The 230,686-nt window shown below is 59.7% G+C and carries 189 protein-coding genes, 1 tRNA gene, 2 rRNA genes and 7 pseudogenes (2 of these 199 cut by a window edge); 118 read left to right on the forward strand and 81 right to left on the reverse strand.

Annotation, left to right across the window (positions count from 1 at the left end):
• Nucleotides 1-2,318: ribosomal RNA gene (locus tag Thiosp_RS06195) — 23S ribosomal RNA — on the forward strand; it begins 580 nt to the left of the window's first position.
• 131 nt (nucleotides 2,319-2,449) lie between these two features.
• A 5S ribosomal RNA gene (gene rrf / locus Thiosp_RS06200) occupies nucleotides 2,450-2,565 on the forward strand.
• A 66-nt stretch (nucleotides 2,566-2,631) separates the two neighbouring features.
• Here rrf and Thiosp_RS06205 read toward each other — a convergent pair.
• The 4 genes from Thiosp_RS06205 to Thiosp_RS06220 all read right to left on the reverse strand — a co-directional run bounded on the left by Thiosp_RS06205 (nucleotide 2,632) and on the right by Thiosp_RS06220 (nucleotide 8,993).
• A complete protein-coding gene (locus tag Thiosp_RS06205) occupies nucleotides 2,632-4,047 on the reverse strand; it encodes an EAL domain-containing protein (RefSeq protein ID WP_323696877.1) in 1,416 nt (471 codons plus the stop codon).
• A gap of 411 nt (nucleotides 4,048-4,458) precedes the next feature.
• Nucleotides 4,459-5,400 (reverse strand): O-antigen ligase family protein, encoded by a 942-nt coding sequence (locus Thiosp_RS06210; protein ID WP_323696878.1) that lies wholly within the window; start codon nucleotides 5,398-5,400, stop codon nucleotides 4,459-4,461.
• 592 nt (nucleotides 5,401-5,992) lie between these two features.
• The gene (locus Thiosp_RS06215) at nucleotides 5,993-6,712 is read right to left on the reverse strand and encodes a metallophosphoesterase family protein (RefSeq protein ID WP_323696879.1); all 720 of its coding nucleotides are present in this window, start codon (nucleotides 6,710-6,712) and stop codon (nucleotides 5,993-5,995) included.
• A 142-nt stretch (nucleotides 6,713-6,854) separates the two neighbouring features.
• Complete coding sequence (locus Thiosp_RS06220; protein WP_323696880.1) at nucleotides 6,855-8,993, reverse strand: HD domain-containing phosphohydrolase; 2,139 nt, start codon at nucleotides 8,991-8,993, stop codon at nucleotides 6,855-6,857.
• A gap of 32 nt (nucleotides 8,994-9,025) precedes the next feature.
• Here Thiosp_RS06220 and Thiosp_RS06225 point away from each other — a divergent pair, with 32 nt between their 5' ends.
• The 21 genes from Thiosp_RS06225 to Thiosp_RS06320 all read left to right on the forward strand — a co-directional run bounded on the left by Thiosp_RS06225 (nucleotide 9,026) and on the right by Thiosp_RS06320 (nucleotide 31,033).
• Nucleotides 9,026-9,754 (forward strand): transglutaminase-like cysteine peptidase, encoded by a 729-nt coding sequence (locus tag Thiosp_RS06225; protein WP_323696881.1) that lies wholly within the window; start codon nucleotides 9,026-9,028, stop codon nucleotides 9,752-9,754.
• Nucleotides 9,755-10,535: 781 nt separating this feature from the next.
• Nucleotides 10,536-11,102: a hypothetical protein gene (locus tag Thiosp_RS06230; protein ID WP_323696882.1), complete on the forward strand. Its 567-nt coding sequence runs from the start codon at nucleotides 10,536-10,538 to the stop codon at nucleotides 11,100-11,102.
• Between the two features lie 41 nt (nucleotides 11,103-11,143).
• Nucleotides 11,144-12,475, forward strand: coding sequence for an outer membrane beta-barrel protein (locus Thiosp_RS06235; protein ID WP_323696883.1), 1,332 nt, complete (start codon nucleotides 11,144-11,146; stop codon nucleotides 12,473-12,475).
• A 96-nt stretch (nucleotides 12,476-12,571) separates the two neighbouring features.
• On the forward strand, nucleotides 12,572-13,126 hold the full coding sequence (locus Thiosp_RS06240; RefSeq protein WP_323696884.1) for a polysaccharide biosynthesis/export family protein: 555 nt from the start codon (nucleotides 12,572-12,574) through the stop codon (nucleotides 13,124-13,126).
• Between the two features lie 134 nt (nucleotides 13,127-13,260).
• Entirely contained in the window at nucleotides 13,261-15,546 is a 2,286-nt protein-coding gene (locus Thiosp_RS06245; RefSeq protein WP_323696885.1) for a GumC family protein, read from the forward strand.
• Complete coding sequence (locus Thiosp_RS06250; protein WP_323696886.1) at nucleotides 15,536-16,321, forward strand: hypothetical protein; 786 nt, start codon at nucleotides 15,536-15,538, stop codon at nucleotides 16,319-16,321. Before Thiosp_RS06245 ends, Thiosp_RS06250 begins: the two co-directional genes overlap by 11 nt.
• A gap of 40 nt (nucleotides 16,322-16,361) precedes the next feature.
• Nucleotides 16,362-17,840 (forward strand): undecaprenyl-phosphate glucose phosphotransferase, encoded by a 1,479-nt coding sequence (locus Thiosp_RS06255; RefSeq protein ID WP_323696887.1) that lies wholly within the window; start codon nucleotides 16,362-16,364, stop codon nucleotides 17,838-17,840.
• Nucleotides 17,830-18,840, forward strand: coding sequence for a GDP-L-fucose synthase (gene fcl, locus Thiosp_RS06260; protein ID WP_323696888.1), 1,011 nt, complete (start codon nucleotides 17,830-17,832; stop codon nucleotides 18,838-18,840). The genes Thiosp_RS06255 and fcl overlap by 11 nt, the downstream gene beginning before the upstream one ends.
• Before the next feature lie 13 nt (nucleotides 18,841-18,853).
• Nucleotides 18,854-19,945 carry a GDP-mannose 4,6-dehydratase gene (gmd, locus tag Thiosp_RS06265; RefSeq protein WP_323696889.1) on the forward strand — a complete coding sequence of 364 codons (1,092 nt, stop codon included), beginning with the start codon at nucleotides 18,854-18,856 and terminating at the stop codon, nucleotides 19,943-19,945.
• 369 nt (nucleotides 19,946-20,314) lie between these two features.
• Complete coding sequence (locus Thiosp_RS06270) at nucleotides 20,315-21,028, forward strand: FkbM family methyltransferase (protein ID WP_323696890.1); 714 nt, start codon at nucleotides 20,315-20,317, stop codon at nucleotides 21,026-21,028.
• A gap of 353 nt (nucleotides 21,029-21,381) precedes the next feature.
• A complete protein-coding gene (locus tag Thiosp_RS06275; protein ID WP_323696891.1) occupies nucleotides 21,382-22,302 on the forward strand; it encodes a class I SAM-dependent methyltransferase in 921 nt (306 codons plus the stop codon).
• On the forward strand, nucleotides 22,299-23,798 hold the full coding sequence (locus Thiosp_RS06280; protein WP_323696892.1) for an oligosaccharide flippase family protein: 1,500 nt from the start codon (nucleotides 22,299-22,301) through the stop codon (nucleotides 23,796-23,798). Before Thiosp_RS06275 ends, Thiosp_RS06280 begins: the two co-directional genes overlap by 4 nt.
• Nucleotides 23,799-23,986: 188 nt before the next feature.
• The gene (locus Thiosp_RS24655) at nucleotides 23,987-24,331 is read left to right on the forward strand and encodes an acyltransferase (protein ID WP_407702786.1); all 345 of its coding nucleotides are present in this window, start codon (nucleotides 23,987-23,989) and stop codon (nucleotides 24,329-24,331) included.
• An 81-nt stretch (nucleotides 24,332-24,412) separates the two neighbouring features.
• The gene (locus Thiosp_RS06285) at nucleotides 24,413-25,573 is read left to right on the forward strand and encodes a glycosyltransferase family 4 protein (RefSeq protein WP_323696893.1); all 1,161 of its coding nucleotides are present in this window, start codon (nucleotides 24,413-24,415) and stop codon (nucleotides 25,571-25,573) included.
• Between the two features lie 297 nt (nucleotides 25,574-25,870).
• Entirely contained in the window at nucleotides 25,871-26,878 is a 1,008-nt protein-coding gene (locus Thiosp_RS06290; RefSeq protein WP_323696894.1) for a hypothetical protein, read from the forward strand.
• Nucleotides 26,879-27,023: 145 nt separating this feature from the next.
• The gene (locus Thiosp_RS06295) at nucleotides 27,024-27,863 is read left to right on the forward strand and encodes a hypothetical protein (protein ID WP_323696895.1); all 840 of its coding nucleotides are present in this window, start codon (nucleotides 27,024-27,026) and stop codon (nucleotides 27,861-27,863) included.
• Nucleotides 27,864-27,955: 92 nt separating this feature from the next.
• A complete protein-coding gene (locus Thiosp_RS06300; RefSeq protein WP_323696896.1) occupies nucleotides 27,956-28,708 on the forward strand; it encodes a glycosyltransferase family 2 protein in 753 nt (250 codons plus the stop codon).
• Nucleotides 28,709-29,052: 344 nt separating this feature from the next.
• Complete coding sequence (locus tag Thiosp_RS06305; protein ID WP_323696897.1) at nucleotides 29,053-29,214, forward strand: hypothetical protein; 162 nt, start codon at nucleotides 29,053-29,055, stop codon at nucleotides 29,212-29,214.
• A 54-nt stretch (nucleotides 29,215-29,268) separates the two neighbouring features.
• The gene (locus tag Thiosp_RS06310) at nucleotides 29,269-29,556 is read left to right on the forward strand and encodes a DNA methylase (protein WP_323696898.1); all 288 of its coding nucleotides are present in this window, start codon (nucleotides 29,269-29,271) and stop codon (nucleotides 29,554-29,556) included.
• Nucleotides 29,557-29,571: 15 nt separating this feature from the next.
• Nucleotides 29,572-30,456 carry an IS66 family transposase gene (locus Thiosp_RS06315; RefSeq protein ID WP_323696899.1) on the forward strand — a complete coding sequence of 295 codons (885 nt, stop codon included), beginning with the start codon at nucleotides 29,572-29,574 and terminating at the stop codon, nucleotides 30,454-30,456.
• Nucleotides 30,431-31,033 carry an IS66 family transposase gene (locus Thiosp_RS06320; protein ID WP_323696900.1) on the forward strand — a complete coding sequence of 201 codons (603 nt, stop codon included), beginning with the start codon at nucleotides 30,431-30,433 and terminating at the stop codon, nucleotides 31,031-31,033. The genes Thiosp_RS06315 and Thiosp_RS06320 overlap by 26 nt, the downstream gene beginning before the upstream one ends.
• Here the strand turns inward: Thiosp_RS06320 and Thiosp_RS06325 are convergent.
• Nucleotides 31,012-32,220 carry a glycosyltransferase family 4 protein gene (locus tag Thiosp_RS06325; protein ID WP_323696901.1) on the reverse strand — a complete coding sequence of 403 codons (1,209 nt, stop codon included), beginning with the start codon at nucleotides 32,218-32,220 and terminating at the stop codon, nucleotides 31,012-31,014. The genes Thiosp_RS06320 and Thiosp_RS06325 overlap by 22 nt on opposite strands.
• Before the next feature lie 182 nt (nucleotides 32,221-32,402).
• Here Thiosp_RS06325 and Thiosp_RS06330 point away from each other — a divergent pair, with 182 nt between their 5' ends.
• Nucleotides 32,403-34,421, forward strand: a complete 2,019-nt coding sequence (locus Thiosp_RS06330) for a cellulase family glycosylhydrolase (RefSeq protein ID WP_323696902.1) — start codon at nucleotides 32,403-32,405, stop codon at nucleotides 34,419-34,421.
• Nucleotides 34,422-34,679: 258 nt separating this feature from the next.
• Here the strand turns inward: Thiosp_RS06330 and Thiosp_RS06335 are convergent, their stop codons facing one another.
• Together Thiosp_RS06335 and Thiosp_RS06340 are read right to left on the reverse strand one after the other, a co-directional pair.
• Nucleotides 34,680-35,072, reverse strand: coding sequence for an FkbM family methyltransferase (locus tag Thiosp_RS06335; RefSeq protein WP_323696903.1), 393 nt, complete (start codon nucleotides 35,070-35,072; stop codon nucleotides 34,680-34,682).
• Nucleotides 35,063-35,377, reverse strand: a complete 315-nt coding sequence (locus Thiosp_RS06340) for an FkbM family methyltransferase (RefSeq protein ID WP_323696904.1) — start codon at nucleotides 35,375-35,377, stop codon at nucleotides 35,063-35,065. The genes Thiosp_RS06335 and Thiosp_RS06340 overlap by 10 nt, the downstream gene beginning before the upstream one ends.
• 306 nt (nucleotides 35,378-35,683) lie before the next feature.
• Here Thiosp_RS06340 and Thiosp_RS06345 point away from each other — a divergent pair, with 306 nt between their 5' ends.
• A complete protein-coding gene (locus tag Thiosp_RS06345; RefSeq protein WP_323696905.1) occupies nucleotides 35,684-35,968 on the forward strand; it encodes a hypothetical protein in 285 nt (94 codons plus the stop codon).
• Between the two features lie 90 nt (nucleotides 35,969-36,058).
• Here Thiosp_RS06345 and Thiosp_RS06350 read toward each other — a convergent pair whose 3' ends face one another.
• From Thiosp_RS06350 to Thiosp_RS06365, 4 genes are all read right to left on the reverse strand, one after another.
• On the reverse strand, nucleotides 36,059-36,517 hold the full coding sequence (locus Thiosp_RS06350) for a type II toxin-antitoxin system YhaV family toxin (RefSeq protein WP_456129270.1): 459 nt from the start codon (nucleotides 36,515-36,517) through the stop codon (nucleotides 36,059-36,061).
• A complete protein-coding gene (locus Thiosp_RS06355) occupies nucleotides 36,514-36,831 on the reverse strand; it encodes a type II toxin-antitoxin system PrlF family antitoxin (RefSeq protein WP_323696906.1) in 318 nt (105 codons plus the stop codon). Before Thiosp_RS06355 ends, Thiosp_RS06350 begins: the two co-directional genes overlap by 4 nt.
• A 433-nt stretch (nucleotides 36,832-37,264) precedes the next feature.
• Nucleotides 37,265-38,029: a hypothetical protein gene (locus tag Thiosp_RS06360; RefSeq protein ID WP_323696907.1), complete on the reverse strand. Its 765-nt coding sequence runs from the start codon at nucleotides 38,027-38,029 to the stop codon at nucleotides 37,265-37,267.
• Nucleotides 38,013-38,540, reverse strand: coding sequence for an FkbM family methyltransferase (locus Thiosp_RS06365; protein WP_323696908.1), 528 nt, complete (start codon nucleotides 38,538-38,540; stop codon nucleotides 38,013-38,015). Before Thiosp_RS06365 ends, Thiosp_RS06360 begins: the two co-directional genes overlap by 17 nt.
• Before the next feature lie 342 nt (nucleotides 38,541-38,882).
• On the opposite strand from Thiosp_RS06365, the gene Thiosp_RS06370 reads away from it, so the two are divergent.
• The 8 genes from Thiosp_RS06370 (at nucleotide 38,883) to Thiosp_RS24660 (ending at nucleotide 43,345) form a co-directional block, all read left to right on the forward strand.
• Entirely contained in the window at nucleotides 38,883-39,143 is a 261-nt protein-coding gene (locus Thiosp_RS06370; protein ID WP_323696909.1) for a hypothetical protein, read from the forward strand.
• A 255-nt stretch (nucleotides 39,144-39,398) separates the two neighbouring features.
• On the forward strand, nucleotides 39,399-39,683 hold the full coding sequence (locus Thiosp_RS06375; RefSeq protein ID WP_323696910.1) for a hypothetical protein: 285 nt from the start codon (nucleotides 39,399-39,401) through the stop codon (nucleotides 39,681-39,683).
• Nucleotides 39,684-39,803: 120 nt separating this feature from the next.
• A complete protein-coding gene (locus Thiosp_RS06380; protein WP_323696911.1) occupies nucleotides 39,804-40,079 on the forward strand; it encodes a UPF0175 family protein in 276 nt (91 codons plus the stop codon).
• Complete coding sequence (locus Thiosp_RS06385) at nucleotides 40,076-40,573, forward strand: DUF3368 domain-containing protein (RefSeq protein WP_323696912.1); 498 nt, start codon at nucleotides 40,076-40,078, stop codon at nucleotides 40,571-40,573. The genes Thiosp_RS06380 and Thiosp_RS06385 overlap by 4 nt, the downstream gene beginning before the upstream one ends.
• A 2-nt stretch (nucleotides 40,574-40,575) precedes the next feature.
• Complete coding sequence (locus tag Thiosp_RS06390) at nucleotides 40,576-41,424, forward strand: Rpn family recombination-promoting nuclease/putative transposase (protein WP_323696914.1); 849 nt, start codon at nucleotides 40,576-40,578, stop codon at nucleotides 41,422-41,424.
• Nucleotides 41,425-41,568: 144 nt separating this feature from the next.
• The gene (locus Thiosp_RS06395; RefSeq protein WP_323696915.1) at nucleotides 41,569-42,087 is read left to right on the forward strand and encodes a glycosyltransferase; all 519 of its coding nucleotides are present in this window, start codon (nucleotides 41,569-41,571) and stop codon (nucleotides 42,085-42,087) included.
• Nucleotides 42,084-43,031, forward strand: a complete 948-nt coding sequence (locus Thiosp_RS06400; protein WP_323696916.1) for an Rpn family recombination-promoting nuclease/putative transposase — start codon at nucleotides 42,084-42,086, stop codon at nucleotides 43,029-43,031. The genes Thiosp_RS06395 and Thiosp_RS06400 overlap by 4 nt, the downstream gene beginning before the upstream one ends.
• A gap of 179 nt (nucleotides 43,032-43,210) precedes the next feature.
• The gene (locus tag Thiosp_RS24660) at nucleotides 43,211-43,345 is read left to right on the forward strand and encodes a UPF0175 family protein (RefSeq protein WP_407702787.1); all 135 of its coding nucleotides are present in this window, start codon (nucleotides 43,211-43,213) and stop codon (nucleotides 43,343-43,345) included.
• 341 nt (nucleotides 43,346-43,686) lie between these two features.
• Here Thiosp_RS24660 and Thiosp_RS06405 read toward each other — a convergent pair whose 3' ends face one another.
• Nucleotides 43,687-44,004, reverse strand: a complete 318-nt coding sequence (locus Thiosp_RS06405; RefSeq protein WP_323696917.1) for a hypothetical protein — start codon at nucleotides 44,002-44,004, stop codon at nucleotides 43,687-43,689.
• Between the two features lie 62 nt (nucleotides 44,005-44,066).
• Between Thiosp_RS06405 and Thiosp_RS06410 the strand changes: the two genes are divergently transcribed.
• The 5 genes from Thiosp_RS06410 (at nucleotide 44,067) to Thiosp_RS06430 (ending at nucleotide 50,024) form a co-directional block, all read left to right on the forward strand.
• On the forward strand, nucleotides 44,067-44,504 hold the full coding sequence (locus Thiosp_RS06410) for a carbohydrate binding domain-containing protein (protein ID WP_323696918.1): 438 nt from the start codon (nucleotides 44,067-44,069) through the stop codon (nucleotides 44,502-44,504).
• Nucleotides 44,505-44,798: 294 nt separating this feature from the next.
• The gene (locus Thiosp_RS06415; RefSeq protein WP_323696919.1) at nucleotides 44,799-46,202 is read left to right on the forward strand and encodes a hypothetical protein; all 1,404 of its coding nucleotides are present in this window, start codon (nucleotides 44,799-44,801) and stop codon (nucleotides 46,200-46,202) included.
• A gap of 99 nt (nucleotides 46,203-46,301) precedes the next feature.
• Nucleotides 46,302-46,994: a class I SAM-dependent methyltransferase gene (locus Thiosp_RS06420; RefSeq protein WP_323696920.1), complete on the forward strand. Its 693-nt coding sequence runs from the start codon at nucleotides 46,302-46,304 to the stop codon at nucleotides 46,992-46,994.
• A gap of 520 nt (nucleotides 46,995-47,514) precedes the next feature.
• Complete coding sequence (locus tag Thiosp_RS06425) at nucleotides 47,515-48,759, forward strand: hypothetical protein (RefSeq protein ID WP_323696921.1); 1,245 nt, start codon at nucleotides 47,515-47,517, stop codon at nucleotides 48,757-48,759.
• Nucleotides 48,756-50,024, forward strand: a complete 1,269-nt coding sequence (locus tag Thiosp_RS06430) for a lipopolysaccharide biosynthesis protein (protein WP_323696922.1) — start codon at nucleotides 48,756-48,758, stop codon at nucleotides 50,022-50,024. The genes Thiosp_RS06425 and Thiosp_RS06430 overlap by 4 nt, the downstream gene beginning before the upstream one ends.
• 463 nt (nucleotides 50,025-50,487) lie before the next feature.
• On the opposite strand, the gene Thiosp_RS06435 is transcribed toward Thiosp_RS06430, so the two are convergent.
• The 4 genes from Thiosp_RS06435 to Thiosp_RS06450 form a co-directional block, all read right to left on the reverse strand.
• A complete protein-coding gene (locus Thiosp_RS06435; RefSeq protein WP_323696923.1) occupies nucleotides 50,488-51,612 on the reverse strand; it encodes a glycosyltransferase family 4 protein in 1,125 nt (374 codons plus the stop codon).
• A 133-nt stretch (nucleotides 51,613-51,745) separates the two neighbouring features.
• The gene (locus tag Thiosp_RS06440) at nucleotides 51,746-52,648 is read right to left on the reverse strand and encodes a sulfotransferase domain-containing protein (protein ID WP_323696924.1); all 903 of its coding nucleotides are present in this window, start codon (nucleotides 52,646-52,648) and stop codon (nucleotides 51,746-51,748) included.
• A 775-nt stretch (nucleotides 52,649-53,423) separates the two neighbouring features.
• Complete coding sequence (locus Thiosp_RS06445; protein ID WP_323696925.1) at nucleotides 53,424-54,122, reverse strand: FkbM family methyltransferase; 699 nt, start codon at nucleotides 54,120-54,122, stop codon at nucleotides 53,424-53,426.
• A 103-nt stretch (nucleotides 54,123-54,225) separates the two neighbouring features.
• The gene (locus Thiosp_RS06450) at nucleotides 54,226-54,804 is read right to left on the reverse strand and encodes an endonuclease/exonuclease/phosphatase family protein (RefSeq protein WP_323696926.1); all 579 of its coding nucleotides are present in this window, start codon (nucleotides 54,802-54,804) and stop codon (nucleotides 54,226-54,228) included.
• Nucleotides 54,805-54,938: 134 nt separating this feature from the next.
• Here Thiosp_RS06450 and Thiosp_RS06455 point away from each other — a divergent pair, with 134 nt between their 5' ends.
• The 4 genes from Thiosp_RS06455 to Thiosp_RS06465 all read left to right on the forward strand — a co-directional run bounded on the left by Thiosp_RS06455 (nucleotide 54,939) and on the right by Thiosp_RS06465 (nucleotide 57,794).
• On the forward strand, nucleotides 54,939-56,066 hold the full coding sequence (locus tag Thiosp_RS06455; protein ID WP_201068759.1) for an IS110 family RNA-guided transposase: 1,128 nt from the start codon (nucleotides 54,939-54,941) through the stop codon (nucleotides 56,064-56,066).
• 836 nt (nucleotides 56,067-56,902) lie between these two features.
• The gene (locus tag Thiosp_RS06460; RefSeq protein ID WP_201068667.1) at nucleotides 56,903-57,241 is read left to right on the forward strand and encodes a hypothetical protein; all 339 of its coding nucleotides are present in this window, start codon (nucleotides 56,903-56,905) and stop codon (nucleotides 57,239-57,241) included.
• Between the two features lie 60 nt (nucleotides 57,242-57,301).
• Complete coding sequence (locus Thiosp_RS24665) at nucleotides 57,302-57,502, forward strand: hypothetical protein (RefSeq protein ID WP_407702788.1); 201 nt, start codon at nucleotides 57,302-57,304, stop codon at nucleotides 57,500-57,502.
• Nucleotides 57,483-57,794, forward strand: coding sequence for a hypothetical protein (locus Thiosp_RS06465; protein WP_242518895.1), 312 nt, complete (start codon nucleotides 57,483-57,485; stop codon nucleotides 57,792-57,794). Before Thiosp_RS24665 ends, Thiosp_RS06465 begins: the two co-directional genes overlap by 20 nt.
• A 121-nt stretch (nucleotides 57,795-57,915) precedes the next feature.
• On the opposite strand, the gene Thiosp_RS06470 is transcribed toward Thiosp_RS06465, so the two are convergent.
• Nucleotides 57,916-58,302 carry a hypothetical protein gene (locus tag Thiosp_RS06470; RefSeq protein ID WP_201068665.1) on the reverse strand — a complete coding sequence of 129 codons (387 nt, stop codon included), beginning with the start codon at nucleotides 58,300-58,302 and terminating at the stop codon, nucleotides 57,916-57,918.
• A 151-nt stretch (nucleotides 58,303-58,453) separates the two neighbouring features.
• Here Thiosp_RS06470 and Thiosp_RS06475 point away from each other — a divergent pair, with 151 nt between their 5' ends.
• From Thiosp_RS06475 to Thiosp_RS06505, 7 genes and pseudogenes are all read left to right on the forward strand, one after another.
• Complete coding sequence (locus Thiosp_RS06475) at nucleotides 58,454-60,427, forward strand: O-linked N-acetylglucosamine transferase, SPINDLY family protein (RefSeq protein ID WP_201068664.1); 1,974 nt, start codon at nucleotides 58,454-58,456, stop codon at nucleotides 60,425-60,427.
• Between the two features lie 277 nt (nucleotides 60,428-60,704).
• A pseudogene (locus tag Thiosp_RS06480) lies at nucleotides 60,705-61,595 on the forward strand (IS5 family transposase); the annotation flags it as partial.
• A 230-nt stretch (nucleotides 61,596-61,825) separates the two neighbouring features.
• Nucleotides 61,826-62,707 carry a DUF4338 domain-containing protein gene (locus Thiosp_RS06485; protein WP_323696489.1) on the forward strand — a complete coding sequence of 294 codons (882 nt, stop codon included), beginning with the start codon at nucleotides 61,826-61,828 and terminating at the stop codon, nucleotides 62,705-62,707.
• Nucleotides 62,704-64,074: an IS4 family transposase gene (locus Thiosp_RS06490; RefSeq protein ID WP_323696488.1), complete on the forward strand. Its 1,371-nt coding sequence runs from the start codon at nucleotides 62,704-62,706 to the stop codon at nucleotides 64,072-64,074. The genes Thiosp_RS06485 and Thiosp_RS06490 overlap by 4 nt, the downstream gene beginning before the upstream one ends.
• Nucleotides 64,075-64,171: 97 nt before the next feature.
• Nucleotides 64,172-67,387 (forward strand): glycosyltransferase, encoded by a 3,216-nt coding sequence (locus Thiosp_RS06495; RefSeq protein ID WP_323696927.1) that lies wholly within the window; start codon nucleotides 64,172-64,174, stop codon nucleotides 67,385-67,387.
• A gap of 52 nt (nucleotides 67,388-67,439) precedes the next feature.
• Nucleotides 67,440-69,392 (forward strand): class I SAM-dependent methyltransferase, encoded by a 1,953-nt coding sequence (locus Thiosp_RS06500; protein ID WP_323696928.1) that lies wholly within the window; start codon nucleotides 67,440-67,442, stop codon nucleotides 69,390-69,392.
• Between the two features lie 461 nt (nucleotides 69,393-69,853).
• Entirely contained in the window at nucleotides 69,854-70,033 is a 180-nt protein-coding gene (locus Thiosp_RS06505) for a hypothetical protein (RefSeq protein ID WP_323696929.1), read from the forward strand.
• A gap of 399 nt (nucleotides 70,034-70,432) precedes the next feature.
• On the opposite strand, the gene Thiosp_RS06510 is transcribed toward Thiosp_RS06505, so the two are convergent.
• A complete protein-coding gene (locus tag Thiosp_RS06510) occupies nucleotides 70,433-71,635 on the reverse strand; it encodes a flagellin N-terminal helical domain-containing protein (RefSeq protein WP_323696930.1) in 1,203 nt (400 codons plus the stop codon).
• Nucleotides 71,636-72,094: 459 nt separating this feature from the next.
• On the reverse strand, nucleotides 72,095-74,089 hold the full coding sequence (locus Thiosp_RS06515) for a tetratricopeptide repeat-containing sulfotransferase family protein (protein WP_323696931.1): 1,995 nt from the start codon (nucleotides 74,087-74,089) through the stop codon (nucleotides 72,095-72,097).
• A 598-nt stretch (nucleotides 74,090-74,687) separates the two neighbouring features.
• Here Thiosp_RS06515 and Thiosp_RS06520 point away from each other — a divergent pair.
• The 7 genes and pseudogenes from Thiosp_RS06520 to Thiosp_RS06545 all read left to right on the forward strand — a co-directional run bounded on the left by Thiosp_RS06520 (nucleotide 74,688) and on the right by Thiosp_RS06545 (nucleotide 80,945).
• A complete protein-coding gene (locus tag Thiosp_RS06520) occupies nucleotides 74,688-75,890 on the forward strand; it encodes a flagellin N-terminal helical domain-containing protein (protein WP_323696932.1) in 1,203 nt (400 codons plus the stop codon).
• A gap of 95 nt (nucleotides 75,891-75,985) precedes the next feature.
• A complete protein-coding gene (locus Thiosp_RS06525; RefSeq protein WP_323696933.1) occupies nucleotides 75,986-76,492 on the forward strand; it encodes a flagellar protein FlaG in 507 nt (168 codons plus the stop codon).
• Between the two features lie 95 nt (nucleotides 76,493-76,587).
• Nucleotides 76,588-78,075 (forward strand): flagellar filament capping protein FliD, encoded by a 1,488-nt coding sequence (gene fliD, locus Thiosp_RS06530; protein WP_323696934.1) that lies wholly within the window; start codon nucleotides 76,588-76,590, stop codon nucleotides 78,073-78,075.
• Between the two features lie 45 nt (nucleotides 78,076-78,120).
• On the forward strand, nucleotides 78,121-78,531 hold the full coding sequence (gene fliS / locus Thiosp_RS06535; protein ID WP_323696935.1) for a flagellar export chaperone FliS: 411 nt from the start codon (nucleotides 78,121-78,123) through the stop codon (nucleotides 78,529-78,531).
• A gap of 22 nt (nucleotides 78,532-78,553) precedes the next feature.
• A complete protein-coding gene (locus tag Thiosp_RS06540; RefSeq protein WP_323696936.1) occupies nucleotides 78,554-78,967 on the forward strand; it encodes a hypothetical protein in 414 nt (137 codons plus the stop codon).
• Nucleotides 78,933-79,157: pseudogene (locus tag Thiosp_RS24670) on the forward strand (hypothetical protein); the annotation flags it as partial. The gene Thiosp_RS06540 and the pseudogene Thiosp_RS24670, both read left to right, overlap by 35 nt.
• Nucleotides 79,158-79,184: 27 nt before the next feature.
• Entirely contained in the window at nucleotides 79,185-80,945 is a 1,761-nt protein-coding gene (locus Thiosp_RS06545; RefSeq protein ID WP_323696937.1) for an O-linked N-acetylglucosamine transferase, SPINDLY family protein, read from the forward strand.
• Nucleotides 80,946-81,004: 59 nt separating this feature from the next.
• Here the strand turns inward: Thiosp_RS06545 and Thiosp_RS06550 are convergent, their stop codons facing one another.
• A complete protein-coding gene (locus Thiosp_RS06550; RefSeq protein WP_323696938.1) occupies nucleotides 81,005-82,144 on the reverse strand; it encodes a class I SAM-dependent methyltransferase in 1,140 nt (379 codons plus the stop codon).
• 510 nt (nucleotides 82,145-82,654) lie between these two features.
• Between Thiosp_RS06550 and Thiosp_RS06555 the strand changes: the two genes are divergently transcribed.
• The 7 genes and pseudogenes from Thiosp_RS06555 to Thiosp_RS06585 form a co-directional block, all read left to right on the forward strand.
• Entirely contained in the window at nucleotides 82,655-82,897 is a 243-nt protein-coding gene (locus Thiosp_RS06555) for a helix-turn-helix domain-containing protein (protein WP_323696939.1), read from the forward strand.
• Between the two features lie 30 nt (nucleotides 82,898-82,927).
• A complete protein-coding gene (locus Thiosp_RS06560) occupies nucleotides 82,928-83,821 on the forward strand; it encodes an Rpn family recombination-promoting nuclease/putative transposase (protein ID WP_323696940.1) in 894 nt (297 codons plus the stop codon).
• Nucleotides 83,805-84,086: a type II toxin-antitoxin system HigB family toxin gene (locus tag Thiosp_RS06565; protein WP_323696941.1), complete on the forward strand. Its 282-nt coding sequence runs from the start codon at nucleotides 83,805-83,807 to the stop codon at nucleotides 84,084-84,086. The genes Thiosp_RS06560 and Thiosp_RS06565 overlap by 17 nt, the downstream gene beginning before the upstream one ends.
• 43 nt (nucleotides 84,087-84,129) lie before the next feature.
• On the forward strand, nucleotides 84,130-85,677 hold the full coding sequence (locus tag Thiosp_RS06570; RefSeq protein ID WP_323696942.1) for an ATP-binding protein: 1,548 nt from the start codon (nucleotides 84,130-84,132) through the stop codon (nucleotides 85,675-85,677).
• An 88-nt stretch (nucleotides 85,678-85,765) separates the two neighbouring features.
• A complete protein-coding gene (locus Thiosp_RS06575) occupies nucleotides 85,766-87,316 on the forward strand; it encodes an ATP-binding protein (protein WP_323696943.1) in 1,551 nt (516 codons plus the stop codon).
• Between the two features lie 82 nt (nucleotides 87,317-87,398).
• The gene (locus Thiosp_RS06580; RefSeq protein WP_323696944.1) at nucleotides 87,399-87,974 is read left to right on the forward strand and encodes a hypothetical protein; all 576 of its coding nucleotides are present in this window, start codon (nucleotides 87,399-87,401) and stop codon (nucleotides 87,972-87,974) included.
• Nucleotides 87,975-88,024: 50 nt separating this feature from the next.
• Nucleotides 88,025-89,278, forward strand: a pseudogene (locus tag Thiosp_RS06585) (ATP-binding protein); the annotation flags it as partial.
• A gap of 400 nt (nucleotides 89,279-89,678) precedes the next feature.
• Here Thiosp_RS06585 and Thiosp_RS06590 read toward each other — a convergent pair.
• Nucleotides 89,679-90,890, reverse strand: coding sequence for an IS110 family RNA-guided transposase (locus Thiosp_RS06590; RefSeq protein WP_323696718.1), 1,212 nt, complete (start codon nucleotides 90,888-90,890; stop codon nucleotides 89,679-89,681).
• A 91-nt stretch (nucleotides 90,891-90,981) separates the two neighbouring features.
• On the opposite strand from Thiosp_RS06590, the pseudogene Thiosp_RS06595 reads away from it, so the two are divergent.
• The 4 genes and pseudogenes from Thiosp_RS06595 to Thiosp_RS06610 all read left to right on the forward strand — a co-directional run.
• Nucleotides 90,982-91,278 (forward strand): annotated as a pseudogene (locus Thiosp_RS06595) (PD-(D/E)XK nuclease domain-containing protein); the annotation flags it as partial.
• Nucleotides 91,279-91,367: 89 nt separating this feature from the next.
• Nucleotides 91,368-92,915 carry an ATP-binding protein gene (locus Thiosp_RS06600; RefSeq protein WP_323696945.1) on the forward strand — a complete coding sequence of 516 codons (1,548 nt, stop codon included), beginning with the start codon at nucleotides 91,368-91,370 and terminating at the stop codon, nucleotides 92,913-92,915.
• Between the two features lie 89 nt (nucleotides 92,916-93,004).
• Complete coding sequence (locus tag Thiosp_RS06605) at nucleotides 93,005-94,552, forward strand: ATP-binding protein (protein ID WP_323696946.1); 1,548 nt, start codon at nucleotides 93,005-93,007, stop codon at nucleotides 94,550-94,552.
• Nucleotides 94,553-94,646: 94 nt separating this feature from the next.
• Nucleotides 94,647-95,222, forward strand: a pseudogene (locus Thiosp_RS06610) (AAA family ATPase); the annotation flags it as partial.
• Nucleotides 95,223-95,229: 7 nt separating this feature from the next.
• On the opposite strand, the gene Thiosp_RS06615 reads toward Thiosp_RS06610, so the two are convergent.
• Together Thiosp_RS06615 and Thiosp_RS06620 are read right to left on the reverse strand one after the other, a co-directional pair.
• Nucleotides 95,230-96,600 (reverse strand): IS4 family transposase, encoded by a 1,371-nt coding sequence (locus tag Thiosp_RS06615; RefSeq protein WP_323696602.1) that lies wholly within the window; start codon nucleotides 96,598-96,600, stop codon nucleotides 95,230-95,232.
• Nucleotides 96,597-97,478, reverse strand: coding sequence for a DUF4338 domain-containing protein (locus Thiosp_RS06620; protein WP_323696489.1), 882 nt, complete (start codon nucleotides 97,476-97,478; stop codon nucleotides 96,597-96,599). Before Thiosp_RS06620 ends, Thiosp_RS06615 begins: the two co-directional genes overlap by 4 nt.
• A gap of 102 nt (nucleotides 97,479-97,580) precedes the next feature.
• Between Thiosp_RS06620 and Thiosp_RS06625 the strand changes: the two are divergent.
• Nucleotides 97,581-98,564, forward strand: a pseudogene (locus Thiosp_RS06625) (PD-(D/E)XK nuclease domain-containing protein); the annotation flags it as partial.
• Between the two features lie 94 nt (nucleotides 98,565-98,658).
• On the opposite strand, the gene Thiosp_RS06630 reads toward Thiosp_RS06625, so the two are convergent.
• Together Thiosp_RS06630 and bchE are read right to left on the reverse strand one after the other, a co-directional pair.
• On the reverse strand, nucleotides 98,659-100,194 hold the full coding sequence (locus Thiosp_RS06630) for an MBL fold metallo-hydrolase RNA specificity domain-containing protein (protein ID WP_201063389.1): 1,536 nt from the start codon (nucleotides 100,192-100,194) through the stop codon (nucleotides 98,659-98,661).
• 56 nt (nucleotides 100,195-100,250) lie between these two features.
• Nucleotides 100,251-102,017: a magnesium-protoporphyrin IX monomethyl ester anaerobic oxidative cyclase gene (gene bchE, locus Thiosp_RS06635; protein ID WP_201063390.1), complete on the reverse strand. Its 1,767-nt coding sequence runs from the start codon at nucleotides 102,015-102,017 to the stop codon at nucleotides 100,251-100,253.
• Between the two features lie 196 nt (nucleotides 102,018-102,213).
• On the opposite strand from bchE, the gene cobD reads away from it, so the two are divergent.
• The 5 genes from cobD to Thiosp_RS06660 all read left to right on the forward strand — a co-directional run bounded on the left by cobD (nucleotide 102,214) and on the right by Thiosp_RS06660 (nucleotide 106,871).
• Nucleotides 102,214-103,263 carry a threonine-phosphate decarboxylase CobD gene (gene cobD, locus Thiosp_RS06640; protein WP_201063391.1) on the forward strand — a complete coding sequence of 350 codons (1,050 nt, stop codon included), beginning with the start codon at nucleotides 102,214-102,216 and terminating at the stop codon, nucleotides 103,261-103,263.
• Between the two features lie 49 nt (nucleotides 103,264-103,312).
• Nucleotides 103,313-104,038, forward strand: a complete 726-nt coding sequence (gene pyrF, locus Thiosp_RS06645) for an orotidine-5'-phosphate decarboxylase (RefSeq protein ID WP_201063392.1) — start codon at nucleotides 103,313-103,315, stop codon at nucleotides 104,036-104,038.
• Nucleotides 104,039-104,040: 2 nt separating this feature from the next.
• On the forward strand, nucleotides 104,041-104,424 hold the full coding sequence (locus Thiosp_RS06650; protein WP_201063393.1) for a hypothetical protein: 384 nt from the start codon (nucleotides 104,041-104,043) through the stop codon (nucleotides 104,422-104,424).
• A gap of 584 nt (nucleotides 104,425-105,008) precedes the next feature.
• Nucleotides 105,009-106,307, forward strand: a complete 1,299-nt coding sequence (locus Thiosp_RS06655; RefSeq protein WP_201063394.1) for a flagellin N-terminal helical domain-containing protein — start codon at nucleotides 105,009-105,011, stop codon at nucleotides 106,305-106,307.
• Nucleotides 106,308-106,538: 231 nt separating this feature from the next.
• A complete protein-coding gene (locus Thiosp_RS06660; RefSeq protein ID WP_201063395.1) occupies nucleotides 106,539-106,871 on the forward strand; it encodes a hypothetical protein in 333 nt (110 codons plus the stop codon).
• A gap of 142 nt (nucleotides 106,872-107,013) precedes the next feature.
• Here Thiosp_RS06660 and Thiosp_RS06665 read toward each other — a convergent pair whose 3' ends face one another.
• From Thiosp_RS06665 to Thiosp_RS06675, 3 genes are all read right to left on the reverse strand, one after another.
• The gene (locus Thiosp_RS06665) at nucleotides 107,014-109,260 is read right to left on the reverse strand and encodes a polysaccharide deacetylase family protein (protein WP_201063396.1); all 2,247 of its coding nucleotides are present in this window, start codon (nucleotides 109,258-109,260) and stop codon (nucleotides 107,014-107,016) included.
• Between the two features lie 364 nt (nucleotides 109,261-109,624).
• Nucleotides 109,625-112,231, reverse strand: a complete 2,607-nt coding sequence (locus Thiosp_RS06670; RefSeq protein ID WP_201063397.1) for a carbamoyltransferase HypF — start codon at nucleotides 112,229-112,231, stop codon at nucleotides 109,625-109,627.
• A gap of 128 nt (nucleotides 112,232-112,359) precedes the next feature.
• A tRNA-Pro gene (locus Thiosp_RS06675) sits at nucleotides 112,360-112,436 on the reverse strand.
• Nucleotides 112,437-112,730: 294 nt separating this feature from the next.
• Here Thiosp_RS06675 and Thiosp_RS06680 point away from each other — a divergent pair.
• Both Thiosp_RS06680 and Thiosp_RS06685 read left to right on the forward strand, forming a co-directional pair.
• Nucleotides 112,731-113,726, forward strand: coding sequence for a GGDEF domain-containing protein (locus Thiosp_RS06680; protein ID WP_201063398.1), 996 nt, complete (start codon nucleotides 112,731-112,733; stop codon nucleotides 113,724-113,726).
• A gap of 162 nt (nucleotides 113,727-113,888) precedes the next feature.
• Entirely contained in the window at nucleotides 113,889-117,749 is a 3,861-nt protein-coding gene (locus Thiosp_RS06685) for a PAS domain S-box protein (RefSeq protein ID WP_201063399.1), read from the forward strand.
• Between the two features lie 23 nt (nucleotides 117,750-117,772).
• On the opposite strand, the gene Thiosp_RS06690 is transcribed toward Thiosp_RS06685, so the two are convergent.
• The gene (locus Thiosp_RS06690) at nucleotides 117,773-119,041 is read right to left on the reverse strand and encodes a diguanylate cyclase (RefSeq protein WP_201063400.1); all 1,269 of its coding nucleotides are present in this window, start codon (nucleotides 119,039-119,041) and stop codon (nucleotides 117,773-117,775) included.
• Between the two features lie 391 nt (nucleotides 119,042-119,432).
• On the opposite strand from Thiosp_RS06690, the gene dxs reads away from it, so the two are divergent.
• From dxs to lnt, 3 genes are all read left to right on the forward strand, one after another.
• On the forward strand, nucleotides 119,433-121,370 hold the full coding sequence (gene dxs, locus Thiosp_RS06695; protein WP_201063540.1) for a 1-deoxy-D-xylulose-5-phosphate synthase: 1,938 nt from the start codon (nucleotides 119,433-119,435) through the stop codon (nucleotides 121,368-121,370).
• Between the two features lie 202 nt (nucleotides 121,371-121,572).
• Nucleotides 121,573-122,400, forward strand: a complete 828-nt coding sequence (gene gloB, locus Thiosp_RS06700) for a hydroxyacylglutathione hydrolase (RefSeq protein WP_201063401.1) — start codon at nucleotides 121,573-121,575, stop codon at nucleotides 122,398-122,400.
• A complete protein-coding gene (gene lnt / locus Thiosp_RS06705) occupies nucleotides 122,384-124,003 on the forward strand; it encodes an apolipoprotein N-acyltransferase (RefSeq protein WP_201063402.1) in 1,620 nt (539 codons plus the stop codon). The genes gloB and lnt overlap by 17 nt, the downstream gene beginning before the upstream one ends.
• A gap of 109 nt (nucleotides 124,004-124,112) precedes the next feature.
• On the opposite strand, the gene Thiosp_RS06710 is transcribed toward lnt, so the two are convergent.
• Nucleotides 124,113-124,688: a Uma2 family endonuclease gene (locus tag Thiosp_RS06710; RefSeq protein WP_201063403.1), complete on the reverse strand. Its 576-nt coding sequence runs from the start codon at nucleotides 124,686-124,688 to the stop codon at nucleotides 124,113-124,115.
• A 129-nt stretch (nucleotides 124,689-124,817) separates the two neighbouring features.
• On the opposite strand from Thiosp_RS06710, the gene Thiosp_RS06715 reads away from it, so the two are divergent.
• From Thiosp_RS06715 to Thiosp_RS06725, 3 genes are all read left to right on the forward strand, one after another.
• On the forward strand, nucleotides 124,818-125,336 hold the full coding sequence (locus Thiosp_RS06715; protein ID WP_201063404.1) for a hypothetical protein: 519 nt from the start codon (nucleotides 124,818-124,820) through the stop codon (nucleotides 125,334-125,336).
• A 19-nt stretch (nucleotides 125,337-125,355) separates the two neighbouring features.
• On the forward strand, nucleotides 125,356-126,765 hold the full coding sequence (gene mpl, locus Thiosp_RS06720) for a UDP-N-acetylmuramate:L-alanyl-gamma-D-glutamyl-meso-diaminopimelate ligase (protein ID WP_201063405.1): 1,410 nt from the start codon (nucleotides 125,356-125,358) through the stop codon (nucleotides 126,763-126,765).
• Between the two features lie 172 nt (nucleotides 126,766-126,937).
• Nucleotides 126,938-127,594 carry a flavin prenyltransferase UbiX gene (locus Thiosp_RS06725; RefSeq protein ID WP_201063542.1) on the forward strand — a complete coding sequence of 219 codons (657 nt, stop codon included), beginning with the start codon at nucleotides 126,938-126,940 and terminating at the stop codon, nucleotides 127,592-127,594.
• On the opposite strand, the gene Thiosp_RS06730 is transcribed toward Thiosp_RS06725, so the two are convergent.
• From Thiosp_RS06730 to thiD, 3 genes are all read right to left on the reverse strand, one after another.
• On the reverse strand, nucleotides 127,485-129,812 hold the full coding sequence (locus Thiosp_RS06730; protein ID WP_201063406.1) for a VTT domain-containing protein: 2,328 nt from the start codon (nucleotides 129,810-129,812) through the stop codon (nucleotides 127,485-127,487). The genes Thiosp_RS06725 and Thiosp_RS06730 overlap by 110 nt on opposite strands.
• A gap of 167 nt (nucleotides 129,813-129,979) precedes the next feature.
• Nucleotides 129,980-131,266, reverse strand: a complete 1,287-nt coding sequence (hemL, locus tag Thiosp_RS06735) for a glutamate-1-semialdehyde 2,1-aminomutase (RefSeq protein WP_201063407.1) — start codon at nucleotides 131,264-131,266, stop codon at nucleotides 129,980-129,982.
• Between the two features lie 50 nt (nucleotides 131,267-131,316).
• Nucleotides 131,317-132,195, reverse strand: coding sequence for a bifunctional hydroxymethylpyrimidine kinase/phosphomethylpyrimidine kinase (thiD, locus tag Thiosp_RS06740; RefSeq protein ID WP_242518232.1), 879 nt, complete (start codon nucleotides 132,193-132,195; stop codon nucleotides 131,317-131,319).
• Between the two features lie 94 nt (nucleotides 132,196-132,289).
• Between thiD and Thiosp_RS06745 the strand changes: the two genes are divergently transcribed.
• From Thiosp_RS06745 to Thiosp_RS06765, 5 genes are all read left to right on the forward strand, one after another.
• The gene (locus tag Thiosp_RS06745; protein ID WP_242518233.1) at nucleotides 132,290-132,865 is read left to right on the forward strand and encodes a thioredoxin family protein; all 576 of its coding nucleotides are present in this window, start codon (nucleotides 132,290-132,292) and stop codon (nucleotides 132,863-132,865) included.
• Between the two features lie 30 nt (nucleotides 132,866-132,895).
• Entirely contained in the window at nucleotides 132,896-133,189 is a 294-nt protein-coding gene (locus tag Thiosp_RS06750; protein WP_201063409.1) for an acylphosphatase, read from the forward strand.
• 41 nt (nucleotides 133,190-133,230) lie between these two features.
• Nucleotides 133,231-133,656, forward strand: coding sequence for a rubrerythrin family protein (locus Thiosp_RS06755; protein WP_201063410.1), 426 nt, complete (start codon nucleotides 133,231-133,233; stop codon nucleotides 133,654-133,656).
• A 77-nt stretch (nucleotides 133,657-133,733) separates the two neighbouring features.
• Nucleotides 133,734-134,468 carry a vWA domain-containing protein gene (locus tag Thiosp_RS06760; RefSeq protein WP_201063411.1) on the forward strand — a complete coding sequence of 245 codons (735 nt, stop codon included), beginning with the start codon at nucleotides 133,734-133,736 and terminating at the stop codon, nucleotides 134,466-134,468.
• Nucleotides 134,469-134,472: 4 nt separating this feature from the next.
• Nucleotides 134,473-135,261: a DnaJ domain-containing protein gene (locus Thiosp_RS06765; RefSeq protein WP_201063412.1), complete on the forward strand. Its 789-nt coding sequence runs from the start codon at nucleotides 134,473-134,475 to the stop codon at nucleotides 135,259-135,261.
• Nucleotides 135,262-135,386: 125 nt separating this feature from the next.
• Here Thiosp_RS06765 and Thiosp_RS06770 read toward each other — a convergent pair whose 3' ends face one another.
• The 5 genes from Thiosp_RS06770 to Thiosp_RS06790 form a co-directional block, all read right to left on the reverse strand.
• A complete protein-coding gene (locus Thiosp_RS06770; RefSeq protein ID WP_323696947.1) occupies nucleotides 135,387-137,297 on the reverse strand; it encodes a serine/threonine protein kinase in 1,911 nt (636 codons plus the stop codon).
• A gap of 176 nt (nucleotides 137,298-137,473) precedes the next feature.
• The gene (locus tag Thiosp_RS06775; protein ID WP_201063416.1) at nucleotides 137,474-137,812 is read right to left on the reverse strand and encodes a hypothetical protein; all 339 of its coding nucleotides are present in this window, start codon (nucleotides 137,810-137,812) and stop codon (nucleotides 137,474-137,476) included.
• 627 nt (nucleotides 137,813-138,439) lie between these two features.
• Nucleotides 138,440-139,483: an MlaD family protein gene (locus tag Thiosp_RS06780; protein ID WP_201063418.1), complete on the reverse strand. Its 1,044-nt coding sequence runs from the start codon at nucleotides 139,481-139,483 to the stop codon at nucleotides 138,440-138,442.
• Between the two features lie 57 nt (nucleotides 139,484-139,540).
• On the reverse strand, nucleotides 139,541-140,347 hold the full coding sequence (locus tag Thiosp_RS06785; RefSeq protein WP_201063420.1) for an ABC transporter ATP-binding protein: 807 nt from the start codon (nucleotides 140,345-140,347) through the stop codon (nucleotides 139,541-139,543).
• The gene (locus tag Thiosp_RS06790; RefSeq protein WP_201063422.1) at nucleotides 140,347-141,525 is read right to left on the reverse strand and encodes an MlaE family ABC transporter permease; all 1,179 of its coding nucleotides are present in this window, start codon (nucleotides 141,523-141,525) and stop codon (nucleotides 140,347-140,349) included. The genes Thiosp_RS06785 and Thiosp_RS06790 overlap by 1 nt, the downstream gene beginning before the upstream one ends.
• 137 nt (nucleotides 141,526-141,662) lie before the next feature.
• Here Thiosp_RS06790 and Thiosp_RS06795 point away from each other — a divergent pair, with 137 nt between their 5' ends.
• Complete coding sequence (locus Thiosp_RS06795) at nucleotides 141,663-142,589, forward strand: SAM-dependent methyltransferase (RefSeq protein ID WP_201063424.1); 927 nt, start codon at nucleotides 141,663-141,665, stop codon at nucleotides 142,587-142,589.
• 47 nt (nucleotides 142,590-142,636) lie between these two features.
• A complete protein-coding gene (locus Thiosp_RS06800) occupies nucleotides 142,637-143,959 on the forward strand; it encodes an HD-GYP domain-containing protein (RefSeq protein WP_201063426.1) in 1,323 nt (440 codons plus the stop codon).
• Nucleotides 143,960-144,071: 112 nt separating this feature from the next.
• On the opposite strand, the gene hslO is transcribed toward Thiosp_RS06800, so the two are convergent.
• The 3 genes from hslO to Thiosp_RS06815 are packed head-to-tail and all read right to left on the reverse strand — an operon-like array spanning nucleotide 144,072 to nucleotide 146,270.
• Nucleotides 144,072-145,022, reverse strand: coding sequence for an Hsp33 family molecular chaperone HslO (gene hslO, locus Thiosp_RS06805; protein ID WP_201063428.1), 951 nt, complete (start codon nucleotides 145,020-145,022; stop codon nucleotides 144,072-144,074).
• A gap of 4 nt (nucleotides 145,023-145,026) precedes the next feature.
• Nucleotides 145,027-145,881 (reverse strand): metallophosphoesterase family protein, encoded by an 855-nt coding sequence (locus Thiosp_RS06810; protein WP_201063430.1) that lies wholly within the window; start codon nucleotides 145,879-145,881, stop codon nucleotides 145,027-145,029.
• On the reverse strand, nucleotides 145,878-146,270 hold the full coding sequence (locus Thiosp_RS06815) for an MTH1187 family thiamine-binding protein (protein WP_201063432.1): 393 nt from the start codon (nucleotides 146,268-146,270) through the stop codon (nucleotides 145,878-145,880). The genes Thiosp_RS06810 and Thiosp_RS06815 overlap by 4 nt, the downstream gene beginning before the upstream one ends.
• A gap of 260 nt (nucleotides 146,271-146,530) precedes the next feature.
• Between Thiosp_RS06815 and Thiosp_RS06820 the strand changes: the two genes are divergently transcribed.
• Complete coding sequence (locus tag Thiosp_RS06820; protein WP_201063434.1) at nucleotides 146,531-147,001, forward strand: hypothetical protein; 471 nt, start codon at nucleotides 146,531-146,533, stop codon at nucleotides 146,999-147,001.
• Between the two features lie 35 nt (nucleotides 147,002-147,036).
• Nucleotides 147,037-147,294 (forward strand): hypothetical protein, encoded by a 258-nt coding sequence (locus Thiosp_RS06825; RefSeq protein WP_201063436.1) that lies wholly within the window; start codon nucleotides 147,037-147,039, stop codon nucleotides 147,292-147,294.
• Between the two features lie 250 nt (nucleotides 147,295-147,544).
• Here Thiosp_RS06825 and purN read toward each other — a convergent pair whose 3' ends face one another.
• The 6 genes from purN to Thiosp_RS06855 form a co-directional block, all read right to left on the reverse strand.
• The gene (gene purN, locus Thiosp_RS06830; RefSeq protein WP_201063438.1) at nucleotides 147,545-148,234 is read right to left on the reverse strand and encodes a phosphoribosylglycinamide formyltransferase; all 690 of its coding nucleotides are present in this window, start codon (nucleotides 148,232-148,234) and stop codon (nucleotides 147,545-147,547) included.
• 287 nt (nucleotides 148,235-148,521) lie between these two features.
• On the reverse strand, nucleotides 148,522-149,580 hold the full coding sequence (purM, locus tag Thiosp_RS06835; protein WP_201063440.1) for a phosphoribosylformylglycinamidine cyclo-ligase: 1,059 nt from the start codon (nucleotides 149,578-149,580) through the stop codon (nucleotides 148,522-148,524).
• Between the two features lie 171 nt (nucleotides 149,581-149,751).
• Complete coding sequence (gene rfbC, locus Thiosp_RS06840; protein WP_201063441.1) at nucleotides 149,752-150,324, reverse strand: dTDP-4-dehydrorhamnose 3,5-epimerase; 573 nt, start codon at nucleotides 150,322-150,324, stop codon at nucleotides 149,752-149,754.
• A gap of 135 nt (nucleotides 150,325-150,459) precedes the next feature.
• Nucleotides 150,460-151,335, reverse strand: coding sequence for a glucose-1-phosphate thymidylyltransferase RfbA (gene rfbA, locus Thiosp_RS06845; protein ID WP_201063443.1), 876 nt, complete (start codon nucleotides 151,333-151,335; stop codon nucleotides 150,460-150,462).
• Complete coding sequence (rfbB, locus tag Thiosp_RS06850; RefSeq protein WP_201063446.1) at nucleotides 151,332-152,534, reverse strand: dTDP-glucose 4,6-dehydratase; 1,203 nt, start codon at nucleotides 152,532-152,534, stop codon at nucleotides 151,332-151,334. The genes rfbA and rfbB overlap by 4 nt, the downstream gene beginning before the upstream one ends.
• A 62-nt stretch (nucleotides 152,535-152,596) precedes the next feature.
• Nucleotides 152,597-153,856 carry a glucose-1-phosphate adenylyltransferase gene (locus Thiosp_RS06855; RefSeq protein WP_201063448.1) on the reverse strand — a complete coding sequence of 420 codons (1,260 nt, stop codon included), beginning with the start codon at nucleotides 153,854-153,856 and terminating at the stop codon, nucleotides 152,597-152,599.
• 472 nt (nucleotides 153,857-154,328) lie between these two features.
• Between Thiosp_RS06855 and gpmI the strand changes: the two genes are divergently transcribed.
• From gpmI to sohB, 3 genes are all read left to right on the forward strand, one after another.
• Nucleotides 154,329-155,876, forward strand: a complete 1,548-nt coding sequence (gene gpmI, locus Thiosp_RS06860) for a 2,3-bisphosphoglycerate-independent phosphoglycerate mutase (RefSeq protein ID WP_201063450.1) — start codon at nucleotides 154,329-154,331, stop codon at nucleotides 155,874-155,876.
• A gap of 14 nt (nucleotides 155,877-155,890) precedes the next feature.
• Nucleotides 155,891-156,748: a thymidylate synthase gene (locus Thiosp_RS06865; RefSeq protein WP_201063452.1), complete on the forward strand. Its 858-nt coding sequence runs from the start codon at nucleotides 155,891-155,893 to the stop codon at nucleotides 156,746-156,748.
• A gap of 77 nt (nucleotides 156,749-156,825) precedes the next feature.
• The gene (gene sohB / locus Thiosp_RS06870; RefSeq protein WP_201063454.1) at nucleotides 156,826-157,845 is read left to right on the forward strand and encodes a protease SohB; all 1,020 of its coding nucleotides are present in this window, start codon (nucleotides 156,826-156,828) and stop codon (nucleotides 157,843-157,845) included.
• Between the two features lie 26 nt (nucleotides 157,846-157,871).
• Here the strand turns inward: sohB and Thiosp_RS06875 are convergent, their stop codons facing one another.
• On the reverse strand, nucleotides 157,872-159,134 hold the full coding sequence (locus Thiosp_RS06875) for a hypothetical protein (RefSeq protein ID WP_201063456.1): 1,263 nt from the start codon (nucleotides 159,132-159,134) through the stop codon (nucleotides 157,872-157,874).
• A gap of 211 nt (nucleotides 159,135-159,345) precedes the next feature.
• Between Thiosp_RS06875 and Thiosp_RS06880 the strand changes: the two genes are divergently transcribed.
• Together Thiosp_RS06880 and treZ are read left to right on the forward strand one after the other, a co-directional pair.
• Nucleotides 159,346-159,849: a hypothetical protein gene (locus tag Thiosp_RS06880; protein WP_201063457.1), complete on the forward strand. Its 504-nt coding sequence runs from the start codon at nucleotides 159,346-159,348 to the stop codon at nucleotides 159,847-159,849.
• A 55-nt stretch (nucleotides 159,850-159,904) separates the two neighbouring features.
• A complete protein-coding gene (treZ, locus tag Thiosp_RS06885) occupies nucleotides 159,905-161,851 on the forward strand; it encodes a malto-oligosyltrehalose trehalohydrolase (RefSeq protein ID WP_201063459.1) in 1,947 nt (648 codons plus the stop codon).
• On the opposite strand, the gene Thiosp_RS06890 is transcribed toward treZ, so the two are convergent.
• Both Thiosp_RS06890 and Thiosp_RS06895 read right to left on the reverse strand, forming a co-directional pair.
• A complete protein-coding gene (locus Thiosp_RS06890; protein WP_201063465.1) occupies nucleotides 161,842-162,813 on the reverse strand; it encodes a GNAT family N-acetyltransferase in 972 nt (323 codons plus the stop codon). The genes treZ and Thiosp_RS06890 overlap by 10 nt on opposite strands.
• A 15-nt stretch (nucleotides 162,814-162,828) precedes the next feature.
• Nucleotides 162,829-163,746, reverse strand: coding sequence for a DMT family transporter (locus Thiosp_RS06895; protein ID WP_201063467.1), 918 nt, complete (start codon nucleotides 163,744-163,746; stop codon nucleotides 162,829-162,831).
• Nucleotides 163,747-164,138: 392 nt separating this feature from the next.
• Between Thiosp_RS06895 and Thiosp_RS06900 the strand changes: the two genes are divergently transcribed.
• Nucleotides 164,139-164,684 (forward strand): OmpA family protein, encoded by a 546-nt coding sequence (locus tag Thiosp_RS06900; RefSeq protein ID WP_201063469.1) that lies wholly within the window; start codon nucleotides 164,139-164,141, stop codon nucleotides 164,682-164,684.
• A gap of 141 nt (nucleotides 164,685-164,825) precedes the next feature.
• Nucleotides 164,826-165,410, forward strand: a complete 585-nt coding sequence (locus Thiosp_RS06905) for an OmpA family protein (RefSeq protein WP_201063470.1) — start codon at nucleotides 164,826-164,828, stop codon at nucleotides 165,408-165,410.
• Nucleotides 165,411-165,623: 213 nt separating this feature from the next.
• Here the strand turns inward: Thiosp_RS06905 and purB are convergent, their stop codons facing one another.
• From purB to Thiosp_RS06930, 5 genes are all read right to left on the reverse strand, one after another.
• Complete coding sequence (purB, locus tag Thiosp_RS06910; protein ID WP_201063472.1) at nucleotides 165,624-166,991, reverse strand: adenylosuccinate lyase; 1,368 nt, start codon at nucleotides 166,989-166,991, stop codon at nucleotides 165,624-165,626.
• Nucleotides 166,992-166,996: 5 nt separating this feature from the next.
• Nucleotides 166,997-169,663, reverse strand: a complete 2,667-nt coding sequence (gene acnA / locus Thiosp_RS06915; RefSeq protein ID WP_201063474.1) for an aconitate hydratase AcnA — start codon at nucleotides 169,661-169,663, stop codon at nucleotides 166,997-166,999.
• A 105-nt stretch (nucleotides 169,664-169,768) separates the two neighbouring features.
• Nucleotides 169,769-170,398: a high frequency lysogenization protein HflD gene (hflD, locus tag Thiosp_RS06920; RefSeq protein WP_201063476.1), complete on the reverse strand. Its 630-nt coding sequence runs from the start codon at nucleotides 170,396-170,398 to the stop codon at nucleotides 169,769-169,771.
• A 26-nt stretch (nucleotides 170,399-170,424) separates the two neighbouring features.
• Nucleotides 170,425-171,528, reverse strand: a complete 1,104-nt coding sequence (gene mnmA, locus Thiosp_RS06925) for a tRNA 2-thiouridine(34) synthase MnmA (RefSeq protein WP_201063478.1) — start codon at nucleotides 171,526-171,528, stop codon at nucleotides 170,425-170,427.
• A gap of 174 nt (nucleotides 171,529-171,702) precedes the next feature.
• Entirely contained in the window at nucleotides 171,703-172,749 is a 1,047-nt protein-coding gene (locus Thiosp_RS06930; RefSeq protein ID WP_201063480.1) for an agmatine deiminase family protein, read from the reverse strand.
• A 269-nt stretch (nucleotides 172,750-173,018) separates the two neighbouring features.
• On the opposite strand from Thiosp_RS06930, the gene tsaD reads away from it, so the two are divergent.
• Nucleotides 173,019-174,050, forward strand: coding sequence for a tRNA (adenosine(37)-N6)-threonylcarbamoyltransferase complex transferase subunit TsaD (tsaD, locus tag Thiosp_RS06935; RefSeq protein WP_201063552.1), 1,032 nt, complete (start codon nucleotides 173,019-173,021; stop codon nucleotides 174,048-174,050).
• A gap of 92 nt (nucleotides 174,051-174,142) precedes the next feature.
• Here the strand turns inward: tsaD and Thiosp_RS06940 are convergent, their stop codons facing one another.
• Nucleotides 174,143-175,696: a fused MFS/spermidine synthase gene (locus Thiosp_RS06940; RefSeq protein WP_323696948.1), complete on the reverse strand. Its 1,554-nt coding sequence runs from the start codon at nucleotides 175,694-175,696 to the stop codon at nucleotides 174,143-174,145.
• A gap of 313 nt (nucleotides 175,697-176,009) precedes the next feature.
• On the opposite strand from Thiosp_RS06940, the gene Thiosp_RS06945 reads away from it, so the two are divergent.
• From Thiosp_RS06945 to Thiosp_RS06990, 10 genes are all read left to right on the forward strand, one after another.
• Nucleotides 176,010-176,807, forward strand: a complete 798-nt coding sequence (locus Thiosp_RS06945) for a thiazole synthase (protein WP_201063484.1) — start codon at nucleotides 176,010-176,012, stop codon at nucleotides 176,805-176,807.
• A gap of 77 nt (nucleotides 176,808-176,884) precedes the next feature.
• A complete protein-coding gene (gene trmB / locus Thiosp_RS06950) occupies nucleotides 176,885-177,577 on the forward strand; it encodes a tRNA (guanosine(46)-N7)-methyltransferase TrmB (protein ID WP_201063486.1) in 693 nt (230 codons plus the stop codon).
• Entirely contained in the window at nucleotides 177,577-178,278 is a 702-nt protein-coding gene (locus Thiosp_RS06955) for an ABC transporter ATP-binding protein (protein ID WP_201063492.1), read from the forward strand. Before trmB ends, Thiosp_RS06955 begins: the two co-directional genes overlap by 1 nt.
• Nucleotides 178,275-179,066 (forward strand): ABC transporter permease, encoded by a 792-nt coding sequence (locus Thiosp_RS06960; RefSeq protein WP_201063494.1) that lies wholly within the window; start codon nucleotides 178,275-178,277, stop codon nucleotides 179,064-179,066. The genes Thiosp_RS06955 and Thiosp_RS06960 overlap by 4 nt, the downstream gene beginning before the upstream one ends.
• Nucleotides 179,067-179,138: 72 nt before the next feature.
• Complete coding sequence (locus tag Thiosp_RS06965; RefSeq protein WP_323696949.1) at nucleotides 179,139-180,119, forward strand: HlyD family secretion protein; 981 nt, start codon at nucleotides 179,139-179,141, stop codon at nucleotides 180,117-180,119.
• Entirely contained in the window at nucleotides 180,116-181,192 is a 1,077-nt protein-coding gene (locus Thiosp_RS06970; RefSeq protein ID WP_201063497.1) for an ABC transporter ATP-binding protein, read from the forward strand. Before Thiosp_RS06965 ends, Thiosp_RS06970 begins: the two co-directional genes overlap by 4 nt.
• Entirely contained in the window at nucleotides 181,189-182,340 is a 1,152-nt protein-coding gene (locus Thiosp_RS06975; RefSeq protein WP_201063499.1) for an ABC transporter permease, read from the forward strand. Before Thiosp_RS06970 ends, Thiosp_RS06975 begins: the two co-directional genes overlap by 4 nt.
• A 317-nt stretch (nucleotides 182,341-182,657) precedes the next feature.
• Nucleotides 182,658-184,313, forward strand: a complete 1,656-nt coding sequence (locus Thiosp_RS06980; protein ID WP_201063501.1) for a methyl-accepting chemotaxis protein — start codon at nucleotides 182,658-182,660, stop codon at nucleotides 184,311-184,313.
• Nucleotides 184,314-184,675: 362 nt separating this feature from the next.
• The gene (locus Thiosp_RS06985) at nucleotides 184,676-184,864 is read left to right on the forward strand and encodes a Thivi_2564 family membrane protein (RefSeq protein ID WP_201063502.1); all 189 of its coding nucleotides are present in this window, start codon (nucleotides 184,676-184,678) and stop codon (nucleotides 184,862-184,864) included.
• A gap of 104 nt (nucleotides 184,865-184,968) precedes the next feature.
• The gene (locus Thiosp_RS06990) at nucleotides 184,969-193,821 is read left to right on the forward strand and encodes a GH36-type glycosyl hydrolase domain-containing protein (protein WP_201063504.1); all 8,853 of its coding nucleotides are present in this window, start codon (nucleotides 184,969-184,971) and stop codon (nucleotides 193,819-193,821) included.
• Between the two features lie 459 nt (nucleotides 193,822-194,280).
• On the opposite strand, the gene trhA is transcribed toward Thiosp_RS06990, so the two are convergent.
• Nucleotides 194,281-194,895 (reverse strand): PAQR family membrane homeostasis protein TrhA, encoded by a 615-nt coding sequence (trhA, locus tag Thiosp_RS06995; protein WP_201063511.1) that lies wholly within the window; start codon nucleotides 194,893-194,895, stop codon nucleotides 194,281-194,283.
• A gap of 116 nt (nucleotides 194,896-195,011) precedes the next feature.
• Nucleotides 195,012-195,737, reverse strand: a pseudogene (locus tag Thiosp_RS07000) (Crp/Fnr family transcriptional regulator); the annotation flags it as partial.
• A gap of 458 nt (nucleotides 195,738-196,195) precedes the next feature.
• Between Thiosp_RS07000 and Thiosp_RS07005 the strand changes: the two are divergent.
• Nucleotides 196,196-196,396, forward strand: coding sequence for a DUF2934 domain-containing protein (locus tag Thiosp_RS07005; RefSeq protein WP_201063515.1), 201 nt, complete (start codon nucleotides 196,196-196,198; stop codon nucleotides 196,394-196,396).
• A gap of 668 nt (nucleotides 196,397-197,064) precedes the next feature.
• Nucleotides 197,065-199,422, forward strand: a complete 2,358-nt coding sequence (locus tag Thiosp_RS07010; protein WP_201063516.1) for a GAF domain-containing protein — start codon at nucleotides 197,065-197,067, stop codon at nucleotides 199,420-199,422.
• A gap of 74 nt (nucleotides 199,423-199,496) precedes the next feature.
• On the opposite strand, the gene Thiosp_RS07015 is transcribed toward Thiosp_RS07010, so the two are convergent.
• Together Thiosp_RS07015 and Thiosp_RS07020 are read right to left on the reverse strand one after the other, a co-directional pair.
• On the reverse strand, nucleotides 199,497-199,811 hold the full coding sequence (locus Thiosp_RS07015) for a DUF1840 domain-containing protein (RefSeq protein WP_201063518.1): 315 nt from the start codon (nucleotides 199,809-199,811) through the stop codon (nucleotides 199,497-199,499).
• A gap of 30 nt (nucleotides 199,812-199,841) precedes the next feature.
• Nucleotides 199,842-200,024, reverse strand: a complete 183-nt coding sequence (locus Thiosp_RS07020) for an EAL domain-containing protein (RefSeq protein WP_201063520.1) — start codon at nucleotides 200,022-200,024, stop codon at nucleotides 199,842-199,844.
• 260 nt (nucleotides 200,025-200,284) lie between these two features.
• On the opposite strand from Thiosp_RS07020, the gene Thiosp_RS07025 reads away from it, so the two are divergent.
• Both Thiosp_RS07025 and Thiosp_RS07030 read left to right on the forward strand, forming a co-directional pair.
• Nucleotides 200,285-200,692, forward strand: coding sequence for a PilZ domain-containing protein (locus Thiosp_RS07025; protein ID WP_201063523.1), 408 nt, complete (start codon nucleotides 200,285-200,287; stop codon nucleotides 200,690-200,692).
• A gap of 221 nt (nucleotides 200,693-200,913) precedes the next feature.
• Nucleotides 200,914-202,707: an AAA family ATPase gene (locus Thiosp_RS07030; protein WP_201063524.1), complete on the forward strand. Its 1,794-nt coding sequence runs from the start codon at nucleotides 200,914-200,916 to the stop codon at nucleotides 202,705-202,707.
• Nucleotides 202,708-202,965: 258 nt separating this feature from the next.
• Here Thiosp_RS07030 and Thiosp_RS07035 read toward each other — a convergent pair whose 3' ends face one another.
• Genes Thiosp_RS07035 through Thiosp_RS07080 form a run of 10 tightly spaced genes read right to left on the reverse strand, consistent with a single transcriptional unit; the run spans nucleotide 202,966 to nucleotide 210,429 of the window.
• Nucleotides 202,966-203,994: a F0F1 ATP synthase subunit gamma gene (locus Thiosp_RS07035; protein ID WP_201063526.1), complete on the reverse strand. Its 1,029-nt coding sequence runs from the start codon at nucleotides 203,992-203,994 to the stop codon at nucleotides 202,966-202,968.
• On the reverse strand, nucleotides 203,991-205,439 hold the full coding sequence (locus Thiosp_RS07040; protein WP_201063528.1) for a DUF2254 domain-containing protein: 1,449 nt from the start codon (nucleotides 205,437-205,439) through the stop codon (nucleotides 203,991-203,993). The genes Thiosp_RS07035 and Thiosp_RS07040 overlap by 4 nt, the downstream gene beginning before the upstream one ends.
• Nucleotides 205,436-207,094 carry an alternate F1F0 ATPase, F1 subunit alpha gene (locus tag Thiosp_RS07045; RefSeq protein ID WP_201063530.1) on the reverse strand — a complete coding sequence of 553 codons (1,659 nt, stop codon included), beginning with the start codon at nucleotides 207,092-207,094 and terminating at the stop codon, nucleotides 205,436-205,438. The genes Thiosp_RS07040 and Thiosp_RS07045 overlap by 4 nt, the downstream gene beginning before the upstream one ends.
• Nucleotides 207,091-207,852, reverse strand: coding sequence for a F0F1 ATP synthase subunit delta (locus tag Thiosp_RS07050; protein WP_323697108.1), 762 nt, complete (start codon nucleotides 207,850-207,852; stop codon nucleotides 207,091-207,093). The genes Thiosp_RS07045 and Thiosp_RS07050 overlap by 4 nt, the downstream gene beginning before the upstream one ends.
• A gap of 58 nt (nucleotides 207,853-207,910) precedes the next feature.
• Nucleotides 207,911-208,192: a F0F1 ATP synthase subunit C gene (locus Thiosp_RS07055; RefSeq protein WP_201063532.1), complete on the reverse strand. Its 282-nt coding sequence runs from the start codon at nucleotides 208,190-208,192 to the stop codon at nucleotides 207,911-207,913.
• A gap of 31 nt (nucleotides 208,193-208,223) precedes the next feature.
• On the reverse strand, nucleotides 208,224-208,913 hold the full coding sequence (locus tag Thiosp_RS07060) for a F0F1 ATP synthase subunit A (protein ID WP_201063533.1): 690 nt from the start codon (nucleotides 208,911-208,913) through the stop codon (nucleotides 208,224-208,226).
• Nucleotides 208,904-209,326: an ATP synthase subunit I gene (locus tag Thiosp_RS07065; RefSeq protein ID WP_242518242.1), complete on the reverse strand. Its 423-nt coding sequence runs from the start codon at nucleotides 209,324-209,326 to the stop codon at nucleotides 208,904-208,906. Before Thiosp_RS07065 ends, Thiosp_RS07060 begins: the two co-directional genes overlap by 10 nt.
• On the reverse strand, nucleotides 209,319-209,705 hold the full coding sequence (locus tag Thiosp_RS07070; RefSeq protein ID WP_201063536.1) for an AtpZ/AtpI family protein: 387 nt from the start codon (nucleotides 209,703-209,705) through the stop codon (nucleotides 209,319-209,321). Before Thiosp_RS07070 ends, Thiosp_RS07065 begins: the two co-directional genes overlap by 8 nt.
• On the reverse strand, nucleotides 209,695-210,102 hold the full coding sequence (locus Thiosp_RS07075) for a F0F1 ATP synthase subunit epsilon (RefSeq protein ID WP_201063558.1): 408 nt from the start codon (nucleotides 210,100-210,102) through the stop codon (nucleotides 209,695-209,697). Before Thiosp_RS07075 ends, Thiosp_RS07070 begins: the two co-directional genes overlap by 11 nt.
• Nucleotides 210,103-210,120: 18 nt before the next feature.
• Nucleotides 210,121-210,429 carry a hypothetical protein gene (locus tag Thiosp_RS07080; protein WP_201063538.1) on the reverse strand — a complete coding sequence of 103 codons (309 nt, stop codon included), beginning with the start codon at nucleotides 210,427-210,429 and terminating at the stop codon, nucleotides 210,121-210,123.
• Between the two features lie 367 nt (nucleotides 210,430-210,796).
• Between Thiosp_RS07080 and Thiosp_RS07085 the strand changes: the two genes are divergently transcribed.
• Complete coding sequence (locus Thiosp_RS07085; RefSeq protein WP_323696718.1) at nucleotides 210,797-212,008, forward strand: IS110 family RNA-guided transposase; 1,212 nt, start codon at nucleotides 210,797-210,799, stop codon at nucleotides 212,006-212,008.
• A gap of 188 nt (nucleotides 212,009-212,196) precedes the next feature.
• On the opposite strand, the gene Thiosp_RS07090 is transcribed toward Thiosp_RS07085, so the two are convergent.
• Complete coding sequence (locus Thiosp_RS07090) at nucleotides 212,197-212,451, reverse strand: hypothetical protein (RefSeq protein WP_323696719.1); 255 nt, start codon at nucleotides 212,449-212,451, stop codon at nucleotides 212,197-212,199.
• A 128-nt stretch (nucleotides 212,452-212,579) separates the two neighbouring features.
• On the opposite strand from Thiosp_RS07090, the gene Thiosp_RS07095 reads away from it, so the two are divergent.
• The gene (locus tag Thiosp_RS07095) at nucleotides 212,580-214,391 is read left to right on the forward strand and encodes an IS1634 family transposase (RefSeq protein WP_323696449.1); all 1,812 of its coding nucleotides are present in this window, start codon (nucleotides 212,580-212,582) and stop codon (nucleotides 214,389-214,391) included.
• Nucleotides 214,392-214,489: 98 nt separating this feature from the next.
• On the opposite strand, the gene atpD is transcribed toward Thiosp_RS07095, so the two are convergent.
• Complete coding sequence (gene atpD, locus Thiosp_RS07100) at nucleotides 214,490-215,839, reverse strand: F0F1 ATP synthase subunit beta (protein ID WP_274607934.1); 1,350 nt, start codon at nucleotides 215,837-215,839, stop codon at nucleotides 214,490-214,492.
• Between the two features lie 275 nt (nucleotides 215,840-216,114).
• On the opposite strand from atpD, the gene Thiosp_RS07105 reads away from it, so the two are divergent.
• The gene (locus Thiosp_RS07105; protein ID WP_201067001.1) at nucleotides 216,115-216,762 is read left to right on the forward strand and encodes a chemotaxis protein CheB; all 648 of its coding nucleotides are present in this window, start codon (nucleotides 216,115-216,117) and stop codon (nucleotides 216,760-216,762) included.
• Nucleotides 216,763-216,780: 18 nt separating this feature from the next.
• Here the strand turns inward: Thiosp_RS07105 and Thiosp_RS07110 are convergent, their stop codons facing one another.
• Nucleotides 216,781-218,223: an Lcl C-terminal domain-containing protein gene (locus tag Thiosp_RS07110; protein ID WP_201067002.1), complete on the reverse strand. Its 1,443-nt coding sequence runs from the start codon at nucleotides 218,221-218,223 to the stop codon at nucleotides 216,781-216,783.
• 98 nt (nucleotides 218,224-218,321) lie between these two features.
• Here Thiosp_RS07110 and Thiosp_RS07115 point away from each other — a divergent pair, with 98 nt between their 5' ends.
• The gene (locus Thiosp_RS07115) at nucleotides 218,322-218,549 is read left to right on the forward strand and encodes a hypothetical protein (protein WP_201067003.1); all 228 of its coding nucleotides are present in this window, start codon (nucleotides 218,322-218,324) and stop codon (nucleotides 218,547-218,549) included.
• Between the two features lie 26 nt (nucleotides 218,550-218,575).
• Here the strand turns inward: Thiosp_RS07115 and Thiosp_RS07120 are convergent, their stop codons facing one another.
• The gene (locus tag Thiosp_RS07120; RefSeq protein WP_201067004.1) at nucleotides 218,576-219,139 is read right to left on the reverse strand and encodes an EF-hand domain-containing protein; all 564 of its coding nucleotides are present in this window, start codon (nucleotides 219,137-219,139) and stop codon (nucleotides 218,576-218,578) included.
• Nucleotides 219,140-219,453: 314 nt separating this feature from the next.
• Between Thiosp_RS07120 and Thiosp_RS07125 the strand changes: the two genes are divergently transcribed.
• Nucleotides 219,454-221,097 carry an ATP-binding protein gene (locus Thiosp_RS07125; protein WP_201067006.1) on the forward strand — a complete coding sequence of 548 codons (1,644 nt, stop codon included), beginning with the start codon at nucleotides 219,454-219,456 and terminating at the stop codon, nucleotides 221,095-221,097.
• On the opposite strand, the gene Thiosp_RS07130 is transcribed toward Thiosp_RS07125, so the two are convergent.
• Nucleotides 221,045-221,794 (reverse strand): response regulator, encoded by a 750-nt coding sequence (locus Thiosp_RS07130; protein ID WP_201067008.1) that lies wholly within the window; start codon nucleotides 221,792-221,794, stop codon nucleotides 221,045-221,047. The genes Thiosp_RS07125 and Thiosp_RS07130 overlap by 53 nt on opposite strands.
• A 185-nt stretch (nucleotides 221,795-221,979) precedes the next feature.
• On the opposite strand from Thiosp_RS07130, the gene Thiosp_RS07135 reads away from it, so the two are divergent.
• Nucleotides 221,980-223,584: an ABC-F family ATPase gene (locus Thiosp_RS07135; RefSeq protein ID WP_201067010.1), complete on the forward strand. Its 1,605-nt coding sequence runs from the start codon at nucleotides 221,980-221,982 to the stop codon at nucleotides 223,582-223,584.
• Nucleotides 223,585-223,644: 60 nt separating this feature from the next.
• Here Thiosp_RS07135 and Thiosp_RS07140 read toward each other — a convergent pair whose 3' ends face one another.
• The 6 genes in view from Thiosp_RS07140 to Thiosp_RS07165 are tightly spaced (at most 23 nt apart) and all read right to left on the reverse strand, a layout consistent with a single transcriptional unit that may run on beyond the window.
• On the reverse strand, nucleotides 223,645-225,276 hold the full coding sequence (locus tag Thiosp_RS07140; protein ID WP_201067012.1) for a c-type cytochrome: 1,632 nt from the start codon (nucleotides 225,274-225,276) through the stop codon (nucleotides 223,645-223,647).
• A complete protein-coding gene (locus Thiosp_RS07145) occupies nucleotides 225,267-225,644 on the reverse strand; it encodes a nucleotidyltransferase family protein (protein ID WP_201067014.1) in 378 nt (125 codons plus the stop codon). Before Thiosp_RS07145 ends, Thiosp_RS07140 begins: the two co-directional genes overlap by 10 nt.
• Nucleotides 225,644-226,075, reverse strand: coding sequence for a nucleotidyltransferase substrate binding protein (locus Thiosp_RS07150; protein ID WP_201067016.1), 432 nt, complete (start codon nucleotides 226,073-226,075; stop codon nucleotides 225,644-225,646). The genes Thiosp_RS07145 and Thiosp_RS07150 overlap by 1 nt, the downstream gene beginning before the upstream one ends.
• Nucleotides 226,076-226,090: 15 nt before the next feature.
• The gene (locus tag Thiosp_RS07155) at nucleotides 226,091-227,101 is read right to left on the reverse strand and encodes a diguanylate cyclase (protein WP_242518600.1); all 1,011 of its coding nucleotides are present in this window, start codon (nucleotides 227,099-227,101) and stop codon (nucleotides 226,091-226,093) included.
• Nucleotides 227,102-227,124: 23 nt separating this feature from the next.
• On the reverse strand, nucleotides 227,125-228,996 hold the full coding sequence (locus Thiosp_RS07160) for a hybrid sensor histidine kinase/response regulator (RefSeq protein WP_323696950.1): 1,872 nt from the start codon (nucleotides 228,994-228,996) through the stop codon (nucleotides 227,125-227,127).
• Nucleotides 228,993-230,686: the 3' portion of a PAS domain S-box protein gene (locus Thiosp_RS07165; RefSeq protein ID WP_323696951.1), read on the reverse strand. The gene runs 1,480 nt beyond the window's last position; the window shows 1,694 of its 3,174 coding nt (coding positions 1,481-3,174); its start codon lies off the right edge, out of view; it ends in the stop codon at nucleotides 228,993-228,995. The genes Thiosp_RS07160 and Thiosp_RS07165 overlap by 4 nt, the downstream gene beginning before the upstream one ends.

Below are 230,686 nucleotides of genomic sequence, written 5' to 3' on the forward strand. Positions count from 1 at the left end.
TCTCAGTAGCAAGCTTAACCGAATAGGGGAGGCGTAGCGAAAGCGAGTCTTAAACGGGCGTCATAGTTGCTGGGAGTAGACCCGAAACCGGGCGATCTACCCATGGCCAGGGTGAAGATGCGGTAACACGCGTTGGAGGCCCGAACCGGGATCTGTTGAAAAAGATTCGGATGAGCTGTGGGTCGGAGTGAAAGGCTAATCAAGCCCGGAGATAGCTGGTTCTCCCCGAAAGCTATTTAGGTAGCGCCTCGTGTCTCACTGCTGGGGGTAGAGCACTGTTTCGGCTAGGGGGCCATCCCGGCTTACCAAACCGATGCAAACTCCGAATACCAGCAAGTGCAATCACGGGAGACAGACGGCGGGTGCTAACGTCCGTCGTCAAGAGGGAAACAACCCAGACCGCCAGCTAAGGTCCCAAAATCATGGCTCAGTGGGAAACGATGTGGGAAGGCACAGACAGCCAGGAGGTTGGCTTAGAAGCAGCCATCCTTTAAAGAAAGCGTAATAGCTCACTGGTCAAGTCGGCCTGCGCGGAAGATGTAACGGGGCTTAAGCCATGTACCGAAGCTGCGGATGCGCCTATTTTCGAATAGGTTGCATGGTAGGGGAGCGTTCCGTAAGCCGTTGAAGGTGTGTTGTAAAGCATGCTGGAGGTATCGGAAGTGCGAATGCTGACATGAGTAACGATAAAGGGGGTGAAAGGCCCCCTCGCCGAAAGCCCAAGGTTTCCTGCGCAACGTTCATCGGCGCAGGGTGAGTCGGCCCCTAAGGCGAGGCCGAAAGGCGTAGTCGATGGGAAGCCGGTTAATATTCCGGCACCAGGTATCACTGCGATGGGGGGACGAAGAAGGCTAGGTCATCCGGGTGATGGTTATCCCGGTTCAAGCGTGTAGGGAGGCTCTTTAGGCAAATCCGGAGAGTCAATTCTGAGACGTGATGACGAGTGTCTACGGACGCGAAGTGATTGATGCCCCGCTTCCAGGAAAAGCCTCTAAGCATCAGGTGATGCGTGACCGTACCCGAAACCGACACAGGTGGGCAGGGTGAGAATCCCAAGGCGCTTGAGAGAACTCTGGTGAAGGAACTAGGCAAAATGGTACCGTAACTTCGGGAGAAGGTACGCCCCTAGTAAGTGAAGTGACTTGCTCACGGAGCTGAGGGGGGTTGCAGTGACCAGGCCGCTGCGACTGTTTACTAAAAACACAGCACTCTGCAAACGCGCAAGCGGACGTATAGGGTGTGACGCCTGCCCGGTGCCGGAAGGTTAATTGATGGCGTTATCTTCGGAGAAGCGCTTGATCGAAGCCCCGGTAAACGGCGGCCGTAACTATAACGGTCCTAAGGTAGCGAAATTCCTTGTCGGGTAAGTTCCGACCTGCACGAATGGCGTAACGATGGCGGCACTGTCTCCACCAGAGACTCAGTGAAATTGAAATCTCGGTCAAGATGCCGAGTACCCGCGGCTAGACGGAAAGACCCCGTGAACCTTTACTACAGCTTTGCACGGGACTTTGAATCGACTTGTGTAGGATAGGTGGGAGGCTTTGAAGCAGTCACGCCAGTGGTTGTGGAGCCAACCTTGAAATACCACCCTGGTCTATTTGGAGTTCTAACCTCGGTCCGTTATCCGGATCAGGGACAGTGCATGGTGGGTAGTTTGACTGGGGCGGTCTCCTCCCAAAGAGTAACGGAGGAGCACGAAGGTACCCTCAGCGCGGTCGGAAATCGCGCATTGAGTGCAAAGGCATAAGGGTGCTTGACTGCGAGACGGACAAGTCGAGCAGGTAGGAAACTAGGTCTTAGTGATCCGGTGGTTCTGAATGGAAGGGCCATCGCTCAACGGATAAAAGGTACTCCGGGGATAACAGGCTGATACCGCCCAAGAGTTCATATCGACGGCGGTGTTTGGCACCTCGATGTCGGCTCATCACATCCTGGGGCTGAAGTCGGTCCCAAGGGTATGGCTGTTCGCCATTTAAAGTGGTACGCGAGCTGGGTTTAGAACGTCGTGAGACAGTTCGGTCCCTATCTGCCGTGGGCGTTGGAGACTTGCGGGAAGCTGCTCCTAGTACGAGAGGACCGGAGTGGACGAACCTCTGGTGTTCCGGTTGTCACGCCAGTGGCATTGCCGGGTAGCTACGTTCGGACGGGATAACCGCTGAAAGCATCTAAGCGGGAAGCCCCTCCCAAGATCAGGTCTCCCTGGACCCTTGAGGTCCCTAAAGGTCCGTTGAAGACTACAACGTTGATAGGCGGGATGTGGAAGCGCAGTAATGTGTGAAGCTAACCCGTACTAATGGACCGTGCGGCTTGACCATATAACACCCAAAGACTTTTGGTTTGCCCCAAAAAGCCTTGGTCTGCTGAGAAACGCTGAATAACGATCTTACCGAATGCACTGGCCCCGGCAGCAGCGCACCTGAGCGCGCCCGTGACCAGTCACCGTCTTCCTGGCGGCAACAGAGCACTGGAACCACCTGATCCCATACCGAACTCAGAAGTGAAACGGTGTATCGCCGATGATAGTGTGGGGCCTCCCCATGCGAAAGTAGGTCACCGCCAGGGCTTTATTCCAAACCCCAGGAAAGTTAAATTCCTGGGGTTTTTTTGTTTTCATCGGCTAAAAGCCTTCTAGCTGGGGGTAAAGGTGTGCGATGTGGCCGAAACCGGCCATTTCGGATCGCTGGGAACGCCGAGGAGATAACCCTGGCCCCAATCCACACCAAGCGATTGCGCCAAGGTGAGGGTTTCGTAACTCTGGATTTGCTTGGCAATGGTAGTGATTCCAGCATCCCGGGCCCGAGACTGAATGTCCTGAATAATCGAGCGCGCCTTTTCAGAATCTTGTGCCTCTTCGATGAGCGACGAATCAAAAGCAAGAAAGCTGACCGGCAGCACGTCCAAAAACCCGAGCGACCTCTCGCTGCTGCCGTAGCCGGCTATTGAAAGCCCGCAACCCAGATCCACCATTGGAGCAAGCGCTTTCGCGGCTTCTGCGTAACGCTCGGCAATGTCGCGTTCGTTCAACACCAGGACAATGGCTTCGCGGCGGGAAAGCGGCTCGCTTTCGATCGCGCGGGCCATTTCGCTCAAAGTGTCGGGATGCTTTAGCAGATCGCCAGAAATATTGACGAAAATGGGTAAAGGATGGGCGGATGCGCGCCTTGAGGACGTGGCCGGCGGGTGCGTGATTCGCGCATAGGTGGCGGAAAACAGCATTTGGTCGATACGATGGAGCAACTGGAGTTGGCGGGCGACCTCCACAAATGCTCCGGCATTGAGTAAACGGCGGGAGTGTTCGTAAATTCGAGCAAAGGCTTCCTCTCCCATGGGTGCGCGGTTCACCAATCCAACCAAGGGTTGGAAAACGGGTAACACCCGTGCCATCCGCACCGCATCCTGCACCAAAATTGCCATCGAAACATTGTGCGAATCCGTCGCCTTGGGCGCTGTATACACCTGGCTGTGCCCATTCGGCATGGGCGCCTGGTATGGCGCTGAACCGCCGCCTGCCAGCGGTTGTTCCTCGCCGTTCAGGTGATTCTGCTCGGCTCCTTGCGAGATGCCGCGCTGATTCAATAGCCAGGTCGGATCACGATGATTGCCGGACTGTTCCGACTGATTGACGCGAGACAAGAGACCCGAAATATCGATTCGCGCGCCGGCGATCATCGGCAATCCCTGCTCGAAAACAAGCCTTGCCCGGTCGAGAACCGACAATACCTCCGTCTCATCCCCGTTACGGTGGACGGATAAACATAATTCAAAACGCTCCTGCTTGCCGGTCCGAAGCGCATCCAGGGCGCTGTTATAAGCTATGCGTTCCTTCTCGGGCATCATGGCGAGAATGTCGTCCAGGTGCCAGACAGGATGTGTTTCGCTCAGTCCGAACAATTCCAGGCAATGCGGCTCGGCATGAATTTGGTTCGTGGCTGGATTGAGCGTGTAGAACCCAAGGCCGCCGACGGCGCGAGAGAGGTTTGAGTGCGGCTGCCCGCGCAGCACATCAGTGTCAGAGCTTGGCAACTGCGGAGAGGCCTTGGACATAGTGGTGGCGCGTGCAGGGTTGGGTAATGGGGCCTCAAATGCCGTCCATGGCGGAGAATAAATAGAAGACGGGTTGCGTGCGCTGAACATTTTGAATACCCCGGGGCTTCTTTTTTTATGTGTCTTTCAGGACTTCAAGTGGTCTCAATAACGTTGCGGGCAAACCCAGGAATCTTTTTTATCGCAATAAAATCAGAAAAATAACGTAAAGAAATAAATCTCACATATTTAAGTGCGTGTTAGAATGCCCGGGATGTCAACATTTGTAGGGAATCTCCCTACACGGGAAAGCCCTTCAGTGAATACGGATTAACGGGAAGCTACACTAAAATAGAGGTTGGCGCAATCTCCTGCAGCCATCACGTTGCACCACTGTGGGCGGCGTCAAGTGCGTTGCCAATGGCGGCCAAATTAGCTGGGCGTGCGGCGCCGGCTAGCACCAAAGGCGGCACCGGCTAGGAACAAGTAGGCAAAGACAACAGCCGGCATTTGCATGCTGAAATCCACCAGCGCATGCACGCCAATCTGCACTGTTGCGGCGATAAAAAGGAGCGCTAGCTCAAAATCCGTGCGGCTCAGGTAGAGCTTCAGCGCGCTTGCCAGCATCAACAAAAAGGCGCTTAGCAAGACAAGGGTTGCCGGCCAGCCGATCTCCATGACTAGTTCCAGGTAATCGCTATGGCCGCGGCGGAAAAGAACAGAGATGTTTTCGTCGCGCACCAGCCGAAAAGCGGACTCAAAACTGCCAAGCCCATATCCCAGCAGGGGCCGCTCGGCAATCGCCTCCTGCATGAGTGGGTAGACATCAAATCGCTGGTCTCCTTGCTCAAAAAGGCTCGCAAAACGTGCCACCGTTTGGTCACCACTCAAAGAGAGATTCAGTACCAACAACACGAGGGGCAAAGTCATTAGCGCAAGGCCAATTTTGCGCGTGCGGCCGGCCGGGAGGCGTAAGCTCCAACCCAGCATGAGCACGGTCACACCTGCCAGAAAGGCCATCAACCCCATGCGCGACTCCGTCAGCAGCAAGGCCAGGAAGCACAACAACACCGCCACCGCCAGCAACCAGCCGGACGATGTCAGTGTTTCGATAAAATCGCGCAGACGTGAGCGCTGGTCGGCATCGGTCGTGAGCATGTGGCGCAGATAACGCAGCACCAGTGCCAAAGCCGCCATTGTCCCCAGCCCCGCGTAAGTGGCATAGCTATTGCGATTGACGAATGTCGCTGTCAAAAGCCCACGATAGGCCTCCTTGTCAAACCACAAAATGGTGTCAAGCTCAGCGAAATACACAATCAAACCATAGGCTGCATAAGCGGCCTCGGCAGTAATAAAAAGCTTGAGCAAGAGCAACCGGTTGCGGCTGCGGCGGCACTGCCAGAACGCCAGCCAAGCAAAGGCTAGGTAAGTGAGATAATGTGTTGCGACCAGGGCCGATCGCTCCGGCACCAGAGATAGAGCGCCCGCCAACTCCGGCAACGCCAGCAGCGTTCGGACTTGCGCCCAGACCGGATGTTGCCAGCTCGGAAACAACCCCGGCATGCTCTGCATGAATCCCCAGAGCGCGACCGCAAGCACCAGCAAGCTCGCGACGACCCCAGCGGGCTGGGGGAATGTAATCCGCTGGCCTGCACGCCAGCGCTGCAGTACAAAAATCACAATGGCAAACGCAGTGAGTACACCATAGAGCGCGGGCCAAACGGCGTGAACGCTAGCAAAGGGCAGGGGACTTAGCACCAAGAGCCCAGCAAAGATCCAGAAAGGCGCCCCACGCACCGGCAAGCGGGTCTCGGGTCGTGCGGGATCTAAGGCCATAGCGTCAAGCATTTGATTTCCCTCCGTAAAGAACCTTTACCGTTAATCTCATGGATTCATTCTCCGGGGTGGCTGGGACCATGAGCGTTAGGTCCTGGCAGGCGCGAGCGCACACCCGCGCCCCGGTCAATCAGCTCGCCAAGCTGACGAACTCGCCAAGCACAGTGTCCACGATCCAGCGTGCGGTTCCGTCAAGCACCAAGCACGTCAGGCGTCCATTGGCATATGCGCCGGTGTCGATACCAATGCGATTCGAGCGAACATCGATCTCTTCAAGTGCCTGGTGGCCATGCACTACCATCAGCGGATGCGCTTTGCGATGCTGAAGAAAGGTGTCCCTAATCCAGATCAAGTCGCGAGGATCTTGCTCCTCGGGGCTGACTCCAGGCCGAATCCCCGCATGGGCGAAAAAGTAGTCACCAAAACGGCAGGAGTATTCAAGCTGCTCGAGGAACGCCCGTTGATGCGCAGGCAATGCGGCCGCGAGGGATGCCGCGGTTTCAATCAGGGCATCCGGGTCCGGGCCACGGTGTGCCACCCCGTAGGATCCGAGCGTCGCCAGTCCGCCGTATTCCAGCCAATAGGCGTGGCCAAGCGGGTCCTGCAAAAAGCCCAGCAGCATCTGCTCATGGTTACCCAGCAAAAAGTGGTATTCATCCAAGGGCATACCTGCGCTGCTCAGGTACTCCAAGACCTCGGCGCTCTGGGGGCCGCGGTCAATATAATCACCCAGCAGAATTAGCACCCGATGTTGAGCAGAATGTTGCGTGGCGTCGCCAGCCACTAGACCGACAAGCTGCTTTAGCAAATCCGCACGGCCGTGAACATCGCCAATTGCATAGATGCGCATTCCGTCAGGTGTGCACGCAGCAGTTGGCTGACTTGGCACCGAGGTCCCACGCGATCGCAGCCATCCCAACATGGACGTACCTTCAGCCCGTTATCGCAAAAGTGACGAACAAGCAGTCACCACCGGCAAGGCACCGGCGAGGCTAAGCCGCCTCTTGCCCATGACTGCGCGCCATAAACGCCCATTCCGAGCGCCCGTTCTTGTTGTTAAGATAATTCAGCAGGCTCAAGACGGCCTTCTTGTCGAACCGTCGATCCGCGTCCGCCAGCAACTCCGCCTCAGCCTCCTCGAAGGGCTTGCCATCGCGGAAAGACCTCGGGCTGATCAAGGCCACAAAGGAATTGGCCAGAGCCACCACTTGTGCCGTTTGCAGGATTTCAGCCCCCGCGAGCCCGCGTGGGCGGCCTTGGCCGTCCACACGCTCATTGATTTGTTCCAATGTTTCGATCACTGGACCGTCAAACTCCAGATGCCTGAGCAGGCTCGGTCCCTCATCCAGGGCAGTGCGCACCAGGGCGCGTTCGTCATCTGTCAGGGGGCCTTGCTTGGTGAGCACCGCCCGCGGAACGCGAATCTTGCCGATGTTCACCAGCCGACCGGCTTGGTCTGCCGTTTCCACCAACGCCTCATCGAGTCCCATGTCGAGCGCGACTTGCCGCGCCACCTGTCCCACAAACTGCGATTGCTGAGCCGAGTCGGGATCACGCTCGTCCACCAGGCCAACCAGGGTATCGATCAGCTGCCGGGTATTGCGCTCGCGGCGGCGCCGTTCGAGTGTGAGATTCGTCAGATCTTCAATCGTGGTCAGCACGCCCGCCGGCTTTTCGCCCTCCGCTGGCAGCGGCTGATGATACGATCGCCACACCGCCTCTGGCGCCCCCTCTTGATCGACCGCATCGAAGGAGTGCGTGACCATCGTCTCCTCTTGGTTGTCCAGCGCCTCGCTGGCCAATTGCTGATACAGTCCCCCGCGATCTTGCCCCAGTGCGCCAATCAGAGTGTGGCCTGGCAGTTCTTCCTTCGGGATACCGGTCAACTCGGCTGTGCGCTTATTGGCAAAGGTAAGCCGATTGTCCGCATCGGTGGCAAAAATCGCATGTGGCTGGGTATCGCTGACCGCATCCAGAAAGCGCGACAGCGACTCAAAACGCTCCGCCGAGGCGCGGTATTCGCGCGCCGCCTGCTCCACGCGCGCGGAGGTCGCAAATCGCCAAACCAGCAGGATGGCTGCCGCCACCGCAATCACAATGGTCACCAGCACGCTGATCAGCATCGCCCGCCGCCGATCGCTCTGCTCCAGGGCTTCGCTCTGCTCGACAAGATGCACCAATACCCAGGGTGTGCCAGAAATCGCCCGGCTGACAGCAAAGGCAGGGGCCGCTTGGTAGTCAAATCCCTGGTGGAAAGCCCCAGGCGTCTCAACGGCGCTCAAGTCAATTCCAGAGTCATCGCCTACAGCGAGTTGTTTGCTCAGCGGCGCGCTGCCGTCTTCCAGTGCGCTGAGGTATTCAAGCCGCTGCCCCTGTTTGCGCAGCAGATAGGTCTCGGCTGTTTCAGCCGTTTCGCCTGGCTGCTCCAGTGCGGCAAAAAAGTCATCACTCACCGGCCGCACGGCAAGCAAGCGCGCGGCCACATCTGCCGCGCCTGTGCCATCCTGCTGCGTCAGCACCGGCAGCAGCCAAGCAACAATCAGCTCACCTTGCGCGTTGCGTTCGAGTCCAAAAAACCCATTTTCGGCCAGCGGCGTGTCAGCCACAAATTCTTCCAGGTCGCCCTGCGGTGGTGGCATCCCACTGCTTGACACCAGCACCGCGCCCTGCGTATCGAGCAGCGCCAACCCGGCCGATCCCATTGGCCGGACATTGGCCGGGAGCGGCTCACCGTCAGCCCGCGCCACAAAACCACCCCGCCGCGCCGTCGCGTTGAGCAGATTACGTAAGTAAGTCAATTCCGCGCCAGACTGGTCGGTATCGGGGTCGCTATTGGCGTCGCTGTCGGGGACATCACCTCCGGTTGCCTCAGCGCCGGATCGCTGCAGATTCACGACGTTCAGATAGACTTGAAGCGACTCGTTGTTGATCAGATCCATCAGTAACTGGCGCTGCTGATCGAGCCAATGTTCTACCGCTTGCGCGCGGCTGTCCGCCACGATGCTAAGTTGCGCGCGTAAACTCTGCATATCGCGCGCCCGTTCGCTCTGCGCAAAGGCGAAAACACCGGCGAGAGCGATGGCAAAAACAACGACCAGAGCAGCAAGTGCCGCGAGCATGCGTGTGTTCATTACCGCATCATCCTAAACTGACAGAAAAATCGATGAACTTTGCCTCCATGCCGCCTGAACCGGCTCCACGTTCGTCTTCCCTGTGCAAGCCGGGGCGGCCCCCGGACCGCATCCGGCTGCATCGTCGCGAGCGTTGGCTGATGGCCGCCATCATCGTCGCGCAGTGCCTCATGCTGTCCGCAGCCGTGGCCGGCGGATTCGACCGCGGCGGTATTTTTGGCAAAACAGGCAAGATGTTCACCAACTTTCGTCCCATTCCGCAGTGGCCAAAGCTGCTTGAGCGCTATCGCGCTGAAGAGCGCAAAGACCGCGATTGCCACAGCAGCGGCCGCGGTCGTTGCCCTTATACCGAGTGGACCCGCACCATCGAGCGCCTGCGTGGCAAAGACAAAGCCACCCAGGTGCGCGAGATCAACCGCTTCGCCAACAACTGGTCCTACATCACCGACCCCGTCAACTGGGGCAAAGAAGACTACTGGGCGACGCCAGGCGAGTTCTTCGATAAGTCTGGCGATTGCGAGGACTTCGCCATCGTCAAGTTCATGAGTCTGCGCGCGCTGGGCTTCAGCAACGCCGAGTTACGCCTGGTCGCGGTGAAGGATCTGAACCTCAAAGTCGGCCATAGCGTCACTTTGGTTGATCTCGGCGGGCGCATCATGTTGATGGACAACCAGATCAAGCAGGTGGTCCAGGCCAGCACCGTGCGTCACTATAAACCGGTCTTCGCGGCGAATGAAACCACTTGGTGGCTATTTAAGTAGCAGATTTTCGCACGTCTTCACACTCGCCTGCCTTCTTGCGTACCCGCAGAGCCCGCAGCCGGCCGCACAACCGTGCAGTACCGATGAATCCGGTTTCTCGTGTAATCGATCGCGAAAAGGCGATTTTTAATCTGTGAACCAGTCGACATTATTTGGGTGTTCACAGCTGAGAAAACCGGAAGCGCCGCATTCACTGGGGAGCGCTGAGTGTGTAATCGTGTATTTTTGTCAGCAATCTCCCTACAAGCCAAATAACACGAGAAATTCGATCAAATCGTTATTCGTGTGTTCTTTGGTCGTTATCTTAACGCTTCTGTCAGCGGCCAAAAAACACCTTAGCGCCCATGTCTGGTTTTCTCTATCTTTATGTAAATTAGTAGAAAAACGCTATTTCTTCAAAATCGCTTGGTTGAGTTCGTAGCTCGGTGGTTAGCAGGAAAACGCATATCAGAGAGTGTGAAAAAGTTAAAATTTGGTTGGAAAATTTTGACTTCATATGCCAAACTACAAATGGCGCACCGCTTACGTGTGATTGCGGGACTCCAGCGCGAGGCATCCGCTTTGCGTGCGGGAGGCAGGATATCCGCCACCATCCAAAAACACCCTGATTTGGTACCAGACCATGAGCACAAGATTCGCTGCAACACTTATTGCAACAACGCTTGCGTTAGGCGGCACAGCAGTGCTTGCCGCTCCGGCGCCTGCGGCATCTGAGCTGTCGGCTACCAGCATTGAAAATGCCGTATCAGCGGGAACACTGGCTGAAACATTAACCCAGTCCATGGGCACGGAACCCACGGCGGAGCAGCTAACGCAGCTTCTCAGCGCGCTCGAAAGCCTGCGGGAGAACTCCCCATCTGCCGCAGCCAAGGCCGCCAGTGCCCTCGTTGACGTCGCTTGGGACAACGCGCCGGACAATCCCCAGACAGCGATGGCGCAGTTGGACATTGCCCACGCCATCCTCTGTCATCCGGCCGTTGCCGCAGCTGAGCCTGAGATTGTAGAGAACGCACTGGCGCAGCTCCAAGGGGCCACACGCCTGGCTGAACGCTCAGCAGCCACCACAGGCACTGAACTCACCGGCACCGATATTGCACCTGATGTTGGAACCTGCGCAGCGGAGGCGCCGGAAGACCTCATCGCTGAGGCAATCGAGCTAGCCGACGCCCAAGCAGACCTGGCCGGTTTCACCACCGCTGCTGGTGGACCGCCGGCTACGAATTCTGCCGCCGGCGCAGTTGGCGCCGCGCCAACGCCGAGTTTTGTGTCCTTTTCAAGCCCGCCTGGCGGTGGCGGTGGCGGTGGTGCTGTAGACCCTCCTACTCCCGTGGCGAGTCCAGCAGGATAAGAGCTACACAGCTTAACTGACAAAGCAGGCCTGTGCGGTCGGTGCCGTTGAAGGCCCGGCCGCGCCATCACGAATTTATAAGAGGAGTCTTTCTCGTGCGCTCAACTGCCGGAGTTCTCGTGCTGCTGCATGTGCTTTTAGCTGTTGCAGTGTCTCCGGCTATTGCTCAGAGCGATGTGGACCCGGCAGAAGTCGCTTATGACGTCAGCGTTATGGACCGCCCGGTGGTCGCCTATGGCCCGAGTGCCGCCCGGTTGGGCGCCTGGCTGATCACCCCGCTATTGGATGTTGGCCGAACCTACGACAGCAATGTCTTCGCCACCGCAGAGAACGCCGAGTCAGATAGCGTAAACACGTTTCGCCCGCGGGTGCAGCTCTTGTCGGACTGGAACCGCCACGCCATGGAGTTTGAGGTTGGTGGCGACATCGGCCTGTACGAGAAATACAGCAATGAGAATTATCACGACTACTACTTCGCCAACGACAATACACTCGATATCCTAACGGATAACCGTATCGACCTTGGGCTACTTTACCGACATGCACACACCCCGCGCACATCGTCTGAAAATATTGGAGAGTCTGCCGAGCCGCTAAAGTACGACCAGCGCGCGGTTCGCCTTGGCTTTCAGCGCTACGTCGGCATCATCACCCTTGGCATCGGCGGCCAGATTGACCGGATTACCTACGCCAACAGCGAGGCCATCGGTGGCGGCACCATCGACAACTCAGATCGGGACAATACGCAAACCGACATTGGCGTGACCATTGGCTATGAGCCCTTCGCCGAGAGCACGGCCTACTTGAGAATTGGCTCCCGCGATGTCGACTACGACGACTCAATGAAGTTCGGCGGTTATAACCGCGATAGCACCGGCATGACCATCGCGTTGGGCGCGGAAAAAGTCATGGCCGATCTTTGGGTGCTGAATCTTGATATCGGCTACGCCCCGCGTTACTACGCTGATGCGCGACTCGAAGACATCACTGGCGGCAATGCCATGACCTTCGGCGCGGAACTCATTTGGAACCCGACTGCATTAACGTCAATCATTTCCGTCGCCAATCGGCAAACCTACGAGACCATTCAGGAGGGGGCGGGTGGTAACGTCAACACATCTTATGCCCTCAATCTGGAGCACCAGTTGCTGCGCTCCTTGGTGCTCACTGCTGGCTCAGGCTATAGCTTCAGCAACTATGTTGGTTCAGACCGAGAGGATAAAGACTTCGATCTCAGCGCCGGTTTGCAATACTTTTTGCTGCGCATGGTGAGCGTCACCGCCAACTACAGCTATCGCGAACGCGACAGCACAGAGGAAGGTGACAATTACGACAAACATCTGGCCCAAATCGGGCTCAGGCTCACGTTTTAAGTGTCTTTGCAGGCGAGCGACCGACGTTTCGCCCATTTCAACCAGGTTCAACCAGTTCCAACCAGCTTGCCTTGATCGACCACGAGGCCGATACCCATGAAAACGATAGTTCAAGCACCGGGCCGTAGCCCGCGATTCTGGATTCCAGCCATTGTGCTGATCGTTGCTTTCCTGCTGCCCCATGTGGTTCTTGCCCAGGGCGAAGATTATCTCCTCGGGCCTGGCGACAAGGTGCGCGTGACCGTGTTCGGCGAGCCCTACCTGTCAGGTGAGTTTATCGTCAGTGCCGGCGGGTCCATCGCCATGCCGCTGATCCAGCCGATCGAGGTCAACAACCGCACAGTTGTGGAGGCGCAGCAACTGGTCGAGCAAGCGTTACGCGCCGGCTTTGTCGGGGAACCGAAAGTCTCAGTCGAAATCCTGGAATATCGCCCATTCTTCGTCATCGGTGAGGTCAAGTCTCCCGGTAGCTACCCCTACGTCGCCGACATGACCGTACTGCACGCGGTGGCAATCGCCGGCGGCTTCACTCCGCGCGCGGCCAAGAGCAAAATCGCCATCCAGCGAGACGGTAAGGAGCTTGGATCAGTGCAGAACAACACGCGGGTCATGCCGGACGACGTCATCACCGTCAAAGAGCGCTTCTTCTAATTCAGTTTCCATCAAGAGCAGAAGCCCGAGCTTACACCTGCTCGGACAATAGCGTCTTGCAAAGAAGGAACACTTAATGAGTTAATATAATAATAATGTGTATATCCAGCAAGTAACCTAATCGCAACCTCAAGATGTCTCCACCCACCCCTCCGCCACAGCACCAGCCAGCAGCGCCCCCGGCCTACCAGGCTCCACCAGGCGCGGATGCCGACCTGATCGACATCCGTGAGCTGCTCAGCGTGTTGTGGCGGCGGCGTGCGGTCATAATCGGCACCGTATTTTTTCTGTGTCTAATGGCTGTCATCATTCTGGTGCAGCTCACCCCGCGCTACACCGCCTCCGCGCTGCTCACGCTGCAAACCCGCAGCGAGGCCGTGGTGGACATCCAGGCCGTCATGTCCGGCCTCTCGGCCGACGCCAGCGTCATCCGCACCGAACTCGACATCATTTCCTCCCGCCGCCTGGTGGGTCAGTTAGTCGACAAGCTGGACCTGGTCAAAGACCCCGAATTCAACCCCTCTCTGCGGGCGGACACCTCCCTGCTCCAGTACCTGGACCCGCGCACCTACCTCTCGTCCGACTGGCTGCTGGCGCTTGGGCTCGGCGGCGAGACCGAGCCGCTGACGGAAGAAGAACGCCGCGAAAGGGAGCGGGCCAGGGTCATCGGCAATGTGACCGGGGCTTTGTCCGTCTCCAACCCCACGCTGTCCTACACCATTCAGATTGCGTTCGAGTCCGAAGACCCAAAAACGGCGGCCTTGCTGGCCAACACGCTGGCCGAGCTTTACCTCGACGACCAGCTGGAAGCCAAGTTCGAGGCCACCCAGCGCGCCACCGATTGGCTCAGCACCCGCATCGCCGAATTGCGTACCCGCGTGCTTGCCGCCGAGCAGGCTGTGCAAGCCTATCGCGAGGAGCATTCCATCATCGAGTCCGTCCGCGAAGGCGCCACCATCAGCGAGGAGCAACTCGCGAAGCTCAACATCGATCTGGTCACTGCCCGAACGCAATTGGCCGAAGCCGAGGCGCGCTATCGCCAAGTGCGGGTTCGCGGCGGCGCCAGCGCCGCCGCCCTGGGCGAGGTTCTGCAATCCCCATTGATCCAACGCCTGGGCGGGCAAGAGGCCGAAGTCCGCCGCAAGGCGGCGGAAATCTCCGAGCGCTACGGTCCGCGCCATCCCGATGTTATCAATGTGCGCTCCGAGCTCAACGACATTCGCCGCAAAATCAACGAGGAAATCGGCAAGATCACCCAGAATGTCGAGAACGAGGTCGAAGTCGCCAAGGCCCGGGTCGCCGCCCTGACCGAGAACCTCGATCAACTCAAGGCCGAGAGTTCCGAGCTGCAACAATCCCGCATCGAGCTGCGCGAACTCGAGCGCGAGGCAGAATCCAGCCGCGTGCTGCTCGAGACCTTCCTTTCCCGCTTCAAAGAAACCAGCAACCAGGAAGACCTGCAACAAGCCGACGCTCGCATCATCTCCGATGCGGAGGTCCCCAGCGCACCGAGTTTTCCCAACAAAAAGCTCATTCTTGCCGTTGCCCTGGTGTTGTCGCTGATGCTCGGCCTCGGCCTCGCCTTCTTGCTGGAGGCATTGGACAACGGCTACCGCACCCCGGAGCAGCTCGAGAAAACCCTGCACATCAAGGCGCTGGGTATGGTCCTCAAGCTCGGCTCGCTCAAGCTTAAGGGCCAGTCGCCCGATGAATACGTCATCAGCAAGCCGACCTCCGCCTATGGTGAGGCCCTGCGCTCGGTCTACACCTCCCTGGCGTTCGCTGCCGGCAAGAACATCAAACCCAAGCGCATTCTGGTCACCTCCTCCCTGCCGGGCGAGGGCAAAAGCACCTTCTGCCTGAGTTTGGCGCGCCTACTCGCCCGCGCCGGCAACAACCGCGTGCTGCTCATTGAGGCCGACCTGCGCCGCGGCAAGATCAGCAAGACACTCTATGGCCCCGAGCCGAGCGCCAAGGCCAAGCCCTTCCTCGACTACCTGACCGGAGAAGTCCCGGACTGGCGCGCCTGTGTGCAGCAAGACGGCCCAAGCGGCCTGCACGTCATCGCGGCCACCGGCAAGATCGAGCACCCCCAGACCCTGCTGCAATCCGACAACATGCAGCGCCTGCTCACGGAATCCGCCCAAGCCTACGACCTCATCCTGATCGACTCGCCCCCGCTGCTCGCGGTGGCGGACGCCCTGGTGCTCAGCCACCAGGTGGACGGCACAGTCTTCATCGTCAAATGGGAAAGCACCGCGCGCGAGGCCGTCAAGAACGCCCTAGCGCTGCTGCGTAAGGCCCATGCCCCGGAGCTTGGCGCCGTCCTGACCCAGGTCAACATCAAGCGTCACGCCTACTACGGCTACGGCGACTATGCCTCTTACTACGGGCGCTACGGCGACTACTATGCGAGCTGACGCCCAACAAGGATCGCCCGCGCATCCCCTGCCAGGCACATCCCGCTCCGCGCCCTGGGCGTCGCGCCACCATATCGGCGCAGCCTTCATCATCGCGTTGGCGCTGGTTCTACTCATTCTCTCGGCCCAACAACTGCTCAGTCAGCTAAGCCGCATTCCCGCCAACAGCTACTACAAGCAGCACCAGGCGCAATTTCTCTCCGCCGACGACGGCACCGGCTATCTGCGCAACGCAACTGATCGACTTGAGCGCATTCCACCCGCCCGCCGCGGGGATCTGGAATGGCGCCGGCTTGCCGCCACACTGCTGATGCTGCCCTTGCCCGATGACAACCCAGAGGCCCGGTCGCAGCGGCTGGATGCTACAACCCAAGCGGCCGTCGCCAGCCTGAGCCGCAACCCCGTCCACCCACTCGGTTGGGTTTACCTGACTAACCTGCGGTTGCCACCGGATGGCGACTGCGCCAGCGGCATGCCAGTACTCAAGCAATCCTACCGGGTAGCACCGGTCGAACCGGATTACGTCACCTATAGGCTAGACCTTGCCGTGCGCTGCCCCATGCAGTGGGACAGCGCCTTCCTCGACGCGCTGCGCACCGACGTGCTCACACTGCTCAGGCATCCCCACTATGGCCGCCAGACCGCACTGGGCGCATGGGCGGCGCAACGTCCCAGAGTGCAAGCCTTCATAAGCCGTCTACTTCGCGAGCACCCGCAAGAAAGCGAGCGGTTCGACCGCATCATCCGACGTTTTAGCCAGACGTCCACGTCCTAGCCACTTCGACATGCGCAATGCGCATTGGAGGCTTGAGTTAATGGAATCATCGGAGACGGCTGCAACAGCAACATTGATACCGCTAGAGCGCTCGGCAGCCAAAAGCTCATTTATCAAACGGCCGAACTACCAGATGTTTGCGGCCGATTTCGTCGCCCTGCCGCTGACAGCTCTGCTGTGCTATCTCGTGCTCTACCTGGTGCATTTCGAGGAGGTTTTTGAAGGTCACATCTATTATGCGGGCGCAGTCGCCCTCGCAATGGTCGCCTTCGGCTTCTACGGCTTCACGGCTGGTCTCTACGATTGGCGGCAACACCACGAGACGATTAAACGGCCTTTCACCTCTTTCGGCATGCTGCTGTGGACCTTCGCGACCCTGCTGGCAGTCGGCTTTATTCTTAAGGTTTCCAGCAACTTCTCCCGCCTATGGGTGGGCAGTTGGTTCGCCGCCTTCGCTGCCTATCTGCTTGTCAGCCGAGTGTTCTTGGTATGGTACCTGTCCCGTTTGCCGTATGAGGCAATCCGTCATCGCAACGCCATTATCCTCGGCGCCGGTGAGCAGGGGCATAAGGTGCTCGAGCATATCAAGCGCTTTAAAGGGCACGGCTTGCATGTCGTTGGCTTTGTCGATGACCGCGGCAGCCGCCTGCCGGAGAACCCAACCGATCTGCCAATCATCGGCTGCACCAAGTGCATCGATGTTCTGGTCAAGGAGTATGGCGTCGATCTGGTCATCATCGCCATGCCCTGGTCCGCCTATGCCCGCATCAAGGAGCTCCTGGAAAAACTCGCCAATTGGGCCGTGGACATCTTTATGGCTCCGGACCACCTCGGGCTGCTGTATGCCGATCGGCCCGTCTACCGCATTGGCGGCATGCATGTGCTCAGCCTGAAAGACCGCCCCATCAGCGAGTGGTCCGCGCTCGTCAAGCGGATCGAAGACCTGGCCGTCGCCATTCCGGCCGTCATTCTCCTCTCTCCGCTGCTTGCCCTCACCGCGCTGGCCATCAAGCTCGAATCCAAAGGGCCAGTGCTCTTCGTGCAGGAGCGCTTCGGCTTTCATAACGAGCTGATCAGAGTCTATAAGTTCCGGTCAATGTACACCGATAGGACCGACAGTAACGCAGAAACTCTGGCAACCCGCAACGACCCGCGCGTAACCCGGGTAGGACGCTTTATCCGCTGCACGAGCATTGACGAATTGCCCCAAATCTTTAACGTCATCAACGGCACCATGTCGATCGTTGGGCCGCGCCCCCACGCCACCCTCGCCAAGGCCGGCGACCGGCTTTATCAAGAAGCCGTCGACATCTACGCCAGCCGCCACCGCGTCAAGCCCGGCATCACCGGCTGGGCCCAATGCAACGGCTGGCGCGGAGAGACGGATACGGAGAAAAAAATCGTCAAGCGTGTCGAGCACGACCTCTACTATATCGACAACTGGAGCATCTTCCTCGATATCATGATTATCATCAAAACATTTGGCCAGGTGTTTTGGAAGGACAAAAATGCATACTGACCACAATCAGCCAATAGCTTGCGCGAATAACGGCCATTCAAGTAAACGCATTTTCGTTGCCGGTCACCGGGGCATGGTCGGATCGGCCATCGTGCGCAATCTGCAAGCGGCCGGCCAAGATGAGATCATTACTCGGGGCCGCAACGCACTCGACCTGACCGACAGCGCGGTGGTCGAAGACTTCTTCGCGTCCACCAAGCCCACCCAGGTCTACCTGGCCGCAGCCAAGGTTGGCGGTATCTGGGCCAATGACCATTACCCGGCTGAATTCATTCACAGCAACCTGAGCATTGCTTCCAACGTCATCCATTCCGCCTGGCGACATGGTACCGAGCGCCTGCTGTTCCTCGGCAGCTCCTGCATCTACCCGCGCCTGGCCCCCCAGCCAATGGCCGAGGACGCCCTGCTGAGCGGCCCGCTTGAACCAACGAATGAGCCCTATGCCATCGCCAAGATCGCCGGCATCAAGCTGTGCGAGTCCTACAACCGCCAGTATGGCACGGACTACCGCAGCGTCATGCCGACCAACCTCTATGGCCCCGGCGACAACTTCGACCTAGAAAACAGCCACGTCATCCCCGCGTTGCTGCGCAAGTTTCATGATGCCAAGCAGGCCGGCGCCGCCTCGGTCGACATCTGGGGCACCGGTGCGCCCAAACGCGAATTCCTCCATGTCGACGACATGGCTGCCGCCTGTCTGTATGTAATGAACCTCCCAACGGAAGGCTACCAGGCCCACACCCCGCCGCGCCTGTCACACATCAACGTCGGCACCGGGCAGGACATCAGCATCCGCGAGCTAGCCGAGACCGTCCGCGAGGTGGTTGGCTTTGCCGGTGAACTGCGCTTCGACACCAGCAAGCCCGACGGCCCGCCGCGCAAGCTACTGGATGTCTCCCGCCTGCGCGATCTCGGCTGGCAAGCCGGCACCGGCCTGCGCGATGGGCTGCAACAGACCTACGCCTGGTTTTTGGAGCACCAGGACAATTTCCGTCACTAATTGGCACACACGCATGACCAAAAAAACCGCGTTAATCACCGGTGTCACTGGCCAGGACGGCGCCTACCTCTCCGAGCTACTGCTGGACAAGGGCTACGAGGTGCACGGCATCAAACGCCGTTCCTCGCTGTTCAACACCGACCGCATCGACCACCTCTACCAAGACCCACACGCGGCGGACCGGCGCTTCATCCTGCACCACGGCGACATGACCGATTCCTCCAGCCTGATCCGCATCGTCCAGCAGGTGCAGCCGGATGAAATCTACAACCTGGCCGCCCAAAGCCATGTCGCCGTCTCTTTCGAGGAACCCGAATACACCGCCGACTCCGACGGCCTCGGCACCCTGCGCCTGCTGGAGGCCATCCGCATCCTGGGGTTGGAGCAGAAAACCCGCTTCTACCAAGCCTCCACCTCCGAACTCTACGGCCAGGTGCAGGAAATTCCCCAGCGCGAAACCACGCCCTTCTACCCGCGCTCGCCCTACGCGGTGGCCAAGCTCTACGCCTACTGGATCGTCGTCAACTATCGCGAAGCCTATGGCCTCTATGCCTGCAACGGCATCCTGTTCAACCACGAGAGCCCCATCCGCGGCGAGACCTTCGTCACCCGCAAGATCACCCGCGCGCTCGCGCGCATCAAGCTTGGCCTGCAAGCGCGGCTCTATCTTGGCAATCTGGATGCCAAGCGCGACTGGGGCCATGCGCGTGACTATGTGCAAATGCAATGGCTGATGTTGCAGCAGGACGCGCCCGAGGACTATGTGATCGCCACCGGCGAGCAACATTCAGTCCGCGATTTTGTCGCTCTGGCGGCGCGTGACATCGGCATCAATATCGGTTGGGAAGGGCAGGGCGTCGAAGAAAAAGGCTATGACCAGGCCACTGGCGCCTGCATCGTCGCCGTGGATCCGCGCTACTTTCGCCCCAGCGAGGTCGAGACCCTGCTCGGCGACCCCGGCAAGGCGCGTGAGCAGCTCGGCTGGACGCCCCGGATCAGCTTTGGCGACTTGGTCAGCGAAATGATGCGCGAGGACCTGCGCGCAGCCGAGCGCGACAAACTCTGCCGACGCGAAGGCTTCACCACACTGAGTCACAACGAATAGCGCCGCATGACCACGCCGCCCCGCATACTGATCCTGTCGCACTGCTACTGGCCCGAAAAGGCCGGCAGCGCCCCATCCAGTGCAGAAAATTGCCGAGGCGTTAACCCTGCTTGCGCTGCGCTGGGCCATGCCGGCATACTTGCGCTGATTTCCGGTGGTGGATGATCTGCAATCCGCACTGCGCAAAGAAATCGAACGTAACGCTGATGACCACGGACAACTAGGATGATGAACTCATGAGATTCACTGTGATCTACCATTTTTCTGAAATTCATGCCGATAAGGCCGCAGGATTTTGGCTCAGGTTATGGCCTAAGCCCGTCTAGCTGCAGCGCGCATTTTCTTCATCTGTTTTTGACGAGATTCAGCATGTATCTAAAGCCACTACCCGGCCTTTTCTTAGAAGTTCGTCGAGTATCGACTCAATCTAACTCAACGTGCCAACTTGTTACGGCCTTGCAGTCTTTTGATATTGATTTGATTTTTGATGTTGGCGCAAACCGCGGTCAATTTGGACTTGATCTCCGACGATTTGGCTACAACAAACATATCGTAAGCTTTGAACCGCTTTCCATCCCTCATAACATAGCCACGCAAAACGCCGACAAAGATCAATCATGGTATGTCCATGAACGAACAGCTATCGGGGATACCGATGGTGAAATCGAGGTCAAAGTCAGCAATAACTCTTATTCGTCGAGCATTTTGCAAATAACCGATACGCATTGTGATGCAGCGAAAAACTCCGAATATGTTGGAACTGAGCGAACCCCAATTCTGAGGCTCGATAGCGTTGCGCCGCTTTACTTAGATCGTGGCCAGAACCCTTTACTCAAAATCGATACGCAGGGTTATGAATGGCAGGTTCTTGACGGAGCATCAGAAACACTTCCCAAGATTCGTGGCATTTTGTGTGAGTTATCCTTTGTATCACTCTATCAGGGTTCGCGACTTTGGACCGATGTTGTTCAAAGATTGGAGAAAGAGGGTTTCAAGCTCTGGGCACTCTCGCAGGAATTTATACATCCCGATACAGGGCGTACTCTCCAAAGTAACGGTCTTTTTTTTAGAACACACTATTGACGAGGATGATTATCTTTTGTCAGTTATGTGAAATTGCTCAGTTCTTTGTAAAGCCAATGACCGAAGCGCGACAAGCCCTTTTGATAATACTCCCTTGAATATGCTTTATAATAAGAGATCTGGAGCTTTGGCGTATTTCGGAGGCCGCGCGGGTAGGTAGGGGGAGTTTTCGAGGGGCTTTCCCGTTTTGACACAACCCCCACCGAACTTTCATTACTCCGAGTGAAACCACTGCTGAAGAGGGCATTACATGAACGGCAAAACTTCAGTAAAAGACTAAAGACCATGAAAAATCTTTTCCAAAATTATAGGCTAGACGGTAAGATTGTTTTTTTTGAAGCGGTATTCTTACGGTGAACAAGGAGCATTTAACATCCGCTTGCCCTGATTGCAACGGGCAAGCTTTCATAATAGGTTCACTCCCGGCTTCAAATCTTTTCGCAGGAAAGATACTTGGAAACCCATTGCCAGGCGGTAATCTCTATAAGTGCAGCGTCTGTCACTTAGGCTTTCGTTGGCCACAAAAATCAAAGCGTGAACTGGATCTTCTGTATGCTAACGGTGAACATGAAACATGGTCTAAAAACTCTGATCGACGGCGTGATTGGCAGAAAGCACGCGACTGGTTAGGCACCAATATGGCACGGGGTTCAAGTGTACTCGACATTGGTTGTTTCGATGGCGGTTTCCTTGAACCGCTTACAACTGTATTTCGTTGTTTTGGTGTTGAAATAAATTCACAAGCAAGGAGCCGCGCAGAGGCTCAAGGGATAATGACCGCAGGAAAAGATCTGGCCGAGTTAGCGGGAACGTTTGACTGCATTACAGCTTTTGACATAATTGAGCATGTTCAATCGCCACGGATATTCTTGGAGTCTTGTTTTGCCAGGATAAAACCAGGCGGTCGAATCCTCTTGTCCACTGGTAATCTTGAGAGTCGATCTTTTCGTTTTATGCGAAGCCGTTACTATTATTGTGCAAAACCCGAACATATTGCGTTTATTAGTCCAGAATGGATGGAAGGCTGCGCCAAAACACTCGGGCTTAAAATTGAGCATGTCGCTTTTTACAGCCATGTCAAAGCTACGTCGCTGAAGAAGACAAAGGAGATCTTGATAAACGTTAGCTATCGTATTTTGCCGGCACTTATCCGGTGGGCCCGGATGAAAGGGCTTAGTGCGAAAGATACCAGGCGCTTTCCGGTACTCGCTGATTATCCGCCATCGTGGACTTCAGCAAATGACCATTTCCTTGTAGTACTCCGCAAACCGTGACGCTCATACTTGCCCGAAACGCTGTTGCCAACATCCTGCAGATGTTGATAAGCGCAGTGATGCTATTCGCTTTGTATCGATACATTAATGAGGCACTTGGCACGGCTACGCTTGGGATCTGGTCTGTAGTCCTCGCAACGGCGTCGGCTTCGAGAATTGTCGATCTAGGAGTGAGTGCTTCCGTTACTCGGTTCGTTGCGAAAGATCTCGCGAGGAATCGCCCAGATGGTGCGGCCCTAGCTACGGAAACCGCCTTGCTTTCTCTAGTGGCCGTTCTTGTCGTTGCGTTGCCCATGCTGTATTTTCCGTTAGCCAGCATGTTGTCTGTTCTTTTCGAAGGCTTCGAAAAAGAAAAGGCGATCCTTATCTTGCCTTACGCGCTGATCTCTCTGTTTTTGACGATCGTGGCCTCGATTTTCCAATCGGGACTTGACGGTTGTCAACGGATGGAACTTAGGGCTGGAGTAGTTCTTGTTGGCCAGACAGTGATGCTTGCTTTGGCTTTTTGGCTGGTACCGGAGCTTGGTCTTCTAGGATTAGCCTGGGCACAAATTGGGCAAGGCGCTTTCCTAGCAGTCGCAGGGTGGTTACTATTGCGCGGCGAATTATCCTGCTTGTCGTGCTTGCCGCATCGGTGGTCTTGGCCGAAACTTCGCGAGATGCTCAGCTATGGAATAAATCTTCAGATCGCAACCGTCTTCATTCTTCTGGCTGATCCTTTAGCTAAAGCATTGATCGTGCATTTCGGTAACTCTACCGCCGCGGGCACTTTTGAAATGGCCAATCAAGTAGTCCTTAAAGTTCGGGCGCTAGTCGTGGCGGCGAACAAGGCTGTCATACCGAGAATTGCTGAATTAGTAGAAAATTCGCCGGAAGCACTAGACTCTTACTACCGTGTCAATATGCAGATCTTGGCACTCAGTGCTATCCCAGTATTTGCATTTCTTCAGGTTTGGAGCGGCACTGTTAGCTGGCTGCTGTTAGGTTGTGTCGACCAGTTTTTCCTGTTCGCATTTCAACTGACATGTCTTGGATGGTTTATTAATATCTTTTCCGGTCCTGCATATTTTGCCAACATGGGAACGGGTGAAGTCGGTTGGAATACCATTTCGCACATTGTAACGGCAGCAGTAACTACATCAATGGGCTGGAGCTTAGGGCGAACATTCGGTGCGGAAGGTGTCTTGTGGGCTTACGCCGCAGGTTTAACAGCAGGAACTCTCTGGCTAATAATCACGCACCAACGCCGTAAACGGATTAAGCTAGGGGATCTTGACCTTGCGGGTACTGGTTTAGTCCCCTTGACAGGTGTGTTTGCAGTATTGGCGGCCTCCTTGATGTGGGGTGGATCTATACATGGGGATGGAAATTTTATCACCGCGTTCGTCGTTGTAAGCTGTTCTTCATTTTTGGTTGTCGCTGTCGCATGGATAAACCCAATACGCGACCAACTTTGGTTTCAAGCTAAAACACAACTGACAAGAGATAGTTCATGAAGACCGTCACACGAGAATTATTCGTGGCACTGCTAGTACCCCCTATGCGAATAGCTTACAGGGTTTCACGTTTCCTGCGATTCAGAGCGATCAGCATAACAATTCGGCAGGCATGGTGGCGGGCTCGCTTGGCTCAACTCGGCCCAGGTTCGGAGATTTATCCTAACGTAACCATATACGGATCTAGTATGGTATCGATAGGCGCAAATTGTTCGATTAGTGATTACGTACACATATGGGGGGGCGGCGTTGTAACCATAGGCAATAATGTATTGATCGCTACTCACACTGTAATAACATCGTTGACGCACGACAAATCGGCGTCGTGCTTTCGCGATACTCTAATCAAACAACCTGTTCAGATCGAAGACAACGTCTGGATCTGTTCGGGCGCAAGAATTTTATCCGGAGTCACCGTCGGCAGTGGTAGTATCATTGGTGCCGCCTCAGTGGTCACGAAGGACGTTCCACCTAACAGCATTGTTATGGGCGTTCCCGGTCGGGTGGTAGCTACGGTATCTATTTGCTCCTGATATTTTGCTCTTTCGTTGATTATGACCATCCTTTAACAATCGACGGGATGATGGATTTAGGAATGATAGGTAGTCTAATTTATGAGAGCTTTGCGCATCGCATATCTAATTGAGAGTGCCGACGCTGGTGCTGGGCGGCATGTCACCGATCTTGCGCGAGGCGTGGCAGACCAAGGTCACGATGTCTGTGTTATTTGGTCTCCAGTACGTTCGGGACCAGGTTTCGTCGCACGTCTGGAGTGCTTAAATACGGTTACAAACTACGCGCTCCCTATCCAGCGATCAGTAGGTATACATGATCTGCAAAGCCTCCGCGCACTTGCGAAGTTGTTGACCTCCATCGGTCCTTTTGATGTTCTACACGGACATAGCTCTAAGGCGGGAGCTTTGATGCGATTGTTACCATCAAGAATACCAGGGATTCGTGTATATACACCGCATGCATTCCGTTCGATGGATCCTACGCTAAATCCATTTTCAAGAACTGCTATCGCAATTGCAGAATATATACTGGCCCTGAGGTGCGATAAAATTGTCGTTTTGTGCCAGAAGGAGTTTGAAACAGCGCGACAACTCGCAATTCCAGAATCGAAACTAGTTATTATTCAAAACGGTTGTGATACTCCGGAGTTACCATCACGTTCTAATGCGAGAAGGGAACTGGGCTTGAATGAAGAGGATATTGTCCTTGGTTTCGTTGGGCGCTTTACGCATCAGAAAGCGCCCGAACGCCTTATTGACGCGTTAAAGTATATTGAGAATCCGAATGTTAAATGTGTTCTGGTTGGTGACGGGGATCTGGAAGAAACGTTAAAGCGACAAGTATGTGCTCTAGGCTTGTCAAACCGAGTTCTCTTTGCCGGGTCTCGGAGTGGACAATTGGCGATGCCTGCTTTTGACATTCTAGTTATTCCAAGCCGATATGAGTCAGCACCGTACGTGCTACTTGAAGCGTTTCATGCCGGCATTCCCGTTGTGTCAACTCCAACAGGAAATGCCGAAGACCTAATAGAAGACGGTTTCAATGGGCGGATTGCGTCGGAAAGTAACGACGCGAAAAGTTGGGGATCTTTATTGACAAAAATGCTATTACCGGAAACATTGGTGAAGCTACGGAAACATGCGCAAGAAAGGCGACAGGTAGTTACAGTTGAAGACATGGTAAGTAATACTATGGGGTTATATAAGAACACGATCTACGAAATCGGTAATAGACGTAGAAGGCGCTCAAAATTTCTTTAGATATGGAGCATCTTTAGTAATTTTTTTGGCTAATGTTCAATATCTCATTTCCACATATTCGTCTGGCGTATTTTTTAGTAATCGCTTATGTCTTCGATGAAATATTAAACTGGGCGTTACCGAATAATATTTCAGGAGCCTTCGCTTTAATAGCGCTAGCGTTAATTGCTCTGTTGACAAAGTCAAATCAACTAAAATTGTCGATTTATGACTTTGCTTTGATCTTTATCGTTTTCTTTTTTTTCTGGCCTAGCGTTCTTGTCAGGACAAGGGTGTAACCTTGAGGCTAAGGGCCTCTTGTCTCTAACGTTGTTGTTATTTCTTGTTTTGGCAATGCGTATATTTCCCCCTTCTGTGCTTATTGTTGATGACAAGTTGTCTCGCCTCCTTCTTGCAAGTATTTCAGGTTTTTTATTGCTTGCAGCAGCGAAAGTGAGTATTTATTTTTACCTTTATGGATGGCCGCGCTATTCAGATCCGTACTCAGAACCGTCTCATCTGGCGCTTTACTTATTACCGCTTATAATTTATCGGCTAACTGGAAGACTAACCGACGTTTGGTCTTGGCTAGCAGTCGCGTTGGCTATGCTATTTGCTCCTTCCACAACACTTGTGATAGGACTTGTTTTGTTACTTATTGTCATCGTAATCCAAGGCGGTCTTTCTTTTAAGAAGGCAATAACTATTTTTTTTAGCGTTAGCCTAGCGTACGTTCTAAGCCAGTTCGATTTATTTGATACATCGCACTATACTGATCGTATTCGGGGGGTAATGCAATCAGGCAGCCCAATTTATATTAATACTAGTTCTTTAATTTGGCTTAACGGTTGGTCGCAGGCTCAAGAGTCATTAGTCGGTACTTTTGGGCTAGGCACTGGCTTTAATCAGATGGGCTGCGGAAGATTTGCGTTTTCTGGTATCTTTTCGTGGCAAATGCTCGTTGGTAACGGGTTATTATTGAACACTGAGAATGGATCTTTTACGGCTGCAAAGATCATTGCAGAATTGGGGATCGCAGGGGTTATTATTGTTTTTTTTCTGACTATTCTATCGGTGCGCTCGATATTGAAGGTCAGAACCGTAAAGATATACGATGTGAGTGATACGCAGGGGGACCTTAGGAATATTGTGTCTAGAGCGCGAGCGACCGCCGGTGTTTGCATTCTCATTTTTCTCTACATTAGAAATCCGGGTTATTTTCAGTTACCATTGATAACAGCTCTTTCGTTGCTTTTTATTAGGGCGACAGATGTTATAAAAATGGGCCACCGCAGTCAGTCATTCAATCAAATGAAAGAATGTTAGCCTCCCAATAACACTTGGGATAAAGGCAAAGAAAAAAATGAATTTTAGACTTTAAGAGAAGAGGACTTGAACTGTGCATGGCTTATTGCAGAAGGGTATTCTAGTTACCGGTTCTCATCGATCCGGTTCGACCTGGGTTGGGAAGATGCTAGCGTTGTCCCCTGAAGTCGGATATATTCACGAGCCATTCAATCCTGAACATCGACCCGGAGTTTGTAAGGCAAAATTCGAGTACTGGTTTACATACGTTTGTGACCAAAACGAGTCTCTTTTTATTGATGATTTCAGGCGCACGCTCTGTTTTGATTATGGATTTTCAAGAGAAATGGCGTCGGTAAAGTCACTTAAAGATTTTTTGCGTCTTTTTCGTGATTATGGGCTTTTTTTATTGTACAAATCACAGGCAAGGCGGCCGTTAGTAAAAGATCCTATTGCTTTATTTTCTACAGAATGGCTAGTCGACCGGTTCGCTATGAATCCCGTTATACTAGTTAGGCATCCTGCAGCCTTCGCTGGGAGCTTAAAAAAGGCGGGGTGGTTTTACCCTTTTAAGGATTTTATCATCCAGCCACTTTTAATGGAACGATATCTAGAGTCGTATCGGCTGTCTATTAATAAACAGATTTTCGAATCGAAGGATATTATTGGACAAGCAATTTTGCTGTGGAATCTTTTTCATGCAGTAATTCTCGAATTTAGGAATCTCCATTCGGAATGGATATTTCTAAAGCATGAAGACTTGTCGCGAGATCCTGTTGAAAAACTTCAGAAATTGTTTCATTCGCTAGAATTAGAGTTCCCAGAGGAAGCAAACAAATTGATTCATCGCTCAACCTCTGGAGAAGGAGGTGTGAATCAGTTCAAGAGAAATAGTCGATCAAACATTTTTGAATGGAAAAAAAGATTATCGGCGCGTGAGGTGGAACGAATTCATCGCGGAACGAATCATATTTCAAAACATTTTTATACTGATGATGAGTGGTAGTAATTTTTTACCTTTGTCCGGTTCGTTGTAACGAATCTTTTCTTAAGAAATTCTTGGGTTGACAAAGTTGTCAGAAAGGAGGGATTAAATTTATGCGGAATACGCGGACTCCTTTGGTATCGATTATTACAAGTACGTTAAATTCGGCAGCTTTGTTGAGCGTTACCTTGGGTGCGCTGGCAGATGATGTTGGCCGATTTGCGGAGCACATTATAATTGATGGGAATTCTTCGGATAATACGCGTGATATTGTGCAGCGAGCAGGTGAACGAGTACGTTTTTTCATATCTGAACCTGACCAAGGTATTTACGACGCTTGGAATAAAGGTGTACGCGCTGCACGGGGCACCTATCTTGCCTTCGTTGGCGCCGGGGATTTTTACGTGAATAATGGATTGTCGCTGCTTGTAGATAGTGCGATGAAGAATCAGGAAGCAGAATTTATTAGCTCTAAAATGGCGATTGTTCGCGATGGTAGTATCCTTAGAGAGTTTGGTCAGCATTGGAATTGGAATGAATTCCGACGCAACATGAAAACTGCCCATGCTGGATCTTTGCATAAACGGGTGCTTTTTGATCGCTATGGATTATTTGACCCTTCGTACCGTATAGCCGGAGACTACGAATTCCTGCTTCGTGCCGGTCCCAGGTTGGCAACAGCCTATGTCGATGCCGTTACTGTGCATATGGCTGCAGACGGGGTCAGTCATCACAGCCTGCGGCTATACCAGGAGGTTGAGCGCGCCAAGCTTCAGCATCGCACGGTTTCGGCTTGGTTGGCGCGTGTGGATCGGCGAGTCGCCGAGGCAAAACGGATCATTCGCCGCGTCGCCGGGCTGCCTTAATAGGTGTCGTTTCGCCTGAATTGGCGTCCTAAGGTGATCAGGAAGTTTTGTAGTTTAAGATATTGGTAACTACTCACCCCCTTACATCTCGAACTACCCCACACCGCCGCGCTGATCGCTTGACATCATAGCGGCAGCGACCTATGCTGTGGGTCCAAGACAGTGAGACGGACCGAGAGCATGGGCAGTTACTTTGGCTCGAAGGCCACCTCCGGGTTGTGTCAGCCAATCATCGCGCTGATGCCCCCGCATGACACCTACATCGAAACGCATCTCGGCGGCGGGGCGATTATGCAACGCAAGCCCCCGGCCTTGCGCAACATTGCCATCGAGCGCAATGCCGGGTGTTGGAGCGGTTCCGCTGCGACTATCCGGTGGAGCGCGTCCATGGCTGCGCGCATGCGTTTCTCGCCGCTTACCCCTTCAGCGGCCGCGAGCTCATCTACAGCGACCCGCCTTATCTTCATAGCACGCGCCGCTCCTCGCGGCGCTACCGCTACGATTAGAGCGAGCAAGATCACCGCGACCTGCTCGCCCTGCTCCGGTCTTTACCCTGCGCGGTGATCCTCTCCGGCTATCCCTCGGACCTCTACGACCAACAGCTCGGCGACTGGCAGAGCCTGGAATTACAGGTGATGAACCACGCCGGAGTGCGCACCGAGAAGCTGTGGTTGAATTTCACCCCCGAGCGTCTGCACTGGGCGCGCTATGCGGGGAAGAACTTCACCGACCGCCAGCGCATCAAACGCAAAGCCGAGACCTGGGCGCGGCGCTATCACGCCATGCCCCCGGCGGAGCGCTTGGCGGTGCTGGGGGCTGTGATGGCGGTAGAGGCCGAGCGCGCCTGAGCGCTGGCGATCATTATGCCCAGCGTCAACAAGGCCTCCCTGCGCGAGGAGTTCGCCAGCCTGAAAACGCAGTTCGAGCAGGTCTGCGCCGCGGGCCAGGTGAGCGCGGAGGTGCGCACGCTGTTTGAAGCGCTGCTGGTGCTGTTTGAGTTGCTGATGGCGGTGTTCATGGAGAAGACCACCACCAAGACCAGCCGCAACTCCGGAGTGCCGCCGTCGCAGACCGATCAGGACGCGGACCCGCCGAATGGCTCCCGATCCGGCTCGCGTGCCAAAGGCCACGACCCTTCTCACAATCGCAGCCCCAACACCCGCACCATTGAGACTGTTACCACGCTCCCAGTCAAACAGTGCGAGCACTGCGCGGCGGATTTAAGCCAAACCCCCAGCCAGAGCCATGAGCGGCGCACGCGCATCGATATCGTCTTCGAGAAGACCGTCGATCACCTCGATGCCGAGATCAAGGACTGCCCGCACTGCGGGCAGCGCACCAAAGCACCTTTCCCAGCATCCTTTGCCGGACCGGTGCAATACGGTTTGGGCCTGCGCGCCTATGTGATCAATCTGCTGGTGGCGCAGATGGTCTCGCTTCAGCGGGTGGTGCAGTTGCTCAACACCTTCATCGAGCGGGTGGTCTCACAAGCGACCCTGCTCGGCTATGTCATGCACCTGCATGTGGCCCTGGCCCGCTGGGAGCAGGAGGCCATTGCGGCGCTCCTGAAGCTCCCGGCCATCCATGTCGATGAGACCTCTATCAAGGTTGATCGCACCAATCATTGGATTCATGTCTATGCCGGTGGGCAGATCACGCTGAAGTTCCTCCACCCCAAACGCGGACGCGAGGCGATTGAGGCGATCAACATCATTCCCCGCTATGGTGGGATCACCATCCATCCATGACTGTTGGGCGTCCTATCTGTCCTACGACCACTGCGACCATGGGCCGTGCGGTGCGCATCTCGTGCGCGAGCTGACCTTTGTCGTGGAGGCCAACGGCTATCGCTGGGCGGCGCGGATGAAAGAGTTGCTGTTGGATACCGCCAAGCAGGTGGCCAACAGCCCACACAAGTGCCTCTCGGAGGATGACTATCGCAAGCTGACCAAGCGCTATCGCGTCATCCTCGCCCGGGGAGCGAAGGAGTTGCCGCCGATTCCACCACGCCAGGATGGCAAGCGCGGGCGGGTGGCGAAATCCGATGCCCATAACCTCTGGGAGCGCCTTGAGCGTTACCAAGACGCCGTGCTGCTATTCGCCAAGCGCCCGGAGGTGGCCTTTACCAATAACCGCGCGGAGCGTGACTTGCGCATGAGCAAGGTCAAGCAGAAGGTCTCGGGGTGCTTCCGAACCCGGCAGTATGCCGAAGCCTATTGCCGTATCTCCAGTTATCTCCAGACCATGGCCTATCGCGGCTACAATCCCTTGGTGGCCATCCAGATGGCGCTGTCTGGGGAACTCTACGCTGGCGGGGGTGAGTAGTTACAGATATTGTTGTAAAGATCGATCAACTGGTCGAGATGAGTGTCCAATCCAAGTTGAGAAGTGCTGGCTTTCGCATGGGCCGCAACGGAGTAACCGGCTAAATTTTTCTGGACTCGGTGGATTGCGTTGACCCAGGAGTTAACTTCGGGAGTATCGACGACCACGCCCGTTATTCCGTCTCGGACAGCTTCGGCGGCGGCGCACCAGCGACCGGTTATCACTGGAATGCCAAGCGCAAGGGCTTCGTAGGCGACGAGTCCGAACGTTTCTGTCCAGCGACTTGGAAAAATCAGGCAGGCGGCTTTCTTTAACCAGGACTCAACCTCGGCCGGGGTCACCCATCCGGTGATGACTGCGCCCGGGTTCACCGCGTGGATCGCCGCGCGCTCGGGTCCGTCGCCAACAAAGACGACGGGCACCTTGGCTACCTTGGTCGCCTCCGCACACAACAGACCGCCTTTCTCGGCACTGAGGCGGCCGACAAAGACAACAAGCTTGTTATTTTCCGCTGGTACCCGCGGCCTATCCGCTACGGGCACTGGATTCGGAACGTAATGTTGGCGCACCAATGGATTAAAGTACGGCGCCATGGCGCGACGTTCGGTTTCGGAAATATAGATCACATCGCGAAGGTTGCGCGGCAGGCCGCCAAGGCTCCACAGCAATGCCTGGCGAACAACGCGCCATACTTTGTGCGAGAACTGCCGGACATCACAATGAGTGCGCAAGCAGTCGCTACCGAGCGGGCGTAGGGTGCAAATTGCATTTGCTTGGTAATCGTAGAACCCGCCATTTGGGCAGACAAGAAAGAACTCATGCATCGTATACACGTGCTTGATCGGGCCACCGGTCACTACCGGACCAATCGCTGGAGAAAGTGCTTTGGCGTATCCGTGACAGTGGACAATGGAATCCTTTGAAGAGTGCTCTTTCAGCAAGCACCACAATGCCCGCGCAGCCGTAAAATTCCACAGTCCTCTTGTCGCTGCCACCAGACGGCGTGGATCTGTTAGAATGTCATCTTGGTTTAGACAATAGACCTCGACACCGCACCGCAAGAGGCTCTTATCGACTGGTCCGCACGCGGCGAAATACTTAACTGTAATTCCGCGGGTGGCAAGGCCCTTCGCTGATTCAATGGCTACCTTAGCTTGTCCACCATTAATCCAGGCATGATCGTTCACTATAATCACATTTCTTACTTTACTCATAGCATGCACCTCTCTAGGCACACCTTTGCATTCTCAAAACGTTGAACAAAATTAGTCTTAATGCGATTGGCTGGCAGATTTTTGATCATTTTCCCATTAATAATAGTCCTGCGATTGGCTTTCAAAACTTGATAACTGATTAAAAAGGTAATCAAATGGTTTTTTATGATACTACATCTAGGCTTACCTGGTGCGTTTTCGTATCTATACTCGTCCTTTTTCCTACTGTAGTCTTACACAGTTCTGCAAATTCTAATGAAGACCAACAGTCTCAAGATGACGAAGCGGCAACTTCTCCTTACGGTATTTGCGCTCACCTTACTTGGGGTGATGACTATGATGATGCTGAGTTTCAACTTCAACAAATGAAATCGGCCGGCATTGGCTGGGCTCGCGTTGATTTTCCTTGGAAGCATATGGAGACCCAAAAGGGCGAATGGACGTATGATCGGTCGGACAACGTATTGGAGTTGTCGGGGAGTCTAGACGTCAATATCTTGCCAATCCTTATTGCGGAGCCTGCATGGGCGTCTCCAGCCTATCAGCACTTGGATGATTGGCGTAGTTATGTTCAAAATGTTGTCGGCCGCTACAAGAACAAGCTCCGTTATTGGGAAATTTGGAATGAGCAGAACGGACCTCACACTTGGTACGGCGAACCAAACGCAGCACAATATGCCCGTCTTCTTGAGGCCGCATACGAAGAAATAAAAAAGATTGATAAGGATTTGGTTGTCGTCATAGGCGGTCACTCTGGAATTCCGACAGAGTATATTGAGGCACTATACGCTGCTGGCGCAGGTTCATTTTTCGATGTAATGAATGTTCACCCGTATCAAATCGATCCTGAATCTTACCAATTTCGCGAACAACTGGATGAGCTCAAGAATCTCATGGGGCAACACGGCGATGATGGGAAGCCCATTTGGATTACGGAGTACGGCATTTCAACACAGAATAGTGTTCCAAAAGTTTCGGAATTATTAAGTGGTGTTGTGTCCGGCGGCCTCGCAGCGATCGACTCACAACGAGAAGACTGGTCACCGTTGCTACTTGATGATCCTAATTACCTTGGTGGATTTGGATATAAGGCTGAGGCTATTGCCATGAATATGTTCAAGCCGATGTCACCGGAAAAAATTAAATTGGAGGATCTCAAGGCACTTGAGCCATCAAAGAACGGCTTAATTGTTCTACCGCCAACAGAAACGTTTCCCATCAATTACTTCGATGATATTGAGCGTTATGTGCAAAGAGGTGGGGTTTTGATGTTTTGGGACGGGGTACCCCTGTATTATGATGCAACCAAATATAGTCGCGATAATCCGCTGAACTCGATAGTTAGCACATCTTACCGTGAACGCCTGCATGTCGGTTGGGAAGCTTATTGGACAAAAGATGGCGTGCCAACTAGTTCGACATCTAATAGTCCAGGCCGTAGTTGGACAGCTGATATCGATTTTCCCGAGAAGACACCTAAAGCTTCTCGTTTCTTAAACTCGGGTGCGATTAAAGACAATGATGAGTTTCTTCCGATTATTTACAGCTCTAACGACAGCTACCAAGGCGTGTCCGCTGCCGTGTACAAATTTGACAGCGAGCTAAAAGGTGGTCTGATTGTTTTAAGCTTTATTGGCGTGACCTGGGGTGAGACAGAGGAAAGACAAGCCCAAAGATTGCCCCGTAAATACCTAAGTACCTTGCAAGCCGGCATCAGCCTGATGTTCTGGTACGAATTTTTGGCTCATGAGTGGGATCCTTTCCATAACGAGGATCATTTCGGAATCGTTGGTCGTGAACATAATCATAAGCCAGCCTTCACTGCGATGGCAACTTTAACGCAAGCTAGGCCACCAGGATCAAGCGTCGTAGAAGAATTTTGGCGTTCAGACTCGGGCGATCTTTATCATCCGCAATGGAAAAGACCGGATGGAAATCTCGCTTGGGCAATATGGAAGCCAGAAGGCGAACAAACCTATAGCATTAGGGTGAAAGGTGATATTCACGATACGTTTGACTACCTCGGCAACCAGATTCCGATTAGTATGAATAACGGTGAGGCCACTCTCGTTTTTAGCGAGTCGATTGTTTATATAATTGGGCCTGAAGAAATTGAATTTACAAAGACAATTGGTGTTAATCCGCCTGAGAATCTCAGAATTACAGGGAATTAGTAGCTGAGTTCCTGCTGAGTTGAGTTCCGGGAGTTCCGGGGACATATATGGTCTTGAGGTCCGGGGACGAGTTCCGGGGACATTTACTTAATTCCGATATCATAGTAATCACAAACGGGTAATAAAAGGTCCAGGCTCGATGTGTTTTCCTGTTCCGAGTCGCGGTCCGAGTATCGGGAAAGCTTGGGGAAAAGTTGCGGGGAAAGGGACTAGGCCCGAGTTGTTGTTTAACACAGGAAGCCGCGGGTTTCGCACCGCTTAAGCCCTCCGAAACAGCCAGTCTGCCTGAATGCGCTGCCCCTGGTGAAACTGGGCATTAAAGTGTCCGCTGACGTGAAAGCCGGCGTCGAGAAGAAACTGCTCGATCTCCGCGCGTAGCGGTTGGCCTTGGTAGAGTTCGAGGTCTGAGGCCTCGACATCGACGGCGTCGATCTCCGGCAGCAGGGCGGTTGCACCTTTGAGCACTTCGAGTTCAAAGCCCTGAACGTCAATCTTGAGCAGGTAGGGGCGCGCCAGGGGTGAGGTCAGGCAAGTGTCCAGGCGTTGGATGGCGACGGGCAGGGCGCCGGATTCGTCCATGCCGAAGAGCGCCTTTTGCTGGGCGCCGAGCGCGAGCAGGGAGGAGGAATCAACCCGGCTGGCTAGACGCATGTCACCCTCACCCGGTACGACCCGAGGGCGCAGGTGTGGATTTTTGCCTGACGGCGGGTGACGCGCTCAAGGACAGCGCGCGGCGCGGGCAGTGGCTCGAAGCAGATCAGCCGCGCGCGCGGCCAGCGCAGGCGGGCGTAGGTGGCGAACTGGCCTTTGTTGGCGCCAACGTCGATGACGGTGGCGAAGCGCTCCTGACCCAGTGCGGTGTCATGTTCCAGGGTGGCGGCAACGCCCCGCGCGAGGGCCGGCCAGCAGCCAGGATTGAGCAGGAGACGGGAATATTTGCGCAGGCGCGGCGACATGGGCGAACCCCTCGGCAACAGTGGCGTGCGGCGACGGTCGGAAACCCTAGCACAGCAATGGACCGATTGCACGCAATGATCCGCTCGCGCGGTTGCGGTTTGTCAGTTGCCTGTTTCCAGATGCGGGAGTACCTCAGGGGAGTACCCCAGAGTACCCCAGGGTCAGACCACGTTTTTTGCCTGGCCATCTGGCGGTCTGCGCGGGCGCCAAGCGCGCGGCAGCCGCAAAGCCAACCGCTGCGGCCGCCGGTGAAGTCAACCCCAAGACGAAACCAGACGCCGAGCCTGCAAGCGAGAAGCCCTACAATGCCGTCCTATCGATTGCCCAACATGGCGATCTTTTTCATCTTGATGGCGCTCCTCACGCTGATCCTCAGCCTGATTCTGGTGCTGACCTATTGGCCGGGCAGCTCCGCGTATTTGGGCGAGCTTGATCCGCGCCTGTACCGGGAGTCGATCATCTGGGGCCTTGGCGGTGTGTTTGTTGCGTCTTTGTTCGCCGGCTTCGCCCGGCTGTTCCACGATCTGAATCGGCTGGCGGCGGCGTTGGAAAGCCGTCAGCACGGGACACGGCGCCAGGCCGGGGACTGATTGAGTGGATGATTTGCACAGACGGAGAGCCGTTCGTTCGTCGCGATCTCGAAGGCATCGTCGATGAGGAATAACCGGGACAGGCCACCTTTAATCTGTCGACCAATCCGACTGACTCACGGCAACCAGGCTATTCCAATCATCTGGCGGATTCCCTCGTTCAAGCATCTTCTCGAAGGTGGCGTAAGGATCGGACTTGCTACCGGCCGCTCGCAGCGTCTGCTCATCGTTGACCCAGGCAAACACGATGGTCTTTGCCCTGGAGTCGTAGCGGAAGAACAGACGGAACCGCCGTCCGACCTTCGCGCGTCGCCAATGCCGATAGGCTGGCCCAAGGGTGTTGCCTTGGCGGTATGCGTCCCGCGCGGGATCGCTTGGCACGGTCTCCAGAATCAACTGGCTCAACGCACGAAACAGCTTGACGTTGGCATTGCGCTCAAAGTCCATCGGATCGTTGCGCTCGGCGCGAGCGGCGGCGGCTTGCAGTTTTTGAAGCTGCTCGACGATGCAACTATGGAACAGGAGCACCCATCCGTGACGCTGGATCAAAGCGCCACGCCTCCCTCAATGTCTTCATCGAGGTCCAAGTCGTGACCGGCGCTTGCGAGCATGGCCTGGGCAAGCTCCACGGGCAATGTACCGACGTGCTGACCGTTGCGGATGTCCGCTTCCAGGAGGTTCAGAAATGCGCCGATCGCCGGATCTTGATGCTCGGAGTCGGCGCGGGTGACGATGACTTCGCCGCGACGCAGCTCGAAGGCCACCTTGCCACCGCTGATCACACCCAGCGTCTGGCGGATGGACTTGGGCAGGGTGAGCTGGCCTTTGGAGGTCAGGGTGGCAATTTCGTGGATGCACGTCATGGCGGTGACTCATATTAGGACGACAGCACGAATGTAAGGAATAATCCTTACGCCGTCAACCGAATAACAATTAAAGGTCGGGTAGCCGGGCAATTAAAGAAACTATGTAATTAAGGGTCCAGGCTCGAATTGGTTTTCGTGGCACTAGATGTTCATGCGCTGTTTCGGTGGATCATTAAGCGCTCGAACGTCTGATCACCGGCTCGGCCGAACGCGCACGTCTGGGCGCAAAGCAAAATAAAGGGTCCAGGCTCGATTTGTTTTCGAATTAAGGAACGAAGCCGCGTATGAAGCGGCCCGGCTCAAGTGATGACTAGTCTTCGGCTAAAGCCGTTACTAACTTTCGTTCCCTGAGGTTAAGATCAAGATAACCAAGACTCCCCCGTGAGACCGGGTGCGGGCTCGCAAGGTAAAGTATGACGGTTGCGAAGGATCAATGGCACCTATTCCGCCGCCCCGCAAAGAATAATCCGACAAGGGCAGAGCCAAACAGCCAAAAGGCCGCTGGAATTGGCACGGGTGCTTCGAAATAACCAACTTTGATTTGAAACATTGGGTCGGACCCTCTGAAATCTTCGCCGATCGTTAAGGATGCGATGCCGCGAAGGCTGAAGATTTCGGACATTTCCAGGCCAGTGAAGACGAGATATTGGCCATCTGCATCGCCAGTTAGAGAAGTACCACTGAGATCCAGGTAGCCGCGACTGTCGAATTTAAGCGATTCCAAGTCGAGGGTGATTGATCCTCTTCCCTCGGTCCCTTTGGCGCGCAACACGACCGTGTTCGGTGCGGTGTCGTGGTGATTAAAAACACTGGTCAGGCTAGTCTCTAATTCCGATTCCCAGCTATCATCGGCTAAATCTTGGATGGACTGGGTTGCGTTGACCGTAGATCCATTGTTGTAATGCTGAAAGTCAAATGAAAAGTTGGACTCGGATCCCCAGTTTTGCTGTCCTTGTGCGAGAGGCTGGTCGTTTCCATCGACGATGCCACGTTCCCAATCACCGGTTGTTGCATTGTTGCCGGCACGAACGTTGCTGCCATAGTACTTAGTCCAGTTGGTTCCGAACGCATTGCGCCATTCGTCATCGGAATCGTAGGTTGTCACACTAACCGCTGCGAGGCTCGGCAAGGACGTTGCAAAGAAGATGAACCCAAAAAAGACTCCAGTAATGCGCGATTTACTTTGAATTTTCATAAGACTCTCCGTTTTCAGCAAATCTCGATTCATGAATAGGGCCAGCACAAATGGTCGTCAAAGCGTTTCGAGTTGCTGGCAATATGGGTCTTGGATCATAAATCGGACCAACCCGAGCGCATGAAAAGGGTGCGGACGGGGCGAATGCCCCGTCCGGCGGGGTATCCGGCGTGTTCAGGTGGTTCGGGTTATGATCAAGGTCCATGTCACACTCGCCAAGTGCGGCCCCGAGGGCGCAGGTGTGGATTTCTGCCTGACGGCGGGTGACGCGCTCAAGGACGGCGCGCGGCGCGGGCAGCGGCTCGAAGCAGATCAGCCGCGCGCGCGGCCAGCGCAGGCGGGCGTAGGTGGCGAACTGGCCTTTGTTGGCGCCAACGTCGATGACGGTGGCGAAGCGCTCCTGACCCAGTGCGGTGTCATGTTCCAGGGTGGCGGCAACGCCCCGCGCGAGGGCCGGCCAGCAGCCAGGATTGAGCAGGAGACGGGAATATTTGCGCAGGCGCGGCGACATGGGCGAACCCCTCGGCAACAGTGGCGTGCGGCGACGGTCGGAAACCCTAGCACAGGAACGGACCGATTGCACGCAATGATCCGCTCGCGCGGTTGCGGTTTGTTAGTTGCCTGTTTTTAGATGCGGGAGTACCTCAGGGGAGTACCCCAGAGAGTACCCCAGAGTACCCCAGGGTCAGACCACGTTTTTTGCCTGGCCATCTGGCGGTCTGCGCGGGCGCCAAGCGCGCGGCAGCCGCAAAGCCAACCGCTGCGGCCGCCGGTGAAGTCAACCCCAAGACGAAACCAGAAGCCGAGCCTGCAAGTGAGAAGCCCTACAATGCCGTCCTATCGATTGCCCACCATGTCGATCTTTTTCATTTTGATGGCGCTCCTTACGCTGATCCTCAGCCTGATTTTGGTGCTGACCTATTGGCCGGGCAGCTCCGCGTATTTGGGCGAGCTTGATCCGCGCCTGTACTGGGAGTCGATCATCTGGGGCCTTGGCGGTGTGTTTGTTGCGTCGTTGTTCGCCGGCTTCGCCCGGCTGTTCCACGATCTGAATCGGCTGGCGGCGGCGTGGGAGAGCCGACAGCACGGGACACGGCGCCAGGCCGGGGACTGATTGAGTGGATGATTTGCACAGACGGAGAGCCGTTCGTTCGTCGCGATCTCGAAGGCATCGTCGATGTGCTGTTCAAAAAATTGGATCGCATTGTGATCTCAACATCCGGCTGGCATTACAAGAGCGCATCATTTCCCTGGCCGAGCGTTTCCCGGACAGCGGGATTCGTGTCAGTATGGAGGGATTATCGCCGCGCAACGATGATTTGAGAGGTCGCGAAAGCGGGTCCACCTCATAAGTGAAAAGGCACGACAGGTGCGCGAGAAAGTCGCGACCTGCCCTAAATACTGCTGGTTGGTGGGAACCGCCGCCCCGGTGATGAAAAAATTCATCAAGCATCCGACCCAGTGGGTGGTCAAGAACAAGCTCAAGTCGGTGCTCGGCAAATCAATCTGCATTGATCATGGGCCCTATTACGATGTGGGGCAAGATCCGCGTCAAGGCGATCTGCGGGGTGGCGATGCTCAACAACAGCAACAAAATATCGAGCCGTATCGCCTTTCGGAAAGCGAGTTGAAGGATATGCTGATAGTGGATTAGCCGCGCAAGTTGGGTTGTGCCGGTACCAATCAACGCAGGGCGCATGAAGGTCACAGATTACATCGCAAGTTCAGAACCCGACGCGCTTTCTGCAATTACAACAACGCTGGAGATCTTTTCATGCCAACACTGAGTCTCTCCATTCCAGATTCCGCGTTCTCCGCGTTGCGACGCTCACCGCTGGAGCTTGGGCGCGAACTCAAGCTTGCTGCGGCGATTCATTGGTATGCGCGCGGTCTGATGTCACAGGAGCGAGCATCTGAACTGGCCGGCTTGAATCGCCGGGACTTTATCCATGCGCTAGCCCGGGAGGGCGTGGACGTTTTTATCCTCGATGACGAGAGTCTCTCCCGCGAGCTTGGCCTCGACCGGACGCCCGCAAGCTCGACTCCATGACGATTTTGCTTCAACCACTTGTGGTCAATACCTCGCCGCTCATCCATCTGGCAGAGGCGGGACTGTTGAAATTGCTCGCAGACGCGGCATCGAGCGTTTGGGTACCTGAACCGGTTGCCCAGGAAATACGCGCCTATGGAAAACAAGACCCAACCGCACGAGCATTGGCGACCGAAACCTGGTTGGAAGAGCGACCGGTTCCCGAGGCAGGCTTGCCTCAAATAATAGCGTGGGATCTCGGGGCGGGAGAGTCTGCGGTACTGGAGTTGGCGCACCGCTTTCCCGGTACCACAGCCGTGATTGACGATCTCGCTGCACGTCGTTGTGCGGAGGCGCTTGGTATCCCACTGCGTGGCACCGTTGGTCTCGTGTTGGCCGCAAAACAGGTGGGCCGACTATCCAGTGCCCGCTCGGTTCTCGAACGACTCAAAGACAGCGGAATGTATCTATCGGATGATGTGCTGCGAAAAGCACTGAGGCTGGTCGGTGAATAGCCGTGCGAATTCCGGGGATAGACACCTTCGTGACCGAGGCGCTGCGCAAGGTCTACTCCGACCTGATCTATCAAATTCCTTATCGCGATGCCCAACTCTCGGTCTATCTGCTCTTTGAGCACAAGAGCCGCTCCGAGCATTGGGTGCTGTTGCAACTGCTGCGCTACATTGTCGCCAGCGGCGAGCTATACCGCGACCAGCACCCCGAGGCCAAGCGCCTGCCGCCGGTGTTCCCGCTGGTGCTCTATCACGGTCAGGAACACTGGCGTGCGCCCGCGCACTTTCACGACCTCATCGATCCGCTGCCCGAGGCGCTCAAGCCCTTTGTGCCCCAGTTTGGCTATGCACTGCACGACATCTCGGCCCGCAGCAACACGGAGATCAAGGGCGCGGTGCTGTCGCGACTGGTGCAGCTCGCGCTGCGCTACATCTATAGCGACCAACCCGCAGAGCGCTTCCGCGAGCTGCTCGAATTGATCACCAAGGTTAGCCGTGACCCCACCGCGCTCGACATTCTGGAATCCCTGCTGCGCTACTATGTCCAAGGCACTGGGCGACTCGACGAAACCCAGGTCTGTCGCCTCCTCGAACAAACCCTCTCCGGAGAGCCCCTGATGGAAACCTTCATCGACCGCTACATTGCCCAAGGCGAACAGCGCGGCATCCAGCTTGGCGAACAGCGTGGCATCCAGCTTGGCGAAGCCAAAACGCTGCTGCGCCTGATCGAGCGCAAATTCGGCCCACCCAGCGAGCCCATCCGCGAGCGGATCACGCAAGCCGATTCCGACACCCTACTCATGTGGTTCGACCGTGCCATCGACGCCCGCAGCCTCGACGACGTCTTGCACTGAAACGAGTACTGAGTAAGGATGAGCATGCCCACTGAGCGCGAACAACCGGTGAAAACCTCACCGCCGCGGCCAGGGTACAGCTCGTCTCGCTTGACGACTGGACCGAGAAGGCCGGTAGCGCGCCGCCGGTGCGTCAGCACCCCGATGCTCTACAGCGGCAACATCGGCCGCAAACAGGGGCTGGATCAGCTCATTGACCTCGCCGCACGGCTGCAACAGCGCCAAGTGCAGGCGACGGTGATCATCCGTGGCGACGGAAACGACCGCGAGACGCTGCAGCAGCAGGCCGCTGCCCAGGCCTTGAGCAACCTGCGCTTCGAGCCGCTGTGCCCGGCAGAGCGCCTCGCCGAAGGCTTGGCCGAGGGCCACATCCATCTGGTGCCGCAGAACCCCGCCGTGCCCGACTCGCCGCTCGATCAACTGCGCGCCGCCTCCGATGCCTTCGTCACCTGCCCGCCCAATGACCCGACCGCCTTCGCTGATGCCGTCGAGCGCCTGCTCGCCAATCCCGCCGAGCGCGCCCGCTTAGGCGCGAATGGTCGCGCCTATGTCGAGCGCCACGCCGGTCGCGTGGCCGCGCTGCGCGCCTATGATGCGGTGATCACTAACCCGCTCGACCCAAGCGCAATCCACAGCCAATCGCGCGCAGGGGAGGCGGCATGACTAGCACTCCGACCCCGCACGACTGTTTCTTCCGCGAGAACTTCGTGCGGCCGTCGGTTGCGCGCGACTTTCTGCGCCACGTCCTGCCGCCGGTGCTGCTCGCCGATCTCGATCTGGAGCGGCTGGTCATCTCGCCCGACACCTTCGTCACCGAGGCGCTGCGCAAAATCTACTCCGACCTGATCTACCAGATTCCCTATCGCGACAGCACCCTGTCGGTCTATCTGCTGTTCGAGCACAAGAGCCGCTCCGACCATTGGGTGCTGTTGCAACTGCTGCGCTATATTGTTGCCAGCGGCGAGTTGTATAAAAATCAGAACCCTGATGCAAAGACGCTCCCGCCCATTTATCCCTTGGTGCTCTACCACGGCCAGACGCGATGGCGCGCCCCCGCGTGCTTCCACGACCTGATCAACCCACTGCCCGAGGCGCTGAAGCCCTTCGTGCCTCAGTTCGGCTACGCGTTGCACGACATCTCGGCCAGAAGCACCACCGAAATCAAAGGCGAGGTGCTCACCCGGCTAATCCAGCTTGCGCTCCGCCACATCTACAGCGACCGACCCAGCGCCCGGTTTGAGGAACTCCTGCACTTGATCACCAAAGTCAGCCGCGACCAGACCGCGCTCATGATTCTTGAATCCCTGCTGCGCTACTATGTCCAAGGAACAGGGCGCCTTGATGAACAACAAGCACGCGTCCTCCTAAAACAGACCTTTCCCGGAGAACCGCTGATGGAAACCTGGATCGACCGCTACATTGAACAAGGAAAACACCTTGGTGAACAACGTGGTCAAGCCAAGACACTTCTGCGCTTAATCGAGCGCAAGTTCGGCCCACCCAGCGAGCCGATCCGCAGGCGGATCACCCAAGCCGACGCTGATACCCTGCTGGAATGGACTGACCGTATCCTTGACGCCCGCAGTCTTGATGAGGTCTTGCATTGAGTGGATCGCCGATAAACCATCAAATCGCAGCACAAACCGTGGTCTGACTCGATATTGCTTGGCAAAAAGTCATTCGACCCTGGACTCTTCTCTGTATGAACTCCTTAAATATTGATTATCCTGACTCGCTCCCAGCGGTATTGAATCTGTCGCCACTGGAGTTCGAGCGCGATGCGCGCATGGCGCTTGCGGTCAAGTTGTTCGAGTCCGGGCGCTTGACATCTGGGCGAGCGGCGGCATGGGCCAATCTGTCGCGTGCCGCGTTTCTCCTCGAATGTCCTCGCTGGGGGGGGCGCGAGTGTAGGCTGGGATGAGACTGAAATCGAGATCGAACTCATGGGGCTCGATGGCCCGGCGACACGATGATGCGTGGGATCGTTTGCAATACAGAGCCATTGATTGCGTTGGAGCGGGTCGGGCTGCTTCCTCTGTTTGGTCCGTTGTTTGGCCATGTTCTGAGTCCAGCGGCGGTCATCCAGTTGGCCCAAGCCTTGCGCATTGACCAAGTCTTGATCGATGATCGCAAGGGACGGAAGATCGCGCGGGATATTTATGGGCTGCGCACACTGGGAAGGGTGAGGGTCTTGCTGGAGGCCAACCCGGGTGGTTTGATCGACGCGATACGCCAACCTTTGGAATCGATGCGAGAACACGGCTACGCATTCATGAAGAGATCGTGCAGGCAGCATTGTGACAGGCTGGCGAGGCGCTTTAGATGATCGAATCCTGCTTGGTCGCTTCGCTCAATACCACCCTTCGCCGCCCGTTGGCGAAACGTGCGGGCGCGTTGCAATGGAAAACCTGACCCCGGTGTTCCAATTAGGTGAACTGTCCCCGGAATCCGAGCATCGTATCTTCCTGTTTTTATAATGGTTTCCTTTTCCTCGACCTGACCGACCCGTTGCCGGATGCGCGGAAACAATTGTTGCCGCAGCCAGGCTATTCTTTTAAGAACCTTCTCCGCGAGGAACAACGGATTCTCTCGTATTGGAAAATAACCAACCTCTACACGAAATAATAATCGCAGCGATTACTATGCAAAAGGTCTACAGTATTTTTCTTATTATCGTTTCGCAATGCTTTCTCTTTAATCAGTTGTCTGCTGATACCGGTCCGATCCAGGAGTTAACTTCTGACATTGAGATCATCGATTCCTTCGAGGCGGACTTGCACGAATTCGGAGTCTGGACTCATGGAGAAGTCGAGCCGAGCATAAGCCGAACTGCTAACCAAGCTAAAGATGGCGAGGCAAGTCTGGTAGTGGAGGTTCAACCTACCGAAGTCCCCGGTCGAAACTCTGTTTTACTTGATTGGAGTCTTAGTGATACTGATTGGGAAGAGTGGGATGGACTGTCGTTTTGGATTACGAGTACCGGAACGGTAGCGCCAAACGTCACTGCTGTGCTAACCGAGAAAGGTGGCGCGGAATACTGGATGAAGGCCGATGACCTTCTCGCGCTAGTCAGCGGCTAGAATTTAGTTAAGCTTCCGTTTTCTTCATGGACTTGGAGTTTTGAAAGTCCTCCGGACGTAGACAATCGACTGAACCGCGAAGAGCTTCGAAAACTTCGCCTGGAGGTCCGGGCGGATACTGAGGCAGATGTCGCTTTCTTACTTGATCAACTCGCTATCTACACGGAACCTGCGCCCTATTCCGGACCATCTGTCTCAATTGGTGTTGACTCCCAAGGATGGCGTCTAGAGCCTGGGGACGATCTCAAACTTTCTATTCGCGTGTCAGACCTGCCTCCCGGAGATAGCTGCACTGTGGAATTAACGGCTAACGACTATTGGGGAGAGCAATTGCTTGAGAGAAAGCTTACGTTTGAAACATCTGCAGAAGATGGCGAGACTAGCCCAATACAAGTGGTTCTCACCGGACGCCAGCCAAATTACGTCGACATTGATGCAGTCCTTAGCATCGACCGCAAACCCAGATATCGTGCGGAGCGCGCGGCCGCATGGCTGCGCCCGCAATCCTCAGTAGAGCAGGAGACGAATGGCCGCTCGATATTCGGTCTCTGGAGCGGAGGTGGAGTGTGGGATGTAGGCGCTAGATGGAGTCGCATGGGTTTGCCGGGCAGCGATGTCGAGCGGATCGACGGGCAGTACGTTGTTCGGCGAGAAAAACCCGGCGTTTACGAGCCCAAGCCTGACGCTCGGGTTGCCTGGACATTCTACTTCTCTGCCATGCCAAAGTGGCTTAGCAGCGAGCCTAACCGACCGGACTGGCAGAAATGGCCACCCACCGATTGGGAAGAGTACGGTAAGTTCGTCGAGTTTATTGCCCGAGGTGCCTATCAAGGCGGGGTCAAACATTTCGAGGTTTGGAACGAACCAGTGCCATACGCTTCCTGGATGGGGTCCATTGAAAGCGTGGTTAAGCTTCATGAAGTGACTTATGCTGCGATAAAACGTATCGCAACCGATACAGTTGTCTTAGGCCCCTGCCCCTATTCCTTTGAGTGGGATTTCCTGGAAGAGTTTTTCGAGCTCGAGGGTAGCAAGTACATAGATGATGTTCTGATTCACGCCTACGGAGAAGATCCGGACCTGAAGTTCGTTGATAACCTGCGACGGCTTCGATCCATGATGGATAAACACGGGCTAAAGGAAAACGCAATTTGGATTACTGAGAAAGGTTATAGCACGCCTCCTTATACGGAGAGAGAGCAGGCGCGGAACTTAGTCAAGAGCTACATATATGCATTATCAGAAGATATTCGACTATTGACATGGCACATGCAGTGGGACTACTCAGGGGAGGAGGGCAGTGTATATTCAGCGTTCGCTATTCTTCGACACGATAATACTCCCCGACCGGCTTATTCTGCCTTTAACACTATGACTGGCGTACTTACAGGAGCCGAGTTTGTAGCACCGATGAGTGGCTTAACCGAGAGTCAGCGGGGGTTCACTTTCCGTAATGAAAATGAAGTCGTGCGTGTGTTATGGAGCGCTGGGGAGACTAGTGTGTTATCAGTCGAGAGTTCGGCGAGCACTGCAAGGCTCATTGATATCTTGGGAGCGGAGAAATCCCTGGTTCCAAAGTCAAACGGTGCGTACGAGGTCGAGTTGAACGGCGATCCGCTCTACATGGTTACAATCGAACACCAAAGCGAGAAACTGCCAGCGCCGGAAAGTCTAAAAATCAGTAGTCAAAACAATTAGCCCCGTTTTAAAGCTCTAAGTGATCTTACCGGCTCGAAGCGATTGCTGCTATCACTTTCGGCGGATTCCCTCGCGATAACATCTATGTGGAGATTGGATATGGGCGACAAAGATTACCTTCTTGGAGACCGCGGAAGGGCTCATCCAAAGGGCAAAGGGATAGCCTTAAAAGACCCAAAAATTGCATTTGTCAGGAAATACACAAAGAATAAACGCGTATTAGACCTGGGGTGTGTTCAACATAATCCGAACAATCATAGCAACCCTTACTGGCTACATAAAGCAATCGCCGATAATGCCCTGTCTGTGATCGGCCTGGATCTGTACGAAGAGGGCGTGGAAGTTCTAAAGCGACGGGGCTATCATGTCATCCACGGAGATGCAGAGCAGTTCAATCTCGGGGAAAAATTCGAGGTAATAGTCGCTGGTGATCTAATTGAACATCTTTCAAATCCCGGTCGTATGCTGTGGTGTGTTTCGAGACACCTAGAAGAGTCCGGCAGATTTGTCATTGTTACCCCAAACCCTTGGTATTGGAGATTCACATTGAAAGCACTTTTTCTTGGTCGCGCCGGGCCAAACCCCGAACATACTTGCTGGTTTTGTTTGCAGACACTAACCCATCTGTTGAGCAGGTACGGAATGGCGGTAGTCGAGTCAGAGTACGCAACGGTTCAGTACGGGTATCGTTGGAGAAGACTTTTTGACCTTGTTATGCCATTACCGAGATTACTGAAATATAACTCCATTCATGTATATGCTGCTCCGGTCAAAACGAAGTCTTCTTTCTGACCAGAGTTAAGAGAGCAATGTTGCTTGCCAAACTCATACGGCTTAGCTGTCGTGGCTTGCCACTCGGCTTCGGCAATTTGAAAATTTCCTTAGGCGAAATAACAGCATTCTCTGAGCTCCGGTAAAACGAAATAGGCGAATGCAGAAAATTATAAAGTCAATGCCTTCGGGGCTCCCGCTGTTTCGAGTCGCCCTCGCCTCTTCAAAGAGAAATTTGGTCGAGACCGCATAGTTCAATTCATTTTGCTACATAATTTTTCCGTCCTGCACAATCTATGCGCCGAACTTCGAAAATTTTTTTGTCAAAATTGATGCGTAGTCGGCGCTATCGCGGCGAATTTGTGGCACGAACTGCGCCGCCGCCTATCCTGCCAATCGATCTAATGAGGTCGAGACGCAACGTCTTAAATTGCTTGCGTGCGAAATACGTTTTTCTTCACATCACGGCGTTCCGGTGCCAGGTTACAAGAACCAACAGACTTATTTCATATTCCGCCCAATTTTGAACATAAGCGCAAGTATGACACTTCGAGAATACTTTTTAGAGAGGTACGCGATCAGTACAACGATCTACCTCATACTCGCTTTCACTTTCGCGGCTTTTTTTGTTCGTGATTTATTGCAAATTACCCGCTATTCCATACCCATTGAAAACGGTCTGGTCTTAATGTTTTTGTTTGCCTTTTACGCGGTCGGCTTCCGCTACTTTCGGCCTAAGGTGATTCTTGGCCAGTCCGGAATCGATTATTTAATTATTTTTTGGTTGATTTTGATGGGAGCGGCAGTGCTAATCGGTATCTTGAGAGGCGGAAATCTGCTTTATGTGGCTGCATATACAGCCTATAGCCTATCATTTCTAGCGATGTATTTTCTGACAAAAAACATTCCACTCGTCGAGATTTGCTGGCCCTGTATCGGTTATCGGGAAATTGGTGTGCTTTTGTTAAGTTATTTTGTATTTTCCTCTGATACGAGTGTCACTTTCTTGGTCTTGGCAATGTTTTTTTTAGTAGCAATAAACGGAGCAACCCGTAAACTCAAGCTGGCATCAGTTTTAGGGCTGCTCGGCGCGTTAGGCGGATTCTCATTTTCTGTCAATTTGACACGTGCCACTTTGCTTTCTTTTTTAGTTTTCATTTTTATTTATTTTCTAATGAAAAAAAAATACCTTCCAATCTTTATCTTTATTCTGGGATCTGGCGCTGTAGTTTTTGGTGCTCAATTTATTAACGCTGATCACCTAAACTTGTCTAGGAATATACGCGAAGGTCTTCTTATTTTGCAAGGGGACCCTATTAGCTATCATCCATCAACCTACCAGCGCATTTGGGAAGCGGAGCATGTAAACAAACTTGTCAATGATTTGTCCGGAATTGAACGTTTTCTTGGTTATGGATTTGGTAAGACAGTCGATATGTCGGGTGCTTTGGCGGCATCGGAAGTAATGAGAAATGCATTTGGCGGAGAGTCAAAGAGTTCCCTTTTATCAGATGAAGTGCATAATATTCACTTTTTGCATTCTGCATTCTTACTTCGGCATGGATATCTTGGTGTATTGACTCTTGCAGCTTTGGTCGCTGTATACCTCCGGGCTTTGTTTTTTTCTCTGATCAGTAAAAAATGTCCGAGTAACTTATATATTTTTGCGGTTAGTATTGGGTTGGGGCAGTTAGCATACGGTTGGCCAGCATCGAATTTCTTTTTTGCGAACCCAATCGTTATGCTCTCTCTCGGCATTATTGCTCAGCGTGGACGGGCTAGGTGAAAATTCAATCACAGAAAAATATGGCGCTCTTGCTAGCGGGCTTCGGTCTTGGTCAAGGTTCTTTATTCGTCGCCCAAAGTTATTTAGTGTTCATGGGTGATACTGCGTTACTCGGCATTTTCGGTTTTCACTTCGCAGTTTCGATTCTGTGCTTGCAGATTGTGGATTTTGGAGGGGTTGTAACGATTGCTAGGTACACTTTATCTAGGATTGAGGGTGCGGAAAATCCGTTCGAGATATCACGCTACTTTTGGACAATGTGTGTCGTGCGGGCTGGCGTTGCGGCACTCTTGGTGGTGGCGTTCATCTTATATTTGGGTTATCAAGAGAAAGGGTTTTCCTACTTCTACGTTATCGGTGCCATGCCAGCCTATTTGATTTGGATATTCAACCCCGCTGGGTTGCTTGATGGAGTAAAGGCGAGTGGAGTTGCCGGGGTAACTGCTTCGTTTCCGTATCTAATCAGCGCACTCTTTATACCGACGGGGTTATTCGTGGACTCTGAACGTGATTATGGGTTACTGCTTGGTTGTGCGCTGAGCATCGGTACCTTTTTGAGTTGCGCTGCACAATGGATTGCATTGAGTAGATTTAATCTGCCGTTAACATTTGTTGGTTGGCGAAGGGAAACCCTTATTCTTGTCCTTAAAGAAGGGATATCACAAATTCTATTTTTGCTACCCTCCCAGTTGATATCTCGCACGCAAATTTTTCTTGTTGGGAGCACGCTTGGAGCTAGCCAGGCGGGGGTCTTTGTTTATGCGCGGCAGGTTATAGCAGCCGCTACTCAGGTCATAGGTTTTAGTTTGCGGGCAGAATTTCCCGCCCTAGTACAGCGCATGGACTGCCAGTCCAAAGGGCGCTGGATCACAGCTCTCATTAACCAACGCTTTACAATAGGGCTGGCTTTAATTGGCTTTCTTGTGGCGTTTTCGTTTCCATTAGCTGCTACAAAAATATTGCCAAATAGTTTTGACGAACCACTAGGTGCGATAATCGCACTTGCACCACTTATCGTGACGACTGGTCTTTATTTAGTATTCCTGCGCGCGATGATGGCTTTGGGTTGGTTCGGCTCAACAGCAATACTTGGGGTACTTTCGTCGGTGATCGCGCTTTTTATTGGATGGCGTTTAGTTGCCGAGTGGGGGATTCCAGGTCTAATGATCGGAGAAGCTTGCGCGCATTGTTTGGGTTGTTTCTTGGCAATCTCCGTTTTTCATGTGCGGAGAAACAAGCCTAGGGTTTCGAAAATGGTGGATTAATTGGGTGTTTCTGACCACTTTGATCTCGAATTAAAACGGTTAAGGAGGCAGGGATGTTATTTGTTGGACTGTTCGATGATTTGCAGCCGGGTTTCGCGTTCGCACGCGGAACGCCGACTCTGCTCGACCATGCGATGCCGCCGTTTTGGGGTATTGATTCAAACGAGCATGGTTCGCGCGACTTCTGAATATTTCGGCCTAATCAGAGTTTCAGTCAAAGGTTTTTCAGGCAGCCGGCAGATCGATCCGAACGACGTCAACTGCGTCTGTCACGAGTCAATCCAATGCACTGCCTCTGCGCGATCCTTGTGATTCTGATATGAGCAAAAAATTCTCCTTAAGGAAGACGAGTGTCGTTCGATGGTCGCAACTCCCATGGTATGTTCGTGGAATTCTATTAAAAAAGCAGAGCGTACTGGCGGTAATCTGGTCGATTGACTTGAACGTTACGCTCTGTGCCGGTTCAATATCGGATAAACTCTGCGACAACGCGTTTGAACGCCTTGCGGGCATCGCTGCGCCGAAGGGCGGCGGCAGGTCTAACCTTGTCTCGTGCGGCAGTTAATAATCGGCGATCATTTGCCCAAGCTCTAATGATCGGTAGCGCATGCCTAGAAAAGTCGTCTCCTACGGGGACGGAGAAACCATGCAAGGCATCGAGATCACTCGGAATACAGGCACGACCGTAAGCGATTGTTGGGAGGCCATATCCAGCTGCCTCGTACAGTACGTAGGGTTGTGCTTCGAAGGGATAGTGCGTCGGAAACAGGAAAGCGTCGAGCGACTGATAGAAGGCCACCTTATCAGCTGCATAGACGGGACCAAGCCACTCGAGGTCGTGACCAAACTCAGCCTTCGCGGCCGCGATCGTCTTCGCTGCTTTAGTATTTGCGGCCGGACCAGCCAACCGCAATCGCACTGGCAGGTCTGCTGCCCGTGCCATGCGCAGTAGGTTGATGGCATCATCAAGTCCTTTTTCCCGCGATAAATTACTAAGAAGTCCGACCTCTATGTGTGCCGCCGGATCGGAACAGTCTCTGACTGGATTCTTATCGCCCGTATCGGCGTTGGCCGCATTCGATACGATCCAACTCATCATCGGAGCGCTGTAGGTCTCCGTGAATCGATCCCGCATCGTATTGCAGAGGAAAATATGCGAGATCGAATTACGTGCAAGGCGAAAGGCATACCGATATACTTGATTTGGCTTGTCGAGATAGCTGAACGTATGATGATGCAAGAAAATACGATGGCCGGTCGCGACCGCCAAGGCGATTAATGTGGTTGTAAAAATGCTCCCTAAGCCGCCGTCGGCAGTAAGATAGAGTCTGCGGTCGCGGCGGCCAGTGTTCGCCAACAGGACTAATGCTCCCCAAAGAATACGTGCTGCCTTCTCCGCATGGCCAAGCAAGCCTCGCACTTTACTCGTGTTCGGACGCAAACGCACCACCCACGGTCTCGCTCCACACTGCTGCACCTCTTCAAGCACCATTTGCGAGCTCCATGCTTGTCCGTTTACCGGCGGAGGCAGCGGGACAATCATAACAAGCGCCGTCCCACTCAGTTTTGATTTGAATCCGTCCTTCATGATGGGCTATTTCTTTTTCATTCGCTGACGCGATCCGGAGTATCCGCTATGGGGAACTTCGGCGGCTAGGTTAAGGCGTGGTAGGACAGGGTGAACAAAAGCCTCTCAATCAAGTTCTTTATATGTAAAGTCGTCATGTATCAGCCGTCTCCTTTTTCGCCCGATCACGTACCGCATCCTGGTCGTACCCGAGGGCGGTGCGGAGTTGACGGATAGGGCTGTTCCGCAAGAGCTGTTCGCGTTGTTCCGCTTCACTGTTTCTTAGTCGACGACTAAATGTATGTGATTTTTTCGGATCAAGCGCGGTCATCGCACTATGCGTGAGTTGGTCGAGTATGGATTCATCCCTGTCAGCAGCGTGGAGCCAACCGCGAACCAAGCGCCTGACCTCAATCTCGCAGGGGTCGGCTTCCCGCAAGTGCTCGTAACGCACGATCAGGCAATCCTCATCTTGAAGCCAGTCGAGATAAGGACGCATCCGGTCTTCAAAACTTGGATACAGGGGATGGTGAACGCGCGATCCCAACAGCGCGCGTTCGATACTTTCTTGCTGGCTCAGCGATCGAAATTCCCGCGCCATCCGATGAAATCGGTTCATGGAGCGCAGATAATGCGCCTCGGATAGCAAGACGTCGACCGGATCACGGATGATAAGCCAATGCACGGCATTGAGCCGATGCAGTTGCTCCTTGACCGCTGGTGAATAATGGAGGTGTGCGCCAACGACCTCGCCCGGAGCAATACGAGACAGACGCCTTAGCATAGCTTGGTCGCTGCGTTTCTTGAGAGTCAAGGACGACGACCAAGCAACGAAGCTTCCGAAGTAGTGCGTATCGGGCAGAGAGCGCGCCACTTGCATCAACAAATGTGTGCCGCTCTTGGGGATAGAGTCGACGACAATTGGTGGGTAACGGCGATAGTCTTCTTCTGTCGCGCCCCAACGTTTGAGCGCCCGAGGTGCTTGAAGCCCGAACGCGATCCCCTTACGCATCAGATTTGAACGAAGCGCAATTTGACTATCGATCAGTGTTGGCATTTGATATTACGACTATGTTGCGACTCTTCAGAGAGAAACCGTAGACTTGGTGAGCATTGAGAGATGTGGAGAGAAGGAATAGGGGCCAGGGTGGAATTATTTTTGAGTTCTCCTGAGACGCGGGCAGAGCACCATACCTTCGCTCTTCCTTGTCCTGAGCAATCAACGGAAGGACAAATGGGGGGGATCGCGGGTTCAGTTTCCCCATTGTACGTCCAAGCACCGGCACCGCGGTTGCCGTAGCCACTCTCGTCAGTCTCTCGGAAGACTTCGCGCAGCATGGCGGCCATGTTTTGATCCCGTTGGTCGAGGGGCGCCTCGTTGGGCGTTGCCAATGACTCTGGCATGCTGGGAAGGTCCAAGCGGATCACGGCGCTTTGGGTGGTTCAGGAGCATGAGCGGCGATTCTTATCCCGCGTGTTGGGCTAGACATTGGCTTGGCGGAGAACTTGGAGCCAGGCCGCGCCGTCCGCGCTGAGCAACACGTGGTCACCGAGTTCTTCCGATTGTTGGAGATCGACGATCCGCGCGAGCAGGGGCGCGCTCTGCTCGGCGATGGCTGGGCCAAAGCGGCGGCGGACTTGGCGGAGGAGCAGGTGTCGGGTGGCCTCCCGCCGGGGACGAAGCCGCGGAGCAGGTCGCGGACCATGGCGGCGTGGGCGAAAAGAAGTTTGTAGCCGCTGTCGTGGGTCGGCCCTCGCCGTTGCTGATGGGGGTGCTGTCGTGGCTTCATCGATCAAAAGGCGTTCATGGCAGGGTGATGCTCCCGAGCTGGTCACATCCGACGAAACAACCAATCGGCCTGAACGCGCTCGCCTTGCTCAAACTGCGCATTGAAGTGCCCCGCCACGCGAAAGCCGGCCGCGACCAAAAAGTCTTCGATTTCGGCATGGAGGGCTTGGCCCTGGTAAAGCTCCACGTCCGATGCCCCCACATAGATGGTGTCGATCTCTGGCAGCAGCGCGGTGGCGCCCTTGAGCACTTCCAACTCAAAGCCCTGGACATCGATCTTGAGCAAACTCGGCCGTGCCACGGGTAAGCTGACACAGGCGTCGAGTCGTTGGATGGGCACGTGCAGCAGACTGGACTCCTCCATGCCAAAGATGGCCTTTTGCCGATCACCTAAAGCGAGCAACGAGGATGAATCAACACGGGTGGCAATGTGCATCTCGCCCTCGCCGGGCGCGGAACCAAGGGCGAAGCTGTGGATTTCTGCTTGGCCACGGGTGACCCGCGCCAACCTAGCGCGCGGCGCTGGCAGTGGCTCGAAACAGATCAGCCGCGCCCGCGGCCAGCGCAACCGGGCATAAACGGCGAATTGACCCTTGTTGGCGCCGACGTCGATGACAGTCGCGAAGTGCTCTTGCCCAAGCGCTGCATCGTGCTCCAAAGTGGCGGCTACGCCGTGTCGCAGCGCCGACCAGCAAGCCGGCGTTCGCAACAAATTGGCGTATTTGCGCAGGTGTGGAAGCATCAAACAGTCCCCCGTAGCGGTCTTTTGCGGCGATTTTGGGGATTAGGCACAGACGAGATGTGGGCGTTGGTGTTGCTCAGGGAGAAATAGTAGCCAGTAACGGTCACAATCGCAACTCGGTTCGCACGGGATAATGATCTCCGGTCCGGCAAGAGACCACCTGCGTTTGCCACGCCTGTACATTACGGGAAACAAACAGATAATCGATGCGGGGCTGGAACGATTCGGAGAGGTCGTGATAGGTTCCCCGCAGGTAGGTCTTGGTCAACCAGGCCGTGTCGCGCAATGAGCGACTGATGGTTCGGATGGTGGAAGACCAGGGGAGGGTATTAAAATCGCCGCCGAGCAGCGTCGGCATCTGTCTTTCGCCCCGCAACTGCCAAATTAAAGCTTTTACGGCGAGGCGCCGAGAGGTCTGGCCGAAGAACTCCGCCCAAGCGAGCTGCGCCAGCTCCATGCTGGTCAGGTGAAACTGTCCATCCGCAGCGCGCAACTCCGACCAATTTGCGTCAAGATGGATGGAGCAAGCCCGCAGCGGACGCCCGTCGAGGTCGAGCACAGCGCACAAGGCGCCAGCCCCTTTGCCGTCGTGTGGCAAGGCGTATTCCTCGCGGTAGAGGATGGGAAACCTGGTCAAAACGCACAGCCCGCCCCCGCGGATCGAATCGGCTGATGCCGCCATGCTGAAATCGTAACCAAGGCGCGCAGGCAGTTGCAGCGCAGCAAGACAACCCGGGGCTTCTTGAATTAAAGAAACTATGTAGGCCATCCAAGTCTAAGCCTCGACATTAACCCCGAGCCACGAGGAGACCGAACATGACCACTGCCGCTGTCCAAACGCCGAAGACCACCCTCTATCTGGCCCTTGAGCTGAGCAACAAAACCTGGAAGCTGGGCTTCAGCAACGGCGAGAAGATCCGCATCAAGACCATCGAAGCGCGCGATCTTCCCGCCTTGCACGAGCAGATCGAGATCGCCAAGGGGAAGCTTGGACTCAGCGCGGATTGTGTCATTGAAAGCGTTTACGAAGCCGGCCGGGATGGATTCTGGATTCATCGTACATTGGAATCCTGGGGGATTCACAGCCGCGTGGTCGACTCGGCCAGCATTCAGGTCAACCGCAAGAAGCGGCGCGTGAAGACCGACCGGGTCGACGTCGAAGCGCTGCTGGTGCAGCTCATGCGGTATCTTGGCGGAGAGAAAAAAGCCCTCGCGGTGGTGAACGTCCCCAGTGCCGGGGCCGAGGATCGGATGCGGCTGAACCGCGAGCGCGAGCGACTGATCCGCGAACGTGGCGCCCACAGCTCCCGAATCAAATCGCTCTTCATCGCCCAGGGTCTCGTCATCGAGCGTCTCAACGACACCGTCATCGATACTCTCGATCACTTGTGCACCGCCACCGGCGAGCCCCTTGGCGCCGACCTCAAAGAAGAGATCCGCCGCGAATACCAGCGCTATTGCTTGGCTGATGAGCAAATCCGCGCCATCGAGCAAGAACAAAAGCGCCGCGTCGAGCAAGCCACCGACGTCTCCCACCAGCAAGTCGCACGCATGCTCGAGCTCAAAGGCATCGGCTGGGTTTCGAGCTGGATCTTGGTCATGGAATTCTTCAGCTGGCGCGGCTTTCGCAATCGCCAGCAGCTGGCCGCCTGTGCCGGGCTCACCCCCACGCCCTATGCGAGCGGTGATGATCAGCGCGACCAAGGCATCAGCAAGGCCGGCAACCGGCGCATCCGCGCGCTCATGGTTGAACTGTCCTGGCTGTGGTTGCGCTATCAGCCTGACAGCGCCCTGAGCCGCTGGTACCGCGAGCGCTTTGCCACCGGCGGCAAACGCATGCGTCGCATCGGCATCGTCGCCCTGGCGCGCAAGCTGCTCATCGCCTTGTGGCGCTATCTCGAACAGGGCGAGATCCCAGACGGCGCGGTGCTCAAAGCCGGCTAAGGCCCGCCGCCCGCGGAAGACATCCAGTTACCCCCAACGGCCAAGCACAGCGCCAACGCCCGAGGAGAGAGCAACGCGACGGATCACGGTCAAGGTTGTCGAAAGCGCCCGACTGGAACCTGGGCTGACCCCTGGTCATGCCGTTTTAAAAGAAGGGGCGCTTTCCTTTTTAATCGGTTTCAGCGGCGAACATCGCATGCAATTTCAGGTGACCGGGCTTCCCGGCACGGATAGAAGGTGGAGCGGATTCGCACAGAATCCGTCGGCTTTCAAACCGAGACAACCCATGGCTGTCACAACGCTCGCCATGCCCATGACACCGAGCAAAACGCGCTGACTAAACGGCCGCCATCGCCAAGGAGATCCAATGCATCTGTGACGATTCAAGGTGAGTGATCACGCGATTTGCAAGCCTCTGAACAGCGCCCGACGGCCTTGCCATGCGCGAGCGTTTCGATGAACCACGCCCGCCCCTTCGGGGAGAGAGAAGCGCGGCGGATCGGCCGATTTGCGCGCTCATGCAATGCGGGAACGACTGTAACGTTCTGATTTGCTAGACGGTACTGAATCGGACAAGGCTTTCAAAAGGGCTTGACAGAGCACGCCTCATAGAAGGTTCCAGGCTCGATTTTTTTCAACCGAGCCGAACAGGGCGCCTGGCACGGGCGCGGCTTGTTCTATCTGGCGCGCACTCTCGGCGGACAGTTCAGCGCTGGTGAAGACTATCAGGAACTCCGCGCCCCGGGTGCTGCTTGATTGCGGCAGCCAGCGGGTGGAGGGGGTGGGTTAGAATCGCCGCCCGTGGCGTTGGCAACATGAACATTTCTGGGGGAGCAATGGAAGACAAACCACTGCGCTTGCGCTGCCTCATCGAACAGGAGGGCGCACTCTATCTGGCCTATTGCATCGACCTGGGGTTAGGTGTGCAGGGCGATTCAGCCACCGATGTGCGCGAGCGCCTGCATGCCGCTATCGACGATTACCTCAGTCGGATCGCGGCCATCAACCGCGCTGGTGATCGGCAGGGCGCTCGGCGCTTGCTGCGACGCGCATCGCCCTGGGGTCTGCAACTGCGCTACTGGCTGGCGTGGCTCGGCTCGCATGTGCGCCGACTCGGTGCTGCCCCTGCGCGACAGTGGGCGGAACACCATCGCGACCCGGTTGGCTGTGTGTGAGCGCGCCGCATGGGCGTCAGGGAACGACCCGCCGAATGGCGCGAGTTGGAACGGCTGCTGATGCGCTTGGGGTATCAATTGGAGCGGCAGCCGGGCACGGCCCATTCCCAATGGGAGCGTCCGTGCTTTCGCGGCGAGCGCCGCCTGGTCACCGTCTCCCGCCATCAAGCGCCTTTTGCGCGACGGTTGCTCAGCTTGATGCTTCACCAGATGGGGCTGATGAAGGCAGGAGGAGCTCACCATGGCCACCGTTGCCCATGAACCCGTCAAGCAAGCCATGAGCCGCATCCGCGAGCTCAGCGCCGACGAAGAAGCCCGCCGCCTCGCCTTCGTGCGCGAGCGCGCCTTGCATGACGAGGTCTCTTTCCTGAATGAAGCCAAGCGGGAAGGATTGCAGCAGGGATTGGAGCAGGGACTGCGGAACGGCCGCGAAGAGGTCGCGCGCAATTTGATGACCATGAAGTTATTGACAGACGAGCAGATAGCAGCCGCCTCCGGCTTAACGCAGGACGCGGTCAAAGCGCTGCGTGATGCCAACACGCCTCAAGCCTGAGTCCGTCGGGTTTATCTGACGTTGGTCTGGCAATTCTTGGCGTCATCCTCAAGCTGGCCGATGTCTTAATCACCCCCTGAGCGCGCTGCGCGACAGCCAAGCCCAAATGGTGCATGAAAAGTCAAAAGCCAAAACGCTGAAGCCCACATCGCTGCCAGAGCAACCGGCGGCGCCACGCCAAGCACGACAGCCACCCCGGCTTGACACCCCGGGCGAGCACCTGGAAGCCCGCCGCGATCTGTCCGCCGTCGTGCTCACCAAGCAATGAGCGCACGAACAGATGGCTCCTGACCAAACCGAAGCGCTGGCCGCGCTGCGCGCGCTCTTCCACTAAGGCGACCAACAGCAGCTCCAAACCGCCGCCGAGCACTACCTCACCCAATGGCCTGATTGCCCCACCGGCTGGAGCATTCTCGCCAAGGCTCGCGAGCGCGAGCGCGACTGGAATGGAGCCGCCGCAGCCACTTGGCCAGCGGAGTCGCTCAGCATGGTCTATCTTAAGAAGCAATAGGAGCCACTCCTATCCGACTGAATCAACAAGCACAGACCGGGCAAGCAAACGCATCAAGATGGCATTCGCAATAGCGCGCTTTCAGCTGCGTCGCTGCACGCCCCTTTCCGTTCGCGGTAATCTGCCGAGACCAAGTACAAGGAACCAAATGGACTCCACCGCGCCTGACACGGAAACTCTCGCCAGCCGCTGCGATCAATCACCTCCCGAGCAAGCGGTCGCCATCGCCGCCGCCTTTACCGAACAACACCCAGAGCATCCTTTCGGTTGGACGCTACTGGCTGAAAGCCACTACCGCGCGGGTGACTTCGAGGCCGCTGCTGGTGCCGCTGAACAGGCCGCGCGATTGAATCCCAACAGTGCCTCGGCCCACTCCAACCTCGGCGTCATGCTGAAAAAACTCAAGCGCTTTAACGAGGCCGAGGCGGCCCTGCGGCGGGCGCTCCAGTGTAATCCCGACTTTATTGCCGCCTATGTCAATCTCGGCAGCGTGCTACGCGAACTGGACCGTTTCGCCGAGGCCGAGGCGGTCTGTCGGCGCGTCATTACACTGGCCCCGGGCTTAATCGAGCCCGTCAACAACCTGGCTAATGTCTTCAAAGACGCCGGGCGCCACGCCGAAGCAGAAACCCTGTATCGGCAGGTAATCGCGCGCGCGCCGGACAATGGCGAAGCCTATTCGAACCTCGGAGCCTTGCTGATGGAGCAGGGTCGGCCAAAGGATGCCGAGCCCGTCCTGCGGCGTGCCATTGCGCTCAATCCCGAGGATGTGATGGCTCATGCCAAGCTCGCGGTGGTGCTGGCTGCCCTTGATCGCACCGAAGAAGCCGAAATCGCCTCACGCCGCGCCCTGGCGCTCGACCCGTGCCACGCCCTGGCCTACGGCAATCTGCTTTATCTTCTCGCCTACGCCGCGCGCTGCAGCGGCGAAGCCATATGCCGTGAAGCACGGAAGTGGAACCGTGCCGTGCTTGATGATGACCGTCGCCTCCAGGCTGAACGGCATCGCTTCCACCGCGCTCCCGCAGCCGGACGCCCGTTGCGTGTCGGCATCCTTTCCGCCGAGCTGGGCGCCCATGTGGTGGCCTGTTTTCTCAATTCCTGGCTGTGGCAACTCAATCCGAATCGCATCGACCTGTATCTGTATCCAGTCAAGCTCTACGAGGATACGCACGCGATTGATTTCGAGCGCCGTGCCCCGCACTGGACCTCGCTGGTGGGCCTGAGCGACGACCAGGCCGCCGAGCGCCTGCGCGCCGACCGTCTTGATATTTTGATCGAAACCAGTGGCCATACCGCAGGCAACCGCCTCGGCATCCTCGCCCGTCGCGTCGCGCCGGTTCAATGTCATTACATTGGTTACTTCGCCAGCACCGGGCTCAGCACCATGGATTACTTCATTGGCGATGAGGTCCTGATCCCCCCCGAGCACAACGGTCACTTTGTTGAACAAATCTGGCGTCTGCCGCGTACCCGCTACGCCTACGACCCCATGAGACAGACACCAGCTCCGAGCTGGCAGCCCGACCCGGTCGGGCGCCTATGGATCGGCAGTTTCAACAACCTCTCCAAGGTCCGCGGGCAAAGCTTGGCACTTTGGGCGCGCGTCCTCCAGGCACTGCCCGAGTCACGCTTGCTGCTCAAGGACCGTAAGGCCGATGATCCCCTGGTGCAGGCACGCATCCTCGAGACCCTGCGCCAGCACGGCATTGCGCGCGAACGGGTGAGCTTCTTTAGCCGGACGCCTTCCTGGGCTGAGCACATGGCGCTCTACAATCATGTCGACATTGCTCTGGATACCATACCCATTAACAGCGCCACCACCGCCTGTGATGCCCTCTGGATGGGGTCCCCGCTGGTTACCCTACTTGGCGAACAGCTCGCCGGTCGCCAGGCCGCCTCCATCCTTACCGGTCTCGGGCGCACTGAGTGGATCGCGCGCGACGTCGATGAATTCGTGGAAATCGTGACCGCCCTGGCGCATGATAAGAAACACCGCCAGCAGATTCGCAATACCCAACGCGTGCAGATGCGCGAGAGCGAGTTAGGCGATGGTCTAAGCCTGGCCCGCGCTTTGCAAAAAGGCTTCGAAGAAATGTTCGCGCGTTGGCAATCCTGCTAGTTATTTCTTGGCGCCGGCGTCTTTTCCGGTTTGGTCGTAAAGCATACTGAGTTTAATAAACTCCAATATGAATGATAAAGTCGAGAGGCTCGTCCTTGAACATTTGCGGGCTATCCGCAGAACTCAGGTTGAGCACGGTAATCGTCTTACTCAGATTGAATTACAGTTGTCTGCGATGGGGCAGCAGTTAGGGAGACGCTGATTTATTCCCTGCACCGTCACGGCCGGAGCGGTAAAATTCCTCCTGTTGACCCGTCCCGTCCTGGAGAGTCCCCCGATGCAGCAGCAACTGACGTTCGGCCAACTCGAGTATCAGCACAAGAAGAAAGTCACCCGCCGGGATCGCTTTCTAGCCGAGATGGAGAAAGTCGTCCCTTGGGCGCAGCTGCTCAAGGAGTTGGGGCCACACGACTATCAGGAGCACAACCGTGGCCGTGGGCGCCCGCCGGTGCCGCTGGAGCGCATGCTGCGGCTGTATTTCCTGCAGCAATGGTTCAACCTCGCCGACGAAGCCTTGGAAGACACGGTCTATGACAGCCAGTCCTTTCGCGGTTTCCTGGGCATCGATCTGCTTAACGCCGGGGTCCCCGACGCCACCCTCTTGCCGAAGTTCCGCCGGCTGCTCGAAGCCAACGACCTCGGCGGGCGCCTGCTCGAGCGGGTCAACGCCCACTTGAGCCAGCGCGGGCTGATGATGAACGAAGGCACCATGGTTGACGCCACCATTGTGGCCGCCCCTTCCTCGACCAAGAACGCCAGCAAGGCGCGCGATCCCGAGATGCATCAGACCAAGAAAGGCAACCAGTGGCACTTCGGCATGAAAGCCCATATCGGCGCCGACCTGTTCAGCGGCGCGGTGCACAGCGTTCATTGCACTGCGGCCAATGTCGCCGATGTCAGTGCCACCGACAAGCTCCTCCATGGCCAAGAGACCACCGTCTTTGCCGACGCCGGCTACATCGGTGGTGACAAGCGCGATGAACTGAACAAGCGCAAGATCCGCTGGCAGATCGCCGCCAAGTGCGGACGCGTCAAAGCCCTCGAAGACGGCCCGATCAAAGAGCAGATCAAAGCCATCGAGCAGCAGAAGGCATCCTTGCGCGCCCGCGTCGAGCATCCCTTTCATGTCATCAAGAACCTCTTTGGCCATCGCAAGGTGCGCTATCGTCGGACACAATTAGTGCTGTATTAGCGATTCATACGCGGCGAGGCGAATAGATCAGCGCTTCCTTCATGGATCTCGGGCTGCAGGAGCGGCTCAAATTATAGACATCATTTGATCTAGTGCGTGCCCATACCATTACCCATATCTCCCCGCCCCAGCGTCGTCCGGGGCTGGACACAGCTCCCGAGTTCTGCTGAGATGCCCTTTCATCTTCAGCAAGGGGACGGGAGACCATGGACCAAGCGATTCCAAGCCGTTTATGTGGGCGCCCTTTCAACGAGACCGACTTAGCGCGCATTCGCCAGGAGATCGCGCTGGCGCAGCCGCCGCTGCGCGCGGAGATCGCTCGGCGGGTGTGCCGCGCGCTGGAGTGGACCGATATCCAAGGCCGCCCCAAGCTCATGAGTGCCCGGGTGGGACTGCTGCGGTTGCATCGTGCCGGGCTCATTGTGCTGCCGCCACCGACCTGCGGCAATGGCAATGGGCGGCGCTTCGTCCCGCGCCCCGAGTCCCGGCCCGAACCGATCCCAGTGTCCGTCCCGCTGCGCGCGCTCAGCGGCTTGCGCCTGGCGCGCGTTGATGATCGAAGGGCCTCGCAATTATGGAACGGCCTGATCGAGCGCTACCACTACCTCGGCTACAGTCCCCTGCCTGGTGCGCAGCTGCGCTACCTGATCCAGTGGGATGGCGGTCTGCTCGGCGCCATCGGCTTTGGCGCGGCGGCCTGGAAAGTCGCTGCCCGCGACCGCTGGATTGGCTGGACGCCCGCGCAGCGCCAAGCACACCTGGGACGGGTGCTCAACAACGCCCGCTTCCTCATCCTGCCCTGGGTGCAGGTCAAACACCTCGCCTCCAAGGTGCTGTCCTTGGCCGCGCGGCAAGTCAGTGTCGACTTTCCCGCCCGCTATGGCGAGCGTCTGGTGCTGCTGGAGACCTTTGTCGAGACCCCACGCTTTGCCGGGACCTGTTACCGTGCCGCCAACTGGCACGACTTGGGCGAAACCACCGGGCGCGGCAAGTGCGACCGCACCCATCGGGCCGCGCTGCCGCGCAAGGCGATCTATGTCTACCCGCTGGCGGCGGACTTCCGCGCCGCCCTGGGGGTGGTGGCATGATCGCGCTGGCCTCTGAACTGCAGGACATCTCTCTGGGCGACAAGCGCCTGAATCATCGCGCCCAACAGGTGCTTGAAACCCTCGGCGCCAAGCCGACACAAAGTATTCCCGGGGCTTGCAACGGTTGGTATGAGACCCGGGCCGCCTATCGCTTTTTCGATCATCCCACGGTCACCGCCGAGCAGATCCTCGCACCCCATTTTGCTTGTACCGAAGAACGTCTGCGCGAGCATCCGCGGGTGCTGTGTATCCAAGATACCAGCGAGCTGGACTATACAACCAAAAAAGGCATTGTCGGTCTTGGGCCACTGAACTTTGAGAGCCGCTATGGGATGTACATCCATCCCACCTTGGCGGTCACGCCCGAGCGCCTCGCGCTGGGGCTGCTGGATTTGCACACTTTTGTGCGCGAGCCCGGTAGCCTGGGCCAGGACAAAGACTCGCGCCGCCCACTGGAGGAGAAAGAAAGCGTGCGCTGGGTCGATGGCTACGCGCGCGTCAATGCGCTGGCCGAGGAACTGAGCGACACGCGCTTGACCTATGTTGCCGATCGCGAGGGCGACATCTACGACCTGTTTGTTGAAGCGCCCATCCCCGAGAACAGCGCCGATTGGCTGGTACGGGTGCAGCATCGCGACCGCTGCTTGGCCGATGGCAGAAAGCTCAATGAGGCCCTGGACGCCGCCCCGGTGCTCACCGAGATCACCTTCGAGCGTCCCGCCACCAAGGGGGCCAAAGCACGCCAGGTCACGCAGGAGATCAAGGTGGTGCGCGTGACCCTGAAGGCACCCTGGCGCCCGGATCGCACCTTGCCCGATGTCACGGTCACGGCTTTGCTGGCCACCGAGGTCAATCCGCCCGCCGGCGAGGAGCCACTCAACTGGCTGTTGCTGACCAATCTGGCGGTGCAGAGCGCCCAAGAGGCCATCGAGACGCTCTCCTGGTATCTTTGCAGGTGGCAAGTGGAAATTTTTTTCCGGATCTTAAAAAGTGGCTGCCGCATCGAGGAGCTGCAGCTCGAGACGCGCGAGCGCCTGGAGCCGGCGCTCGCTTTGTACATGATCATCGCGTGGCGGGTGCTGTACCTGACCATGCTCGGGCGCGAGTGCCCGGAGTTGCCTTGCGATGCGGTCTTTGCCGAGGAGGAATGGAAGGCGGTCTATCTGGTCACCCAGAAACAAGCGCCACCCGAGCAGCCGCCCTCGCTCGATACCATGGTGCGCATGGTCGCCTCCCTGGGCGGCTTTCTCAACCGCAAATCCGATGGGTTCCCGGGACCGAAGACGCTCTGGATTGGGTTGCAGCGCATCCCCGATTTTGTCATGGCGCTGGAGGCTTACCGCAGCGTCAGGGATAGTTATGGGTAATGGTATGAGTGCGTGCCTGCCTGAAACCTAAGCGTTGCTCTAAGCCTTGTAAACAGGCTATCAACCTTATACTCAATTACCTGTCGTGTCTCTTACCATGTTTCAGTCTCAATTGCCGCTCGAACTCAAAACCGCGCTGATGCTCAAAGACGAGGGCCGGTATCAAGATGCCGAACAAGGCTGCCGCCAATTCCTCACACGTGAGCCCGATCATGCAGAAGCTCGCTACATCCTTGGCTCCCTGTTGCTGGAACAACTGCGCAGTAAAGAAGCCCTAGCAGAGTTCCAACAGGCAGTCAGCCAAGCACGCGCCAACGGCGACTACTGGCTCGGTTTGACTCAAGCCTTGCTTGATCTCGACCGCCCGCGCGAGGCCTTCCAGACCATCGACGACCTCATCGGCAAAGGCCTCGACTGGCCAGCCGCTCTCGAAGTGCGTGAGCGCGCTCGAGAAGCCGTCAACCGTGCCCCCAGCGGCCAGAGCCAGGCTGACAGCCGAGAGACCACCAAGGTCTATGCCGAGCCCGAATCCGAGTCGTCCTGGACACTCCTGCTGCGTGGTGATCTCAGTTTTTGCGTACCATCGGACATCAAGGATCCGGTCACTTATCTGCTGCTCGAACAAGAAGACTGGCACGACCCGGCGTTCAGCCTGCTCGAAAGCCTCGTTCAACCCGGGCTGAGGGTCACTGATATTAGCGGCGAATACGGCCTGTTCGGCCTGCTCCTAGCCCGAACACTCGAACCCGACGGCCACGTCCGTATCCAACTTCCCGACGAAACCGCCCGGAATCTCGCGCAAGCCAGCGCCGGGCGCAATGCCATCACCTGTTCGCTGGAACTGCAAGTCGGCCCCTTCACCGCTGCCAGCCAGGTTACAGGCTGTGACCTGCTGATACTTAGTGCTAGCGCCCTGTCGATTGAAACCCTCCTCAGCGAAGGCGGCGCCCTAGCCGAGAAAAGCCCCCTCCTCATCCTACACCGGCTTAACGAACAGCCCGAGCCGAGAGCTTGGCATGCTGCCCTTGAACAGATTGGCCTCAACGTCTATCGCCATCTGCCTGGCCTGAATGTCTTGGTGGAAGATAATCGAATCGACGCGCCCGCACTTGACGCAAACACTCTATTTGCATTTACCAGCAAAGAAGCCGAGCAACTGCGTGCCTGTGGACTCCTCGCCGACTGGCCCACAGGGCAAGAGCCATCAACCAAAAGCGCAAAAACCTGGCAACAAGCCTTTTATGCCTTTCCGTTCGTGGCGAGCCAGTTCGGCGAGCGCATGTTGATTGAGGGTTGGAAAGATACAGACCGCGGGGCTGATCCGCACTGGCCGGCCTACGAACATGCCTTGAACGCCTACCTCAGCGCCCAGGCGACTGAGGCCCATCCCACCGAACGACTTGCTTGGCTGCTAAAGTCACGCGACCAGCTTGGAGATTTGCTTCAAATTGGTGATAGCCAGTTGTCCACCCTGATGCTGCGCATCCGTGTCCTTTCTGGCTGCGGCGAGCACAAGGCGGCCCTGAAACTCGCACAAACCCTTTTGCGGCGCCTCGAGAAGGGCTTCGAAGTCGTGCTTGACCGTCCCTTCCTACCCGTTCATTCCCGTTATGATTACCTCGCGCCGACGCAAGACATTCCGACCTGGCTGCTAGCCGGTATTCTTGAAGCGCTAGAGCGTCTGCGTGGCTCCAGTGCTTGGTTTCCAGTGTCAGAGCCGCCGCGGCAGTTCGACCAGATGCTCGACGCACACCCCCAGATGCAGCGACGCCATTACCTTTATCGGTATCGGCGCTCAGGCAAATTCTGTGTTCCACACCAGTGTCGCTTGAGAACCGAAGCAAGCGCCGAGCATCTCAATGCCGATTGGTGGTCGAAATGGCCGATTCAAGAGCGTCCTGACTGGGTTGAGGTCGACAAAGTCCTCGAGGGCGCTGACGAAACAGATTACGTCGCCGAGGCAGCTGAGTGTTCGGATGCGACAGAAAGGGAGGCTCTGCTACGCAAGGCCATTGGGCTTAATCGCAACAATATTGCGGCCTACCTCGCCTTAGCTGACTTGATGCTGGCAAAGGGTGACCAGCGCGAAGCGCTTTTTGCATTAAAAGAAGCAGAACGCCTTGGGGAGCTGCCGTCAAGCGCAAAAGCCGCGCTTGAGCAACTGCCGACAGACTTCCGTGAGTACCAGATCTACCTCGAACGTACTGGGCAAAAGCCAGTGCCGAAAACAGAGAAGCCCCTGCGAATTTTGGTGGTCACCAACCTGCTGCCACCGCAGGAGATGGGCGGGTTTGGCCGCACCATGTGGGAATTCTGCCAAGCGTTGATTAGTCGCGGTCACACTCTGCGCATCCTCACCGCCGAAATGCCGCACCTTTATCGCGATCCCGGCGCTGACATGACGGAAGTCGAGCAGCACGCCAAACGCACCCTGCGCCTCTATGGAGACTGGCGCGACGGTCGCACCGTCAGTGAGCCAGACCCCGAGCGCCGTCAGGTCATCGCCAACGCTAACACCCGCGCCATCCTCGCCGAGGCCGAGCACTTCAAACCCAACGCCTGCCTGGCCGGAAACCTGGACTTTCTCGACTTCCGCTTCCTGCACGAACTGCTCAAGCGCAACATTCCGGTTGTCCACCGACTTGGCAACGCTGCCACAGGTTATCCCATCCAGGCCACCCCGCAGTCGCCCCTGTTCTGCCTCGCTGGCGCCAGCGATTGGCTGCTGCGCGAACTGGCCGCGCAAGGCTACCGCTTCCCCAATACTGCCGTGCTCCCGCCGGGCTCCGAGCTGCACGCCTGCTACCGCGCCTTTCCGGCTCGCTTCGATGTCTTGCGCCTGTGCTTCGTCGGGCTCGTCATGCCCTACAAAGGCCCGCAAATTCTCATGCAAGCTCTGGCCGAGCTGCATCGGCACGGCATCCCCTTCACTTGCGAGTTTGCAGGTGACACCACCGCCCCGGAGTTCGTCGAGCAGCTAAAAAGCTTTGCCGGCAATTGGGGATTCACCGACCGCGTTGTCTTCAGCGGATACCTCGATCGAACCCGCCTGCCCCAGCTTTATGCGCGCTCAAACGTGCTGGTGTTTCCAAGCCAGTTTGCTGAGCCATTCGGCAAGAGCCAGATCGAAGCCATGGCAGCCGGGTTGGTGGTTGTCAGTAGTGGCACGGGCGGCGCCGGTGAGATTGTCCAGCATGAGCGCAATGGATTGTTGTTCGATAAGGCCGATGCGGGCCAGCTTGCTGAGCAGCTTATCCAGCTTGCGACTGAGCCTGGGATGGAGCGGGCCAATCAGCTGGCGCGACAGGGGTAGGGACGATGTATGGCGGTTTACCACCGTGAACTCTGCGAAAACGATTGAAAGGATGTTCTTCGATGCAGGTGATCGAATCAAACTACGGCCGCAAAAATTTTCTGAGCCAGTCGCTAATAGTGCAATAACGTTACTCGACGTGCGGGAAGTCTCGACTAAATCCTCGATACCAACCGCCGAGGTTATTGTTTTGATGCCAACAATAGATGTTGAGCAAGCAAAGAAAACTTCTAGGATACTCATGCAACGCGCCGGAATGCCCTGCCAAATTATTCTCCTGTTTGATAGTATCCGACAGGGATTCATTAAGACTATCAACGAAATCTATCGCAGAACGAACAGCAATTATGTGGTTTATCTCGCTGAAGACGCCTTTCCAAGTCGTAACTGGCTGAAATGCGCATATCAGTCGCTTGAAGAGAGTGGAAAAGGTCTGCTTGCATTTAATGATGGGAAATGGTTTGGAGCTACCGCCTCTTTTGGCATGGTGCGCCGTTGTTGGATAGCCGGTATCTACAAGAAATCCCTATTTTTTTCTGGCTACACATCCCATGCCGGCGATACTGAAATCAGTGTAATTGCTCGCGCAACCGGTCATCTTGTGTATAATCCAAACTGTACCTTAATCGAAGTGGACTATGAAAAAGATAACATTGGACTAGCCAATCCCGAAGACGAATTGTGCTTTATAATGCGCTATTTGAATAATTTCGACGGGCTCGCTCCAGCGGTTGAACTAGCAAGGTACGCAGAACAGTATGGAGTGACCAGTTCTTATGTCAGTCAAGCCTCGGAGAACCTGAATAAAAAGGATGCATCGAGCCTAAGTCGAGAGAGCATTGGGAAAAGATATACAGGTAACGAAGCGGAGGTGGTCTTAGTTAATGGGTTCGTTCATAAAACTTTTAAACAGGCTTATTTTGATTTTAATAAGCAATTTAGTCGTCGAGGTGAACCTTATTGGCTGCAAAGATGCTGCTCCAAATTTTTTCCAAAATTGATCAGCTTTGATGAAAGCGGTGAAATAATGGATTACTGCGGTGAACCGCTTGGTCAGTTTGATCCGACTTTGCCCGGCAGAAGAACATTTGAGCCCGAGGGTGTTAATCTGCTTGCCTTCGTTCAGTGGTTACGAGATTTAGAGGCTGAACTGAATCGTTTGCAGGTCAAACATCGTGACATTAACCCGTCGAATATATTATTTCAAAGAGAAACTGGCGAGTTCACTCTTATTGATCTCTCGTGGATGATTGGCGTAAATGAAAAAGATAATCGGCCGGATACATTAAATCCATTTGCGGCAAATGATAGCGAAGCCATAACGATATTGTCGCGTTTGGCTATTCAGGGCTTAATATCGAAAATTGGAAGAAACGGATACCGTGATGGAAGCAGCACGCGAGAAGGATGGGTTTACCATCCAATTGCCTTTGAGGGGTATCATGCTAATGTGCACAAATCAGCTGCGCATGATGAGCTAAAGGAAGTGCTGGAATACTGCAATATTTCAGACTTGTCAGGACTTCGTGTTTTAGATGTCGGTAGTTCAGTTGGCTTTTTCTCTTTTAATCTAGCAAAGCGCGGCTGCAAGGTAGTAGGAGTGGAGGCGGATCCAAACGCTTGGGCTGTTGCAGAGGCCCTCAAGATTGCGCATCGTGCTGAAAATGTTTTTTTCCTTAATGAAAATTTCGATGAGCATGTATTAGAAAAGCTTAGTGGTGAAAATTTTGATCTCGCATTGATGCTGAATGTGCATATGTGGATTTATAAGCAACTCGGTCGAGAGCGAACTGTCAATGTGCTCCGGCAACTTGCGTCCAAGGTGGAAGCGATGATTTTCCAGACTGCCCATTTGGAAAGCGGTGGAATGTATAGAGTTTCGGAATTACAGAATTCGCGAGATATCAGTCAGTATCTTAAATCGTGCGGTTTTAAAAACGTAAAACATCTACGTGATACCACGGCACACGGTGGACGGCGATCACTTTTTCTCTGTCGCACCTAAGCATGCTGCCGCTTGGTTAACCTGATTTAGCGTGTTAAGTCAACCCCTTTAAGCGACGGCTCGTGCTGATGCCGGTTAGACTCCGCCCCAAGCCTCCCTCTGTCGCGGCGAATCGGCTAGACTCGCCCCTTTGAACGCCAAGCCCCAGATGACGAACATCGGCAGGCGGAGGGGAGAGCCCGATGAGCCTTTGTAGCTTGGCCAAGGCGAAAGTAAACGGTTTAATTCCATCCTTTCAGGAAGCGGCCGCCGCGATGCGTGACAAAGGCACTAATTTCAGTCAGGAGTTAATTAAGCGTATGGTACACCGGCTCGGCGAAACTAGCGAGGCACTCCAATGATCTCGCGCCACTGCCACCCATAGCCTCGGCCTTGGAAAAGGACTACCGGTCAAACAAGTTGCCTGATATCCTCGGCTCCGACCCAGAAAAAGGCCACAATTCTTTCAGTCAAATGACTTCATGAACGCGCTCGAAGCGCAAGGCATCAATCAGGGTAAAACGCGCATTACCTTGCGGGCGCTTTTCCATCACAGTGACCAACCGGAACTCCGCGTGGCAGCCGACAGTTATGTCGCCAAATGGCCTAACTGCCCAACTGGCTGGACCATCCTCGCCAAAGCCTGCGAGCGCGACTGGTAGGCCGGTGCTTTGGCCGCGCGAAATCCGCGCGCGGAAGCCGGAGTTGGTCTGGCATTGGTCCTACCTCTGGCTCCTGCGCAAGCGGGAACGCCGGCTTGTGGAGGCCGAACAAGCCCTGCGCGAAGCCCTGAACCGCGCGCCCCCGAGGAGCTAGCCTTTAAACATGCTAACCATTGCCCGGCACATCACGAACGCGTGGTTCAACCGACGGTGATATTGTCGATTGCATGCGAAGGCCAGTGCGGAACCTGGGGCAGTGATGAGCAGACTCTGCTGTGGGCATGCTCGCTGAAAACCCTTTGTCCTCCTGTCAGTGACGGGGCGCGCCGACCGTCTCGGTCGACCGCCCCGCTGACAACCTCTCCTTCCCGTTAGTCGAGGAAACAATCACCTCGTCCTTTACTGTAGCAGCGCCAGCGCGCTCTGCGGCGCGGCATTCGCCTGCGACAGCACCGAGATACCAGCCTGCTGCAGGATCTGCACCCGCGTCAGCTCTGCGGTCTCGGCCGCGAAGTCGGCGTCACGGATGCGCGAACGAGCGGCTGACATGTTCTCAGAGCTCACACTCAGATTGCTGATGGCCTGGTCGAACCGCGTCTGCACCGCCCCCATCTCAGCCCGCATGCTGTTGATTTGATTCAGCGCCCCGTCGACGATGCCGATGGCTTGGGTCGCGGTCTCGCGGGTAAGTATATTCAAGTCGGTCAGGTCTTTGGCAGCGGCGGTCGTCGTGGCGCCTTCAAGGGTAGTCGCGGTTACCTTATTGTCGCTGTCAGTGATGGCGCCACCCGTCACCGTCCAACCAGTGGCAGCTTTGTTGGCAGTAACGGCAATTGTCGAGTTGCCGGCGTTATCAACCCGCACGAAGGCCCGATACCCGGCATCGGCAACGGCTTTATCCCCGCCATCGATTGCCGTTTGAATCGCCTTGTTCAGATCTGAGACAGCTGCCTCAAGCGACTCCGAACCGCCTGTAGTCGCAATTGCGGTGCTGTCTGCGGTGGTAAGCGTGATCGCGCCGATGGTCGCGCCCGTCGATGCGAGCGCCTCGACGTCGGCTTGTGAAATATAAGCGCCCACTTGATCCGTACTGCCAAGTTGCGATGTACGTGAGTCGACGCCCGAGACGGCGATCATTTGCCCCTGGTTGGAGCCGACCTGGAAGAACGCATTGCTCGTCGTACCGTCAAGAATCGATCTCCCGTTGAACTCCGTATTCAGCGCAACCCGACTGACTTCAGAGATCAGTGCCTTGACCTCGTTGTTCAATGCGTTCCTGTCGCCTGCGGAGTTGCTACCATTGGTTGATTGAACAGCAAGCTCGCGGATGCGCTGGAGATTGGAGCCGACGGTACTGAGAGCGGCTTCCGCCGTTTGCGAGAAAGAAATTCCGTCGTTGGCATTGCGCACGGCCTGATTTAAGCCCTTGATCTGGGCGGTGAAGCGCTCCGAGATGGCCAGGCCGGCCGCGTCGTCCTTGGCGCTGTTGATCCGCAGACCAGTTGACAAGCGTTCCAAGGTGTTGCCCAGCATTTTTTGCGAGTTAGACAGATTGCGCTGTGCATTTATCGATTGTACGTTGGTGTTGATAACTTGTGCCACGGTTCGTCTCCTGATTATCCTGATTGGTCCTTAGTTGGACCTTTTAAGCAACCACGTCGGTCTTGAAGGTGCTGTTCGAGCGGCCCTCTCCCGCGCTCTTGAAGAGGCTAACGGCTCGCGGCACATTTCCTTTAGCGACGCCCGAACGGTCATCGCAAGAGGCGTTCTGCGGCAAGACGGCCAGCTTGTTAGCCAGCTCGCCCCGGCTGCCCCGGTCGGACTTGCTCGATGGTTTGAGAGAACCCTTGGGTGATCCGTTAGGCCACCAACGCCGCAAGGACGCGCAAGCGGAACCCACCCCAGTTTGGATGATGGAAACCCGAGAAAAAGCCTTCAAGTTCGGTCTCGGTGGTACTCCGTCGGGTGCAAATCTGCAACCCTGAATATCATTTGAGAAAAATTCCGCGATGGCGCTAACGCAACAGCTTTGAGCCCGGTCCCATGGATTATTAACCAAAGTTAACTGAGATTGCTATCGGCGGCGTTGGAGTTAACCGAAAAAACATCTTCTAGTTCTTTTAGGTAGGCCGCATAGCGCTCCCATTTTCTGATCGAATCTGCATAGATCGGCTTGGTTACTTGGTGCATGCTCGCGGTTCGAACCCTTCTTGTGTGCTTGTGCGGAAGAAGGCAGGCTGAATCAAAAGGTAGATTGCACGCCTCCAACAATGAACGAATTACAACTTCTGGTGAGGTAACTAAGTTCTCGTATTTGACAGAATGGATTGAAATTGGAAGTGTTTCCGACCAGTATTTCATGATCTGCTCGTATTGTTGGTAATGCTCGCCAAGGGTTTTTAGATCGTCGGCATAGGCATGGCCTTTCTCGAACGGCTGGGTGAATATTGACCAGCATGTTGCCATCGGATGACGCTCACAGTGGATGACGGTAGCATCGGGGAAGAGTAAGGTGCTTAGCCAGAGGTGGGCAAAGTTATGCGGCATTTTGTCAACAATATGTGCGGCACTTGAGTTTTTTTGTTCTATCTGCCGGAGGTAATTTGCTGCCATTTTTTTAAAGTCGCATCGACGATAACGACTTAGCACAAAGGTTCCGGTTTTGTCTCGTTTGATCAATTCTGTCGCCTTGTCGCCAAGCCAGGTCAATTCACCAGCGCCGTGCACTAATGGATGGCATGAAAGAACTTGTTCGACCAGTGACGTGCCTGAACGAGGCATGCCGACGACGAAAATTGGACGGGTGCTTGGATCTCCCCAATCTTTGCGCTTAGTGAAAAATTTTGGCGTAATGTGTGCTTTAAGCCATTCGATATTTGTGTGTTCTGGGTCCCAGTTGTGACCTAAGGATTTTCGCCGCAGTCGATGTCCGAGTGAAAAATGCTCAAATGCCTTATGGTATGATTTCGATATATCATAGAGTTTTGCTAGCGCAAAGCAGACGATTGTTTTGTGGTCTGGGTCGTATATTTGTTCCTCCAGTCCTTGATGGAGGCTCTCTATTTCTTGTTTAATCGCCTTGTCGTCATGTAATGCTCCATCATGGACGTAATAGTGGGCTAGCGCTATCACATCATCGGGAGCTAAATCCAATGCGCGCTGGAAACTTTTTAAAGCCTCTTTAGAATCACCAAGAGAAACGAGAAAAATTCCCCGTCCACGATGGGCTTTGCTGCAATTGGGGGAGTGATGGATAAGTCGGTCCATTTCCGCAACGGCTTCTTCTGTTTGTCCGGAATTGTGTAGGCACTGGGCGTGGGCAATTCTCAGGTCGGGTTTTTCAGGTTGGAAAAACATCGCAGAGCGGAAATCCTCGGCCGCTTTGTTCCATGCCTTCTGCTTCATTAAACCCCAGCCACGATTCGCATAGGCTTCAGCATAAGCTGGCGCCAGCCTAATGGCGTCACTGAACGACGCAATTGCTTCAGTCAGTCTATTGGCTTTTTTCAATGCGACGCCCAGCGTATTGAAAATAGTTGGTGAGTTTGGGGTAATGGATAAGGCTTTGTGGCAGCGTGAGATTGCTTCGGTGTGACGCTGTAATTTTATCAAGGTTTGCGCATAGCCATGATATGCCTCTGCTGTATTGGGAGCTTTCAGTATTAGGTTCTCGTAGTGGGGTAACGCTTCGGTGTGTCGATCGAGTGCGGAGAGGGTATCAGCAAATTGGAGTAATGTTTTGGGGTTATCCGGTTCAATTGAAATCGCGTTCCGGTAAGCTTGGCAAGCTTCCTCGTGGCGTCCTGAATGTACAAGCAGGGTGCCATAAGCGGAAAAAAAATCTGCGACCGTTGGTTTTTTTTTGATGGCATTTTGGAAAAGTGTTTCAGCTTCATTGAGTTTATTTTGCTGAAACGCTATCGTGCCAAGCAGATACTCGATTGTGGCATGCTGCGCCGTGGGTAATTGCTTTAGTGCTTCTCGGTAATGCGCCTTCGCCTGTATCAGTTGTCCGGCCTCATGGAGGTTAAAGGCTTTCTCGATGATTGATGTCATGACTTTACCTATATGTCTGCGAAGCCGTCCCGGCCAAGCAGGGAGAATACCTTGTCCTGTGGCTATCCCCGTCCACCGCCTTGTGCGAAAATCCGCTTGATGGGAGTCGGGTCAGGACGTTAAATATTGCTAACGGAGTCCGCGAGCAACTGAGCGATTTGGCTGAATTCGGAGTCCCCTCTATCACCGCAGTGCCGCGCAGTGAGTCGCATGTACTGTCTCCATGGTCATCCCGAAGGAGGCGCAACGCTGATGCCCCGAGCCGTCGCATCTCGACCAAGAGCATCAACCGCTGCCGGCATGGAGGCCGCTTGCGCGTCCTTGCGCCGTTGGTGGCCTAACGGATCTCCCAAGGGTTCTCTCAAACCATCGAGCAAGTCCGACCGGGGCAGCCGGGGCGAGCTGGCTAACAAGCTGGCCGTCTTGCCGCAGAACGCCTCTTGCGATGACCGTTCGGGCGTCGCTAAAGGAAATGTGCCGCGAGCCGTTAGCCTCTTCAAGAGCGCGGGAGAGGGCCGCTCGAACAGCACCTTCAAGACCGACGTGGTTGCTTAAAAGGTCCAACTAAGGACCAATCAGGATAATCAGGAGACGAACCGTGGCACAAGTTATCAACACCAACGTACAATCGATAAATGCACAGCGCAATCTGTCTAACTCGCAAAAAATGCTGGGCAACACCTTGGAGCGCTTGTCAACTGGTCTGCGGATCAACAGCGCCAAGGACGACGCGGCCGGCCTGGCCATCTCGGAGCGCTTCACCGCCCAGATCAAGGGCTTAAATCAGGCCGTGCGCAATGCCAACGACGGAATTTCTTTCTCGCAAACGGCGGAAGCCGCTCTCAGTACCGTCGGCTCCAATCTCCAGCGCATCCGCGAGCTTGCTGTTCAATCAACCAATGGTAGCAACTCCGCAGGCGACAGGAACGCATTGAACAACGAGGTCAAGGCACTGATCTCTGAAGTCAGTCGGGTTGCGCTGAATACGGAGTTCAACGGGAGATCGATTCTTGACGGTACGACGAGCAATGCGTTCTTCCAGGTCGGCTCCAACCAGGGGCAAATGATCGCCGTCTCGGGCGTCGACTCACGTACATCGCAACTTGGCAGTACGGATCAAGTGGGCGCTTATATTTCACAAGCCGACGTCGAGGCGCTCGCATCGACGGGCGCGACCATCGGCGCGATCACGCTTACCACCGCAGACAGCACCGCAATTGCGACTACAGGCGGTTCGGAGTCGCTTGAGGCAGCTGTCTCAGATCTGAACAAGGCGATTCAAACGGCAATCGATGGCGGGGATAAAGCCGTTGCCGATGCCGGGTATCGGGCCTTCGTGCGGGTTGATAACGCCGGCAACTCGACAATTGCCGTTACTGCCAACAAAGCTGCCACTGGTTGGAAGGTGGAGGGTGGCGCCATCACTGACACCGACAATAAGGTAACCGCGACTACCCTTGAAGGCGCCACGACGGCCGCCGCTGCCAAAGACCTGACCGACTTGGATATTCTTACCCGCGAGACCGCGACCCAAGCCATCGGCATCGTCGACGGGGCGCTGAATCAAATCAACAGCATGCGGGCTGAGATGGGGGCGGTGCAGACGCGGTTCGACCAGGCCATCAGCAATCTGAGTGTGAGCTCTGAGAACATGTCAGCCGCTCGTTCGCGCATCCGTGACGCCGACTTCGCGGCCGAGACCGCAGAGCTGACGCGGGTGCAGATCCTGCAGCAGGCTGGTATCTCGGTGCTGTCGCAGGCGAATGCCGCGCCGCAGAGCGCGTTGTCGCTGCTGCAGTAAAGGATGGGGCTACACTATAGGGAAGGAGAGGCTGTCAGCGGGGCGGTCGACCAAGGCGGTCGGCGCGCCCCGTCACTGACAGGAGGACAGAGGCCATGAACGATACTGCACTCTCAATTTCAACCAAGGCATTGCAGCCGACCTATGGAAAAGGTCAGGCGGTGAGTGGACGCGGTGCCTGGGAACGGTCGCCGTCGCCCGATGGGGCAGCGCCACCTCCGCAGACATTGGGCCGTGAGGCGACAAACGCGGTTGTCAATGACCGGCAGGCGTATGGGTTAGATGAAACCCAGGCCGTGAATCCGAGCCAGCGTGCCGAAATAGCCGCAAACGAAACAGCGAAGCAACAGTCGCCGCGCGCATTGCCGGGTGAAGGCGAGTTGGAAAAAGCCGTGGAATCGATCAACGATTTCTTGCAATCAAACAAGCGCTCGCTTGAGTTTTCGGTTGATGAAACGAGCGGTCGCACTGTGATAAAAGTCTGGGATGCCGAAAACGAGAAGGTCATCCGCCAGATTCCGCCAGAAACCGCCTTGGAGCTTATGGAAAAGCTGCGCGATGGCGACGGATTCGCAGCGACTGGGGTGGCAGAGAAGGCCTGACGGTCAAGGTATAACGGGAAGTCCAGTAGGGAAAGGCCGGCAAGGACTGAACGTCAGAACGGACGGCTGGGACGCACACAACCTGGGAGGAGACAATGGCCATTAGCTCACTTGGTGTCGGGTCCGGACTGGATCTCTCAGCCTTGCTGAAAAATCTTGTGTCGGCCGAACGCGTGCCGACCGAGAATCGGCTGAACAATCAGGAGGCCACACTTCAGGCGAAGATCTCCGCCTATGGCAGCCTGCGAGGAGCGCTCAGCACCATTGAGTCGCCGCTCAAGCGTCTGAGCGAGTTCGAGTCCAAGATGAGCGTGACCAACTCCGACAAAGATGCGCTGAGCGTCCAGGCGGATGCGGATGCACCAGCGGGCAAGTTCACGATTGAAGTTGACCATATTGCCACGGCGCAGTCGCTCGCAACGGATACGACCGCTGCTGAGACGTATTTTGCTGTTCGTGAGGATGCCGAGACCAGTGGTGCCAATACTGAGGTCGTAGCTGCCGGCACCTCCGCGAGCTTTTCAGTGCAGATTGGATCGAATGACGCCACTGTTATCGATCTGGAAGGCGGTGATGATGGCTTGACGCTTGCTGATCTGCGTGACGCGATCAACGATGCGGATGCCGGTGTCACGGCGTCCATCATCAATGACGGCAGTGGGGCGCGACTGGTGATGACAGCCGACGAAACCGGGGCCGCGAACACTATTCAAACAACGGCAAATGGTTTCGACGGTGCCGCGAGCGGTGGCATGAATGATGCCCTGTCCTTGGACGGGTCCGACACGGAAGGTAACGGACAAATTACGCAAGCAGCCAGTGATGCCTTGGCGACTATCAACGGCATCACCATTAACAGCGCTAGCAATACCCTTGACGGAGCCGTTGATGGGCTGAGCATTACCCTTCTTGGGGCAACCGACAGTGCCGCGAGCGTGCAGGTTGCCGAGGATCGGAGTGCTATGAGGTCGATTCTGAACGAGTTTGTCGGTGGCTATAATGAGTTGATCAACCAGACCAACTCGTTCACAGCTTACAATGCCGAAAATAACAGCGGTGCGCTGCTGACTGGCGATTCAACAGTCCGCGCGGTGCGCAGCATGCTCGGGAACTCGATGGTGGAGTTCGGTCGCGTCGCTCAGGATTATGGTCCAACGGAAATCGACGGGGAAGAGGTGTCGGTTCGGGTCGGAGACAATCTGGGGCTTGCTAGTCTTGGAATCGTGTCCAGTAAGACCGGAACCCTAGGTTTCGACCAGACTAAGTTTAATGATGCGGTTGAAATCTATGGTATGGAGAACGTCGTTGGAGCGGTTAAGGAAATCACTGGCAAGTTCCATGCGGCGGTAACAAGCTTTAGTGACAGCACCGATGGCATGCTCGCGGCGCGCACGAAAGGTTTGCGCGCGAGTGTCGATGACATTGGTCTGCAACGCGAGGCACTCGACGAACGGATCATGTCGCTGGAGGAGCGTTTGTCGGCGCAGTTTGCTGCCATGGATAGCCTTGTTGCGCAGATGAATTCGACAAGCAACTACCTCGCGTCCCAGCTTGCTAACCTGCCTGGGTTAGGCAGCAAGTAGTAAGCTGGCTGAGCACACTGGGGAGTAGCCGGCAGGGTTGTTCGCATGTATGCTATGGGAATGAGCAAAATCACAGACCAGTATCGGCAGTCCGGCGTCCTGTCGGAGATTGCGGTTGCCGAGCCTTATCGCATTATTCAGTTGCTGTTTGAAGGTGCGCTTGAGCGCATCGCCGTCGGACGCGGCGCCATGCTGCAAGGCAATGTCGCCAAGAAGGGTGAGCAGATCGGCAAGGCCATCAATATCATCGATGGGTTGCGTGGTGTGCTGGATCACAGCAAAGGTGGTGAGCTTGCCGAGCGTCTTGATGCGTTGTATGAGTACATGTCTTATCAGCTTCTTCAAGCAAACCTGAATGACAAGCCGGAGATCCTCGACGAAGTGGCGGGTTTGCTGCGCGAGATCAAATCCGGTTGGGATGCCATCCCGGTAGAGCAGCGGCAGCCGGCTGGATAAGCTCTCTCGGAGTCCCTTGCCTGTGAACATGAGGGCATCCCAGTTTGTTGTTTTCCAACTCGTTGATTTGCTGAATGATTTTCGGAAAGCGACTCATCACGGCATGCCCAGGGATGTCAATGTTATTGATTCAGAAAACGATCAAGACACTAGCTCGGAAAAACTTGCAGATCAAAGTTTCACGACAACAGAACTTGCCGCCCTTGATGAGCGTCTGCGGCAACTGCTGTCATCTCCAGAGTTTGCGCAGGCGGTGGCTGATTCGGAAGCTCGTGACGAGCTAGCTGAAACTCTCCAGGCCATCGATCAACTTCACCGTACGCTGATAGGTGCGGTCAACGATCAGCGCCGTTCCATTGCCGAGGCGCTCCAGCAGCTGCGCCATGACCAGCACGCCGCCAATGCCTACGACCGCGTGCTCCGCTATTCCCTCTGACGCGCACCAAATCCATCAGTCAGAACTCCAGTTGGAGTGTGCTGATACATCGCAGCCTCTGAACCCACTGGCTGACCGACTTCTCGCCGCCGGTCGCTATGCCGAGGCGCTGTCCCACTATGCGCCGCTTTTGAGCACTCAGCTGGAAGATCCCATTCTGCTTGCTCGCTGTGCGATCTGTCTGCTCCAACTTGGGGAATGGCAGCGCGCAACGCTCATGTTTGATGAGGCATTGCGGCTGCATCCGAATTTGGTCGAGGCGTTGCGCGGCCGAGCAGTCCTGCATGCCTTGCAGGGTCAGCTTGAGCAAGCGTTGGAGACCTTCTTGCGTTTATACCAACTCGCGCCCGGTGAACCGAACGGGCAGCACAATATCGCGACTACCCTGAATCGGCTTGAGCGTTACGCCGAGGCAGTCGTTTGGTTTGAGCGCTCATTGGCTGTGGTCCCCGAATTTGGCCGTGCCTGGACGGGGCTCGCTGCAGCGCGCGAGGAACTTGGCGAGCGTTCAAATGCTAGTGAGGCAATTCAACGCGCCCTTGCGATCAACCCTTCGGTGCCTCTGCCGCGCCTGATACAGGCGATGCTGAGCTTGCCGAGAGTGGCCGAATCCGAAGAGCAGTCCGAAGCCACACCTGCTGCCTTTTGCCAGGCGATGGCCGCTTTGACTGAGTGGGCCGATGCCGACCCAAACCACCTGTCGGCGCTCGGTGAGCGCGTTGGCGATCGCCAGCCGTTTCTGCTTGCCTATCGGCCCGGCCAGCATCGCGATCTGCTCAGCGGCTATGGCGATCTGATAGCACGCGCTGGAAATGCCTATTGGTCAGCGCGTGGATTTCTGCCAATGGCGATTTCGCCGATACGGGCGCGGCCGCGCCTTGGTATTCTCTGTTATTTCATTCGTCGTCACTCCGTTTGGGATATCATCGTCAAAGGCTTGGTGCGCCACCTGTTACGTACTCGATTTGAGCTAATCATTTACCATACGGGCGTCGAAACGGACGAAGAGACCCGCTGGGCCGAGCGTCATGCCGAGCGTTTTGTTACCGGGCAGTTGGGGCTTGCGGAGTGGCTGCGGCTGATCCGTGAGGACGCACCTGATGTGCTCTTTTTTCCAGAGATTGGCATGGACCCGCTGAGCTGTCATCTCGGTGCCCTGCGCCTGGCGCCCTTGCAGGTCGCGAGCTGGGGTCACCCTATTACCACAGGCCTGCCCGAGATCGACATGTTTATTTCTGGCGACTTGCTCGAGCCGCCTGATGCCCAGAGCCATTATCGCGAGCGCCTAGTGCAGTTGCCCGGTACCGGCGTTTGCACTGAATGGCTGGATATTAAGCCCGCTCCGTTGCCAGTCAGCTATTTACGCCAAAGGACCCCTGGACGAGTCCGCCTGTTGTTGTGTCAACACCCATTCAAACACGACCCGGCGGACCGATCGCTGCTCGCCGAGGTGTTACGCGCCTGCAGCCCCTGTGAGCTCTATGTTCTCAAGCATAGGCGTCTGTCGCGAGCCAGCGATCTTGCGGTCGAGCTGTTGCGCCAAACGCTGGCCGAAGCTGACTTGGACCTTGAGGTCTTATTCGTCGAGCGCCCGTGGGTGGATCTCGATCAGTTTTTGAGTCTGCTTGCGAACGTTGATCTGTATCTGGACTTACCGGCCTTTAGCGGCTACACAACCGCTTGGCAGGCGCTGCACTGCGGTTTGCCCATTGTGACCCTGGAAGGTCCGACGCTGCGGCAGCGCCTGGCAGCCGGCCTGTTGCGGCAGATTGGACGGCCCGAGAGCATCGCGCGTAACTCCGAGGACGATGTTGCCATCGCCGCCCAGCTGGCTGCGGAAAGTCGAGACCCAGCCTTGCAGGCGGCACGTCGCGCAGAACTGGCTGCAGCTGCCGTCAAGGCGGATCACCAGGTGGAGACCGTCAGAGCGTTCGAGCAGACGTTGGTGGATGCGCTGGCGGAGCTTAAGAAAGGATAATTTGCTAAGGTGCCATTAGCATTGCGTTCGTTGTGCCCCTACCTTGGTCAGCTGCGACTTTAGCATGACGCAATTGCTTTGGTTAAGGTGCGAGTCAAGTGTGAAAAAACTACTGTTTTTTCGTTTTCGATGGCGTTTAAGTGCTTAGGCATCGTATCGGCATAGTCTCGGTAATCTTTGCTAGTCCACTTGTCTACTAAGTCAGAGAATTCTTTGTTTTTTGCTGTGGCTTTTGGATCAAGATTGGTGACTACTGCTAATCCACTTGGGAATGTTGGAATAGTGACAATTGAAAGGTCGGGTCTTTGTTCCTTAAGCAAAGGAATGATCTTCCATGTGTCCCCTGTCCAGAATTGTGTCTTTCTTTCGCGTGACGCTGTTATCTCCTCGAGTGGGAAAATATCATGCAAAAGGATGACAGAATTTTCGTGTGCATTCGCTTCGGCGTTGATAAAATCGCGGAGTGCTTGGTCAAAGGAGTGGTATCCGTCAATAAAACATAAATCAAATTTTTCACCGCCGAATAATTCGTTAACGTCATGCGCGTGAAAAAAATCGTCGCTTGACTGAGAAAATATTTTGGTCCATGCGGTGAGGTCTGCGTTGATTGTCGGTGCTGGATCAATACCTATGCATTTTGTCGGAGGTTGAGCTTGGCCAAGTGATTGCCCGCTTTCAACGCCGATTTCAAGATAGGTCGTGGGCTTAAGGCTGCAATGGAACCAATCCAGCCACTCATGGTATTGCATGCCTGGAAAGCGGTCCTGAGCCATTTGCAAGTGGTGCTGATAAATTGTGCGATTCTCACGCTGCATGGTCTGATTAATAGTCGTGGCGAGTTCTTGCAGTCCGCTCTCATTAATTCCAGCTGCACGCGCTGCTTCCAATTGCGATTCAGCTTGTTTTATTCGGCCGTAACGGGTCAAAATTTCAAGGTAACTCTTCCAAAAGTGGAGTTCTTGCGGGTTTGCTCTTACGGCAGCTTCAAAAAACTGCAAAGCAACCTCAGTTTGGCCGATGCCATCGGCGAGGAGGGCAAGATTGTGATTGGCCTCAGCGTGATTGGGTTTGATACGGAGTATTGCATGATAAATCCCTAGGGCTTCTTGGGTGCGTCCGGCGCGGTGATGCTTGGCAGCGTCATGGAACATTACCGATAGCTGAGTCTTGTTGGAAGAGAGGTTTGGTTGTTCCTTCATTACTAGGTCTCTGTCTGTGGGCGAAAATTCAGTTTAATATCTCAAATTTTTCAACCAGTTTAACCTGTTTGAAATATAAGATTCCAGCTTTCTATGTGAGATAGCTTCGGTTGGTCCTTGGTAACAAAGAGTCGCCGATGCTGGCGTATCCTGTGGCAAGAATCCAGCTCGTTAACACTGATTGCGGTCTTACGCTGCTCGATCATGGGGTGCTGCGGCCAGTGTGGATACCTTTCAATTTTCGGCGTCATCGCTCTGAAAAGGTGCAATCGCTTTTGTTTCTCCGTGAGCAATGCCCTGGTTTTGGTGGTCGCTTTGCGGGCTGTCTTGCTGCTTGCTCGATCCCAGTTTGCGGCTATCATTGGGTATTGGTGTTCAGCATCAAGAGTAGCGATTATCGGTAGCAGGTGTCTGTTTCCCGGTGCTATCAAGCGCTCTATGTGAAATTCATCGGTACCCATCGGGAATACGATGCCATAGACGCGCAATCCGTCGAGATGGAGATCTGACATGGACATTCGCCCGATTAGCACCGAAGAGGACTATAAGGACGCACTGGGTGAACTCTCGGCCTGTTTCAACAATGAACCGCACGCTGATACCACTGACGGCGACCGCTTCGAAATTCTCCTGACGCTTGTTGAAGCCTACGAGACCAAGCACTTTCCCGTTGATTTACCCGATCCGGTCGAAGCCATCAAGTTTCGTATGGACCAAGCCGGGCTAACGCCGAATGATCTGGTGCCCGCTTAGTTGCTGTAGCCTCGATCAAGACAATCCGCCATGCAAACACTGCTCGACCCCACCAACGACTATGTCTTCAAGCGCCTGTTTGTCGGGGCGCCCGAACTGCTGGTGGCGTTGATCAACGACCTGCGCCCCGATCTGCCCACGATCACCGCAGTCGAAATTCTTAACCCCAGCATTGAGCCCAGCGAACTCAGTGGCAAACACATCATCCTCGATGTGCTCGCTCGCGACGCCGAGGGTCACTGCTACAATGTTGAGATTCAGGTGCGCCGTTACGGGGCTTGGCAAAAACGCGGGCTTTTCTACCTCGCGCGCACCCTCGGCGGTCAGCTGCTAGCAGAGGAAGACTACCAAGAAATTCGCAGCTCGGTCGGTCTGCACCTGCTGGCTTTCGACCTCTTTACCGCCACCGAAAGCGAGCGCCAACAAGCCCTGTGGCGCTTTGAGATGCGCGATGAAACCCAGCCCCAGGTCTCGTTGGGGAACATCCTGCAAATGAACCTGATCGAACTCAACAAGGCTGATCGTCTTGGGCTCCCACCTGGGCCGTTGCGCGCCTGGATCACCTTTTTCAAGCACTGGCAGGAGGAACTCACCATGGCCGCCGTGGCTCACGAACCCGTCCAACAAGCCATGAACCGCATCCGCGTGCTCAGCGCCGATGAAGAAGCCCGCCGTCTCGCGTTCGTGCGCGAACGCGCGCTGCATGATGAAGTCTCTTTCCTGAATGAGGCAAAGCGTGAGGGCCATCGTGAAGGCTATCACGCCGGCATGGGCACCATGCTCAGGAAGCAAGTTGCCCTGAAGTTTGGCGCCTTACCCAACTGGGTGGACAAGCAGCTCGCATCAGCGACAGATTCACAGCTGGAAGATTGGGTGGCGGGTGTATTGACGGCAGATTCGCTGGAAGATGTGTTTCACCAATAGGCCGAGGTCGAATCGCTGGCGCGTCTGGAGCCGGGCAAAAGGCGCTGGAGCTGCTCGTGTTGCGGAGCTTTTCGATGCTTTGACGCCCCTTGAACGGAATCAGCAACCTGAAGGGGTGTTCCGGAAAATTCTCAAGAATCGCCGCTTAGTGGTCAATGTCAAGGGTAACGATTACCGGCTGGTGGTGTCTGTTGCCTACTGCTATCAAGCGGTCTATGTGAAATTCATCGGTAGCCATCGGGAATACGATGCCGTAGCTGGTTGACTGATATGGTTTGGTGGCCGTTGCAAACTTTCAGGGAATAGCCATGACGCGTCTATCGCTGCCCATTGGTATCCAGACCTTTGCCGAGATTCGCGAAGGAGGGTATTACTATGTCGACAAAACGGGCTTTGCGTTGCGGCTGTTCTCCGAAGGGAAATACTATTTTCTCTCTCGACCGCGCCGTTTTGGAAAATCGTTGTTTCTGGACACCCTGGCGGAGTTGTTGGGTGGCAACCGAGGGTTGTTCGCTGGCCTTGAGGCGGAGCATAAATGGGACTGGAGTCGGCGTTATCCTTTGATTCGGCTGAGTTTCGGCGGTGGGGTGCTGCACAGCCGCGCCAAGCTCGATGAAAAGATCGATGAATTGCTCACTGACAACCTCGAACGCCTGGGCGTAAGTGCCACGCACCGCAGCCCATCCGGGCGTTTACAGCAGTTAATCAAAAGCACCGCGACTGCTTACGGGGAAAAGGTCGTGGTCTTGGTGGACGAATACGACAAGCCGATTCTGGATAATCTCGGGGACAAGGAAACCGCGCGGGCCATGCGCGATGGACTGCGCGATCTCTACTCCGTAATCAAGGACTCCGATGCCCATCTGCGCTTTGTCTTCCTCACCGGGGTGAGCAAATTTAGCAAGGTCAGCTTGTTCTCGGGGCTTAATAACCTCAAGGACATCACTGTCGATGAACGTTACTCGGCGCTCTGCGGCTATACCGAAGAGGATTTGGACCAGGTCTTCGCTCCCGAGCTGGAAGGCCTGGATCGCGATCAGATTCGCGCCTGGTATAACGGCTACAACTGGACCGGCGATGCCGTTTACAACCCCTTTGACGTCCTGCTGCTATTCGACAGCCGGCTGTTCCGGCCATGGTGGTTCGAAACTGCCACGCCAACTTTTCTCATCGATGTCTTGAAGGACAGACATACCTGGCTGCCGGCACTCGGTGACTTGCGCGCCGATAGCGAACTGCTCTCCGCTTTCGATGTCGGCCATATCAGCACAGAGGCACTGCTGTGGCAGACCGGTTATCTGACGATCGACAGCCAAGAATTTGTCTTTGGCGAATATCGCTATCGGCTGCGCTATCCCAACCGAGAGGTTTATCAAAGCCTCAACAACAGCCTGCTACGCGCTTGGACGGCCGACGGACAGACAACCCTGGCCAACAAGACCCGCCTGGGCGACCTGCTGCTGGCCAATGACTTTGACGGCTTGAGAGACCTGATCACTGCCTTTTTCGCCAGCATTCCGCACGACTGGTATCGCAACAACCCGATCGCCCAATACGAGGGCTACTACGCCAGCGTCTTCTATGCCTATTTTGCCAGCCTGGGGCTTGATCTGACGCCAGAAGAGAGCAGCAATGCTGGTAGGCTGGATTTGGCGGTCAAGTTCAATGGTCAGATTTACCTGATCGAATTCAAGGTGGTCGAGCACAGTGGCGAAGGCGCGGCCATGGCGCAACTCAAAGAAAAAGGCTATGCCGACGCATATCGCGGCCAGGGTCAGCCGATTCATCTGGTTGGGGTGGAATTCAGCGCCGAACAGCGCGCAGTGCTGGGCTTCGAGGTCGAGACGCTGAATTGACTTGGGGTCTGGTCCAGGGCAAAACCTGGCTAGCCTGCTAGACTGCGACCGCAAGCAGAGATAACGGCTACTCGCCTCAGGTCCGCCTATGTCGCGCAAGAAGCTTCCAATCGGTGTTCAGACCTTCGCCAAGATTCGCGAAGACGATTACTACTATGTGGACAAGACAGGCTTTGCCCTGCGGCTGATCGAGGAAGGTAGCCATTATTTTCTGTCCCGCCCGCGCCGTTTTGGCAAGTCGTTGTTTCTGGATACCCTGGCGGAGCTTCTCAGTGGCAACCGGGAGTTGTTCACTGGCCTTGAGGCGGAGCACAAATGGAACTGGGACCGGCGTCATCCGGTGATTCGGCTGAGTTTCGGCGCCGGAGTGGCGCGCGAGCCTGCGGATTTGAAGGAGAAGATTTGGGAGCAGCTTCGTGTCAATCAAAAGGCACTGGGCATCCGCTGCTCGGAGCCAACTGCGCAGGGCTGCTTTGCGGAGCTGATTCGGGAAGCAAAGGTCCAGGCTGGAGCGCCGGCAGTGGTCCTGGTTGACGAATACGACAAGCCGATTCTGGATAATCTGCACGATCCTGAAATCGCACGGGCCATGCGCGATGGACTGCGCGATCTCTACTCCGTGATCAAGGATTCGGATGCGCATCTGCGCTTTGTCTTCCTCACCGGAGTGAGTAAGTTCAGTAAGGTCAGTTTGTTCTCGGGGCTCAATAATCTCAAAGACATTACCGTCGATGCTCGCTACTCCGCGCTCTGCGGCTATACCGAGAACGATCTGGACCAGGTTTTCGCTCCGGAGCTCAAGGACCTGGATCGCGACCGGGTTCGCGCCTGGTACAATGGCTATAACTGGACCGGGGATGCGGTCTATAACCCGTTCGATGTCTTGTTATTGTTCGACAGCGGGTTGTTCCGCCCCTGGTGGTTCGAAACCGCCACGCCAAGCTTTCTGATCGACGTGCTAACCACGCGTCAGACATTTGCGCCGAAACTGGATCGACTCATTGCCAATGATCGGTTGCTGTCGGCCTTCGACGTCGACTACATCGCCACTGAAGCGCTGCTCTTCCAGACCGGTTACTTGACCATCGATAGCATGCGCGAGCGCGGTGCCACGACGGAATACCGGCTGCGATATCCCAATTTGGAAGTGCGCGCCAGTCTTAATGGTGCTCTGCTCGATGCGCTGAGCGCGCGCAGTTCCGCAGTGGCCGAACACAGCTCTCGCCTCTACGATCTGTTGCTTGCCAATGACTTCAGCGGTCTGGAACAGCTCTTTACGGCTTTCTTCGCCAGCATCCCGCACGACTGGTATCGCAACACCCCGATCTCTCAATACGAGGGCTACTACGCCAGCGTCTTCTATGCTTACTTTGCCAGTCTTGGCCTTGATCTGACGCCGGAAGAGAGCAGCAACGCCGGGCGGCTGGATTTGGCGGTCAAGTTCAATAGCCAGGTGTATCTGATCGAATTCAAGGTGGTCGAGCACAGCGGCGAGGGAGCGGCCATGGCGCAGCTCAAGGCCAAAGGCTACGCCGACAAATATCGTGGCCGAGGCCAGCCAGTTCATCTCATCGGTGTGGAGTTCAGTGCCGAGCATCGTGCCGTGGTGGGGTTTGCCGTCGAGACCCTAGCCGGCTAAGCCGAGCGGCTTCGTTGCGGTGGCTTGGCTGAACTGTTCAGCTGCTAGAATCAAAGCATGGAGTCTTCGGGAGACTGGTCACATGAATCACTGCCAGCAAATATCTTGCGCCCTCGTGCTTGCCGGCATGAGCCTGGGGGCTTATGGCGTTGACACCGCGCCGCGCATTTCAGATCGCGAGATCATCGAGTCGCTCGCGCGTCTGGAGGCTGGGCAAAAGGCGCTGGCGGAACAGACCGATCAGCGTTTCAAGGCGATGGAAGCGATTATCGACCAGCGCTTCAAGGCGATGGAAGCGAGGATCGACCAGCGTTTTAAGACGATGGAAGCGGGCATCGACCGCCGTTTCGCGGCTGTCGATCAGCGTTTCGCGGCCATCGAAAAGCGCCTTGATGATCAGATGTTGGTCATGCTCTCGATGTTCTCCGCCTTGATTCTGCTCATTGTTGCACTCTTTGGCTATATCGTTTGGGATCGGCGCACCGCGCTGCGTCCGCTCGAAGCTCGGCTTGCGGAGCTTGAGCAGGACTTGGAGCGCGATCTGCAACTCCGCCACGAGCAGGGCTCGCTGCCAACGCGGTTGCTAAATGTGTTGCGGCAACTGGCGAGGGAGGATGAAAAGCTCGCCGGTGTGTTGCGGAGCTTTTCGATGCTTTGACGCGCCTTTTACGGAATCAGCAACCTGACACGGCGTTCGGCAAGAATCTGATGTTGCGCAAAAAGCTTCCGGTTGGTGTCCAGACTTTCGCCAAGATTCGCGGAGATAATTATTACTATGTCGACAAGACAGGCTTCGCCTTGCGGCTGATCAAGGAAGGCAGCCACTATTTTCTCTCCCGTCCGCGCCGCTTTGGCAAGTCGCTGTTTCTGGATACCCTGGCGGAGCTCTTCAGTGGCAACCGGGAATTGTTCGCTGGCCTTGAGGCGGAGCACAAATGGAACTGGAGTCGGCGTCATCCGGTGATTCGGCTGAGTTTCGGCGGTGGGGTGCTGCACAGCCGCGCCAAGCTCGATGAAAAGATCGATGAATTGCTCACTGACAACCTCGAACGCCTTGGCGTGAGCGCCACGCACCGCAGTCCATCTGGCCGTCTCCAGCAGTTAATCAAGAGCACTGCGACTGCTTACGGGGAAAAGGTTGTGGTCTTGGTGGACGAATACGACAAGCCCATTCTGGATAACCTCGGGGACAAGGAAACCGCGCGGGCCATGCGCGATGGGCTGCGCGATCTGTATTCGGTCATCAAGGACTCGGATGCCCACCTGCGCTTTGTCTTCCTGACCGGAGTGAGCAAATTCAGCAAGGTGAGCTTGTTTTCCGGGTTGAATAATCTGAAGGATATCACCGTCGATGCGCGCTACTCTGCGCTCTGCGGTTATACCGAAGAGGATCTGGATGGCGTCTTCGCACCCGAGCTGGCAGGTTTGGACCGCGAACAGATTCGCGCTTGGTATAACGGCTACAACTGGACCGGCGATGCCGTCTACAACCCCTTTGACGTGCTGCTGCTATTCGACAGCCGGCAATTTCGCTCCTGGTGGTTCGAGACCGCCACGCCGACATTCTTGATCGAGGTTCTGGCCGGGCGGCACACGTTTGCACCCAGTTTGGAGCGCCTGCTGACGGACGAACAGCTTCTTTCGACCTTCGATGTCGACTACATCGCCACGGAGGCTTTGCTGTTCCAGACCGGCTATTTGACGATCGATCACATGCGCCAGCACGGAGCGGTGACTCAGTATGTCTTGCGCTACCCAAATCTGGAAGTTCGCTCCAGTCTGAACAATGCCTTGCTGCATCAGCTGCGCGGTCGCGCGTCAGACACGCCAAGCCAGGCCGCACGCCTCTACGACCTGCTCGAAGCGAATGATTTCAGTGGCTTGAAAGACCTCTTCACCGCCTTTTTCGGCAGCATTCCGCACGACTGGTATCGAAACAATCCCATCGCCCAATACGAGGGCTGATATGTTTTGACCTGTCAATGTTTGGTAGTAACTATTGTTTAACCACCTCTTCTTCTTTGTCTTTTTTCGAAAACGTTGTTCTCGGGCCGGTGATGGCAAACACCTTGGCTCAGGGCACCCAGCGGCAGACTGCGACGGTGGATCATGCTGATATACGTGGATTGGGTACCACCGGACTTCACTGCGTCGCGGAGCTGGCCTTTCTCTAAGAGCAGGGATCGGCACGTGGGATGCCCATGATGGGATTCTCCCGCGCACCACCGGTATAGCCCAAACAAGGGTTCTCCACACCGGCCGCGGATGCCCTGAATCAAGGTGTCTGTTGGGTTCTCCATGGTTGAATCGATTGGGGTTGCGTCAGCGGGTTGTCAGCATTGGCTCAACATGCGGCCACTGATCAGACCGCTTGGGCGTTCACTTGAGGCATCTCCTGGCGCACGATGTCCCAGAGAAAACCGGCCAGCTCCCGGGCAATGGCCACGCACACCAGCTTGGTGTTTTTGCCGGCACCGGTGAGCGTGCGGTAGCGCCCGCACAGGCGCACCTGCGCCTTCCAGGCGATGCGTCTGGCCCCGGCTGAGGCGTTCACGGCCTTGCCTCGGAGATGCTTGGTCTGGCGTGCCGGGAAGCGATAGCTCCAGGCCGATTCGATCAACATGCGCCGGGCGTGGCTGTTGCCGGTGAGCGTAATCGCCCCTTGGCGCCGCCGTCCGCCACTGGAGTGCTCGCTGGGGACCAGTCCGAGGAAGGCCATCAGTTGGCGCGGGGAGTCGAAACGACTGATATCGCCCAGTTCAGCGAGCAGCACGATCGCGGCGAGCTTGTCGATACCGCGCAGCGCCACCAGGGAGTCAACCACGGGGGCAAGTGACCACTCCGGCAATGCGCGCATGAGCTGATCGGTGAGCTGAGCGACGCGCTCACCGGCGGCCCGCTCAGCGTCGATGTAGTTCTGTAGCACCACCTGCTGCCAAGGATCGGCCATTTTCAGTCCGGCCAGCCAGTTCTCATGCGCCGCACCCCAGCGCGTCTTGCCGGTGGGCCAGTGGTGACCGTGACGCAGCAAAAAGGCGTTGAGCTGCTGACGGGCTTTGCGTTCCTGGGCTTTAATATCATCGCGCGCGCGGCTGAGATCGCGCATGCGCTCCTGCTCTTGGTCGGGAACCCAAACCGCGGTGAGATCGCCGCTGCGCAGCAGTCGCGCGAGCTTCAGCGCATCGCGCCGGTCGGTCTTGATGCGCTCGGCGGCTTTCTTGGGAATCAGCGATGGGGCAACGACTTGGCAATCATGGCCGCTGGCGAGAAGCTGGCGATAGAGTCCATACCCGCAGGGACCGGCTTCGTAGCAGAACAACAGCACCGCTCCATCATAGGCTTCGCTCAGACGGGCGATGAGTTGCTCGATCTTCTTGGGCTTGTTAGCAATCTCGCCACGATAAATCGGCTCCTGACGTCCCGGCTCAGCCACCGCCACGGCGATGGTGTCTTTGTGCACATCCAGGCCAATATAGGCGCCGTGCTTGTGTTCCGGCTGGTTACTCCCGTGCAGCAAGGCGGATAGGGACGATGCGCTCTCGATGCGATCGGTTGCTGGGTTAAACTGCTTCATGACCTGCTCTCCTCAAGGTGGCTCTGTGTCGGTGGTTCTCCATCCTCAACATAACCTACATGCGTTGAGGATGGGCAGGTCAAAACATCATGTCTACTACGCCAGCGTTTTCTATGCCTATTTCGCCAGCCTGGGATTTGACCTGACGCCAGAGGAGAGCAGCAACGCTGGGCGGCTGGATTTGACTGTAAAGTTCAATGGTCAGATTTACCTGATCGAATTCAAGGTGGTCGAGCACAGCGGCGAGGGAGCGGCCATGGCGCAGCTCAAGGCCAAAGGCTACGCCGACAAATATCGTGGCCAAGGCCAGCCGATTCATCTGGTTGGGGTGGAATTCAGCGCCGAACAGCGCGCAGTGCTGGGCTTCGAGGTCGAGACTCTGAATTGACGTGGGGTCTTGCCCAGGGAAAAACCCAGCCAGCCTGCTAGACTGCGACCGTATCCAGTAGAGAATGGCCACTCGTACCAGGTCCGCCTATGTCGCGCAAAAAGCTTCCAATCGGTGTTCAGAACTTCGCCGAGATTCGGGAAGGCGGGTATTACTATGTCGACAAATCGGGCTTTGCCTTGCGGCTGGTCTCCGAAGGGAAATACTATTTCCTTTCCCGTCCGCGCCGTTTTGGCAAGTCGTTGTTTCTGGATACTCTGGCGGAGCTTCTCAGTGGCAACCGGGAATTGTTCGCTGGCCTTGAGGCGGAGCACAAATGGAACTGGGACCGGCGCCATCCGGTGATTCGGCTGAGTTTCGGCGGTGGGGTGGCGCGCGAGCCTGCGGATCTGAAGGAGAAGATTTGGGAGCAGTTGCGCGTCAATCAAAAGGCGCTGGGTATCCGTTGCTCTGAGCCAACTGCGCAGGGCTGCTTTGCCGAGCTGATTCGGGAAGCCAAGGTCCAGGCTGGAGCGCCGGCGGTGGTGTTGGTGGACGAATACGACAAGCCCATTCTCGATAATCTCGGGGACAAGGAAACCGCGCGGGCCATGCGCGATGGACTGCGCGATCTGTATTCAGTCATTAAGGACTCGGACGCCCATCTGCGTTTTGTCTTCCTCACCGGGGTGAGCAAATTTAGCAAGGTCAGTCTGTTCTCGGGGCTCAACAACCTCAAAGACATCACCGTCGACGAGCGTTACTCCGCGCTGTGCGGTTATACCGAAGAGGATTTGGACCAGGTCTTTGCTCCCGAGCTGGAAGGCCTGGATCGCGATCAGATTCGCGCCTGGTATAACGGCTACAACTGGACCGGCGATGCCGTCTACAACCCCTTTGACGTGCTGCTGCTGTTCGACAGCCGGCTGTTCCGCCCCTGGTGGTTCGAAACCGCCACGCCAACGTTTCTCATCGATGTCTTGAAGGACAGGCACACCTGGCTGCCGGCACTGGGTGACTTGCGCGCCGATAGCGAACTGCTCTCCGCTTTCGATGTTGGGCATATCAGCACCGAGGCACTGCTGTGGCAGACCGGTTATCTGACGATCGACAGCCAAGAATTTGTCTTTGGCGAATATCGCTATCGGCTGCGCTATCCCAACCGCGAGGTTTACCAAAGCCTCAACAACAGCCTGCTGCGCGCCTGGACCGCCGACGGGCAGACAACCCTGGCGAACAAGACCCGCCTGGGCGACCTGCTGCTGGCTAATGACTTTGACGGCTTGAAAGACCTGATCACTGCCTTTTTCGCCAGCATTCCGCACGACTGGTATCGCAACAACCCGATTTCCCAATACGAGGGCTACTACGCCAGCGTCTTCTATGCCTATTTTGCCAGCCTGGGGCTTGATCTGACGCCGGAAGAGAGCAGCAACGCCGGGCGGTTGGATTTGGCTGTAAAGTTCAATGACCAGATTTACCTGATCGAATTCAAGGTTATCGAGCACAGCGGCGAGGGAGCGGCCATGGCGCAGCTCAAGGCCAAAGGCTACGCCGACAAATATCGTGGCCAAGGCCAGCCGATTCATCTGGTTGGGGTGGAATTCAGCGCCGAACAGCGCGCAGTGCTGGGCTTCGAGGTCGAGACTCTGAATTGACGTGGGGTCTTGCCCAGGGAAAAACCCAGCCAGCCTGCTAGACTGCGACCGTATCCAGTAGAGAATGGCCACTCGTACCAGGTCCGCCTATGTCGCGCAAAAAGCTTCCAATCGGTGTTCAGAACTTCGCCGAGATTCGGGAAGGCGGGTATTACTATGTCGACAAATCGGGCTTTGCCTTGCGGCTGGTCTCCGAAGGGAAATACTATTTCCTTTCCCGTCCGCGCCGTTTTGGCAAGTCGTTGTTTCTGGATACTCTGGCGGAGCTTCTCAGTGGCAACCGGGAATTGTTCGCTGGCCTTGAGGCGGAGCACAAATGGAACTGGGACCGGCGCCATCCGGTGATTCGGCTGAGTTTCGGCGGTGGGGTGGCGCGCGAGCCTGCGGATCTGAAGGAGAAGATTTGGGAGCAGTTGCGCGTCAATCAAAAGGCGCTGGGTATCCGTTGCTCTGAGCCAACTGCGCAGGGCTGCTTTGCCGAGCTGATTCGGGAAGCCAAGGTCCAGGCTGGAGCGCCGGCGGTGGTGTTGGTGGACGAATACGACAAGCCCATTCTGGATAACCTCGGGGACAAGGAAACCGCGCGGGCCATGCGCGATGGGCTGCGCGATCTGTACTCCGTTATCAAGGACTCTGACGCTCATCTGCGCTTTGTTTTTCTGACCGGAGTGAGCAAATTCAGCAAGGTGAGCTTGTTTTCCGGGTTGAATAATCTGAAGGATATCACCGTCGATGCGCGCTACTCTGCGCTCTGCGGTTATACCGAAGAGGATCTGGATGGCGTCTTCGCTCCCGAGCTGGCAGGTTTGGACCGCGAACAGATTCGCGCCTGGTATAACGGTTATAACTGGACCGGCGATGCCGTTTACAACCCTTTTGACGTGCTGCTGCTATTCGACAGCCGGCAATTTCGCTCCTGGTGGTTCGAGACTGCAACGCCGACTTTCTTGATCGATGTGCTGGCCGGTAGGCATACGTTCGTACCCAGTCTGGAGCGCCTGCTGACGGATGAACAGCTTCTTTCGACCTTCGATGTCGACTACATCGCCACCGAGGCTTTGCTGTTCCAGACCGGCTATTTGACGATTGATCACATGCGCCAGCACGGAGCTGTGACTCAGTATGTCTTGCGCTACCCAAATCTGGAAGTTCGCTCCAGTCTGAACAATGCCTTGCTGCATCAGCTGCGCGGTCGTGCGTCAGACACGCCAAGTCAGGCCGCACGCCTCTACGACCTGCTCGAAGCGAATGATTTCAGAGGTTTGAAAGACCTCTTCACCGCCTTTTTCGCCAGCATTCCGCACGACTGGTATCGCAACAATCCCATCGCCCAATATGAGGGCTACTACGCCAGCGTCTTCTATGCTTATTTCGCCAGCCTGGGATTTGACCTGACGCCAGAGGAGAGCAGCAACGCTGGTCGGCTGGATTTGGCCGTCAAGTTCAATAACCAGATTTACTTAATCGAATTCAAGGTGATTGAGCACAGCGGCGAAGGCGCGGCCATGGCGCAGCTCGAGGCGAAAGGTTATGCCGACAAATATCTTGGTCAAGGCCAGCCGATTCATCTGATTGGGGTGGAATTCAGCGCAGAACAACGCGCAGTGGTGGGGTTCGAGGTCGAGACGCTGAATTAACGCCTCGCGGGCTTTGCCTTGCTGGACTTTCCTGTCGATTGCGACCACATCCAGAGAAGATTTCAGAACATATTCACTCGCCACAGGTCCGAAGATGTCGCGCAAGAAGCTTCCAATTGGTGTTCAGACCTTCGCCAAGATGCGCGAAGACGATTACTACTATGTCGACAAGACCGGCTTCGCCCTGCGTCTGATCGACGAAGGTAGCCACTATTTTCTCTCCCGTCCGCGCCGTTTTGGCAAGTCGCTGTTTCTCGATACCTTGGCGGAATTGTTCAGTGGCAACAGGGAATTGTTCAACGGGCTCGTGGCGGAAAACCAATGGGACTGGAGTCGCCGCCATCCGGTAATTCGGCTGAGTTTCGGCGGTGGGGTGCTGCATAGCCGCGCCAAGCTCGAGGAAAAGATAGACGAATTGCTCACTGACAACCTCGAACGCCTGGGCGTGAGCGCCACGCACCGCAGTCCATCCGGGCGTCTCCAGCAGTTAATCAAGAGCGCCGGGACTGCTTGCGGGGAAAAGGTCGTGGTCCTGGTGGACGAATACGACAAGCCCATTCTGGATAATCTCGGGGACAAAGAAACCGCGCGGGCCATGCGCGATGGGCTGCGCGATCTGTATTCAGTCATTAAGGACTCTGATGCTCATCTGCGCTTTGTTTTTCTGACCCATACCATTACCCATAACTATCCCTGACGCTGCGGTAAGCCTCCAGCGCCATGACAAAATCGGGGATGCGCTGCAACCCAATCCAGAGCGTCTTCGGTCCCGGGAACCCATCGGATTTGCGGTTGAGAAAGCCGCCCAGGGAGGCGACCATGCGCACCATGGTATCGAGCGAGGGCGGCTGCTCGGGTGGCGCTTGTTTCTGGGTGACCAGATAGACCGCCTTCCATTCCTCCTCGGCAAAGACCGCATCGCAAGGCAACTCCGGGCACTCGCGCCCGAGCATGGTCAGGTACAGCACCCGCCACGCGATGATCATGTACAAAGCGAGCGCCGGCTCCAGGCGCTCGCGCGTCTCGAGCTGCAGCTCCTCGATGCGGCAGCCACTTTTTAAGATCCGGAAAAAAATCTCCACTTGCCACCTGCAAAGATACCAGGAGAGCGTCTCGATGGCCTCCTCGGCGCTCTGCACCGCCAGATTGGTCAGCAACAGCCAGTTGAGTGGCTCCTCGCCGGCGGGTGGATTGACCTCGGTGGCGAGCAAGGCCGTGACCGTGACATCGGGCAAGGTGCGATCCGGGCGCCAGGGTGCCTTCAGGGTCACGCGCACCACCTTGATCTCCTGCTTGACCTGGCGTGCTTTGGCCCCCTTGGTGGCGGGACGCTCGAAGGTGATCTCGGTGAGCACCGCAGCGGCGTCCAGGGCCTCATTGAGCTTTCTGCCATCGGCCAAGCAGCGGTCGCGATGCTGCACCCGTACCAGCCAATCGGCGCTGTTCTCGGGGATGGGCGCTTCAACAAACAGGTCGTAGATGTCGCCCTCGCGATCGGCAACATAGGTCAAGCGCGTGTCGCTCAGTTCCTCGGCCAGCGCATTGACGCGCGCGTAGCCATCGACCCAGCGCACGCTTTCTTTCTCCTCCAGTGGGCGGCGCGAGTCTTTGTCCTGGCCCAGGCTACCGGGCTCGCGCACAAAAGTGTGCAAATCCAGCAGCCCCAGCGCGAGGCGCTCGGGCGTGACCGCCAAGGTGGGATGGATGTACATCCCATAGCGGCTCTCAAAGTTCAGTGGCCCAAGACCGACAATGCCTTTTTTGGTTGTATAGTCCAGCTCGCTGGTATCTTGGATACACAGCACCCGCGGATGCTCGCGCAGACGTTCTTCGGTACAAGCAAAATGGGGTGCGAGGATCTGCTCGGCGGTGACCGTGGGATGATCGAAAAAGCGATAGGCGGCCCGGGTCTCATACCAACCGTTGCAAGCCCCGGGAATACTTTGTGTCGGCTTGGCGCCGAGGGTTTCAAGCACCTGTTGGGCGCGATGATTCAGGCGCTTGTCGCCCAGAGAGATGTCCTGCAGTTCAGAGGCCAGCGCGATCATGCCACCACCCCCAGGGCGGCGCGGAAGTCCGCCGCCAGCGGGTAGACATAGATCGCCTTGCGCGGCAGCGCGGCCCGATGGGTGCGGTCGCACTTGCCGCGCCCGGTGGTTTCGCCCAAGTCGTGCCAGTTGGCGGCACGGTAACAGGTCCCGGCAAAGCGTGGGGTCTCGACAAAGGTCTCCAGCAGCACCAGACGCTCGCCATAGCGGGCGGGAAAGTCGACACTGACTTGCCGCGCGGCCAAGGACAGCACCTTGGAGGCGAGGTGTTTGACCTGCACCCAGGGCAGGATGAGGAAGCGGGCGTTGTTGAGCACCCGTCCCAGGTGTGCTTGGCGCTGCGCGGGCGTCCAGCCAATCCAGCGGTCGCGGGCAGCGACTTTCCAGGCCGCCGCGCCAAAGCCGATGGCGCCGAGCAGACCGCCATCCCACTGGATCAGGTAGCGCAGCTGCGCACCAGGCAGGGGACTGTAGCCGAGGTAGTGGTAGCGCTCGATCAGGCCGTTCCATAATTGCGAGGCCCTTCGATCATCAACGCGCGCCAGGCGCAAGCCGCTGAGCGCGCGCAGCGGGACGGACACTGGGATCGGTTCGGGCCGGGACTCGGGGCGCGGGACGAAGCGCCGCCCATTGCCATTGCCGCAGGTCGGTGGCGGCAGCACAATGAGCCCGGCACGATGCAACCGCAGCAGTCCCACCCGGGCACTCATGAGCTTGGGGCGGCCTTGGATATCGGTCCACTCCAGCGCGCGGCACACCCGCCGAGCGATCTCCGCGCGCAGCGGCGGCTGCGCCAGCGCGATCTCCTGGCGAATGCGCGCTAAGTCGGTCTCGTTGAAAGGGCGCCCACATAAACGGCTTGGAATCGCTTGGTCCATGGTCTCCCGTCCCCTTGCTGAAGATGAAAGGGCATCTCAGCAGAACTCGGGAGCTGTGTCCAGCCCCGGACGACGCTGGGGCGGGGAGATATGGGTAATGGTATGTTTCTGACCGGGGTAAGCAAATTCAGCAAGGTGAGCTTGTTTTCGGGGTTGAACAACCTGAAGGACATCACAGTCGACTCGCGTTACTCCGCGCTCTGTGGCTACACCGAAAAGGATATGGACGAGGTCTTCTGCCCCGAGTTGGAAGGCCTGGATCGGGAGCAGATTCGTGCCTGGTATAACGGCTACAACTGGACTGGTGATGCCGTTTATAACCCCTTCGACGTGTTGCTGCTCTTTGACAGCCGGTTGTTCCGACCCTGGTGGTTCGAAACTGCCACGCCAAGTTTTTTGATCGACGTGCTGACCGCCCGTCAGACATTTGCGCCGAAACTCGGCCGGCTGATTGCCAATGACCGGCTGCTGTCGGCCTTTGACGTCGACTACATCGCCACTGAAGCGCTGCTCTTTCAGACCGGTTACTTGACCATCGATAGCATGCGCGAACGCGGTGCATCGACGGAATACCGGCTGCGATATCCCAATTTGGAAGTGCGCGCCAGTCTCAACGGTGCCCTGCTCGACGCGCTGAGCGCGCGCAGTTCCGCAGTGGCTGAACAAAGCTCTCGTCTCTACGATCTGTTGCTTGCCAATGACTTCAGCGGTCTGGAACAGCTCTTCACCGCCTTTTTCGCCAGCATCCCGCACGACTGGTATCGCAACAACCCGATCTCCCAATACGAGGGTTACTACGCCAGCGTCTTCTATGCCTATTTTGCCAGCCTGGGGCTTGATCTGACGCCAGAAGAGAGCAGCAATGCTGGTAGGCTGGATTTGGCGGTCAAGTTCAATGACCAGATTTACCTGATCGAATTCAAGGTCATCGAGCACAGTGGCGAGGGCGCGGCCATGGCGCAGGTTAAGGCCAAGGGTTATGCCGATAAATACCGTAGCCAGGGCCAGTTGACTCATCTGATCGGGGTGGAGTTTAGCGCCGAACAACGCGCTGTGGTGGACTTCGAGGTGGAAACCCTGGACTAACGCGGCTGGTGCGTTGCCGGCTCGGAAGTTTCGTCCCTTTGGGTTCAGGTCAAGACGGTGGCCGGATGCCTGAACTCCGGGCAACTCCGGGATGTCATCTATCGCCCACTGGGATCAGCACTTGCGTCGAGCCGGTCGGCAATGCCTTTCGCAACGCATCGCGCAGCGCCGCCTTGGCGTCGGTGTCGCCATGTATCAGGCGAATCTCCTGCGGCGGCGCCGGAATGCCCGTGACGAAATCGATCAAGTTGCGTTGATCGGCATGCGCCGAGTAGCCGCCGATGGTGTGAATCTGCGCGCGGATGTTGTGGCGCTCGCCATCGAGCATTACATAGCCGCCGCGTGGGCCATAGCGCTGGATGTCGCGCCCCGGGGTGCCGGCGGCCTGGTAGCCGACAAAAAGCACATCATGGCGCGGGTCGCCGAGCATGGCCTTGAGGTAATTGACCATGCGCCCGCCGGCGCACATGCCGCTGGCGGCGATGACCACGGCCGGCTGGCGGCTGTGGGCGAGGTAGTTGACCATGCGCTGGTGGGCGTCGTGGGAGTCGACTGTGATCAGCTGCTCGAACGCCAGCGGGTGGCGGCCGTGGCTTAGGCGCGACTTGGCCTCGGCATCCCAGTGCTTGCGCAGGCGCTGGTAGCCGCGGGTAAAGTCGGCGGCGAGCGGCGAGTCCAGGACGATTTGTAAGTCGCGCCAGGTGGCCGCTGTCTCGCCTAGCTGGTGAAACAGCTCTTCCAGCTCATAGAGCAGCTCTTGGGTGCGGCCGATGCTGAAGGCGGGGATGAGCACGGTGCCGCCGTCGGCCAGGGCATGCTCGATGGCCGCGCGCAGGCGCTCCGCGCGGGCGGAGCGGTCCTGGTGGTTGTGATCGCCATAGGTGCTTTCCAGCACCAGCACATCGGCGCGTTCGGGTGGCTGTGGGCCGGGCAGCAGCGGCGTGTCGGGTGCGCCCAGATCGCCGGAGAAAACCACACGCCTCCCGGACTTGTCGCCACTCCCGCTGTCACTTTGGCCCCGCTCCTTGTCGGTGCGACTGTCGCCGCGCTGGTTTCCAGAACCGGTGGCGCTCTGGTCGGTCTGTCCGCTGGTGCCTCTGTTGGCGCTTGCGTCCATGGCCGAGCGCATGCCTTTATCGGAGTCATGGACATCGCACTCCACATAGGCCGAGCCAAGAATATGCCCAGCCGGTTGCAGGCGGATTCGCAGCTTGTCGGTGACTTGATTCCATTGGCCATAGGGCAGGGCGATGGTGCGCTCCTTGACCACCGCCAGCACTTGTTCGATCAGCTTGCGGTTGCGGGTGACGCCGATCTCGAGCGCATCTTCTAGCACCAACGGCAGCAGCTCACTTGATGCCGGGCTGCACAGGATGGGGCCACGATAGCCTGCGGCGAGCAGATAGGGCAGTCGACCGCAGTGGTCGATATGCACATGCGTCAGTACCAGGGCGCGAACGGGTGTGATATCGAAGCCGATCTCAAGATGCGCGGCACCGGCGCCATCCGCTCCGGCCTCCGCGCCTTGAAACAATCCGCAGTCGATCAGCAGCGAGCTGCCGTCTGCCAGCTCCAGCTCGTGGCACGAACCGGTCACGCCATCGACGGCGCCGTGGTGTTTAATGTGCATAGAGGTCACTCCCTGACCAAGACCATCTATCACGATCGATCAGGCGCCAGAATCGATCAAGCCTCCTCGGGCACCCGCTCCGGCTTGCTGGCCGCAGGCGGCGGTGTCGGCATGGCGACCTGGGCGCTGCTTGGCTCCGGGCGCGGGCCGCTGCCACCGCAGCCGCCGGGCTGGCATTTGGCGGTACCTGGGGGCAGGTCGCTGATATCCTCAAGCTGCTGATTGCCGCCGCCGCAGGCTTTGGGCATGGCGCCAGAAATCGTCGGTGCCGGGGTGCCTGCGGGGGCGCTACCCGGACGCTTGGCTGGCGGAGCCTTTTTCCAGGCATTGTGGTCGGGCTCGACGATCTTCGTCTTGTTCTTATCGTAATCGAACTTGATCAGCTTCTTGAACATCGGCCCCCAGTAGTTCTGCTTACCCAGCTGATAGAAGCGCCGCTCCATGGCGCTCTTGAGGAACGCCTTGATGCAGCCGATCAGATACTTGCGACGGAAGGGGTCGCGCACCCAGGGATACTGGAAGAACATCCGCTTCATGTAGAAGCGCCGGTAGTTGGCCATGACGCCATCGAGCAGCTCGGCGCGGTCGATGTTGTCGGGCTTCATGATGGGCGAGACGAAGTTGTACTTGGAGTAGTCGAACACCTCGACCTTGTCGCCCATCTCGGTGAACATGTCCGAGAACGGCCAGGGGGTGTACATCGACCAGTTGGCCATGTCCGCGCCCCAGTCCATGACCATGTTATAGGTTTCTTCCAGGGTCTCTCGGGTCTCGTTCTCCAGGCCGACGATGAACTGCGCCTCGGTGACGATGCCGTTTTCCTGCAACAGCCGCACCGCGCGCTTGTTCTGCTCGATCGTGGTCTCCTTGACGAAGCGATCCAGATTGAGCTGCGCGGCGGCTTCGGTGCCGAGCGACACATGCACCAGACCGGCCTTGCGGTAGAAGGGCAGCAGATCCTCGTCGCGCATTACGTCGGTGACGCGGGTGTTGATGCCCCAGTGGATGCCCAGATCGCGGTCGATGAGTTCCTGACAGAAATCGACGAACATCTTCTTGTTGATCTGGGGTTCTTCGTCGGCCAGGATGAAGAAGCCCACCCCGTGGACCTTCACCAGCTCCTCGATCTCATCGACCATGCGCTTGGGGTTGCGCACGCGATAGTCGCGCCAGAACTTCCACTGCGAGCAGAAGCTACAGGTGAAGGGACAGCCGCGCGCCATGTTCGGGGTGGCCACCGGCACGCCGAGCGGGATGTAGATGTACTTTTTCCACTCCAGGATGCCCCAGTCCGGCCAGATCGCATCCACGTCACTGATTGATGGCTCGGCCTCGGGGGCGATGACCTTGCCGTTCTCGTCGAGGAAGGCGATGCCGCGCACGGACGCGCGCTCGGCCGGCCAGCGGCCTTCGTCGATGCAGCGCACCAGATTCAGGGTGACGGCCTCGCCCTCGCCGCGCACGATGACATCGATCCAGGGTGCCTCGTCCAGCACCTGGTTGTACATAAAGGTGCCGTGGATGCCGCCGAGCACGGTGATGGCGTTCGGATGCTCTTCCTTGGCAATCTGCAGCACGCGCTGGGCGGCGTAGATCATGGGCGTCATGGCCGTGGTGGCGATGATGTCCGGCTGGGCCGCGCGGATGGCCTGACGCATCTGCTCGTCGTCGAGTTTGTCCACCAGGCCGTCGATGAACTGGTAATCTTGATAGCCACCCGATTTCAGATAGCCTGCAATATAGGCAACCCAGGCCGGCGACCAGTTGCCGGCGATGTCGGCGGCACCGGCGCTGTAGTTGGGGTGAATGAACAAAATGCGCATGCTGATCTCCGCAGGATTGAACCAAGAGCGGTTCCGCTAACTTGACCGGGTATAGCAGCAAATTCGCTCCGGGCTGTCAAACCTTTGCGGCCCGCCGCCTTGGTCTGCGCTGGGCTGCCCGGGCCCCCGCCCGACCAGGGTCCAGTCAGATCGTCGCCGCTGGTGAGTCGATGCGCGCGCGGTGCATACTGCGCGGATGACACAAGGTCTTGTTGACTCATGCCAGGGCGGGGAGGGCGATGCACTGGCGCACGGTGGGCGCTTGCAAGAAGCCGCAGCGCGCTTTGGCATCGCGCGCGCCGACTGGCTGGACCTGTCCACCGGCATTAACCCAAGCGGCTGGCCGGTGCCGCCGGTGCCGGCGTCGTCCTGGCAGCGGCTGCCTGAGGACAATGACGGGCTGGAGACCGCCGCGCGGGATTACTATGGCTGCAATGCGCTGCTGCCTGTTGCCGGCTCCCAGGCCGCCATTCAGGCGCTGCCTTGGCTGCGCGGGCCATCGCGGGTCGCGCTGCTGGCACCTGCCTATGCCGAGCACGCCGCCGCCTGGCGTGCGGGTGGTCATCAGGTAACCAGCGCCGATGCCCTCTGTGGTCCGCAAGCCCTCGCGCCGCGCGTCGATGAACTGGTCGATGGCAGCGATGTGCTGATTCTAGTCCAGCCCAATAATCCAACCGGCCTGCGCTTCTCCCACGAGCAGTTGCTTGACTGGCATCGCCGTCTGGCCGAGCGCGGCGGTTGGTTGATTGTCGATGAGGCTTTCATGGACGTCACGCCGGAGCAGAGTCTGGCTGCCTGCTGCCCGCAGCCTGGGTTGATGGTGCTGCGCTCGCTGGGCAAATTCTTCGGGCTCGCCGGTGCCCGTGTCGGCTTCGTGCTGGGTGAACCTGATTTATTGGCGCAATTGCGCCGGCGCCTTGGCCCTTGGACGCTCACCGGCCCGGCGCGCTGGGTGGCGACTCAGGCACTGTGCGATCAGGACTGGCAACTGCAAACCCGCGCAGCATTGGCTGCCGCCGGGCAGCGGTTGTCTGACTTGCTCAGCCGTCATGGTCTCCCGCCGGCTGGTGGCTGTGCGCTATTTGCCTGGGTGCGCGATGATCGGGCGGAGGCGATTTGGGGCCAGCTTGCGGGGCAGGGCATCCTAACCCGCCTGTTTCGCGAGCCTCCCAGCCTGCGCTTTGGCTTGCCTGGCGATGAGCAGGCCTGGCAGCGGCTCGAGCGCGCGCTGCGGGGGCTAGGGTAGAATCTCGGCACCATCCGTCCGCCGCAAGCCCTGAGAAAAGGCTGACCCAATGACTCAAGATTCTCTCTCCACCAAAGCCATCCCCGTCGATGAGCGCCTCATCGTCGCCCTTGACCTGCCAGATGCCGATGCAGCCAAGCATCTGGTCCGTGGCATCGGTCCCGCCTGTCGTTTCTACAAAGTGGGCCTCGAGCTGTTCATGGCTGGCGGCTACTTCGATCTGGTCGAATGGTTGCGGGCACAGGATAAACGGGTGTTTTGCGATCTCAAATTCTTCGACGTGCCAGAGACGGTCGGGCGTGCCGTGCGGCGGCTGCGGGATCGCGAAGTCGATTTCGCCACCGTGCATGGCAACGACACCATGCTCGAGGCCGCCGCGCGCGAGAAGGGCGATGTCAAAATCCTCGCCGTCACCGTGCTGACCAGCCTCGACCGGTCCGACCTGGACTCCCTCGGCTTTGCCTGCGATGTCGAGGAACTGGTGCTCTCTCGCGCTCGGAAAGCCCTGCGACTCGGCTGCGACGGAGTGATTTCCTCCGGGCTCGAAGCACCGCGCCTGCGCGCCGACCTGGGTGAGAACTTTCTGGTCGTTACCCCCGGCATTCGCCCGGTCGACAATCGCCCAGTCGACGACCAAAAGCGCACGGTCGATATCGAGCAAGCCTTTCGCAATGGCGCGGATTATGTCGTCATCGGTCGCCCCATCCGCGACGCCGCCGACCCACGTGTCGCGGCCGAACAGGCACAGCGTCAGATTGCCGGCGTCTTCGGCTGAGCATGGAATTCTTTGCCAAAGCCAACTGCCCGCTGACGCCCGAGACACTTCAGCAGCGCCTGACTGGCCCCGAGCTCGCGGCCTGGTGCGATGCCATCGACAAAGTGCTCTGGTGGGACGGCGAGCAGGGCGAAATCTACTGCCTCTGGGGCCAGTTCCGCGTCCAGCGCGAGCCCATCCGCGACGGGCTGCGCTTTACCCTGCCGGGCTGCCCCAACGCCCTGGCCTGGACCCTGACCTGCGACCCGCCGGGCTCCCCCAGCCCGGGCGTGCTGGTGCACTGCACCATCAACCGCAGCGAGCACGAGCCGGACTTTATCGAGTCCATTGAGCTATTCGTCGAAGACTGGCGCGCCGGCATCGAGCGCCAGTGCGCCGCTGACTAAGCTCAACCCCGCCGCTTCCACAACCAGGCTCGCAACGGGCCGGTATTCCCGCCTGTTTCTTATCGATTCGTGCATGTGACGGAAAAATGTCGCCGCCGCGGCATCTTCTTGCCGTCTGGTCGCGAAGGCGCATGGCAGAAGGGTTTTAACCGTGTGGCGAAAGGTGGTGCGGCACCGCGTGGCGCGGATTTTCGCCAACAGCAAAAGCTGAAACTTCGGCGAGAATTCCGATGCGTCGATAAATTGACGAAAAAGTGGTTTGACTCCTGTCCAAAGGCTCGTCGAGACAAGGGCAAAGGAGGTTTTTAGTTAAGTAAGTTGTTGTTGGTAAATTAAAAAATAAATGTGGCACGGCTCTCGCTTATAGGCAAGCAAACCGCCATGCGTCCGGTGACTGTCGCTAGAGGCAGCACCGGGCAAGCAGCCAGACTGGCACTGTCAGAACCGGCTGCGGGCATCCGGTGGTTTGTGTGCAGAGGGATGGTCCCCTGCGCCTGATTCTTGAATAACGCGCGGCCGGCGATGGCCCTGACCCTGTCCCGAAAGAATGACAGGCGCGTCAAGCAGCCGACAGGAGAGCAACCGTGGCACAAATCATCAACACCAATGTTCCGTCGCTGAATGCTCAGCGAAATCTCGCCGTCAATCAAAAGGGGCTCGCTACAACCTTGGAGCGTCTGTCCACCGGTTTGCGAATCAACAGCGCCAAAGACGATGCTGCCGGCCTAGCGATCAGTGAGCGGTTTACCACCCAGATCAGAGGTTTGGATCAAGCGACGCGCAATGCAAATGACGGAATCTCGTTGTCGCAGACCGCTGAGGCGGCGTTAAGCACAGTTGGTACGAATTTGCAAAGGATTCGTGAGCTTTCTGTGCAAGCAGCCAATGGAACAAACTCGGCAAGTGATCGTAAAGCGCTTGACGAGGAGGTTCAGCAACTAATTAGTGAAGTTCGACGTGTTGCCTTAAACAGTGAATTCAATGGCGAGGCAATTCTAGATGGTTCCAAAGGTTCATCGTTTTTTCAGATCGGCCCCAATCAAGGGCAAATGATTTCGATAACTAACATGGATTCGCGTCCGATAAAATTAGGGAATCAAGAAGCAGCTTTTGTTGATGGTCAAGGGCTGGAAGCGTATCAGTTGGAACAGATGACGAACGACATCGCAGTCACTGTCGGTGATATTACAATTACACCCGCAGCTATTCCTCCACTCACTCCTCCAGGTGCAACTAATATTGTTGCTGCTGGGCCGCACAATAGTTTAGAAGATGCGGTTTCAAGTTTGAATGCGGAGATCCAGAAGAAGATAGACGCTGGAGACGACGAGGGTAAAGGCTGGGCTAAAGTAGGATTGAAGGCGTTCCTTAGGACAAATAATGATGGGACAACAGGTATTGCCATTACGAGTAATTACAATCCAGGTGAACTTGATACGAATGCGTCGATTTTTAGTGTTGCTGGTGGAGCTACAAATGGAGTATTGGATGCTGATGGGAATGCTGACGACAAGACCTTGTTTGATGGCAGTGCCTCTGTCATTCAAGCGCTCGATCCCTTGGATGCTACTACCCCGGGGGTGAGTGTTTTGACGCGACAAGAAGCCTCCAGAGCGATGGGGATTGTTGACGGCGCTTTAAACCAGATTAACTCCTTGCGTGCAGAAATGGGGGCGGTGCAAAGACGTTTCGAAACCACCATCGATAACCTTCGAGTAGGACACGAAAGCATGTCCGCCGCCCGCTCCCGCATTCGCGATGCCGACTTTGCCGCAGAGACCGCCGAGCTGACTCGGGTCCAGATCTTGCAGCAGTCTGGTATCTCGGTCTTGACCCAGGCCAATGCGCTGCCGCAGCAGGCGCTGCAATTGCTAGGCGGCTAACGCGATGGCACAACAGATGCTGTCAATCTTGCCGCCGAGGCGCGAATTGGTCAGTCAATTTTCACCAACTGGCGCGGGTGTCGACACGAACATCCCGCCAGGGTTTTTCAGACGCGCGGTGCATGCCGTGCTTTCAGTCGGGATTTCGCCAATGTCCGAGCATGGCTAACCCCTGGCTTTGGCGCATAAACCCAGTCCTCGTGTCACCACAATCTAAACAGGAGAGCGCACGTGTTAGAACTCAATCAAGCCCACTTGTCCGGTCCGATGCCCCGGAATTTGAATACCATCAAGCAGCAGGCCGAAAGCGCCGAAAAACCGACGGGTTCTGCGACAACTGCGGTCCCGGCGGAAGCGCCAAAGGCGGAGCAGGAAGAGTCGCTGCTCAAAATTTCAGCGCAAATGTCCAGGCTGGCAACGACAAGCGGCGATAGCCCCCCGAAGCTGACCAGCGCCGCGTCAGCCGCCGAGGCGGCAGCCGGGCTTAAGGGCGAAAGCTTCATGGAGGCCCAGGCAGGCAATAGCGACAGCCTTCGCCAGCTTGCTGCGCTCTTGCTCGATTAGAGGGGGGGCGGCACAACCGTCATGAACCCGGCAACCTTAATGCACCAGGCCTGAGGGAAAACCTCGGCCTGGTTTGTTGCTGAGGTCCCACATGAAGCAGTCGCCTGTTGGCGGTTCCCTGCTGAAATCCTCTACCCTGATCTCAGGCGAGATAAATCCGCTCAAGCGCGCTGCGGCCGAGGTTGCCATTCTTGTCCTCGGCGACCAGGAAGTAGCGGATGTCGCCTCGGCCCGGCGGTAACTCGGCTGTGAAGTAGTGCGCGGTGACGCGCGCGCCTGTCTCGCAGGGGTAGGGGCCGTGGTCGGTCATGTCGAATACTTGCTCGCTCGCCGGATCACCTGCGGCAGGGCGCAGATGCAGCCTGACCCGCGCGATGCCGGAGAGATCGTAGGCAAAGCAATGCAGGGTCGCCTCGCGCGGGGCGGGCTCGAGTCCATTTGGGCGCCATTGCTGGCCGCCGGGGTTCTCGGGCGTGACCCAGGGCGGGAAGATGGTTGGGCCGGTTTTGTCGCTTTTGGCGTCGGCCATGCGCTGGAATTCGGTCCCGGCCAGGGACCATGCCTGGTTGGCGGCGCGGGTGACCTGGCCATCCCACACATCTTGTCCGGTCCAATACCAGTAGTCGCTGGCCTCGGCAGTGAGCATCAGGCGGGCCAGCTTGGGCAGCAGCGGGTGTTCGGGCTCGGTGTCTTCGAGCGAATGCACGGCGTTTTGCAGCGCGGTCAGCACGGCCCAGGAGTTGAGGTCGGGCGAGTAGGGCTCGCGGTAGCGGCTGAACCACTTCATGAACTGCGGATCGCCGTTGTCGGCGCCGCTCCAGGAGCCGGGCTCGACATGGACAGCCTGACTGGGATCGGGCGGGAAGCGGTCGAGATAATCTGCGATGGTGGTCAGCTCAAAGCGCGGGTCTCCTGCAAGCCACTCGAGCAGGGCGGCGGTATTGTGGCGGTAGTAGCTCTCGGCGCCGCCGCCGTGGTTGTCGCCATCGGAATGTAGCAGGAAAAACGGCGGATGCTTGGGGTCGAAATGGCCGTGGCGTTCGAGCTCGGCGTAGACCTGACCGAGCACATCGGGATATTGCAGGGCGCCGAAGCCGCCGCGCGCGTCCTCGTTGCCAATGTAACGCTCGGCTGGCACACCGATGATTTTGTGCTCGGTGCCATCCGGGTCGGTGTAGGCCAGGTATTCGGGCTTGAGCAGGCTGGGAGCGATGTCCGAGCCGGTCCAGACGTTGCTCAGGCGGAGCCAGTCATCGGCGGGCGGATTGGTCTGCTCGGCCGGGTTGGGCGGCAGCATGCCCTCATTCGGGCCGCCGTAGGGGTAGTCGCGGCAGGCGCGGTAACGGTGGATGGAGTCGTAGATGACGGCGCGGACGCCGGCCTGATTGAGCGCCGGGATGATGCGCGGATGAAAGGCGGTCTCGGGCGGGAACAGAATATCGGATGCCGGCGCGCCGAAGACGCGTGGGATGAGCTCACGGTGTTGCTGGATCTGGCGCACGATGTTGCGCGCAGGGATCAGCGGCATCAGCGGGTGGTAGAAGCCGAAGGCGCTTAAGTCCAGCCGGCGGTTGCCGCTGGCGGTGGTCAGCTTGGCGACCCGACGCAGCTCGGCGGTCCAGTCGCTGAAGCGGCCGCCGGCGCGACCGGTCTCGGCGCAGCGCTCGAGCTGTTCGATCAGCGAACCGCTCCAGCTGCAGCTCAGGCCCGCGTGGGGTAGTCCCGAGTCGGCATACTGGCGGATGGCGGCGGGGACAAAGTCCGTATAGGGGCCGCCACGGGTGCTGAAGATGCCGTCCTTTTCACCATCCCAATAATTCGGATCAGCCGCATCGTAGTAGGGCTGGTGCATGTGCTTGTGGATGCCGAAGTAGAGCTTCGGCAAGTCCTTGCCCGCGCTGATGCGCGGGGTTGCGCTGGGCTTGGTGCCTTGGGTGCTGCCAGCGTCAGTTTTCGCGCTGCTGCTGATCCCCTTGCGCGCGCCCACTCCGGTCTCTGTCCCGGGGCTGTGAGTAGAAGATGGTGTCGCGCGCCCTTCGCGCACGAGGTGCAGGGCGCGAAAGGTTTTGATCCAGTCATCGCCGCCGGCGCGGGTGAAGTTGGCTTGGCGGCAGCCCTCGATCTGGACTTGGATCTCACCTTCGCTGAGCAGGCCGGCGGGGATTTCCGCGCGGTATTGATAGCCTTCCTCGGTGTTATCGGTGAGCCAGACGATCTGCTGGTTGCGAAACAGGTGCTCGTGCCCGTGCTGGCGCAGGATGACCTGAGGGAAGGGGATGGCGCCGTCGGCAGTCAGTGTGACGCTGAAGGCGGGGTTGCTGCCTTTCTCGTCGCAGATGAGCTGCGAGGGGAGTTCGACGGCGAGGAAGCGGGTGAAGATGTCGTTCATTGAATGTGACTTGACGCTGATGTGTGGGGCGCCTTTAGGTGTTTGCTGGGTGTTTTTGCTGGCGCTGAACGTTTAGGTGGCTGTTTTAGACCTGCGCGGATGGCTTTGGACCAGGGGTACGGTTTTGGGTCGCTTTGGATAGCTCCGGGTCGGGTAGCGCTCGCGGGGGACGCCGTGAATACGTCCTTGTAGGCTTGCGACGGCATCCATGCCGTCGAACACCCCCGCGAGCCCTACCCGGCCCGGAGCTGGCGAGTGCATTTGGTTGGCTCGGTTTTTATCGCTGCGGCTAGCGCGTCTGATTGACTGGCGGGTTCTTGCGGCTCGGTCGCGTTGTGGGTTGGCGCGTTTGGTGCCTATTGTCTCAGAGATGGCGTTGTGCGGTGCGATCTGTTTGTTGTGTGCTTGCCGTTTCCAGGTTTGCGGCGGCGATCAGGGCTTGTCCGAGGGCGATGCCGCCGTCGTTGGCGGGGACTTGGCGGTGGGTCAGGATGCGCATTCCGGCCTGCTCGGCTTGGCGGATGACGGTTTCGAGCAGGATGCGGTTCTGAAAGCTTCCGCCGGAGAGGGCGAGGGTGTCGATGTGTTGTTCGCGCGCCAGATCGACGGCGAGGTTGGTTAGTGCTTTGGCGAAGCCGGTGTGGAAGCTTGCGGCGATGCGGGCGGACGTGATGCCGTTGCTTAAGTCGTCCAATAGGGCTTGCCACATCGGAGCGGGGTCGAGTTGGGTGCCCTCGGCTGTGCGGATGAGGGCGAAGGGGTAGCCGGGATCTTGAGGGGTAGCGTCGGGCGCGGCTTTGGAAAATGCGCCGGCTTGGGCATTGGGGTTGCCAAGTTCGCCGCTGGCGAGCGCTTCGAGCTCCATCGCGGCTTGTCCTTCGTAAGCAAGCCGCTCGGGGCAGATGCCGAGCGCGGCGGCGACGGCGTCGAATAGGCGTCCTGTTGATGAACTCAATGGTGCGTTGAAGCCGTTGTCGATCATGCGCAGCAGCGTGTCGATGGGTGCTGCGGTGAGGCCGGGAGCGAGTCCGGGCAGGTCGTTGAGCCAGGGCCATTGGTCGCGGGCGGATTGCCAGCCGAAGGCGGTGTGCAGTTGAGCGAGGAGGTTGCGCCAGGGCTCGCGCGCGGCGCGGTCGCTGCCGGGTAGGGGTGTGGGGCGCAGCCAGGCCAGGCGGGTGAAGCTGTGGTAATCGGCGCGCAGCAGTTCCCCGCCCCAGAGGTGACCGTTGCTGCCCCCGTCGCTTCCCCTATTGCTGCAATAGCCGAGGCCGTCGAGGGCGATGCCGAGCACGGGGCCTGCGTCCTTGGGCCAGCCGTTGTCGGCCAGCACGGCGGCGATGTGGGCGTGGTGGTGCTGGACCTGGATTAAGGGTGCATCCAGCTCGGCGGCGAGGCGTCGGCCGACGGCACTGCTGCGGTAGTCGGGGTGCAGGTCCACTGCGATGGCCTGCGGGCGGTGCTGGAACAGGTCGCGATACAGTGCGAGTGTGCGCTCGAATTCGCGCAGGGTCGCGGGCTCGTCGAGGTCGCCGAGATGTTGCGACAGAATCAGGCGCGGTGCGTCGAGCAGGCAGAAGGTGTTTTTCAGCTCGCCACCGAGTGCGAGGATGGGGGCGGCGTTGTCGAACCCCTCGGGCGCCAGCAGCGGCGCTGGTGAATAGCCGCGGGCGCGGCGCAGCAGGCGAGGGTGGCCGGCATCGACCCGCGCGAGCGAGTCATCGATGCGGTTGATGATGTCGCGATCATGCAGCAGCAGCGCATCGGCCATGGGGGCGAGGCGCTCACGCGCGTCCTCGTTGGCGATGGCCTGGGGCTCGTCACTGCGGTTGCCGCTGGTCATTACCAGCGGGCGGTCCCAGTCCGCGAGCAGCAGCAGATGCACCGGGCTGTAAGGCAGCATAACACCCAGGCGGTGCTGTCTGGGGGCGATGCCTGGGGCTAGCTTGGGAGCCAGGTTGGGGGACTGTTTGGGGGCTAGCTTGGGGGCCATATCCTGGGGTGGCCCGTCGCCTCGACTGACGGATTGGCTGGAGAACTGGCTGTTGTGATCTTCGCTCTTGCGCGCGAGCAGCACGATGGGCGCGGCTGGTGACTGCAGCAGGATGGCTTCCTGCTCGCTGAGTTGGCAGTAGTGGCGAATGACGCCAATGTCGCGGGCCATCAGCGCGAAGGGCTTGGCGTCGCGCGCTTTGCGCTGGCGCAGGCGTGTGACTGCCTCGGTATTGGTGGCATCACACGCCAGATGAAAGCCGCCAATCCCTTTGATGGCGATGATCTGCCCGGCGGCAAGCAGACGGCTGGCGAGCGCGATCGCGTCGACCGCCTGGAGATCAGGCGGCGCGAGCGGCTGGCCCTGGGTGTCTTCCAGCCAGACCCGTGGTCCGCATACCGGGCAGGCATTGGGCTGGGCGTGAAAGCGCCGGTTGGCCGGGTTGTCATACTCGGCCTGGCAGTCCGGGCACATCGGAAAAGCGGCCATGCTGGTGTTGGCGCGGTCGTATGGGATCGCCCGCAGGATGCTCAGCCGGGGGCCGCAGTGGGTGCAATTGGTGAAGGGATAGCGATAGCGGCGATTGGCCGGCTCGGCAATTTCGGCGGCGCAGGCGGCGCAGGTGGCGGCATCCGGCACAATGGCGGTATGCACCTCGGTAGCGGCGCTGGCAATGATCTTGAATTCAGTCTCGCCCGCTGGCGGGGCGCTCCCTGGGGGCAGTGGTGCGCGCTCGAGTCTGTCGATACGCGCCAGCGGTGGTGCGTGTTCGCTTAGCTGATGACAGAAGGTGTCGGCCGTGTTGCTGTCTGGCGCCCAGAGTCGGATCAGCACGCCGTCGCCATCGTTTCGCACATCGCCGCGGCAGCCGAGGCTGTTTGCCAGGTGCCAGACATGCGGGCGAAAGCCTACGCCTTGGACCAGGCCGCGGACCCGGACCTGCTCGGCATGAAGGCTGGAGGAGGCTTGCGTATGGTTCACCCGTTGGGATCAACCTGATCGGGTTGGCGGGTCAGCTTGGCTGAGATCGGGTTGGGGGCTGGGCGATCGGGATGGAAGATGCAGAGAGGGGGAAAGGCTACGGAGGCAAAAAAGCTGCCTGCGAATAATGGTCCGGGCGGCAGGATTTGAACCTGCGACCCCCACAACCCCATTGTGGTGCGCTACCAGACTGCGCTACGCCCGGAAGCGGTGAAGAGTAATGACACGGGAGGCGGTTGTCAATTTGCGCGATGGGGATCTGAGCGGCCCATGTCCGAACCATGGCTGCCCAGTGCCTGCTCAATGTTCGCACGCAACCGAGATGTGCACGCAGCGGGCGCCAGCGGACCCACGATTTGGTCAGGTATTTCGTGATGAGGAGCCCGTAATGGCGCAGTTTCCGCTGTTAAAAACACTGGATTGCATTAGACTCAATCTCATTGACCTTTTTGAGGTGCGCGGGCGAACGGACTGAGTGTTGATATGGGCGGAAGTCACCATGGCTGCAACTGAATCGAATCGAGAACCAAACCCAGGACTCGGGCCCGGACCCGATCGCGCCGCCGACCAAGCGACGGGGCAGAATGACAGGCGCGCGGCGCTTAGGCTTTTTCTCGGCGTCGTGCTGCTGTCTGGCGTGCTGGTGGCTGGCGGCGCCTTCCTGTTCTACCGCGCCGAGTTGTCTGATGCTGCGGCAGTGGTGCCTGAGGCGAGCCAATCACTGCCGCAGGCTGGTGAGGCTGGTCTGTCGCAAACACCACCGGCGGCGCTGGCATCGGCAGGCGGGCAGGGCGCGAAGGCCGAGCGTCGCGGGACCCTGATACGCCTGTGGGTCTTTTCACTGGTGATTTTTCTCGCCATGGTGGTCGGCGGTTGGTTCCTGGTCGATGCGCGCATGAAATGGATTCGCGAGAAGAAGCGGGCGCAGACGCTGGCCGATTTCGATTTCGTGACCAACTTACCCAATCGCGCCTTGTTTTTCGACCGGCTTGAGCGCATCCATCTGCATTCAGCCCGCTACCGCCGCAGCTACGGACTGATCGTCATGGACCTCGACGGCTTCGGCGAGGTGAACGAAAAATTCGGCTACAGCGACGGTGATCAATTGCTGATCCGCGTCGGGCGCATGCTGACTAACAGCCTGCGCTACTCAGATACGGTGGCGCGCATCGGCGGCGATGAGTTCGCGGTGCTGCTGACCGAGGTCAGCGATGTCGGCGCTGCCATGATGCTGGGGAAAAAAATGGCGGCGGCGATCAGCGCACCCATTCGCCTGCCGGGTGGCTATGCGGAGATCACCGCCAGTATCGGCGTGGCGGTATTTCCTGAGCATGGCAGCAGTGTCGATGATATCTTGCAGGCGGCCGATCAGGCGATGGATCGCGCTAAGCGCGAGGGTCAAGGCATTTGCTTGCTGGCGCTCTCACCCGACGAATATCCGGACACCGAAGACTTGGCCGCCGGCTTGGTTGTCGCCGAGGAAGAACTGCCTTAAAAGCTGCGAAGTGATGCGTGGTGCTCTTGCCGCGGGCAGCGGTCAACGTATCGTGACGGGCTGCAAGGGCTTCGGCGACCATGAATATCCGCCGCTGCCGGTCCTTGGGAGTTGATTCAATGCCGCCGCCACAGGAAGCCCAACGAGGTACCGCGCACAGCCATGGGCTCCAACAAAGATAAACAACCGAAAGACAAAAACGACAAGGTGACCGGTGCAACCCCTAGCGGACCTCTAATAAAGCCGCCACCACTGGAAGGTTCGGCACTGCCACCCGAGTTGATGCTGGCGGCGCATCTGCCTGTCGGTGTCGCGGTCTACTGGCCGCTCGATGACGGCGCTGATTTTGAGATTCTTTATCTCAATCCAGTCGGTGCGCGCATGCTTGAGCGCGCGGCGGAGGATTTGACTGGGCAGCGCTTAAGCGAGGCGTTTCCTGGTGCGCAAGCCATTGGCGTGCTGGGTGCTCTGCAGGAGGCCCATCGCAGCGGGTGCCCGCAAAACCTGGACTCCGAGCTGTACCGGGACGAGGGCGTGGAGCTGTGGGTCAATAATCGCCTCCTGCGCCTGGAAACCGGCACGCATCGCGGCGCGCTGGTGGCGGTCTTTTCCGACGAATCTGACCTGGTTCAGCTGCGCCGCGACAGCCTGGAGCAACGTAACCGCTTCCGCTTGGTGTTCGAGAATAGCCTGATTGGCATTTTCGTTGTCGATAACGACCGGCGCATCATTGAGATCAATGACTGTGCCTGCGGCATCTTCGGCTACGACGCCCAGTCACTGCTCGGTGAGTCGGTGGAAATTCTGCATCTCTCCCCGGCCTCTTTCCAACGCTTTGGTGAGGAGGTGTTCTCCAAGATTGAGAGCACCGGGCTTGTCGACGTTCGCTACGATCTCAAGCGCGGCAGCGGCGAGGCCTTCCTGGCGGCACTCTCGGGTCGCCCGCTCAATGGTGTCGATCGCGAGGCTGGGGTCATCTGGGTGGTGGCCGATATTTCAGCCATGTCCCGTGCTGAGGAAGCTTTGCGCGCAAGCGAGGAGCGCTTCGCGTTGGCCGCATCCGGTGCCAACGAGGGCATCTGGGACTGGGATATCAAGACCAATCGCGCCTATCTGTCGCCGCGCTGGAAGGAACTGATTGGCTACCGCGACGATGAAATCCCTAACCGTTTCGAGGAGTGGTCATCGCGGGTGCATCCGGATGATCTGTCCGCGGCCAATGCGGCGATCGAGGCCCACCTGCGTGGCGAGACGGAGATGCTCGAGACCGAGTTTCGCATGCGCTGCAAGGACGGCTCCTGGCGCTGGATTCTGGGGCGTGGGCTGTGCGTGCGCGACGAGCAGGGGCGCCCGCTGCGCATGGCCGGCTCACACAGCGATATCGACGAACGGCGGCGCGCCGAGGATCGGGCGCGGTCGCAAGAAGCGCACCTGGCCGCGGTGCTCGACACCGTTCAGACCGGCATTGTCGTGATCGATCACGACGAGCACTTGGTGGTGGACGCCAACGAGCTGGCTGCGCAGATTCTCGGTTGCCCGCGCGAGGAGCTGATCGGGGCCCCTTGCGGTGGGCGCCTGTGTGTGAACCCGCAGGCCTGTCCTTTTGCCGCCGAAACATGGCACGCGGCCTTGCCGATCACCAACCAGGAGGCCGTGTTTGTCCGCGCTGATGGGGCGCGCGTGGATGTGCTCAAGAGCTCGGTCCCGCTGCGACTGGATGGTCGCAAGCTGCTGATTGAAAGCTTTGTCGACATCTCGTCCATCAAAGAGACCGAGCAGGCCTTGCGCCGCGCCAAGGAGGAGGCAGAGTCCGCCGCCATCGCCAAGAGCGAATTTCTGGCCAAGATGAGCCACGAGATTCGCACGCCGATGAACTCCATCCTCGGCATGACCAAGCTCACGCTCGACACCGAGTTGGACGCCGAGCAGCGCGAGAATCTGGAAATCGTCGATGCCTCGGCGGAATCCCTGCTGGCGCTGATCGACGACATCCTCGACTTCTCCAAGCTTGAGGCGCATCGGGTGGCGATGGACCCGGTGGATTTCGATCTCAGCGCGCTGTTTGAGGAGGTCCTCGACGGCTTTGCCTTCCGCGCGGCGGAAAAGGGCCTGGAGCTGATTGAATTCATCGATCCGCAGGTCCCGCTGGGATTGTGCGGTGATTCTCAACGCTTGCGCCAAGTGCTAGTCAACCTGGTTGGCAACGCGATCAAATTCACCGCAGTCGGCGACATCGTGGTGAGCGTGGAATTGGTGCCTGACCCGAAAGCTCAGGCTGCTGGGCAGCGTGCGACAGGGTCGGACGACGATGCGAGCGACCGGTCACAACACCTGACGGGCCTTGGCGGAGCCGAAACGGGTTCCAGCATGACCGGCACGGGTGGGGATGGCGCCAGAAATGGCATGCAGCCGAAATGGCTGCGCTTTACGGTGCGTGATACCGGTGTGGGCGTGGCGAGCGACAAGCAGGCGGACATCTTTCTCGCCTTTCAGCAGGCCGACAACAGTGTGACGCGCCAGTTCGGCGGTTCGGGCCTGGGGCTTAGCATCAGCCGGCAGTTGGTCGAGCTGATGGGAGGCCGGATCGGCCTCGAGAGCACGCCGGGGAAGGGCAGTGAGTTTTGGTTTGAGGTCCCGCTGCCGCCGGCCAGCAGCCCGGTGCCGAGCGCCAATCTCATGGTGCCTGATCTCAAGGACCTGCGCTGTCTGGTGGTGGATGACAATAGCGCCAATCGGCGTTTGCTGGTCAAAACGCTTGAGGGCTGGGGCTGCCGGCCGCGCGCGGTGGAAAGCGGGAGCCAAGCGCTCGCGGTGCTGGAAGATGCGAGTGCGACCAACGAGCCCTATCGCATGGTACTGCTTGATCTCCTGATGCCGGAGATGGACGGTGAGCAGACAGCACGCGCTATCCAGCAGGGCAGGACCTGTGGCGACCCTGACATTCTGCTGCTGGCCTCGGCGAGCGTGCGCGGCCAGGCAAGTCGCCTGCGCGCCCTCGGCGTGCGCAGCCTGCTGATCAAACCGGTCCGTCAGCGCCAATTGCTGCGCGCCATGAGCCAGGCACTCGCAGGCCCCAATTCGGCTGTTGATGCCGCGATGGCGTCGCGCAACCCGAAGCGGATTAGCCAGACAGCATCCTTCCCGGGCGCGCAGGTGCTGCTGGTCGAGGATCGGCTGTTCAATCGCAAGGTGGCGCTGTCCTATCTGGCGCGGTTTGGTGTCGAGGTGACCACGGCCGCGAACGGGCTGCACGCATTGGAGCTGGCGCGCCAGCGCGCATTCGACCTGATCCTGATGGATGTGCAGATGCCGTTGCTCGATGGGCGCAAGGCGACGATGGCGATTCGCGATGATCCCGACAATCCCAACCGCGATGCGCCCATCGTGGCGATGACGGCGCATGTGCTTGATGGTGACCGCGAGAAGTGCATGAACGCCGGCATGGATGACTATCTGACCAAGCCGATCCGACTCGACCAGCTTGAGCGGGCGCTTGCGCACTGGCTGAACGACGCCGCGAACAGGCCGCCGTCAGCGCCGGCGAGAGAAGAAAGACCGGCAACGGAAACCTTCGCGTGGGAACCCTGGCGGGGTGAGTCTCAGGATGCTGAGCGCCAGCCAGATAGGGAGCCGGATTGGCAGCAGGATTCGGAGCCGGATTCGCAGCCGGAGCCGTCCTTGCCGCCGGAGCTTGAGTCTTTATTCGAAGGGGATACCGACGGGCTTGCGGATCTGCTCGGCACCTTCGTGCACGACGCCGGAGCCGATCTGGAAAATCTCATGGATGCCTGGCGCACGCGCGACCCCGAGCAGGTGCGGTCCAATCTGCACGCGCTCAAAGGCCTGGTTGGGAACATGGGTTACCAGGCCCTGGCTGATCGCCTAGCCAGGCTCGAGGATGCTTTCCGCGATGCCGACGCCATTCCGAGCGGAGCGACCGGACTGGAAAAACTCATCGAGCAATTTCAGGGCGATCTGAGCGAACTGATCGCGCGGCTGCAAATGCGGCTGGACGGCGACTGAATCGATGCTGGGGAGGGCTCCCCTCAGCTGATGTGCGCTCGGTTGCGTCCCTGGGTTTTGGCGAGGTAGAGCGCGGCGTCGGCGATGTCGATCATGGCCGCGAGCGAATGGGATTTGTTCAGCGTGGCGCCGAGGCTGGCAGTCACGCGCAGCACCGCGTCGCCGTTTGGCACTTCGAGCGCCTCAATGCCATGGCGGATGCGTTCCAATTCTTGATCAAGCTGCGCCGATGCGCGCTCGCCCTTGATGAGCCAGCAAAACTCCTCGCCGCCGTAGCGCACCAGCAGGTCGTCGCTGTGAATGGTCTTCTGCAGTTGTGACGCCACCCGCTGCAGCACGCGGTCGCCGACGAAATGGCCGTGGATATCGTTGATCTGCTTGAAGTGGTCGATATCGATCACAACCGTGGCAAACCCCAAGTCCTTCTCTTTCGCATGGTCGTAGGCTTTGGCGCCGACATCGAACAGGTAGCGTCTGTTGAATAGCTGGGTGAGGAAGTCACGCACGGCCGAGTCGCGCATGAAGCGAATGAACTCCAGGGTTTCGACATTCTGGGTGATGCGGCAGTAGAACTCCTCAATCAGAAACGGCTTGGCGATGAAGTCATTGGCGCCGGCCTTGAGCAACTTGGCCGAGGTGATGGGCGCGCTCTGATCAGAAATACCGATGATGCCGATTTGATTGCGGTCGAAGTGCCGGCGCGCCTGCGCGATCAGCGTCTGGCCGTCCATTTTGGGCATGTGGAAGTCGGTGAGCATCAGGCGGATGTCGTGATGCTGCTGCAGCATGGCGAGCGCCTCCTCGCCGTCAGCGGCCTCCAGCGTCTGGTACCTGTGGGTGCGCAGCAACTCGCGCAGATAGACGCGGAAGCTCCGCGAATCATCGACGATCAGGACCTTGATCTTGTTGTTGCGATGAATGCGCCTGACCAGGTTGGCGACATAGTCGATTTCGCTCGCGTTGGTCTTGACCACGTAGTCGATCACATTGGGCTTGGCGAGAATCCGTTCGCGCAGGCCATCATCCATGTAGCCGGTCAGCACGATGATTGGCAGGCCGGTTTCCACCACCAGATCGACAATCTCGCCATTGGGCGCGTCGGGCAGGTTGAGGTCGAGGATGCCAACGAAGAACTGCTGCGTTCCCTGCTCAATCAGTGCTTGCGCCTCGCTGAGGGAACCGGCGCCAGCGACGCGGACATCGGCGCGGTCCTCAATGGCTTCGGCAAGATATTGGCGCAGCGAGCGGCTGTCCTCGACCAATAAGACCTGTTCGCTCGATTCGCTGATCATGTTGCGATCGTTCCTTATGAGAGGGGCAGTGACAAGTGACTGCAAGGTGGCAGGCGGTGCGGCAGAGCGGTGAGCAACCGGGAGCTCGCAGCGGCGATAGGGCTTGATGCGTCTGGTTCGCTCCCCGGCATTATAGCGTTAATCGGATGATGTTCTGAGCCGATGGTTGCTCTGGTGGTGTCAGTTGTCGTGCAATTTTCAGGGTTTTGCGACTCGCGTCACAGGCCGGTAGCATTGGGCGCGCGCATTCCGCGATCGCCGTCAATGCCGCTCGGGCGGGCCGTCGCTGCCAAGTCGTTGGGCGCCGGACGCCGGATTGGACTAAAATCCGGAGTTTTCCCGCCATCAAGCCCGGTCAACACAGATGCCTGACGCCCACGCGCCCGATCCCATGCCCGATCCCACGCCCGATCCCACCATGAGCCGTTTTCCGCTGCTTTCGCAAATTGAGGACCCGGCCGATCTGCGCGCGCTAAGCGGTGATGAGCTCAAAGAATTGGCTGCCGAGCTGCGTGCCTTTCTGATTGAGAGCGTTTCGCGCACGGGCGGGCACCTGGCCGCCGGGCTGGGCGTGGTGGAGCTGACCATCGCGCTCCACCATGTTTTTGATACGCCCCATGATCGTGTGGTCTGGGACGTTGGCCACCAGGCCTATCCGCACAAGATTCTGACCGGGCGGCGCGATCGCATGCACCGCATGCGCATGAAAGGCGGCCTGTCTGGCTTCCCCAAGCGCAGCGAGAGCCGCTACGACACCTTCGGCGTCGGTCACTCCAGCACTTCCATCAGCGCGGCGCTCGGCATGTCGATTGCCGCGCGGCTGAAGGGCGAGCGACGGCAGGTTATCGCCATCATCGGCGACGGCTCGCTGGGGGCTGGCATGGCGTTTGAGGCGCTCAATCACGGCGGCCCGCTCGACCCGGACCTGCTGGTGATCCTGAACGACAATGAAATGTCCATCTCGCCGCCGGTGGGGGCCATTAGCAGCCATCTTGCGCGCTTGCTGTCGAGCCGCGTCTATACCAGCATGCGCGAGGGTAGCAAGTCCGCCCTGCGCGGTCTGCCGCATCTGCGCGAGCTGGTGGGTCGCTGGGAGGAGCACGTGAAGGGCATGGTCATGCCGAGCACCATGTTCGAGGAACTGGGCTTCAATTACATCGGGCCGATCAATGGCCACGACATGGATGACCTGGTCTCGACCCTCCACAACATGAAATCCATGCCGGGTCCACGCTTTCTCCATGTGGCCACGCAGAAAGGCCACGGTTACGAGCCGGCCCTGGGGCAACCGGTGCAGTTTCATGGCGTCACACCCTTCGACTCCAAGACCGGGCGGATGCACAAGAAGTCCGGCGGTAAGACCTACACCCAGATTTTCGGCGACTGGCTGTGCGAGGCTGCCGAGAAGGAGCCACGGCTGCTCGCGATCACTCCCGCGATGCGCGAGGGCTCGGGGATGGTGGCTTTTTCGGAGCGTTTTCCCGAACGCTATTTCGATGTCGGCATCGCCGAGCAGCATGCGGTGACCCTGGCCGCCGGCATGGCTTGCGAGGGCATGAAGCCGGTAGTGGCCATTTATTCGACCTTTTTGCAGCGGGCCTATGATCAGCTGGTGCACGATGTCTGCCTGCAAGGGTTGGATGTGACTTTCGCGGTGGACCGAGCCGGGCTGGTCGGCGCCGACGGGGCGACTCATGCCGGCAGTTTCGACCTGAGCTTCGGTCGGCCGCTGCCGAATCTGGTCATCATGGCACCGGCGGACGAGAACGAATGTCGGCGCATGCTGCAGACGGCACTCGAGCATCCGGGCCCGGCACTGGTGCGCTACCCGCGCGGCTCCGGACCCGGTGTGGAGGTCGACATCCAGGCTCCCGTGCTGCCGATCGGCGAGGGTGAGGTGTTGCGCCGTGGCCAGGACGTCGCCCTGCTTGGCTTCGGTAGTCGGGTGGCGCCGGCGCTGGAGGTGGGTGAGGAGGTCGATGCCACTGTGGTGAACATGCGTTTCGTCAAGCCGCTCGATGAGCGTCTGATTCTGGAGCTGGCGGATCAGCACCAACTGCTGATCACGGTGGAGGAAAATGTCGTCGCCGGCGGCGCCGGCTCGGCGGTCTCTGAGTTACTGGCTGCTCATGGGCTGGCGGTGCGCTGCCTTCATCTTGGTCTGCCGGATGTCTGCCAGGAGCAGGCCAGCCACGGCCAGCAGCTGCACGCCTGCGGTTTGGACACCGACGGCATCCGTGCCGCCGTGCTGAGCGAGATGGCCGATCTTGGTCTTGAGCCGGGGCGGAATCGGGAATCTGATCCGCGACTGACGCAAGTTTCCGCTTAACTCTGCATCGCGCCATCTGTTGTTTTTGAGAATGGGTGGCTTGTTTTGGACCGGGTAAGGGTCGCGGGGGACGCCGTGAATACTTCCCTGTAGGCTTGCGATCGCATCCATGCGATCGAACACCCCCGCGCCCCTTACCCGGCCCAAAACCATAAAGTTCGTTTGGGATTGTGACAACGGCTAACGGTCGGAGGTATTGAGAATGACGCAACTTCAGATCGTGCCCATCTCGGCCTTTGCCGACAATTACATCTGGCTGCTGCGCCGTCCGTCCTCGGCGCGGGTGGCCGTGGTTGATCCAGGTGACGCGCAGCCGGTGCTCGAGTATGTGCAACGCCACCAGCTGGAACTGGCGGCGATTCTCTTGACCCATCACCATCAAGATCACATCGGCGGCTTGCCGGCGTTGCAGGCGGCCTGGCCGGAGGTTGAGGTGCTGGCACCAGAGGATCGACGCATTCCGGAAGCGACCCGGCGGCTGGGTGATGGCGATAGGCTGCGGGTCGCGGGCATTGATGTTGAGGCCGAGGTGCTGTCCGTGCCCGGGCATACCGCGACCCATATCGCCTATCTGCTCCCTGCCTGTTTGCCCTCGGCCAAGCAGTCCCCTGATGACCAAGGACAAGCGTTGTTCTGTGGCGATACGCTGTTCAGCGTTGGCTGCGGGCGGGTCTTTGACGGCACGGCGGAGCAACTGGCAGCGTCCCTGCGCCGAATCTCGGCGCTGCCAGCGGAGACCCGCTGTTATTGCGCGCATGAATATGCGCTCGAGAACATCGGTTTTGCGCAATGGGTCGAGCCTGAAAGCCCGGCCCTGGCTGAGCGCACCGCGGAGGTCGAGCGGCTGCGCGCCGACGGAGTTCCGAGCGTGCCTTCCACATTGGCCATGGAGTTGGCGACCAATCCCTTTCTGCGTGTCGATCAGCCGGCTGTGATCGCTGCGGCCGAGCGGGCGGCTGGTCGTGTTCTGGCGGGGCCGACAGAAGTATTTGCGGCTTTGCGCCGGTGGAAGGATGAAGACTACGACTGACGCCGCCGGGAGGCGCGATCCACTCCCCGACCAGTTCGCTCCAGGCGGGCGCATCCCGGGCTGGCTCATCCCAACTTTGCGCGTCCCTGCTTCGCTTGTCAGGCGCGGCTGCTGGCTGTTGGCGCCGGCGGCCGGAGCGGTGACGGTGTTGAGCTTTGCCCCCTTCGGCTGGTATCCGCTCGGGATGCTGGCCTTGGCGCTCTGGTATCACTGCCTGCAAGGGCGCAGTGGACGCAGCGCCTTTCTGCTCGGCTGGCTTTACGGCTTCGGGCTGCTGGGTGTCGGCGTGGCCTGGATTCGTATCAGCCTGAACGAGTTCGGCAATCTGCCAGCGGTTGTCGCTAATGCGATGATGCTGCTCTTTGTTGCCGCCATGGCCCTGTATTACGGGCTCGCGGGCTGGCTCATTGGGCGCTGGCAGTCGGGCTTGCGGCGCGCCGGGCAAGACTGGGCCGGTGCGGCGCTGCTGCTGCCGGCAGTCTGGGTGCTGAGCGAGTGGCTGCGCTCCTGGCTGCTGACTGGCTTCCCGTGGCTGTTGCTCGGCAACACCCAGGTCGACTCGCCCTTGTCTGGCTGGGCGCCAGTGCTTGGGGTGCATGGGCTTAGTCTGCTTGCGGCCCTGTCGGCCGGGCTGCTGTGGCTTGGCTTGGCGCGACGTCGCGCCCGTGTCGGCGCTGTTGTTGTCCTGGTGCTGGTTTGGGGCGGTGGCACGCTGTTGCGATTCATTCACTGGACGCAGCCGGCGGGTGAGCCGTTTTCGGTCGCGCTGGTGCAGGCGAATATCACGCCCTCACTGAAATGGCAGCCGGAGGCACTCGAGCCGAATCTCGAGGCGCATTTGCGCCTGACGCGCGAGCAACTTGGTCGCGGGCTCATCGTCTGGCCCGAAACGGCCATCCCAAGCTTTTTGCACGAGGTGCGCCAGTCGCTGATCGACCCGCTCGCCGAGCGCGCGCGCGAGGAGGGCTCGGAGATCGTGATCGGCGTGCCCATCATGGAAAGCGACCGGAGCTACTACAACGGCCTGCTGAGCATCGGCACCGCATCGGACACCTACTACAAACGCCACCTGGTGCCCTTTGGCGAGTACCTGCCGCTGGGCGCATTGATCGAACCGGTGGTGGACTGGTTCGATGTGCCTATGTCCTCCTTCAGCCCGGGGCGCGCGGATAAGCCGCTGCTGACCGTCGGTGCGCATCAGGTGGGAGCATCCATCTGCTACGAGGATGTGTTCGCAGACGAGGTCCGCCAGTCGCTGCCGGAAGCAGACTATCTGATCAACGTCTCAAACGACGCCTGGTTCGGCGATTCGCTCGCGCCAGCACAGCACCTGGAGTTCGCGCGACTGCGTGCGCTCGAGAACGGGCGCTATCTGGTGCGCGCTACTAATACCGGCATTTCCGCCATCATCGATCAGAACGGACAAGTGCGGGGCGAGTTGCCGGCCTTCGAGCGCGGCGCCTTGGTTGGCGAGGTGCAGCCCTTCAGCGGACAAACACCCTTTTCCCGCTTTGGCAGCACGATTGCGATTGGGCTGGCAGCGGCTATGCTCGCGCTGAGCCTTTGGCTGGGGCGGGGCTCTGCCGCAGTCAATCCCGGCTGAAGCCGCTTTGACCCGTCAGCGTGGGTGATGACTGCCAAGCTGCGCTCGGGGCAGGTTGATTCACTCCCGGCAGATTGATTGCCGTTAGATTGATACCGGGTTGACCGACTCAGGGCAGCTCGACTTTGTCGTAAACCTCCGCCATGGCCAGGCTGGCGTCGATGCCGGGCAGCGGGATAACGTCTTCGAGGTGCGCGAAGCTTTCCAGATTCCAGCTGTTGTCCGCTTGGCGCTGGTAGAGATCAACGGTGATGCGGTCCTGGGAGATCAACAGATAGGTATGCAGGCTTTCGATCTCCCTGTAGTTAGCGAACTTAAGCCCCCGATCATAGGCCTCGGTCGAGTCGGACAGCACCTCGACGATCAGGCCCGGATTGGTCACCAGGTCGCGGCGGTTGTCGTGGAAGTGACGTTCGCCGCAGATGACCATGATATCGGGGTAGACACCGGCCTCGGCGCTGGCGATATGAACCTTCATGTCGCTCGGGTATACGCGGCAGGGGCGTCGCTTGAGAGCCAGGCTCAGCTCGCGCGCGATGTTCACGACAATCAGATTATGCGCCTCCGAGCCGCCTGCCATGGCGAATACTTCACCGGCGACGTACTCTGTACGCTCTTCTGGTTCGGCCCGTTCGGCCTCAAGCCAGTCTTCAAAGGTCATGACAGGAACAGGTTGTAACGCCATGGTGCTGTCTCCGCGTTGTTTCGGCTTAAGAGATGGCGATCAAAAATGAATTTTCGGTTTTTGGCTTCGCATCGGCGAACCGGTATCATGCTGGATTTGCCGCCGCGCCCGCCTTTTTGAGTGACTGCCGTGCTCGCCATTGTCCACTTTTTTGTTGATATCTGCCTGCTCCGGCGTGCGCCTCAGGATCTGCCTGCCTCGCAGCTGGTTCTGGGCCTGGTGATCGGGGCCAGCCTGCTTGGGTCCATGCTGCTTGCCATGACCGCCGGCGAGATGGCTCTGATCGGCCTGTTGCAAGGCGCTCTGGATACCGGCTTTCTGCTCGTGCTCCTCTATGGCATCTTGCGCCTTGTCGACAAGCCGACGCGTTTTCTGCAAACGGGCACCGCGCTGATCGGCGCCGATACCCTGATTGGATTATTCGCGCTTTTCCCGCTGAGTTTGGCCGGTAGCGTTGATGAAACCAGTCCCGTGCGCGTCTTGGCGGCCATGGTGTTTCTGATGCTGGTCGTCTGGGGCGTAACGGCCACTGCGCACATTTTGCGCCATGCCTTCGAGATTCGCCTGAGTCAGGGTGTTTTTCTCGCCATTGCTTACGATGTGCTGTCGTTCATGGTGATTGGCGGCATGACGCAGAGCCTGGGCTGAGTCAGTTCGGATAATCCTCATGCATTTGCACATTCTCGGTATCTGCGGCACCTTCATGGGCGGATTGGCGCTGCTCGCGCGCGAGCTTGGCCATCGGGTGACCGGCTCGGATGCCAATGTCTATCCGCCAATGAGCACCCAACTCGAGGCGGCCGGCATCGCGCTCTCCCAGGGCTATGACGCGGCGCACCTGCAGCCGGCGCCGGATGTCGTGGTCGTTGGCAATGCGATGACCCGCGGTGTGCCGGCGGTGGAATACATGCTCGATGAGGGCCTTCCCTATGTCTCAGGGCCGCAGTGGCTGGCAGAGCATCTGCTGGGCGCGCGCCACGTGCTGGCAGTGGCGGGTACCCATGGTAAGACCACCACGGCAAGCCTGCTCGCTTGGCTGCTTGAGGATGCCGGGCTCGAGCCCGGGTTTCTGATCGGCGGTGTGCCGGGGAATTTCGGGCAGTCGGCGCGCCTGGGCGCCGGGCGCTATTTCGTGGTGGAAGCCGATGAGTACGACACGGCCTTTTTCGACAAGCGCTCGAAGTTTCTGCATTACCGCCCGCGCACCCTGGTCATCAACAATCTGGAGTTCGATCACGCCGATATCTTTGATGACTTGGCCGCCATTCAGCGCCAGTTCCATCACCTGGTGCGCACCGTGCCGGGTAGTGGGCTGATTTTGCACCCGCAAGGCGTCGGCAGTATCGATGAAGTGCTGGCCATGGGCTGCTGGACGCCGCGTCAGTCGCTGGCCCTCGCTGGGATTGGGCTGGATTCGCCGCCGCCGCCGCAAGCAACGCTAGCTGCAAGTGCCGACTGGAGCACTGAGTTGTTGACCCCAGCCGGCACCGAGGTGCGCCTCTCTCATCAGGGCAGGGCGCTGGGTAGCTGGTCTTGGACTCAGACCGGCCGGCACAATGTCGCCAATGCGCTTGCGGCAGTTGCAGCGGCGGCGCATGTGGGTGTCGCGCCGGAGGCGGCCATGGCGTCTCTTGCCCGCTTTAAGGGCGTGCGCCGGCGTATGGAGCTGCGGGGCGAGGTGGCCGGGGTGCGCCTGTATGACGATTTCGCGCACCATCCAACTGCCATCGCCACCACGCTTGATGGGCTGCGGCGCTCGGTCGGGGGCGCGCGCATCCTCGCGGTGCTGGAGCCGCGCTCCAACACCATGCGCGCCGGGGTGCATGCCGATACCCTGGCGGCGTCCTTGCAGGATGCCGATTTGGTGTTTCTGTTTGCACCGACGGACCTTGGCTGGGACGCTGCGGCGGTGTTGGCGCCTCTGGGCGAGCGCGCCATGGTGCTCGAAGACATCGAGGGGCTGGTGGCCGAGATCATCGCGGCGGCTCAGCCTGGCGATCATCTTCTGGTGATGAGCAATGGCGGCTTTCAAGGCATTCATCAGCGTCTGCTCGATGCCCTGAGGGACCAGGTATGAATCACGCTGGTTCCGTTCAGCCTTTCGGGGTGGATTCATTCACCGCGTCATTGGGCGCCTCAGTGTCACTGGGTCCATCAAGGGAAGGCGCGTGAACAGCCCTTCCGGAAATCAATCCACAGCGGCAAATGCATTGGCTGCGGCGTCTTCATCCGAGCCAACCCGGCCGCCGATGCTGGAGGACTGGCCGCGCACCATCGCGGTCGCGCTGACAGGCGCCTCTGGCATCCAGTATGGTCTGCGCTTGCTGCAGTGCCTGATTGATGCCCGAGTGCGCGTCTATCTGCTGATTTCCCAGGCCGCCCAGGTAGTGCTGAAGATGGAGGCAGGCCTGGACGTGCCCGCACGGCCAGCGGAGGCCGAGCACTTTTTCAGCGAGCGCCTCGGTGCCGCTCCCGGTCAGTTGCGGGTGTTCGGTCGCCAGCAGTGGACCGCGCCGGTGGCGAGTGGCAGCCATCCGCCCGATGCCATGGCGATCTGTCCCTGCACCACGGGCACGCTGGCCAGTATCGCCGCGGGGCTGAGTGATGACTTGATCGACCGTGCCGCCGACGTGGTGCTGAAAGAACGCCGCCCATTGATCCTGGTGGTGCGCGAGACCCCGTTCAACGTGATACACCTTGAGAACATGCTGCGCCTGGCCCGTGCCGGGGCGGTCATTATGCCGGCGAATCCTGGTTTCTACTTCAATCCACGCACGCTCGATGAGCTGATCGAATTCATGGTGGCGCGGGTGCTGGACCATCTGCAGGTGCCGCATCATCTGCTGCCGCGTTGGGGCGATCCGGCCGCGGAGGCGGAAGCGACATCCTGTCGCTTAGGTGACTGATCCGCAGCGGGCCATCGGGGAGCTTGCCGATATCGCGCTGGCCACCGCGGATCTGTTCACTGGAGGGCCGGCCACTGCGGACCTGAGCGCTGGGTAGTTGGCTATTGGGAACCTGAGTGCTGGGGACCTGAGCGCTGGTGAGCTGTTCACCGGGGGGCTGATTGCTCGGGTTCTGGCCACTGGGGATCTGGCCGGGCCGGGATAGCTCGAAATCCTTTCGCGTGGTGAGCAGGCGGGTCAGTGCCGCGAGCTCGGCGGTTTGGGTCCCCGCGTGCGTCACGGGAATGGCGAGCAGTCCGGCAATGCGTTCCTTCTCGACGCGTGTGATGTCACCAATCCACAGTGGACCGCGACCGCTGACGAGATAGCGCGTTTCCCATAGCCTGAGAACGAAGCGATTGCCATCGGGTTCGTCTCGCACCAAGACCAGGCCTTCGTGACGTCCCTGATGGACATGCGGGATCACCGGAAACTGCGACAGCGCCAGTGACGGCGACAGCAGCCGCAAGGCATTGCGCCAGTCAAGCATCTCCGCCGGTTGCCAGCCGTCTGCGGCAAGCGCCTGCGAGAGGTTCTGCAGCGGCCCGGCGTATTGGATGTCAAACGGCTGGCGATTTCTGCGCCACAGGTCCAGACGCTGGCGCGGCAGTCCGCTTAGAGACCCCTCGCGCCATTGCGCGGCCGTCAGCTGTTGCAGCGGCGGTTGGGGGCGCACACGAAGCAGTCGCTGGGATTCCGCGTCCCCCTGTTCAAACAGGCTCAGCAGCCCGTAGCCGGGTAACCACAGCAGCACGGCGATCGCCACCAGCGGTCCTCCCATGCGGGTGGTGCGGCGCGCCGGCGGCGTGTGGCGCGCGTAGGCCAGACCGAGAGCGGCAAGCCACACCAGTGCCAGGGCAACGCTCGCCAGCAGATCCGTTAACCATTCGGTGCCAAAATACAGGCGCGCGAACGCGATGCCCGCGACCAGACTGGCCGCTAGCGCAAAAGGCATCCAGCGGTTGCGCGCCGGCAGCGTGCGGGCGACCAATAGTGCGAAGAAACCATAGACCAGGGTGGCGCCGAGCAGTGGCGGCGTCGGAAAGGACCATGGCCAGGGGAGTTGCCAAACCAGCTCGGAGCCCGCCGAGAACGAGGGCGCGGGCCGCGCGGTGCCAATGGCTGCGCCGAGCAGCGGGCTGGCGATCAGCGCGAAGGTTGCGGCAGCCAGCCAATAGCTCGCATCGCGCCGACGGTGATGCCAGCGCAGATAGACAAAAACCAGAGCCACCAGCCACAGCAGCAGGATGGGATCGCCCAGGGTAGCAATAGCGATCAGCAGGCGGTCGGCCGTGGGCGAGCGCAGGCTTGCACCCAGGTCGAACGCCATGCGGTTGATGCCAAGGTTTTCCGGCCCGATCAGCGCGAAGCCGAGCCCCAGCCCAAGCGCTACCGTGGCCACCAGCAGCGCTAGGGCAAAGCCGGCCAGAGTGGCGGCGTCCGGGTGCTCGGGGTCGGCCAGGGCGGCGGCGATGCGCCCCATCAGCGGATGCCCCCGCCGTGATTGGTCGGCCCATTGCAGTAGCGCTTGCAGCCAGGCGCTGGCGCGGCTGCTGGCCCATTGCACCAGACGGCGGCTGACCCAGATGGTGGCCGCGAGCAAGGTGATCAGCGCTAGGCTGATGAACAGCAGCCCGGTGGCTGCCTCAGATGCGAGCTTGAGTGACGCGCCGAATAAAATGCCGGGTGCCAGATAGGCCGGCCCCCACAGCAGTGCCGAGGCGATGTTGGCAAGCAAAAAGCGCCGCGTCGGCATGTCGAGCATGCCAGCAACCAGTGGCACCATGGCGCGCATCGGGCCAACGAATCGCCCCATGATCACGCTCTTGGCGCCGTGACGGGAGAAGAAGGCGATGCCGCGCTCGAGCGGCGCCGGGTGTCGGCTGAAGGGCCAGACGCTGCGCAGCCGCGCTTTGTAGTGACGACCGAGCCAGAAGCTCAGGCCGTCGCCGAGGATGGCCCCGCTGATCGCGAGCAGGCAGGCAGGCCAAAAGCTGAGTACCCCATCGGCGATCAGGGCGCCGGCGATCAGCATGATCAGCACCCCGGGTACCACCATGCCGACCACGGCCAGGGATTCGGTCAGCGCGACCGCGAACAACACCAGATAGGCGACGCCCGGGTGGGCGCTGATGGTCGCCCCCGTTGTTATCAGCAAAGCGCCAAGTTTTTCCTCCATTCACCGCTTCGCTGTTGCGCGACTCAGTGATCCGGCGCTCGCCGCCGGCCAGCTGGCGCGACCGGCGGCGGGTCGATGGGTTGGCCTGGGACGGTCCATGGCTTGGCTGAGGTGGCTCGTTGGGATGATTCGATGAGCCGGGTGCTCAGTGGTGGCCTTGTTTTGCCTTAGCCCGCTAGCGCGTTAAAGGCCTCGCGCGCGGCGGCGAGCGTGGCGTCGATGTCTGCCTCGCTATGGGCCGAGGACACAAAACCGGCCTCGAAGGCCGATGGCGCGAGATAGACGCCTTGCTCCAGCATCGTCTGGAAGAAGGCGCGGAAGGCGTCTTGATCGCAAGCGGTGGCCTTGGCGTAGTTGGTCACCGGACCATCGGCGGTGAAGAAGAGCCCAAACATGGCGCCGACTTGATTGGTGCTGAAGCCAACGCCGGTAGCCGATGCCAACTCGCTCAGGCCCTTGACCAAGCGGGTGGTACTGGCCTCGACCTGGTCGAAGAAGCCAGGCTTGGAGATGAGTTCCAGCGTCTTCAGCCCCGCGGCCATGGCGATTGGGTTACCGGATAGGGTGCCGGCCTGATACACCGGGCCGAGCGGGGAAATTTTCTCCATGATCTCGCGCCGTCCGCCAAAGGCACCGACCGGCATTCCGCCGCCGATCACCTTGCCGAGCGCGGTCAGGTCCGGCTTGATGCCATAGCGGCCCTGGGCGCCGCCGAGGCCGACACGAAAGCCGGTCATGACCTCGTCGAAAATCAGCACGCTGCCATGCTGGTCGCAGACCTCGCGCAGGCCTTCGAGAAAGCCCGGTGCCGGAGGGATGCAGTTCATGTTGCCGGCGACCGGCTCGACGATGATGCAGGCGATCTCGTCGCCCATTTTTGCGAAGGTCTCGCGCACCTGATCGAGATCGTTGTAGGTCAGGGTGAGGGTCAGTTCGGCGAGGGCGGCCGGCACGCCCGGGGAACTCGGCTCGCCCAGGGTCAGCATGCCCGAACCGGCCTTGACCAGGAGCGAGTCGACATGGCCGTGGTAGCAGCCCTCGAACTTCACGACCTTGTCGCGACCAGTGAAGCCGCGCGCCAGGCGCAGGGCGCTCATGGTCGCCTCGGTGCCGGAGCTGACCATGCGCACCAGGTCCATGCTCGGCACCAGCTCGCAGACCTTGTCGGCCATTTGCGTCTCAAGCTCGGTCGGGGCGCCGTAGGACAGCCCGCGTGCGGCCTGCTCGGTCACAGCGGCAATCACCTCCGGGTGGGCGTGGCCAAGAATCATCGGACCCCAGGAGCCGACATAGTCGATGTAGGTTTTGCCATCGACGTCGGTCACCATGGAGCCGGCGGCGGAGGCGAAAAAGACAGGATCGCTGCCGACGCTGCGGAAAGCACGAACCGGGGAGTTGACGCCGCCCGGAATGTGACGTTGGGCGGCGGCGAAGAGGTCTTGGGATCGACTCATGGAATCAGGTCTCCTGATAGGCTGTGGCGGAGAGGCAGGCTCTCTGGATTTCAATCTGGCAAGTGCCCATTGTCTGGCTTGGTGGGTGCGGGCGCAACCAGGGTGCGCAGGGCGTTTGGGCGTTCGCTAGTCTGGTCGGCAACCAGCAGTCGCCGAGGTATTTGCTGGCAGCGAGCGAGCGCGCGCGCCTGGCGCAGAGTCGCCATCGTATAGTGCTGTGCCTCGCGCACCGCGGTGTCGAGCTCCATGCCGAGCGCGAGCCGCGCCGCGATGGCGCTGGCCAGGGTGCAACCAGAGCCGTGAAAACTGCCTGGCAGACGCGGCCATTGCATTTGGCTGTGTTCTTTGCCCGCGGGGTAGAATGTATTGATGACCTGAGCGCTGTCGTCATGGGTGCCTGTGATGAGGACCGCGCGGGCCCCCATGGCGAGCAATCGCTGTGCTGCCTGATCGCGGTCTGGCGCGTCGGCGAGAAGTTTGGCCTCCGGCAGATTGGGTGTGACCAGGGTGCAGCGTTTCACTAAATGGCGCCGGAGCTGATTCAGCAAGGCGGCATCGGCAATGCGCTCGCCGCTGCCGGTGGCAAGGACGGGGTCGAATACCACCGGCAAGTCGGGATGGGCTTCGAGCAGGGTGGCGATGGTCTGCACCAGATGAGAGTGACCGATGAGCCCGATTTTGACAGCGGCAACCTGGCAGTCCTCAAAGACCGCCAGGCACTGATCCCGCAACTGCTCAACCGGCTGGGCAATGGTCTGCGTCAGCCGGCAGGAGGTCTGGACAGTGATGCAGCTAATTGCTGTGCAGCAATGCAGGCCGAGCGCAGCGGCGGCTTCGATATCGGCCTGCAGGCCGGCGCCGCCACCGGGATCATGGCCACCGATGGCAAGCAGGACCGGTTCGCTGGGGGCTTGAAGTATTGGTTTCATGACAGGCATTGTCGCTGAATACCCGGTGAAGCGGAAGGAGCCAAAATCCCCTATGATTTCGCAAAAGTTTTTGTCACAGATGGAGGATGGAACAATGCAGCATTCAATGCAGCGCGCCGGCCGAGGTTTCGGGACGAAGAATCTTCGCACGGGTACGCACTGGATTTTTGGCTGCCTGCTGGCGATAGTGGCTTTGACGAGCTTGGCGGCAGAGCGCGATCCCGGTGCTTTCTTTGATCAGACCTTCGGCGATTTCAGCGAGGAGCTTGAAACCGCCCGCGCCGAGGGTAAGCAGGGGCTCTTGTTGATGTTCGAGATGGACGAATGCCCTTTTTGTCAGCGTATGAAGACCACGGTGCTGAATCAGCCCGAGGTGCAGGATTTCTTCGGCGAACATTTTCTGGTCTTTCCGGTCGATATCGAGGGCGACATTGAGGTAGTCGATTTCGAGGGTAATCCCACCACCCAGAAAGACTTCGCCTTGCAGCAGTTTAGGGTGCGGGCCACACCGGTGTTCGCCTTTTTCGACCTCGACGGTAACCTGGTCGCCCGCTATACCGGCGCTACGCGCGATGCCGAGGAGTTCATGCAGCTCGGTCGCTATGTCACCGAAGGGGCCTATGAGGAGACCACCTTCACCAAATACAAACGCGAGCAGCCGGGTGACTGATCGTTTCGCAACGCCGAACGGGAGGGCAGCATGACGGACGCGGCCGATGGTGCCTCAAGCGTCTGCTTCCGCTGTCTGGTCAGCGGCCGGGTGCAGGGGGTGTTTTTTCGCGGGTCCACGCGCGAGCAGGCCGAGCGCTTGGGTGTCAGCGGCCATGCGCACAATCTACCCGACGGCCGGGTTGAAGTGCTGGCCTGCGGCTCGCCGGACGCGGTGCGCGCCCTGCGTGCCTGGCTGCAGCAGGGGCCGGCGCATGCGCAAGTGACTCACCTCGACTGCGAGCAGGTCGCCGCGCAGCCGCTGCAGGGTTTCTCGACCGGCTGAAGGGCGGCCATATTCTCGTGCAATGATGGGGGACGACCAAGATGGAACTCAAAGGGAGCAAGACCGAACAATGCCTGCGCGATGCCTTTGCCGCCGAGGCGCGGGCGAATCGCCGCTACCTGTATTTCGCCGCCAAGGCCGACGTCGAGGGCTTTAACGACGTGGCTGCCTTGTTTCGCTCCGCAGCCGAGGGCGAAACCGGGCATGCCCACGGGCACTTGGAATATCTTGAGGCCATTGGTGACCCTGACACCGGGCTCCCCATTGGCTCTACGGCGAGCAATCTGCATTCGGCGGTCTCCGGGGAAACGCGGGAATGCACCGAGATCTATCCGGTGATGGCAAACACCGCCCGGGAGGAAGGCTTCGATGAGATTGCCGACTGGTTTGAGGTTCTCGCCAAGGCGGAGCGTTCTCATGCCAAGCGTTTTCAGAAGGCGCTCGACAACCTGGAACTCGAGGACTAGGCGGCTGTTGTGGCGTTTTTGACGCGCGCTTCCAACCAAATGTTGCCTGTTGCGGCTGCGCTGACGGGTGCCCATTGATGAGCCCGTCCGACCGCTCGCTCGAGATCAAATCCAGCAGCGACGAAGTTGACGCTTTCCTCGCCAAGGTCGCTGCGTTGCCGCCCGCTCGCAGCGACCAAAAAACCGGGGCGCGTCTGATTTTTGCGTTGGATGCCACTGCCAGTCGCGAGCGCAGCTGGGATCAGGCTATCCAGGTTCAAGCCGCCATGTTCGAGGAGACCCAGTCCTTGGGCGGGCTCGATGTCCAGCTGTGCTATTACCGCGGGCTGGGCGAATTCACCGCCTCGCCCTGGTGTCGCGGCGCCGACGAGTTGTTGCCGCGCATGAGCGCCGTGCGCTGCGCGCCGGGTCTGACGCAGATCGGCCATCTGCTCGATCACGTCATCGAGACTGCTGGTCCCGCCGGCAAGCCGGTTGCTGACGCCCCGCTGCGCGCGTTGGTGTTCGTCGGCGATGCCTGCGAGGAGCCGCGCGATCGCCTTGCCGATCAAGCCGGACGTCTGCGGCTGCTTGGGGTGCCGGTGTTTGTGTTTCAGGAAGGCCTCGATCCTGACGCGCTCGCCGCCCTGCGCGACATCGCCAGGCTCTCAGGCGGTGCCTGGAGCCCCTTCGACAGCGCGAGCCCCGGCCTGCTGCGCGATCTCTTGAGCGCGGTGGCCGTCTATGCCGCCGGTGGTCGCCGCGCGCTTGAGGACTTTAGCCAGCATCGCGGGGATGCGGTGCGCCGGCTCACGGCCCAATTGCGGGGCTGAGACCATGGCTCGCCTGCTGATCCTGATCGCGCTGCTCGGGCTCTTTTTTTGGGGCTTGCACTGGTTTCGCACAGCGCCCGCGCCCCAGGTCGCGCGGGCGCTGCGACGCGCCCTGCTGTGGGGCGGGATTGGTCTGCTGGTGGTCGCGGTTGCCAGCGGGCGGCTCAATCCGCTTTTCGCCGCGCTGGCCGCCGTCGTGCCTGCAGTCTTCGCTGGACTTTTTCGCGTGCTGAATCTACTGCGCATGTTGCCGATCATTCAGCATGCGCTGCACGCATTGGGTATTCGCACCGCAGCCGCCGGCCAGTCCGCCAGTGGAGGGCAAGGGCAGACGGGAGCATCGCGCATTCGCACCCGTTATCTCGATATGACCCTTGACCAGAGCACCGGTCAGATGGACGGCACCGTGCTCGAAGGTCCCTTCAGCGGCGAGCGGCTCTCGGCACTCGATCGCTCCCAACTCGCGCGCATGCTCGAGTTTTACCAGGACAGTGACGCCCAGTCAGCCGCCGTCCTGCGTGCCTACCTGGAACGCACCCACGGCGACGATCACTCTGGGGCCGGGGAAGCAGCTGGTGCTGGAGAAACTGGCACTGGAGAAGCTGGCGCAGGTTCGGGGCGCTTGTCTCGAGATGAAGCGAGCGCGGTGCTTGGAATCAAGCCGGGTGCCGACGCCGATGCCATTCGTGATGCCCACCGCCGGCTGATGCAAAAGTTTCATCCAGACCGGGGCGGCTCGGATTATCTCGCTGCCAGGATTAACGCAGCAAAAAAGATTCTTCTCGACGAATAGGGCGCTCGCTCGGCCAAAACAGCTCACTCAGGGATGCTTTTCGTTCGCCCTGCGGCTCGCTTTGGCCGTCCCATCAAAAGATTTTATCCAAATGCAGATGTGTCGATGAGCAACTTAATGCGTGGTCATCGTCTCACCGGCGCTCTCCTTTTGGGAGCTCTCTTGATTCGTGCCCTTTTTGGCGGGGCTCTTCTTACCGGAGCGGGTTTTCGTGCGTTTCCCTTTGCGATCCGTTGCTTCTGGATCGGCACAGGTGCGCGTTTTACTGCTGCTGGTTTTCTAATAGTGGGCGCGACTCTGGCGCTGCTGGTGCGCGGCTGGGATGTCTTGCTGCTAGTTGCGCCCGCTTGGGTTGAAGATGTTGCGGAACTTGCAGATGCGTCTGTTTGTGTCTGCGGGGTGTCCGTACTGGACAAGGCAGTCGCCTCACCGCGATTCTGGTCAAACACATCCATCAGCGAGCCATTGGAAGCGCTGGTGCGTTGCGGCTCGGGCGATTGCTCGTTGGAGAAAATGCTTGGCAGTGATTCCTGTGACGCCCTCGCCACAGCATTTGTCCCGGCAGATTGCGTGTTTTGCGTGGCGGCGCGTCCCTTCAACCCCGCGGCAGACCCCGCACCCACAGCGCCGGCCGCTGCGATTCCGGCTGCGGTTGCCGCCGTTGCAAGGTGATCGGCGTTGTTGCCTGATCTTTCCGTGGCTTCTTGTTCTTGTTCTGGGTTCTCACCTGCTTGTGACGACTCGGGGTTATTGGGATCTTCGGTCTGGCTTGCTTCGCCTGACTCTGCTGCCATCAAGGGTGGCGACCCATTGAGTCCGGGAGTGCCGAGCAGCCACCAAATGCCGGCCGCAGCAATCAAGAGCAGGCCGACACCAGCACCTATCCAAAGTTGTTTTTGCTGGCGTGGACTTGAGTCAGCCTCGCTCACCGGGGGGGCGGAGCGGCCAGTGGGTAGGCGTAACGACGGCAGGGGTGCGCTTGCAGAGGTGTCGTTGCGGTTTCCAAACGCTGTAAGCTGATCCAGGCTTGGATCCAGTATCATGGTTTCTGAGCCTGGCTCGACCGGTGCGCTTTGTTGAACCGGGTCGAGACATTGCATCAACGCGCTGATGGATTCATGGCGCAGGTTGATGTTCAGTTCCAGCGCCTTGAGCACCGCTGCATCGACTTCGGGCGGCACATCGGGCAGAACCTCTTTGATGGGCTCAAGCAGTGACCCCGTGACTCGGTCGTAAGCAGCGACCGGCATTGTGCCGGTCAGTAAGTTATAGACGACCGCGCCAAGGCTATAGACGTCGGAACGCTCGTCGGTTCCGGTGCCAAGTACCTGCTCGGGTGGGCTGAAGCCCTGACTTGCAGCGCGGCCAAGGGTGCGGGTCATTCCTTCAGCCACGGCTTCTTTCGCGATGCCAAAATCGATCAGCATGACGCGGTCGTTATCGTCGAGCAGGATGTTATCCGGCTTGAGATCGCGGTGGATGATTGGCGGATTCTGATTGTGCAGGTAGATGATCGCCTCGCTCAACTGGCGAATCCAAGGCAGCAGCACGGGCAGCGGAATCCGCCCGCCGTAGCGTTTTTGCTCGCTGCGTAGCGTCCGGTTGCCGCCAAACTCCAATACCAGGCAGTTCATGCCCTGATCCGAAAAGCGATCCGTAATATCGGGAATGGCAGGGTGGTTCAAACGCCCGAGCAGGCGAGTTTCGTACTCGTCGAAAAGAATCTCGGGAATTTCCTTGAGCGCGCGACGCTTGCCCTCCACGAGCAAATCGTCGACCAGGTAGGTGACCCCGAAACCTCCACGACCCAGAAGGCCCGTGACTTTGTAACGCTCGTTGACGACCTGGCCAGGTGAGCGCACCCAGGCGATGACGCCGCGCACCGAACCATGAATCGTCATGTCGAGGTGCGCAAGTTCGAAGCCGCAATCGCAACAACGATATTCCTTCTGTGGCAGTTCACGAACGCTATTCGTGGCCTGGCAATTTGGGCAGGAAATTGTCTCGCTTCCCTCCGGGAAGATTTGCGGCGACAACTCGGTGACAGTCTCGGTTTCAGAAGGTGAGGGAGGCATGTCAGGGCCAGGCGGTTGAAGAGTCTATCAGGGACAAAGTGCGTTTGGAGATGCGCGATTCCCGGGGGCCGATGGCGGTCCCCGGGCGATCAGGTGGCAGCAAGATACCGCAACGCGCAAGGATTGCAGTTGCTTGACTAGCGCCTTGGCTGGGGAGCGCGTCTCTGCTTTTGGCCTCCGGAACTTTTTCCCATTTGAGAGCCGGCAATTCCGAGAATCGCGCCAAACATGGCGGAAGCCGCCGCGGCGTCACCGCCGTTGCCTTGATTGCCGCCGCCGAACTGGCTCCCGTTTTGAGATCCCTGACGACTCCGCTGCTGAGGTTGCTGCTGAGACTGGCCTTGATTGTTGGACTGCTGCTGGTTCACCGCATTGAGAACCTGGCCGAAGATGGCCATGGCCTGTGCTGGATCGGCGACTGCAGCCGCGGGGGCAAGTGAAATTGTAGCAATCAGGGAAAGAGCGAGGATACGCATGACGTTAGGCCTCCTGCACGGAACTGGTGCATTGCATGAGAGAGAGCAACAACCGCCGACTTAAACGCCATGTTCATAGCGTCGGACAATCCGAGAAATGAAACTCTTGTTTCACTTTTTTCACTTTAAGATCTTCGCAGAAACGTTGATCGTAGCGGAAACGATAGCGCATTGTGGTTTCAGCAGGAAGAGCCGGCAACATGTTGTGAAAGATTAAAAACGTTGATTCAACCACTTAAGGGGTTTTCTTCACGTATGAAAGCTTGAGGTTGCTGCATCTTATTAATCTGCTGATAAACAATGCTTAATCGCTGCTTTGTGCGGATGCCGTTGGTTGAGGTTGGCGGTGAAAATACGCTGAACCAATCAGCGTAAAGTTGATTATAGCTTGTAATACCCATATTTTGTCGAGGAATTCAAACACTGTATTTTCCCCGCTACTTGTTGCCGTTGGTGGATGGCGCTCAGCCGCGATGTGCACTGCCAGTTGCGCTCCCAGTTTGTCTTCCGGTTGCGCTCCCAATCTCGCCCCCAATCTCGCCCCCGGTTTCGCTCAAGCAGGAGGCCGCGAACTGGGACATGGTGCTGCAAATAAGATTGGTCAGGATTGCCCCCATGCTCAGGTCGTCAATGCCGCGACGCCTTCCGTTTACCGCCCAGCAAGGCTTCCGGATGGCGTTCAAGGTAATCGGCCAGGGCACGCACAGAGCGGGCCGCCGCAGTGGTTTCGCGCAGGAGTTGATCGAGCTGATAACGGGTCGGGGAGTCACTGGCGACCAAGGAGTCCAGGGTGGTCAGGGTCTTGGTGCCCTGGGTCAGAGCAGCTCGGGCGGAGGCTGCCAGGGGCGTCCACTCGCGTTGCAGGTCGGCGGTCAGAGTGGCGGTGTTCTCGGCGGCGCGAGTCATGGCTGGGGCGATGTGATCGAGTTGCGCGCGTGCCGATAGGCTGAGCTCATTGGTGTTGGTCAGCAGCTGCCGCAGCTCCGTAAGCAACGGTTTTAAATTGCGATTCAGCGTCTGCAGGGTCAGGTGTGCTTCGCTCAGGGTGTCGTCGAGGCTGTCCATGCTCTTGTCGAGCTTGCCTGAAGCGAACAAATGATGGATGGCATCCAGCGTTCCGGTGGCTTGCGCGACGAGATCGTTCAATGGCAGGGTGGTGAGCAAATCCTCGAATTGATCGCGGGTGGCCTCGATGGCCGGTATCTGAATGGCGCCCTGGTGATCTTGCGCGCTGGCTATGGCTTGCAGATGCGGATTCAGGCTCAGGCTGACGACATACTGCCCTGTGACCAGGCTGACCGATTGCATGCGTGCGCGCAGCCCCTTGTCTTCGACCAGTTTGCGAATGACGGTGCGGGGGGCGGTCTGCCCAGCGCCTCCCAGAACCTCGACATTTTGCGGCCAAATGTCGTAGCTCACCGAAACCCGGAAGTTGTTGGTCTCGGGCAGATAGTCGAGACCGATGCCGGTCACTTGCCCGATCGGCACGCCCTGAAACTGCACTTGGGCGCCCACATTGAGCCCCTGGACCGAACCCGGGAAGAATGTCACCAGAGCGACGCGCTCGCGCAGCAGGGCGCCGCTGCCGAAAACGATGAGCGCGCCGACGAAGAGTACCAGCGCGCCGAGCACGAAGCCGCCGATGACAGCAGGATTGGCTTGTTTGCTCATGTCTCGCCCCTGTTTATGTCGCCCCTGTTGATATCGCCTCAGTTCAGAAGCAGCGGTTCAGAAACTGTCGCCCCGGTTGAGCTCGCCCCGGTTCAGAAACTGGCGTACCTCGGCCAGCTCGGAGTGATCACGCAGCCAACGCGGGTTGCCGGTGGTCAGCATGGTGCGGCGCTCGGTGTCGAGAAAGACCGCATCGTCGCCAATGGCGAAGATGCTGGCCAGCTCATGGGTAATCACAACCATGGTGGTGCCCAGGCTGTCGCGCAGTTGCGAAATCAGTTCATCCAATCGCCTGGCGTTTAGCGGGTCGAGGCCGGCAGAGGGTTCGTCGAAGAACAGAATTTGCGGGTCCAGTGCCATGGCGCGCGCGACACCCACGCGTTTGCGCATGCCGCCGCTGATGGCAGCCGGGTAATGGTCGCCGAAACCGGCCAGGCCCACCAGTGCCAGTTTGTAGTCGGCGATGGCGCGGATTTGTGCCGGGCTGAGATCGGTGTGGATCTCGAGCGGCAGACTAACATTCTCGCGCAGGGTCATGGCGCTCCACAGCGCGCCGCTCTGATACATCACGCCCTGGCGGCGCATCAGGGCCATGCGGTCGCTGACGTTGGCATGCCAGAGGTCGACATTCTTGATCAGGACTTGCCCGGTCGTCGGCTCCAGCAGACCGGTCAGGGCGCGCATCAGGGTGCTTTTGCCGCAGCCGCTGCCGCCCATGATGATGAAAATATCCCCGTGCCGGATGGAGAAATTCAGCGCCTGCTGGATCACAGTCTCGCCATAGGCCAGGGTGGTGTCACGCACCTCGACGATGGCCTGGCGTTGCTTGATCTGATCCGGTGTCGGTATTGCGGGTGTCGTCATCACGACAGCCCGATGGCCTGGAAGAGCACCGTCAGCGCGGCGGCGGCAATCACAATGAACAAAATGGCGGTGACCACGGCTGATGTGGTGGCGCGGCCGACCTCCGCCGCACTGCGGCCGCATTGCATGCCGCGCAGGCAGCCGGAGGCGGCGACAATGGCGCCATAGACGGTGGCGCTGATCAGCCCCTGGACCAGATGGTTGAGCGCGATGGCGCTGCGGGTGGCGGTCAGGTATTCGCTGACGGTGAGCCCGGCGACCGTGGTGCCGACGAACAGGCCGCCAAGGATGCCGAACAGGTTGGCATAGATGGCGAGCAGTGGCGTCATCAAGATCAGCGCCAGCAAGCGCGGCATCACCAGAAAGTCCATCGGCGAGATGCCCAGGGTGCGCAGGGCATCGATTTCCTCATTGGCCTGCATGGCGCCGATCTGCGCGGCAAAGGCGGCGCCAGTGCGCCCGGCTAGCACAATGGCGGTGACCAGGGCGCCGATCTGTATAACCATGGCGAGGCCGACTAGGTCGGCGATGTAAATGCGCGCACCGAACTGCGCCAGTTGCTGGTTGCCGATGTAGGCCAGGATCATGCCGACCAGAAAGCACACCAGGCTGACAATGGGCAGGGCGTCGGCGCCGGCGGCCTCCACGATCAGCCAGAACTCGGACAGCCGAAAGCGACTCTTGCCGCGCGCCAAGCGCTGCACGGCCAGGGTGCCCTCGCCGAAGAATCGCATGATCTCGCCGGTGGCCTGGGCGAGTTCGAGGAAGTCGACTCCGAGATGTCCGAAGAAGCCCTGCGACTTAGGCTCGGGCGCGGCCGGGTCGTGCGTGCCGGGCTCGGCGCGCGCCAACTCGAGCAGATCGCGCAGCGGGGCGGGCAGCGCGGAGATGTCGCAGGGGATACCGCGCTTCTTGCACGCCTGCTGCAGCGCGAGAATGCAAACCACCAGGCTAGAGTCCCAGTCTTCGAGCCCCCGCGGGCTGAGGACGAGCCGGTGAAGATCGGGCATCTGGCCAAGGCGCTGCAACAGCTGCCCGCAATCGGGTGGGTGGCCTGTCATGCTCCAGCGTCCGCCGAGCTCGAGCTGGGCGCACCCATCAGTGGGCGTACCGAGGACGGCGGTGGCGGGCTTGCCGTGGCTTGCGCTGTCTGGCTGAATGGATGTATCAGTTGGCATTGGACCAGGCGCGCCGCCAGCAGGATTCTCGCCGGCGGCTCTTCGGTGTTAAAGTCAAGGGTCGGGCCCGCGCCGGACGCGGGCCGCCACCAGGGTGTCTCGCCCAGGCTGAATCGATTACGGCCGGAGGCTTTCAGATGACCAAGACAACGGGCAAATGGCGCGATCTGCCGACCAGTGTCGGATTTTTGAACTGGTTATTCAATCCGCTGCGGCGCAAAGATGTGCGCTCAGTTTACGATCTCTTGTTAGATCAGTCGCCGACCGAGCGCGCGCGCTACCTGAATCTCGGCTACTGGGCGCAGGCGCATGCGCTCGATGACGCCTGCGATGACTTGGTGCGGTTAGTGGGCGAGCGCGCCCGCCTGAGCGCTGAGGATCAGCTGCTCGATGTCGGGTTTGGCTTCGGCGATCAAGACTTGCTGTGGTGGCGGGAGTTTGGGCCGAAGCGCATCAAGGGGCTCAACATTACTGCCTCGCAGGTCGCGGTGGCGCGCGCGCGCATTGCGGAGCAGGAGCTGTCGCAGCAGATCGATCTGCGGCTGGGCTCGGCGACGGCCATGCCGGTCGCGGCGGCCTCGGTCGATGTGGTCGTGGCGCTCGAGTGTGCTTTTCATTTTCAAACGCGCGAGCGCTTCTTTGCCGAGGCGTTTCGGGTCCTGCGCCCGGGCGGGCGTTTGGTGCTGGCCGATATCATTCCTCTGCCATTGGCTTCAGGCGGGCGCGAGCGCTGGCTGCAGCGCGCGACCTGGGCGCTGGTGGCCGGGAAGTTCTCGATTCCCAAGGGCAACGCCTATCCAATCGCGCCCTATCACGACAAGCTCGCGGCCGCAGGCTTTGGCCAGATTGAGGTCGAGTCCATTCGCGATCAAGTCTATCAGCCGCTGCACGCGCACTTGCGCGCGCAGCCTGAGATTCTCTCCCGGTTTCATCCGCTGCTCGCCATGGTGGTGCGTTGGTCACTGAAGGCCGATGCGGCTGCCTTGTTTGCCGGGCTCGATTATGTGCTTGCTTCGGCGGTTAAACCTGGCGCTGAGCCGCTTGCGCAAGACGCTCACCCCTGAAATGACAAAAATGGTTGCGGTTTTGCGCTAGCCTTAGCCGGTCTTCTATGGCATTGATAAAAACTGCTGTTGAACGTCTGCGAGTTGGGGTGTTCATCCAAATCGACACCCCATGGATGCAACATCCCTTTCTGACCAACAGTTTCAAGATTCGCTCTGAAAAGCAGCTCAAGGTGCTGCGCTCGCTGGGTGTGGAGCATGTGCAGGTGGACGAGGAGCGCAGCGACTGCGTTCCCCTCGAGCCCGGGGAGGCGCATGCTCCAACTCCTGATGTTGGGCTTGAGCCGGCACTTGACGAGTTGGCCGAGGAGGCCTCGGCCATGGCGTCCGACCCGAGTCTGGACGCGGAAACCGCGGCCCTGTGGGAGAAAAAGAACGAGCGCATCCGGAAGCTCAAGGAAAGACGCTCGCGGCTTAATCAGTGCGCCAAACGCTATTCCAGCTCTGTCAGTTCGGCGCGCAAGCTATTCCCGATGATGCGGTCCATGCCGGTCGAGGCATTGCGCGAAGCCAATGAGCTTGTCTCCGCCATGGTCGACGAGCTTGGCTCGGATCAGGAAGCCACGGTCCAGCTCGTCAACCTCAAGCATCTCGAGGAGAACAACTATTTTCACGCCATCAATGTGGTGTCGCTGGCGTTGGTGCTGGGGCAGGATTTGTCGCTCAATGCCAGGGATTTACGCATTCTCGGGCTCGGGGCCTTGTTTCACGACCTCGGACACCAACAGGTGCCGTCGCAGATTTTGCTCAAGAAAGGCGCCTTCACGACGCCGGAGCTGATGGTCTACCGTCGCCACCCGGGGCTGGGGCTGAAGATTGCCCAGGGTATTCCGACCTTGCCGCAGCCGGTGATCGAGATCATCGGCAAGCATCATGAGCATCTTGACGGGAGCGGTTATCCACAGGGGCTGCGCGAGCAGGATCTCGGCATGCTGACCCGGATTATCACCATCGTGAATCGCTACGATAATCTGTGTAATGGCTTTAACATGCGCCGCGGCTTGTCGCCGCATCAGGCAGTGTCGCTGATGTTCTCGAAGGAAAAAGCCCGCTACGACGGCCAGGTGCTGAATACCTTTATCTCTTGTCTCGGTGTGTATCCGCCGGGCACCGTGGTGCGCCTTGAAGACGAGCGCCTGGCCGTGGTCACCTCGGTCAACCGCGAGAATCTTGCCAAGCCCAATGTGCTGGTCTATGCCCCCGATGTGCCCATGGAAGAGGCCGTGATTCTGGATCTGTCTGAAGAAGATTTCGCGGTGCGCGAGAGCCTGCATGTCGATGCCCTGAGTCAGGATCAGATCGAGTATCTGAATGTCTCCGACAAGCTGAGCTACTACTTCGAGAAGAAAAAGCGCGGGCGCCGGGGCTGAGCCTTTCAGCTGAACGCTGATCGGTCAGATCAAGGTATCCAGATCCCGACCACAATTGAGTGCGCGGTTTGGGGCGGGAAATGGGCTTGGGGCAAGTCAGAAGTCGCAAGTCTCACTGCCGCTGCGACGGGGCGGCACTGGGAACGCTGGTCGCGAAAAGCTCACTGACATCGACAGCGTCGAAACGATACTCCCGGTTGCAGAATTCACAAGTCACCTCGACCGAGCCGCGCTCGGCGATCAGGGCGTTGAGATCGTTATGGCCGAGGGCGCGCAGGGTGGTGGCGATGCGTCCGCGCGAGCAGGTGCAACGGAAGGCGACCGGTTCGGGCTCGAACACGCGTACCTGATCGGTATGAAATAGCCGGTGCAGGAGCTGGTTGAACGGCAGCTGCAGCATTTCGGTGCTGCTCAGGGTGTCGGCCAGCAGCTGGCAGCGATCCCAGGCGTCTTCATCCGATTCAGGATCATCTGGCGCATTCGCTGCCCCATTTGCTGCCCCATTTACCGTCGGATCTTCTGTGGGATTCTTTGAGGGTTGATCCGGCAGTCGCTGCAGCAGCAGGCCGAAGGCGGAACTCTCGCCGATGGCGATCCACAGCCGCGTGGGCAGTTGCTCGGAGACGTCGAAGTAGTGCCCGATGGCCGCAGCCATGCTGTCGCCCTGCAGCGGCACCACGCCTTGATAGCTATGGCCGTCATCGGGCTCGATGGTCATGACCAGTTGCGCGGGGCCGAGCAGATCTGCGAGCTGGCTGCTTTGCTGCAGCGGCTCGCGCCAGCGAGCCAGGCCGCGCAGGGTGCGCTCATGCGTGGCCTGTGCAATCAGCGTATGCAGGGGGCCATCGCCGCGCGCCTGCAGCGTCAGGCTGCCCTTGAACTTGAGTGTCGCGCTCAGCAGCACGGCGCTCACCAGGGCCTCGCCGAGTGGCTGGCGCACTGCGGGCGGGTAAGGGTGGCGCTCGAGCAGGGCGCGCCAGCTGGCGTCGAGGCGCACCAACTCACCGCGCACGCCCAGGCGTTCGAGGAGAAAGCGTTGCAACTGGTCGGCTTCGAGCGTCATGGTGTTACTGGTGATCGCGCATAAAGTTGTCGACCGACTGCTGCAGATCGATCTCACCCGCCATCACGGCGGCCTCGTACTGGTGTCGCCAGTAGGCGAGCAGCGGGCGTGCCTGCTGCCATTCGGCAAAGATCACTTGTGCCAGCGGCCCGCCCTGGTCAAGAAAGCCGGATTCCTCGAAGCGCCGGGTCGTTTGCTCGCGGTCGTAGGCGAAACGGCGGATCTCGCTGTTCCAGCGTCCATGGTGAAAACTGAACAGGCCCAGGCTGCCGCGCGGGTCTTCGTCAAAGGGTGAGCCGACTGAGCCGACGTTGACCAGATCCATGCCAAAAATCCGCCGCTGATGGACTTTGTGCGTGTGACCGGTAATGTACAGGGCCAGATCAGCCGGCAGCTTGCCCTGCAGGGATTCATCGCTGGTGCGTGCGGACACCCCGTCGCGGTTGCCTGCCAGGGTGCCGTGGGCGACGTGAACCCAATGATCCGCGCCGACTCCTGGCTGGTCGCTGGGCGCATCGAAACACAGATGATCTGGCCAGTGATCCAGTGCACTGACAAGATCGCCGAGCTGGCGGCAAGCCCAGTCGGTGAAGGCGAACATCTCGAGTTCCTGCGCTGAACGCGGCCCCTCGTGGCTCCAGCGCGTGACCCAGGTCTCGTGGTTGCCGCGCACCGCGAGCCAGCCGTCCCGGCGCTGGCGCTGATCGAACAAGGCCACACAGCGGTCGTTGTCGGGGCCGCGGTTGACCAGATCGCCAGCGGTGGCAACCAGATCCGGCTGCCAGGCGTCGATCAGCGCGACGGCTTCCTCGAACGCCTGGATGTTGGCCTGAACATCGGAGAAGACTGCGACTTTCATGTCAGTGCCGTCTCGCGCCTGGCGTCCGCGTCCTCGCCAGACGCGGCGGGCGGTTCCGATGCAAGCAGGGTCTGTGCCTCCGTTGACTGCTGGCGGCGCCGATTGACCGAATCCACCTTGCCGCGCAGGCGCTCGTGAGCATCAGCGCGAATATCGAACTTCGCTGTTGCATAGACGCGTTCGCAGCCGAGGTCGGCAAGGATCGCCTGCGCGCGCTCGATCAGGACCAGTGCTTCGCCGAGGGTGTCGGTTTCGATCTGGGTGCCCATGGCGTTGAGCTGGTGGGCATGGCCACTGGCGGCGATCATGTCGACCACTGGGGCGATGAAACGGCTCAGGCTGCTACCCTGATCGACCGGGAAAATACTGAGGTCGAGTAAGACGGACATGGGTTTGTGTTCCAGGCTGGTCAACGGCAGAGCTCGGGGCGCGAAGACGCTACCGGGACTGATGTAAAGGTAAGATTGAGGCAAGCAAGTTATCGTGCAATCCGTGCCGATTCAATCCACAATTGTCATGCGCGCTGTCGGCGTCCCGCTCCAGCGGTCTTTTGCTCGGCATCGCGCTTGCCTAGCGCCTGGCAGGCCACTTGGTTCGAGACCTGGTCTGCGGCCTGCTACGCAACCTCAAACGCGAACGGAGATCAAGATTGAAGATAGAGACCGGCCTCGATGAGCTTGCCGAGCCTGACTGGGACAATCCCTTGCAGATTACCCTGACGCCGGAGCTGTTGGCAAAGAGCCTGATGGATACCGCCACCGCCGTGCATACCGGCTGGGAGACCTGCGTGCAGGAAGACGCGGTGCTGAATCAGATCGTCGCCATGGACGACTCCGGGAAGAATTCGGTGCGTCTGCTCGAACAGGAATTTGCCGACGAGGAAGAAGCCGACGTGGTGTGGCATGACTGGACGCTCGAGGTCTGCGTCGGGCGGGTCTTGACCATTGGCCACTGGCATCTGCGCAATGACTCGCCACCAGTGGACTGGGAATGGCACGCGCGCCAGGCGGAAAAGGCGTTTCAGCAGGCTTGTGTGCTCATCGGCCGTCGCGCCCGCAGTGGGCTGTGGGTAGATGAGGCTATGCCGAGCGAGCTGCCTCCGCGGGCCCATCGGCACTAATAGCAAACAAAAAAGACCACAAAGGAGGAAACATCATGTCCCACCGACTGCTCGTCCTTGGTTGCGAAACCATGCGCGACGGGGTGGTTGTCGCGGGTATTTTCTTCGCCGCGGCGGTTGCCCTGTTCATGGCTGCACGCTACGTGGTGCCGGCGGACATCGCGCATCTGCAGGCGATCGTGCTGCTGCTTGCGCTAGTGTTGATCATGCTGGCGCCGGTGGTGCTGATCTCGACCTTCCTGCTGTCAGTCCTGCCCGGCGCGCGAGAGAAGCTCGGGCGCTGTGAGCACTGAAGGGCAGGTGCCCGAAAAGGCGCCGGTTTTGCGCCCACCGGTTTTGCGCCCACCGGTTTTGCGCCCACCGGTTTTGCGCCCACCGGTTTTGCGCCCACCGGTTTTGCGCCCACCGGTTTTGCGCCCACCGGTTTTGCGCCCACCGGTTTTGCGCCCACCGGTTTTGCGCCCACCGGTTTTGCGCCCACCGGTTTTGCGCCCATAAGTGCCGCCGAGGCCTCATTTCACGGGCTGGTTTGGGCCATGCCCGTCAGGCATCTGGGGGCTTGCCTGCGGTGGCCGCAACTGCCAGCGGCGCAGTCAGCACCTTTTCGTCGAGACGCGCCTTGCCGTCAGGGTCGAGCCGCAGGCGTCCGCTGGCGAACCAGTGCACCACTTGCGGGTAAATGACATGCTCCTGGGTTAGCACCCGCGCGGCGAGCCGCTCGGGGTCATCGTCCGGCAGCACGGGAACGCGCGCCTGCAGCACGGGCGGGCCGCCGTCGAGTTCTTCGGTGACGAAATGCACGGTCGCGCCATGTTCGCTGTCGCCGGCGGCCAAGGCGCGCTCATGGGTGTGCAGGCCGGGGTATTTCGGCAGCAGCGACGGGTGGATGTTGAGCAGGCGTCCGTGATAGTGGCGGACGAATTCGGGCGTGAGAATGCGCATGAAGCCGGCGAGGACGACCAGTGCCGGATCGAAGCTGTCGATTAGCGCTATGAGCGCGACGTCGAAGGCGGCGCGGTCGCCGAACAGGCGGTGATTTAGCTCGGCTGTGCTGATGCCGGCTGTGCGTGCGCGCTCGAGCCCGCGCACCCCTGGCACATTGCTGATGACGCTGCGAATGTCGATAGGCAGCGCGCCGCTTTGTTGGGCGTCGATCAGGGCTTGCAGATTGCTGCCGCTGCCGGAAATCAGCACGACCAGGGGCAGCGGGGGATTTGGATTTGGAAGAGGCATAGAGGCTCGGCTTGTTTTGGACCGGGTAAGGGTCGCGGGGGACGCCGTGAATACCTCCTTGTAGGCTTGCGATCGCATCCATGCGATCGAACACCCCCGCGCCCCTTACCCGGCCCAAAACTGGAAGCGCATTTGTGAATCAGAAGACGAAGAGGAAGACGCAGGCGAATAGAAGATATTAGAGAGACTGGCGTTTTGCGCGTGGTCCCTGATTACCGAATTGTTGCTCATTAATGTGCTGTGAATCCCATGGATTCTGTCTCTAGGGTGGCTGGGAACCATGAGTGCTAGCGCGTTTCGTCGCTGTAGCGGACCTCTGGGGCACCCTGTCCAACTTCGATTTGGCCGATGAGCCAGGCATGCTCGCCGGCCGCCTCCAGGGCCGCCAGCGCTTGATCGACTTTTTCCGATGGCAGCACGACCAGCATGCCCACACCCATGTTGAAGGTGCGCTGCATTTCGCTCTCGGCAATCTGGCCCTGTTGTTGTAGCCAGGCGAAGACCGGCGGCGGTGTCCAGCTCGTTAGGTCGATTGTGGCTTTGGTGTCGGGCGGTAGCACGCGCGGCAGATTGTCGGTGATGCCGCCGCCGGTGATGTGCGCCAGTGCATGGACGTCCAGTACCTCCAGCAGCGGCAGGAGCGAGGCGACATAGATGCGCGTGGGTGCGAGCAGGGCGTCGCCAAGGCTGGTATCGCCGCAGGGGCTGTTCAGGTCGGCGCCGCTGCGCTCGAGCACCCGGCGGATCAGCGAGTAGCCATTGGAATGCGGGCCGGAGGAGGCTAACGCCAGGATGCTGTCGCCCGGGCGCACGCGCTCGGGGCCGAGCAGGGCGTCCTTTTCAACCAGGCCAACGCAGAAGCCGGCGAGGTCATAGTCGCCGGGCTGGTACATGCCGGGCATCTCGGCGGTCTCGCCGCCGATCAGCGCGCAGCCGGCTTGGCGGCAGCCTTCGGCAATGCCGGCGATGACGGCTGTGGCGACCTCAAGCTCGAGCTTGCTGGTGGCATAGTAGTCGAGAAAGAACAGCGGCTCGGCTCCGGTGACCAGGATGTCGTTGGCGCACATGGCGACCAGGTCGATGCCGATGCCGTCGTGTTGCCCGCTCTCGATGGCGAGCTTGAGCTTGGTGCCGACGCCGTCGGTACCCGAGACCAGCACCGGGTTACGGTATTGGCCGAGGGGGAGTTCGAACAGGCCGCCAAAGCCGCCCAGGCTGCCGACGCCGGGGCGGGTGGTCGCTGCGGCGAGCGGCTTGATGCGCTCGACCAGCTCGGCGCCGGCGTCGATGTCGACACCGGCGCTGCGATAATCGAGCGTTGGTTGGTTGCTGTGGGGTTCGCTCATAGGAGTTACAGATGAGTTATCGGTTTTGGGGCGGGTGACGGGCGCGGGGGTTTCCAGCGGCAGGACGCGAAAGCCTACATGGAAGTATTTACGGCGTCCCCCGCGACCGTCACCCGGCCCAAACAAGCCGAAATCCGATGAGACTGAGCTGTAACGATCCCAGGTGCGGTCTCATGTGCGCGCCGGTCGTTTGAACAGCGGCAGTCGTTCCGGGGCTATCTCGGCGAGCGGGAGCGCGTTGCGGTCGGCATCGGACAGCGTGGGCGGACCGCTCAACGGCCAGTCGATGCCGATGGCCGGGTCGTCCCAGCGCACCGAGAATTGGGTCTCGGGGTGGTAGCTGTCGGTGCATTTGTAGCTGAACAATGCGTCTTCAGCCGTTACCAGGTAGCCGTGGGCAAAGCCTGCTGGCACCCAGAATTGATGCTTGTTCTCTTCGCTCAGCAGGCAGCCATGCCAACGCCCGAAGCTGGGCGAGCCGCGGCGCACATCGACGGCCACGTCGAAGACCTCTCCACGCAGCACCTGCACCAGCTTACCCTGGGCGTATGGGTTTTGCAGATGCAGTCCGCGCAGTACTCCGCGACGGGAATAGGCGAGGTTGTCTTGCACAAAGGTGGGCCCGATGCCGGCTTCGGCGTAGCGCTCCTGCTGCCAGGTTTCGAGGAAAAAGCCGCGCTCGTCGCCGAAGACCTGAGGCTCGATGATGAGGACGCCGGGGAGTGGAGTGGTGATGACGTTCACAATGCTGAGTCTTTGTAAGGGAAAAGGGTAAATCGCAAAGATTCGTTTGCGGTGCGGTCTGAATTGTCTTGAACTATAGAAACTTTTTGTCTGCGGTGGTCGGGGTCACAAAGTTCGGATGGCTGTCGGGACGCTTCACTCGGCTGGCAACAGGCGCAGCAGATAATCGCCGTAGCCGCTCTTGCGCAAGGGCTCGGCCAGTGCGCGTAATTGCGTCGCGTCGATCCAGCCCTGCAGGTAGGCCATTTCCTCGGGAGAGCAGATCTTGAGCCCCTGGCGCTGCTCGATTGCCTGAATGAAATTAGCCGCCTGCAGCAAGGACTCCTGGGTGCCGGTGTCGAGCCAGGCGATGCCACGGCCGAGCTTTTCAAGATACAGCTCACCCTGGGCCAGGTAGCGGTTGTTGAGATCGGTAATTTCCAGCTCGCCGCGCGGGGAAGGGCGCAGATCGGCGGCGATGTCGCAGACCTGCTCGTCGTAAAAATAAATGCCAGTGACCGCGTGATTGGACTTCGGCTGTGCGGGTTTCTCCTCAAGGCTGATGACCTGACCATCACCGTTAAACTCGGCCACGCCATAGCGCTCCGGGTCCCTGACCTGGTAGCCAAAGACGGTCGCTCCAGTGGTGCGAGCCGCGGCATGCTTCAGGCAGGGGGTCAGACCACCGCCGTAGAAGATGTTGTCGCCCAGGATCAGGCAGCAGGGTTGATCCGCAATGAAATCCCGACCGATCAAAAAGGCCTGCGCCAGGCCACCAGGCTCGGGCTGCACGGCATATTCGAGCGCCAGGCCCCATTGGTGTCCATCACCGAGCAGGGCGCGAAATGCGTCCTGATCCTGCGGGGTGGTGATGATCAGAATCTCTCGGATGCCGGCCAGCATCAGCACCGACAGCGGATAGTAGATCATCGGCTTGTCATAGACCGGCATGAGCTGTTTGCTGACCGCAATGGTCAAGGGATGCAGACGGGTGCCTGCGCCGCCGGCGAGGATGATGCCTTTGCGCGTCATGACGTCGAGGTGGTGCTTGTTTGGGCGCCTGTTGGAACGCTGCTGGTTTGGGAGCCGGCCAAAGAACTGGCTGGTGAGCTGCCGGGCGGCTCGCTGGAGGCCGGATCACTGATGGCGGGATCACTGATGTCCTGATCACCATTCGCCGGCATGCCAAGCCGTTGGCCGCGATAGCTGCCGTCCATCACGCGCGTGATCCATTCCTTGTGCGTCAGGTACCAGTCGATGGTGCGCTGCATCCCGGAGGAAAAGCTTTCGCGCGGTGCCCAGCCAAGCTCGGCTTTGATCTTGCTCGCATCAATGGCGTAGCGGCGATCGTGCCCGGGTCGGTCTGGCACGAAGGACTTGAGCAGTCGATGCGGTCGGTAGGGCGAATCCGGCAGGGCGTCGTCGAGCAGGTCGCACAGGGTGTCGACCACCTCCAGATTGGTCTTCTCGCTGTCGCCGCCGATGTTGTAGACCTCTCCGGGCTGTCCCGCCTCAAGCACCAGGGCGATGGCGCGGCAATGGTCTTCCACGAACAGCCAGTCACGCACATTGCCGCCGTCGCCGTAGATGGGCAGGGGTTGTCCGGCCATGGCTTTGCCGATGATCAGCGGAATGAGCTTCTCGGGAAACTGGAAAGGCCCGTAGTTGTTTGAACAGTTGGTGGTCAGCACCGGTAGTCCGTAGGTGTGATGCCAGGCCCGTACCAAGTGGTCCGAGGCCGCCTTTGAGGCCGAATACGGCGAGTTTGGTGCATAGGCCGTGGTCTCGGTGAATTTACCGTTGGCGCCGAGGGAGCCATAGACCTCGTCGGTCGAGACATGCAGAAAGCGGAAGTTGTCGCGCCGTTCCGCCGGGAGCTCCGCCCAATAGGCGCGCGTGCAGTCAAGCAGATTGAAGGTGCCGAGGATGTTGGTTTCCATGAAGGCGGCCGGCCCGTCGATGGAACGGTCCACATGGCTCTCGGCGGCAAAATTCACCACAGCATCGATTTGATACCGCGACAGCAACTCGCTGACCAGTGCGCGATCGCCGATGTCGCCCTGCACGAAGATGTGGCGCATCTCCTCGCTCAAGTCGACCAGAGTATCGAGGTTGCCGGCGTAGGTCAGCTTGTCGAGATTGATGATGCGGGCATCGCTTTCACCCAGCATCAGATGGACGAAATTGCCGCCGATAAAGCCGGCTCCGCCGGTAACCAGGATGTTCTGCATCCGTTTTTTCTAGCCCCTAATGATGCCTTGAGTCCCGGATCGGGACTCAGACGAGGTGATGCTTATTCGGAATAGCCGCGACCGGTGCCGCGGGTGTCGCGGGCGAAGAAACCAACCAGGCCGGAAGGCACCACGGTGACGCCGCCCGGGCTGACGTTAAATCGTTGCTTGTCCGCGTCCGGGTCGTAGCCGATGACGGTGCCGGGGTCGATGATGTTGTGGCGATCGACGATGACACGGCGCAGGCGAGCGCCCCGACAGACGCGCACATAGTCCATGATAATGCAGTCTTCGAGCTCGACGTCTTCCTCGATCACCGCCTCGCGGCGGATGATGGAATTGCTGATGCGGGTGTTTTCGTGAATCACCGTCGCTGCGCCAAGCAGCGAGTTGGTGACCTGCCCGCCGAGCACGCGCGCGACCGGCCCCTGGTAGTTGCTGGAATAAATCGGCCAATCCGGGTTGAAGGCATCGAATACCGGCTCGGCGCCGAGCACGTCCTTATGGGCATTGAAGTAGGCATCGATGCCACCGACATCGCGCCAGTAGACACGGGCCTCGTAAGGCTTGATATTGGGGATTTCGTTGGTGGAAAAATCGTAGGAGAACAATCGCTTGCCGCCGGCTAGCAGGCGCGGCAGCACATGCTGGCCGAAGTCGGTTTCGCCCGCCTGCTGGGAATCGTACAGGGCATTGAGCAGTACCTTGGTGTCGAACACATAATTGCCCATGGAGGCAAAAGCGCTGTTCGGGTCCCCTGGCATTGGGCTTGGGTTGACGGGTTTTTCCTGAAAGCCGCTGATGCGCCCGTCCTCGTCGGCGACGATGACGCCAAAGCTTTTCGCTTCCTCCAGCGGAACCGGCAGCGCGGCGATGGTTGCATCGGCCTCGCGTTCCTTGTGGAAGTCGATCATCTGACGGATGTCCATGCGATAGATGTGATCGGCGCCAAAGACCACCACTAGATCGGGCGCATGTTCCTCAAGGAGATTGATGTTCTGATTGACTGCGTCGGCCGTGCCTTGAAACCAGTTCGATCCGGTGCGCATCTGCGGCGGCACCACGGTGACGAACTGATCCTGCAACAGTGGCGAGATGGTCCAGGCCTTGCGCACATGCTCGATCAGCGACTGCGACTTGTACTGCACCAGCAGGTAAATGGTGCGAATCTGCGAGTTGATCAGATTGCTCAGCACGAAGTCGACGATACGGTAGCGCGAGCCAAAGGGAACCGATGGCTTGGAGCGAGCAGAGGTGAGTGGTTGCAGGCGGGAACCTTGACCTCCCGCCATGACGAAAGCGATGATTCTGTCAGCTGACATCTTTTCCTCTCTGGCCCCGGCCGCGTCCGGTGGCCCTCAGTGTGAATGATGCGGTCATTATTGTGGCGGCGCCGGTCGCCGCCGCGGGCTGACGACCCAAGTCCAATCCAAGCCGGCAGCCCAGCATCCCTTGCGACCGGAAAGCATACGCATCAGAAGCTGTCGCGCGCAACTGCCAGGCTTGCCGAAACCGACTCTTCGGCCGCCGCGCAAGAGCTTCGCTGAGCCTTTTTGCCGGCGCTGGCCTTGCCCTGGCGTGGCTTGATCGCAAATTAGTTCACAAACTGCGATCACAACAGGAATACAATAGGGCTCGTGTCGCGCCCCCTTCAGCGAGCGGGGCGATCGATTAGCCCCCACGGGCTGCGCCCTAGGCTTCACAACCCCAAGATTTCATAAAGATTCCATGATAAGGCGATCGAAATAAAAAGATCGCCGACCAACCCAGTCGATGACAGCACGCATATCTGCCATGAGCGACAAAGATTCCGGAATGAACCGCCGCCCGGTCATTCTCATTATTTTAGACGGTTTCGGTGTCAACCCGAGCAAGGCCCACAATGCCGTGGTGCTCGCGCCGACTCCGCGCCTCGATACCCTGTTCGCCGAGAATTCCCATGCGACCCTGCAGGCCTCCGGACGCTCGGTCGGTTTGCCCGATGGCCAAATGGGCAATTCCGAGGTGGGCCACATGACCATGGGCTCTGGCTGTGTGATCCGCCAGGATCTTGTCCTGATCGACGACGCCATTGCCGATCGCAGCTTCTTTGAGAACCGCGCCCTGGTTGCCGCCGCCCGCCGTGCCGCCGCGCAGGGCCGCCCGCTGCATCTGATGGGTCTGGTTTCCGATGGCGGTGTTCACAGCCACACGCGCCATCTCACTGCGCTGATCAAGCTTGCCAAGCGCAACGGCGTGCGGCCCGTGCTGCACATGATCACCGACGGGCGCGACACGCCGCCGCGGGCCGCATTGGACTATCTCGGCCCGCTCGAGGAGTCCCTCGCCGCCGCCGACGGGACGATCGCGACTGTCTCAGGGCGCTACTACGCCATGGACAGGGACAACCGTTGGGACCGCACCCAGATGGCCTTCGACGCTGTGGTGCACCATAAGGGGCGTAGTGCGGCCAGTGCACGCGAGGCGATCGAGAACGCCTATGCCGCGGGTGAAGATGACGAGTTCATCTGCCCGGCTGTCATTGACGGCGGCGAGGCGCTCCAAGACGATGACACCCTGGTGTTTTTCAACTTCCGCAAGGACCGCCCGCGCCAGACCGTCTCGGCGCTGTTTAATCCGGATTTCGACGATTTCGACCGCGGCGGTTTTCGTCGCGCCGAGGTCACCTGCATGATGGAATACGACCAGTGGTATGGCCTGCCGGTGGCCTTCGACCATGAGTCACCGAGCCTGACTCTGGGTGAAATCATCAGCGATGCCGGGCTGTCCCAGCTGCACTGCGCCGAAACCGAAAAATACGCCCATGTGACCTTCTTCTTCAACGGTGGTCAGAGCGATCCCTACCCCAAGGAAGATCGTATTCTGATCCCGTCGCCCAAGGTTGCCACCTATGACCTGCAGCCCGAGATGAGCGCGCCTGCGGTGGCCGATGCGCTGGTCGGGGCGCTGAATGAGCGTAAGCATGCCTTCATCGTCGCCAACTTCGCCAATGGCGACATGGTCGGCCACACGGCTGTGCGCGAGGCCATCATCGAAGCCGTCACCGTGCTCGACCGCGAGGTCGGCCGGGTGATCGAGGCTGCGCGCGAGAACGGTTATTCCGTGCTGCTGACCGCAGATCACGGCAACTGCGATGAGATGATCGATCCCATCTCCGGGGAGCCCCATACCCGCCACACCTGCTATCCAGTTCCCTGTCTGGTGATCGATGAAATGCCCTGGATTCTGAGCGTCGGTGGCGGCATCGTCGACATCGCCCCCACGGTGCTCACCCTCATGGGCCTGCCGGTTCCGGCCGGCATGCAGGGCAAGTCGTTGCTGCTGAAGCCGGCAAAACGCTAGGCGCCGGTTAGCGCATGGAGCAATATCTGGATTTGATGCGCGACATTCTCGCGCATGGCAGTGATCGCGAAGACCGCACCGGTGTCGGGACGCGCTCGGTTTTCGGCCGGCAGTTGCGTTTTGATCTCAGCGACGGCTTTCCGCTGCTCACCACCAAGAAAGTGCATTTCAGAAGCGTGGTTGTGGAACTGCTGTGGTTTCTTGCCGGCTCGACCGACAACCGCTGGCTGAACGAGCGCGGCGTGACCATCTGGGACGAATGGGCGGCGCCAGATGGCAGTCTTGGCCCCATTTACGGCGCGCAATGGCGGCGCTGGCCTGCCGTCGATGGTGCAACCGCCACCGCAGGCCAATCGATCGATCAACTCGCCGATTTGGTCGAAAGTCTGCGCCGCGATCCCGACTCGCGTCGCCACCTGGTCTCCGCCTGGAATCCGGCGGTGCTGCCGTCGCCCGGCGTTTCCCCCCAAGACAATGCCGCCGCGGGGCGCATGGCCTTGGCGCCCTGTCACTGCCTGTTCCAGTGCTATGTGGATAGTGGTCGGCTTTCCTTGCAGCTCTATCAACGCAGTGCCGATCTGTTTCTCGGCGTGCCCTTCAATATCGCCAGCTACGCGTTGCTGACGCACTTGCTCGCGCAGCAGTGCGATCTCGAGCCGGGCGAGCTGGTGCATACCTTTGGCGATGTGCATTTGTACCGCAATCACCTGACCGACGACATCGTCTATGAGCAGCTGCGCCGCGCGCCACGAGCGCTGCCACGACTCGAAATCAGCCATCGCGCTCCATCACTGTTCGAGTACCAGCCCGAGGATTTTTCCCTGGTCGGTTACGATCCTCACCCGCCCATTCGCGCGCCCATTGCGGTGTAGCTCGGCATTAAGCCGTCGTTCTCATTCCTGCATTTCTGTACTGCCATCTTGCCATTTCTCGCGACACCGGAGCGCGCATGTTGATTGAAGCTTTGATTGAATACGGCCTGTTCGCGGCCAAGGCCCTCACGCTCATGCTGGTGATTGGCCTGCTAGTGCTCCTCCTCCTGCGTGCCCGCTTAGGCTCGGGCGGTGACGATGACGGCCGCCTTGAAATTACCGACCTTGGCGAGCGCTACCGCGACATGGCCCTTGGGCTCAAGCAGGCCATGCTGCCGCCCAAGATCTACAAACAGCTGCTGAAGGAAGAGCGCAAGGGCGAGAAAGAGCGCGCGAAAACGCACGATGAGGAGCGTCGGCGGATTTTCGTGATCGACTTTCACGGCGACATTATGGCCAGCGAGGTCGGCGGGCTGCGCGAGCTGATCTCAGCGCTGCTCCTGGTTCTGCGCAAGCAGGACGAAGTCCTGGTGCGGCTCGAGAACACCGGCGGTGCCGTGCATGAGCATGGTCTTGGCGCCTCGCAGCTGCTGCGGCTGCGCCAGAAAGGCATACCGTTGACCGTCGCCGTGGACAAGGTCGCGGCTAGCGGCGGCTATCTGATGGCGGTGGTGGCCAACAAGATTCTTGCCGCGCCCTTCGCGATCATCGGCTCCATCGGCGTAGTGGCCGAGTTGCCTAATTTCCATCGCTGGCTTGAGCGCAACGGGATTGACTTCGAACTCCAGACCGCCGGCGAATACAAGCGCACCCTGACGCTCTTTGGCGAGAACACCGATGAAGCACGCGCCAAGGTGCGCGAGCAGCTCGAGGACGTGCATAAGCAGTTCAAGGCATTTTTGCTCGAGCATCGCCCCAGTCTGGCGCTTGAGCAGGTCGCGACTGGCGAATACTGGCACGGCGAGCAGGCGCTGGCGCTCGGTTTGGTCGATGAGCTGCAAACGAGCGACGACTACCTGCTCGCGTTGCATCAGGATGCGGACCTCTACAAAGTGAACTATCAGGCCAAGAAAAAGCCGCTCGAGCGCCTGATGGGCTCGTTTAAGCTGCAGCTGGCGCGGGTGTTGGGCGCGCGCTATCAAGCCAGTCATTTGTGATCGAAATCCAGGAATGGCTGCCGTTGTTAGCGATGCGGACGGTATGGAGCGACGAAAAGTAGCACTGTGAGCGCAATGAGAGACATGAAGGCAAGCATGCTGCTCAGTCGATAGGCGAGTCGCCATCCCGGATTTGACTTGCGCACGATGCGAAAGTCTTCGACGTAAACCGTCTCGCAAGCGCCATTGCCGGTGTCGCTGCGCGAGGTGCTGGTGCCGCGTTGAAAGCCACCGTCGTGGGAATAGCGCGCGAGTTGGCCGGAGAAGTGAATCTGATCACCGATCTCGGCTGATTTGATGGCCTCGTAAAGATGCGGTTCGTGCGCAAGCACATGGTTGTTGCTGAGCTGCTGCCAGTTGAAGCTCGCCGCGGCGACTGGATCCTGGGTCGAGATCCAGCAGGTCCAGGTGGTGTTCTTGTAGTCCATGTCGCGGAACGCCCCGCTTGCGACATTCTCGCCCCAGACCACGCACAGATCGCGAATGTTGAGAAAATCCTTCCAGTCCTTGATGTGATAGATGTCCATGAAGGAGTCGCTGTCGTGCAGGCTAACGACCACGCCGTCGAGCGCGTAGTCGAACAAGGGCTCGATCAGGTAGCGGATGCCCTCGGCCTCGACATGAAAGGGCTCCAGATCGGTCGCGGTTTGCCGCGGCTCCTCAAGTTGGCTGAGATCGTAGAAACTGGGGGGCGGGAACTCCTCCTTGCGCCAGTGGCTCCACAGCGCCAGGGCCAGGCTGCTCAAGAACACCAGCAGCGCCAGTTGGTTCAGCAGCCGATACGGGATGCTTGCCGATGGGGTCTGAGCGGTACCTGTGGTGCTGCCGGTTGCGCTATTGGATGCGCCATTGGCAGCGCTGGCGGACGCATTGGCAGCCGCGCTGGCCTGAAGCTGGCGGCGACGCTCGGCTGCTCGGTATTTCTCGAAAACAATGCCGCAACGCTGGCAGATGTCTGTAGGTGGTTGGGAATGACCGCATTTGGGGCATTCGACCTGATCGGATTCGACCTGCAGGGTCGCGGGCTTGCGAAAGGCGGCGGCCGCTGGTGTCGCAGAGGCGGCCATGGGCTCGATCCGGCAGCCAACACCGGCCTGTTCCAGGCTGCGGCGCACCAGTTCTGCGCGCTCGTGCGGCAATGGTGTGGCGAAGCGGCGCGCGTTGCCCCGCAGCAGTGCCCGCGCCTGCTCTGGACTGGTGCGCAGCAATTTCGCTAGCGCCGCGCAGGCCCGCTCCGGATCGGCACCGGGCAGCAAATGGCCGGTGAGCTCGAGGTGACAAGAGTTCATTGATAGCAGCAGCGCATGGGTCGGTGATTTCAAGCCGTGACGGAAGCCGGTCGAGCCGTTAAACTCCCGCCATCAGCGAGCCCGCCATAGAAGCTAGACCGCCCTGTGCCAGCGGTCAAGGCAGCGCGGCGGGTAGTTTTCGCCCCTTTCCATGTTCGGCTTCCATATTTGGCTTCCACATTCGGCGTTTTCGCCGCAGGCAGGAGAATCCATGCCCAGTCTTCCATATCGGCCTTTTCTTGCGATGGTTCTAACCTTGGTCTTGACTCTGGGACTGAGCGGATGCGCGACAGGACAGAGACCGCATTTGTTTGGTGCCGGCCCCGGAGCCCGCTTCAGCGGCGTCTCGGAGCAGAAGGTGTTTGCTCGCGTTCAGCGGTTTTGTGCCGACTATTCGGTTGGCGACAAGCGCCTGGGCAATCTGCTCGCGACTGATGATGCCTTCCGCGCCCTCACGCTCTCGTTATATCGGGGTGAGATGTCCAACGACGAGTACATCGACCGGGTGCTGAGCCTGCATCCCGCCGCCGATGGAAATGTCCCTGCGACTGGTTGTGTGATCGCCAACTTCAACGATTGTCTTGCGGGGAATTGCGGCCGGGAGAAAAACCCGGTGAAGAAATCCGTCAAGGCCAAGGCCGATCACGTCGCTATGCCAGGAACGGAAAAGGGCGAAGTGTCCCAGGCACCAGAGCTCGAGGCCGGGTTCTATTAAGTCCGAGCCGCGCAATGCGCGCGGGCGACAGGAGTCGTTCTCGCGGCGACTGTCGATGCCCTTTGGCTGCGAGCGCGACGCCGATGGGCGCTTCTGCTTTCGGCTCTGGGCCCCGGCGGCGGGTGGTGATCCGCTGCTGAAGTTGAGCTCTGGCGGGCGTGAGCATCTGATCCCGATGGAACGCCTGCCCGATGGCTGGTATCGGCATTGCTCCGACATCGCCCAGCCCGGCGATAGCTATTGCTACCAGCTTGCCAGCGGGCTTTGCGTGCCCGATCCCGCCTCGCGATTCCAGCCGTCAGATGTGCATGGTCCCAGTCAGGTGGTGGACTCCGAAACCTTTGCCTGGCACGACGGCGATTGGCGCGGTCGTCCCTGGCACGAGGCGGTGGTCTACGAACTGCATGTCGGCAGCTTCTCGCCTGGCGGGGATTTTGCCGGGGTCGCGGCACGGCTGGACGATCTGCGCGACCTGGGCGTCACAGCCATCGAGCTGATGCCAGTTGCCGACTTTCCCGGACGCTGGAACTGGGGCTATGACGGGGCGCTGTTATTTGCCCCCGACAGTCGCTATGGCACCCCGGACGATCTCAAGCGTCTGGTGCAGAGTGCGCACCGGCGCGGACTGATGGTGTTTCTCGATGTGGTCTACAACCACTTTGGCCCGGAGGGAAACTACCTGCACTGCTACGCACCGGAGTTCTTTCACCCGGATCGCCACACGCCCTGGGGTGCGGCCATGGACTTCGCAGGGCCGCAGAGTGCGACGGTACGGGAGTTTTTCATCGCCAACGCGCTCTTCTGGCTGATCGAGTACGGCTTCGACGGGCTGCGTCTGGATGCCGTCGACCGGATTGTCGATGACTCCAGCCCCGATATTCTCGAGGAGATGGTGGCACGGGTGCGCGCCGCGCCGGAGCTCCTTGGGCGCGAAGTTCATCTGGTACTGGAAAATGACGATAACGATTCACGCCGCTATCGGCGCGACGATGACGGGCGACCAGTGTTCTTTACCGCGCAATGGAACGACGATGCCCATCATGCCTTCCATGCGGCCCTGACTGGCGAGTCCGATGGTGTCTACCAGGACTATGCTGATGCACCCTTCGCGCGGCTCGGCAAGGCGCTGGCCCAAGGATTCTGCTATCAGGGCGAGGCCTCGGCGTTTCGTGGCGGCAAGGACAGGGGAACATCAAGCGCGCATCTGCCGCCGCTTGCGTTCGTGAATTTTGTGCAGAATCACGATCAGATCGGCAACCGCGGCTTCGGCGAGCGGCTGGAGCACCTGATCCCGGCGCACTCCTTCGAGGCCGCACTGGCCCTTTTGCTTCTGTCGCCGGCTCCACCCTTGCTGTTCATGGGTCAGGAATTTGCTGCAACCACTCCTTTCCTGTTCTTCTGTGATCTGCAACCCGATCTGATGGAACAGGTCAGCGTCGGGCGGCGGCGGGAGTTTGCCTCCCAATCGGCTTTTGCTGACTCCGATCGTCTGCACGCCATTCCGGAACCCGGTGATCAGCGCACCTTCCTGGCCTCCTGTCTGGACTGGCAGGAGCGCGACCGCTCGCCGGGCCGCGAGCGGCTGGCGTTGCACACCCGGCTGCTGCGGTTGCGCGCGAACTACATTCTGCCGCTGCTGCCGCGTCTGCACGGCGGTGGCCATTGGCAGCGCGTGGGGGAGACGGGTCTGAGCTGGCGCTGGCAGACCGCGACCGGTGAGTGTCTGCATCTGAGCGCCAATCTCGCTCCTGCGGCGCTCTCATGGGAGCCGGATGCCACAAGCGCCTCTTGGCCCATGGTGCCGGATCGCGACCGGGTGACGCTTGTTTTTGAGCACCCAGCCCCGGAAGCTTCGTCTCAGGAAGACGAGCACTTTGGCACGAATGGCGCACGACTCGGCCAGCAGGGTGCCGCGCCTCACGCCAAAGATGTCCGCTCAGAAAAGCGCAAGCTTCACTGGCCCGCCGGCTGGGTGTGCTGCTGGATTGAAACTCACAAATAAAGACGGCGCAGCCCGGGGTGGATTTCGCCCTGTTCCCAGATTTCATCGAACAACCGCCGCAGGCGGAGGGTTTCTGCCCCGCTGCTGAAATCAACCAGGGTGCGTCGCGGGTCCTGGTAGCGGGTCAGGAACAGCCCGCCGCGATCGCAGAGTAGAAATTGATCGCAATGCTCGGCCCAGTCTTTCGGCACCAAACGGATTTGCAGATCTGAGCTCAGCACTCGCGCGAGCTCGATCAGTCGGTGGCCGCGGCGGATGGAGGGCTCCGGGTCGATGACCAGTATCCGCACCGGAAGGCGTCCGCGGCGCTCGATCGCGAGGTGGCGCAGCGCATCGACGAAATCCTGCTGGTCGTATACCGCCGGTTGCAGGTCAGCACTCAGCAGCTCGACCTGTCGCAGTGCCTGAGCGGCGAGTTGTCGGGCTGCTTGTGCCAGGTGCTCGGTTTGGGTAAGAAACAGCCGCCCCTGGGTTTCGCCAAGCACACGCGCGCCGAGGTCGGCGCTGATGAGCGCTTCGGGTTCGCGCAGCACCATGGTTTGCAGCGTTTGACCATGGTGGTCGATGGGTGCGTCTTCTGCCGTGAAGCCAAAATGGTTGAAAAAACCTAGGCTTTCCCCGCTGGCAAGCACAAAGGGAGTCAGGTGCCGGTCGCGGGTCAGCTCGCGCACGGCACAGGCGAGCAGTGCGGCGCCGACCCCGCGTCGACGCCATTGCGGGCGCACAGCCAGGCGCTCGATCTGTCCGGACGGCAGCCAGCGCAGGGTGCCGATGGCTTCCGGCGGGTCACCGGCGCGGGCCAGAAGGTGATTCGCCCTGGCATCGCCGCGATCCCATTCGCGCTCTGCATCGCCGCCGAACTCGTGGATGAAGACCGCCTCGCGCACTGCGCGCAGTTCCCGGCCATGGCTGTGCCAGTCGGCGGATTCGATGCGATAGAGGGGGAGAGTGGCTGTAGGCATAATCGCGAACGCTCGTTAGTCGGGGTCCATCGGGGGGCTGATTGCGACCGCAGCGGGCGTTGGACCCCCGGGGCGGAGTGCGTGGGCGCGTTGGCGACTGACCAGCAATCCGGCGCCGGCAATCAGTAGCGAGCCCAGCGCCAGACGCCAGCTGACGGGCTCGGTCCAGATCAGCCAGCCATAAAGCGCGCCGAAGACGACTGAAAAATAGCCAAATGGCGCCATGCGCGAGGCTGGCGCGCGCGAGAGGCCGGTGGTCAGGGCAAGTTGTCCCAGGGTGGCCAAGGCGGCGACGGCGAGCAGCCAAGGGAAGTCGGTCGCTGTCGGTGTCTGCCAGCTCCAGATCAAAGGGACGGCTGAGACAGTTGTGGCTATCAGGGCGAAATAAAACACAATTCGCAGAGATGGCTCGGTGTGCGCAAGCCGCCTGACGGTGACCTTCGCTAAGGCAGCAAAGAGGCCGCCCAGTAGCCCGATCAAAGCGACCGGCGATACGCCCTGCACGCCGGGGGCGAGAATGGTCAGCACACCACAAAAGCCGATGCCGAGCGCGGCCCAGATGAATGGTGACATCTCTTCGCGTAGCCACAGGAAAGCGACGATGGGGATAAAAATCGGCGCCGTCAGCTTCAGCAGCATGGCCTCCGCCAAGTTGATATGGGCGATGGCGTAGAAAAACGCATACATGGCCGAGACCCCGGCAATGGCCCGCAGCAGATGCAGGCCCGGGACCTGGGTACGCAGTCCGCCAAGCTTGCGCCGCGCGAGCCAGGGCAGCAAGAGCGTCAGACCCAACAGATTGCGAAAGAAGACGATCACCTCGTTGGGCAGTTGAACCGAAACGAAGCGGATGCTGACACCCATCGATGCAAACAGAAACTCCCCCAAAACAATGAAGAAGCCGGCAACCAGCAGGGAGTAAGATGAGCGCAAAGCCAGCCTCTGTTGGTTGGAAGAAACTGTTGTGCTTTTGACGAAAAATGAGAAAATTAGCAAAAGCAGGTTTTTAGATGGATGTCTTTAAGCTGAATCGAGCTTAGTTGTAAAATTACCATGCGATAAAAAAATTGGTCGCACTTTTTCTTGTTATTTCAGCTACAATAAGAGGCGTCAGTATCCAGATGACGGCGCGCCTGTTGGTTTTTTGTCTCGACTCTCGCCGTTGAACCCTATCAAGTCCTTCTTGTTGCATTTTACAACCTGAACCTTACTACTCGCCAAACAGACTTCTGCCGGGGGGCTTTATGCGTGTTGACTCGAAAATCCTACGACCTGCCGCTCTGTCGACGGCCGGCTCCACAGCTAGTGCCGCAGCTCTGCTAGTTGTGGGGCTCGCCCTTAGCGTGGCGTCGGTTGCGCGGGCCGATGTGATGGAACGTTTCTGGTCAGGACCTGACGGCGCTGGTTGGACCAACTCCTCGGGCGAATGCTGGCAGAGTCAAAGTGGCCCGAGTGATGTGGCACCTTGCGCGGCTGAGATTATCGAAAGTCTGACCATCGAGTTGGTCAATGATGAATTTGACTTCAACAGCGCCGTCATCAAACCGGAGATGGCTGATGCGCTTAATGGTGTTGCGCGGGCCGTGCGCGAGAGTGGCGGCGATGAAATGCTGACCATCGTTGGTCACACCGACGGCGTTGGCAGCCAGGACTACAATTATGAACTGGGCCTGCAGCGAGCCGAGTCGACCAAAAACTACCTTGCCAGCGTCGGCATTCCCGTCAGCCGCATGGTGACGCGCAGTGCCGGTAAGCTCGAGCCAATCGCCACGAACGACACCGACGCAGGGCGTGCGCGCAACCGCCGTATCGAAATTCGTACCCAGGTTTACGCTGGGCCGGGCGTTGACGTCGATGTCGCGATCCAGTAGTCCGCATGCGGTGCCATTGATTTTCGGTGGGGATGAATGGACATTCATGCCCCAACCGCTTCCGAAGCCATGAATCCCCGTGTGGGTCCCAAGCCCCGCAGAGACAAAGCTCATTTTTAACTCAAAAGAGAGGAAATACTGATGTTTCAGATGAACCAACTGACCCGGGTTGCTGGGCTGGCCACATCCGCTGCCCTGGCGCTTTCGCTGACTGCAATGCCGGCGTCCGCAATGGACGACGAATCCTACTGGTACGCGAAGGGTGATCAAAGCTTGCCGGACGGTCAGCTGTGGGCGAATAGCTATGGTGAGTGCTGGCAGAGTGCCTACCCCGACGGCCCCACCAACCTGCCGCCCTGCGATCTGGTTGTTCCTGAAGAATTTACCCTGCGTCTGAACTTTGAGTTCGACAAGTACCGCATGGAAAATGTCGTCAATCGTGAAGAAGTTGCGCGTCTCGACGACTATATCGCCGACGTCAAGGCATCCCCGGCTGACGAGTATCTGACCGTCGTTGGCCATACCGACAGCGTCGGCAGCCAGGCTTACAACTACGGTCTTGGTATGCGTCGTGCCACCACAGTGCGCGATTACATGATCAACCAGGGTCTGCCAGCAAGCCGCATTGGGCCAGCTGAAAGCCGTGGCAAACTTGAGATGCTGCCTGAGTATCCGACTGACTCGGTCATGCAGCGTCGCGTCGTGATTCACTCCCGTGGTGAGTGATCGCGATTTTGGCTGATGATGCGATGAGACTGCGGAGTGTCTTGATTCACTCTAAATAACTCTGCGTCGGTCTACACCGCGGCATAGCCTCAACGAAAAGGGCCACTCGGCAATTGCCGGGTGGCCCTTTTTTGGTCAGCGGAGAAAGCAACGTCTGGTAAGCCGATGACGCGGCGTCAATAAAATGGCCTGGTTATTGCCTAGCTGCTTGACTCAGATCGCGCGGGCCTGCGCGGCCGCGTTGCCGATGTAGCTTGCTGGTGTCAGTTCGCTCAACGCGGCTTTGGCGTCTTGCGGAATTTCGAGTGTCTCGACAAAGGCGGCCAGCTCTTGTGCGCCGATGCGGCGCCCGCGCGTGAGTTCCTTGAGCTTCTCGTAGGGTTCAGGCACGCCGTAACGGCGCATCACCGTCTGCACCGCTTCAGCTAGCACTTCCCAATTTTGATCGAGGTCCACCGCCATGCGCACACCATCGGCGTCGAGCTTACCGAGCCCGCGCTGAACAGATGCCATGGCGATCAGGCTATGCGCAAAACCTACACCCAGGTTGCGCAGTGCGGTCGAGTCGCTGAGGTCCCGCTGCCAACGCGACACCGCCAGCTTGGCACCGAGATGGCCAAGCAATGCGTTGGCGATACCAAGATTGCCTTCGGCGTTCTCGAAGTCGATCGGGTTGACCTTGTGCGGCATGGTCGAGGAGCCGACCTCGCCCGCGACTGTTTTCTGGCGAAAATAGCCAATCGAGATATAGGACCAGATGTCCCGGCATAGATCGAGCAGAATCTGATTAAAGCGGGCCAGCGCATCGAACAGCTCCGCCATGGAGTCATGCGGCTCGATCTGGGTGGTATAGGGATTCCACGTCAGCCCCAGGGTTTCGACGAAACCGCGGGCAAGCTTGGGCCAGTCCAGTTCCGGGTAACTGATCAGGTGTGCGTTGTAATTGCCGACCGCGCCATTGATCTTGCCGAAAAGCTCAACTCCCGCGACAGCATCGCGCTGGCGCCGCAGCCGGTGCACGACATTGGCGATTTCTTTCCCTAGGGTCGTGGGAGAGGCTGGCTGCCCATGGGTGCGTGAGAGCATCGGTAGCTCGGCGTGCTGGTGGGCCAGGTCGCGCAGTCGTTCGATCAGCCCGTCCATGGCTGGTAGCAGCGCCTGATCGCGCCCCTCGCGCAACATCAGCCCATGGGCGAGGTTGTTGATGTCCTCCGAGGTGCAGGCAAAGTGGATGAACTCCGCCACCGCCGCGAGCTCAGGCTGATCGGCCACCTGTTCCTTCAGGAAATATTCCACCGCTTTAACGTCATGGTTGGTGGTGCGCTCGATCTCCTTCACGCGTTGCGCCTGCTCGGGCCCAAAGCCATCAACGATGGCATCAAGTCGCGCCAGTGCGTCGGTCGAGAGCGACGGAACCTCCGATATACCGGGATGTGCCGCCAGCGTCCTGAGCCAAGCAATCTCAACGCGCACGCGCCGCTCGATCAGGCCGAACTCGCTAAAAACTGGTCGCAGTGCCGCGGTGGCGCGGGCATAGCGGCCGTCGATGGGGGAAATGGCGGTCAGGGATGTGAGATCCACGAATCTCAAGCTCCTGCCAAGCGCCGCAGCACATAATGCAAAATGCTGCCGTGGCGATAGTAGTCCGCCTCGTTGGGGGTGTCGATGCGCACCTTAGCGGTAAAGGATTTGATGGTGCCCTTGGGTCCGGATGCGGTGACCTGAACCTGTTTGGCATCGCCATCTTCAATGTCGCCGATGTCGAAAGACTCACCGCCGGTCAGGCCGAGTGTTTCGGCGCTGTCGCCAGGAGCGAATTGCAACGGCAGGATGCCCATGCACACTAGGTTGGTGCGATGGATGCGCTCGAAGCTCTCGGCAATGACCGCGCGCACGCCAAGCAGGCGTGGGCCTTTGGCCGCCCAGTCACGTGAGGAACCTGAGCCGTATTCCTTGCCGGCGATGATGATGGCCGGTACGCCCTCGCTCTGGTAGCGCATTGCAGCGTCGTAAATGGACAGCTGCTCGCCCGATGGCTGATGCAGGGTCACGCCGCCCTCGGTGCCGGGGGCCATTTTGTTGCGCAGGCGGATGTTGGCGAAAGTGCCGCGCATCATTACCTCGTGATTGCCACGGCGCGAGCCATAGGAGTTGAATTCGGCCACGGCCACGCCTTGCTCGATCAGATAGCGTCCGGCAGGACCGTCGGCCTTGATGGCGCCAGCCGGGGAGATGTGATCCGTGGTGACCGAGTCGCCGAGAATCGCCAGACAGCGCCCGCCCGTGATGGCCGCGACCGGCTCGGGGGTCAGGCTCATGCCCTCGAAGTAGGGCGGATGCTGGATGTAGGTGGAATCCGCTGCCCAATCGTAGCGTTGGCCTTCGGGCGCGGCCAGCTCCTGCCAGCGGGTGTCGCCGGCGAAGACTTCGGCGTAGCTCTTGCTGAACTGGCTGGCGTTCAGGGAGTGTTCAATCGCGGTGCGGATTTCCGCCTGTGATGGCCAGAGGTCTTTGAGATAGACAGCTTGCCCGCTGGTATCGGTGGCCAGCGGCTCTTCATAAGGGTCAAAGCCCATGCGTCCGGCCAGCGCATAGGCCACCACCAGCGGCGGTGAGGCGAGATAATTCATGCGCACCTCGGCATGCACCCGCCCCTCGAAATTGCGGTTGCCGGACAGCACTGAGGTCACGCTGAGATTGCCCTTGGCGATAGCCGAGGAGACTTCCGGGCGCAGCGGCCCGGAGTTGCCGATGCAGGTGGTGCAACCATAACCCACCACATGAAAGCCGAGCTGCTTGAGCGGCTCCAGCAGCCCGGAGGCTTCCAGATAGCGGGTCACCACCATGGAGCCCGGCCCCAGCGAGGTCTTGACCCAGGGCGGCACCCGCAGGCCACGCGCAACTGCCTTTTGCGCGACCAGGCCAGCGGCCAGCATCACGCTGGGGTTGGAAGTGTTGGTGCAGGAGGTAATGGCGGCGATCACCACCGAGCCGTCGCGCAGTTCGCAGGGCTGGCCGTCGATTTCGGTACTGACCGGCGTGCCCGGCTCGCGGCCGCTTTCGTCGTTGGCCTGTTGCAGCGCGGTGGCGAAGGATCCCTTGATGGCGGTCAGGGCGACCCGGTCCTGCGGGCGTTTGGGGCCGGCCAGGCAGGGGACCACGGTGCCGATGTCGAGCTCCAGAACCTGCGTGAATTGCGGCTCCGGGCTATTGGCACTGGCGAAAAAGCCTTGCTCCTTGGCATAGGCCTCAACCAGCGCGACCTGATCCGGATCGCGGCCGGTCATGCGCAGAAACTTGAGTGTTTCCTGATCAATCGGGAACAGACCGCAGGTGGCGCCATACTCGGGGGCCATGTTGGCGATGGTGGTGCGCTCGCCCATCGGCAGGGTCGCTACCGCCGGGCCAAAGAATTCGACGAACTTCCCCACCACCCCATGCTGGCGCAGGCGCTCGACAATGGTCAGCACCAGGTCGGTGGCGGTGGTGCCTTCGGGCAACTCGCCGGTCAGGCGCATGCCGACCACTTGCGGAATCAGCATGGAGATCGGTTGGCCGAGCATGGACGCCTCGGCCTCAATGCCACCCACACCCCAGCCGAGCACGCCCACGCCATTGATCATGGTGGTGTGAGAGTCGGTGCCGACCAGGGTGTCGGGATAGGCCTGACGTTGCCCGTCCAGCTCGCGCGAGAAGATCACCCGCGCCAGGTATTCCACATTCACCTGATGCACAATGCCGGTATCGGGCGGCACCACCTGGAAGTTATCGAACGCCGTTTGCCCCCATTTGAGAAAGGCATAGCGTTCGCGATTGCGCGAAAACTCCATTTCCGCGTTCTGGGCGAAGGCGCTGTCGCTGGCGTAATAGTCAACCTGCACCGAGTGGTCGATGACCAACTCCGCCGGCTGCAGCGGATTGATGCGCTCGGGGTCGCCGCCGAGTGCGCTCATGGCGTCGCGCATCGCCGCCAGGTCAACTATCGCCGGCACGCCGGTGAAGTCCTGCATCAGCACCCGCGCCGGCCGGTACTGGATCTCGGTCGCTGGTTCGGCCTGCGGGTCCCACTGCGCCAGGGCTTCGATGTCCTCGCGCCGCACGCTGACGCCATCTTCGTGTCGCAGCAGATTCTCGAGCAGAATCTTCAGCGAAAACGGCAGCCGCTCGCTGCCGGGGACGGCGTCGAGGCGAAAAATGTCGTAGGTCTGGTCGCCGACGCGAAGCGCGGCCCGGGCGTTGAAGCTATTGGACATGAATGGATTTCCGGCGGTGGTTGACGGCTCAAGCCTTGAGATTCTAGCGGTCGCGGCCCGGCGAGAAAAGCGCGGGCCGCCGAAGGGAGTGGATTCGCAGGCGAATCAGGCGGTCTCGTTGCGCGCTAGATACTCGCGCGCGGAAGCGAGCAGGCGACCGCGCCCGAACAGAATCTGCCAGCGAGTGCCGCCAAGCTGTTGCCACAGGATGGCGGAGCGGATGCCAGAGAGCAGCAGGGCACGGATGCGGTCCTGATTTTCGCTGTTTTTCAGGTACAGCGGATTACCGCGCACCAGGATTCTCGGTTCCAGGGTGCTGACATGATCGCTGTAGAGCGTCGCCAGGGAGGCCAGCAACTCCGCATCAAGCAGCGGGCGGTCATGGCGCTTGGTATCGGCAATTTCGATCCCGTTGCCGATTTTGCCAAGCAGATCGCGCCTGTCGCTCAGTGTGCGGGCGTGCTTGAGGAGATTGATCAAGTAACGAGTCAGCTCCAAATTGCGGCTCGGTTGGCCGGTGATCTGCCCGACCAACGCACGCATGCCGATGGCGACAGCGCCCGGCGGGCCATAGACCGAGGGCGTGTCAGGTGCGTCGACCTGAAACAGGCTATGAATGCAGGGTTCCATGGCTTCGACATCCACGGAACCGCGGTTAGCGATTCGCTCTACGCAATGAGCGGCCTGATGTAGGCCGGCGAGGGCAATCGCACGCTCGAGATCACTGTGTTGCATGAATTAAAGTGGTTGTTCGCTAGTGATTAGTCTGTCGCAGCGGCAATAACGCAGCCGCCCAGGCATTGATCGCCATGATAAAAAACCGCCGACTGTCCCGGCGTGATGGCGCGTTGCGGGATGGCAAAGCGCACGTGGCACTGATTCCTGTCTGAGTCGCTATCGTACTCGACTAGGGTGCAGGCTTGCAGCGGTTGACGGTGGCGCAGTCGGCACAAACAGTCGAAAGGCGGCGGGGCAGGCGCTGTGCCAGCAATCCAGTGCAGTTGTTCGCCGCTGAGACTCTGAGCAAACAGCAGCGGATGATCGCCGCCCTGGACCACGATCAGGGCATTGCGATCGGGGGCTTTGGCGGCGACGAACCAGGGCGCCTCGCCCGCGTCCCGCTGTCCGCCAATCCCGAGCCCCTGCCGCTGGCCGATCGTGTAATACGCGAGCCCCTGATGCTCGCCAAGCACTTGGCCCTCGGGGGTTTCGATCGGCCCCGGCTCGCGCGGCAGGTAGCGGGCGAGGAAGTCGGCAAAGCGGCGCTCACCGATAAAGCAGATGCCGGTACTATCCTTCTTTTGGGCATTGGCCAGACCCAAATCTTGTGCCAGTGCGCGGACCTCTGGCTTGCTGAGGTCCGACAGCGGAAAGAGTGCGCGTGCAAGCTGCTGCTGGTCAAGCCGATGCAAAAAATAGGTCTGGTCCTTGTTGGTATCCTTTGCCAGATGCAAGGTGCTGCGGTTTGAGGCATGGATGATCTGCGCATAGTGCCCGGTTGCGATCCAATCGGCGCCCAGAGTCAGGGCGAAGTCCAGAAACGCACGAAACTTGATCTCGCTATTGCACAGGATGTCCGGATTGGGTGTGCGCAACGCGCGGTATTCGGCCAGAAAATGAGCGAACACCCGATCCCAGTATTCGGTAGCAAAGTTTACTGTGCGCAGCGGAATGCCGAGCCGCTCGGCGACCGCTTGCGCATCGGCGAGGTCCTCCGCTGCAGCGCAATAGCCGGGGGCGTCGTCTTCCTCCCAGTTCTTCATGAACAGCGCTTCGACCCGATAGCCCTGTTCGATCAGCACATGGGCGGCGACGGCGGAATCCACTCCACCCGAGAGTCCAATCAGCACGCGTTCCGAGGTCATTGTTTGATATCAAAAGCACATAGAATTTCGGCTTGTTTTGGACCGGGTGACGGTCGCGGGGGACGCCGTAAATCCATCCCCAAATTTCCAATCGGGTGCTTCCCAGCGGCGTCCTGCCGCTGAAAACCCCCGCGCCCGTCACCCGGCCCAAAACTGAAAACCCATCTGTGACGCCTATAGTGCCTCGCAAATGCCGACCGCGGATGGCAGTTGCATGCAGGCACAGTGCAAGCTGCCACCTTGGCGGATCAACGCACGGCAGTCAATCGGATGGACCCGGCGATCGGGAAAGGCCGCTTGAATGAGGCGCAGCGCCTCGGCGTCGGCCGGGTCTTGATAGGTCGGCATCAGCACGGCGCCGTTGATGAGGACGAAGTTGGCATAGCCCGCGGGCAGCCGGTCTCCGCTCGCATCGAAAGCCGGTTGCGGGGATGGCAGCGGTAGTAGCCGGTAGGGCTGGCCTTCAGTGCCGCGCAGTGCCTGGAGCTCGCTGATCATGACGTTGATGGAACGGTAATCGGGGTCGGCTGGGTTATCGCAGCTGACGTGAGCAATGGTGCGGTGGTCGATGAAACGGGCCAGGGTGTCGATATGGCCGTCGGTATCATCGCCGCTCAATTGTCCATGCTGCAGCCACAGGAAACGCTGGGTGCCGAGCCATAGCCGCAACTCCTGCTCAATGTCGGTCTGGCTCCAGCCCGGGTTGCGTGCCGGGTCGACCAGGGTGCGGCGCACCAGCAACAGCGAGCCGGCGCCGTCGCTGTCGATGGCGCCGCCCTCAAGCACCAGCTCGCTGCGCTGCCAGGCGATCTCGGGGAACAGGTTCTGCTTTTGCAGCTGGGTGTTGATCTGGTCATCCAGCTCGCTGGGAAATTTGCCGCCCCAGCCGTTGAAGCGAAAATCAATTAAGCAAGGTTTCCCCTGAGCATCCAGCACGCCAATAGGACCATGATCCCGCGTCCAGGTATCATTGCCGCGTGCCAGCGCAAAGCTAAGCCGCGTCGCTGGCACGCCGGCATCCGAGAGCCGTTGCTCCACGCGGGTTTGCCAGGGCTGATCTGGGCAAAGAATCAACGCGTGCTGGTAACGACAAACCGTCTGGACAATTGCGATATAAACCGCCTCGACGGCTTCAATCTGGTCGCCCCAGTCAGTGTCGAGATGCGGCCAGGTCAGCATCAGCGCGCTTTGCGCGTCCCATTCGGCGGGCAGGGTGATCATCGTCGTGGTGTAAGCTCTGCGGTTGCGAGATCACCAGTCTAAGCGCTGGCTCGGCGCTTGGGAAAGCAAAGCCGTGTCGATATTGATGTTATAGGCATCACAGATGAGCTTTCGGTTTTGGGCCGGGTGACGGGCGCGGGGGTTTTCAGCGGCAGGACGCCGCTGGGAAGCCTCCATGGATGGATTTACGGCGTCCCCCGCGACCGTCACCCGGCCCAAAACAAGCCGAATTTCCATGTGTTTGAGTTATGCACTCGGAATCAACCAAAATGCGCGTCCTCGGCATCGAAACTTCCTGCGACGAAACCGGCGTGGCCGTCTATGGCGACGACATCGGGTTGGCCGCGCATGCGGTCTATAGTCAGACTGACATCCATGCCGAATACGGTGGTGTGGTGCCGGAGCTGGCCTCGCGTGATCATATTCGCAAGACGCTGCCGCTGATCCATCAGGTGCTCGACGAGGCCGGGCTGGGTGCAGCTGACATCGACGGCCTGGCCTACACCGCCGGTCCTGGGCTGATCGGCGCCTTGCTGGTTGGCTCCGCGCTCGGGCGAAGCCTGGCCTGGGCATGGGAGGTGCCGGCCATTGGCGTGCATCACATGGAAGGACATCTGCTGGCGCCGCTGCTGGAATCCCCGGCGCCGGATTTTCCTTTCGTCGCGCTGCTGGTGTCTGGCGGGCACACGCAGCTGGTTGAAGTCCAAGCCGTTGGGCACTACCGGCTCTTGGGCGAGTCAGTGGACGATGCCGCCGGCGAGGCCTTTGACAAGACCGCCAAGATTCTCGGGCTGCCCTATCCTGGCGGTCCGGCACTGGCGCGGCTGGCGGAGCAAGGCGATTCTGCGCGCTATCGCTTTCCCCGGCCGATGACTGACAGGCCCGGGCTGGATTTCAGCTTCAGCGGGCTCAAGACCTTCGCGCTCAATACCCTGCAGCATCTGCAGGCATCGAATGAGGACCAGACTCAGGGCCGCGCGGACATCGCCCGCGCCTTCGAGGACGCCGTGGTCGACACCCTGGTGATCAAGTGCCGGCGTGCCTTGCAGCAGAGCGGTCTGCAGCGCCTAGTGCTGGCCGGTGGTGTCAGCGCCAACCGCCGATTGCGCGAGCGCATGACCGAGGCGATCGAAGCCATTGGCGGCCAGGCCTTCTTCCCGCGCCCGGCGCTGTGCACCGACAATGGCGCCATGATCGCCTATGCCGGTTGGTACCGGCTCAAGGCCGGTCAGCGCGAGCCGCTAGCGTTTCGGCCGCGCCCGCGCTGGTCGCTGGAAGAGCTTCCGCCTCTGGCTGGCTGATTGGCACCGTAGTTTGGTAGTTGCCGGGGCTTTTTGTGGCCGGCGCGGCCTGTGCCTCTGGCTGATTCAAGTGATGGTCGGCGGCGACTTGGCTACTGACTCTCTCCGATCAATAGACCCGCGATCAAGCGCTCAACGGGCGCATAGTCGTCAGTCAGGATGGGGAGTTCCCGTGGATCGCGGCCATAGCCGAGCACGGCGTCGGTCATGCGCTGCCAGCGGCGGACGAATCCATGGCGGGCGATGATGGTATCTGGTAGCGGCGTGCCGTTGGTGGCTGAGATCACAAAGGTCACACGCTCGGCTTCCGGTACATGATCCATCCAGATATCGACCTGCGCGAAAGCGGTTTGCAACGTGTTGATCAGGCTCTTGATCAGCAACGGGTCGGGCAGGGTGTCGACCACGTTCATCAGGTAGAGTCCATCGGGGGCGAGACGCTCGCGCACCAGGGCAGCGAATTCTCGCGTGACCAGATGCGGCGGGATGGCGACATCATGGAAGACATCGCCGACGATGACATCGAAAGGTTCGGCTTCACTTTGCAGCGCCAGGCGCGCATCCCGATGGACGATGTGCATCGGTGCTGGGTCCAGACCAAGCGACTCAACCGCTGTGAGCGTCACCAGCGGATCGAGCTCGGCGACCGTGATGCTGGAATCTGGACTGAGCGACTCGACTGCGCGCGGCAGGCTGTAAGCTCCGCCGCCGGCGAAGAACCAGCGCAGCCCCTCGGCATAGCGCTCGCCGAAATGCGCGGCGGCCAGTTCGTCGAGTGCGTGCACATAAGGGGCGACCAGCAGGCTCGGCTCAGTGCGGTGGTTGATGCCGTGCAGCAGATGGTCCAGCACCAGACCGCGCGTCGGGCCGGCCTCGGGTGGAGTGGGCTGCTCAACCACGCGCATGCAAAAGTAGCGGCTTTCGCGCTCGCAGCTGCCGGCCAGTCCGTGGGATAGCAGCAGGCCGGCCAGTGCGACGGAGACGGCGAGGCTCAGCGCGGTCTGGGTCGAACGGCGGGCGCCGCGCAAAAAAGGGACCGCGAGCAGCATCAGCAAGATCCCGCACATCAGCACCAGCGCGCGCGAGCCGATCCATTGCACCAGCCAGTAGCCAGCCGCAAAGGTGCCGAGAATACTGCCAACCGCAGCCAGCGCATGCATGCGCCCGACCACATGGCCAGCGCGTGCGTCGAGCCGCAGCGCCAGGGTGGTCAGCAGCGGTGTGACAATGCCGATGAATACGGCTGGCAGAAAAAACAGCGCCGCAGCCAGCGCAAAACTCGCCGACAGCAGGCTGGCCTCCGCCTCCTGTAAACGACTACCCAAGGTGTCGATACCGATCAGGCTCAGAATGCAGTAAAGCCCAGCGAGCCCGAGCACCGTCCCGACGCTGCGCCCGCTGCCGCCACGGTCGGCCCACACGCCGCCCAACCAGTTGCCTAGCGACAGCCCGGCGAGGATCACGCCGATGATGGAGGTCCAGGTATAAAGCGACACGCCAATCCAGGGCGCCAGCAGCCGCCCGGCGACGATCTCCAGCACCAGCAGCAGGGCGGAACTCAGCAGCACTGTCAGTCCATAGCCAAACAAGCGGCTGCGGGCACTGGTATCGTTTTCGCAGTTGGAGTGTTTAGACATTTTGGACATGGTGATGGCGGGTCCCAGGTTGAAGAAGCGACATTCTATCGCTCATGATCCCGACCGCCCCGGCAAATGCATCCGAGTGATGACCTCAAGATGACGGCTGCGGCCGGATGGCGCTAGGATTCGCGACTTAACCAAGTCTGAGGGCGCCTCCAACTCAGTCTGCCGCCCGCGGAACGCTATGGTAAGGTTCTGCCTATTGCCGCTAATCAGTCCGCTCGTGCGTCATTGGCGAGCGGTCGATGGCATTTGTCAGGCGCCTCGCCGCCAAACTTGAAAGTCACTCCTGCTGCGATTTAGGCCCATATTAACGACCATGACTGTATCGACCAAAGACTCCGACACCCTCACCATTGCCGGTCGTACCTACCAGTCCCGTCTGCTGGTCGGCACGGGCAAGTATCGCGACCTTGACGAAACCACCCGCGCCATCGACGCGAGCGGTGCCGAGATCGTCACCATCGCTGTGCGCCGCACCAATATCGGCCAGAACGCGAGCGAGCCGAACATCCTTGATGTGCTCCCGCCCGAGCGTTACACCATTCTGCCCAACACCGCCGGTTGCTATGACGCCGAGACCGCGTTGCGCACTTGCCGCCTGGCGCGCGAGCTGCTCGACGGCCACAATCTGGTCAAGCTTGAGGTGCTTGGCGATGAGAAGACCCTGTTTCCGGATGTGGTCGCCACTCTGCAGGCCGCCGAGGTGCTGGTGAAGGAAGGCTTCGAGGTGATGGTCTACACCAATGATGATCCCATTATGGCCAAACGGCTGGAGGAAATCGGCTGTGTCGCAGTGATGCCCTTGGCCGCACCCATTGGGTCCGGGCTTGGTATCCGCAACCGGCTGAATATTCTCACCATTGTCGAAAACGCCAAGGTGCCTATTCTGGTTGATGCCGGTGTCGGTACCGCCTCGGATGCCGCCGTGGCCATGGAACTCGGCTGCGACGGCGTGCTGATGAATACCGCCATCGCCGCGGCCCGCGATCCTATCCTGATGGCCAGCGCCATGCGTAAGGCAATCGAAGCCGGGCGCGAGGCCTATCTGGCCGGGCGCATGCCCGCCAAGCGCTATGCCTCGGCCTCCTCGCCGATTGAGGGGACCTTTTTCTGAGCACAGGTTCCAGCTCCGGTTGTAGCTCGGGGCGCACGCCACCTGAGCCGCTGCTCTTTCCAGCCGCGGATACTGGTTTGCCTGCGGACATCCGCCGTCGGCCGGTGCGAAGCTTCGTGCTGCGCGAAGGGCGACTGACAGCGGCCCAGGCACGCGCCTTCGAGACGTTGTGGCCGCGCTACGGACTTAACTGGCAGCCGGACCAGCCGCTCGATCTGCCAGCGCTGTTCGGCAATGATCACCCGGTCGTGCTGGAAATCGGCTTCGGCAACGGCGAGGCAATGCTGCACATGGCCGCCCGCCATCCGAAGCGCAACTATCTGGGGCTCGAAGTCCATCGGCCCGGCATCGGTCATCTGCTGCGCGAGCTTGAGCGCGTCGGTCTTGGCAACGTCCGGGTGATGCGCGAAGACGCCACCGCTTTGCTGGCACGCGGCCTCAAGCCCGCAAGCCTGGCCGGTGTTTGTTTGTTTTTCCCTGATCCCTGGCCAAAAAAGCGCCACCACAAGCGCCGCATCGTGCAGCCCGCCTTTGTCGATGAGCTCGCGCGGGTGATCGCAAGCGGCGGCTTCTTTCATGCCGCCACCGACTGGTTGCCCTATGCCGAGTGGATGCTCGAGCACCTTTGCGCGGCCGGCGATCGCTTCGAGAATTTGTCTCCGAGTGGCGACTTCATCCCGCGCCCCGATGACCGCCCACCCACGCGTTTCGAGCGCCGCGGCGAGCGCCTTGGCCAGCCGGCGCGCGATCTGTGGTTTCGGCGGCGCTGATGGCGGGGCTTATTTTGCGCGGACTCATCCCGGGGCATGCTCTGGGGGCGGTCGATCTGGAAGTCCCCGCTGGAGACTTGCTGCTTTTGTCTGGCCCCTCGGGCTCGGGCAAGAGCCTGCTGCTGCGCGCCATTGCCGATCTTGATCCGCATCGGGGCGATGTTTGGCTGGGAGCCCAGGCGCGCTCCGCCTTGCCGCCTTCGGACTGGCGTCGGCGGGTGGGCCTGCTGCTGGCGGAATCCGGCTGGTGGGCTGAGCGCGTTGGGGCGCACTTTCCGCCTGATTTACATAGCGATGCGGGGTTGGTCCGGCCCTTGGCGCTTGGTCGCCCGGAGACTGATCGCTCGCAGGCCGAGCCCGAATCAGTGATGGCTCTGCTGGTCGCGCTTGGCTTTGCGCCCGATGTGCTTGACTGGGCGATTGCGCGCCTGTCGACCGGCGAGCGTCAGCGCCTGGCCCTGGCACGTCTGCTGGCCAACCGGCCCGAGGCGTTGCTGCTTGATGAGCCGACGGCGAATCTCGATCCGACCAATCGCGACCATGTCGAGCAGCTGATCCTCGACTACCGCCAGCAACAGGGCGCGGCGGTGCTCTGGGTCAGCCACGACCCCGAGCAACGTGCCCGCCTGGCCGCGCTGACCGGTGCCCGGCGGCTGCGCATTGAGGCCGGCGCGTTGCGGGAGGAAGCGGAGACACCATGAGCCTGATTCTGCTCAGCCCCTGGGATCTCAGCCTGGCGGCCATCCTGGTGCTGCTGCTGGCTGGGTTGTCCTGGCGCTTGCATCTGGGTGTCGAACGTCGGGTGCTGATCGCCGCCGCGCGCAGCACCGTGCAACTCATGCTGATTGGGCTGGTGCTGGGCGCGCTCTTTGCCACCACCAACCCCTGGCTGATCGCTGCCCTGGCGCTGTTCATGCTCTCGGTCGCCGGTTGGGAGGTGCGCGCGCGCCAGAAACGCCGTTTCCTTGGCTTGTGGAGCTACGGCATCGGTGCGGTGTCGATGTTTCTGTCGTCCTTCAGCATCACGATGCTGGCGCTCACGGTCATCATTCGCGTTGAGCCCTGGTATCAGCCGCAGTATCTGATCCCGTTGCTCGGCATGCTGCTCGGCAACACCATGTCGGGGGTGGCTGTCGCGCTCGATAACCTCACCCGGCAGGCGAGCGATGGCCGCGCGATCATCGAAGCCCGGCTGCTGCTCGGCGCGCGCTGGGACCAGGCCATCGGCGAGATTCGCCGCGATGCGCTGCGCTCAGGGATGATCCCCATCGTCAATTCCATGGCCACCGCGGGCCTGGTCAGCCTGCCGGGGATGATGACCGGGCAAATCCTCGCTGGCAGTCCGCCGTTGGAAGCCGCAAAATACCAGCTCCTGATTATGTTCCTGGTCGCTTCCGGCACCGGACTGGGGAGCCTTGCTGCAGTCTGGATCGGCTCGCGTCGGCTGTTTGACGAACGCGAGCGGCTGCGGCTCGATCGGCTGCATTAATGCCGGCCTGGATTCCGTGGTCGCCGATCGTTCTCCCATGATGGTCTGGTGTTACAAACGAGGGCTCGCACCGTGATTGCTGCCGTTGACCGACTCCGCGCCCGCCTGCTGCTCGCCCTGCTTGCCGGCCTGCCGCTCGGCGGCTGCACGCCAGAAACAGATCTGGCGCTCGGCACCCTGGAGCGTGACCGCATCGCCCTGACCGCGACTGTGGCCGAGGTCATCGTCGATCTTCCTGTCGTCGAGGGCACGGCTGTCACCAAAGGCACGGTGCTGGCGCGCCTTGATGATCGCCAGCAGCGTGCCGAGGTCGAGCGCGCCAAGGCGGAGGTCGCGCAGGCGCAGGCCAATCTCAAAAAGCTGCAAAATGGTGCGCGCCCCGAGGAGATCGCCGCCGCCCGCGCCCGGGCGGCCGGTGCCGAGGCGGAACTGCGCGATGCCGAGATCACCTATCAGCGCAACCAGGAGTTGATGACGAAAAAATCCGTCAGCAAGGCCGAACTTGATCGCACCCTGGCGCAACGCGATGGCGCCCAGGCTGATCTCGACCAAGCGCAGCAGCATCTCGATGAACTCATCGCCGGCACCCGGGTCGAGGAACTCGCTCAGGCCAAGGCCGAGCTCAACGCCGCGGATGCGCGCTTGGCCTACCAGCAGGCGCTGCTCGGCGATCTCACCATTGTCGCCACCCGCGACGGTATCCTCGACAGCCTGCCGTGGAATCTTGGCGAGCGCGTCACAGTCGGCAGCCCGGTGGCGGTGATGCTTGCCGGCAAAGCGCCTTATGCGCGCGTCTATGTGCCAGAGCCCCATCGCGTCAGCATCAAGGAGGGCGACACCTTGACAGTGCGGGTCGATGGCCTGGATGACGCGCTGAGCGGCCAAGTCCGTTGGATCAGCGCGTTGCCGGCCTTCACACCCTACTATGCGCTGAATGCCGAGGACCGCAGTCGCTTGGTCTATCTCGCCGAGGTGCAACTGCCCGACAAGGCCGCCGATTTGCCCAACGGCGTGCCGGCGCAGGTCGAGCTGCCAACAGCGGCCCAGCGGTGAAATCCTCTGCCAATAGCCGCTCGGCCACTGGGGCGGCTTCTGCGCCCGATTCTGACGTTGCCGTCGAGGCGCATGGCCTCACCCGCCGCTTCGGCGACCTGCTCGCGGTCGATGCGCTCGATTTGCAGGTCGCGCCGCGCAGCATCTACGGTTTTCTCGGCCCCAATGGCTGCGGCAAGACCACCACGGTGCGCATGCTGACCGGGTTGCTGACGCCCACCTCAGGCGAGGTGACAGTGCTCGGGCATCGGCTGCCGGGCGAGGCCGAAATTCTCAAGCGCAAAATCGGCTACATGACGCAGAAGTTCTCCCTCTATGAGGACCTGACGGTGCTCGAGAACCTGCGTTTTGTTGCGAGTGTTTATGGCCTTGGGCCGCGCGAGGCCAAGTCACGCATCGCCGAGCTGCTCGACAACTATGCGCTCGAGCCGCTCGCGTGGCAGCGTGCCGGCAGCATGAGCGGGGGCCAGCGCCAGCGCCTCAGCCTGGCCGCGGCGATTCTGCATCGTCCGTCGCTGCTGTTTCTCGATGAGCCGACTTCGGCGGTCGATCCCGAAAACCGCCGCGACTTCTGGGAGCGCCTGTTCGATCTGATCGACGCAGGCGCCACCATCTTGGTCTCCACCCACTACATGGACGAAGCCGAACGCTGCCATCGCCTGGCAATTCTCGAAGCCGGTCACAAGCGCGCTGACGGCTCGCCGGCCGAGCTGATGGCGGCCATGGGCGCCCATGTGCTTGAGCTGGAAGGTCCCAATCTGCGCCAGACCAAGACCGCACTGACGGCGCTGCCGGAGATTCTCTCCGCCGCCCAACTCGGCAGTCGCCTGCGGGTGCTGGTGCGCGACCAGGTGGCCGAGCCCAAGACCTGGCTGCGCGCCCTGCCGGTCGCGCGGGATTTGACCAATATCACGCCGGCGCGCCCCAGCCTCGAAGATGTCTTTGTCACCTGCACCGGGCATGGTCGCCCGGAGCAGAACCAGGACCAGGACCAGAGCCAGAAGCAGCAACAGAAGCGGGAGCAGGACCAAGAGCAGGATCAGCGACCAGAGCAGGTGAGGGTGGCCGGATGAAGGCCGCGCGTCGCATTCTCGCCATCCTGACCAAGGAGCTGTTGCAGCTGCGCCGCGACCGGGTCACGCTCGCCATGGTCATCATGATCCCGCTCATCCAGCTGATGCTGTTCGGCTACGCCATCAACACCAAGGTGCGCGACATTCCCACCGCCCTGGTCGACCAGAGCGGCAGCGCGCTCGGGCGAGTACTGGCGCAGACGGTGGAAGCGACCCAGGTGGTGCGCTTTACCGAACATCATGCCGACATCGCCGCCGCCGAGGACGCGATTCGCGAGGGCCGGGTGCGCGCGGCCTTCATCATCCCGGCCGATCTGGCCCAGCGGGTGGTCAGAAGTGGCAGCGTGCGCCCCCAGCTCGCCACGCCGCCTTCCACCGATTGGGAGCTCAGCCGCCCGGTGGCGCAATGGCTGGTGGATGCTTCGGATACCGTCATAGCCGGTGCCATCAAAGGCTTGCGTGGCATGCCCTTGGCAGAGCTGATGCGCGAGCCGGTCAATCGTTCCACACCCACTTTTGCTGTTGCGTTGCTGTTTAATCCCTCGCAACGCACCGTGGTCAACATCGTGCCCGGCCTGGTCGGCGTGATTCTCACCATGACCATGATTATGTTTACCGCTGCCGCCATCGTGCGCGAGCGCGAGCGCGGCAACATGGAAATGCTGATCAACACCCCGGTGCGCCCGATCGAGCTGATGATCGGCAAGATCCTGCCCTATGTTGGCATCGGCCTGGTGCAGGCAGGAATCATCCTTGGGCTCGGGCATCTGGTGTTCACAGTACCTCTGCACGGCAGCCTGCTGGCCCTGGCCTGCCTGACGCTGGTCTTCATCGGCGCCAGCCTGTCACTCGGGCTGGTGCTCTCGACCATCGCCAAGAGTCAGCTGCAGGCCACCCAGATGACGATTTTCATCCTGCTGCCATCCATTCTGCTATCGGGTTTCATGTTCCCCTACGAGGGCATGCCACTCGCCGCCCAATACATCGCCGAGGCACTGCCCGCGACCCACTTCATCCGCGCCATCCGCGCCGTGCTGCTGCGCGACGCCATGCTCGAGGATGTCCAGGAAGATACCCTGTGGCTGCTCGGTTTCATGCTGATCGGCCTGCTGGTCGCCTCCCTGCGTTTCCGCAAGCGGCTCGATTGAACCAGCGCTATTGTTCATCCTCGGCGCGGCCAAAGAGCGCCTGAGCCTGCTGTTCTGCCCCGCGATTTAACTCGCCACTTCGGCGCCCATGGTGGCGGCGTTAACCTTTGTGCATCGCTGATACTTGCCGCAGAGTTGATCTGGCCTCGCTCATCAATGCAAAATGAAAGTGCGACCTATCGAGCACAATTCCGCGCTGGTGAGTCATTTTGGCGATTGATTTTGTTACCCTAGGGCTTCAGAAGAGCATCTCCAAAGTGCCGTTCAGCTGCATTAATGGCTTGTGACGTAAATTTTTGCCGGGAAGAGACTATCCAATGTGGAACAACCTGACGATTCGCACCCGCCTTATTGGCGTCATTGTTTCCCTTCTCATACTAGTGGGTGCCGCTGCGCTGTTTATATCCAGTCAGGGCGCCAGCCGGATGGGCTATGCGTTGGTGGACCACGCCCTGAAAATGAAAATTGAAGGGGACATCTGGTCCGCAAGCAACTATGTCGCTAACGAGTGGGGGACACTGCGTTTCATGGACGGCAAACTGGTCGACGCCCAAGGGCAGCCGATCAATGATCGCTCCGATGTGGTCGATACACTCAGTCAGGAGCTGGACGTCTTGGCGACGGTATTTGCCCGCGATGGCCGGGACTTCACCCGGGTGACCACCAATATTCTGTTGCCCAATGGACAGCGTGCCGTCGGTACGCGTCTGGGGCAGGATAGCTCGGCCTTCGCGCCGGTGTCTGCAGGTCAACGTTATATCGGCGAGGCGGAGATTTTGGGCATATCCCATCTCACCGTCTACGAGCCGATCAAGGATGCTGCCAATGACGTGATCGGCATCCTGTTCCTGGGCATTCCGCGGCAGCAGATCGACGCCATTGTCAGTCAGGGCGTTAGCAAAATGTTAACCAACCTGGTTCTTGGCGTCCTCTTGGTCATCGCGCTGGGCGTGGTCATCGCCGTCTTTATGGCCCAGTTGATCGTGGGGCCCGTGAAGCTCTTGTCGAATGCCTTGGGCGATATTTCCCAGGGCGAAGCCGATCTAACCCGGCAACTTGATGCCCGAGGCCGGGATGAGCTCTCAAGCCTTGCCAGCGCGTTCAACGAGTTTGTCGGCAAGAACCGCGAAATGATCCGTCAGGTGGGCGCCGCCGCCAGTCAACTGGGAGCAGCGGCGACAGAGCTGTCCAGCTCGACCGAGGAAACCCGTGAACAGGCTGGGCGCGAAAGTGCTGAAATCGATCAAGTCGCCACCGCGATCAATCAGATGACGGCGACGGTGCAGGAGGTATCCCGCAATGCCTCCGAAGCCGCGCGTGCCGCTGTCACCAGCAGTCAGGAAGCGACCACAGGGGAGACTGTGGTCCAGGAGACCATCACGACCATTGAGGCATTGGCACATCAGGTGGAAAACGCGGCTCAAGTCATGACGCGGTTGCACGCCGACAGTGAGAGCATCGGCAAGGTGCTCGATGTGATTCGCAGCATCGCCGAACAGACCAACCTGCTCGCGCTGAATGCGGCTATCGAGGCGGCCCGGGCCGGCGATCAGGGACGCGGCTTCGCCGTGGTCGCAGATGAGGTGCGCACGCTCGCCAGCCGCACGCAGGAATCCACCACGGAGATACAGGCCGTCATCGAGCGGCTGCAGACCGGGGCATCCAGCGCTGTGACGGTGATGGAGGAGGGGCGCGAAAAGGCCGGGCAGAGTGTGATCCAGGCGCGCAAGGCTGGTGACTCGCTCCAGGCCATCAGCACTGCGATCAACAATATCAGCGACATGAATAACCAAATCGCCAGCGCTGCCGAGGAACAATCCGCCGTGACCGAGGAAATTAACCAAAACATCAGCAACATTGCCCTTGCTGTGGAGCAGACTTCCTCCGGGTCCAACCAGATTGCGACCGCGAGTGACGAACTGTCCAGACTGGCCGCGGACCTGCAGAATTTGGTAGGACGCTTCAAGGTTTGATGGAGCGGACCACGGTAATCATCCGACCTGGTTAAACAGGTCGATCGCGCTGTTTTCCGGCCGCGAGTGACAGGCATCCCCGGGAACATCCCCGGGAACATCTCCGGGAACATCTCCGGGAACAGATCGCGGATGTGACAGAAGGGTCCACCGCGACTCGGGGAAGCTGACAATCACCTGATCCCACCGCGCCGCTGCCCGCGGCCATCCGGGAAACTCCCTGCCAGGGGATCGGGAAATCTCCCATCCGCCTATCGGGCGCCCACCTTTTCGATTCTTCTGTGCGCCAGCGAACAGAGGCTTTGCATGGCGATCATTATGCTTGTGCCTGTCCCGTGTTCCCTTCTGACAGGAAAGCCATCATGCCTTTGATTACATTAATCGTCACTCTTGCGGTCGTTGGACTCATTCTCTGGGCCATCAATACCTATCTGCCAATGGACGGAAAAATCAAGAAGATCTTGAACGTGGTTGTCGTGATCATCGTGATTCTCTGGCTGTTGCAAGTGTTTGGGCTCTTGCCATCGCTGTCGGCGATGCGGATCGGCTAGCCGATCGGCGAGCATGCAGCCCGCTGGCGCGCGCAATCCGCTGCGTCTCGGGCGGCATCGGCGAGACCCTCTCCTTCCATCCATCAACCCCGGAGACCGCGCACATGAATCCACTTAACAGGTCTCGGGGCGAGGTTTTCTTGGGGGTGAGGAACTGGGTGCATCCCTCTGGGGCGGCTGCTCCCGACACCGCCGACGAGGCACCCCTGCGCGGGGAATTGTTCAGCGGGGCGCAGATGGAGCAGCATGGCAAGGCGCTGGCCACCTCGCACCGTCTGATGCCTGGCCATCCGCCGGATCGGCTATTGGGGCGTCTGACGGAAAACGGCCGGGTCCTGGTCGATGTTTGTCGGTTGCTGATGGTCGCGGTGACCGAAAAGCGCCGGATCGCGCCGGCCGGGGAATGGCTGCTCGATAACTTTTATCTGATCGAGGAGCAGATTCGCACCGCCAAGCGGCATTTGCCCAAGGGCTATAGTCGCGAGCTGCCGCGGCTGCGCGACGGCCCCTCGGCGGGGCTGCCGCGGGTTTATGACTTGGCGCTGGAGATGATCGCCCATGGTGATGGGCGTGTGGACCCGGAGAACCTCAGCCGGTTCATCGCCGCCTATCAGAGCGTTACCATGCTGCGTCTGGGCGAGTTGTGGGCCGTTCCCATCATGCTGCGCCTGGCGTTGATCGAGAATCTTCGCCGGGTTGCGGCGCGGGTGGCAAGCAGTCGCGCGGATCAGAACCTGGCCGATGGCTGGGCGGATCGCATGTTGGCGATGGCCGACAGCGACCCGAAGAATCTGATCCTGGTGATCGCCGACATGGCGCGCTCCAATCCACCGATGTCCGGCGCTTTCGTCGCCGAACTGGCGCGCCGGCTGCAGGGGCGCAGCGCCGCACTGGCACTGCCGCTGACCTGGATTGAGCAGCAACTCGGCGAGTCCGGGCTCACCATCGAGCAACGGGTGCGCGCAGAGAACCAGCAGCAGGCGGCCGATCAGGTGTCCATCGGCAATAGCATTGGCAGTCTGCGCTCCCTCGGAGGGATGGACTGGCGCGAGCTGGTGGAGAGCATGAGCCTGGTCGAGCGCATCCTGCGCGAGGATCCGGCGGGCGTTTACGGGCGCATGGATTTTGCCTCCCGCGATCGCTACCGTCATGTGGTGGAGCGGATCGCCAAGCGCGGACGGCTGTCCGAAGTCGAGGTCGCACGCACGGCCATCGCGCTGGTGCGGGAGCGGGTTGCGCCGCACGAAGCAGACTTTGGCCCGTCCCCGGAAGCGCTCGTCTCGGCCCAAGCCCAGCCGGACGCCGGCCTGGCCCATGTCGGGGATGTTCTGATCGGTGGCGGACTGCCCGAGCTCGAAGAGCGCGCCGGGGTGCACCGCGCTGGGCTGGCGTGGAGGCCAAGACCGGGGAGCCCGGCGCCTCTGATGGCTTACCTGGGTGGGATTCTGGTGCTCACCACCGGCTTGTCCTGGGGGCTGCTGTCCCAGGCAGGTCCGACGCCCGGCTGGCTGTGGCCGTTCTTGGTGGCGGTGGCCGTGCTTGGCACCAGTCAATTGGCGGTGGCACTGGTGAATTGGCTCACCGGCCTGTTGACCACCCCCCGTCGGCTGCCGCGGCTGGATTATTCCGACGGCATCCCGCCGGAGGCGCGCACCCTGGTGGTAATCCCGACCCTGCTCGGCGACGCGCGCGGGATTGAGACTCTGCTTGAGGCGCTGGAAGTGCGCTTCCTGGCCAATCGCGACGCGCACCTGCATTTCGGGTTGCTGACGGATCTCCATGATGCGCCAAACGCGACGCTACCGGACGATCAGGCATTGATCGACCAAGCCGCGCGGGGCATTGTCGCGCTCAATGCCAAGTACCCCTGCGCGAGCGGCGATCACTTCTTTCTGTTTCATCGCCCGCGGCGCTGGAATCCGCAGGCCAGGGTGTGGATGGGCTACGAGCGCAAGCGCGGCAAGCTCATGGATCTGAACGCTCTGCTGCGCTTCGATCAGGACGCCGAGCCGCGCGTGTTTCTGGTCGATGCGGCGGCTGGCATTGGCCAGACCGCAGATTCCGACACGCGCTTCGCGCGCATCGTCGGCGACCGGCGACTGCTGGCGAACCTGCGCTATGTCATCACCCTGGATACCGACACCCAGCTGCCGCGCGACGCGGCGCGGGAGATGGTCGGTGCCATGGCGCATCCGCTCAATCAGCCGCGCTTCGACCCCGCGCTGGGGCGGGTGCGTGCAGGCTATGGCATCCTACAGCCACGTGTGGCGGTCAGCCTGCCCGGCTCGAATCGTTCGCGGTTCGCGCGTCTGCACGGGCAGGACGCTGGCATCGATCCCTACACCCAGGCGGTGTCGGATCTCTACCAGGATGGGTTCCAGGAAGGCTCCTTCATTGGCAAGGGCATCTACCAGATCGATGCCTTCGAGGAGGCGCTTGATGATCGCTTCCCCGAGAATCGCATCCTCAGTCACGATCTGCTCGAGGGCTGCTACGCGCGCTCCGGGCTGCTCTCCGATGTGCCTCTGTACGAAGACTATCCCGCCAGCTATCGCGCCGATGTGAGCCGCCGTCACCGCTGGATTCGCGGCGACTGGCAGATCGCCCAGTGGCTGCTGCCGCGCGTGCCCGGTCGCTTTGGGCGCTGGCAGCGAAATCCGATCTCCGCCCTGTCGCGCTGGAAGCTGGCCGACAACCTGCGCCGCAGCCTGGTGCCCGCAGCCCTGACCGCACTGCTGGTGCTGGGGCTGGTGTGGCTGGACGCCTCTGGCCTGTGGACCCTGGCGGTGCTTGGCATCCTGCTGATTCCACCGCTGCTGATCGCCTTGTTGGGGGTGCCGCGCAAACCCGGGGATCTGCACTGGCCGGCGCATCTGGCCGGCGTCGCGCGGGCCGCTGGTCAGCGCTTGACGCAGGCGCTCTTTAACCTGGCCTGCCTGCCCTACGAAGCCTACTTCAGCCTGGGTGCCGTGCTCCGCACCCTGTGGCGGCTGGTTGTGAGCCGGCGCCATATGCTCGACTGGACCTCCTCCGGCGAGCTGGCGCGCGCGGACGACCGGCTGGTCGCAGCTTACCGCACCATGTGGATTGCCCCGGCGACGGCGCTGCTCGCCGGCGTCGGCCTGGCGTGGCGGGAACCCACGGCCGGACTCATCCCTGCACTCATCGCCGCCCCCGTCCTTCTGGCCTGGCTGGCCGCGCCCCTGTTCGCCTGGTGGCTGAGCCGTCCGCTGGCGCGCCACGAAGCGCATCTAAGCGCTAGTCAAACCGCCTTTCTGCGGATCAGCGCGCGCAAGACCTGGGCCTTTTTCGAGACCTTCGTCGGGCCGGAGGATCATGGACTGCCGCCTGACAATGTGCAGGAGCAGCCGCTGGCCGCGGTGGCCCATCGTACCTCGCCGACCAACATGGGTTTGTCGTTGCTGGCAAATCTTGCCGCGCATGACTTCGGTTATTTGCCGACCGCAGGCCTGCTCGCGCGCACCGATGCGACGCTGCAGACCATGGCTGTGCTGCCGCGCCATCGCGGCCATTTCTTCAACTGGTACGACACCCAATCCCTCGAGCCGCTCGAACCTCGTTACATCTCCTCGGTCGATAGCGGCAACCTTGCCGCGCATCTGCTGACTCTGCAGGCAGGCCTGCTCGGGCTAATCGACGCCCCTATCCTGAATCCGCGCTGGCGCGATGGCCTCGGTGATACCTGGCAGGTGCTGATGGATCGGCTGGACGCCACCTCCGATCCTGATCAAGCGCAGGCGCTGATGGCGCCGCTTGAGCGCTTCGGCCAGGCCCTTGACGCCGCCAGCCGGACCCCGCCGATACGATTGAGCGAGGCGCATGCTCGTCTCGCGGAGCTGACGTTCCAGGCCGAGGCGGCGATGCAGGAAACCGATCCCGAATCCGCCGATGAGGTGACTGCCTGGACGCGACGCCTGGCCCGAGATAGCCGCGCGTTGCTGGAGGAGGTGCTGTTATTGGCGCCTTGGGTTGCCGCGGACGAGCGCGGGCTTGCTGGAGGGCTAGATGGCGAGAAGGATGACCTTGGCTTGACCTTGCGCCAACTGGCTGCGCTGGAGCCAAGCGCGGGAGATACCTCCAGTCAGTCGGCGCGCGCGCGCATCGGCGAGATCGAGCAACTGGCGCTCAGCGCCTGCAATCTGGCTTACGTGGACTACGACTTCCTGTTCGACGAGGCGCAGTCGCTGTTGTCTATCGGCTATCGGGTCGCCGAGCATCGGTGCGACGAGAGCTTCTACGATCTGCTGGCATCGGAGGCGCGGCTGGGCTATTTCGTCGCTATCGCCCAGGGTCAGTTGCCGCAGGAGAGCTGGTTCGCCCTTGGCCGTTTGCTCACCCGCGCCGGCGGCAACACCACGCTGCTGTCCTGGAGTGGCTCGATGTTCGAGTACCTGATGCCGCTGCTGGTGATGCCGAGCGAGGATAACACCCTGCTCGATCAGACTTATCGCACCGCCGTCGCCCGGCAGATCGCCTATGGCAAGGAAGGTGGCGTGCCCTGGGGCGTGTCGGAATCCGGCTACAACGGCGTCGATGCCCAGCTCAATTACCAGTACCGCGCCTTCGGCGTGCCGGGGCTGGGGCTCAAGCGCTGGCTGGCGGAGGATCGGGTGGTTGCACCCTATGCCTCAGCGCTCGCGCTGATGGTGGCGCCCGAGGCTGCCTGCCAGAATCTCCAGCGGCTTGCCGCCGATGGGCTGGCCGGGCCATTCGGTTTCTACGAGGCCATCGACTACACGCCCTCGCGGCTGCCGCGTGGGCGCACTAGCGCCGTGGTGCGCTCCTTCATGGCCCATCACCAGGGCATGACCTTGCTGTCGCTTGCCGCGCTGCTGCTCGATCGCCCGATGCAACGGCGCTTCGCCGCGGTGCCATCCTTCCAGGCCACCGCCCTGTTGCTGCAAGAGCGCATTCCCAAGACCACGGCGTTTTATTCCGACACCCACGGCGAAATCACCAGCGAACGCGCCAGCGACGGCGCGCTGGACTCGCCAATCCGCGTCATCGCCAGCCCCAACACCCCCTACCCCGAGGTGCAGTTGCTGTCGAACGGCCGCTACCATGTCATGGTGACCAATGCGGGCGGCGGCTACAGCCGCTGGCAGGACCTTGCCGTCACCCGCTGGCGCGAGGACAGTACGCGCGACCATTGGGGCAGCTTCTGCTATCTGCGCGATCTCGACAGCGGCGCGCTGTGGTCGAATGCTTACCATCCTACTCTGGCGACGGCGGATCGCTTCGAGGCCATCTTCTCCGAAGGCCGCGCCGAGTTCCGCCGCCGCGATCACCAGATCGACGCCTATACCGAGATCGTCGTCTCGCCGGAGGACGATCTTGAGCTGCGCCGGGTGCGCCTGACCAACCGCTCGCACCGCCGTCGGGTGATCGAGATCACCAGCTACAGCGAGATCGTGCTCGCCCCGCCCGCGGCCGATGCCCTGCATCCGGCCTTCAGCAATCTGTTCATGCAGACCGAGATCCTCCCCTCGGGCTCGGCAATCCTTGGCCACCGCCGACCGCGCTCGCAAGAGGAGACCTCGCCCTGGCTCTTCCATGCGCTGGTAGTGCGCGGGGACCCGGCGCCCGGAACTGGTGATCATGCCGAGGATGGTGCCGCAGATGATGCCGCGTTGGCCCCCTCCGCCGAGACTGATCGCGGGCGCTTCATCGGCCGCGATCGCACCCCCGCTACCCCGCTGGCAATGGAGACGCCCGGCGGCCTCGACGGTCGCGATGGCCCGGTGCTCGACCCCATGGTCGCCATCCGCCAGCGCCTGGTCCTGGATGCTGATCAGACCGTCACCATCGACCTGATCCTCGGTATCGGTGAAACGCGCGACCACGCCCTGGCGCTGGTAGAAAAATACCAGGACGCGCGCCTGGCCAATCGCGTCTTCGACCTGGCCTGGACCCACAGCCAGGTGGTGCTGCGCCAGCTCAATGCCACCCCGGCCGACACCCAGCTCTACAACCGCTTGGCCAGCTCGATGCTCTATGCCAATGCCTCGCTGCGCGCGGCGCCGGCCATTCTGGCGCAGAATCGCCGTGGCCAGTCCGGGCTCTGGAGCCATGCAGTCTCCGGTGATGTGCCCATCGTGCTGTGTCGGATCGCCGACCACGCCAACATCGCTCTGGTGCATCAGCTGGTGCAGGCGCACGCTTACTGGCGGCTGAAGGGGCTGACCGTGGATCTGGTGATCTGGAACGAGGATCGCGCCGGCTATCGTCAGCCGCTCCAGGAGCAGATTCTGGGGCTGATCGCCGCCGGCGTTGAGGCGCATGTGGTCGACCACCCCGGGGGTATCTTTATCCGCCCGGCCGATCAGATTTCGGACGAAGACCGCATTCTGTTCCAGACCGTGGCGCGTGCCATCTTGAGCGACGATCGCGGCACCCTGGCCGATCAGCTCAACCGGCGCGACCTGCGGGCAAACCGGATGCCAGCCTTCCAGCCCAGCGGCCGTCGGGCGAGCCAGCCACCGAGAACAGCCTCGCCGCGCCCAACCTTGCGCTTCGACAATGGCCTGGGTGGCTTCTCCAGCGACGGGCGCGAATACGTCATCACCACCGCGCCTGGCCAGACCACGCCGGCGCCCTGGGTGAACGTGCTGGCCAATGCCCATTTCGGGACCGTGGTTTCGGGCAACGGCGGGGCCTATACCTGGAGCGAGAACGCCCATGAGTTTCGGCTCACGCCCTGGCATAACGACCCGGTCAGCGACGTCAATGGGGAAGCCTTCTATCTGCGCGACGAGGTGAGTGGCCAGGTCTGGTCGCCCACCCCGAAGCCGGCCGGCGGCACGACGCCCTATGTCACGCGGCACGGCTTTGGCTACAGCGTCTTCGAGCACTGCGAGGCCGGTATCGCCTCGGAGCTGTGGGTTTATGTCGCTTTGGACGCACCGGTCAAATATATGGTGCTGAAGTTGCACAACTGTTCCGAGAAAGAGGATTTCGGGCAGACACGCCAGCTGTCGGTAACAGGCTATGTCGAATGGGTGCTCGGCGATCTGCGACCTAAGTCGGCGCTGCATGTCGTCACCGAGATCGACCCGAGCAGCGGTGCGCTCCTCGCGCGCAATCCCTACAACAGCGAGTTTGCCGATCGGCTGGCCTTTTTCGACCTGGACGATCCGGCTCGCACCCTGAGCGGCGATCGCCGCGAGTTCCTCGGACGCAACGGCACCCTCGGCCACCCCGAGGCGCTCACCCGTACCCGCCTTTCCGGTCGCGTCGGCCCGGGGCTGGATGCCTGCGGCGCGCTGCAGATGCGCCTCGAGCTCGCCCCCGGGCAGCGTCGCGAGATCGTCTTCCGGCTTGGCGTGATCGGCCGGCGAGGCGCCGATGATGCCAGCCTGCTAAGCCAGCCGCAGCGCGGAGCGGTCGCCGCCCGCGCGGCGCTGACGGCGGTGCGGGACTACTGGACGCGGACCCTGGGCGCGGTGCAGGTCGAGACCCCGGACCCGGCGCTCGACCTGCTAGCCAACGGTTGGTTGCTGTATCAGACCCTGGCCTGTCGGTTCTGGGCGCGCAGCGGCGCTTACCAGTCCGGCGGCGCCTTCGGCTTTCGCGATCAATTGCAGGATGCCATGGCACTCATCCATGCCGAGCCTAAGCAGGTGCGCGAGCACTTGCTGCGCGCAGCAGGGCGCCAGTTCCACGAGGGCGATGTCCAGCACTGGTGGCATCCGCCCTCCGGTCGCGGCGTGCGCACGCGCTGCTCGGATGATTATCTGTGGCTGCCGCTGGCAACCTGCCGGTATGTCCAGAGCACCGGTGACACCAGTGTGCTCGATGAGGCCGTCCCCTTCCTCGATGGCCGTCTGGTCAGTGGCGAGGACGATGGCTACTACGACTTGCCCGGCCAGAGCGACGAATCGGCCAGTCTCTACGACCACTGCGTTCGCGCTATCAATCACGGCCTGCGCATGGGCGAGCATGGCCTACCGCTGATCGGCTCGGGCGACTGGAACGACGGCATGAATCTGGTCGGCATCAAGGGCCGCGGCGAGAGCATCTGGCTTGGCTTCTTCCTGCATGAGGTGTTGCGCCAGTTCGGCACCCTGGCGAGCCAACGCGGCGACGCGTCCCTGGTCGCGCGCTGCGATGCAGAGGCTGGGCGCCTGCGCGAGAACCTTGAACAGCATGGCTGGGACGGCGACTGGTACCGGCGCGCTTACTTTGACGACGGCACCCCGCTTGGCTCCGCGACCAGTGCGGAATGCAGCATTGACTCCATCGCCCAGAGCTGGTCGGTGCTGTCAGGGGTCGCCGATCCCGGGCGCGCCCGCCAGGCCATGGATGCGCTCGATACCAACCTGGTGCGGCGCGACGCCCAGCTCATCCAGCTGCTCGCCCCGCCCTTCGACCAATCGTCGCTCGAGCCCGGCTACATCAAAGGCTATGTCCCCGGCGTGCGCGAGAACGGCGGCCAATACACCCATGCCGCCATCTGGGCCGCCATGGCCTTCGCTCGCCTGGGTGACCACAGGCGCGCCTGGGAGCTGTTTGCCATGATCAACCCGATCCAACATGGTCGCACCCCCGAGGACATCGCCACCTACAAGGTCGAGCCCTATGTGATCGCCGCCGATGTCTATGGCGTTGTGCCCCACATCGGCCGCGGCGGCTGGACCTGGTACACAGGCTCCGCCGGCTGGATGTATCGCCTTATCCTCGAATCCCTGCTCGGCCTGCACCTGGAGGGAGACAGCCTTCGCATCGCACCCTGCCTGCCGGAGGATTGGAACAGCTTCAAGCTCAGCTACCGCTATCGGGAGACCCCCTACAAAATAACGGTCACCCGAGTAGCCGAAGCGGACAGCGAAACGACGGTGATGCTCGATGGCATCCAGCAAACTGGCTTGACGATCCCCTTGGTCGACGACCGCCGCCAACACGGGGTCGAGGTCAATCTGCCGCGAACTGGTTCTTGAGGATCACCGATGTGGGCGAGAATCCGCTCGCCGGGCGCGTCCATTGTGCGTCACCGTACAGACAGCCGTCTCCTTATGGGGGATGCTGACAGCCAGACATCGAGATTGGATGTTAGGTGGCGTGCTGATAGACGGCTCTGTGTCGGGGCTCTAAATCAGGATGCTTTAGTTCAAATATTGCAGAACAAAATTAGGTAACGACAAATGAACAGCCTCTCGACAATGCCCCTTCTTAGCATGACGTTGGTGATGGTGATGCTCCTCGGACTCGTGGCTTGCAGCACAGCATCGAAGCATGAGCCGGCGCCAGCCGCCCCAGCTCCGATGTATGAGCCAAAACCAGATCGTAATTGATAACAAACTGGTTTTGCAGTTAATTTCTGTCAACTTGGGCTTGGGAGTTGAACAGTCCAAGTTGATGGGGAAGGGCGAGGTTGGGTCGGCCTGGGTCATCATCCATCACAGCAGCAGCATAATCGCGACATAGTGGCTGATGCTGCCTGCGAGTACGAACAGGTGCCAGATGCCATGACACGCCGGATACCGGTGATCGAGCACGTAGAAAAGGATTCCCGAGGTGTAGAAGATGCCGCCCACCAGCAGCCAGCGAAAGGCGACGGGGGGCAGGGCTGCAAGCACCGGCTTTAACGCGAACACACAGAGCCAGCCCATTAGGAGGTAGATGATCATGGAGATCACGCGCGGACCTCGGTGGGGCAGGGCGTCGAGGACAATGCCGAGCACCGCAAGCGCCCAAATCGTGCCAAACATCCACCAGCCGAGCGAACCTTTGAGCCCGACCAGCGCGAATGGCGTGTAGGTTCCTGCGATCAGCAGATAAATGGCTTGGTGGTCGAGTACCCGGAAGACCTGTTTTTTCCGCCCGCTCAGACTGTGATACAAGGTAGAGATCAGGTACAGCAGAAGAAGGGTGGCCGCGTAGATGCTGACGCTCACAATTGCGCTGGCATCGCCTCTTTTTGCCGCCAGGGTGATGAGTAGCGCGCCACCGATGAGCGCGAGGGTCGCGCCGATCAGATGACTGATGCTGTTGAACTTTTCGGTGGCTTGCATGCGGCCTCCCAGCGACCTCCCCAGTTTGAGTGAACAAGCCTCGAGCGTGAAATGCGGTTTGCGGCAACATCCGCGGGGCCATGAAATGTGCTGTGCCGATTTTGCGTGGCTCCAGCCGGAAGCAGGCGTTGGAACTCTTTTTTGACCACTTGGTAGCATTCGCACGCCCGCGCCTCCAGGCCCGGGCGATCCAGCAAGCTGATATGGCCCCGGCTGTAGTGAATCAGTCCCGCTTTCTGCAATCGCCCGGCGGCCTCGGTCACGCCCTCGCGCCGCACGCCCAGCATGTTGGCGATCAGCTCCTGGGTCATGCACAGTTCGCTCGAGGCCAGTCGGTCGAGACTGAGCAGCAGCCAGCGGCAGAGTTGCTGGTCGATGGTATGGTGGCGATTGCAGACAGCGGTCTGCGCCATCTGGGCGAGGAGTGCCATGGTGTAGCGCAGCAGCAGCGGCTGCAATGCACCGTGGCGGCGCCCGCCGTTGCGGGAAAATTCCTGCTTGAGCAGTCGACCTTTCAGGCGATAGGCGTGGCCGGCGCTCTGCACCACGGCCCGATTCGGCATGGTGTCGCTGCCCATGAATAAGGCGACGCCGACGACGCCTTCGTTGCCGACCACGGCGATCTCAGCGGAGGCGCCATCCCTCATGACATACAGCAGGGAGACGATCGCGTTGGTGGGAAAATAGACATGGCTCAACTGCTCTCCCGACTCGTAGAGTGCTTTGCCGAGAGGCAGTGGGACCAGCTCCATTTGAGTGCGCAGGCGCTCGAATTCGCAGAAGGGCAGGGCCTCGAGCAGATGATTTTGTCTTGGGAACGCGGGGGTGGGTGTGATGTCCATGAGTAGTCGCTCCCCTATGAGCTGCAGTCGATGCGGAATCTGACTTGGGCGGCCGGGGTGAATCAAGTATCCCGCATCAAGGATCAGGGCCGCTATCTGTACGGTAGCGCACAAAGGTTGCCGGGCGGTTCCGGCTTTCCACTGACGATGGCATGGGGGAAAGACTGATTCATCATGGCGCAGCGTCCTCATGGAAATGTCAGTGGTGTGTCGATGATGCGCGTAACCTGATACCCCGATCCCCGAATAGGTGTTTCCCCGATCAACACAGCCCGCTTGAGTATGGATAATTCAATCTCACTGCGAGAGACATGGACAGAGCGGCAAACCGGCCCGCATGGTCTACCTCACCCGCTGTCAGTCTCGCGTTAAGACCCGTCCGGTGCGAGCCGGAGTGCTGCAGCAACTGCGGATAACGTAATACGCGACCGCGAATCCATCCAGCAGAGGCAACCCCCATGACGACAACTACCACTCCCAGAAAACGCACAAGCACCAAAACAACAGCCAACATCGACCCGCCCCGCTACGACCGACCTGCAAAAGACGAAAAAGTCGCAGAGCTCGCCTACCTCAAGGCCGAACAGCGAGGCTTCGAAACCGGCCACGAGATGGACGATTGGCTCCAAGCCGAGGCCGAACTGGCCAAGTTTGATTGATTACTCCCTGCCAAGCCCTCAACCGATCGCGCCCCTGTCTCGAAGCGAGGCCGTTCGGTCCCGAGTTCTCCTGGAAGCTCGACGCGCGTTAGACGGAATCGCAGTGCATTCCATGGGTGAAAACGAAGCCGCACTGGTCCATGCTCTGGACCATGACAACGGACGGCCCTTGGAACCCTGCGATACGCGGCGCAAAAACAGGCACCTGGTCGAGCAGCCGCTTGACCGAAAGCGCCCTGAACAACGCGTTCCCCCTAACGCGGCTTCCGGGTGACTGCTGAACCGGGTGCCTGTTTCCAGGCCCTAAGCTGCTTTGCGTGAACGCACTGCCGCCATGGATCAGATCAGCTCTTGAAACTGGTGTATCAGCCGCTTCTTTGCGCGTTGACCCCAGTAACCGCTCCCGTTAACCTCCCTTCTCGGCGCCCATCCTGACGCTCATGGTCCCGGCCACCCCAGCGGCTGAATCCATGTGATTGAGGGTAAACCTTCAGGATGGACGAAAGTTCCTACCCCCACCTTTCTGCAGCCATTGGGGTTCAAGCGGACTCCAACAGAGATCTCTTGCTGCAAGCATGTGCTGCAAGTATGAACAGGGCTGCTGGCCGTCATGGCGCTCCCGTAAGGTGTCCGGTTGATTTTCAAGACCATTCAAGAGGAGGCCGGCGATGCCGCGCAACCCAAACGAGGCCAAGGACCCTCGCCTCGGGCAACCAGAGCACACCGGCGGGCGGGTTTTAGCAAGCGCGTCTTGTGGCGGATTCCACCTGTATTTGCTCAACAATCTGAGCGCTCCGCTCGCTCTCTATGAGCCTGACGGCACGCTCATTTTCATCAACACGGCCGGAGCCGCTTTGCTCGGCGGCAGCCCGGACGACTATGTCGGTCGCAACCTTCGGGAGTTCGCTTCAGAGAATATTGATGCGTCTCTGCGCCGAATCCGCCAGGCCTACGACGACAACGCGGCCCAGGAATACTTCGACCACGTTTCGCTTCCTGATGGAGACATGTGGTTCCAGTCGGCCTATCAGCCTGTTGTTGACGAGCATGGCACCAAATTTGGTGTGCAAATCCTCTCCGAGGACATCACTGAGCGCAAGCAGGCCGAGAAGGAGTCGGTCAAACTCAAGAACCATCTTCAGTCCCTGTGGAATATCGCCAAGCACACCGAGGCGACACACAAAGAACTCTGCGATCTGGTGCTTGAGGAAATCCAGCGGATGACCGGGAGCCAGTTTGCCTTTTTCGGGTTCCTGAACGAAGACGAAAGCGATTTCGCCATTCATGCCTGGTCCAAGAGCGCCATGCCCTCATGCACGGTCGAGGACAAGCCCATCCATTTTCCCATCCACCAGGCTGGGCTGTGGGCGCAAGCCGTTGTTGATCGAAAGCCAAGCATCTTCAATGACCTGAGCCTGGAGCACCCGAGAAAGAAGGGGCTGCCTCAAGGTCATGTGCCGCTCTCGAATCTGATCTCCGTGCCCATCCTCCGCGATGGCAAGGTGATCGCGCTGTCCGCCGTCTCCAATAAGCAGGGGAAATACACCCAAGAAGATGTCGAGATGGTGCACGCCTTCACCTCGGGCGTCCTCTCGCTGCTCGACAACAGGCGGGCCGAAGAAGCGCTCCAGACCATCGAGTGGATGCTCGACAAAAAACCAGACGCCGTGCGAACTCTGCCGACTCAGGACTATGGCGACCTTGCCGTGTTAAACAGCTGCCGTGTCATTCTCGATGGGGTGGGGGTGGACATCCTGTACAAGATTGCCAATGACTACATGGTCCTGTTGGAAACCTCCTCGGTCGTTTATGAAAAGAACGGCGACTGTGCGCTCGGACTCTTCTCATCCGGCTGGTGCAAGCGTCTGGACCAGGCCTCGCGAGACTTGTGCGACTGTCAGGACAATACGCAAGCCATGGCCAGCGGCAAGTGGCTGTGCCATGAGTCCTGCTGGACCGATGCGTCCAAGGTGGCCATTGAGACCGGCGAGCCGACGGACATTGTCTGCCATGGCGGCATTGGGTTGTACGCCGTCCCGATCCGCGCGGGGAATGAGATTGTCGGAGCGATCAACTTCGGCTATGGCTCCCCTCCCACGGACGAGGAAGCCCTGGAGCAGCTGGCTAAAACCTACCGGGTTCCAATCGTTGAACTCAGGACCCTGGCGGCTCAATACCAACACCGGCCGCAATTCATTCTCAATGAGGCCAAGTCGCGGCTTGCTACTTCTGCCCGACTCATCGGTGAGATCGTTGCCCGCAGCCTGGCCGAAAAGCAACTCGAACACGCCAAGGAAAGAGCCGAAGCTGCCAGCCGGGCAAAGTCCGAGTTCCTGGCCAACATGAGCCATGAGATTCGCACTCCGCTCAACGGGGTCATGGGCATGTTACAGCTGCTTGAGGACTCGGGACTGGATGCGGAATCCTCCGAGTATGCCAATATCGCACTGGAGTCCTCGCGCAGTCTGCTGACCGTCATCAATGACATTCTCGACTTCTCCAAGGTCGAGGCCGGAAAGCTCGACCTGACTCTCGCCCCGTTTGGAATTGATTCCCTGCTCAAAGCGCTGGTTCTCACCTTCACCACACAAACGCGGAGCAAGGATATTGCGCTTGACTACCGGATCGCTGCGGATGTGCCAAATGAAGTCGTCGGGGACATGGCCCGATTGCGCCAGGTGCTCTTTAATCTTGTCGGCAACGCGGTTAAATTCACCGATGAAGGCGGCGTTCGCATCGAGGTGCGCGTCCTCGAGAAGTCCCTTCCCCATCGCCTGCGTCTGGGGTTCACCGTCACAGACACCGGCATCGGCATCCCCGAGGAGCAAATCAACGACCTTTTTGAACCTTTCGCACAAGCGGACGGCTCGCTCACCCGAAAATTCCAAGGAACTGGCCTGGGGCTTTCTATCGTCAAGCGGCTCGTCAAACTGATGGATGGGGCCGTTGGCATTGAAAGCGCGCCGGGGCGCGGCACGGCGGTTCAGTTCGACATCCTGGTCGGGCTCGCGGATGCAGAGCTATAGAACATAGACCAGACGCGCATCAATGCCGCCCTGCGCGAGACCATCGAGCACCAGGGATAGTCGCCTCATCACGCTCAGACATCCCACATGACATTTTCCTGCTGCGCCGCAGCAGCCGTGAGCAGTTCGATCAGCGGTAGTGCCCGATGGGCCAGACTGACATGCGGGCCTTCGTCCCCATCCTTCGCCTGCCCGCTGGCGGGGTCCAGGGGCTGATCGGGTCGCGCCTCGACGGCGGCCTTGAGGTGGGCGAGTGCGGCGGGCACATCCTCAGCAACCAGGGCGCCGGGCACTTTGCCGCTATGCCCCATCAGCTTGATGAGTGTCACGGCGATATCGCCGAACATGGTGATGCTGGCATAGGCTTTGGTTTCAAATTTAATCAGCATGGTCTTCTCCCTTCTGTTTTGATGCGTGGATTATTGTGTCAGCTCGGCTGTCTTTTCCTCCAGCGCGACGCTCTCGACAATCTCCCGGTCCTCGGCATCGCCGAGCATATCCTGCACGAAGCTCTGATTGATCTTCAGCACGTCGATTTGCAAACGGCGGAAGTAAGCGAGCGACGCATAGCGCGAGCCAAAGTCATCCAAGGCGAAGCGCACCCCGAGTGCGCGACAGGCGGTGCGGCAAGGTGATCGCGTGCGACCGAGGCAGCGTTGTCATCCTTCGAAGCGATTGATCATCTGTGTCATCCAAATCGAGCCGGCAGGTTACCCGGCAGGTCATTAGGGTTTCGTCGAGCCACTCGCCATCCAGGTGCGGTAATCTATGCGACCGCCGGCTTATTGTTGCTGAGACAGCGCCGCGCGGATCAAGTGCAGCTTCAACCCTGGCAACGGCATCGCCTACAGGTCGATTGATTATGCGCCAATATCTCCGTCATCCATCGGATATCCCCATTGTCTACCGCCTTGGGGACTTAGTGGCCGATCGCAACGACTATCTCCGCAATATTGGTCACGGCGGCCTCTGCTTTCGTTCGCACAGCGCCGTTCCGATTGGCGCCAATATCCATATCGAAATCCCAATTGTGCAGCCGGAATTCAAAGCCGATGGCATCGTTGCCTGGTGTCGCACACAGGGAAACGAGCACGAAGTTGGAGTGCGTTTCAATGGTGTCGAGGCGGAATACAGTGTGCGCATGGTTGAGCAACTGTGCCATATTGAACACTATGTCCGCCGCATCCGCGAAACCGAAGGACGCGAGCTCACCAGTGAAGAGGCGGCTGTCGAGTGGATCGAAAAATATGCGGCAGGCTTTCCAGGGTAACTCCAGAGGATCAGGTAGAAAGCATAATGATCGCCATGCGGGCTCTATGTTCGCTGGCGCGCAGAGCGATTGAAATAGTAAAGCTCCCGATCAGCGCATGGAGGTTTCCCTGATGCCCGCAGGCAAGGGCAGGCAAGGGCTTTGTGGGGTAACCTATAGACGGCGCCCCTTGACCGGCAGGACGACCCAGCCGCCATCACCCGGAAAGAGACCGTATCGCCATGAAATTTCCCTACGGCACGGCGGACTTTCACAAAATCATCACCGACGGCTATTACTACGCAGATCGTACCGCGCACATTCGCACGCTGGAAAACGCCGGCGAGCAGCTTCTGTTGTTGCGCCCGCGCCGCTTCGGCAAAACCGCCTGGCTGACCACGCTGGAGAACTATTACGATCTGGCCCGTGCCGGGGAATTCGACGCCCTGTTCGCTTCGCTTGCCATTGGTCGCGACCCCACCGCGCGGCGCAATCAATACTTCGTGCTGCGCTGGGATTTCTCCATGGTCGATGCCAGCGGCAGTCTGGCGGAGATTCGCCAAGCCTTGCACGATCACCTCAATAGTCGGGCGCGCGCGTTTTTTGCTCGCTATCGCGACCATCTGGGCCGGTGGTCGCTGAGTCTGCAACCAGAGAACGGGCTGGTGGCCTTGGAATCCGCCGTCAGTGCCGCCCGTGCCCAAGGGCATGATCTGTATCTCTTGATCGACGAATACGACAACTTCGCCAACGAACTGATGCAGGGGCGGCACGCGGATTATGAGGCCTTGGTCTCCGGAGAAGGTCTGCTGAAAACCCTGTTCAAGGCCGTCAAGTCCTTAGCCTCTGGTCAAGGCATCGACCGGGTGTTCATCACCGGGGTCTCGCCAGTGGTGCTGGCGGATATTTCCAGCGGCTACAATGTCTCGAAAGACATCAGTCTCGATGCCCGCTTTGTCGATCTGTGCGGATTCACGGAATCCGAAATCACCGCCGTGCTGGATCAACTCGCTGCCGAGCAGCAGCGCGCCCCAGAGTGGTCGCCACGCATGCTGGCAACCATGCGCACCTGGTACAACGGCTATCGCTTTGGCTACGAACCCGGCCCCGGTCTCTACAACCCGACCCTGGCGTTGTATTTCTTCGATGCGCTGGCCTCTGCCGGGCAGCCGCCCCGGGAGATGCTCGACAACAACCTAGCGATGGATCGTAACCGCATCGACTTCGTCGCCCGTCAGCCGCATGGGCAGGAGTTGATCGGCGCCGCGCTTGATCCCGAGCATCCGCCGGTGATCGCCAGTCTGGCGCACCGCTTTGGGGTCGAGGATCTGCGCTGCGCGCCCAGGGACGCGCCCTTTCTTGGCTCGCTGCTGTATTTTCTTGGCGCGCTCACCCTCAAGGATCAGGACGCCATGGGGCGACTGGTGCTGGATGTACCCAATCTGGTCATCCGCAAGCTGTATGTCGAAAAGTTCCGCGATCAGCTGTTCCCCGAGTATCTCGAGCGCGAAAGCCTGCGCGCCGCCGCCGAAAGTTTCTACACCAACGGCGACCTTGGCCCGCTCGTCGAGGTGCTGGAAACCAACCATCTGCGGGTGTTCGATAATCGCGACTATCGCTGGTCGAACGAGCTGACCGTCAAGACTGTGTTTCTGGTAGCCTTGTTCGCCGACATCTTCTACGTCATGGACTCGGAAACCGCCATTGCGCGCGGCCATGCCGATCTGTCACTGATGGTGCGCGAGGAGATGCGCCGCTTCGCGCTGCTCGATCATCTGTTGGAGTTCAAGTACCTGAGTCTTCAGGATCTCGGGGAAAGCGCAGAGCGCCTGCGGCAGCTATCGCGCGAAGAACTCAGCGCACGGCCCCAGGTCGCCGCCCTGCTCGACGAGGCCGAAGCCCAGCTTGTCCGCCACCGCCAGGGACTCGAACAGGCCTACGGCGGGCGGCTGCGCCTGCACACCCATGCCGTGGTGGCACTGGGATTCGAGCGGCTGCTTTGGCGCAGCACTCCGCCATCCGCGCTCAGCCAGTAGGGGTTGACTCGGTAACGGACTCAGCATCGCACGGTCTGCGCTTGGCTGGCAGAACGGCCCAGGGAGGTTCTCATCAAGCGCCGACAGAACTTGTTTGCTGGCACATACGAAAACCGTGAATTGCTTGTAAAGCTTCAGGTTATAAAGCAAGTACCTGCTGGGCGGCGCCGTAGTTGGGTCTTGCGCGGTCATCCGTCCGCGTGCCGCACCAGTCGCTGGCCCACCAACGGTTGCAACCGGGCCTCATCGCGCCGCCAGTCATGAGCTTTGCGCTGACCGCCGTGGTTCGGAGAGCGCCTCGAAGCCGGCGATCACATCGAAGAGCTCCTCGTCGATGCCGCTCTGGCGCAGGCGGTGGAAGCTGGCGTTGAGTGTGTCGAGCAGCTCGTCGATATTCTTGTCAGCGCGTTGCATGGCGGCGAGGCGGCTGGCGTTTTCGCTGGCCAGGGATTCGGCGCAGGCGCGAAAGATGGAGACAAAGAGGTATTCGCGGATGAGCGCTCGCAGGGTGCCGGTATTGCTGTCACTATCGCCCCCGATCACCTCGGGCAGATTGTTCGTCGGCCAGGGGGCATCGGCAAGCGCGTGCCGCCAGGGCGCGTCCAGAGGCAGCAGGCGCTGGTCGACGGGCGCGTAGACGGCGCCGGAGCTGGGTCTGTTGTAGAACAGGTAAAGTGCGCCGAATTCGCCCTGACGCTGGTGCGCCTCGATTTCGACCAGAATCTCCCCGACCAGCGTGGTGATGGCCTCGACCGAGCTGGGCACGGCGAACTGGCCGACCACTGCCAGACCGGCGTCCGCCAAGCGGGCCTGCACGCGCTCGCCGACCGCCCAAACCTGGGGTTGGCTCGGTGATTGATCCTTCTTTGCGTCAGGCCGTGCATCAAACGTTGCGTCAGGTTGTGCCTTTGCTTGTGCGTCTGGCGATGCGTCAAGCTGCACGTCAGGCTGCAAGACCGTCAGTCCGGCCAGCTTCTGCACGGCATGGTCGGCCACCTGATCATTGAACTGGCCCACCAGCCCCTGATCGGAGCCAAAGATGACCGCGCCAATCGGGCCTGAAGCGGTTTGCCCGGATGGGTCCGTCGGCCCGCCTGCCTTGCCGATGCCTCGGAAGCAGACACCCAGACCCAGCTCGACGGTGCGCGCGTAATCGACCAGGGCATCCACCGATTGTTCGTACTGATGGATGCTGGATGCGGCTAGCGACTTCATGGTGCGCACAACGGATTGGAGGTCTCCGGCACTGTTGATCTGGCGGCGCAGGCTGGCGGTGGTGTCACTCACGAGGCGCTCCGTCGCCGGTCGAGCTCTGCGCGCGCCTGCGTTAGCCGACGTGCCAGATGGGTCCGATCGTGCGGCGCGACAATGTTGCGCTCGGCGGCCTCGGCGATCTCCTCCACCTTTTCTCGCAGCAGCCAGCGCCGGTCCCGGCTGGCGGTCAGATCGGCGATGGTTTCCAGTGCGCCGAGCAGCCGCAGCAGGATGGCGACATTGGTTTCGGCATCCTGACGGATCTGATCAAAGGCCTCGCTCAGCAGGCTCTCGAAGCTCGGGCCGCAGGCGATGACGCGCACGACGCCCTGATCCAGCCCGTGCCCGGTGCCAATCCGGCGCGCCGCCAGCCGGGTCATAATCGCCGCCAGGTAGTCGACGCACATCACCGCCGTGGTGGTGTCATTGATGCCGGGTGACAGCGCCTTCAGGGCGATGTCGACGATCTGGCGGATGCCGAAGGCGACATCCTGCTCCACCGTGCGCTGGCGGCTGATCACGAAAGCCGCGTTCAGCTTGTCCGTCGTTGTCTCGTTCAAATCAGCCGGGTCGAGCAGCGAGACTAGCGGTGTGTCCTCGACGACGAAGTCACCGACGCCATGCTCCATGCGTAGGATGCTGTCCAGGCTGCGGGCGACATCCAGCAGCGCGTCCGGGTTGACGCGCTCGATGTAGCCGGTTTTGCGCGCCGGGACGGGAGACCAGGGCTGTCTGGCGAGCCTGTCCGTCAGGTCGTCATCCAGTGCTTGATCGCCGTCTTCGTCCTTGCCTCCGTTGCAGCCCCCTTCACCGTCTTCGTGATTGCCTTTTTTCTGATTGCCATTTTCCTTGTTCTCGCCCACGCGTCCATCGTCATCCTCGCCGTCCTGATCGCGCTCTTCTGGCGACGGCGGAAACAGCTTATCCACGGCCGCCAAAGTCTCTAGTGCGGCCTTGGCGACGATGCTCGATGCCTGGATCGAGGTCGCGATATGGTGGATAAAGTGAATCAGCACCCCGAGGCCGACGAAGGCGAGCAGCAGGCCAGTCAAGACCGCGAGCGAAGGGACGAACTCGCTCGCCCCACCTTCGCGAATCGTCCGCAGGACCACCAGGCAGTAGGCGAAAATGCCGAGAAAGACGCCAAGCACCCACTGATTGACGCGGTCGCGCATGAAGTTGCGAATCACACGCGAGCTGTACTGGCTTGATGTGAGCGACAGGGCCACCAGGGTGATCGAGAACACCAGTCCCGCCACGGTGATCATGGAGCTGGCCACGGTCGTCAGCAGCCCGCGCGCACCCGCCGCGCCGGTGCCAAAGATCAGCGGCCAGCGCGCCGCCAGATGCAGATCGATGCTGGTGTCCAGGGTGATGAGGACAATGGCCAGCACCACCGCATCCACGACCATCAGGGCGGGGACGAACCAGAAGCTCGAGCGCATCGATTGCCAAGCATGCTGGAGTTTGGTGATCATGCTTGGCGCTTCTCTGCTGATGGGGCTGGTTTAGGCGATCCGCCGAGTTTGGGCTCCACGTCAGGCTCCGAGTTCGGCTGCGATTCGGGCTGGCGCTCGGGCACGGATTGGGACTGGGATTGGGACTCGGGCTGGAATCCGGCAAGCGCCTCGCGCCCGATCTCCACGATGATCTGACGATCCTCATCGCTCAGGGAATCGCCGCTCACCAAGCGTTCAATCAGATCCTCCGGGATCATCGCCGCCGCGTCTTGCACCGCACGCTCGGCATCGGGCATTTGCTCAAGCGGCACGGTGTCAAAAAGTCCGGCGGTCAGAGCCAGCAGAATGGTGATCTGCGCGGGCATGGACACCGGCGCAAATTCCGGCTGCTTGAGACAGGCGCGGATGCGTCGCCCATGCGCGATGCGTTCTTGGGTGTCTTCATCCACGCGGGCGCCGAAGCGGGCAAAGGTTTCAAGCTCCTCGAATTGCGCATAGGCCAGTTTCAGATCGCCCGCCACCGCGCGGTAGGGTGCCCGCTGCGCCTTGCCGCCAACGCGCGAGACGGACTGGCCGACATCGACCGCAGGCAATACGCCTAATTCAAACAGCGACGGCGAGAGGTAGATCTGTCCGTCGGTGATGGAGATCAGATTGGTCGGGATGTAGGCCGAGAGGTTCTGCGCCTCGGTCTCGATGATGGGCAGCGCGGTGAGCGAGCCGCCGCCAAGGTCTTCGCGCAGGTGGGTGGCACGCTCTAGCAGGCGCGAGTGGATGTAGAAGATATCGCCGGGGAAGGCCTCGCGACCGGGCGGGCGGCGCAGCAGCAGCGACAGCTCGCGATAGGCGCGGGCATGGTGGGTGAGGTCGTCATAGACGATCAGCACATCGCGGCCCTGCTCCATGAAATGCTCGGCGATGCTGGTCGCGGCATAGGGGGCGATGTAAGTCAGCCCCGGCGAGTCGTTGCCCTCGGTTACGACCACCAGGGTGTAGTCCAGCGCGCCCTGTTCCCGGAAAGTCGCCAGCGTCTTGGCAATCGCAGACGCCCGCTGACCAATGGCGCAATAGACGCACAGCACATCCTGGCCGCGCTGGTTGAGAATGGTATCGATCGCAATGGCCGTCTTGCCCGTCTGGCGATCACCCAGGATCAGCTCGCGCTGGCCGCGCCCGATGGGGATGAGCGCGTCGATGACCTTCAGCCCCGTCTGCAAGGGCACAGTGACGGGCGCGCGGTCCATGATGGGAGTGGCGGGACGCTCAATCGGCAGGCGTTGGCTGGCGTTGAGAGACCCCAAGCCATCAAGCGGTCGGCCGAGCGGGTCGATGACGCGCCCCAGCAGACCCTCGCCGACCGCCACGTCCATGACCCGACCGGTGCGCTCCACCGCATCGCCAGCGTGCAGTTGCCAGTAGTCGCCGAGTAGGACCACGCCGATCTCGTCCGGGTCCAGGTTGAAGGCGATACCGAACACATCGCCGGGAAAGGCGAGCAGCTCCTCGAAGCCGATGCCCGGCAGGCCGGAGACCTTGGCGATGCCCGTGGAGACGCTGGCGACGGTGCCGATTTCGTGAGGGGCGAGTTGCGGCGTGAAGGCGTCTCTCGCCCGGGCGATGGCGCTGAAGCTTTGATCGAAGACCGATTGTAGAGGCTCGGGTGCGGCGCTCATGGATGCGCTGCGTCGGGTGCGGGTTGCGCGGCTTTTGGCTCGATATCGGATTGATCCTTTGCCTTCAGCAACTCCCCAACCTCCTGCTCCAGCGACTTCAGATACTCCGCAATACTCCAAGCGATCCTTTGCCCATTCGTGCTCAGCTCGATCCCGCTGATCAAGTCAGGCGAAGTCTCAAATCGAACCGGAATCTCAGTTGCAAATGTCTTGTTCAGTGCGCTCTGAATCGCCGCGCGCTGATCAGCGCTCAGATCAAAGGCACTGCGCACGCGTGCGGGGTCGGTCGCTGTCTTCTGCGCCTTGGTCAACACGGCGAGCCGATCTTCATCCAAAGACTCCAAGCGCTTGATGAACACATCAACTAGACGCTCCTCCAGCCCTGTCCCGGCCAGATCCGTCAGCGTCTTGCGCGCAATCGCGAAGACCTCCTGCTGAGTTCGGTTCATTAGGGCCTGATTAAGCTGTTCGGACTCCTGTCGCAGCGCAACTTGTCGCTTGGCACGCAAGGCGTCGGCAGCTTGCCGGGCTTCATCGAGCAGGCGCTGGCGTTCGGTCTTTGCCTCATCAATGGCTTGGGCCAGGCGCGCCGCGCGTTGCTGGTCGAACTCTTGGTTCTTCTGCTGAAAGGTCTCGCGCTCCTGCTGGGCCTCGGCGCGTTTTTCATCGGCGTCCGCCAACTCTGCCGCGATGCGCTGCTCGCGCGCGTCGATAGCGTCGAGAATTGGCTTGTACAGAAAGCGCTTGAGCAGCCACACTAGAACCAAAAAAGTTAAGCACCTGCGCGCCGACGGTGAACCAGTCGATGAGCATGACTTAGTTCCCGGCGACCTGGGCAATGGCGAGGTTCCAGAAGGGGTTGGCGAAGATCAGGATCATCGAGACCACGAAGCAGTAGATGGCCGTGGACTCGATCATCGCCAGACCGACGAACAGGGTGCGGGTGATGGTGGCCGAGGCGTCAGGCTGCTGCGCCAGGGCCGTCAGTGCGGTCGCTACCGCTCGGCCTTCTGCAAGGGCTGGTCCCATGGTACCGAAGCCGGTGGTGAGGCCGGCCATGACGATCGAGATCACCGCGATCAGCGCTAAACTGTCCATGATAGGTCCTCGGTTGCTTGCATGAGTGATCTCACGGGTTGGGTGCTGCCTTTGGCTTTCGTGTCTGCGTGGCGGCCGCAATATAGACGGCTGCCAGGATGCTGAAGATGTACGCCTGCACCATGCCGGTGAGCAGGCCGAGCGCCGTCATGAGGATCGGAAAGATAAAGGGCGTGATGGTGAGCAGGATGGCGATGATCATCGCCCCGCTCATCATGTTGCCGAAGAGCCGCACCGCTAGGGCCAGAGTGCGGGAGACCTCGCTGATGATATTGAACGGCAGCATCATGAAGGTCGGCTCCATGTAGGACTTGAGGTAGCCGCCGAGTCCCTGGTCCGCGATGCCAAAAACGGGTACAGCCACCAGCACACACAGCGCCAGCGCCGTCGTGGTCGAGAGCGAGCCGGTCGGCGGCTCATAGCCTGGAATGATGGTGGCCAGGGCGGCGGCGGCGACGAACAGGAACAGGGTGCCGAGAAAGCCGAGATAGGTCCGCGCGTCGTGCAGCCCGACCTCCGTGATCTGTTGCTCAATGCCGGTGACGAGGATTTCCAGCAGGTTCTGCCAGCGCGAACGGGTGAGGTCGCGGGAGAGTTTGCGCGTCACCAGAATGGAGCCAATCACCAGCACGAGCATCAGCGCCCAGGTGAAGACGATGGTCGCATTGAGCTGGATAATGCCGTATTGCCAGAAAACGATCTCATCGGGACTTAGGCGCATGTCCGGTCTCCGTCGTGACCCTTTGGTGATTGATTGGCGGCGGCTTGACTGGGTGCTGCTTGCTTGGGTGCTGCTTGCTTGGGTGCTGCTTGCTTGGGTGATGGTTGATCAACTGGCCGGGTCCATCGCAGAACCAACGCCCGAGCGCCGATGACGCCGAGCAGCGCGGCCAGCAAAGGCTCCCAATGGCCGTCGGAGATCAGATACAAACCAAACAGAAGCACACCCATACGCACCAGCAGGCTGCCCAGAAGCCACAGCGCCGGGCGCGGGGACTCGAGGCTTTTGCGCAGCGTCCACCAGAGTCCACCGAAGAAGATCGCGCCAAGTGCCAGGCCAGCGACCCCAGCCAGCACCATGAACTGCACCAGTTCCAGATCCAGTTCCAGCAATGGGCTCAGCGTTTCATCCATCGGGATCATCCGGATCTTCCTGATCCTCCGCCCGCATCGCCCGTTCTTCCTTGGCAACCCAATGCCAGGCATTGAAACAGCCGAGCGTGAGACCGCCCACCAAGAGCGCTAAAGTCCAAGAATGTGTGCCTGGATGCTGCTTGTCGAGCCAGAGTCCCAGGCCCGCGCCGAGTAGCGTCGGCACCACCACCGACCAGCCGATCAGCCCCATCATGCCCAGGCCAAACCAAACCCCAGGCGTGGGGTTGCGCCGCGCATGAAGCTTACGCGCCGCCTTGGCGCCGACCTGACTGGCAAAGGCCTGTTCCGAGCCAGAGCCAGAGACGGGGCCAGAACCAGACCCCAAGTTCGGAGTCTGTTTGCTCGGGTCATTGGTCATGTTGCAGGCTCACGAAGCGGCGCATGAATCCGGCTTCCATTCTTGCCATTACCCTTTGCAGGTTGTTCTTGCGCGCATTCACAATCAGAAACTCCTGCACCACGGTCGCGCGTAATTGATCGAGATCGCTGCCGCAGGTCGCGCGGCGCACGGACACCAGCACCTCAGCGCCGGCTTTGACCAACACCCCCTCATCCACGGCCAGATAGACCTCGCCCTCGGCCTCGGTTTCGTAGGTGAGAATTCCCGGCGTGAGCGCGGTGACACAGTCCAATCGATGGGGCAAGAGTCCGAAGGAGCCGTCCGGCGTCTCCGCGACGATGCGCAATACGCGCGTTGCATGCGAAAAAATCCGGAAGGGCAGAAGAACCGCAAGATTCATCGGCATGAAGGACATGACTTGCTCCTCAGGCATTCAACGGTTGGTTTTTGTAAGCCATTGCTTAACAGTGGGTATATCGATCCGATGCAAGGCTAATTGGTTATCCAGTGATTCAAGCATGACGCGGTCAGTCTCTCTTCCTGTCCGCTTCAATCTCAGGGACACACTCCTGCGCATGGCGATGAGTTCCTCGACATGCTTGAGTCGCGGGCAACGGGCTTCGAAGCGGGTGGGATCGAGGGAGATTGTGAAACCCGATTCCTCGATTGCTCGCCTGCCGAATTGTTGCTGGCCAGAGATGTTTTCATGGTGATCACCTGTGTTGGTGCTTTTGTTAGTCATGGCACTCATCCGAGACTGTAACCACGGCATCGGTCCGAGTCTGTTCGGTTCCGCACTTAAGCCTTAAGTCCGTCATTCCTTCAGTCCGCAAATACTCAAATACTCAAATACTCAAGCCTTATCAGACGCACCCTAGACTCACAACATTCCCGCCATGTTCGTTACTGGAAAGAGGACATCAGGGTCCCGGCGATGCCGGCTTTAACGTCACTTCCTCAAGGTTCCCGATCATGTAAAGCGCCCGCTCCGGGGCGTCTTTGAATTCATCGTTTAGACATGATGTTTTGACCTGCCCATCCTCAACGCATGTAGGTTATGTTGAGGATGGAGAACCACCGACACAGAGCCACCTTGAGGAGAGCAGGTCATGAAGCAGTTTAACCCAGCAACCGATCGCATCGAGAGCGCATCGTCCCTATCCGCCTTGCTGCACGGGAGTAACCAGCCGGAACACAAGCACGGCGCCTATATTGGCCTGGATGTGCACAAAGACACCATCGCCGTGGCGGTGGCTGAGCCGGGACGTCAGGAGCCGATTTATCGTGGCGAGATTGCTAACAAGCCCAAGAAGATCGAGCAACTCATCGCCCGTCTGAGCGAAGCCTATGATGGAGCGGTGCTGTTGTTCTGCTACGAAGCCGGTCCCTGCGGGTATGGACTCTATCGCCAGCTTCTCGCCAGCGGCCATGATTGCCAAGTCGTTGCCCCATCGCTGATTCCCAAGAAAGCCGCCGAGCGCATCAAGACCGACCGGCGCGATGCGCTGAAGCTCGCGCGACTGCTGCGCAGCGGCGATCTCACCGCGGTTTGGGTTCCCGACCAAGAGCAGGAGCGCATGCGCGATCTCAGCCGCGCGCGCGATGATATTAAAGCCCAGGAACGCAAAGCCCGTCAGCAGCTCAACGCCTTTTTGCTGCGTCACGGTCACCACTGGCCCACCGGCAAGACGCGCTGGGGTGCGGCGCATGAGAACTGGCTGGCCGGACTGAAAATGGCCGATCCTTGGCAGCAGGTGGTGCTACAGAACTACATCGACGCTGAGCGGGCCGCCGGTGAGCGCGTCGCTCAGCTCACCGATCAGCTCATGCGCGCATTGCCGGAGTGGTCACTTGCCCCCGTGGTTGACTCCCTGGTGGCGCTGCGCGGTATCGACAAGCTCGCCGCGATCGTGCTGCTCGCTGAACTGGGCGATATCAGTCGTTTCGACTCCCCGCGCCAACTGATGGCCTTCCTCGGACTGGTCCCCAGCGAGCACTCCAGTGGCGGACGGCGGCGCCAAGGGGCGATTACGCTCACCGGCAACAGCCACGCCCGGCGCATGTTGATCGAATCGGCCTGGAGCTATCGCTTCCCGGCACGCCAGACCAAGCATCTCCGAGGCAAGGCCGTGAACGCCTCAGCCGGGGCCAGACGCATCGCCTGGAAGGCGCAGGTGCGCCTGTGCGGGCGCTACCGCACGCTCACCGGTGCCGGCAAAAACACCAAGCTGGTGTGCGTGGCCATTGCCCGGGAGCTGGCCGGTTTTCTCTGGGACATCGTGCGCCAGGAGATGCCTCAAGTGAACGCCCAAGCGGTCTGATCAGTGGCCGCATGTTGAGCCAATGCTGACAACCCGCTGACGCAACCCCAATCGATTCAACCATGGAGAACCCAACAGACACCTTGATTCAGGGCATCCGCGGCCGGTGTGGAGAACCCTTGTTTGGGCTATACCGGTGGTGCGCGGGAGAATCCCATCATGGGCATCCCACGTGCCGATCCCTGCTCTTAGAGAAAGGCCAGCTCCGCGACGCAGTGAAGTCCGGTGGTACCCAATCCACGTATATCAGCATGATCCACCGTCGCAGTCTGCCGCTGGGTGCCCTGAGCCAAGGTGTTTGCCATCACCGGCCCGAGAACAACGTTTTCGAAAAAAGACAAAGAAGAAGAGGTGGTTAAACAATAGTTACTACCAAACATTGACAGGTCAAAACATATCAGCCCATATTTAACATTTCCACGCCGAAAATCGGCGTAAGTCATTGAAGTTTTCTCTGGAGAGAAAATAATATCCTGCCGGATCAGTGACTTGAAACTGGCGACCCAAATGTAGTGCCATAATATTACGGAGCCCCATTGACGCGCGCGCCCGCGCAGCGGAGCATGCGTGCATGTACATTCGCCGCACCACCATCAAGAGCCGACGCACTGGTCAGCCGTACTTCACCTATCGGCTGGTGGAGTCGGTGCGCGAAGCCGGGCGGGTGCGCCAGCGCACGGTGCTGAATCTCGGCCGTCACTTCGAGGTCCCGCGCGGGCAATGGCCGGCCTTGGCACGGCGCATTGAGGCCTTGGTGGGCGGGCAGTCGGAGCTGTTCATTGACCTCGATGCCCGTTGGGAGCCGCTGGCGCAACAGTTGGCGGCGCAGGTGATTCGCGCCCGCGCGGGGGAGGATCCCTCCGAGGGGAGCGCGCCCAACTTCCAACGGGTCGATGTCGAGACAGTCGATGTGGTGCGCCCGCGCAGTGTCGCGGTCGAGCATGTCGCCTTGGCCGCCTGGGGGCAGATGGGCTTGGATGAAAAACTCACGGCTTTGGGCTTCAGCGGCCCGCAACGCGCGGCGGCCATCGGCAATGTGATCGGTCGCATGGTGGTGCCGGGTAGCGAGTTGGCGACCCATCAGTGGTTGCAACAGCGCAGCGCCCTGGGCGAGTTGATCGACGTTGATTTCGCCGACCTGGATCTGATGGCGCTCTACCGCATCACCGATCGGCTGCTCGCCCACAAACCGGCATTGGAGTCCTTCCTGTATGCCCGCGAGCGCGATCTGTTCGAACTTGATGAAGTGATTACGCTCTACGACCTGACCAATACCTATTTCGAGGGCAGCGCCAAGCATAACGCCAACGCCGCCTTTGGCCGTTCGAAAGAAAAGCGCAGCGACTGCCCGCTGGTCACCCTGGCGCTGACGCTCGATGCCAGTGGCTTTCCCAAACGCAGCGAGGTGTTCGCTGGGAACGCCGTGGAAGCCGAGACGCTGGCAAAAATGCTGCGTGCCTTGACGCCCGAGCAACAACGCACCCCACCGACGGTGGTGCTCGATGCCGGCATTGCCACCGAGGAGAACATCGCCTGGCTGGTGGCGCAGGGCTACCGCTATGTCGTGGTCAGCCGAAAGCGACATCTGCAGTTCGATCCCGAGGCGGCCTGTTTGATCAAAGAAGACGGCCCACTGACCATCCGCGCCCAGCGGGTAGTCAAGAAAGAAACCAACGAAGTCGAGCTGTATTGTCACTCCAGCCAACGTGAGCTCAAAGATCGCGGCATTGCCGATCGCTTCGCGCAACGCTTCGAGCAGGCCCTGCAGCAACTCGCCGATGGGTTGCACAAGCCAGGCACCGTCAAGCGCTTTGAGAAAGTCATCGAGCGCATCGGGCGGCTGAAGCAGAAATATCCGCGTGCCGCGCGCTACTACGAGATCAGCGTCGACCCCGATGAGAAAGGGAAAAAGGCCAAGGCCATCCGATGGTCGCGGATCACCCCGGTCGATGACACCTTGCCCGGTGTCTATTGCCTACGCACGAATCAAACCGAATGGGATGAAGCGCGCCTATGGCACACCTTTGTCATGCTCACCGATCTGGAAGCGGTGTTTCGCTCCCTGAAGTCGGAACTCGGCCTGCGCCCAGTCTATCACCATAAAACCGACCGGGTTAGCGCGCACCTGTTCATCTCGGTACTAGCCTACCATCTGGTTCATACCCTGCGCTTGCAGCTGAAAGCCGCTGGCATTCATCTGAGCTGGGAGGGCATCCGCCGTGAGCTCGATGGGCAAGATCGCGTCACGGTTGAGCTCAAGCGCGACGATGGGCGCACCCTGCATATTCGCAAAGCCACAAGGGCGGAGCCGCGCCAGCAAGCCATTTACGATGCCTTGGGCGTGAGTGATCGCCCGGGTGGACAACAGCTGACTTTGATCTGAATGAGCAGCACCGGCGGCAAAATCGCAAATGTAGTGCCATAACGGACATCTGTGTACACTTATCCTGCTGAAAATCAAGATAATTCTGTGACCAGTTGTTAAATATGGGTTAGGATGCGCTCGCAACCATCGAGCGCGTCGGCGAGGCTGACAAGCTTGCCTGTGAGGCCGGTGAAGCGCTCGGTGGTGAAAAAGGGCTGAGTGAGAAAACGCTCCAGCCGGCGGGCACGAGCGACCAGCTTGCGGTCGTCCGGCGACAGTTGTTCCAGGCCAAGCATCGCAATAATGTCTTTCAGCTCCGCGTATTGCGCCAGGGTGCGGCGGATCTCCTGCGCCAAGGCGTAATGCCGCTCACCGACAATGCCCGGCGTGGCCATGCGCGAGCTCGATTGCAGCGGGTCGATGGCCGGATACAAGCCTTCACCGGCCCGCTTACGCGACAGCACAATGGACGCGGAAAGATGGGAGAAGGTATGCACCGCCGCCGGGTCGGTGAAATCGTCCGCCGGTACATAGACCGCCTGAATGGAGGTGATGGCCCCGGCATCGGTGTTGGCGATGCGCTCTTCCAAGCTCGACAACTCGGTGCCCATGGTCGGCTGATAGCCCAGGCGCGAAGGCATCTGCCCCATGAGCCCGGAGACCTCCATGCCGGCCTGGATGAAGCGGAAGATGTTGTCGATCAGCAGCAGCACGTCGCGCTGCTCGTCGTCGCGAAAATACTCGGCCATCGTCAGCGCGGCATGGCCCACGCGAAAGCGGCTGCCCGGCGGCTCGTTCATCTGGCCGAAGACCATCACCATGTTCGGCAGGACGCCGGCGTCCTTCATCTCGCGATAGAGTTCCTCGCCTTCGCGACAGCGCTCGCCAATGCCGCAAAAGAGACTGACGCCAGCGTGGTGCCCAATCATGTTGTGGATCATCTCGGTGAGCAGCACCGTCTTGCCGACGCCGGCCCCGCCGAAGAGCCCCGCCTTGCCGCCGCGCTCCAGCGGCACCAGCACGTCGATGAGCTTGATCCCGGTCTCGAAGACTTCGGACTGGGTGGAACGCCGCGCGAGCGCTGGCGGGGCGCGATGCACCGAACGCCATTGGATATCCTCGGGCGCCGGCTGGCGGTCGATGGCGTTGCCGAACACGTCGAACATGCGCCCGAGAATGCCTTGTCCTACCGGCGCCATCAGCGGCCCGCCGCTGTCCTCCACCCACATGCCGCGCGCCAGCCCCTGCGTCGGTGTCAGAGCGATGCCGCGCACATGATGGTCATCCAACTGCGCCAGTATTTCAATCTGGATCTGACCATCCGAGACCGCGCGCAGCAGCCGATAGATCGCGGGCAGATCCGTCTCAAAGCGCAGATCCACCACGCTGCCGCGCACCGCAACCACCAGGCCGCGATTGGCGGATGGAGGGCTCTGATCCGGGGTCTGATTCTTGCTATGGCCCATGCCGGCTCCTGATGCTTGCGCGTCATGCGGCGCAAGCCGTTATCGGGTCCGATTGAAATCGCAAGGGCTAAAACGCTTATCTGGCAGCGCCCCACTGAACCATTGCGATTCGTCTCTTATAGGCGCTATTGCTGCGGTTGTCGGTGCGCTGCCGCACATAAGCGCCCGAGGAGGTGTCGATGTCCGCGACCGCCAAGGACAGCGAAACACCAGAGCATCGAAAACATGGTAAGAAGGGGGAGTGAACTGAGATTATCTGCAACCGAGGGGCGCTCATGAACACAAACTCTGCCGCGACCGATTTCCCGATCGTCTGTGTCGGCGGTTCTGCCGGCGGCCTCGACGCCTATCTCCGATTGCTCGAGCATTTGCCGACTAACACGGGGGTTGCGATCGTGATTGTGAATCACCTGAGAACCGTCGCGACCCATCTCCACGAGATTCTTCCCTCCCACACCAAAATGCCGGTGGAACTGATCACAGAACGCCTGCTCATTGCGCCCAACAAGGTCTTCATCATCCCGCCACAGCGGGATTTGCATGTGCTCGATGGCGTGTTCCGGCTCAAGCCAATCTCAAAACCGCGCGGATGGCCAGATGTGATCACGGTTTTTCTGCGGTCACTCACCCAGAACTGGGATGGCCAACTGATCGCGGTCATCGTCTCTGGCTACGATGGCGATGGGGCCGAGGCGCTTTGTGGGATCAAAGACATCGGGGGCATCACCATCGCGCAGGCGCCCGACACAGCCGTGCAGCCAGACATGCCGGAGAGCGCCATCGCGAGCGGGTGTATCGATTTCATCCTGTCGCCGGAAGCGATCGCGCAGGAAATTGTCAGCATTGCCCGGGTAGGAGGGCAGAGCCGTCATTCAGTCGCTGCCAAGGCGCAGCGGCCGGAACCTGTCGATCGCATCGAGTAGATCCACCGAAACAGGCGGTCACGAGCCTTGAGCATCCCGCACCAGGCGCACGGCGTTATAGATATGCACGGCATCGCCCTGAGGACCGCGGCCGGTGGGGTAGGCCGCCGGGTCGCCGGCTTTCGGGTCGCTGCGCTGAGCGCCAGCGCCATGCACATCCACCCAGTGACCGTTCATGTAGCCCATGGCACGGCCAAAGGCGACATAGGCGGCGTGGGTCGCCGGGACTGGGCTCGAGTTTAAGTGCGTGGTGCCGGACCAGAAGTTGGGATAGTCCTGCGCCCCGGCCTCGTTCACCATGGGCGTGACCTCGAACAGCGGGTCGATGGCTGCACTGGCGGTGGTGTCTGGTGAGCGTGTGTAGTCGACCAGACTTTGCAGTTCCTTGACGTTCGGCAGGCGCCAGTCGCTGTAGCCCAGATAGCCGCTGGCGTTGCGCCATTGCACCCAGTCGAGCGCTTGCTCCCAGTTCATGCCGTTGGGGTAGTCGCTGCCGCTGTCGGTCTGCGACCACATCAGTCCGGTGGCGCGATCCCAGATGGTGCCATCGACATTTTCGATGAAGTCGTTCTGGCCATAGTTGACGGCATCGCGCACGCACATGACCGCGAAGGTTTTCTCGCCAATCGGTGCGATCAGGTCGTACCCTTTAATGCGCCCGTCGGCAAAATTCACACCGAACATGCGCCCGCTGGGCGTGGGGCTGACATAGAGGGTGCTGGAGGCGTATTGGATGTCGATGATGCGCTCGCCAGCGCTCAGATCGCCATAGGCAAAGTCGAAGTAACCGGTATTGATGAAAGGTTGGAGCCCGCTGGTGTCGGTCGACTGCGCGTCGGGGTCGATACCGCGAAAGTCGATGAGTGAATACAGGGTTTTGATGTCGGGCAGTCGCCAGTCGCTGCGCCCGGCCAGGGTTAGATTCTCGCAATAGCTCGCGGCATCGGCTTGATTGAACTTGTCCGCTGCGGTGATGACGCCATCGCCATTGGTGTCCGGGCTTTGCTGCCAGACCAAACCGGTGACATTGTCGGTGACGGTACCGTCGCCATTATCGGTGAAGCTCGGTTGATGACCGACATAGTGTGCATCCTGGCCGTAAAAGATGCCGCCTGCTTCTGGACAGGCGATGGCCTGCTGATCGGAAAAACACTGGTCCTGACCGGTATCGACGATCGGATAGGCCTGGTCTTGTTCCAGCCCGGTCGGCATGCAGGCCAGCAGGCGCGGGGCCTGCTCGGGGTGCGTGCAATTGCCGTCGAGAACACCCCAGCGGCTATTGAAAGAGCAGGATGAGCCATCGCCAAGGCCGTTGCAGGCCGCAGCCAGTTTTTGCCAGACGGGTCGGCTGAGGCTGTTAGAGGCTGTTTGCGCGCCAGCAGCAGGCGCTACAGCCATGATCACACAGGCGCTGGTGGACAGGATCAGGGATTTTGTCAGGGTCGATTGCAGATTGGACATGCGCGGTTTCTCCACAGAGTTTGCCTTTTCAGTACGCACAGTCTGGCAAGCAATCTGGAAGTTGATCTGGAGAGATTGCGAAGAAACCGTGAAGTTTCGTGATCGAGTGGTTTCTGACGCTTATGATACCGGCCAGCCCGTATCATGAATCAGTGAGAGTTGCGGGAAAAAAAGAAATTTTGCTCTCTCGCCATTATCCTGGAAACAGCCAGAGATTGGGGGTCGTTGCCGATTTGGGTCTGAAGGATGCGTTGTCGAATCCCGACGCATCAGGCGGAAACACCTTCGCCGCAGGCGATGCCTGCGGCGTTTTCGTGTCTGCTTGACGGGATCAGATCGACTGTCGCCTGGTTCAGCGCCCTGGAGCTGGTGGCTGGCGTCCTTCGCCAGGCCCCCGACCTGCGGGCGGTGCTAGAAATTCCTCAAGCGACAGGCCGTTGTCACCATTGGTGTCCAGGGTTGCGAACTGATGCAGTACCATCCCTTCAGGCCCCCGCATGGCTGCCAGTGTCTCGCTACTCAGGCCAGCCGCATCGCCGACGGCGAGCGTATAAAGCCTTGCGGCGACATCGGCCCCGGTCTCTGGAGCACCGTTGACAAACTCGTCCTCAGTGACCATTCCGTCACCGTCGGCATCCAGCCTAGAAAAAGCCTCGCTCTGCTGCGTGGCACGCTCAGCCTCTTCATAGGCTTCCAGTTCAGCCAGGCTCAGAAGTCCGTCGCCGTTGGCATCGGCGGTGTCGAAGGAATTGGCGCGGTAGAGTTCCATTTCATCACGCGTCACGCTGCCATCGCCATCCAGGTCAGCCTCGGCTGGGAACTGACCGCCACCCGGAGGGCCGCCAGGCATTGCCAGCGCCAGGCTGCCGCACAAGGCCAAGGCACCAAAACACACAGATTGATTCAGCTTCTTCATCTTTGCTCGTCTCCATTAGAATTTTGCTAAGTTGCGGGTGATCCCGACAACGACTTCAGTATGGTTGTGAACTTTGGAGTCATTGTGAAGAAACCTGCAAGCTTTGGTGGAGTTTGCTGGACTCGGCCAGTGAGGCGCACCCTGGGGGCGGCCTCAATCTCGAAGAAACCGTGAAGAATGCCTGCCGCTGTTGCCTTACCACCAATGCACGGCGATGCTAGTGGCCATAGCCCGCGCGTCAACCAGGAGATGATGTCATCGCCATGGGCGCGGGGCGAGGGAGATGCGCGAAGCATAAGAGGCGGGCGGAGACGATGCGAATTGGTCTAACAGGGAAGCTGTTGTTGGTACTCGGCCTGACGAGCACGCTGTCGGTCGTGGGCATGGGTCTGGCCGCGCGCTGGAGTTTCAAGCACGGTTTTCTCGACTATTTAGGTCAGCAGGAGCTGAAGCGGATCAGCCCCATCGGGGATGCCTTGCTGCAAGTCTATCGCGAGCAGGGTTCCTGGGATTTTATCGCCGACAACCCCCACGATTGGCCGCGCTTCATTGATGACGCTATGGCGCCAGTCTTCGGCGATGACGGGGTGAAACCCTGGGCACCACTGTTTGACGAGCCAAGCGACGGTCCGAGACGACCCCATCGCCCGCCGATGCAACGGGCGTGGGAACCACCTCAGCCCGGATCAGCCCCGCACAGACCACATCCACTTGGTCCACCTGGTTCATCTGACAGACCTGGCCCACCTGGCCCACCCGTCCCACCTGGCCACTTTGGTGAGTCGGATTTCGGCCCATCTAACGCTCCCCCATTCAGGCCGCCGCCCCCGAGAGGGAACCCCCTGCTCGGACGGCTGCGTCTGCTCGACGCAGCGCGCAACCCAATCGCGGGACGTATCGCTGGTGAAATGCAAGGCGAAGTGTTCAGTCCACTGATTGCCGATGATGTTGTGGTGGGATGGCTGGGGCTGTCATCGCCGGTCTGGCTGGAGGATGAGCTGGCGCAACGCTTTAACCAGCAGCACAATCGCTCGCTCCTCTGGATAAGCCTCGCCGCCTTGACCCTGGCACTGCTGCTGGGTGCAGTCCTCGGCACGGCAATGCTGCGGCGCATCCGATCCGTCGCCGACGGCGCCCGTCAACTGGCCAAGGGCGACTATCAGACTCGGGTTGCACTCAAGGGCCGCGATGAAGTGACCGAATTGGCGCAGGACTTCAACCACCTGGCCTTGGTGTTGGAGCGCAGCGAAGCCTTGCGTCGCAGCGCCATGGCCGATGTATCCCATGAACTGCGCACGCCGCTGGCCGTCGCCCGAGCAGAGCTGGATGCCTTGATTGATGGCATCCGGCCCTGCACTAAGGAGCGTCTGGAACAATTGCACGGACGACTGCTGACCCTCGGGCGTTTACTCGACGATCTCTATGATCTGGCCCTGTCGGACAGCGGTGCGCTCCACTACCGCTTTGAGTCCCTCGACCTGACAGCCATCCTGCACGCTGCGGTGGCTGACGGAGAATCTTGCTGCACGGACAAGCAGATCGCATTGCATGCACAGATAGAAGACGGTCTGCAAATGGACGGCGATGCCGGACGATTGCGGCAGGTACTGGACAATCTGCTCTCCAACAGCTTGCGCTATACCGACGCGGGTGGGTTCATCCGGATCATCGCCGCACGCGCCGGCGGTGACATCCTGATCTCGATCGCAGACACGCCACCGGGCGTCGACCCGGCCGCGCTGGAGCGCCTGTTCGACCGCTTCTATCGGGTGGAGGCATCGCGCTCGCGGGCGAAGGGCGGCGCCGGACTCGGTCTGGCGATCTGTCGCTCCATCGTCGAGGCTCATCGCGGTCGCATCAGCGCAAGGCCCGCCGATTGCGGTGGTCTGGAGATCCAGATCCGGTTCAGCCCGGCTCCGGTTCGTAGCGGTAGCCGACACCGTAAACAGACTGGATGAACTGCTGACCCTCGAAGGCGGACGCGAGCTTCTTGCGCAGATTCTTGACATGCGTATCCACGGTGCGCTCCGTGACGATGCGGTTGTCGTCGTACAAGCGTTCGATCAAGCGCGACCGCGAGTAGATGTTCCCAGGGTGACGACACAGGGTATCGAGCAAACGGAATTCCACCAGCGTGAGTTGCAGGGCGCGGTCGCCGACACGCACCTCCATGCGGTCGGCATCCAGGGATAGGCCATGGGCCGGCACCTGAGCCGACCCAGGCTCTGACTCTGGCCCCGACCCCAGCGTCTGACCGGACACGCGCGCCTGCGTCAGCATCTCCACACGTCGCAACTGCGCCTTGACCCGCGCGACCACTTCCCGCGGCGCAAACGGCTTGCAGACATAGTCGTCAGCGCCGAGTTCGAGTCCCAGCAAGCGATCAATCTCCTCGACCTTAGCGGTCACCATGATGATCGGCACTGTCGTGAAAGTGCGCAGATCGCGACAGATCTCCAAGCCGTCGCGTCCGGGCAGCATCAAGTCCAGCAGAATCAGATCCGGAGCCTGCTCCCGAACATGCGCCACCACCGACAAGCCATCGCTGAGGCGATCGACCGCGAAGGAGGATGCCTGCAAGTACTCGGCCAGCACATCCGCTAGCGCAATCTCGTCTTCGACGATCAGCACCGTCTTGGGAGTCAAGTCGTTCATGTTTCGAAAGTTCCACAAAGTCTGTTGCCGATGTACAGAATCCACTCGCATATTGCTATGCGATTCGGTATCCGGCAAACTGATGTAGCTCAATAAGCCTCGCCCCAGCGCGGGGCTTTTGCATTTTTCTCCCGTCGAAATCATCACGGCCAACCCTTCCCTCAGCCTTTCGTGGAACCCTACTTTTGATCTCTACAGCCAACCTCACCATGCAGTTCGGCGGCAAGCCGTTGTTCGAGAACGTCTCCGTCAAGTTCGGCGGCGGCAATTGCTACGGACTCATCGGTGCCAACGGCTCCGGGAAGTCGACCCTGATGAAGATCCTAGGCGGCGATCTGGAGCCCAGCTCAGGCAACGTCTCGGTCGATCCCGGCAAACGGCTCGGCAAGCTGCGCCAGGACCAATTCGCCTATGAGAACCAGACGGTGCTAGACACCGTCATCATGGGGCACGACGAGCTGTGGCGGATCAAACAAGAGCGTGATCGCATCTACGCCTTGCCGGAGATGAGCGAGGAGGACGGCATGGAGGTCGCGCACCTGGAGGTGTTGTTTGCCGAGCTGGATGGCTATACCGCCGAGTCACGCGCCAGCGAGCTGCTGCTGGGGCTGGCCATTCCGTTGGAGCAGCACGAGGGCCCGATGAGCGCGGTCGCGCCGGGCTGGAAGCTGCGCGTGCTGCTTGCCCAGGCGCTGTTCGCCGACCCGGACATCCTGCTGCTCGACGAGCCTACCAACAATCTGGACATCCACACCATCCAGTGGCTGGAAGAGGTGCTGATCACACGCGATAGCACCATGATCATCATCTCGCATGATCGGCATTTCCTAAACAGCGTCTGCACCCACATGGCCGACCTGGACTACGGCGAGTTGCGTCTCTACCCCGGCAACTACGACGAGTACATGACCGCCTCCAGTCAGGCACGCCAACGCCTGCAGGCGGACAACGCCAAGAAGAAGACTCAGCTCGCCGAGCTACAGACCTTCGTCAGCCGCTTCTCAGCCAACGCCTCCAAGTCCAAGCAGGCCACCTCTCGCAAGCGTCAGATGGAGAAGATCGTGCTGGAGGACATCAAGCCCTCCAGCCGGGTCAACCCCTTCATCCGCTTCGCTCAGGACAAGAAGCTCTATCGCCTAGCGCTGGAGGTGACGGACCTGGCCAAGGGGTATGACGGCACACCGCTGTTCAGCGGTTTCGACCTGACCGTCGAGGTCGGTGAACGCGTCGCCATCATCGGCCCCAACGGCATCGGCAAGACCACCCTGCTGCGCTGCCTGGCCGGCGACCTGACGCCCGACGGCGGCACGGTCAAATGGTCCGAGAACAGCCAGCTGGGCTATTTCGCCCAGGACCACGCCGCCGATTTCACCGAGCGCACCACGCTCTACGACTGGATGGACCAATGGAAGCAGCCCGGCGACGACGAGCAGGTCATTCGCGGGACGCTGGGGCGTTTGTTGTTCTCACAAGACGAGATCAAGAAACCGGTGAACGTCATCTCCGGTGGCGAGCAGGGCCGCATGCTGTTCGGCAAGCTGATGCTGCAAAAGCCCAACATCCTGCTGATGGACGAGCCGACCAATCACCTGGACATGGAATCGATCGAGTCGCTCAACACCGCGCTGGAAGGCTACCCGGGCACCCTGATCCTAGTCAGTCACGACCGCGAGTTCGTCTCCTCGCTGGCGACCCGCATCATCGAGCTGACGCCCCAGGGCGTGATCAACTTCAGCGGCAACTACGAAGAATATCTGGAAAGCGGCAGCGCTCCTGCGCAAGCCGCTTGATCGACACTCGGCGCGGTGCCGGAAGGTCCCGCCCTATCACGCCGCCTGAAGGGTCCCGACCTAAAGACCCGGGCCAGCAACGGACTGCGACGGCTGCTGCCCCAGGAGAACGCCATCGGCGCCCTTCGCCTTGCCGTAGAGGCTGAACTTGCTCTTGTGAAACCGCTCAGCGGTCTGCTGTAGGTTGCCGGTGAAGCGCGGGTCCTGAGGGCGTTCATGCGAGTTGACGAAGGCTGCGACGTCCCAGGCCTCCTGGTCGGTGAGGGTGTCGTCGAGTCCGAGCGGCATGTTTTGCCGGATGAAGGCTGCTGCGGTATCGACCTTGTGCATCCCTGCGCCCCAGTTGTAGGAGTCGGCGCCCCAGAGCGGTGGGAACAGGGTTCCAGCCTCGGCGTTCATGACCCCCTTTCCATCCTCCCCATGACAGAGGGCACACTTGGCCGCATAGACCGCGCGTCCGCGGGCAGGGTCAAAGCCCTGCTCGGTCTCCATCAGCGGCGGGTAGCCGCGGCCGGGCAGGGTGTCGTCGCCCGTGGGCGCGCCCTTGGCGAGCCAGAAACTGTAGGCGGCCAGGGAAGCAATGGGCTCAGCGTCGGCGGCCGGTGGCGCGCCCGCCGCGGATGCTTGGGCGTTCATTGAGTACTCGAAGCAGCCCTGGATGCGCTCAATGAAGCTGTCGACCGTCTTGGTCTTGGAGCGATAGGCGGGATAAGCAACCCAGGCGGCCCATAGAGGTGCGGACTCGGCCAGACGCCCGGCGTCGATATGACAGTTGCCACAGGCCAGCTCATTGCCAACGTAAGTGTCCGAGGAGGGATGCGTGTTGGTGTTGAGGAAGATGGCCTGTCCTTGACGGACCACCTCGCCGAAAGGGCCTTCAGGGAAGGCGTCCCGCGACGGCGACTTGAAGTAGCCCGAGTCGCCCGGGTCCCGTCCTGGCGGCGCTGGGCCATGGTCCGCAACGGTGCCGGTGGTGATCTTTGCCTGCGCGACCTCTGCATCCGCCGGAGGCGGCACCGGGGTGGTGATCGCCGGTATCGGCGCGGCGCCGGGCTGGGCGGCGTAGTAAGCGGAGAGCGCTTCGATTTCTTCTGCAGTCAGTCGGTTGGCAACGGACTTCATCAGTCCCAGCGGGTCGTTGGCGCGTGTCCCCGACTGCCAGGCCAGTAGCTGGGCCTTGATATAGCTTGCCTGTTGAGCGGCAAGCCCCGGAAAGTGCGCCCCGATACCGTTGCCGCCGGGCGCGTGGCATTGGGCGCAGGCGGGCAGACTGCGGCCGGTCCAGTCGCCCCATTGAGCCAGGCCCTCTGCCGTCTTCTTGACGTCGCCCGTCGGCGGCTGTGTCGCCAGTGCGGGGATTGGCAGGCTTGCGTAATAGGCAGAAACGGCGGCGATCTCCTCCTCCGTGAGGTTCTTCACCATCGGCATCATGATCGGGTTTTCGCGCGTTCCGGTGCGAAGATCAGCCAGTTGTTTGGCCATGTAAGCCGCGTCGAGCCCCGCGATGCGCGGATAGGCGCTCGCCGCCATGCCGGCCCCGTCCGGACCATGGCAGGCCATGCAGGGTGCGACCCCCTTGGACGTTCCCTGCTTGGCGATCTGCTCGCCAAGACTGGTCTGCGACTCGGCCCATACGGGGCCAAGCATGATCGAGAGCAGAAGCGTGAGACCGATACGGGGACTTAAGTGCATTGTTCGAGTTCCTTTTGGAGTGAGAGCCGGTGGCGCTGCGCTGGGCGCGTCTGCACCACCACATACGCCTGCTCAATTTCGCGTTGGAAACTGGCCGGGATGCGCGCCCAATCGACGATTTCGACGCGGATGGGTAGGTTGCTGTCCGACAAGGCTTCCTGGGTTTCTCCCAGTTCGCGGGTCGGCTGTTTCAGATCGTTTGGCTGACGCACCACCAGATCGAGGTCGCTGGCGTCATGGCCGTTGCCGTTGACGCGGCTGCCGTAGGCCCAGACCTCGGCATGCGGTAGATGCTGTTGCAGCAGCGCCTGCAACATGGCCAGATGCCGGGGGCGCAATGCCAGCGTTTGCGGCGGTCGCTCTGGCATCAATACGCTCCTTCGCTGTAGCGTTCGCGCAGAATAGCTTCCAGTCGCGTCACGTCGGCAATAAAACCGGGAATCAAGCGCAGCGTTTCTTTGGCGAAGTTTTCACCGCAGTCACGGGCGGTATTGTTGCGGTTGTCCCGGTAGGCAAACCAGCGTTCCACCTCTTCGAGTGTCATCAAGCCATGGGTGGCTGACAAACGCAGCAGATCCTTGATGGGCGTGGAATCAAGTTTTCTTGCCCCGTGGCCGTAATCACGCAGAGATTTTTTCAGCAACTTGAAGCTGGTCTCTTGCGCGAGTTCGTAGCCTTTGACAATGGCGTTACGGAAAATTTCCTGGTCGATGCTCCCCTCAGCCGCCTGCTCATAAAAGCTAAGCGACGAGCGCAACGTATCGATGCAGCGTTTAAGGTGGTCAGTGTTCAGATTCATGTGGTGGTCGCCGGATCAGGCGCCTCCCTCTCGCACGACAACCCGGTTACGCCCTTCCGACTTGGCGAGATAGAGGGCTGCGTCGGCCTCTTGCTGGATCACGGGTGGGCATATCTCTTGTCCTGTGACCTGCCTTGCTGAGATGCCGATGCTGATGGTGACCTGTCTTGCGACATTGGAATAGGCGTGAGGAATGTCCAGGGCGGCGACGGCGGAACGCAGGTTTTCTGCGACCTGCAAGGCTCCAGCGCTGTCGCAGTTGGGCAGGATGACGCAGAACTCCTCGCCGCCATAGCGGGCGACGAAGTCCCCTGGTCGTTGCAAAACGGCCTCAATGCTTTGTGCCACGCGCCGCAGGCATTCGTCTCCCACGCCGTGCCCGTAATGGTCGTTGAAGGACTTGAAATGGTCGATGTCGATCATCAGGACCGCGAGCGGAACACCGTCCCGCGCTGCCCGTAGACACTCGCGCGGCAGCATGGCATCGAGAGCGCGGCGATTGGCGATGTCTGTAAGACCGTCGAGCATTGCCAGTTTTTCCAGTTGCTCGGACTTGCGTTTCAGCCGGATATGGACGCTGACCCGCGCCAGCACGACGGGGATTTTAATGGGCTTGGTGATGTAATCCACGGCACCGAGATTGAACCCCGTCTGCTGATCTTCCACGGTGCCCTTGGCGGTGAGGAAGATGATCGGGATGTCCCAGGTGGCGGAGTCCTGTTTGATGCGTCGGCAGACCTCGTGACCGTCCATCTCCGGCATCATGATGTCCAACAAGATGAGATCGGGCTTGTCAGGCTGGCGCAGCAGCTCCAGCGCCGCAGCGCCCCCGGTGGCAACCGCGATGTCATATTCTTTGGTCAATGCCTGAGCGAGGATCTGAATGTTGACCGGTGTGTCGTCGACGATGAGGATCCTCGCACGCTGGCGCTGTATGGGGGTGGTGGGCGCGGGCAATGGAGGATCGGCTGGAAGATCGGCTGGGGCATCGTCAGCGAATCGGCTGCTGGATTTCTTGTTCTTCATCGTCTTTTTGTTCTGATCGGGCTTTACCCATCGAGTGCGATATCGAGGAGTGACGCGAGCGTGGCAAGCGATTGATTGGCGGCCGGGTAGTCAAATGCCTCAATTTTGGTCTTGAGCTTGCGAAACGCTGATTGGGCCGGTGGCGCGACCAAGCCCTGTTCGATCTCGTCCAGCCATTCGGGCCGCACGAACTCGGAGCGTTTGAGATGCATCTGAAGCTCCTGCAACAGGGTCGTGGTTCGCTCCTGATCATAGGGCGCCTGATCATAGGACGCCTGATCATCGGGCACCTGATCATAGGATACCGGCGCAACGCGCGCGAGCGGCGGCAGCGTTGCGATGGCGCTCAGGGTGTCCGCCAGCGCGGTCTTGAACGCTGTGGTCGAGCGGCTTTTCTCGGCCGCTAAAGCGACCTCAAGCGGTTGGCTGGCCTCGTGCAGCGCGGTTGCGCCAATGGTCTTAGCGATCCCAGTGAGCGTATGGACCAGACGGCGGGCCTCCGCCCACCGCCCCTGGGCCAGATGGTCATCGAGGTCCGCCGCGCTCTCGGCGAAGTCCCGAGCAAAACCGTCCAGCGCCCGTCGCAACAGATTCCAGTCCCCGCCCATGTGCCGCCGCGCGTCGTCCAGGTCCAGGCCAGCTATCTCGAAGGGGATGCCCATGCCGTCGGGCGAGGCTGTCGGGGCGATCGGGGCGATCATGAGGACAGACGCCTCTTCCCCCCTCAACGGTGAGATCCAGCGCAACAAGGCCGTGGTCAACTCGGCGATATCAATGGGTTTGGCCAAGAAGTCGTTCATGCCGGCGGACTGACTGGCCTCGCGGTCGGCCGTCATGGCTGCGGCTGTCATGGCAATGATGGGTACGTCAGGGCCTTGCGGCAAGGCGCGAATCCGCCGTGTCGCCTCAAGACCGTCCATCTCCGGCATCTGCAAGTCCATCAGGATGGCATCAAAGCGCCGCGCCGCCGCCTGCTCGACGGCTTCGCGCCCGTGGTTCGCCAAGGTGACCCTGAGTCCCATCTTCTCCAGCAGATCACAGGCGACCAACTGATTGGTCGGATTGTCCTCGACCAGCAGGATCTCAGCGCCCCGAATCCGGTGCGTGCGGCTGCGCATATTGCGCACATCGCGGGCGCTCTTCTGGTCATCCGCAATCAGGTTGCGCGTGCCCGGCGGATGGGCTGCGGCGTCTTTCTTGGCCTGTTTGGGTGTGGGGATGGCGGTGGGCGAGACTTGCAGGCGCAACTGGAAGCTAAAGGTGCTGCCCTGCCCCGGTTGGCTCTCGACCGAGATCTCGCCGCTCATCATGTCGACCAGATGCTTGGTAATGGTCAACCCCAGCCCGGTGCCGCCAAATCGGCGCGTGGTCGAGGCATCTGCTTGCTCGAAGGCGCGAAACAGCCGCCCAACCTGCTCGGATGTCATGCCGATTCCGGTATCCTGAACCGACACCTTCAGGGTGACCTCGTCGCCTTGTCGCTCCACAAGGCGCATCGATAACGTGATGTGACCTTTTTGGGTGAATTTGACGGCATTGCCGAGCAGGTTGTTCATGATCTGCCGCAAGCGCAGCGGGTCGCCCAGCAGCATCGGCGGGATGTCCGGATCGATCTCGACGATCAGTTCCAGGCCTTTGTCCTCCACGGCCAGGCTGAACAGATTGGCCGCGCTTTCCAGCAGTTCGGCCATCTCGACATCGACCACTTCCAGGTCCAGCTTGCCGGCCTCGATCTTGGAGTAATCGAGGATGTCGTTGAGGATGCCGAGCAGTGAGTGTGCCGCCTTGTACAGCTTGGTCAGATAGTCGCGCTGGCGGGTGCTGAGTTCGGTATCGAGCAGCAATTGCGCGAGTCCCATCACGGCATTCATCGGCGTGCGGATTTCGTGGCTCATGTTGGCCAGGAATTCGCTCTTGGCGCGGTTGGCCGCAGCAGCGCTGTTTCGGCAGCCTTTTGGTCGGTCAGGTCGCGATTGAAACCGACGAAGCGCAGCGGCTTGCCGAAATCATCCTTCTCGACGATTGCGGCCGAATGGATATGACGCATCGACCCGTCCGGCAGTAGGATCCTGAATTGACTGTCGAAAGGCCTTTCCCCCCGCATGGCGGCCTCAAGTTCCTCCTCGGCACGGCCCAGGTCCGCCGGGTGACAACGCGAACGCCAATCGTCATAGGAGAGGCCCGTAGCCTGGAGGTCTTCCGGCACCTGGTAGATCTCGTACATCCGTTGGTCCCAGGTCAGGGTGTTATCGGCCAGATCCCACACCCAAACGCCGATCGCCGCCACCCTGGTCGCCAGCCTCAAGCGGTTCATCGCCTCTTGGAGCCGCCGCTCGGCCTCTTTCTGCTGAGTGATATCGCGAATCGAGCCGGCCATGCGCAGCGGTTGGCCTTCCGCGTCGAAGATCGCGGCGCCACGTGCTTTGACCCAGAAGTACTCGCTCGATTTGTGGCGCAGGCGATATTCCTCTTCGAAGGGCGCTTCGTTTCTCAGATGGGCCTCGACGGCGGCCCAGACGGCGTCTTTATCCTCGGGATGAATCCGGGGCCACCACCAATCCGCGGTGGCTTCGAACTCGTTATCCTGATACCCCATAAGTTCCATAAATCGGGGTGCCAGGTAGAGCGTGTTGGTCTGGATGTTCCAGTCCCAGAGACCATCGTTGCTGCCACGCACGGCGAGGTCATAGCGCTGCTGGCTCACGCGTAACTCTTCTTCCACCATGCGCCGGTCGTGGATGTCTGAGTTGATCCCCACCCAGGACAGCACAGTTCCCGTGTCATCCTTGATCGGCACGCCGCGCGCCAGGTTCCAGCGCCATTCACCCGAGACATGCTGGAGGCGGTACTCGTTAGTGCAAGTCTCCCCCTTGGCTAAGGCGTCGCGCCACCGCTCCATGACCGCAGGCCGATCTTCGGGATGGATGGCCTCGGCGTAGCCGTACCCGCTCCATTGCGCGAAGGTTTGACCGGTATAGGCCTGCCAACTGGGCGAATCCCCGGTGGCAACCCCGTCGGGGTCGCAGCTCCAGACGATCTGCGCGGAGGCCTCGATCAGGGCGCGATAACGCCGCTCGCTGGCCTCAAGATTGGCTGCGGCCAGCTTGCGCTCAGTGATGTCCACCACCAGGCCAACGACGTTGGTCACCTCGCCCTGGTCGTCACGCAAGGCCGTCACGGCAAGGTCAACCCACACCATCCCGCCGTCGCTCACCCGATAACGCTTCTCCATGCGGTAATCGCTGCAGGTGCCGGCAAGAATATCGTCAAAGAACACCTGTTCCCGTTTAAGGTCTTCGGGGTCGGTAAACTCGGCGAAATTCATCCCCTTCAATTCGTCTTCGCTATAGCCCATCAGGGCCCTGAAGCTCGCGTTGCAGACAATGAGATTCCCCATTGGATCACCGAAGACGATGCCTGCATTGGCGCGTTCAAAGATGCTGCGAAAACGCGCCTCACTGTCCCTGAGCGCCGTCTCATAAAAACGCCGCTCCGACACATCGCGCGAGGAGGCATACAGGTAGCTCTGCCCATCGAGCACAACGCGGGTCGAATTGATCTCGACAGCAAAGGTGGAGCCATCCT

Source organism: Thiorhodovibrio litoralis, from assembly GCF_033954455.1.
In the GTDB taxonomy this organism is placed as follows: Bacteria; Pseudomonadota; Gammaproteobacteria; order Chromatiales; family Chromatiaceae; genus Thiorhodovibrio; species Thiorhodovibrio litoralis.

Bases quoted from the DNA above. Each gene is read 5' to 3' on its own strand.
- Thiosp_RS06205 (WP_323696877.1), bottom strand. From the start codon at position 4,047: ATGTCCAAGGCCTCTCCGCAGTTGCCAAGCTCTGACACTGATGTGCTG.
- Thiosp_RS06215 (WP_323696879.1), bottom strand. From the start codon at position 6,712: ATGCGCATCTATGCAATTGGCGATGTTCACGGCCGTGCGGATTTGCTA.
- Thiosp_RS06220 (WP_323696880.1), bottom strand. From the start codon at position 8,993: ATGAACACACGCATGCTCGCGGCACTTGCTGCTCTGGTCGTTGTTTTT.
- Thiosp_RS06225 (WP_323696881.1), top strand. From the start codon at position 9,026: ATGAACTTTGCCTCCATGCCGCCTGAACCGGCTCCACGTTCGTCTTCC.
- Thiosp_RS06230 (WP_323696882.1), top strand. From the start codon at position 10,536: ATGGGCACGGAACCCACGGCGGAGCAGCTAACGCAGCTTCTCAGCGCG.
- Thiosp_RS06240 (WP_323696884.1), top strand. From the start codon at position 12,572: ATGAAAACGATAGTTCAAGCACCGGGCCGTAGCCCGCGATTCTGGATT.
- Thiosp_RS06245 (WP_323696885.1), top strand. From the start codon at position 13,261: ATGTCTCCACCCACCCCTCCGCCACAGCACCAGCCAGCAGCGCCCCCG.
- Thiosp_RS06250 (WP_323696886.1), top strand. From the start codon at position 15,536: ATGCGAGCTGACGCCCAACAAGGATCGCCCGCGCATCCCCTGCCAGGC.
- Thiosp_RS06255 (WP_323696887.1), top strand. From the start codon at position 16,362: ATGGAATCATCGGAGACGGCTGCAACAGCAACATTGATACCGCTAGAG.
- fcl (WP_323696888.1), top strand. From the start codon at position 17,830: ATGCATACTGACCACAATCAGCCAATAGCTTGCGCGAATAACGGCCAT.
- gmd (WP_323696889.1), top strand. From the start codon at position 18,854: ATGACCAAAAAAACCGCGTTAATCACCGGTGTCACTGGCCAGGACGGC.
- Thiosp_RS06270 (WP_323696890.1), top strand. From the start codon at position 20,315: ATGTATCTAAAGCCACTACCCGGCCTTTTCTTAGAAGTTCGTCGAGTA.
- Thiosp_RS24655 (WP_407702786.1), top strand. From the start codon at position 23,987: ATGGTATCGATAGGCGCAAATTGTTCGATTAGTGATTACGTACACATA.
- Thiosp_RS06285 (WP_323696893.1), top strand. From the start codon at position 24,413: ATGAGAGCTTTGCGCATCGCATATCTAATTGAGAGTGCCGACGCTGGT.
- Thiosp_RS06295 (WP_323696895.1), top strand. From the start codon at position 27,024: ATGCTAGCGTTGTCCCCTGAAGTCGGATATATTCACGAGCCATTCAAT.
- Thiosp_RS06300 (WP_323696896.1), top strand. From the start codon at position 27,956: ATGCGGAATACGCGGACTCCTTTGGTATCGATTATTACAAGTACGTTA.
- Thiosp_RS06315 (WP_323696899.1), top strand. From the start codon at position 29,572: ATGCCCAGCGTCAACAAGGCCTCCCTGCGCGAGGAGTTCGCCAGCCTG.
- Thiosp_RS06320 (WP_323696900.1), top strand. From the start codon at position 30,431: ATGGTGGGATCACCATCCATCCATGACTGTTGGGCGTCCTATCTGTCC.
- Thiosp_RS06330 (WP_323696902.1), top strand. From the start codon at position 32,403: ATGGTTTTTTATGATACTACATCTAGGCTTACCTGGTGCGTTTTCGTA.
- Thiosp_RS06335 (WP_323696903.1), bottom strand. From the start codon at position 35,072: ATGCGTCTAGCCAGCCGGGTTGATTCCTCCTCCCTGCTCGCGCTCGGC.
- Thiosp_RS06340 (WP_323696904.1), bottom strand. From the start codon at position 35,377: ATGTCGCCGCGCCTGCGCAAATATTCCCGTCTCCTGCTCAATCCTGGC.
- Thiosp_RS06345 (WP_323696905.1), top strand. From the start codon at position 35,684: ATGCCGTCCTATCGATTGCCCAACATGGCGATCTTTTTCATCTTGATG.
- Thiosp_RS06355 (WP_323696906.1), bottom strand. From the start codon at position 36,831: ATGACGTGCATCCACGAAATTGCCACCCTGACCTCCAAAGGCCAGCTC.
- Thiosp_RS06360 (WP_323696907.1), bottom strand. From the start codon at position 38,029: ATGAAAATTCAAAGTAAATCGCGCATTACTGGAGTCTTTTTTGGGTTC.
- Thiosp_RS06365 (WP_323696908.1), bottom strand. From the start codon at position 38,540: ATGTCGCCGCGCCTGCGCAAATATTCCCGTCTCCTGCTCAATCCTGGC.
- Thiosp_RS06370 (WP_323696909.1), top strand. From the start codon at position 38,883: ATGTCGATCTTTTTCATTTTGATGGCGCTCCTTACGCTGATCCTCAGC.
- Thiosp_RS06380 (WP_323696911.1), top strand. From the start codon at position 39,804: ATGCCAACACTGAGTCTCTCCATTCCAGATTCCGCGTTCTCCGCGTTG.
- Thiosp_RS06385 (WP_323696912.1), top strand. From the start codon at position 40,076: ATGACGATTTTGCTTCAACCACTTGTGGTCAATACCTCGCCGCTCATC.
- Thiosp_RS06395 (WP_323696915.1), top strand. From the start codon at position 41,569: ATGCTCTACAGCGGCAACATCGGCCGCAAACAGGGGCTGGATCAGCTC.
- Thiosp_RS06400 (WP_323696916.1), top strand. From the start codon at position 42,084: ATGACTAGCACTCCGACCCCGCACGACTGTTTCTTCCGCGAGAACTTC.
- Thiosp_RS24660 (WP_407702787.1), top strand. From the start codon at position 43,211: ATGGCGCTTGCGGTCAAGTTGTTCGAGTCCGGGCGCTTGACATCTGGG.
- Thiosp_RS06410 (WP_323696918.1), top strand. From the start codon at position 44,067: ATGCAAAAGGTCTACAGTATTTTTCTTATTATCGTTTCGCAATGCTTT.
- Thiosp_RS06420 (WP_323696920.1), top strand. From the start codon at position 46,302: ATGGGCGACAAAGATTACCTTCTTGGAGACCGCGGAAGGGCTCATCCA.
- Thiosp_RS06425 (WP_323696921.1), top strand. From the start codon at position 47,515: ATGACACTTCGAGAATACTTTTTAGAGAGGTACGCGATCAGTACAACG.
- Thiosp_RS06435 (WP_323696923.1), bottom strand. From the start codon at position 51,612: ATGAAGGACGGATTCAAATCAAAACTGAGTGGGACGGCGCTTGTTATG.
- Thiosp_RS06440 (WP_323696924.1), bottom strand. From the start codon at position 52,648: ATGCCAACACTGATCGATAGTCAAATTGCGCTTCGTTCAAATCTGATG.
- Thiosp_RS06445 (WP_323696925.1), bottom strand. From the start codon at position 54,122: ATGCTTCCACACCTGCGCAAATACGCCAATTTGTTGCGAACGCCGGCT.
- Thiosp_RS06450 (WP_323696926.1), bottom strand. From the start codon at position 54,804: ATGGCGGCATCAGCCGATTCGATCCGCGGGGGCGGGCTGTGCGTTTTG.
- Thiosp_RS06455 (WP_201068759.1), top strand. From the start codon at position 54,939: ATGACCACTGCCGCTGTCCAAACGCCGAAGACCACCCTCTATCTGGCC.
- Thiosp_RS06460 (WP_201068667.1), top strand. From the start codon at position 56,903: ATGGAAGACAAACCACTGCGCTTGCGCTGCCTCATCGAACAGGAGGGC.
- Thiosp_RS24665 (WP_407702788.1), top strand. From the start codon at position 57,302: ATGCGCTTGGGGTATCAATTGGAGCGGCAGCCGGGCACGGCCCATTCC.
- Thiosp_RS06465 (WP_242518895.1), top strand. From the start codon at position 57,483: ATGGCCACCGTTGCCCATGAACCCGTCAAGCAAGCCATGAGCCGCATC.
- Thiosp_RS06475 (WP_201068664.1), top strand. From the start codon at position 58,454: ATGGACTCCACCGCGCCTGACACGGAAACTCTCGCCAGCCGCTGCGAT.
- Thiosp_RS06485 (WP_323696489.1), top strand. From the start codon at position 61,826: ATGGACCAAGCGATTCCAAGCCGTTTATGTGGGCGCCCTTTCAACGAG.
- Thiosp_RS06490 (WP_323696488.1), top strand. From the start codon at position 62,704: ATGATCGCGCTGGCCTCTGAACTGCAGGACATCTCTCTGGGCGACAAG.
- Thiosp_RS06495 (WP_323696927.1), top strand. From the start codon at position 64,172: ATGTTTCAGTCTCAATTGCCGCTCGAACTCAAAACCGCGCTGATGCTC.
- Thiosp_RS06500 (WP_323696928.1), top strand. From the start codon at position 67,440: ATGTTCTTCGATGCAGGTGATCGAATCAAACTACGGCCGCAAAAATTT.
- Thiosp_RS06505 (WP_323696929.1), top strand. From the start codon at position 69,854: ATGAACGCGCTCGAAGCGCAAGGCATCAATCAGGGTAAAACGCGCATT.
- Thiosp_RS06515 (WP_323696931.1), bottom strand. From the start codon at position 74,089: ATGACATCAATCATCGAGAAAGCCTTTAACCTCCATGAGGCCGGACAA.
- Thiosp_RS06525 (WP_323696933.1), top strand. From the start codon at position 75,986: ATGAACGATACTGCACTCTCAATTTCAACCAAGGCATTGCAGCCGACC.
- fliD (WP_323696934.1), top strand. From the start codon at position 76,588: ATGGCCATTAGCTCACTTGGTGTCGGGTCCGGACTGGATCTCTCAGCC.
- fliS (WP_323696935.1), top strand. From the start codon at position 78,121: ATGTATGCTATGGGAATGAGCAAAATCACAGACCAGTATCGGCAGTCC.
- Thiosp_RS06545 (WP_323696937.1), top strand. From the start codon at position 79,185: ATGTTTGATGAGGCATTGCGGCTGCATCCGAATTTGGTCGAGGCGTTG.
- Thiosp_RS06550 (WP_323696938.1), bottom strand. From the start codon at position 82,144: ATGAAGGAACAACCAAACCTCTCTTCCAACAAGACTCAGCTATCGGTA.
- Thiosp_RS06555 (WP_323696939.1), top strand. From the start codon at position 82,655: ATGGACATTCGCCCGATTAGCACCGAAGAGGACTATAAGGACGCACTG.
- Thiosp_RS06560 (WP_323696940.1), top strand. From the start codon at position 82,928: ATGCAAACACTGCTCGACCCCACCAACGACTATGTCTTCAAGCGCCTG.
- Thiosp_RS06565 (WP_323696941.1), top strand. From the start codon at position 83,805: ATGTGTTTCACCAATAGGCCGAGGTCGAATCGCTGGCGCGTCTGGAGC.
- Thiosp_RS06570 (WP_323696942.1), top strand. From the start codon at position 84,130: ATGACGCGTCTATCGCTGCCCATTGGTATCCAGACCTTTGCCGAGATT.
- Thiosp_RS06575 (WP_323696943.1), top strand. From the start codon at position 85,766: ATGTCGCGCAAGAAGCTTCCAATCGGTGTTCAGACCTTCGCCAAGATT.
- Thiosp_RS06580 (WP_323696944.1), top strand. From the start codon at position 87,399: ATGAATCACTGCCAGCAAATATCTTGCGCCCTCGTGCTTGCCGGCATG.
- Thiosp_RS06590 (WP_323696718.1), bottom strand. From the start codon at position 90,890: ATGAAGCAGTTTAACCCAGCAACCGATCGCATCGAGAGCGCATCGTCC.
- Thiosp_RS06600 (WP_323696945.1), top strand. From the start codon at position 91,368: ATGTCGCGCAAAAAGCTTCCAATCGGTGTTCAGAACTTCGCCGAGATT.
- Thiosp_RS06605 (WP_323696946.1), top strand. From the start codon at position 93,005: ATGTCGCGCAAAAAGCTTCCAATCGGTGTTCAGAACTTCGCCGAGATT.
- Thiosp_RS06615 (WP_323696602.1), bottom strand. From the start codon at position 96,600: ATGATCGCGCTGGCCTCTGAACTGCAGGACATCTCTCTGGGCGACAAG.
- Thiosp_RS06620 (WP_323696489.1), bottom strand. From the start codon at position 97,478: ATGGACCAAGCGATTCCAAGCCGTTTATGTGGGCGCCCTTTCAACGAG.
- Thiosp_RS06630 (WP_201063389.1), bottom strand. From the start codon at position 100,194: ATGCACATTAAACACCACGGCGCCGTCGATGGCGTGACCGGTTCGTGC.
- bchE (WP_201063390.1), bottom strand. From the start codon at position 102,017: ATGCGCATTTTGTTCATTCACCCCAACTACAGCGCCGGTGCCGCCGAC.
- cobD (WP_201063391.1), top strand. From the start codon at position 102,214: ATGACACAAGGTCTTGTTGACTCATGCCAGGGCGGGGAGGGCGATGCA.
- pyrF (WP_201063392.1), top strand. From the start codon at position 103,313: ATGACTCAAGATTCTCTCTCCACCAAAGCCATCCCCGTCGATGAGCGC.
- Thiosp_RS06650 (WP_201063393.1), top strand. From the start codon at position 104,041: ATGGAATTCTTTGCCAAAGCCAACTGCCCGCTGACGCCCGAGACACTT.
- Thiosp_RS06665 (WP_201063396.1), bottom strand. From the start codon at position 109,260: ATGAACGACATCTTCACCCGCTTCCTCGCCGTCGAACTCCCCTCGCAG.
- Thiosp_RS06680 (WP_201063398.1), top strand. From the start codon at position 112,731: ATGGCTGCAACTGAATCGAATCGAGAACCAAACCCAGGACTCGGGCCC.
- Thiosp_RS06685 (WP_201063399.1), top strand. From the start codon at position 113,889: ATGGGCTCCAACAAAGATAAACAACCGAAAGACAAAAACGACAAGGTG.
- Thiosp_RS06690 (WP_201063400.1), bottom strand. From the start codon at position 119,041: ATGATCAGCGAATCGAGCGAACAGGTCTTATTGGTCGAGGACAGCCGC.
- dxs (WP_201063540.1), top strand. From the start codon at position 119,433: ATGCCCGATCCCACGCCCGATCCCACCATGAGCCGTTTTCCGCTGCTT.
- gloB (WP_201063401.1), top strand. From the start codon at position 121,573: ATGACGCAACTTCAGATCGTGCCCATCTCGGCCTTTGCCGACAATTAC.
- lnt (WP_201063402.1), top strand. From the start codon at position 122,384: ATGAAGACTACGACTGACGCCGCCGGGAGGCGCGATCCACTCCCCGAC.
- Thiosp_RS06710 (WP_201063403.1), bottom strand. From the start codon at position 124,688: ATGGCGTTACAACCTGTTCCTGTCATGACCTTTGAAGACTGGCTTGAG.
- mpl (WP_201063405.1), top strand. From the start codon at position 125,356: ATGCATTTGCACATTCTCGGTATCTGCGGCACCTTCATGGGCGGATTG.
- Thiosp_RS06725 (WP_201063542.1), top strand. From the start codon at position 126,938: ATGCTGGAGGACTGGCCGCGCACCATCGCGGTCGCGCTGACAGGCGCC.
- Thiosp_RS06730 (WP_201063406.1), bottom strand. From the start codon at position 129,812: ATGGAGGAAAAACTTGGCGCTTTGCTGATAACAACGGGGGCGACCATC.
- hemL (WP_201063407.1), bottom strand. From the start codon at position 131,266: ATGAGTCGATCCCAAGACCTCTTCGCCGCCGCCCAACGTCACATTCCG.
- thiD (WP_242518232.1), bottom strand. From the start codon at position 132,195: ATGAAACCAATACTTCAAGCCCCCAGCGAACCGGTCCTGCTTGCCATC.
- Thiosp_RS06745 (WP_242518233.1), top strand. From the start codon at position 132,290: ATGCAGCATTCAATGCAGCGCGCCGGCCGAGGTTTCGGGACGAAGAAT.
- Thiosp_RS06750 (WP_201063409.1), top strand. From the start codon at position 132,896: ATGACGGACGCGGCCGATGGTGCCTCAAGCGTCTGCTTCCGCTGTCTG.
- Thiosp_RS06755 (WP_201063410.1), top strand. From the start codon at position 133,231: ATGGAACTCAAAGGGAGCAAGACCGAACAATGCCTGCGCGATGCCTTT.
- Thiosp_RS06760 (WP_201063411.1), top strand. From the start codon at position 133,734: ATGAGCCCGTCCGACCGCTCGCTCGAGATCAAATCCAGCAGCGACGAA.
- Thiosp_RS06765 (WP_201063412.1), top strand. From the start codon at position 134,473: ATGGCTCGCCTGCTGATCCTGATCGCGCTGCTCGGGCTCTTTTTTTGG.
- Thiosp_RS06775 (WP_201063416.1), bottom strand. From the start codon at position 137,812: ATGCGTATCCTCGCTCTTTCCCTGATTGCTACAATTTCACTTGCCCCC.
- Thiosp_RS06780 (WP_201063418.1), bottom strand. From the start codon at position 139,483: ATGAGCAAACAAGCCAATCCTGCTGTCATCGGCGGCTTCGTGCTCGGC.
- Thiosp_RS06785 (WP_201063420.1), bottom strand. From the start codon at position 140,347: ATGACGACACCCGCAATACCGACACCGGATCAGATCAAGCAACGCCAG.
- Thiosp_RS06790 (WP_201063422.1), bottom strand. From the start codon at position 141,525: ATGCCAACTGATACATCCATTCAGCCAGACAGCGCAAGCCACGGCAAG.
- Thiosp_RS06795 (WP_201063424.1), top strand. From the start codon at position 141,663: ATGACCAAGACAACGGGCAAATGGCGCGATCTGCCGACCAGTGTCGGA.
- Thiosp_RS06800 (WP_201063426.1), top strand. From the start codon at position 142,637: ATGGCATTGATAAAAACTGCTGTTGAACGTCTGCGAGTTGGGGTGTTC.
- hslO (WP_201063428.1), bottom strand. From the start codon at position 145,022: ATGACGCTCGAAGCCGACCAGTTGCAACGCTTTCTCCTCGAACGCCTG.
- Thiosp_RS06810 (WP_201063430.1), bottom strand. From the start codon at position 145,881: ATGAAAGTCGCAGTCTTCTCCGATGTTCAGGCCAACATCCAGGCGTTC.
- Thiosp_RS06815 (WP_201063432.1), bottom strand. From the start codon at position 146,270: ATGTCCGTCTTACTCGACCTCAGTATTTTCCCGGTCGATCAGGGTAGC.
- Thiosp_RS06825 (WP_201063436.1), top strand. From the start codon at position 147,037: ATGTCCCACCGACTGCTCGTCCTTGGTTGCGAAACCATGCGCGACGGG.
- purN (WP_201063438.1), bottom strand. From the start codon at position 148,234: ATGCCTCTTCCAAATCCAAATCCCCCGCTGCCCCTGGTCGTGCTGATT.
- purM (WP_201063440.1), bottom strand. From the start codon at position 149,580: ATGAGCGAACCCCACAGCAACCAACCAACGCTCGATTATCGCAGCGCC.
- rfbA (WP_201063443.1), bottom strand. From the start codon at position 151,335: ATGACGCGCAAAGGCATCATCCTCGCCGGCGGCGCAGGCACCCGTCTG.
- rfbB (WP_201063446.1), bottom strand. From the start codon at position 152,534: ATGCAGAACATCCTGGTTACCGGCGGAGCCGGCTTTATCGGCGGCAAT.
- Thiosp_RS06855 (WP_201063448.1), bottom strand. From the start codon at position 153,856: ATGTCAGCTGACAGAATCATCGCTTTCGTCATGGCGGGAGGTCAAGGT.
- gpmI (WP_201063450.1), top strand. From the start codon at position 154,329: ATGAGCGACAAAGATTCCGGAATGAACCGCCGCCCGGTCATTCTCATT.
- Thiosp_RS06865 (WP_201063452.1), top strand. From the start codon at position 155,891: ATGGAGCAATATCTGGATTTGATGCGCGACATTCTCGCGCATGGCAGT.
- sohB (WP_201063454.1), top strand. From the start codon at position 156,826: ATGTTGATTGAAGCTTTGATTGAATACGGCCTGTTCGCGGCCAAGGCC.
- Thiosp_RS06875 (WP_201063456.1), bottom strand. From the start codon at position 159,134: ATGAACTCTTGTCACCTCGAGCTCACCGGCCATTTGCTGCCCGGTGCC.
- Thiosp_RS06880 (WP_201063457.1), top strand. From the start codon at position 159,346: ATGCCCAGTCTTCCATATCGGCCTTTTCTTGCGATGGTTCTAACCTTG.
- treZ (WP_201063459.1), top strand. From the start codon at position 159,905: ATGCCCTTTGGCTGCGAGCGCGACGCCGATGGGCGCTTCTGCTTTCGG.
- Thiosp_RS06890 (WP_201063465.1), bottom strand. From the start codon at position 162,813: ATGCCTACAGCCACTCTCCCCCTCTATCGCATCGAATCCGCCGACTGG.
- Thiosp_RS06905 (WP_201063470.1), top strand. From the start codon at position 164,826: ATGTTTCAGATGAACCAACTGACCCGGGTTGCTGGGCTGGCCACATCC.
- acnA (WP_201063474.1), bottom strand. From the start codon at position 169,663: ATGTCCAATAGCTTCAACGCCCGGGCCGCGCTTCGCGTCGGCGACCAG.
- hflD (WP_201063476.1), bottom strand. From the start codon at position 170,398: ATGCAACACAGTGATCTCGAGCGTGCGATTGCCCTCGCCGGCCTACAT.
- mnmA (WP_201063478.1), bottom strand. From the start codon at position 171,528: ATGACCTCGGAACGCGTGCTGATTGGACTCTCGGGTGGAGTGGATTCC.
- Thiosp_RS06930 (WP_201063480.1), bottom strand. From the start codon at position 172,749: ATGATCACCCTGCCCGCCGAATGGGACGCGCAAAGCGCGCTGATGCTG.
- tsaD (WP_201063552.1), top strand. From the start codon at position 173,019: ATGCGCGTCCTCGGCATCGAAACTTCCTGCGACGAAACCGGCGTGGCC.
- Thiosp_RS06940 (WP_323696948.1), bottom strand. From the start codon at position 175,696: ATGTCCAAAATGTCTAAACACTCCAACTGCGAAAACGATACCAGTGCC.
- Thiosp_RS06945 (WP_201063484.1), top strand. From the start codon at position 176,010: ATGACTGTATCGACCAAAGACTCCGACACCCTCACCATTGCCGGTCGT.
- Thiosp_RS06955 (WP_201063492.1), top strand. From the start codon at position 177,577: ATGGCGGGGCTTATTTTGCGCGGACTCATCCCGGGGCATGCTCTGGGG.
- Thiosp_RS06960 (WP_201063494.1), top strand. From the start codon at position 178,275: ATGAGCCTGATTCTGCTCAGCCCCTGGGATCTCAGCCTGGCGGCCATC.
- Thiosp_RS06975 (WP_201063499.1), top strand. From the start codon at position 181,189: ATGAAGGCCGCGCGTCGCATTCTCGCCATCCTGACCAAGGAGCTGTTG.
- Thiosp_RS06980 (WP_201063501.1), top strand. From the start codon at position 182,658: ATGTGGAACAACCTGACGATTCGCACCCGCCTTATTGGCGTCATTGTT.
- Thiosp_RS06985 (WP_201063502.1), top strand. From the start codon at position 184,676: ATGCCTTTGATTACATTAATCGTCACTCTTGCGGTCGTTGGACTCATT.
- Thiosp_RS06990 (WP_201063504.1), top strand. From the start codon at position 184,969: ATGAATCCACTTAACAGGTCTCGGGGCGAGGTTTTCTTGGGGGTGAGG.
- trhA (WP_201063511.1), bottom strand. From the start codon at position 194,895: ATGCAAGCCACCGAAAAGTTCAACAGCATCAGTCATCTGATCGGCGCG.
- Thiosp_RS07005 (WP_201063515.1), top strand. From the start codon at position 196,196: ATGACGACAACTACCACTCCCAGAAAACGCACAAGCACCAAAACAACA.
- Thiosp_RS07010 (WP_201063516.1), top strand. From the start codon at position 197,065: ATGCCGCGCAACCCAAACGAGGCCAAGGACCCTCGCCTCGGGCAACCA.
- Thiosp_RS07015 (WP_201063518.1), bottom strand. From the start codon at position 199,811: ATGCTGATTAAATTTGAAACCAAAGCCTATGCCAGCATCACCATGTTC.
- Thiosp_RS07025 (WP_201063523.1), top strand. From the start codon at position 200,285: ATGCGCCAATATCTCCGTCATCCATCGGATATCCCCATTGTCTACCGC.
- Thiosp_RS07030 (WP_201063524.1), top strand. From the start codon at position 200,914: ATGAAATTTCCCTACGGCACGGCGGACTTTCACAAAATCATCACCGAC.
- Thiosp_RS07040 (WP_201063528.1), bottom strand. From the start codon at position 205,439: ATGATCACCAAACTCCAGCATGCTTGGCAATCGATGCGCTCGAGCTTC.
- Thiosp_RS07045 (WP_201063530.1), bottom strand. From the start codon at position 207,094: ATGAGCGCCGCACCCGAGCCTCTACAATCGGTCTTCGATCAAAGCTTC.
- Thiosp_RS07055 (WP_201063532.1), bottom strand. From the start codon at position 208,192: ATGGACAGTTTAGCGCTGATCGCGGTGATCTCGATCGTCATGGCCGGC.
- Thiosp_RS07060 (WP_201063533.1), bottom strand. From the start codon at position 208,913: ATGCGCCTAAGTCCCGATGAGATCGTTTTCTGGCAATACGGCATTATC.
- Thiosp_RS07065 (WP_242518242.1), bottom strand. From the start codon at position 209,326: ATGGATGAAACGCTGAGCCCATTGCTGGAACTGGATCTGGAACTGGTG.
- Thiosp_RS07070 (WP_201063536.1), bottom strand. From the start codon at position 209,705: ATGACCAATGACCCGAGCAAACAGACTCCGAACTTGGGGTCTGGTTCT.
- Thiosp_RS07075 (WP_201063558.1), bottom strand. From the start codon at position 210,102: ATGTCCTTCATGCCGATGAATCTTGCGGTTCTTCTGCCCTTCCGGATT.
- Thiosp_RS07080 (WP_201063538.1), bottom strand. From the start codon at position 210,429: ATGACTAACAAAAGCACCAACACAGGTGATCACCATGAAAACATCTCT.
- Thiosp_RS07085 (WP_323696718.1), top strand. From the start codon at position 210,797: ATGAAGCAGTTTAACCCAGCAACCGATCGCATCGAGAGCGCATCGTCC.
- Thiosp_RS07090 (WP_323696719.1), bottom strand. From the start codon at position 212,451: ATGACTTACGCCGATTTTCGGCGTGGAAATGTTAAATATGGGCTGATA.
- Thiosp_RS07095 (WP_323696449.1), top strand. From the start codon at position 212,580: ATGTACATTCGCCGCACCACCATCAAGAGCCGACGCACTGGTCAGCCG.
- atpD (WP_274607934.1), bottom strand. From the start codon at position 215,839: ATGGGCCATAGCAAGAATCAGACCCCGGATCAGAGCCCTCCATCCGCC.
- Thiosp_RS07105 (WP_201067001.1), top strand. From the start codon at position 216,115: ATGAACACAAACTCTGCCGCGACCGATTTCCCGATCGTCTGTGTCGGC.
- Thiosp_RS07110 (WP_201067002.1), bottom strand. From the start codon at position 218,223: ATGTCCAATCTGCAATCGACCCTGACAAAATCCCTGATCCTGTCCACC.
- Thiosp_RS07120 (WP_201067004.1), bottom strand. From the start codon at position 219,139: ATGAAGAAGCTGAATCAATCTGTGTGTTTTGGTGCCTTGGCCTTGTGC.
- Thiosp_RS07125 (WP_201067006.1), top strand. From the start codon at position 219,454: ATGCGAATTGGTCTAACAGGGAAGCTGTTGTTGGTACTCGGCCTGACG.
- Thiosp_RS07130 (WP_201067008.1), bottom strand. From the start codon at position 221,794: ATGAACGACTTGACTCCCAAGACGGTGCTGATCGTCGAAGACGAGATT.
- Thiosp_RS07140 (WP_201067012.1), bottom strand. From the start codon at position 225,276: ATGCACTTAAGTCCCCGTATCGGTCTCACGCTTCTGCTCTCGATCATG.
- Thiosp_RS07145 (WP_201067014.1), bottom strand. From the start codon at position 225,644: ATGCCAGAGCGACCGCCGCAAACGCTGGCATTGCGCCCCCGGCATCTG.
- Thiosp_RS07150 (WP_201067016.1), bottom strand. From the start codon at position 226,075: ATGAATCTGAACACTGACCACCTTAAACGCTGCATCGATACGTTGCGC.
- Thiosp_RS07155 (WP_242518600.1), bottom strand. From the start codon at position 227,101: ATGAAGAACAAGAAATCCAGCAGCCGATTCGCTGACGATGCCCCAGCC.
- Thiosp_RS07160 (WP_323696950.1), bottom strand. From the start codon at position 228,996: ATGAGCCACGAAATCCGCACGCCGATGAATGCCGTGATGGGACTCGCG.